The sequence below is a fragment of the Chryseobacterium sp. MMS23-Vi53 genome (assembly GCF_047651245.1).
Classification (GTDB): Bacteria; Bacteroidota; Bacteroidia; order Flavobacteriales; family Weeksellaceae; genus Chryseobacterium.
This window is the reverse complement of record NZ_CP180265.1, coordinates 691,284-921,969: the sequence shown is the minus strand read 5'-3', so window position 1 is coordinate 921,969 and position 230,686 is coordinate 691,284. Positions and strand designations below refer to the sequence as shown.

General features: G+C 34.6%; 188 protein-coding genes and 1 tRNA gene (2 of these 189 only partly in view). 114 read left to right on the top strand and 75 right to left on the bottom strand.

Going from position 1 to position 230,686, the window contains the following annotated elements:
* From ACKX2A_RS04185 to ACKX2A_RS04160, 6 genes are all read left to right on the top strand, one after another.
* A protein-coding gene (locus tag ACKX2A_RS04185; RefSeq protein WP_415327778.1) for a WG repeat-containing protein crosses the window boundary here: on the top strand, window positions 1-625 show its 3' portion. The gene continues 332 nt to the left of window position 1, outside the view; 625 of the gene's 957 nt are visible here — the last part of the coding sequence; its start codon lies beyond the left edge, outside the window; the stop codon is at window positions 623-625.
* A 29-nt stretch (window positions 626-654) separates the two neighbouring features.
* On the top strand, window positions 655-4,350 hold the full coding sequence (locus ACKX2A_RS04180; RefSeq protein ID WP_415327777.1) for a phosphoribosylformylglycinamidine synthase: 3,696 nt from the start codon (window positions 655-657) through the stop codon (window positions 4,348-4,350).
* Between the two features lie 461 nt (window positions 4,351-4,811).
* Complete coding sequence (locus ACKX2A_RS04175; RefSeq protein WP_415327776.1) at window positions 4,812-5,783, top strand: LamG-like jellyroll fold domain-containing protein; 972 nt, start codon at window positions 4,812-4,814, stop codon at window positions 5,781-5,783.
* Window positions 5,784-5,799: 16 nt separating this feature from the next.
* On the top strand, window positions 5,800-6,183 hold the full coding sequence (locus ACKX2A_RS04170; RefSeq protein ID WP_415327775.1) for a ribonuclease inhibitor: 384 nt from the start codon (window positions 5,800-5,802) through the stop codon (window positions 6,181-6,183).
* 182 nt (window positions 6,184-6,365) lie between these two features.
* The gene (locus tag ACKX2A_RS04165; RefSeq protein WP_415327774.1) at window positions 6,366-6,983 is read left to right on the top strand and encodes an SGNH/GDSL hydrolase family protein; all 618 of its coding nucleotides are present in this window, start codon (window positions 6,366-6,368) and stop codon (window positions 6,981-6,983) included.
* Complete coding sequence (locus ACKX2A_RS04160) at window positions 6,983-7,315, top strand: gamma-glutamylcyclotransferase family protein (RefSeq protein WP_415327773.1); 333 nt, start codon at window positions 6,983-6,985, stop codon at window positions 7,313-7,315. The genes ACKX2A_RS04165 and ACKX2A_RS04160 overlap by 1 nt, the downstream gene beginning before the upstream one ends.
* A 62-nt stretch (window positions 7,316-7,377) precedes the next feature.
* On the opposite strand, the gene ACKX2A_RS04155 is transcribed toward ACKX2A_RS04160, so the two are convergent.
* The 3 genes from ACKX2A_RS04155 to ACKX2A_RS04145 all read right to left on the bottom strand — a co-directional run bounded on the left by ACKX2A_RS04155 (window position 7,378) and on the right by ACKX2A_RS04145 (window position 8,773).
* A complete protein-coding gene (locus tag ACKX2A_RS04155) occupies window positions 7,378-7,890 on the bottom strand; it encodes a hypothetical protein (RefSeq protein WP_415327772.1) in 513 nt (170 codons plus the stop codon).
* 5 nt (window positions 7,891-7,895) lie between these two features.
* Complete coding sequence (locus ACKX2A_RS04150) at window positions 7,896-8,267, bottom strand: hypothetical protein (protein ID WP_415327771.1); 372 nt, start codon at window positions 8,265-8,267, stop codon at window positions 7,896-7,898.
* Between the two features lie 149 nt (window positions 8,268-8,416).
* Entirely contained in the window at window positions 8,417-8,773 is a 357-nt protein-coding gene (locus ACKX2A_RS04145) for a diacylglycerol kinase family protein (RefSeq protein WP_415327770.1), read from the bottom strand.
* A gap of 200 nt (window positions 8,774-8,973) precedes the next feature.
* On the opposite strand from ACKX2A_RS04145, the gene dnaN reads away from it, so the two are divergent.
* The 3 genes from dnaN to ACKX2A_RS04130 all read left to right on the top strand — a co-directional run bounded on the left by dnaN (window position 8,974) and on the right by ACKX2A_RS04130 (window position 13,869).
* On the top strand, window positions 8,974-10,104 hold the full coding sequence (gene dnaN / locus ACKX2A_RS04140) for a DNA polymerase III subunit beta (protein ID WP_415327769.1): 1,131 nt from the start codon (window positions 8,974-8,976) through the stop codon (window positions 10,102-10,104).
* A 735-nt stretch (window positions 10,105-10,839) separates the two neighbouring features.
* A complete protein-coding gene (pheT, locus tag ACKX2A_RS04135; RefSeq protein ID WP_415327768.1) occupies window positions 10,840-13,242 on the top strand; it encodes a phenylalanine--tRNA ligase subunit beta in 2,403 nt (800 codons plus the stop codon).
* A gap of 216 nt (window positions 13,243-13,458) precedes the next feature.
* On the top strand, window positions 13,459-13,869 hold the full coding sequence (locus ACKX2A_RS04130; RefSeq protein ID WP_415327767.1) for an META domain-containing protein: 411 nt from the start codon (window positions 13,459-13,461) through the stop codon (window positions 13,867-13,869).
* Between the two features lie 49 nt (window positions 13,870-13,918).
* On the opposite strand, the gene ACKX2A_RS04125 is transcribed toward ACKX2A_RS04130, so the two are convergent.
* The 7 genes from ACKX2A_RS04125 to ACKX2A_RS04095 all read right to left on the bottom strand — a co-directional run bounded on the left by ACKX2A_RS04125 (window position 13,919) and on the right by ACKX2A_RS04095 (window position 21,263).
* A complete protein-coding gene (locus tag ACKX2A_RS04125) occupies window positions 13,919-14,158 on the bottom strand; it encodes a hypothetical protein (protein WP_002977986.1) in 240 nt (79 codons plus the stop codon).
* A 38-nt stretch (window positions 14,159-14,196) separates the two neighbouring features.
* Window positions 14,197-15,516, bottom strand: a complete 1,320-nt coding sequence (locus ACKX2A_RS04120) for a hypothetical protein (RefSeq protein WP_415327766.1) — start codon at window positions 15,514-15,516, stop codon at window positions 14,197-14,199.
* Window positions 15,517-15,597: 81 nt separating this feature from the next.
* The gene (locus tag ACKX2A_RS04115; protein WP_415329409.1) at window positions 15,598-16,488 is read right to left on the bottom strand and encodes a 3-hydroxybutyryl-CoA dehydrogenase; all 891 of its coding nucleotides are present in this window, start codon (window positions 16,486-16,488) and stop codon (window positions 15,598-15,600) included.
* Between the two features lie 23 nt (window positions 16,489-16,511).
* Window positions 16,512-16,925 (bottom strand): hypothetical protein, encoded by a 414-nt coding sequence (locus ACKX2A_RS04110; RefSeq protein WP_415327765.1) that lies wholly within the window; start codon window positions 16,923-16,925, stop codon window positions 16,512-16,514.
* Window positions 16,926-16,956: 31 nt separating this feature from the next.
* The gene (gene bla-A, locus ACKX2A_RS04105; protein ID WP_415327764.1) at window positions 16,957-17,835 is read right to left on the bottom strand and encodes a CGA/CIA family class A beta-lactamase; all 879 of its coding nucleotides are present in this window, start codon (window positions 17,833-17,835) and stop codon (window positions 16,957-16,959) included.
* Window positions 17,836-18,078: 243 nt separating this feature from the next.
* On the bottom strand, window positions 18,079-19,800 hold the full coding sequence (locus tag ACKX2A_RS04100) for a cellulase family glycosylhydrolase (RefSeq protein ID WP_415327763.1): 1,722 nt from the start codon (window positions 19,798-19,800) through the stop codon (window positions 18,079-18,081).
* Between the two features lie 500 nt (window positions 19,801-20,300).
* Window positions 20,301-21,263, bottom strand: a complete 963-nt coding sequence (locus ACKX2A_RS04095; protein WP_415327762.1) for a Gfo/Idh/MocA family protein — start codon at window positions 21,261-21,263, stop codon at window positions 20,301-20,303.
* A 136-nt stretch (window positions 21,264-21,399) separates the two neighbouring features.
* Between ACKX2A_RS04095 and ACKX2A_RS04090 the strand changes: the two genes are divergently transcribed.
* The 6 genes from ACKX2A_RS04090 to ACKX2A_RS04065 all read left to right on the top strand — a co-directional run bounded on the left by ACKX2A_RS04090 (window position 21,400) and on the right by ACKX2A_RS04065 (window position 31,592).
* Window positions 21,400-22,050, top strand: a complete 651-nt coding sequence (locus ACKX2A_RS04090; RefSeq protein WP_415329408.1) for a protein-L-isoaspartate(D-aspartate) O-methyltransferase — start codon at window positions 21,400-21,402, stop codon at window positions 22,048-22,050.
* A 249-nt stretch (window positions 22,051-22,299) separates the two neighbouring features.
* Window positions 22,300-22,695 carry a DUF1801 domain-containing protein gene (locus ACKX2A_RS04085; RefSeq protein WP_415327761.1) on the top strand — a complete coding sequence of 132 codons (396 nt, stop codon included), beginning with the start codon at window positions 22,300-22,302 and terminating at the stop codon, window positions 22,693-22,695.
* Window positions 22,696-23,225: 530 nt separating this feature from the next.
* Window positions 23,226-24,203, top strand: a complete 978-nt coding sequence (locus ACKX2A_RS04080) for a 2-hydroxyacid dehydrogenase (protein WP_415327760.1) — start codon at window positions 23,226-23,228, stop codon at window positions 24,201-24,203.
* Between the two features lie 220 nt (window positions 24,204-24,423).
* The gene (locus ACKX2A_RS04075) at window positions 24,424-24,717 is read left to right on the top strand and encodes a hypothetical protein (RefSeq protein WP_415327759.1); all 294 of its coding nucleotides are present in this window, start codon (window positions 24,424-24,426) and stop codon (window positions 24,715-24,717) included.
* Between the two features lie 196 nt (window positions 24,718-24,913).
* Window positions 24,914-29,110, top strand: a complete 4,197-nt coding sequence (locus tag ACKX2A_RS04070) for a T9SS type B sorting domain-containing protein (RefSeq protein WP_415327758.1) — start codon at window positions 24,914-24,916, stop codon at window positions 29,108-29,110.
* A 496-nt stretch (window positions 29,111-29,606) separates the two neighbouring features.
* Window positions 29,607-31,592, top strand: coding sequence for a urocanate hydratase (locus ACKX2A_RS04065; protein WP_415327757.1), 1,986 nt, complete (start codon window positions 29,607-29,609; stop codon window positions 31,590-31,592).
* 45 nt (window positions 31,593-31,637) lie between these two features.
* On the opposite strand, the gene ACKX2A_RS04060 is transcribed toward ACKX2A_RS04065, so the two are convergent.
* Both ACKX2A_RS04060 and ACKX2A_RS04055 read right to left on the bottom strand, forming a co-directional pair.
* Window positions 31,638-32,618 carry a hypothetical protein gene (locus tag ACKX2A_RS04060; protein ID WP_415327756.1) on the bottom strand — a complete coding sequence of 327 codons (981 nt, stop codon included), beginning with the start codon at window positions 32,616-32,618 and terminating at the stop codon, window positions 31,638-31,640.
* A gap of 77 nt (window positions 32,619-32,695) precedes the next feature.
* A complete protein-coding gene (locus ACKX2A_RS04055; protein ID WP_415327755.1) occupies window positions 32,696-33,433 on the bottom strand; it encodes a hypothetical protein in 738 nt (245 codons plus the stop codon).
* A gap of 313 nt (window positions 33,434-33,746) precedes the next feature.
* Between ACKX2A_RS04055 and ACKX2A_RS04050 the strand changes: the two genes are divergently transcribed.
* The gene (locus ACKX2A_RS04050; RefSeq protein ID WP_415327754.1) at window positions 33,747-34,502 is read left to right on the top strand and encodes an NAD-binding protein; all 756 of its coding nucleotides are present in this window, start codon (window positions 33,747-33,749) and stop codon (window positions 34,500-34,502) included.
* Window positions 34,503-34,643: 141 nt separating this feature from the next.
* On the opposite strand, the gene ACKX2A_RS04045 is transcribed toward ACKX2A_RS04050, so the two are convergent.
* Complete coding sequence (locus tag ACKX2A_RS04045) at window positions 34,644-35,144, bottom strand: hypothetical protein (RefSeq protein WP_415327753.1); 501 nt, start codon at window positions 35,142-35,144, stop codon at window positions 34,644-34,646.
* A gap of 305 nt (window positions 35,145-35,449) precedes the next feature.
* Between ACKX2A_RS04045 and ACKX2A_RS04040 the strand changes: the two genes are divergently transcribed.
* Genes ACKX2A_RS04040 through ACKX2A_RS04030 form a run of 3 tightly spaced genes read left to right on the top strand, consistent with a single transcriptional unit; the run spans window position 35,450 to window position 37,266 of the window.
* A complete protein-coding gene (locus ACKX2A_RS04040; protein ID WP_415327752.1) occupies window positions 35,450-36,067 on the top strand; it encodes a hypothetical protein in 618 nt (205 codons plus the stop codon).
* 6 nt (window positions 36,068-36,073) lie between these two features.
* On the top strand, window positions 36,074-36,811 hold the full coding sequence (locus ACKX2A_RS04035; RefSeq protein WP_415327751.1) for a TonB-dependent receptor plug domain-containing protein: 738 nt from the start codon (window positions 36,074-36,076) through the stop codon (window positions 36,809-36,811).
* Window positions 36,811-37,266, top strand: a complete 456-nt coding sequence (locus tag ACKX2A_RS04030; RefSeq protein ID WP_415327750.1) for a hypothetical protein — start codon at window positions 36,811-36,813, stop codon at window positions 37,264-37,266. Before ACKX2A_RS04035 ends, ACKX2A_RS04030 begins: the two co-directional genes overlap by 1 nt.
* 189 nt (window positions 37,267-37,455) lie before the next feature.
* Here ACKX2A_RS04030 and tpx (ACKX2A_RS04025) read toward each other — a convergent pair whose 3' ends face one another.
* Window positions 37,456-38,001, bottom strand: a complete 546-nt coding sequence (gene tpx, locus ACKX2A_RS04025) for a thiol peroxidase (protein WP_415329406.1) — start codon at window positions 37,999-38,001, stop codon at window positions 37,456-37,458.
* A 474-nt stretch (window positions 38,002-38,475) separates the two neighbouring features.
* Here tpx (ACKX2A_RS04025) and ACKX2A_RS04020 point away from each other — a divergent pair, with 474 nt between their 5' ends.
* Complete coding sequence (locus ACKX2A_RS04020; RefSeq protein WP_415327749.1) at window positions 38,476-40,104, top strand: NADP-dependent glyceraldehyde-3-phosphate dehydrogenase; 1,629 nt, start codon at window positions 38,476-38,478, stop codon at window positions 40,102-40,104.
* 74 nt (window positions 40,105-40,178) lie between these two features.
* On the opposite strand, the gene ACKX2A_RS04015 is transcribed toward ACKX2A_RS04020, so the two are convergent.
* The gene (locus ACKX2A_RS04015; protein ID WP_415327748.1) at window positions 40,179-40,637 is read right to left on the bottom strand and encodes a methylglyoxal synthase; all 459 of its coding nucleotides are present in this window, start codon (window positions 40,635-40,637) and stop codon (window positions 40,179-40,181) included.
* Window positions 40,638-40,906: 269 nt separating this feature from the next.
* Here ACKX2A_RS04015 and ACKX2A_RS04010 point away from each other — a divergent pair, with 269 nt between their 5' ends.
* Together ACKX2A_RS04010 and ACKX2A_RS04005 are read left to right on the top strand one after the other, a co-directional pair.
* Window positions 40,907-41,401 carry an RNA polymerase sigma factor gene (locus ACKX2A_RS04010; RefSeq protein ID WP_415327747.1) on the top strand — a complete coding sequence of 165 codons (495 nt, stop codon included), beginning with the start codon at window positions 40,907-40,909 and terminating at the stop codon, window positions 41,399-41,401.
* Between the two features lie 79 nt (window positions 41,402-41,480).
* Window positions 41,481-42,077: a hypothetical protein gene (locus tag ACKX2A_RS04005; RefSeq protein WP_415327746.1), complete on the top strand. Its 597-nt coding sequence runs from the start codon at window positions 41,481-41,483 to the stop codon at window positions 42,075-42,077.
* Between the two features lie 46 nt (window positions 42,078-42,123).
* On the opposite strand, the gene ACKX2A_RS04000 is transcribed toward ACKX2A_RS04005, so the two are convergent.
* From ACKX2A_RS04000 to ACKX2A_RS03990, 3 genes are all read right to left on the bottom strand, one after another.
* A complete protein-coding gene (locus ACKX2A_RS04000) occupies window positions 42,124-42,687 on the bottom strand; it encodes a DUF417 family protein (RefSeq protein ID WP_415327745.1) in 564 nt (187 codons plus the stop codon).
* 62 nt (window positions 42,688-42,749) lie between these two features.
* Complete coding sequence (locus ACKX2A_RS03995; protein ID WP_415327744.1) at window positions 42,750-43,583, bottom strand: helix-turn-helix domain-containing protein; 834 nt, start codon at window positions 43,581-43,583, stop codon at window positions 42,750-42,752.
* Between the two features lie 33 nt (window positions 43,584-43,616).
* A complete protein-coding gene (locus ACKX2A_RS03990; RefSeq protein WP_415327743.1) occupies window positions 43,617-45,161 on the bottom strand; it encodes a S41 family peptidase in 1,545 nt (514 codons plus the stop codon).
* A 172-nt stretch (window positions 45,162-45,333) separates the two neighbouring features.
* On the opposite strand from ACKX2A_RS03990, the gene ACKX2A_RS03985 reads away from it, so the two are divergent.
* Entirely contained in the window at window positions 45,334-46,431 is a 1,098-nt protein-coding gene (locus ACKX2A_RS03985; RefSeq protein ID WP_415327742.1) for an MBL fold metallo-hydrolase, read from the top strand.
* Window position 46,432: 1 nt separating this feature from the next.
* Here the strand turns inward: ACKX2A_RS03985 and ACKX2A_RS03980 are convergent, their stop codons facing one another.
* On the bottom strand, window positions 46,433-46,720 hold the full coding sequence (locus ACKX2A_RS03980; protein ID WP_415327741.1) for a GNAT family N-acetyltransferase: 288 nt from the start codon (window positions 46,718-46,720) through the stop codon (window positions 46,433-46,435).
* Window positions 46,721-46,998: 278 nt separating this feature from the next.
* Here ACKX2A_RS03980 and ACKX2A_RS03975 point away from each other — a divergent pair, with 278 nt between their 5' ends.
* From ACKX2A_RS03975 to ACKX2A_RS03960, 4 genes are all read left to right on the top strand, one after another.
* On the top strand, window positions 46,999-47,418 hold the full coding sequence (locus ACKX2A_RS03975; RefSeq protein ID WP_415327740.1) for a hypothetical protein: 420 nt from the start codon (window positions 46,999-47,001) through the stop codon (window positions 47,416-47,418).
* A gap of 258 nt (window positions 47,419-47,676) precedes the next feature.
* Window positions 47,677-48,570, top strand: coding sequence for a helix-turn-helix domain-containing protein (locus ACKX2A_RS03970; RefSeq protein WP_415327739.1), 894 nt, complete (start codon window positions 47,677-47,679; stop codon window positions 48,568-48,570).
* Between the two features lie 88 nt (window positions 48,571-48,658).
* Window positions 48,659-49,660 carry an aldo/keto reductase gene (locus tag ACKX2A_RS03965; protein WP_415327738.1) on the top strand — a complete coding sequence of 334 codons (1,002 nt, stop codon included), beginning with the start codon at window positions 48,659-48,661 and terminating at the stop codon, window positions 49,658-49,660.
* Between the two features lie 73 nt (window positions 49,661-49,733).
* A complete protein-coding gene (locus ACKX2A_RS03960) occupies window positions 49,734-50,924 on the top strand; it encodes an MFS transporter (protein WP_415327737.1) in 1,191 nt (396 codons plus the stop codon).
* A 367-nt stretch (window positions 50,925-51,291) separates the two neighbouring features.
* Here the strand turns inward: ACKX2A_RS03960 and ACKX2A_RS03955 are convergent, their stop codons facing one another.
* The 7 genes from ACKX2A_RS03955 to ACKX2A_RS03925 form a co-directional block, all read right to left on the bottom strand.
* Entirely contained in the window at window positions 51,292-51,684 is a 393-nt protein-coding gene (locus ACKX2A_RS03955) for a DoxX family protein (RefSeq protein ID WP_415327736.1), read from the bottom strand.
* A 44-nt stretch (window positions 51,685-51,728) separates the two neighbouring features.
* Window positions 51,729-52,502, bottom strand: coding sequence for a DUF1223 domain-containing protein (locus ACKX2A_RS03950; RefSeq protein ID WP_415327735.1), 774 nt, complete (start codon window positions 52,500-52,502; stop codon window positions 51,729-51,731).
* 144 nt (window positions 52,503-52,646) lie between these two features.
* Window positions 52,647-53,411, bottom strand: a complete 765-nt coding sequence (locus ACKX2A_RS03945) for a LytR/AlgR family response regulator transcription factor (protein ID WP_415327734.1) — start codon at window positions 53,409-53,411, stop codon at window positions 52,647-52,649.
* Window positions 53,392-54,408: a sensor histidine kinase gene (locus ACKX2A_RS03940; protein WP_415327733.1), complete on the bottom strand. Its 1,017-nt coding sequence runs from the start codon at window positions 54,406-54,408 to the stop codon at window positions 53,392-53,394. The genes ACKX2A_RS03945 and ACKX2A_RS03940 overlap by 20 nt, the downstream gene beginning before the upstream one ends.
* Window positions 54,409-54,619: 211 nt before the next feature.
* Window positions 54,620-55,060, bottom strand: coding sequence for a hypothetical protein (locus ACKX2A_RS03935; protein WP_415327732.1), 441 nt, complete (start codon window positions 55,058-55,060; stop codon window positions 54,620-54,622).
* On the bottom strand, window positions 55,060-56,043 hold the full coding sequence (locus tag ACKX2A_RS03930; protein ID WP_415327731.1) for a heme-binding domain-containing protein: 984 nt from the start codon (window positions 56,041-56,043) through the stop codon (window positions 55,060-55,062). The genes ACKX2A_RS03935 and ACKX2A_RS03930 overlap by 1 nt, the downstream gene beginning before the upstream one ends.
* A gap of 185 nt (window positions 56,044-56,228) precedes the next feature.
* Entirely contained in the window at window positions 56,229-56,975 is a 747-nt protein-coding gene (locus ACKX2A_RS03925) for an SDR family oxidoreductase (protein WP_415327730.1), read from the bottom strand.
* A gap of 103 nt (window positions 56,976-57,078) precedes the next feature.
* Between ACKX2A_RS03925 and ACKX2A_RS03920 the strand changes: the two genes are divergently transcribed.
* On the top strand, window positions 57,079-57,417 hold the full coding sequence (locus ACKX2A_RS03920; protein ID WP_312391003.1) for a helix-turn-helix domain-containing protein: 339 nt from the start codon (window positions 57,079-57,081) through the stop codon (window positions 57,415-57,417).
* Window positions 57,418-57,706: 289 nt separating this feature from the next.
* On the opposite strand, the gene ACKX2A_RS03915 is transcribed toward ACKX2A_RS03920, so the two are convergent.
* From ACKX2A_RS03915 to ACKX2A_RS03905, 3 genes are all read right to left on the bottom strand, one after another.
* Window positions 57,707-59,926, bottom strand: coding sequence for an NADP-dependent isocitrate dehydrogenase (locus tag ACKX2A_RS03915; protein WP_415327729.1), 2,220 nt, complete (start codon window positions 59,924-59,926; stop codon window positions 57,707-57,709).
* 106 nt (window positions 59,927-60,032) lie between these two features.
* On the bottom strand, window positions 60,033-61,148 hold the full coding sequence (locus ACKX2A_RS03910) for a hypothetical protein (protein ID WP_415327728.1): 1,116 nt from the start codon (window positions 61,146-61,148) through the stop codon (window positions 60,033-60,035).
* Window positions 61,149-61,164: 16 nt separating this feature from the next.
* Window positions 61,165-61,617, bottom strand: coding sequence for a T9SS type A sorting domain-containing protein (locus ACKX2A_RS03905; RefSeq protein ID WP_415327727.1), 453 nt, complete (start codon window positions 61,615-61,617; stop codon window positions 61,165-61,167).
* 168 nt (window positions 61,618-61,785) lie between these two features.
* Between ACKX2A_RS03905 and tpx (ACKX2A_RS03900) the strand changes: the two genes are divergently transcribed.
* The 23 genes from tpx (ACKX2A_RS03900) (at window position 61,786) to ACKX2A_RS03790 (ending at window position 77,193) form a co-directional block, all read left to right on the top strand.
* Complete coding sequence (gene tpx, locus ACKX2A_RS03900) at window positions 61,786-62,283, top strand: thiol peroxidase (protein WP_415327726.1); 498 nt, start codon at window positions 61,786-61,788, stop codon at window positions 62,281-62,283.
* Window positions 62,284-62,464: 181 nt separating this feature from the next.
* A complete protein-coding gene (locus ACKX2A_RS03895) occupies window positions 62,465-63,970 on the top strand; it encodes a T9SS type A sorting domain-containing protein (RefSeq protein ID WP_415327725.1) in 1,506 nt (501 codons plus the stop codon).
* A gap of 60 nt (window positions 63,971-64,030) precedes the next feature.
* Window positions 64,031-64,420 carry a glyoxalase superfamily protein gene (locus tag ACKX2A_RS03890; RefSeq protein WP_415327724.1) on the top strand — a complete coding sequence of 130 codons (390 nt, stop codon included), beginning with the start codon at window positions 64,031-64,033 and terminating at the stop codon, window positions 64,418-64,420.
* 283 nt (window positions 64,421-64,703) lie between these two features.
* Window positions 64,704-65,915, top strand: a complete 1,212-nt coding sequence (locus ACKX2A_RS03885; RefSeq protein ID WP_415327723.1) for a DUF763 domain-containing protein — start codon at window positions 64,704-64,706, stop codon at window positions 65,913-65,915.
* Between the two features lie 296 nt (window positions 65,916-66,211).
* Window positions 66,212-66,802, top strand: a complete 591-nt coding sequence (locus tag ACKX2A_RS03880; protein WP_415327722.1) for a Crp/Fnr family transcriptional regulator — start codon at window positions 66,212-66,214, stop codon at window positions 66,800-66,802.
* Window positions 66,803-66,878: 76 nt separating this feature from the next.
* A complete protein-coding gene (locus ACKX2A_RS03875; protein WP_415327721.1) occupies window positions 66,879-67,289 on the top strand; it encodes a VOC family protein in 411 nt (136 codons plus the stop codon).
* 39 nt (window positions 67,290-67,328) lie between these two features.
* The gene (locus ACKX2A_RS03870) at window positions 67,329-67,736 is read left to right on the top strand and encodes a VOC family protein (protein WP_415327720.1); all 408 of its coding nucleotides are present in this window, start codon (window positions 67,329-67,331) and stop codon (window positions 67,734-67,736) included.
* A gap of 162 nt (window positions 67,737-67,898) precedes the next feature.
* A complete protein-coding gene (locus ACKX2A_RS03865; protein ID WP_415327719.1) occupies window positions 67,899-68,351 on the top strand; it encodes a hypothetical protein in 453 nt (150 codons plus the stop codon).
* 146 nt (window positions 68,352-68,497) lie between these two features.
* Window positions 68,498-69,022, top strand: coding sequence for a DinB family protein (locus tag ACKX2A_RS03860; protein WP_415327718.1), 525 nt, complete (start codon window positions 68,498-68,500; stop codon window positions 69,020-69,022).
* Window positions 69,023-69,024: 2 nt separating this feature from the next.
* Window positions 69,025-69,204, top strand: a complete 180-nt coding sequence (locus ACKX2A_RS03855) for an alpha/beta fold hydrolase (protein ID WP_415327717.1) — start codon at window positions 69,025-69,027, stop codon at window positions 69,202-69,204.
* Between the two features lie 9 nt (window positions 69,205-69,213).
* On the top strand, window positions 69,214-69,801 hold the full coding sequence (locus tag ACKX2A_RS03850; protein ID WP_415327716.1) for an alpha/beta fold hydrolase: 588 nt from the start codon (window positions 69,214-69,216) through the stop codon (window positions 69,799-69,801).
* 228 nt (window positions 69,802-70,029) lie between these two features.
* Window positions 70,030-70,461, top strand: a complete 432-nt coding sequence (locus ACKX2A_RS03845; protein ID WP_415327715.1) for a VOC family protein — start codon at window positions 70,030-70,032, stop codon at window positions 70,459-70,461.
* Window positions 70,462-70,542: 81 nt separating this feature from the next.
* Window positions 70,543-70,956, top strand: coding sequence for an SRPBCC family protein (locus ACKX2A_RS03840; protein ID WP_415327714.1), 414 nt, complete (start codon window positions 70,543-70,545; stop codon window positions 70,954-70,956).
* 33 nt (window positions 70,957-70,989) lie between these two features.
* Entirely contained in the window at window positions 70,990-71,229 is a 240-nt protein-coding gene (locus tag ACKX2A_RS03835) for a hypothetical protein (RefSeq protein ID WP_415327713.1), read from the top strand.
* 99 nt (window positions 71,230-71,328) lie between these two features.
* The gene (locus tag ACKX2A_RS03830) at window positions 71,329-72,195 is read left to right on the top strand and encodes a VOC family protein (RefSeq protein WP_415327712.1); all 867 of its coding nucleotides are present in this window, start codon (window positions 71,329-71,331) and stop codon (window positions 72,193-72,195) included.
* Between the two features lie 143 nt (window positions 72,196-72,338).
* Window positions 72,339-73,172: an SDR family oxidoreductase gene (locus ACKX2A_RS03825; protein ID WP_415327711.1), complete on the top strand. Its 834-nt coding sequence runs from the start codon at window positions 72,339-72,341 to the stop codon at window positions 73,170-73,172.
* A 35-nt stretch (window positions 73,173-73,207) separates the two neighbouring features.
* Complete coding sequence (locus ACKX2A_RS03820) at window positions 73,208-73,636, top strand: SRPBCC domain-containing protein (protein ID WP_415327710.1); 429 nt, start codon at window positions 73,208-73,210, stop codon at window positions 73,634-73,636.
* A gap of 121 nt (window positions 73,637-73,757) precedes the next feature.
* Window positions 73,758-74,204, top strand: coding sequence for an SRPBCC family protein (locus ACKX2A_RS03815; protein WP_415327709.1), 447 nt, complete (start codon window positions 73,758-73,760; stop codon window positions 74,202-74,204).
* Window positions 74,205-74,327: 123 nt separating this feature from the next.
* Window positions 74,328-74,786, top strand: coding sequence for a DoxX family protein (locus ACKX2A_RS03810; protein WP_415327708.1), 459 nt, complete (start codon window positions 74,328-74,330; stop codon window positions 74,784-74,786).
* A gap of 274 nt (window positions 74,787-75,060) precedes the next feature.
* Entirely contained in the window at window positions 75,061-75,615 is a 555-nt protein-coding gene (locus tag ACKX2A_RS03805) for an RNA polymerase sigma factor (protein ID WP_415327707.1), read from the top strand.
* 14 nt (window positions 75,616-75,629) lie between these two features.
* The gene (locus tag ACKX2A_RS03800) at window positions 75,630-75,977 is read left to right on the top strand and encodes a hypothetical protein (protein ID WP_415327706.1); all 348 of its coding nucleotides are present in this window, start codon (window positions 75,630-75,632) and stop codon (window positions 75,975-75,977) included.
* 85 nt (window positions 75,978-76,062) lie between these two features.
* On the top strand, window positions 76,063-76,335 hold the full coding sequence (locus tag ACKX2A_RS03795; protein ID WP_415327705.1) for a hypothetical protein: 273 nt from the start codon (window positions 76,063-76,065) through the stop codon (window positions 76,333-76,335).
* Window positions 76,336-76,542: 207 nt separating this feature from the next.
* Window positions 76,543-77,193 (top strand): J domain-containing protein, encoded by a 651-nt coding sequence (locus tag ACKX2A_RS03790; protein ID WP_415329404.1) that lies wholly within the window; start codon window positions 76,543-76,545, stop codon window positions 77,191-77,193.
* Here the strand turns inward: ACKX2A_RS03790 and ACKX2A_RS03785 are convergent.
* Window positions 77,190-77,345 (bottom strand): hypothetical protein, encoded by a 156-nt coding sequence (locus tag ACKX2A_RS03785; protein WP_415327704.1) that lies wholly within the window; start codon window positions 77,343-77,345, stop codon window positions 77,190-77,192. The two genes, ACKX2A_RS03790 and ACKX2A_RS03785, sit on opposite strands and share 4 nt — an antisense overlap.
* Before the next feature lie 105 nt (window positions 77,346-77,450).
* On the bottom strand, window positions 77,451-78,632 hold the full coding sequence (locus ACKX2A_RS03780; protein WP_415327703.1) for a DcaP family trimeric outer membrane transporter: 1,182 nt from the start codon (window positions 78,630-78,632) through the stop codon (window positions 77,451-77,453).
* Window positions 78,633-79,137: 505 nt separating this feature from the next.
* On the opposite strand from ACKX2A_RS03780, the gene gcvP reads away from it, so the two are divergent.
* Entirely contained in the window at window positions 79,138-81,996 is a 2,859-nt protein-coding gene (gene gcvP, locus ACKX2A_RS03775) for an aminomethyl-transferring glycine dehydrogenase (RefSeq protein WP_415327702.1), read from the top strand.
* Window positions 81,997-82,146: 150 nt separating this feature from the next.
* Here gcvP and ACKX2A_RS03770 read toward each other — a convergent pair whose 3' ends face one another.
* Window positions 82,147-82,749, bottom strand: coding sequence for a hypothetical protein (locus tag ACKX2A_RS03770; RefSeq protein WP_415327701.1), 603 nt, complete (start codon window positions 82,747-82,749; stop codon window positions 82,147-82,149).
* Between the two features lie 18 nt (window positions 82,750-82,767).
* The gene (locus ACKX2A_RS03765) at window positions 82,768-83,112 is read right to left on the bottom strand and encodes a hypothetical protein (protein WP_415327700.1); all 345 of its coding nucleotides are present in this window, start codon (window positions 83,110-83,112) and stop codon (window positions 82,768-82,770) included.
* A gap of 703 nt (window positions 83,113-83,815) precedes the next feature.
* Between ACKX2A_RS03765 and ACKX2A_RS03760 the strand changes: the two genes are divergently transcribed.
* Window positions 83,816-86,812 (top strand): LamG-like jellyroll fold domain-containing protein, encoded by a 2,997-nt coding sequence (locus tag ACKX2A_RS03760; RefSeq protein ID WP_415327699.1) that lies wholly within the window; start codon window positions 83,816-83,818, stop codon window positions 86,810-86,812.
* A 182-nt stretch (window positions 86,813-86,994) separates the two neighbouring features.
* Here the strand turns inward: ACKX2A_RS03760 and ACKX2A_RS03755 are convergent, their stop codons facing one another.
* The gene (locus ACKX2A_RS03755; RefSeq protein WP_415327698.1) at window positions 86,995-87,714 is read right to left on the bottom strand and encodes an AAA family ATPase; all 720 of its coding nucleotides are present in this window, start codon (window positions 87,712-87,714) and stop codon (window positions 86,995-86,997) included.
* An 872-nt stretch (window positions 87,715-88,586) separates the two neighbouring features.
* Here ACKX2A_RS03755 and ACKX2A_RS03750 point away from each other — a divergent pair.
* Window positions 88,587-88,922 (top strand): DMT family transporter, encoded by a 336-nt coding sequence (locus ACKX2A_RS03750; protein ID WP_415329402.1) that lies wholly within the window; start codon window positions 88,587-88,589, stop codon window positions 88,920-88,922.
* 6 nt (window positions 88,923-88,928) lie between these two features.
* Here the strand turns inward: ACKX2A_RS03750 and ACKX2A_RS03745 are convergent, their stop codons facing one another.
* The 3 genes from ACKX2A_RS03745 to ACKX2A_RS03735 all read right to left on the bottom strand — a co-directional run bounded on the left by ACKX2A_RS03745 (window position 88,929) and on the right by ACKX2A_RS03735 (window position 91,321).
* Window positions 88,929-89,510 (bottom strand): glycosyltransferase family 32 protein, encoded by a 582-nt coding sequence (locus ACKX2A_RS03745; protein WP_415327697.1) that lies wholly within the window; start codon window positions 89,508-89,510, stop codon window positions 88,929-88,931.
* A 456-nt stretch (window positions 89,511-89,966) separates the two neighbouring features.
* Window positions 89,967-90,701, bottom strand: coding sequence for an endonuclease (locus ACKX2A_RS03740; RefSeq protein WP_415327696.1), 735 nt, complete (start codon window positions 90,699-90,701; stop codon window positions 89,967-89,969).
* A 77-nt stretch (window positions 90,702-90,778) separates the two neighbouring features.
* Window positions 90,779-91,321: a hypothetical protein gene (locus ACKX2A_RS03735; protein WP_415327695.1), complete on the bottom strand. Its 543-nt coding sequence runs from the start codon at window positions 91,319-91,321 to the stop codon at window positions 90,779-90,781.
* Window positions 91,322-91,475: 154 nt separating this feature from the next.
* Between ACKX2A_RS03735 and ACKX2A_RS03730 the strand changes: the two genes are divergently transcribed.
* Complete coding sequence (locus ACKX2A_RS03730; protein ID WP_415329400.1) at window positions 91,476-92,831, top strand: deoxyguanosinetriphosphate triphosphohydrolase; 1,356 nt, start codon at window positions 91,476-91,478, stop codon at window positions 92,829-92,831.
* A gap of 349 nt (window positions 92,832-93,180) precedes the next feature.
* Here the strand turns inward: ACKX2A_RS03730 and ACKX2A_RS03725 are convergent, their stop codons facing one another.
* From ACKX2A_RS03725 to ACKX2A_RS03705, 5 genes are all read right to left on the bottom strand, one after another.
* Entirely contained in the window at window positions 93,181-94,665 is a 1,485-nt protein-coding gene (locus ACKX2A_RS03725) for a nitronate monooxygenase (RefSeq protein WP_415327694.1), read from the bottom strand.
* A 73-nt stretch (window positions 94,666-94,738) separates the two neighbouring features.
* The gene (locus ACKX2A_RS03720) at window positions 94,739-95,470 is read right to left on the bottom strand and encodes an SDR family NAD(P)-dependent oxidoreductase (RefSeq protein WP_415327693.1); all 732 of its coding nucleotides are present in this window, start codon (window positions 95,468-95,470) and stop codon (window positions 94,739-94,741) included.
* Window positions 95,471-95,477: 7 nt separating this feature from the next.
* Complete coding sequence (locus ACKX2A_RS03715; protein ID WP_415327692.1) at window positions 95,478-95,699, bottom strand: tautomerase family protein; 222 nt, start codon at window positions 95,697-95,699, stop codon at window positions 95,478-95,480.
* Window positions 95,700-95,908: 209 nt separating this feature from the next.
* Window positions 95,909-96,442 carry a YceI family protein gene (locus ACKX2A_RS03710; RefSeq protein ID WP_415327691.1) on the bottom strand — a complete coding sequence of 178 codons (534 nt, stop codon included), beginning with the start codon at window positions 96,440-96,442 and terminating at the stop codon, window positions 95,909-95,911.
* Between the two features lie 489 nt (window positions 96,443-96,931).
* Window positions 96,932-97,504 carry a Crp/Fnr family transcriptional regulator gene (locus tag ACKX2A_RS03705; RefSeq protein ID WP_415327690.1) on the bottom strand — a complete coding sequence of 191 codons (573 nt, stop codon included), beginning with the start codon at window positions 97,502-97,504 and terminating at the stop codon, window positions 96,932-96,934.
* A gap of 184 nt (window positions 97,505-97,688) precedes the next feature.
* Between ACKX2A_RS03705 and ACKX2A_RS03700 the strand changes: the two genes are divergently transcribed.
* Complete coding sequence (locus ACKX2A_RS03700; RefSeq protein WP_415327689.1) at window positions 97,689-98,630, top strand: SPFH domain-containing protein; 942 nt, start codon at window positions 97,689-97,691, stop codon at window positions 98,628-98,630.
* A 35-nt stretch (window positions 98,631-98,665) separates the two neighbouring features.
* Here the strand turns inward: ACKX2A_RS03700 and ACKX2A_RS03695 are convergent, their stop codons facing one another.
* Window positions 98,666-99,052, bottom strand: coding sequence for a DUF4377 domain-containing protein (locus ACKX2A_RS03695; RefSeq protein WP_415327688.1), 387 nt, complete (start codon window positions 99,050-99,052; stop codon window positions 98,666-98,668).
* Window positions 99,053-99,096: 44 nt separating this feature from the next.
* On the bottom strand, window positions 99,097-99,444 hold the full coding sequence (locus ACKX2A_RS03690) for a DUF4377 domain-containing protein (RefSeq protein WP_415327687.1): 348 nt from the start codon (window positions 99,442-99,444) through the stop codon (window positions 99,097-99,099).
* A 151-nt stretch (window positions 99,445-99,595) separates the two neighbouring features.
* Between ACKX2A_RS03690 and ACKX2A_RS03685 the strand changes: the two genes are divergently transcribed.
* Window positions 99,596-101,617, top strand: a complete 2,022-nt coding sequence (locus tag ACKX2A_RS03685) for a hypothetical protein (protein ID WP_415327686.1) — start codon at window positions 99,596-99,598, stop codon at window positions 101,615-101,617.
* A gap of 265 nt (window positions 101,618-101,882) precedes the next feature.
* Here ACKX2A_RS03685 and ACKX2A_RS03680 read toward each other — a convergent pair whose 3' ends face one another.
* Both ACKX2A_RS03680 and ACKX2A_RS03675 read right to left on the bottom strand, forming a co-directional pair.
* Window positions 101,883-102,230 carry an Mpo1-like protein gene (locus tag ACKX2A_RS03680; protein WP_415327685.1) on the bottom strand — a complete coding sequence of 116 codons (348 nt, stop codon included), beginning with the start codon at window positions 102,228-102,230 and terminating at the stop codon, window positions 101,883-101,885.
* 117 nt (window positions 102,231-102,347) lie between these two features.
* Window positions 102,348-104,018, bottom strand: coding sequence for an APC family permease (locus ACKX2A_RS03675; RefSeq protein ID WP_415327684.1), 1,671 nt, complete (start codon window positions 104,016-104,018; stop codon window positions 102,348-102,350).
* A gap of 250 nt (window positions 104,019-104,268) precedes the next feature.
* On the opposite strand from ACKX2A_RS03675, the gene ACKX2A_RS03670 reads away from it, so the two are divergent.
* The 9 genes from ACKX2A_RS03670 (at window position 104,269) to ACKX2A_RS03630 (ending at window position 118,428) form a co-directional block, all read left to right on the top strand.
* On the top strand, window positions 104,269-107,232 hold the full coding sequence (locus tag ACKX2A_RS03670) for a tetratricopeptide repeat protein (RefSeq protein ID WP_415327683.1): 2,964 nt from the start codon (window positions 104,269-104,271) through the stop codon (window positions 107,230-107,232).
* A gap of 112 nt (window positions 107,233-107,344) precedes the next feature.
* Window positions 107,345-109,108, top strand: coding sequence for a TonB-dependent receptor (locus ACKX2A_RS03665; RefSeq protein ID WP_415327682.1), 1,764 nt, complete (start codon window positions 107,345-107,347; stop codon window positions 109,106-109,108).
* A 75-nt stretch (window positions 109,109-109,183) separates the two neighbouring features.
* Window positions 109,184-109,257, top strand: a tRNA-Arg gene (locus tag ACKX2A_RS03660).
* A 212-nt stretch (window positions 109,258-109,469) separates the two neighbouring features.
* Complete coding sequence (locus tag ACKX2A_RS03655) at window positions 109,470-110,894, top strand: T9SS C-terminal target domain-containing protein (RefSeq protein ID WP_415327681.1); 1,425 nt, start codon at window positions 109,470-109,472, stop codon at window positions 110,892-110,894.
* Entirely contained in the window at window positions 110,891-111,010 is a 120-nt protein-coding gene (locus ACKX2A_RS03650; RefSeq protein WP_415327680.1) for a hypothetical protein, read from the top strand. The genes ACKX2A_RS03655 and ACKX2A_RS03650 overlap by 4 nt, the downstream gene beginning before the upstream one ends.
* Before the next feature lie 6 nt (window positions 111,011-111,016).
* A complete protein-coding gene (locus ACKX2A_RS03645) occupies window positions 111,017-111,511 on the top strand; it encodes a hypothetical protein (RefSeq protein WP_415327679.1) in 495 nt (164 codons plus the stop codon).
* A gap of 135 nt (window positions 111,512-111,646) precedes the next feature.
* Window positions 111,647-114,472, top strand: coding sequence for a hypothetical protein (locus ACKX2A_RS03640; RefSeq protein WP_415327678.1), 2,826 nt, complete (start codon window positions 111,647-111,649; stop codon window positions 114,470-114,472).
* A 6-nt stretch (window positions 114,473-114,478) separates the two neighbouring features.
* Complete coding sequence (locus ACKX2A_RS03635; RefSeq protein ID WP_415327677.1) at window positions 114,479-117,997, top strand: DUF6443 domain-containing protein; 3,519 nt, start codon at window positions 114,479-114,481, stop codon at window positions 117,995-117,997.
* Entirely contained in the window at window positions 117,994-118,428 is a 435-nt protein-coding gene (locus tag ACKX2A_RS03630) for a peptidoglycan DD-metalloendopeptidase family protein (RefSeq protein ID WP_415327676.1), read from the top strand. The genes ACKX2A_RS03635 and ACKX2A_RS03630 overlap by 4 nt, the downstream gene beginning before the upstream one ends.
* Before the next feature lie 477 nt (window positions 118,429-118,905).
* Here ACKX2A_RS03630 and ACKX2A_RS03625 read toward each other — a convergent pair whose 3' ends face one another.
* The 6 genes from ACKX2A_RS03625 to ACKX2A_RS03600 all read right to left on the bottom strand — a co-directional run bounded on the left by ACKX2A_RS03625 (window position 118,906) and on the right by ACKX2A_RS03600 (window position 126,649).
* Window positions 118,906-119,850: a polysaccharide deacetylase family protein gene (locus ACKX2A_RS03625; RefSeq protein ID WP_415327675.1), complete on the bottom strand. Its 945-nt coding sequence runs from the start codon at window positions 119,848-119,850 to the stop codon at window positions 118,906-118,908.
* Window positions 119,851-120,132: 282 nt separating this feature from the next.
* Window positions 120,133-121,506: an alginate export family protein gene (locus ACKX2A_RS03620; protein WP_415327674.1), complete on the bottom strand. Its 1,374-nt coding sequence runs from the start codon at window positions 121,504-121,506 to the stop codon at window positions 120,133-120,135.
* Between the two features lie 32 nt (window positions 121,507-121,538).
* Window positions 121,539-122,546, bottom strand: coding sequence for an MBL fold metallo-hydrolase (locus tag ACKX2A_RS03615; RefSeq protein WP_415327673.1), 1,008 nt, complete (start codon window positions 122,544-122,546; stop codon window positions 121,539-121,541).
* A 232-nt stretch (window positions 122,547-122,778) separates the two neighbouring features.
* A complete protein-coding gene (locus ACKX2A_RS03610; protein ID WP_415327672.1) occupies window positions 122,779-124,551 on the bottom strand; it encodes an amidohydrolase in 1,773 nt (590 codons plus the stop codon).
* A 269-nt stretch (window positions 124,552-124,820) separates the two neighbouring features.
* Window positions 124,821-125,831 (bottom strand): alpha/beta fold hydrolase, encoded by a 1,011-nt coding sequence (locus ACKX2A_RS03605; protein WP_415327671.1) that lies wholly within the window; start codon window positions 125,829-125,831, stop codon window positions 124,821-124,823.
* A 32-nt stretch (window positions 125,832-125,863) separates the two neighbouring features.
* Entirely contained in the window at window positions 125,864-126,649 is a 786-nt protein-coding gene (locus ACKX2A_RS03600; RefSeq protein ID WP_415327670.1) for an alpha/beta hydrolase, read from the bottom strand.
* Window positions 126,650-126,942: 293 nt separating this feature from the next.
* Here ACKX2A_RS03600 and ACKX2A_RS03595 point away from each other — a divergent pair, with 293 nt between their 5' ends.
* The 4 genes from ACKX2A_RS03595 to ACKX2A_RS03580 all read left to right on the top strand — a co-directional run bounded on the left by ACKX2A_RS03595 (window position 126,943) and on the right by ACKX2A_RS03580 (window position 132,742).
* Window positions 126,943-129,144: a histidine kinase dimerization/phosphoacceptor domain -containing protein gene (locus ACKX2A_RS03595; protein WP_415327669.1), complete on the top strand. Its 2,202-nt coding sequence runs from the start codon at window positions 126,943-126,945 to the stop codon at window positions 129,142-129,144.
* Between the two features lie 3 nt (window positions 129,145-129,147).
* Window positions 129,148-131,079: a sigma 54-interacting transcriptional regulator gene (locus tag ACKX2A_RS03590; RefSeq protein ID WP_415327668.1), complete on the top strand. Its 1,932-nt coding sequence runs from the start codon at window positions 129,148-129,150 to the stop codon at window positions 131,077-131,079.
* A 252-nt stretch (window positions 131,080-131,331) separates the two neighbouring features.
* Entirely contained in the window at window positions 131,332-132,084 is a 753-nt protein-coding gene (locus tag ACKX2A_RS03585) for an SDR family oxidoreductase (protein WP_415327667.1), read from the top strand.
* Between the two features lie 76 nt (window positions 132,085-132,160).
* A complete protein-coding gene (locus tag ACKX2A_RS03580) occupies window positions 132,161-132,742 on the top strand; it encodes a TetR/AcrR family transcriptional regulator (protein WP_415327666.1) in 582 nt (193 codons plus the stop codon).
* Window positions 132,743-132,818: 76 nt separating this feature from the next.
* Here ACKX2A_RS03580 and ACKX2A_RS03575 read toward each other — a convergent pair whose 3' ends face one another.
* The 5 genes from ACKX2A_RS03575 to ACKX2A_RS03555 all read right to left on the bottom strand — a co-directional run bounded on the left by ACKX2A_RS03575 (window position 132,819) and on the right by ACKX2A_RS03555 (window position 140,649).
* Window positions 132,819-134,072 (bottom strand): pectate lyase family protein, encoded by a 1,254-nt coding sequence (locus ACKX2A_RS03575; protein ID WP_415327665.1) that lies wholly within the window; start codon window positions 134,070-134,072, stop codon window positions 132,819-132,821.
* Between the two features lie 21 nt (window positions 134,073-134,093).
* Complete coding sequence (locus tag ACKX2A_RS03570; RefSeq protein ID WP_415327664.1) at window positions 134,094-136,283, bottom strand: hypothetical protein; 2,190 nt, start codon at window positions 136,281-136,283, stop codon at window positions 134,094-134,096.
* Window positions 136,284-136,430: 147 nt separating this feature from the next.
* The gene (locus tag ACKX2A_RS03565; RefSeq protein WP_415327663.1) at window positions 136,431-137,111 is read right to left on the bottom strand and encodes a metal-dependent hydrolase; all 681 of its coding nucleotides are present in this window, start codon (window positions 137,109-137,111) and stop codon (window positions 136,431-136,433) included.
* A gap of 29 nt (window positions 137,112-137,140) precedes the next feature.
* On the bottom strand, window positions 137,141-139,927 hold the full coding sequence (locus ACKX2A_RS03560; protein WP_415327662.1) for a phosphoesterase: 2,787 nt from the start codon (window positions 139,925-139,927) through the stop codon (window positions 137,141-137,143).
* Between the two features lie 26 nt (window positions 139,928-139,953).
* Entirely contained in the window at window positions 139,954-140,649 is a 696-nt protein-coding gene (locus ACKX2A_RS03555; RefSeq protein ID WP_415327661.1) for a hypothetical protein, read from the bottom strand.
* 278 nt (window positions 140,650-140,927) lie between these two features.
* Here ACKX2A_RS03555 and ACKX2A_RS03550 point away from each other — a divergent pair, with 278 nt between their 5' ends.
* The 6 genes from ACKX2A_RS03550 (at window position 140,928) to ACKX2A_RS03525 (ending at window position 146,598) form a co-directional block, all read left to right on the top strand.
* A complete protein-coding gene (locus ACKX2A_RS03550) occupies window positions 140,928-141,803 on the top strand; it encodes an SDR family oxidoreductase (RefSeq protein WP_415327660.1) in 876 nt (291 codons plus the stop codon).
* A gap of 273 nt (window positions 141,804-142,076) precedes the next feature.
* Window positions 142,077-142,991: a helix-turn-helix domain-containing protein gene (locus tag ACKX2A_RS03545; RefSeq protein ID WP_415327659.1), complete on the top strand. Its 915-nt coding sequence runs from the start codon at window positions 142,077-142,079 to the stop codon at window positions 142,989-142,991.
* 270 nt (window positions 142,992-143,261) lie between these two features.
* On the top strand, window positions 143,262-143,825 hold the full coding sequence (locus tag ACKX2A_RS03540) for a TetR/AcrR family transcriptional regulator (RefSeq protein WP_415327658.1): 564 nt from the start codon (window positions 143,262-143,264) through the stop codon (window positions 143,823-143,825).
* Window position 143,826: 1 nt separating this feature from the next.
* On the top strand, window positions 143,827-145,260 hold the full coding sequence (locus ACKX2A_RS03535) for an MFS transporter (RefSeq protein WP_415327657.1): 1,434 nt from the start codon (window positions 143,827-143,829) through the stop codon (window positions 145,258-145,260).
* Window positions 145,232-145,744, top strand: coding sequence for a methylated-DNA--[protein]-cysteine S-methyltransferase (locus ACKX2A_RS03530; RefSeq protein WP_415327656.1), 513 nt, complete (start codon window positions 145,232-145,234; stop codon window positions 145,742-145,744). The genes ACKX2A_RS03535 and ACKX2A_RS03530 overlap by 29 nt, the downstream gene beginning before the upstream one ends.
* Before the next feature lie 194 nt (window positions 145,745-145,938).
* Window positions 145,939-146,598, top strand: a complete 660-nt coding sequence (locus ACKX2A_RS03525; RefSeq protein WP_415327655.1) for a DNA-3-methyladenine glycosylase family protein — start codon at window positions 145,939-145,941, stop codon at window positions 146,596-146,598.
* A gap of 458 nt (window positions 146,599-147,056) precedes the next feature.
* On the opposite strand, the gene ACKX2A_RS03520 is transcribed toward ACKX2A_RS03525, so the two are convergent.
* Window positions 147,057-147,905: a hypothetical protein gene (locus tag ACKX2A_RS03520; RefSeq protein ID WP_415327654.1), complete on the bottom strand. Its 849-nt coding sequence runs from the start codon at window positions 147,903-147,905 to the stop codon at window positions 147,057-147,059.
* 18 nt (window positions 147,906-147,923) lie between these two features.
* The gene (locus tag ACKX2A_RS03515) at window positions 147,924-148,373 is read right to left on the bottom strand and encodes a MarR family winged helix-turn-helix transcriptional regulator (protein ID WP_415327653.1); all 450 of its coding nucleotides are present in this window, start codon (window positions 148,371-148,373) and stop codon (window positions 147,924-147,926) included.
* Between the two features lie 149 nt (window positions 148,374-148,522).
* Between ACKX2A_RS03515 and ACKX2A_RS03510 the strand changes: the two genes are divergently transcribed.
* The gene (locus tag ACKX2A_RS03510; protein WP_415327652.1) at window positions 148,523-149,065 is read left to right on the top strand and encodes a flavin reductase family protein; all 543 of its coding nucleotides are present in this window, start codon (window positions 148,523-148,525) and stop codon (window positions 149,063-149,065) included.
* A 161-nt stretch (window positions 149,066-149,226) separates the two neighbouring features.
* On the opposite strand, the gene ACKX2A_RS03505 is transcribed toward ACKX2A_RS03510, so the two are convergent.
* Window positions 149,227-150,027, bottom strand: coding sequence for an SDR family oxidoreductase (locus tag ACKX2A_RS03505; RefSeq protein ID WP_415327651.1), 801 nt, complete (start codon window positions 150,025-150,027; stop codon window positions 149,227-149,229).
* 83 nt (window positions 150,028-150,110) lie between these two features.
* On the opposite strand from ACKX2A_RS03505, the gene ACKX2A_RS03500 reads away from it, so the two are divergent.
* From ACKX2A_RS03500 to ACKX2A_RS03485, 4 genes are all read left to right on the top strand, one after another.
* Window positions 150,111-150,467 carry a winged helix-turn-helix transcriptional regulator gene (locus ACKX2A_RS03500; RefSeq protein WP_415327650.1) on the top strand — a complete coding sequence of 119 codons (357 nt, stop codon included), beginning with the start codon at window positions 150,111-150,113 and terminating at the stop codon, window positions 150,465-150,467.
* Between the two features lie 6 nt (window positions 150,468-150,473).
* A complete protein-coding gene (locus ACKX2A_RS03495) occupies window positions 150,474-151,067 on the top strand; it encodes an HD domain-containing protein (RefSeq protein ID WP_415327649.1) in 594 nt (197 codons plus the stop codon).
* A 117-nt stretch (window positions 151,068-151,184) separates the two neighbouring features.
* Complete coding sequence (locus ACKX2A_RS03490) at window positions 151,185-152,021, top strand: SDR family NAD(P)-dependent oxidoreductase (protein WP_415327648.1); 837 nt, start codon at window positions 151,185-151,187, stop codon at window positions 152,019-152,021.
* A 60-nt stretch (window positions 152,022-152,081) separates the two neighbouring features.
* Window positions 152,082-153,002 carry a helix-turn-helix domain-containing protein gene (locus tag ACKX2A_RS03485; protein WP_415327647.1) on the top strand — a complete coding sequence of 307 codons (921 nt, stop codon included), beginning with the start codon at window positions 152,082-152,084 and terminating at the stop codon, window positions 153,000-153,002.
* Window positions 153,003-153,081: 79 nt separating this feature from the next.
* On the opposite strand, the gene ACKX2A_RS03480 is transcribed toward ACKX2A_RS03485, so the two are convergent.
* Window positions 153,082-154,497 (bottom strand): aldehyde dehydrogenase family protein, encoded by a 1,416-nt coding sequence (locus ACKX2A_RS03480; RefSeq protein ID WP_415327646.1) that lies wholly within the window; start codon window positions 154,495-154,497, stop codon window positions 153,082-153,084.
* Window positions 154,498-154,883: 386 nt separating this feature from the next.
* Here ACKX2A_RS03480 and ACKX2A_RS03475 point away from each other — a divergent pair, with 386 nt between their 5' ends.
* Both ACKX2A_RS03475 and ACKX2A_RS03470 read left to right on the top strand, forming a co-directional pair.
* Entirely contained in the window at window positions 154,884-157,223 is a 2,340-nt protein-coding gene (locus tag ACKX2A_RS03475) for a TonB-dependent receptor (RefSeq protein WP_415327645.1), read from the top strand.
* A gap of 3 nt (window positions 157,224-157,226) precedes the next feature.
* Window positions 157,227-158,033: a DUF4249 domain-containing protein gene (locus tag ACKX2A_RS03470; protein WP_415327644.1), complete on the top strand. Its 807-nt coding sequence runs from the start codon at window positions 157,227-157,229 to the stop codon at window positions 158,031-158,033.
* A gap of 78 nt (window positions 158,034-158,111) precedes the next feature.
* On the opposite strand, the gene ACKX2A_RS03465 is transcribed toward ACKX2A_RS03470, so the two are convergent.
* The gene (locus tag ACKX2A_RS03465) at window positions 158,112-159,665 is read right to left on the bottom strand and encodes a T9SS type A sorting domain-containing protein (protein WP_415327643.1); all 1,554 of its coding nucleotides are present in this window, start codon (window positions 159,663-159,665) and stop codon (window positions 158,112-158,114) included.
* A 289-nt stretch (window positions 159,666-159,954) separates the two neighbouring features.
* On the opposite strand from ACKX2A_RS03465, the gene ACKX2A_RS03460 reads away from it, so the two are divergent.
* Together ACKX2A_RS03460 and ACKX2A_RS03455 are read left to right on the top strand one after the other, a co-directional pair.
* Window positions 159,955-162,870, top strand: coding sequence for a SusC/RagA family TonB-linked outer membrane protein (locus tag ACKX2A_RS03460; protein ID WP_415327642.1), 2,916 nt, complete (start codon window positions 159,955-159,957; stop codon window positions 162,868-162,870).
* A 10-nt stretch (window positions 162,871-162,880) separates the two neighbouring features.
* Window positions 162,881-164,398: a RagB/SusD family nutrient uptake outer membrane protein gene (locus ACKX2A_RS03455; protein ID WP_415327641.1), complete on the top strand. Its 1,518-nt coding sequence runs from the start codon at window positions 162,881-162,883 to the stop codon at window positions 164,396-164,398.
* A 59-nt stretch (window positions 164,399-164,457) separates the two neighbouring features.
* On the opposite strand, the gene ACKX2A_RS03450 is transcribed toward ACKX2A_RS03455, so the two are convergent.
* Entirely contained in the window at window positions 164,458-165,192 is a 735-nt protein-coding gene (locus ACKX2A_RS03450) for a MurR/RpiR family transcriptional regulator (RefSeq protein WP_415327640.1), read from the bottom strand.
* A 423-nt stretch (window positions 165,193-165,615) separates the two neighbouring features.
* Here ACKX2A_RS03450 and ACKX2A_RS03445 point away from each other — a divergent pair, with 423 nt between their 5' ends.
* The 6 genes from ACKX2A_RS03445 to ACKX2A_RS03420 all read left to right on the top strand — a co-directional run bounded on the left by ACKX2A_RS03445 (window position 165,616) and on the right by ACKX2A_RS03420 (window position 172,014).
* Window positions 165,616-167,127, top strand: coding sequence for an FAD-binding oxidoreductase (locus ACKX2A_RS03445; protein ID WP_415327639.1), 1,512 nt, complete (start codon window positions 165,616-165,618; stop codon window positions 167,125-167,127).
* Between the two features lie 22 nt (window positions 167,128-167,149).
* A complete protein-coding gene (locus tag ACKX2A_RS03440) occupies window positions 167,150-168,412 on the top strand; it encodes an MFS transporter (RefSeq protein ID WP_415327638.1) in 1,263 nt (420 codons plus the stop codon).
* Between the two features lie 22 nt (window positions 168,413-168,434).
* Window positions 168,435-169,211: an SDR family oxidoreductase gene (locus ACKX2A_RS03435; protein ID WP_415327637.1), complete on the top strand. Its 777-nt coding sequence runs from the start codon at window positions 168,435-168,437 to the stop codon at window positions 169,209-169,211.
* Between the two features lie 9 nt (window positions 169,212-169,220).
* On the top strand, window positions 169,221-170,654 hold the full coding sequence (locus ACKX2A_RS03430) for an FGGY-family carbohydrate kinase (protein ID WP_415327636.1): 1,434 nt from the start codon (window positions 169,221-169,223) through the stop codon (window positions 170,652-170,654).
* A 208-nt stretch (window positions 170,655-170,862) separates the two neighbouring features.
* Window positions 170,863-171,420 (top strand): hypothetical protein, encoded by a 558-nt coding sequence (locus tag ACKX2A_RS03425; protein ID WP_415327635.1) that lies wholly within the window; start codon window positions 170,863-170,865, stop codon window positions 171,418-171,420.
* A gap of 141 nt (window positions 171,421-171,561) precedes the next feature.
* Entirely contained in the window at window positions 171,562-172,014 is a 453-nt protein-coding gene (locus tag ACKX2A_RS03420) for a hypothetical protein (protein WP_415327634.1), read from the top strand.
* Between the two features lie 193 nt (window positions 172,015-172,207).
* Here the strand turns inward: ACKX2A_RS03420 and ACKX2A_RS03415 are convergent, their stop codons facing one another.
* The 3 genes from ACKX2A_RS03415 to ACKX2A_RS03405 are packed head-to-tail and all read right to left on the bottom strand — an operon-like array spanning window position 172,208 to window position 180,055.
* A complete protein-coding gene (locus ACKX2A_RS03415; RefSeq protein ID WP_415327633.1) occupies window positions 172,208-172,636 on the bottom strand; it encodes a hypothetical protein in 429 nt (142 codons plus the stop codon).
* Window positions 172,637-172,682: 46 nt separating this feature from the next.
* Window positions 172,683-175,508, bottom strand: a complete 2,826-nt coding sequence (locus tag ACKX2A_RS03410) for a T9SS type B sorting domain-containing protein (protein WP_415327632.1) — start codon at window positions 175,506-175,508, stop codon at window positions 172,683-172,685.
* 38 nt (window positions 175,509-175,546) lie between these two features.
* Window positions 175,547-180,055 (bottom strand): GEVED domain-containing protein, encoded by a 4,509-nt coding sequence (locus ACKX2A_RS03405; protein ID WP_415327631.1) that lies wholly within the window; start codon window positions 180,053-180,055, stop codon window positions 175,547-175,549.
* Between the two features lie 778 nt (window positions 180,056-180,833).
* On the opposite strand from ACKX2A_RS03405, the gene ACKX2A_RS03400 reads away from it, so the two are divergent.
* Window positions 180,834-181,580 carry a response regulator transcription factor gene (locus ACKX2A_RS03400; protein ID WP_415327630.1) on the top strand — a complete coding sequence of 249 codons (747 nt, stop codon included), beginning with the start codon at window positions 180,834-180,836 and terminating at the stop codon, window positions 181,578-181,580.
* A gap of 102 nt (window positions 181,581-181,682) precedes the next feature.
* On the opposite strand, the gene ACKX2A_RS03395 is transcribed toward ACKX2A_RS03400, so the two are convergent.
* Window positions 181,683-182,618, bottom strand: coding sequence for an MBL fold metallo-hydrolase (locus ACKX2A_RS03395; RefSeq protein WP_415327629.1), 936 nt, complete (start codon window positions 182,616-182,618; stop codon window positions 181,683-181,685).
* A 383-nt stretch (window positions 182,619-183,001) separates the two neighbouring features.
* On the opposite strand from ACKX2A_RS03395, the gene ACKX2A_RS03390 reads away from it, so the two are divergent.
* From ACKX2A_RS03390 to ACKX2A_RS03320, 15 genes are all read left to right on the top strand, one after another.
* Window positions 183,002-184,381 (top strand): glycoside hydrolase family 28 protein, encoded by a 1,380-nt coding sequence (locus tag ACKX2A_RS03390; RefSeq protein WP_415327628.1) that lies wholly within the window; start codon window positions 183,002-183,004, stop codon window positions 184,379-184,381.
* Entirely contained in the window at window positions 184,381-187,236 is a 2,856-nt protein-coding gene (locus tag ACKX2A_RS03385; protein WP_415327627.1) for a glycoside hydrolase family 2 TIM barrel-domain containing protein, read from the top strand. The genes ACKX2A_RS03390 and ACKX2A_RS03385 overlap by 1 nt, the downstream gene beginning before the upstream one ends.
* Before the next feature lie 2 nt (window positions 187,237-187,238).
* Window positions 187,239-188,561: a rhamnogalacturonan acetylesterase gene (locus tag ACKX2A_RS03380; RefSeq protein WP_415327626.1), complete on the top strand. Its 1,323-nt coding sequence runs from the start codon at window positions 187,239-187,241 to the stop codon at window positions 188,559-188,561.
* Between the two features lie 116 nt (window positions 188,562-188,677).
* Window positions 188,678-191,449, top strand: a complete 2,772-nt coding sequence (locus tag ACKX2A_RS03375) for a glycosyl hydrolase (RefSeq protein ID WP_415327625.1) — start codon at window positions 188,678-188,680, stop codon at window positions 191,447-191,449.
* A gap of 147 nt (window positions 191,450-191,596) precedes the next feature.
* The gene (locus ACKX2A_RS03370; RefSeq protein ID WP_415327624.1) at window positions 191,597-192,394 is read left to right on the top strand and encodes a hypothetical protein; all 798 of its coding nucleotides are present in this window, start codon (window positions 191,597-191,599) and stop codon (window positions 192,392-192,394) included.
* A gap of 423 nt (window positions 192,395-192,817) precedes the next feature.
* Window positions 192,818-194,692, top strand: coding sequence for a rhamnogalacturonan lyase (locus tag ACKX2A_RS03365; protein WP_415327623.1), 1,875 nt, complete (start codon window positions 192,818-192,820; stop codon window positions 194,690-194,692).
* Window positions 194,693-194,843: 151 nt separating this feature from the next.
* Window positions 194,844-195,620, top strand: coding sequence for a rhamnogalacturonan acetylesterase (locus tag ACKX2A_RS03360; protein ID WP_415327622.1), 777 nt, complete (start codon window positions 194,844-194,846; stop codon window positions 195,618-195,620).
* 163 nt (window positions 195,621-195,783) lie between these two features.
* Window positions 195,784-196,932: a glycoside hydrolase family 88 protein gene (locus tag ACKX2A_RS03355; RefSeq protein ID WP_415327621.1), complete on the top strand. Its 1,149-nt coding sequence runs from the start codon at window positions 195,784-195,786 to the stop codon at window positions 196,930-196,932.
* 514 nt (window positions 196,933-197,446) lie between these two features.
* Window positions 197,447-198,535: an L-rhamnose/proton symporter RhaT gene (gene rhaT, locus ACKX2A_RS03350; protein ID WP_415327620.1), complete on the top strand. Its 1,089-nt coding sequence runs from the start codon at window positions 197,447-197,449 to the stop codon at window positions 198,533-198,535.
* Window positions 198,536-198,903: 368 nt separating this feature from the next.
* Entirely contained in the window at window positions 198,904-201,936 is a 3,033-nt protein-coding gene (locus tag ACKX2A_RS03345) for a SusC/RagA family TonB-linked outer membrane protein (protein ID WP_415327619.1), read from the top strand.
* 9 nt (window positions 201,937-201,945) lie between these two features.
* Window positions 201,946-204,012 carry a RagB/SusD family nutrient uptake outer membrane protein gene (locus ACKX2A_RS03340; RefSeq protein WP_415327618.1) on the top strand — a complete coding sequence of 689 codons (2,067 nt, stop codon included), beginning with the start codon at window positions 201,946-201,948 and terminating at the stop codon, window positions 204,010-204,012.
* Between the two features lie 321 nt (window positions 204,013-204,333).
* A complete protein-coding gene (locus tag ACKX2A_RS03335) occupies window positions 204,334-206,436 on the top strand; it encodes a bifunctional aldolase/short-chain dehydrogenase (protein ID WP_415327617.1) in 2,103 nt (700 codons plus the stop codon).
* Window positions 206,437-206,667: 231 nt separating this feature from the next.
* Entirely contained in the window at window positions 206,668-207,948 is a 1,281-nt protein-coding gene (locus tag ACKX2A_RS03330) for a sugar isomerase (RefSeq protein WP_415327616.1), read from the top strand.
* 383 nt (window positions 207,949-208,331) lie between these two features.
* Window positions 208,332-209,717, top strand: coding sequence for an FGGY-family carbohydrate kinase (locus ACKX2A_RS03325; RefSeq protein WP_415327615.1), 1,386 nt, complete (start codon window positions 208,332-208,334; stop codon window positions 209,715-209,717).
* Between the two features lie 95 nt (window positions 209,718-209,812).
* Window positions 209,813-210,964 carry an alpha-hydroxy-acid oxidizing protein gene (locus ACKX2A_RS03320; protein ID WP_415327614.1) on the top strand — a complete coding sequence of 384 codons (1,152 nt, stop codon included), beginning with the start codon at window positions 209,813-209,815 and terminating at the stop codon, window positions 210,962-210,964.
* A gap of 98 nt (window positions 210,965-211,062) precedes the next feature.
* Here ACKX2A_RS03320 and ACKX2A_RS03315 read toward each other — a convergent pair whose 3' ends face one another.
* The 5 genes from ACKX2A_RS03315 to ACKX2A_RS03295 form a co-directional block, all read right to left on the bottom strand.
* Window positions 211,063-211,482 carry a nuclear transport factor 2 family protein gene (locus ACKX2A_RS03315; RefSeq protein WP_415327613.1) on the bottom strand — a complete coding sequence of 140 codons (420 nt, stop codon included), beginning with the start codon at window positions 211,480-211,482 and terminating at the stop codon, window positions 211,063-211,065.
* A gap of 106 nt (window positions 211,483-211,588) precedes the next feature.
* Window positions 211,589-212,632, bottom strand: coding sequence for a GntR family transcriptional regulator (locus tag ACKX2A_RS03310; protein ID WP_415327612.1), 1,044 nt, complete (start codon window positions 212,630-212,632; stop codon window positions 211,589-211,591).
* 309 nt (window positions 212,633-212,941) lie between these two features.
* Window positions 212,942-215,077: a hypothetical protein gene (locus tag ACKX2A_RS03305; protein WP_415327611.1), complete on the bottom strand. Its 2,136-nt coding sequence runs from the start codon at window positions 215,075-215,077 to the stop codon at window positions 212,942-212,944.
* Between the two features lie 92 nt (window positions 215,078-215,169).
* Window positions 215,170-218,733, bottom strand: a complete 3,564-nt coding sequence (locus tag ACKX2A_RS03300; protein WP_415327610.1) for a DUF4450 domain-containing protein — start codon at window positions 218,731-218,733, stop codon at window positions 215,170-215,172.
* Between the two features lies 1 nt (window position 218,734).
* On the bottom strand, window positions 218,735-220,138 hold the full coding sequence (locus ACKX2A_RS03295; protein ID WP_415327609.1) for a glycoside hydrolase family 28 protein: 1,404 nt from the start codon (window positions 220,136-220,138) through the stop codon (window positions 218,735-218,737).
* A gap of 235 nt (window positions 220,139-220,373) precedes the next feature.
* Between ACKX2A_RS03295 and ACKX2A_RS03290 the strand changes: the two genes are divergently transcribed.
* The 7 genes from ACKX2A_RS03290 to ACKX2A_RS03260 all read left to right on the top strand — a co-directional run bounded on the left by ACKX2A_RS03290 (window position 220,374) and on the right by ACKX2A_RS03260 (window position 228,658).
* Window positions 220,374-220,565, top strand: a complete 192-nt coding sequence (locus ACKX2A_RS03290) for a hypothetical protein (RefSeq protein WP_415327608.1) — start codon at window positions 220,374-220,376, stop codon at window positions 220,563-220,565.
* Window positions 220,566-221,360: 795 nt separating this feature from the next.
* Complete coding sequence (locus ACKX2A_RS03285) at window positions 221,361-222,836, top strand: response regulator (RefSeq protein ID WP_415327607.1); 1,476 nt, start codon at window positions 221,361-221,363, stop codon at window positions 222,834-222,836.
* Between the two features lie 5 nt (window positions 222,837-222,841).
* Window positions 222,842-226,453 carry a response regulator gene (locus ACKX2A_RS03280; protein WP_415327606.1) on the top strand — a complete coding sequence of 1,204 codons (3,612 nt, stop codon included), beginning with the start codon at window positions 222,842-222,844 and terminating at the stop codon, window positions 226,451-226,453.
* A gap of 15 nt (window positions 226,454-226,468) precedes the next feature.
* Window positions 226,469-226,834, top strand: a complete 366-nt coding sequence (locus tag ACKX2A_RS03275) for a response regulator (RefSeq protein WP_415327605.1) — start codon at window positions 226,469-226,471, stop codon at window positions 226,832-226,834.
* Window positions 226,835-227,665 (top strand): CheR family methyltransferase, encoded by an 831-nt coding sequence (locus ACKX2A_RS03270; protein WP_415327604.1) that lies wholly within the window; start codon window positions 226,835-226,837, stop codon window positions 227,663-227,665. It abuts the gene before it with no gap.
* Window positions 227,666-227,679: 14 nt separating this feature from the next.
* Window positions 227,680-228,252, top strand: a complete 573-nt coding sequence (locus ACKX2A_RS03265) for a chemotaxis protein CheB (protein WP_415327603.1) — start codon at window positions 227,680-227,682, stop codon at window positions 228,250-228,252.
* Between the two features lie 37 nt (window positions 228,253-228,289).
* The gene (locus ACKX2A_RS03260) at window positions 228,290-228,658 is read left to right on the top strand and encodes a response regulator (protein ID WP_415327602.1); all 369 of its coding nucleotides are present in this window, start codon (window positions 228,290-228,292) and stop codon (window positions 228,656-228,658) included.
* Between the two features lie 61 nt (window positions 228,659-228,719).
* Here the strand turns inward: ACKX2A_RS03260 and ACKX2A_RS03255 are convergent, their stop codons facing one another.
* From ACKX2A_RS03255 to ACKX2A_RS03245, 3 genes are all read right to left on the bottom strand, one after another.
* Entirely contained in the window at window positions 228,720-229,022 is a 303-nt protein-coding gene (locus tag ACKX2A_RS03255; protein ID WP_415327601.1) for a hypothetical protein, read from the bottom strand.
* Window positions 229,023-229,104: 82 nt separating this feature from the next.
* Complete coding sequence (locus ACKX2A_RS03250; protein WP_415327600.1) at window positions 229,105-230,040, bottom strand: hypothetical protein; 936 nt, start codon at window positions 230,038-230,040, stop codon at window positions 229,105-229,107.
* Between the two features lies 1 nt (window position 230,041).
* Window positions 230,042-230,686 carry the 3' end of an MBOAT family O-acyltransferase gene (locus ACKX2A_RS03245; RefSeq protein ID WP_415327599.1) on the bottom strand. 789 nt of this gene lie beyond the right edge of the window, so the window shows 645 of its 1,434 coding nt (coding positions 790-1,434); its start codon lies beyond the right edge, outside the window; its stop codon occupies window positions 230,042-230,044.

Genomic DNA, 230,686 nt, shown 5'->3' with positions numbered 1-230,686 from the left:
ATTTGTAAAAAACGGGAAAGTTGGTTTTGTCGACAGAAACGGAACGGTTATCATTAATCCTGAACATGATTTTGCATCACCTTTCAATTACGGCTATGCTGCTTTTTGTGATGGCTGCGACTGGGAAAAAACCGAAGATGAGCATAAAGCGATGGTTGGCGGAACTTGGGGCGTAATGAATTTCAAAGGAGAAATTGTGAAACCTACTTCGCAATCCGAAAATACAATTGAAATTGACGGGAAATATTATCCGAATCCGTTCGAATACAATGAAAAAGAGAAGGGTATTCTTCAGTTTTTCGTAAAACAAAATAAAAAACTTTCAGAGTTGTATTATGTAAATCATTATACAAAATTATCTGAAAATGAAAAGAAATTATTCTTTGAAATCGTAGAAAAGCCGAAAGAAAATTTTCCTTTTTACCAGGTCAATACATACGATTATAGAAAAGTGGATACTGGATTTGATTTCAATTTTTTAATCTCAGAAAACGGCAAAAATATTTTTGCATTGGATTATGATGATGAAAAAATTTCTTTTGAAAAATGGCTTGAAAACCAGAAGAAAAAAGCCGAACAATTTCAAAAGGAGCATCCGGATCATCCGAATAAATTAAGTAAATAAGTCTAATAATATTTAATATCTGACATCTAATGTCTAATAACAAAAGAATTTTCGTAGAAAAAAGAGGAATTTTCGATGTTGAAAGTCCAAAAATTTTTGATGAAGTAAAAGCGGTTGTTCCGTCTATTCAAAGCGTAAAAGTATATAACGTTTACGATCTTTTTGGATTAAACGATGGTGAATTCGAAAAAGTGGTCAACAGTACTTTCGTAGATCCTGTTACGGATATTTTAATCGAAGAAAATCCTGCAAAAGGAACTCATTTCGCATTAGAATTTTTACCGGGACAGTACGATCAGCGTGCAGATTCTGCGCAGCAGTGTATCGCTTTACTGACTGGAAATGAGAAGTCTAAAGTAAGAAGCGGGAAATTAATCGAGTTTGAAGGTGTTTCCGAATCTGATTTAGTTAAAATCAAAGATCTTTTAATCAATAAAGTAGAATCTCAGGAAAAAGATTTATCAATTTTAGATATTCCTGCGGAAGAAACACCGTCGAAAGTGATTGTTCATGAAGGTTTTATCAATTTTGATGATGCTCAGCTTGAAGAATTTTTCAACAATCATGGTTTTGCTTTAGGTTTGGATGATTTGAAATTCATTCAGGAATATTTTAAATCTGAAGAGAGAAATCCTACGGAAACGGAACTTAAAGTTTTAGATACATATTGGAGTGACCACTGTCGTCACACGACTTTTGAAACAGAATTGTCAAATATTGAATTTGAAGGACAGTTTAAACATACATTGGAAACTATTTTCAATGATTATATCGAAAAAAGAAAATTCTTAGGCCGCGAATTAAAACCAATTTCTTTAATGGATTTGGCTACGGTTTGCGGAAGATATTTCCATAAAACTGGTAATTTGGAGAACTTGGTTGTTTCTGATGAAATCAACGCTTGTACCATCCAAATCGAAGCGGAATACGATGGTAAAAAAGAACCTTGGTATTTGTTGTTCAAAAATGAAACGCACAATCACCCAACTGAAATCGAACCTTTTGGTGGGGCTTCAACGTGTTTAGGTGGTGCAATCAGAGATCCTTTGTCTGGACGTTCTTTCGTTTTCCAGGCGATGAGATTAACGGGTGCTGCTGATGTTTTGGAGTCAGTTGACCAAACTTTACCGGGGAAATTACCTCAAAAAACGATCACAAAACAGGCTGCAAACGGGTATTCTTCTTATGGTAACCAAATCGGTCTGGCGACTACAATGGTTTCCGAAATTTACGATGAAGGCTACAAAGCAAAAAGAATGGAAGTTGGTTTCGTTGCCGGTGCAGTTCCTGTGGATTGGGTAAGACGTGAAAAGCCTGAAGCGGGCGATTCTATCATTATTTTAGGTGGTGCAACAGGTCGTGACGGAGTTGGTGGCGCAAGCGGCAGTTCAAAAGAACAGGACGAGACTTCTATTCATACAATGAGTTCTGAAGTTCAGAAAGGAAATGCGGTTGAAGAACGTAAAATCCAGAGATTATTCAGAAATCCTGAAGTGACGAGATTGATTAAAAAGTCAAATGACTTCGGAGCGGGAGGTGTTTCCGTAGCGATCGGTGAAATCGCTGATTCTTTGGAAGTTAATTTGGATGTTTTACCTTTAAAATATGAAGGTTTAAATGGAACTGAGCTTGCTATTTCTGAATCTCAGGAAAGAATGGCGGTTGTGGTTGAACCAAAAGATAAAGAAAAATTTATCAAGTTCTGTGAAGATGAAAACATTGTGGCTGTTGAGGTGGCAAAAGTAACAGATTCCGGAAGAATGCAGATGTTCTGGAAAGGCGATAAAATTGTTGACCTTTCAAGAGCGTTTTTAGATACGAATGGCTGTTCTAAAAATCAGGAAGTTAAAATTACTCATCTGAATGAAGTAAAAGAAGAAACTCCTGCATTCAACGAAGATAATTTCCTGAAAATATTAAGCGATAAAAACGTTGCTTCTCAAAAAGGTTTGTTGGAAATGTTCGATTCATCGATTGGTGCGACTACGGTTGCGATGCCTTTAGGTGGTAAATATCAGCAGACTTTGATGGAAGGAAGCGTTCAGACGTTGCCAATCATCGGAGCAAAAAATATCGAAACGGTTTCTTTGGCGAGTTGGGGATTCGATGCAGAAATTTCTAAGCAGAATTCTTTGTTAGGATCTTCTTACGCGGTGGTAGAAAGTGTTGCGAAAATCGTTGCAATGGGTGGCGATTATAAAAATATCAGATTCAGTTTCCAGGAATATTTTGAAAAATTAGGTCAGAACCCAGAAAAATGGGGTAAACCTTTGGCTTCTTTGTTGGGAGCTTACGATGCTCAGATCAATTTCGGTTTGGCTGCAATCGGAGGTAAAGATTCAATGAGTGGAACGTATCAGGATCTGAATGTTCCGCCAACGTTGATTTCTTTCGCTTGTGCCAACGGAGAAAAGAAAAATATTATCTCTCCTGAATTTAAAGGGGAAGGAAATAAAGTGTATTTCTTCAATCATATCGCTCAGGAAAACGGACTTCCGAATTACGATGCTTTAAAAAATATTTATGAATTCATTTTCGAAAATATTAAAGCCGGAAAAATCGTTTCAGTAAAAACAGTGAAAGAAGGTGGAGTTGCAGTGGCTTTGGCAAAAATGAGCTTCGGGAACAGATTAGGTGCTGAAATTACCGTTGATGATACTGCTTTATTAACTAAAAATATCGGTAGCTTAATCATCGAATCTAAAGAAGAATTAAGCTCTGTAAATCTTCAATTAATCGGAAAAGTTGTTGCAGACGAAGTTTTAACGATCAACAATCAACCAATTGCGATCAACAAACTTCTAGCTGCAAATACAAATACATTTGAAAATCTTTTTCCAACGGTTGAAAAAGAAAAAATTACGGTTGCTATTGATGAGAAATTAAATTCAATCAACCCAAGAAATATCATCATTAAAAAACACGGAATCGCTCAGCCGAAGGTATTCGCACCGGTTTTCCCGGGGACAAACTGTGAGTATGATACGTTGAACGCTTTCGCAAAAGAAGGTGCGGTCATTAGTAGCTTACCACTAATCAATATCAATCACCAATTATTGGACGAAAGTATTGATGCGTGGGTGGAAGAAATCAAAACTTCTCAGATTTTGGCTTTTTCAGGTGGTTTCTCCGCGGGGGATGAACCAGATGGTTCTGCAAAATTCATTGTTAACGTTTTGAAAAACGAAAAAATGAGAAATGCAGTTCACGAATTGTTAGACAGAGACGGGATGATTATCGGTATCTGTAACGGTTTCCAGGCATTGGTAAAATCAGGACTGCTGCCTTACGGAAGAATCAAAGATTTGGATGAAAATTCTCCGACTTTGGCTCATAATGCGATCAGAAGACATATTTCTCAGATGGTCAATGTAAGAGTGGTGAATGATGAATCGCCTTGGTTAAAAGGTATGAAAGATCAGGTGTTCACGATTCCAATTTCTCACGGGGAAGGTCGTTTTATGGCTTCGGAAGCGGAAATTCAGAAGTTGTATGAAAATGGACAGATTGCTACCCAATATTTAGACTTAGAAGGGAACATCGCTCACGGAATGCCGTTCAATCCAAATAATTCATTGTTCGGAATTGAAGGTGTAACAAGCCCGGACGGAAAAATCTTCGGTAGAATGGGACATCCTGAACGTTTTGCAGAAGGTTTAATGAAAAATATTCCAACTGCCAATTACCACAATATCTTCAAAAATGGAGTGGAGTATTTCAAATAAGATTTATTAAAATTTCAATATATAAGATTCGGATATTATTATTCGAATCTTTTTTTTATTAATTTTTAATTTATTAAAAAATTTGTTTAAACTTTTTATTTTCAACGTTTGTCATCCTGAAAGGATTTAAACATAGTATTAGAAAACAGTATGAAAAGATTCAGATAATCCTTTCAGGATGACAAACGTTGTGGATATTTTCGAATCTTTAAATAAGCGACTTTCTCTCTAGCCCCGATTGTCGCGGCATCCTTTTGGGTTGCGGCTGGAACAAAGTGGAAGCCGTAACCCAAAAGATATAGCAGAAAGCGGGAGTAAGCTCCAAAAAATAAATAAATTCAATATTGTTTTAATTATAATTTAAAAAATGTTTTCAATATTTACTTTTTATTAAATTATTTAACTGGAATATTATTATTGCTTGTTTTTTTACTAATTTTGATTCATAAAAACGATTGACTATGTTAAAAAACTACTACCTGTTATTGTGCTCATTTTTCACAATGATTTTTGCACAGGCACAATCTGGAAATTCTCTGGATTTTGATGGATCTAATGATTATGTTACTTCGAATGTGCCTACGATGTTTAACAACGTTGCTACCCAGGATTTCACCATTGAAGCCAGAATAAAACCGTCTGCTTTTGCTGTAAGTCGAGTATTTTTTGTACAGACAACAAATTCTAATTATGTAAGTATTTTGATAAGCAGCTCAGGAAATTTGTATGCTTATATAAGTGGAACCAATAATTTTACGACTGCAACTGCTCTTAATTTGAATGTGTGGAATCATATTGCGATTACAAGATCTGTGAGTAGTAATACAACAATGATTTACATTAATGGTATTTCCCAAACTCTTTCAGACGGAGGTACTACTTCTACAGGAACTCAAAATTTAATGACTCTTGGATCAAGAACAGACGGGGCACAGCCTTTTAAAGGAACGATGGATGAATTCAGAATCTGGAATACGGTAAGAACAGGTTCGCAAATATCGGCTAACATGAATAGTACATTGACTTTACCACAAACAGGATTGGTTGCTTATTATAAATTTAATCAGGGAATTGCGAACGGAAATAATCCGACAGTGACCACGCTCAACGATGAATTGAATACTACAAATGGTACTTTATTGAATTTTGCTTTAACGGGTACAACGTCTAATTGGGTGGGAACAGGTACTTTAGCAGTGAAAGACATTATTAACGCTTCAACTTTTTCGGTAGCACCAAATCCTGCTGATAATGAAATTAAAATTTCAGGATTAAAACAAAAAACGGCATACAAAATTTTCAATGCGGCGGGACAGCTTGTTAAAGCAGGGAATGTAGAGAAAGAAAATAATAGTATTAGTGTATCAGAACTAAATACAGGAGTTTATTTTATTAATTTAGATGATGAAAAAATAAAGTTCATTAAAAAATAAGTTTCTGAGAATAAATATGAATAACGAAAATTCAAATAAAAAAATGACTGTCATCAATGGCAGTCATTTTTCAAATATGGAAGGTTTCTACGAAGAAATTTCTCAACTTTTCATGAAAGATGAGAATTGGAAGGTTGGAACTTTAGATGGTTTTGATGATATTTTGTATGGAATTGATTCAGATATAACCTGGAAAAATTCTCAAAAATCAAAGGAAGATTTAGGTTTTGATTTAACTAAAGAATTCTATGAAAACAAAATTCGAATCGGGAAACCTTTTAACGTAAAATTAATTCAACAAAAACTCAATGAATTGATTGATGGAAACGGGCAAACCTTATTTGAAATTTTAATTGAAATTATAGAATCGCATAAAAATATTACGCTAATTTTGGATTGATTTTATTCAAAACCATTAAGATTTTATTTATGGAGTTTAGGCTAATTAAGTTTTATAAGACAAGTCAAATTTTAAAAAATTGGTATGAGCGATTGTCATGTTGAGCCTGTCGAAGCATCTCAACAATATTATTGAATAGTTCAAAATAAATTAATAAATATTCAAAAAAGTAAATGAAAAAAATGATGTACGGATTATTCTTCGGCGACAGCATCACTTACGGAGAATACGATGGTGTTTTTGGCGGCTGGGTTGATATTCTGAAAAGATATGCACTGCAAAAATATAATGAAGGAAGCAATGAATTAATTCTTTTCAATCTGGGAATAGGAGGCGAAACAACTGAAGGTTTGATTAAAAGAATTCCTCACGAAATGGCAGCAAGAAATGCAGCAGAAGGAAATATCGTTTTCATCGGTTATGGAGCGAATGATTTGGCTATAAAACATGATGTTCCTATGGTAAATCCTGAAAACTTTAAAGCTAATATTTTAACAGCCATTAAGGAAGCGAAGAAATATTCTGATGATATTTATTTGGTAAGCATTCTTCCGATTTCTAAAAATATAGATGGAGTAGTGGCTGCTTCAGGAAAATTGAGATCAAATAAAGAAGTTTTAATTTATAATCAAATTTTAAAAGATATTGTCGCAGAAAATTCCTTGAATTATATCGATTTTCACTCCGCTTTCATGGAAGATAAAGAAGTTCTACTCTCCAAAGACGGTGTTCATCCCAACGAAAAAGGCTATGGAATAATAGCTGAAATTGCAATCCCAATTATTGAAAAATATTTATAATGCCTAATTTATTTTCTTACGGAACTTTGCAGAAAAAGCAGGTCCAGATCGAAACTTTTAGTCGAATTTTAGAAGGAGAAAAAGATGTTTTAATAGGTTATAAACTTGAAATGCTGGAAATCACAGATCCTGAAGTTTTACGAAAAAGTAATCAGAAATATCATCCGATTTTGGTGTTTTCAGGAAATGTCGGAGATGAGGTTGAAGGTGTTTTGTTTGAAGTTACAGACGAAGAAATTCTACAAGCTGATGAATATGAGGTTGATGATTATAAAAGGATAGAAACAATTTTTAAATCTGGGAAAGCCGGATTTATATATGTCGGAAAATAATATATCATTTAAAATAAAGCCTGTCAATCATTATTAACAGGCTTTTCATTTATCTAGAAGATTTATTGTACATTAATCCAAGTATCACCTCCAAATGTGATTGCATCGGCATGGAAATTATAATTTATACCATTTAAGCTACCAGTACCTCCAATGCTGGACGGAATTCCTGTACAGCTCATATATCCTACAGAACCTCCCAGTGTAGGAGTTATTTGCCCCGGATTGGTAGGGTCACTTAAGCTAAATTTTATATAATCCCATCGTTGGGCATTGGCTATAAATGGAGGGTATGCAAGAAGATCCGGTGACCAATGATCTATTGGATAAGGATGTCCCGCTGCAGAGGTAGAACTTGCAAAAGTTGAGTAATGCGCCCATTCATTAGGTGGAAGATATACCAAATCCATAGCTTGTGCGCCGCCACTACAGGTAGATGGAACAACGGTAAACATTGTGAAATGTAAATCAAGCTTATGATTGGCAACGTCATTAAAAATATGGATATTTCCGGTCTGAGCAAAAGCAGAAGCACCTAAACCTAAGCCAAGAATAAGGGTGAATATTTTTTTCATGATAATTACTTTTTAGAATTTTGATTAATTTTTTCAAGTTTTTCATTATAGATTTTTACAGCCCATGTCAAAATCTTATCTCTGTCACCCTGCGTATTTTGGGTTATTTCCTTGTCTTTTACCCCTGTAGATTTTATCAATTCTAATGCTGAAGGAATCAAAATATCCTTTCTTCTGTCGCTTAGTTCAATAGATTTTTTGTTTCTAAGTTCTTCAGGAGTTTCACGATTTTCGGGTTTAGATAAACTTTTGATGGATTTCTCAAAATTCAGAACTTCTTCACTTTTTGTCGTGTCCATCGGATTGATGGTAGATGTTTCGGTACTGCACGAAATAATTCCTGCCAAGAGAATGGCATAGAGTAACTTGATTTTCATATTATTAATTGTTGATTGTGAAACAAATATATAGAAAATAATTTATCATTACATAGTGATAAATTATTTTTTTTGAAAATATTTTAATTTATAAAAGATAATTGATTTAAAAATTTCATCAAATGCAATTTATAAATTGAAATTTTGAATTAATTAAAAAGATATTTTTTATAAACTAAAATCCCAACAATCACAGACAAGACCGCCATCAAAATAACCGCTCCCGCAGCAATATCCTTAATAAAACCAATCCTTTTATCAAATTCAGGCTCAATAATATCGCAGATTTTCTCAATTGCGGTGTTGAAAATTTCGGCAGAAAGAACTCCGAACGATACAATTAAAATTAAAATGGTATCTATCGAAGAAAGTTTTAAATAGAAAATCAAAAACAGATTAATAAAGAAAGCCAAAAGCTCCAGTTGAAAATTTCGTTCACTTTTCATCATCATAAAAACACCTCGGAAAGCGTTGAAAAAACTTTTATGAATCGGTGGTTTTCGCATGACAAAAAATTATTGACAAATATACTCAATTGCTAAAAAATAATTATTAAATTTATCCTCCTAAGGAGAAAACTTCTTTAGCAAAAAAGTGGGATCGAAATACTTAGAAAATTCTTTTGGTTGATGTTGATAACTCTCCGGATTATTCTTTTCAATCTATTTTCTATTTATTATATTTGTAAAAATTTATTTTTAAATCTATGAAATTTATTATTTCAAGTGGTGAACTGCAGAAGGCTTTGCAAACTGTAAGTGGCGTAATATCAAGCTCTCAATCGAGGCCGATTTTAGAAAACTATCTTTTTGAATTAAACGAAACTCAAGTTACCATTACAGCATCAGATGGCGAGACAACTCTTGTAACTTCTCTGGAAGCGAAGTCTGATGATACCGGTAAATTTGCTGTTCCTGCTAAAATTTTTCAAGATTTTATCAAAACTTATGGCGAACAGCCTTTAACATTAGCTGTAAAAGATAATGCAGAGGGAACAGGAAGTCAGCTTGAGATTTTGGATGAAAAAGATAATTTCGCTGTGGCATTAGACAATGCAGATGATTATCCTGAATTGCCGGAATTCGACGCTTCTCAAAGCGTTACAATGCCTGCAGGAGTTCTGTCTGAAGCACTGACAAACACGCTTTTTGCAACTAGCAACGACTCTCTTCGTCCAGTAATGACGGGAGTTCTATTCCAGTTTGGAGAAAATGAAACAAACTTCGTTTCTACCGATTCTCACAGATTGGTCGTATATAAAAGAATGGATTTGATGAATGCCGAACCAATGGAATTCATCATGCCCAAAAAACCTTTAAATATCTTCAAAAATATTTTAGCAAGCTCCAACGAAGACGTTACCATCGACTTCAACGAGAATATGGCTAAATTTACTTTTGGTAAGCATATCTGGATCTGTAGATTGATCGACGGCAAATATCCCAACTATACAGCGGTAATTCCAAAAGAAAATCCGAATGTATTGACAATCAACAGAAATCTTTTGTTGGGAGCAATCAAAAGAGCTTCTATTATGTCGAATAAATCTACGAATCAGGTAAGATTTAAATTGTCTGCAAACATCCTTCACCTTCACGCAGAAGACACGGAATATGCAAACAAGGCAGATATGCAGATTCCTTGTGATTACAACGGAGAAGATATCAACATCGGATTTAGCTCAAAATTCTTAACAGAAATGTTAACGATTCTTGGTTCAGACGATATCACTATGAAAATGTCTCAGCCAAACAGACCAGGGATCATCGAGCCTCTTGATGGTCTTGAAGACAATGAAAATATCTTAATGTTATCAATGCCGGTTATCGGATTGTAATATTATTTTAGTTAAAATATAAAAAGAGGTTTTGATTTTTCAGAACCTCTTTTGTTTTTGGAATATTTTTTTCTTTTTTTAGAAGCTATTTCCCGCTTTCCGCTATATCTTTTTGGTTACGGCTTCCTGAACATTCGTTCGTAAACTTTCAGTTTATGTTCCAGCCGCAACCAAAAAGGATGCCGCTGCAATCGGGGCTAGGAATTTGCGACCGCTAAAAAATCAACCTTGAAGGTTTAAATAAAACTGCAATTTAGAAATCCGGGAAAAAAAATAAACATATTCATCTGTGTAAATCCGTGAAATCTGTGGTAAAAAGACAGTATGTTTTGGAATAAAATATTCATAATCTCCAAAAAGTCTGTCATTCTGTAGGAATTTCGGCTAAGTTTTAGAATTAAGATAGAAAGATTCGCGTATAGATGCTTTCAGCATGACAAACTGTACCCAATAATTTGCTAAAATTAAAGCATATTTATCTGTGCAAATTTGTGAAAATCTGTGGTTAATTCTATTCATTAATATTTTAAAAAATAAAATCTGCGCAATCAGCAAAATCAGCGAGAAAAAGAAAACGATCAAGATAAAATAAACTCTTAAAGTTTCTCTCACATTTCTCTGTTTCTTAAAAAAACACGATATTTGTAGCGCGAAAAATTCAAGTAAAATTTTCAAAATAGAGTAAATGAAACCGAAAGGTTTCATCTGTCCTAAAAAATAAATAGAAATTATCAGATGAAAATATCAAACAATTGGCTTAAAGACTACATCAAAACGGAATTAAAAACTGAAAGAATCGGTGAATTCCTTACAGATATAGGACTTGAAGTTGAAGGGATAGAAAAATTTGAAAGCATAAAAGGCAGCCTGGAAGGAATTGTGGTAGGTAAGGTTCTTACTTGCGAAAAACATCCGAATGCAGACAAATTGAAGAAAACAACAGTAGATGTAGGAAACGGAAAGATCTTGAACATCGTTTGTGGAGCTCCAAATGTAGAGGCTGGACAAACTGTTCCAGTAGCAGTTGTTGGTACAAAAATCTATGATAAATCCGGAAACTTTTTTGAAATAAAGGAAGCTAAAATCAGAAGTGAAATTTCTCAGGGAATGATCTGTGCAGAAGACGAATTGGGTCTTAGCGATGATCACGGAGGAATTATGGTTTTGGACGAAGAAAAATATGAAGTTGGAAAAAATTTCGCAGATTATTTTGAATTATCAAATGACGAAGTTTTTGAAATTGGTTTAACGCCAAACAGAACCGATGCAATGTCTCATTATGGTGTTGCAAGAGATTTATATGCATTTTTATCAACAAATCAGCAAAAATCTACTTTCGAAAAAGTATCTTCTGTTGCTTTAAATAACGAAGGTTCTCACGAATTCACTTTAGAAGTTGAAGACGCAGAACTTTGCCCAAGATATATCGGTGCTGTGATTGAAGATGTGAAAGTTGCAGAATCTCCATCTTGGTTGAAAGACAGATTGAAAGCAATTGGTTTGAGCCCAATTAACAACGTTGTAGATATTACAAACTATATTCTTCACGGGCTTGGACAACCACTTCATGCTTTTGATGCAGATAAAATTGCAGATAAAAAAGTAAAAATTGGAACAGTAAAAGAAGGAACAAAATTCACGACTTTAGATGGTGTTGAAAGAACTTTGAACGGTTCTGAAATCATGATCAAAGATGGAAAAGATAATCCGATGTGTATTGCCGGAGTTTTTGGTGGTGCAAATTCTGGAGTTTCTACGGAAACAAAAACTATTTTCCTGGAAAGTGCTTATTTCAACCCGGTTGCGGTGAGAAAAGGAGCAAAATTCCACGGATTGAATACGGATGCTTCTTTCAGATTTGAGAGAGGTGTAGATCCGAATATCACAAGAACAGCGATTACTCATGCCATTAAATTGATTCAGGAATTAGCTGAAGGTAAGTTAGTTGGAGAATTATTGGAAGAGTATCCAAAGAAAATTGAGGATAATTATGTAATCATCAGATTCTCAAAAATCGAGCAAATTTTAGGAACAAAAATTCACAGAGAGAAAGTAAAAGAAATTTTAAAAGCTCTTGATATTCAGGTTTTAAATGAAATTCAGAACGGTTTGGAAATCTCCGTTCCTGCTTACAGAGCAGATGTTACAAGAGAAATTGATGTGATTGAAGAGATTTTAAGAATCTACGGATACAATAAAATCGATGCTCCTCAAAAAATTTCGTTTACGCCTGTAAAATTGAGTGCTCAAGATCAGGACGAATTAGAAAACAGTTGGGCAAGAACTTTACAGAGCTTAGGTTTCAACGAGGTGATGAACAATTCATTGACTTCTGTAAAAGATGAAACAGATGCTGTAAAATTATTAAATCCATTAAGCAACGATTTGGCATTCATGAGAAAGTCTTTATTGGAAGGGCTTTTGCAAAATGCGATCTACAATATCAATAGAAAAAATCAGGATATCAAGTTTTTCGAATTCGGAAAAATTTATCACAAAAAAGATAAATATGAAGAAAGAAAACAATTGGCTATTTTGGTTACTGGAAGAGACGTTGCAGAAAACTGGCTACAGCCGAAATCTGCTACTAGTTTCTACAATTTAAAGGCTTACGTTAAAGTTTTATTGGAGAAATTAGCGATTGACTACAAAGAAGTTGCTTTGTCTGATGATAGATTCTCTGATACTTTAGCTTACGAAGTCGATGGAAAAGCTTTAGTAAGAATAGGAAAAGTTTCTGCTCAACAATTGAAAGATTTTGATATTGACCAAGAGTGTTTCTACGCAGAGATTGAACTTGAATTTGCTCAGGAATTACGTTCTAAAAACGAACTGAAGTTCAAGGATATTCCTAAATTCAACAAGATCAGAAGAGATTTAGCATTATTGATCGATAAGAATGTAAATTACGAAGATCTTTACCAAACGGCTAAAAAGAATAAATCTCCTTACATTAAAAATATCAACTTATTTGATGTTTATGAAGGAAAAAATCTTCCTGAAGGTAAGAAATCTTATGCTATGAGTTTCGAGCTTTTAAACGAAGAAAAAACATTGGAAGAAAAAGAAATCACAACAGTAATGGATTCTTTAATTAAATCTTTCCAAAAAGAATTCAACGCTGAATTGAGAGGATAATCTTATAATATTAAGATTGATATATAAAACGGACTTTTTATAGTCCGTTTTTTTTTATTAAAATTGTGTTTTAAGAATAATTAAATCGGTTGATATTAGGAGAAAATATTCGTGATTTTTATGTTTAAAATTAATTGTTAAAAAACAATAAAATCCTTCGAAAACCGTTTAAATAATAATATTTCCGTAAATTTGGTTTAAATCAACAATAGAAAAATGAAAAATCTTTTTTTAAGTATATGTACTGCTGCGGTTTTGGTTTCCTGTGGAACGATGTCGAGTCCTTCTGCTTCGAAAGTTGGTAAAGCTCAACCTGCTCTTGCGGGCACAAAATGGGCATTGGCTGATAATGTAAAAGGAAAAATTCCGACATTGAACATCGAGGGCGAAAAAATCACCGGAAATGCAGGATGTAACAATTACTTTGGAACTGCAAAAGTGGATCCGGCTTCAGGAAATTTCTCTGCGGGAGCATTAGGTTCTACACGAATGGCTTGCGATAACATGAGTGTTGAGAAAAACTTTATGGATATGGTAGGAAAGGCCAACAAATATGTCGTGACAGGGAATGTTTTGGAACTGTACCAGGACAATCTTTTATTATTAAAATTCAACAAAGCTGAATAAAAAAGAAAAGGAACTCGATTGAGTTCCTTTTTTATGTTTAAATTGTTAATTAGTCTTCCTCTTCTTCGTCGTACTTAGCCAACTCTTCATCACACCATTTAAACGCAGCTTCTACCACTTTTGTAGCCTCATCTGCCATAGTTTCCTCATCGTCTCCTTCTAGATCATCCAACCACTCAACTTCCTCTTCTTCAACGTTTAAGATGAATCTTGGATATTCTGTATGAACTACGAATAAATCTTCTGGAAATTCCGAATTATCTGCTAATAAAAACTTTGGTAATTTCATTTTTCTAATGTTTTAACTTTAAACCAAAGATAATAAAATTATTGGTATTTGTTCTTGTCGATCTTAATTTTTTGTAAAACTTTATACCTCGTTAATGTGGCTTTTTGTAACGTATCTTTCGGCTTGGAAGTAAGCGTAATATTCGGATTTATGGTACTTATCAATTCTGCTACCTGAATTTTATCAAGGTCTTCTGTCGTTTCCAGATAAAATTGTAAAGGAACCCTGTCCATATTTTCGGATTGTAGAAACTGTGCCATTTCTTTTCTGTTTTCAAGATAATTTCCTTTGGAAAGCCAAGTGAAAAGCATTCCGGATAGTAGACTTAAAAAGCCGATTGCATAAGTTTTAATATTAAAAACGATAAATAATTTTCTGAAATAAATTAACCAAATAGAAAAGCTAAAAGGAGCCATTAATCGGTAATCAATTGGGTTTACAGAATAAAAATATTGTACAAAATAAGAGCAGATAATACTTACAATGCTTATAAAAACATAGAAAAATTCAGATTCTGTAAGTTTATATTTAACAAAAAGATAAATAATTAAAAGTATATTAAAAAAACCGATTCCGTAAATTCCATAGTTAATGATTCCACCATTCGGATCAGAAATATGAATAAAAGGATTGAAAGTCGTGCAAAGTCCCTGAAATAGCTCAACAAGAAGCTGTGAGGTTGGATGTAAACCAATTAATAAAGCATCTTTTACATAATTTTCGTTAAAATAATCAATAAAGAGAAATTTATACAAAACAACAAAAAGTCCTCCAATAATTCCTGAAATAATAAACGTTTTTGAATATTTTTTCTTCCAGAAAACAAGTCCGAAAAATCCGACTCCTCCCATAATAAAAAGCGAACTGTATCGAATATTATAAATCGCAATCAAGCTTAATGAAAGATAAAAAACAGCTTTTCCTTTTTCTAAATTTCCGTTAATAATTTGCATGGAAACATATAAAAATAACATTACAAAAGGCAGAATTAGAGGCTCACTCATTGTGTAGGAAAAGATCGAAACAAAGCTGAATAATGCTCCTACAACAACTGATTCTTTAAAGAAAAATTTCTTTTTCCAGGCAAAAAATAAGATGAAAAAATAAGATAAAATTGCCACAACTTTACTGCTCCAAAATTCATCTAAACCGAAGATTGTAAATAACTTAATAGAAATTGGATACCCCAGTGGAGTAGTGGTATTATCAATAATCGGAAGATTGTGCGCAAATCTCATGTATCGGATCGAATCTGGATTTACACGCCCTTTTTCATTGAGTAAAAAACGTAAAATGGTCATCACTAAAGTAATGATGACCATTGATATCTGAATATATTTTTCTTTAAATTTTATCAATGTTGCAGTTATTAAGTGATAGATTGCAGCTTTTAACAAGCCAAATTTATAACTTATAACTCACAACTCATAACTTAAAGACTATTTTGAAAACATTTTCGCAACTTTTTCCGCTTTTTTGCTTTCTGAGTAATCGTAGAAACCTTCACCAGATTTTACGCCTAATTTTCCAGCCATTACCATGTTTACCAACAGCGGATTTGGTGCATATTTAGGATTTTTGAATCCGTCATACATTACGTTTAAGATGGCTAAGCATACATCAAGACCGATAAAATCTGCCAATTGAAGCGGTCCCATTGGATGCGCCATTCCCAATTTCATCACCGTATCTATTTCCTCAACTCCCGCAACGCCATTATAAAGGGTTTCAATAGATTCGTTGATCATTGGCATCAAAATTCTATTAGCCACAAATCCAGGGTAATCATTAACTTCTACAGGAACTTTTCCTAATGTTTTGCTCATTTCATAAATTGAGTCAAAAGTTTCTTTAGAAGTAGAATATCCCTTAATAATTTCAACCAATTTCATGATTGGAACGGGATTCATAAAGTGCATTCCGATTACCTTATCTGCTCTTTTTGTCGCCGCTGCAATTTTTGTGATAGAAATGGATGAAGTGTTGGTCGCCAAAATACAATTTTCGGGTGCAAACTCGTCCATTTGACCGAAAATTTTTAACTTCAATTCCTGATTTTCAGTAGCAGCTTCCACAATAAGATCCGCAGATCTTACAGCATCCTGAAGAGCCGTGAAAGTCGTTATATTTCCTAAAGTTTCAGCTTTTTGTTCTTCTGTAAGGTTTCCCTTTGCAATTATTCTGTCAAGATTGGTAGTAATGGTTTTCAAACCTTTGTCTAAAGCGTCTTGAGATACATCTACCAAGTTTACTTTAAACCCGCTTTGTGCGAAAGTATGTGCAATACCATTCCCCATGGTTCCTGCTCCGATAACTACAATGTTTTGAATCATTTTTCCTTATTTAATTAAAATTATTTATTACTGATTAAAGTTAAATTTCTTGCGTTGGAAAGATCAGCTTTTTTTACCATTTCGGTTTCCTCAAAACTTACATTTCCGTCTCTGTTTGGTTTTTTCATTCTGTTTTGAGCATCAATTGCAGCCTTCAAACCCTCTACAAACTTAGCTTTCTGAGTTTTTGAGAATTTATCTGTCCCGATATAAATATTGAATTCACCTTCTCTTCCCAATCCACTTTGTTTGTAAACCTCGAAATTTTTTATTTTGTTTTTTTGCTGAAATTGGTTAATAAAATTCATCACAGGTTTATCAGACGGAGTACCACAACAGATGCTGTGATAACCTACCTGTAAAAAGTTCTCATTCTTTTGCGAAAAGAAGAATACAGAAGTGAATAATCCGATTGTTAATAATACTTTTTTCATTTTTAATGGTTTTAAATTTAAGCTTTAAATTTTACTTATTAAAATAATCCCAGACAGTCTTTGAAATGTCCGAAATCATCTTGCAGTTAACAGCACCCGTTTCCATTGAATTACTGACAAATACAGCTAATGCATAATGCTTGCCATTTGGTAAAGTAATGATTCCGATTTCATTTTCAGCACCCGTTAAGCCTGCATTATTCTTTCCTGAAGCTCCCGTTTTTCTCGCTACAGGTGTATTTTTTGGAAGCTGTTCGACCATTTTATTCAATCCTGTGGAAGTTGACAACATTACTTTCATCAAATAATCCGTCGATTTTTTTGATAATAATTTACCATCGTAGAACTTTTTCAAGGCATCAACTGCGGAGTTCATCGTACTGTAATTTTCGTACTGCGCATTCCAATCTTTGTGCATGTCTTCTTCATTATATTTAATCTGGAAACCTTTCACACCTTTAGAATCCATAAATTTCTGAACGGTTTGTGTTCCGCCCAATAATTTCAGTAAGATATCGCAGCCGTTGTTATCGCTTTTCGCAACGGTAAATTCAAGAATTTCACTTAAAGGAACTTCAACACCTCCGTTTGGATATTTATCGCGAAGCGGCGACCATGTATCTTCAAATAAATTCGATTTATCAAGTAAAATTTTCTGATCCAGTGAAAGCTTTCCCTGATCTACAAAATCCAACACAGCTGCTGCAATATGAAACTTGAAAACACTCTGCATCGGAAGCTTTTTCTCTGCGTTTTTATTGTATTTAAATCCATTTTCAAAGCCTAGAACGGATATTCCGACTGTTGCTTTTTTACCTTTAATAATAGAAGTGATTTTTTGATCCAAAACTGATTGCTGAGCGAACATGAACGCAGAAATCAAAAGAAATAATAGTCCTAATTTTTTCATAATATTTTGTTTGATAATCTATATTTTAACCGCAAAAGAAACAAAAGAAATATCATAATGCTTAAATATTTTTAGCTTGTCAAAAGTTTTCAAAAAGATGAAAATCAGATGCTTTCTTCTTCTCAGCTCAATGATAAACTTTAAATATTTTATCTAAATCTTTTGTTACTTTTGCGGTTAAAACAAATTAAAAAATAAATCCCTCTTAGAAACTAAAAGGGATTTGCAATTTAAGATTTTTTCTTATTTCAATTCAAAATAATTCAGGTTGACACCATCGTTTTCGAAATAAATTCGGATTTTATTTTCTCCTTTTTTAAGATTAATTCCTTTTGCTGACACTGTTTTCCAAACTTCATTTCCGCCTGTAGAATTTAATGAAAAGGTTGCCAACTTCTTTCCTGAAGCATCCTCAATTCTGATTTTTGCATCGCTGCCACTTGCATAATTGATATCAAAAGTATAAGATTTATCAGCTTTTGCATTGATGGTGTATTGAAGCCATTCTCCGCTTTCCGTTTTTCCGACGTAATATTGATTGTCCTTTGTTTTGTAAATATCAACACCGTCATTTCTTAATTGATTTCCGGAATTCCATTCAGATCTTTTTGCCGGATCGCTCACCCAAAGGTTGATGAAGTCGTTGTCTTTGTAAGCAGAGCCCATTCTTCCTAAATCATAGTCTGTTGCAAAGATTTTTCCAGGAGCCTGAAGATTTTTGAAAGGTTTTGTTGAACCATCTTTTGTCTGTCTGAACATCGCATCAATAATGTCATTTTTAACTTCAACATTATTAAATTTATAGTTGTTCGCTATTTGCATTAAAGCTTTTTTTGCAAATTCTTTTGACGGTTTTTCACCGCCGTTTTTCCAGTAATCCAATAATTTCTGGTATTCCGGAGTGATTTTCACATTGGTAATTCCGGCGATGTTATCGATTTTTTTCATTGGCCAAAAAGCATACCCGATGTTGTGTTTGTCTAAAAGCTGGATCAGTTCTGTAAACCATACATTCGAATTTTCACCCGTTTCTCCCAACCAAATCGGGATATTATGTTTTTCCCTTAAATCCAAAGCAAATTTCAAAGTTCCTTCATCATTATAATTCCAGTATTTATGGAAGCTGAAAGCCATATTGTTGTCCCAAAGTGGCGTTAAACCGTTGTAGTTATTTCCCCAACCATTGCCTTCAATAATGATGATGTGTTTTTTATCAACCGTACGAATCGCTTCTGTGATGTCTTTTTGTAGCTTCCAAAGTGGAGCATTCGACATTTCATCCGTCCCGTTCGGGTTTTTTCCTGTGAAATTGATATTCGGTTCGTTAATCAAATCATAACCTCCGATCCAAGGCTCTTCTTTATATCTTTCTGCTAATTTTTTCCAAAGAGCGATCGTTTTTTTCTGATTTTCTTCACTTTCCCAAAGCGATGGTTTCGACTTGTCATTATCGGAAATATTCACGTCATTTCCCTGTCCGCCTGGAGCTGCATGAAGATCCAGAATCAAATACATTTTGTTATCTGCACACCATTTTAGAAGATCGTCTGTCATTTTAAAACCTTCTTCAAGCCAAGTATTTTGTCCTTTTTTCGGTTCTTTTTCAATCGGTAAAGTATACAAATTATAATGCATCGGAAGTCTGATCGAATTAAATCCTGCTTTCTTTAAAAAGTCGATATCCTGCTTTGTGATGCCGTTTTTTAAATAAGCTTTGTAGAATTCATTCATTCCATCTTCACCGATCAATTCAGCAATTTTTTCTTTGATCTTATATTGTGGACCAGCAAAATCTGCAGTTTTCAGCATATAACCTTCCTGCAACATCCATCCTCCCAAGCCGAGGCCTCTCAATTGAACATTTTCACCTTTGTCATTAACAATTTTTTGACCATTTGTTTTTAAAAGTTGCGATGTCCCAAATTGAGACAATAAAAAAGCGGATAGTAGGATGGCTCTTTTCATAGTTGTTTTAATTTAAAATATTAGGAGATTGTTTGTTTAAGAATTATAGTTTATACAATCACAAATATATTTAAAATTTGTTGAATAAAAATTAAATATTCATGAAACCAAAAAGATTTCGCGTAAAATTTAAATCAAGTTTATTTTATCCATTGAATATTTTTAAAATTTATAGGAGCTTAATCCCGCTTTCTGCTATATCTTTTTTGCCAACTCTAAAAATCCTTGCAAAAAAAGGATGCCGCGGCAATCGGGGCTATTGTTGCAGTCCTTCGAATATACATCGCACAACATCCACAAAGTTTGCCATCCTTTCAAGAATCTAAGTGTAATATTAGAAAAATTATATGGTGAAATTCAATCTTAATTTTTGTACAAATAAATTTCGGCTAAAGCCAATTTGAATTTTTATTCATAAAAAAAACGGGCTAAAGCCCGTTCCTATGATAAAATAATTAGCGTAATTTTTGAAAAATTTGTGATATTCGTGTTTAATAAAGTCAAGAAATCAATTTCATGATCTCCAAAGCTACTTTCAACGCTTCCGTTCCGTCCTCAATCGAAACTTCTACATGCTTATCTTCCGTGATAGAATCTGCAAAAGAATTTAATTCATCCAAAATCGCATTATTCGGCTGGATATTAGGATATTCAAACAAAATTTGATTCTTTTCACCTTCTGCATTTTCAATAATCATATCAAATGGAGTAGGGTTTTCAGGAGCATCTTTCATACGGATTACTTCTGCTTTTTTCTCAAGGAAATCAACAGAAATATAAGCATCTTTCTGGAAAAAACGGCTTTTTCTCATTGCTTTCATCGAAATTCTGGAAGTCGTTAAATTGGCAACACATCCGTTTTCAAATTCAATTCTTGCATTGGCAATATCCGGAGTTTTGCTGACTACACAAACACCGCTGGCATGAATATTTTTAACTTTAGATTTAGCAATGCTTAATAAAATATCCAAATCGTGAATCATTAAATCCAAAACCACAGAAACATCCGTTCCACGAGGATTAAATTCCGCCAGTCTGTGGATCTCAATAAACATCGGATTATTGATATATTCTTTCGTTGCAATAAATGCCGGATTATATCTTTCAACGTGACCTACCTGTGCCTTAATGCCTTTCTCCTGACATTTCTGAAGAATTTCTTCCGCTTGTTCAAGTGTTTGGGTAACCGGTTTTTCGATGAAAAAATGAAGACCTTTTTCAATCGCCTTTAATGCATAATCGTAATGATAAACTGTTGGAGTCACAATATCCAACATATCGATCTGATCTAGCAATTCATCGAAGTTTTCAAAATATTTGTATCCGAATTCGGCTTCTAATTTCTTTCCGTTTTCTATATCTTTATCATGGAAACCTACAAATTCATATTTATCTGACTGATTTAAAAGTCGTAAGTGTATTTTTCCTAAATGTCCGGCACCTACCAAACCTGCTTTCAACATAGCTGTATTAAATTTTTGTAAATATAAACATTTTAGGTGTTAGGAAACAGATGATAGGTTTTAGGTTGATAAATAATAATTCTTTTGCTACTTTTGTGCAAACTAGCACCTGCTGCCTAATAACTACCATCTAATGATGCATGATTCGTTTGTACATAAAGGAAAAAGAAAAATTTTAGTAGACTATCTTCGTAACAGAATAGGAATTTCGGATGAAAATGTGCTTTCAGCAATGAATGAAGTTCCGAGACATCTTTTTATCGAAAGTATTTTTGAAGATTTTGCTTATGAAGACCGTGCTTTTCCTATTTTGGCGCATCAGACAATTTCGCATCCTTCGACCGTAGCCGAACAATCCGAACTTTTACAGGTAAAACAGGGTGAAAAAATCCTCGAAATCGGGACGGGTTGTGGTTATCAGACTGCGGTTTTATTGGCTATGAAAGCCCACGTTTATACCGTTGAAAGACAAAAAGATTTATTTGATTTTTCCAAAAAAAAGCTTCGCGAAATGCATCTATATCCCAAATTTCAAAGTTTCGGGGATGGGTTTGCAGGTCTTCCGACTTTTGCGCCTTTCGATAAAATTATTGTGACTTGTGGTGCATCAGTTTTACCAACCGAATTATTAAAGCAATTGAAAGTAGGCGGAAAAATGGTGATTCCATTAGGTCCGACAGATGAGCAGGTTTTATACAGATTTACGAAAGTTTCTCCCACAGAATTTGAAAAAGAAGAGTTTGGAGCTTATAAATTTGTTCCAATGTTAGGAAATACAAACCAATAATTTTATTAAAGACTAAAAGCTATATTGTCATTCAGAACAAAGCGAAGCAGAGTGAAGAATCTATTATCATTAAAGCATTGGTAGACGCACTGGTCTCAAACACCAGTTCTGTTATAAATTCAATAGGAATGGGCTTTAGCCCATTTAATGAAAAGAGATTCATTCAAATTGGCTTTAGCCAAAACCTATTCAATTCAGGAAATTCAAATCAAGATAATTTCTTAATTTTAAAGAATAAAAGATTAAGAAATGACTTCCGACATCCAAAAATACAACAGTTCACAAACAGAATCCGATCACGAAATCTGCTCAAAACTATTTGAAATTATCGATGAAAATCTGCCGGATTCACAATCTAAAATCTGGCACGCTCACCCTGTCTGGTTTTTGGAAGACAACCCGATTGTAGGTTACAGCAAACAGAAAAAAGGAATTCGTTTGATGTTTTGGAGTGGAAAATCTTTTAATGAGGAATTTTTAAATGTTCATGGTGAAAAATTTCAGGATGCTTCTGTCTTTTATAATGATGTTTTGGAGATCAATGAAGAAGATATAAAACGAGCTTTGAAGAAATCGGAAAATATTCAATGGGATTATAAAAATCTAGTGAAGAGGAAAGGGGAATTAATTCAAATTAAAAAATAATTTTCTGTCATTTCGGAATGAAAATTGATTTTATTTAAATCCTTAATCATCAAAATATTAATGGTATGGCAACCCAATAATTTGGTAAAATTCCGATGTTTTGGAGCATTAAGAATAATGATGAAAAAAAGTAATTTTTAATATTAAAGTTAGAAGAACCTCATTCTTTTCAGGGAATGAGGTTTTTTTGTGAATTTTATTTCAAAGCTGTTTAAACTAATTTTAGATTTAACCACAAAAGTCACAAAAGCGATATATATAGTTTTAATTAGATACTCAAAAGCGCTCAAAAGAATAAAAATCAAAGATTTTTAAAACTTATGTTTTCTTTTTTTAGTTTAATAATAAGCTTTAAATAGTTTATCTAAAATCTTTTGTGACTTTTGTGGTTAAATAAAAAGTTTAAACAAGTTTTTCATTAAAAACCATTAACAAGCAACAACAAGCAACAAACACCCATCAACTAGAGAATAAACGGTTTGCTTTTTGTAACTTGAAAACTATTGTTTAAAAAATCTAAAAATTAATATATGAAAGTATTCGTAAATAAAAGAATTCCGGAAATTGGTATTCATATGCTTGAAGATGCAGGATTGGAAGTTTTTATTCCCGAACATGAAAATCTTTCGCAAGACGAATGGTTAAGTTATTGTAAGAGCCATGATTTGATTTTAAGTGTTGGCGGAGGTTTTAAATTTAATAAAGATTTTTTTGATGAATGTCCGAATGTAAAGGCAATTGCGCTGTATTCCGTAGGGTTTGATCATGTAGATATTAAAGAAGCCAATCAAAGAAATATCCCGATCGGAAATACGCCGGATGTTTTAAGCAAAGCGACTTCTGATGTTGCGTTTTTATTAATGCAATCGGTTGCAAAAAGAGCGAGTTATAACTTTGAGAAAGTAAAATCAGGAAATTGGGGTGATTTTGATCCTTTACATGCGCTTGGACAGGAATTGTATGGAAAAACACTGGGGATTTTCGGGTTGGGAAGAATTGGTTTTGAGATGGCAAAAAAGTCTCAAAATGCCTTTGATATGAATATTATTTACCATAATCGCCATCATAACGAAGAAGCCGAAAAAGAGCTGAATGCAAAATATGTTTCTTTCGATGAATTAATCGGACAATCCGATGTTCTGAGTATTCATGCGAATTTTAAACCAGAACAAAAAGAGCTTTTTAATGCTTCGGTTTTTGAAAAAATGAAAGAGAATTCAATTTTTATCAATACGGCGAGAGGAGGTTTTCACAATCAAAAAGATTTGTATAATGCTTTAGCGGAACATAAAATTTGGGGTGCAGGTCTTGATGTGACAAATCCTGAGCCGATTTTCAAAGAAGATCCTATTTTGGAGCTTTCCAATGTTTGTGTTTTACCGCACATCGGATCTGCAACGATTGAAGCGCGAAACGGAATGGCAAAACTTGCTGCAGAAAATCTGATTGCTTTTTCAAAAGGCGAAAAAATGCCGGCTTGTGTAAATCCTGAAGTTTATGAGAATTAATTAAATTTCTTAGTCTTCTACCACACATTACACAGATTTGCACAGATGTTTATGTAATATTTTTATTTATAAGCTTTAAAAACTATGCGCAATCATCTGTGCAAATCTGTGTAATCTATAGGAAATAAAAAAATCAACAAAAATTAGAAAATCAATTTAAATTTTTCACAGTCTTGGAATTATTTTTGTTCTAAGACAATCAACACTAAATATACATATTATGACACCCGAAGATAATTCTAAAGAACAGGACAGAAAACTGGAACAAATGGACTACAGTCCAAGTGAGGATATTTTTAATCAGGAAGAACATATCCCTTTGGATGGAGATGGAAATCCTATAGAAGATGAAGATTTTGATGAAGATAAATTAGACAAAGGACTAGACATTCCCGGAACTGAAGATGATGATGGACAGGAAGAAATTGGAAGCGAAGATGAAGAAAACAATTATTGGAGCTTAAGTGACAACGACGACGATCATGAGGAGGAAAACGACGATGTCTTAACATAAAATTTAATCGATATGCATACTGAACCTTACTTGATAAAGTAAGGTTTTTTGTTAATATTTAAAATTTAAATGATTGTTATATAATGAAATAGATTTTTTTGCATGTTAATTTAACATAAATAAATATTTATCATTTAAAATTTTACAATTAAAAATAGTAAATTTATCATAGTATAGTGATTAATTATTTAAACCTATGATAAGATTTCTACAAATATTATTCATCATTATTGGTGTTTTTGTGTATTCTCAAGTCCCTGTAGATATTAAAGTCAAGGATGCTGCGGGAAACGAAAACTATAATGTTACATGTACCAATAATCTCGATGCAAACGGATGTTTAGCCCTTCATGTGGAATATCCTGTGCTGAACGAAACCACAAGCTATCAGGTAAATCCTGAAGCATATAGTCCGCCCATTGCAATGAATCAGGGAACGGCGCTGAATGCCAATTACGACGATCTTTTTGCAGCAAAGCTGGATCTTCCGTTTAAATTTTGTTTTTTTAATCAATATTTCGATGCGCTTGTTGTCGGTTCCAATGGAATGGTCACTTTTGATTTAAGCCAATTGGGAAATATCAATTATCCAAATGTTCAATGGCAAAATCCGAGCACAAGTCTTCCGAAGAATTCGATTTTCGGGGTTTATCATGATATGGTTTTCTCTGCAAATGATTCTTCGGAAATTTATTATTCGACGATTGGAACTGCGCCTTACAGAAAATTTGTTATTAATTTTTTTGAGGGAAGAATTTCAGGTTGTACAGACCGTTCTTCATCACAAATTGTTTTGCATGAAACGACAAATGTGATCGAAGTTTTTGTCGATAAAAAACCAATTCCTTGTCCAACCAGAAAGTTTGAAAATGCCTTAATAGGTGTCATTAACAATAATGGAACAATCGGCTATTCTCCTGCCAACAGAAATACAGGATCTTGGTCGGCTATGCAGGAAGGATGGAGATTCAATCCGCTTGGAAATGTTATCCAGCCACAGGTAACTTGGACGAATTCTGCTGGTCAAACTGTCGGAACAGGTGTTCAGACAACAGTTTGTCCTACTCAAAATGAAATTTACACCGCAAATGTTGTATTCAATATCTGTGGAAATAGTCAGTTAACTTTAACGGATGATTTTAATTTAACTTTTGATCCGACTTATCCGGCTGCCAAAAATTATTCTCAAAGTTTTTGCGGAAATACGTCTGTTAATTTGAATTTAAATAATTTTCAAGCCAATTTAACATCACAAAATCCGGCGAATTTTACTTTTAGTTTCCATTCAAGTTTATTGGATGCGCAGAATAATGCTAATCCTTTACCGACGAATTTTACGTTGACGGGAAACAAAGTGATCTATGTAAGAATCCAGAATCCTACAGTCCCGACGTGTTATCGTGTGGCAACTTTAACCTTGAATTTATTGGCTAAAAGCTTGTTGAAAGACACAGTGGAATTGTGTGATACGAACAATGATGGGGTAGAAGCGAACTATAATCTGAGCTTACTTAATCCTCAACTTTTTGCGCCTGGAGCGACAGGTATTTCTTATCATTTAACACAAAATGATGCTCAAAACAATGCCAATCCTATTACAACAACCAATATAACGGCGACTACAATGCTTTGGGTGCGACTTCAGGAGGGAAATTGTACATATGTTTTGGGACCAGTTCATTTCCAGTTTAAACCTGGGGTGAATATGAATTCGCCGATCAATTTTCCTTATACGATTTGTGATATCAATGCAGATAATCAGGAACCTTTTGATTTTCCGTTAAATATTGGCCCTTTAATTACAACTCAAACCGGAGCAATTTTCACAGTTTACAATACATATGATGAAGCCTACAACGGAAGTGGAACTGTTGTCCAAACGATTAAAGAGGGAGTTTACACGATTTTTGTAAGAGTTGATATTCCAAACGGATGTTTTGCAGTTGCGACCGTAAATATGAATGTGACTTTCACTAAAATTATTGCAAATCCGAAGGAAGAATTTATTTGTTTTAACGGAACGGATGATATCAGCATTAATTTAAATACGCTTTCCAACGGAATGTTAATCAATCCAACGACCGTTCCTGTAACAGAATTTTATGCAGATTCTCCAAGTGCGAATTTGGGAGTGGGAGCGATTAGTCCGAATCAGGTGATTACGGCGAATGGAAATTTTGTAAGCCAAACTTATTTTGTTCGTTTCGAAATTGCAGATAATTGTTATACCGTAAAACCAATCACTGTGAATTTAGTTCATCCCGTAATTAATCAATCCAGTTTTTCCGTTTGTGATTTTAATAATGATAATTCTGAAAATGTACAATTATCTCAATTTTCATCTGCAATTATCGGAAGCCAAAATGCATCAACAATTTTCTATTTTACTCAAATTGATGCTCAAAACGGGACAAATCCGATTACCAATCTTACATTAACAGGAACGCAGCAGATTTTTGTTAAAATCAATTCATACAATTGTTCGCAGATTTATCCGATAAATTTAAGTTTAACATCAACTCCGGTGGTGAATTCTCCGGTTACAATTAATTTAAATAATATCTGTGACAACAATAATGATGGAAGCGAAAACTATGATTTAACACAAGCTCAATCTCAAATTTATACAGGTTCAGGTGTTACTTTTAGTTATTATTTGAATTATGATGCAACGATGCATATTTTTTCAAATGAAATTACAAATCCGGCACAATTTTCTGTTTCAGGAGGAAATGCTATTGTATATGTTAAAGTAAAATCCAATAACAGCGAATGTTTTTCAGCAGCAGTTTTAAATATTCATATGACGTTTTTACCACCTGTTGTTTTGAATAATGCAACGTTGGAAACCTGCGATGAAGATTTTAATTTAAGTGAAACTTTTCAACTAAATACTGCTATTCCGCAGTTATTTATTCCGTCGCAAAATACACAGCCATTGTCTGATATGACGATTTCATATTACAACACCGCAGCCGATGCCAATACTGGAAATCCTGCCAACCAGATAGGAACTTCGGTGACGACCAATGTTTCTTCGTTTCAGGTTTGGGCAAGATTCCAGTCGCAGACAACAGGTTGTTATTCGGTAGCTTCAATCCAATTAAATACATATTTTCCGCCAAAAGCCATTAACTCCACAATTTCGGTTTGTGATGAAAATTTAGACGGATCTTATGAAGTCAATTTGTTGAATTTCACGAATTCAATGGTTGATATTCCTAATCCTGCGAATACATTTAGTTTTTATTTAACTCAAGCAGATGCACAAAATGGAACAAATCCAATCCCAAATCCGAGCAATTATTCTGCAAACCCTTTCCCGACGCAGATTTGGGTTAAGGTTCAGAATATTCCGGGTTGTGATGATATTGCGATGATCAGTTTTAATTTCGGTTCAAAAGTAATTTTACAAAACGGAGGACCTTTCGAAATTGCAGTTTGTGACAGCGGAAATGATGGAGTAGAAGTAGTAAACTTAACACAATTTCAAAATCAAATTTATACGGGAACAAATGTAACTTTCACGTATTATCCGACTTTAGCGAATCTAAATGCGGGAACAAATGCAATTACAACTCCCTCAAATTTTACCTATAATTCTTCAGGTTCAAATATTATTTATGTAAAAGTAAGCGTTCCTGGATTCTGTTCTGAGGTAGTTGAAATTCATTTATCATTAAAACCAACACCTATTTTTGAGATTCCGACACAATATTTCTGTCCGGAAGGTTCATTGAATTATACAGTTCATATTGAAGGTTATACGATCGTAAGCTATGTCTGGACAAATCCGACAGGACAGGTGATTTCTACGACAGACACGATTACAGGTGTTACCGCTGTAGGAACTTACACATTGACTGTAACGGCAAATAACGGCTGTTCGTACACCGAAACTTTTGAAATTAAACATTTTGAAGTTCCTGTTATCGAGCAAATCGAAATTAATGGAAATAACGCGACAGTTCACGCAACAGGCACAAGAACAATGGTTTATTCTCTTGACGGAATTACATGGCAATCGAGTAATATGTTCTACAATCTTCCGACCGGAGTTTATACTTTCTATGTAAAATACGCCGACAGTGATTGTATTGTGAAACAGCAAAGCGTAATTTTAGATATTAAAAATGCCATTACGCCAAACGGAGACGGATTGAATGATCATTGGATTGTAAAAGATCTTTATGTATTTGGCGGAAAAATGTCGACTGTAAAAATATTTGACCGTTATCAGGCTCTTATTTTCGAGCAAAGCTCCAATACGCAGTTTTTCTGGGACGGAACAATAAAAGGAAGAGCGATTCCTACATCGAGCTACTGGTATGTGATTACGCTTCCGGACGGTAGAACTTTTACGGGATGGATCTTGGTGAAGAATAATAATTAGCATATTTAAATTAATTTATTGAAAGATTCCGGCACGGCGAAGTTGTGTCGGATTTTTTTTTATTTATAATCTTATATATATCCAGTGACATTTTTTAGTCCTTCCACGACGTTATGAACTCCATCGTTGAGGTCATACAACCCCAAATTTGATGTCTCGAACATCAAAATTTACATCCTAAACCCCAACAACGAGGTTGTATAAAGTCATTTTTGCAGTTAATAAAGCTATTACTGAGGTTCAGAAAATCGACGGAGGTATTTTGAACTCCAACAATGGGTTTAAGACCTCAATATTTGATTTTATATCTAAATTTTTTCTTTTTATAAATTAAAATTAACCACCCGAATTTTCTATAGCGAAATTCCCCTACAAAGGAGGGGAATTTTACTACTAAACGCCTCATGAAATTTTATTTGTCTCATATTTTAGAAATTGAATATCTTTAAAACCATAAAAAATCTATCAACTATCAACAAATAACGATCAACGATACATGACTTTCCAAGAACAGATACAACAGGGCATTCCAAGCCAGTTACCACAACCGAAACCATACGAAACCAATATCAATCATGCTCCGAAACGTAAGGAAATTTTAGGAGACGAAGAGAAAAAATTAGCCTTAAAGAATGCTTTACGTTATTTCGAACCTCAGTTTCATGCAGAATTGTTGCCTGAATTTAGAGAAGAATTAGAAAAATACGGAAGAATTTACATGTATCGTTTTCGTCCGGATTATGAAATGAAGGCAAGACCAATTTCTGATTATCCCGGAAAATCTGAACAGGCAAAAGCGATCATGCTCATGATCCAGAACAATTTGGATTATGCAGTCGCTCAACATCCTCATGAATTGATTACTTACGGTGGAAACGGAGCCGTTTTTTCCAACTGGGCTCAATATCTTCTCACGATGAAGTATCTGTCTGAAATGACGGACGAACAAACATTGGTAATGTATTCCGGTCATCCGATGGGATTATTCCCTTCTCACAAAGATGCGCCGAGAGTGGTTGTAACCAATGGAATGATGATCCCGAATTATTCTAAGCCGGATGATTGGGAGAAATTCAATGCATTGGGTGTAACGCAGTACGGACAAATGACGGCGGGTAGCTACATGTATATCGGTCCGCAGGGAATTGTTCACGGAACGACCATTACAGTTTTAAATGCTTTCCGGAAAATAAATAAAGAACCCAAAGGAGGACTTTTTGTGACTTCAGGTCTGGGCGGAATGTCCGGAGCACAGCCAAAAGCAGGTAACATTGCGGGTTGCGTTACAGTTTGTGCGGAAGTAAATCCAAAAATTACAAAAATTCGTCACGACCAGAAATGGGTGAATGAAATTCATGAAAACCTTGATGAATTAGTAGAAAGAGTCAAAAAAGCTCAGGAAAATAAGGAAACTGTTTCTTTGGCTTATTTGGGAAATATTGTTGAGATCTGGGAAAAATTTGATAAGGAAAACTTGAGAATCGATATTGGTTCGGATCAGACTTCGCTTCACAATCCTTGGGCGGGAGGTTATTATCCGGTCGGACAAAGTTTTGAGGAATCAAACAAAATGATGGCAGAAGATCCTGAATTATTCAAAGAAAAAGTTCAGGAAACATTGAGAAGACATGCTGCTGCGATTAATAAACATACAGAAAAAGGAACCTATTTCTTCGATTACGGGAACGCGTTTTTGTTGGAAGCATCAAGAGCAGGAGCCGATGTAATGGCAGAAAATCCGACATTGGGAAGAGAATTTAAATTCCCTTCTTATGTTCAGGATATTATGGGACCGATGTGTTTCGATTATGGTTTCGGACCATTCCGTTGGGTTTGTACAAGCGGAAAACCGGAGGATCTACAGAAAACAGACGAAATTGCTTGTCAGATTTTAGAAGAAATTCAGCAGAATTCGCCTGAGGAAATCCAACAGCAGATGAAGGATAATATTCAGTGGATTAAAGGTGCGCAGGAAAATAAATTAGTCGTTGGTTCACAAGCGAGAATTTTATACGCCGATGCAGAAGGAAGAATGAAAATCGCAGAAGCCTTCAACAAAGCCATTAAAAACGGAGAAATCGGAGCGGTAGTTTTGGGTAGAGATCACCATGATGTTTCAGGGACGGATTCACCTTATAGAGAGACTTCGAATATCTATGACGGTTCGAGATTTACGGCAGATATGGCGATTCACAATGTGATTGGTGACAGTTTCCGTGGGGCGACTTGGGTTTCTATTCACAACGGCGGTGGCGTTGGTTGGGGAGAAGTGATCAACGGCGGTTTCGGAATGTTGTTGGATGGTAGCGACGATGCCGACAGAAGATTGAAATCCATGCTTTTCTGGGACGTAAACAACGGAATTTCAAGACGAAGCTGGGCAAGAAATGAAGGCGCAGTTTTCGCCATTAAAAGAGCCATGGAAGTTGAACCTAATTTGAAAGTAACACTTCCGAATTTTGTGGATGAGAGTTTGTTTTAGAACTTTTTAGATATGGAAAAACCTGCTGTGAGGCAGGTTTTTTTATTAAGGTTTGCAATAAATTGTTACTTCAGTATTTAATTCTTGGCAACTAGATATTAAAGAAGATATTAACCACAACATTTGAATTGCTTCGCTTCTTTCTGTAAATCTTTCACCATTAGCTAAATTGTTTAAAAATCCCGTTAATCTATTTTTAGAAATAAAATTAATGACTAAAATAACTTCTTTTTTTAAATATGGATTAGTTGAGGCATCTTTAATTGCTTGTATAAATTCATCAACATTATTACCTTTTCTTAATCTATTTATATTCGTAGAAGCATAATTATTTATCCATAAATTTTTCTTTGTATCTAATTGGAAATCTTGTGGCGTTATATTACCTAAGTTTTTTTGAGCTTGTCCAACGATATCTTGAAATGCACTTGCCGAAGCATTAGTTGTATTAAATTTTGAGTGTATAAATACTATTTTATCCTCTGAAACTCCTATGTGATCTGCCCATTCTCTTCCATAGTCATCACAAACGAAATAGTTATAATTTTCAAAAAATGTTTCTTCAACAAATCTAAAGATAGAACCATCTTCAAAGGATGTCGCCATTGTATTGGGGTTTCCTTTTTCAGAAGTAACGTTTTCCAACTCTTGATTTGTTTTAAAAATTTTCAAAAAATTTTCAATATTCCCTAATAGCTTACTATCTCTAAATAATTTTCTATTTGAATATGCTAAATCGATATTATCAAAATTAATAATGAAAGCATTTTTATTATTAATATGATCTATGATTGAAACATTATTTCCATTAGCATAAATTATTCTAATATTTCTAAATTTTTGAGAACGAATTGTTATGGATTTTTCATTTAATTTTAATTCTAAATCTGATGATGTAGTATTTAAAATTTTGTAAATATTACTGTTATCTGATTCATCAACCTTACAAAGTCTTTCGAAAATATTTAAAAAAGAAATTAGTTCAATTTCTTTTTCAATTTCATCACCAGTTTTAAATTTTTTCACGAAAATGAATTTAGAAATTAATCCTTGTTCAAAATCAGTATAAATACTACTAAAATTAAATAGAATGGAAATAGGAGTTAACGATTCTCTTTGTTCTTCATAATCTTGGGCTCTGCAAAAATTGATAAGAATGTTGAGGTTATTTCATGATTTTTTATTTTACTAACTTGTTCTTTTGACCATTTGCAGAATGTTTCAATATTATTTTTTTTCCCAAATTTATTAATTCTAGAAGAGTTAAGCATTAATGTGGTTTTTTCATTATTAGTACTTAATCTTAGTGAATTTAATAAATAATTATTTGCACCTAGAGATGAAAAATTTTCTTTTAAATCAATTGCTTCAACAGTTTTTTCTCTTAATGCTTTATCTGAAACATTGAGATTTTTTAAAGAAAATTTTTCAAAGTTTGTATTATCTTCTATAAATAAAGTTGAAAGAACTTCATAGTCTAATGGGTGTAGTAACTTAATAAAGTCTTGTATTTTGCTGATGTTCTTTCTACTTATAACTATAAAATCTTCAATTTCAACTATTAAAAGATATGCAAGTTTTTCTTCAAACCAATTTTTGATAGGCTCCTCGATAAAAGTTGGCTTAACAATATATTTAAATGCACAAATAGAATAATAAATTTCTTCCGATCTTATTTTCTTTTTTCTTTCGTTTAAAAGATAATAGCCTGTTTTTATTGAAGAAACTAAACTAAATAGATTTTTTATTCGATTGTCAGAGATGGAGATATTATCTATATTTTGATAAAAGTAGGCATTCTCACTAATAATTATATTATTAATTTTTTCAAGATTTGTCATTGTTTTTTAGTTAGGTATATTCAAATATAAAGAAAATAGAAAATATTTTATTACGGTTTCCCATAATCAAAATTTTCGAATTTTGGAACAGTTTGTTTTCAATCACCAAACCCTACCGCATATTTTTAAAACAAATCATTGCAGTTCTTCTTTTATTAAAAAAAGTTATCAATAACCATGGGAGAACTCAGAAAGCGTATTGAAAGTTGAAGGAAAATTTTAAACTTCCAATGAATTATCCATGATAAAAATCTATGTTGATAACCTTAAAATCAATATTTTTGAAACCTATAAATAACATTCAATATCAATCATGAAAAACCTAGGAATCATCGGCTGTGGCTGGTTGGGAAAACATATTGCGGAAAGGCTTTCAAAAAGATATGAAATCTTTGCAACCACGACATCCGAATCCAAAATAGAAGAATTTAAATCAAAAGGATATCACACAACATTGGTTGATTTTCCTGATGATCAATCTGAAATCACAGAATGGGAAATAGCGCCACAGTTGGATGCGATCATTATCACCGTTCCGTTTTCGGGAATCAGAGGGATGCAGATTTCGATGAAAGACAGACAGGAAAATGTATTGAAATTTCTTGGAGATTATAAAGGACAATTATTTTTAATGAGCTCAACTGGCGTTTATCCACAAACTGAAAAAGAATTTACAGAAGCAGATCTGCCTGCCGAAAATGTGGAAAGCGAAAATTTTATCATCAATAAATTCCCGAATGCAAATGTTTTAAGATTAGCAGGATTAATGGGCGATCAGCGACTGTTGAAGAATTATAATATTTCTAATTTGGATCTGTTGGTGAATCACATTCATTATGCAGATATTTGTTCGACCGTTGAAAAAATGCTGGACAATCAATCTCAAGGGAAAGTGTACAATGTGGTTGCACCAATTCATCCTAATAAAGAAGAAGTGATTAATGCTCAGAAAGATCTGCCATATTCAGGAGAACGAACGACAACAGGCAGAACGATTTCTCCCGCAAAATTAATTTCAGAATTAAATTTCGAGTTTCAATATCCGGATCCTAGATATTTTCATCTTTAAAATTTATTAAAGTAATTACAGCGTTTGTCATTCTGAAAAAGTGAAGCGTATTGAAGAATATCTAATCTCAAAGTTTAGATTCTTCCTTCGCCAGAATGACAAATGCAATGAATAATTAGCTTTTAAAATTAGTATTATAATTTACTTATTCATCAAAATATTCTCAATAGAATCCAGGATTTCCTGTTCTATATTTTCTTCATTCAATGCGTCGACGGTGTATGAATACTCCTTCATCACTGCGTTTCCTGTTCCGTTCTGAAAGATAGTATCCTGATGAATTCCAATTTTCCTCGTATTTTTATCGGCAACAAACATGATGTGCGGAAACTTATCATTCGCATAAAAATTAGAATCCACATTTCTTGAAATCTGAAGCTTAATGTTGGTATATCCATTAATGCCCAACTTTTTTTCATTTTCTTCACTAAAGGTGATCTTGCATCCAAATCCGTTTTCTCTCAGCATTCTCCTGAATTCCTGCATCTTGGGATCGATGAGGTTTTTGCATACCGTTTTAAAATTTTCAATAAATAAATCCTCTTCGCTTTTCTTTTTCTCCAGACTCTCTTTCAGTTTCTGCTCCTCCGATTTTAAATTTGAAAACAAAGCATTCAGTTTATTTACATTTTCGTCCTTCATGTTGTCAATTTTTTTTCAAATATAAATAAAATCAATTTCTTTAGTTCCCACAATCCACTTATAATGAGCTTTGACAAGGTTGCGATAATGCTTATGGTACACATGGAACATTTTTTTCTCTAAATTTTTTAATAAAACTTGATATCTCATCTTGAGTCAAAGTATTAGAGAAACAATATAGAAGAACTCAAACCTAGATTCTTACGGAAAGACGGATATTGAGTAGATTTTTTTGATTTTAAATAAAATTCCAACCTTTTCCAACCTTTTTCATGCAACCTGCATCTTTATATAAAAAAGGAAATATGAAAATCACGATACCAACTCCATGTCACGAAAACTGGGACGCAATGACGGCCGAAGAAAAAGGAAGATTCTGCGCTGTTTGTTCAAAAACAGTGAGAGATTTTACATCTTCTTCGGACAACGAAATTTTAGATGTTTTTTCGAACACAACCGATCATGATATTTGTGGAAATTTTAATGAATCTCAACTTAATAAAGATTTAAGATATTCTTATATCAATTCACTATTTACAAAATTTGCAGTGGGTTTTGTGATAACGGCGGGAGGTTTTGTGTCTGTAAACGCCCAACAACAATGTGATACAAAAGAACAAAAAGAAGGTGTGGAACATCGCATGAGAGGAAAAGTTGCTCCTGTTCCTGTAAAAAAAGATACCCTAGAAGAACGTGTAATGATGCTTGGAATGGTATCGGCAAAACCAATGAGAGTTAAAATTCAGCAACCTCTTTATGTATTGGACGGAATAATAATTAATGAAAAGAAATTCAAAGCTATTGATCAGAATTCAATTGAAAGCATGAATGTTTTAAAAGGAGAGTCTGCAACTGCTGCCTTTGGAAGAAAAGGAAAATACGGCGTGATTGTTATTACCTCTAAAAAGGAATCTTCAAAATAAATAAATATGAAAATTACAATCCCAAAACCCTGTCATGAAAACTGGAATTTGATGACTCCCGATGAAAAAGGAAGATTTTGTACAGTCTGTTCGAAAACGGTAAGAGATTTTACCGTTGCTTCGGATGAGGAAATTATAGATACTTTTACAAATTCCACCGAAGAAATCTGTGGAAATTTCCACGAATCTCAGTTAAATAGAAATCTGCAATATTCTTACATCAACTCAATGTTTGCAAAATTTGCGGTGGGTTTTATAATGACAACAGGAGGTTTTGTCTCTGTACAAGGGCAACAGAATTATAGCAATGATAGTCTAAAAGCAGCAACATTAGAGGAAGTTGTAATAACAGGTTGGAAAACAAAACAAAAAACTCAAAGCATGGTAACAGGAGCTTCAACTGTAGTTTCGCAGGAACAATTAAAACTTGAGGATAAAGCGGTGAAAAGTCTTGAAGGAAAAATTGGAGGCGTTAAAGTAAGTCCAACTCCTAAAAGTGAAACGAATACTAAAACAATTATAATTGGAGGTGCACATACAAATTTGAGAGATGATAAAAAACCGTTGGTTGTATTGGATGAAAAAATAATCAGTTTAAAAGAATTCGGAGAAATAGATCCTCAATCGGTAGAAACGATTAATATTTTAAAAGATGCTTCCGCGACAACATTATATGGTTCTCAAGCAAAAAATGGAGTAATTTTGGTAACAACGAAAAAGAAGTTGAAGCCTAAAAAGAATTAATGAAAAAATATATTGCTCAACATCACAAAAAACAATTTGTACTGCTCTCAGACGATAATCAGGAAATTGGGAGAATTGTAAATAACAGCAATTTTTTTAATTTCAGACATTATATTATTTTCAAATCAAGAAGCTATGATATCAAGAATGTTGGATTTTTAAAAAATGATGTCGAACTATTTAATGGAAACGGTATAATTTATTTTACAGATTTAGCAAAAGAAAGAATTGTAAAATCTGGAGAAGGAGTAAGAATTTATCAATTTAATTTAAATAAAACCAATCAATTATTCGAAAAGGGAAAGTTATTGATAGAAATTAAAGAAGAAAAAAAGAAATTTAAAGATTCTATTTTTCATGTAGAGGTCGAAGATTCTGTGGATGATTTACTGACGTTGCTGTTCCTGCACTATTCTACGAAGGAATTTAATTCGATTGGTGGAGATGGAGATTAATTGATAAAAGATTTTCACAGATAAATATGCATCTTAGTGGAATGTTTATTAAAGATGCTTCGGCGAACTTAGCATGACATTGCGAATACTAATTGTTTTAAACGATAACTAATCGAATAGTATTAGCGATGTCATGCTAAGTTCGTCGAAGCATCTATTTCATCATTAAATTGATATTAAAAATCAAATTTAATTTTTCACAGCTTTAATTGCAGCCTCATAATTCGGCTCATTGCCCATATCGGCAACCTGCTCTTCATAAACTATTTTCCCTGAAGGATCGATAACTACAACAGCTCGGCTTAAAAGACCTTTCATGGCAGAATCTGTAATTTCCACTCCATAAGTTTTTCCGAAGTCTGAACGGAAATCTGAAAGCATTACCACATTTTTAATTCCTTCCGCACCACAAAATCTTTTCTGTGCAAACGGCAAATCTTTAGAAATACAAAGAACAACCGTATTCGGAATATTCGCAGCATCTTCGTTGAAATGACGAACGGAAGCCGAACAAACGCCTGTGTCTACACTAGGAAAGATGTTTAGAATCATATATTTCCCTTTATAAGATTCCAGAGTCTGATCTTTCATAGCGACATCGGTAAGGGTGAATTGTGGAGCAGGTTTATTTACTGCCGGTAGTTTAGCATACGTATGAACGGGCTTTCCTCCCGCTAAAACCGTGTTTGCTGTCTTTGATTTTTGAGCGAAAACAAATGTTGACAAGAACAACATTGCGCCGAAAACGAATTTTGAATACATGAATTTATTTTTTTATTGTTTAGATTAATTGATTCTTAGATAAATTGAATTTTTAAAGTTAAATTTTCAGGGGAAATAAAAGTTACAAAGATTGAAATACTGTTTAAAACTCAGTTATTCCCTGAAAATCATACTTTTTATTAATCCAATTAACCGCTTTGTCACTTCGAATAGATTTTGACAAAATCGTATCGAGAAGTTTTTAAAACAATTTTCTCGACACAAAATTATTTTTCACGTAGTTACAAATAATTTCTACTCGAAATGACGAACTGCTTTTATAAGCAAATTAAGGTTAAACAAAATTATTCTTTTTTCAATCCTTTAATATTAATTTTCTTTCAAATAGAGCAAATCTATTAAACAGCTATTTTTAAAATCAATTTTTACATATAACTTTATTCTATCAAAGTTTTACACTAACACTATTAAAAAAATAAAAGATTTATGGATTCAGCAAACACAGCATCGTTTCATGAAATATTTAAAAGCGAAAACGAAATTCCCGAAGAATATAGAGTTCCCGAAATTCACCAGAAAGTATATCTATTAAACGGTGAACTGGTGGAATGGAACGGTGATGTTCAAAATATTTATTCCCCGGTTTGCATTCCTACAGAAAACGGACTAGAAAGAAAACTGTTGGGAAGCGTTCCCAATATTGGTCCCGCAGATGCAATGGAAGTTTTGGAAGCCTCTGTAAAAGCTTACAACAACGGACTTGGCGAATGGCCAACAATGTCTGTGGAAGGCAGAATCAAATGTATGCAAAAGTTTGTGTATTTAATGATTCAGCAGAGAGATTTAGTTATTAAATTGTTGATGTGGGAAATCGGAAAAACATTGGCAGATTCTACGAAAGAATTCGACAGAACGGTAGATTATATCAATCAAACCATCGATGCATTGAAAGATTTGGACAGAGAATCTTCACGTTTCCAGCAGGCAGAAGGAACGATCGCACAAATAAGAAGAGCTCCGCTTGGTGTCGTTTTGAGTATGGGACCTTTCAATTATCCTTTAAATGAAATTTTTACAACATTGATTCCTGCTTTAATTATGGGAAATACAATCTTGTTTAAGCTTCCAAAACACGGTGTTTTAGCACATTATCCATTATTAAATGCATTCAAAGAAGCCTTCCCGAAAGGAACTGTAAATACATTGTACGGAAAAGGAGCGGAAATCATCACCCCAATCATGGAAAGTGGAAAAGTGAATGTTTTAGCATTCATCGGATCGAGTAAAGTAGCCAACGGATTGAAAAAATTGCACCCGAAAGTTAATCGTTTAAGAGCTATTTTAAGTTTAGACGCAAAAAATGCTGCGATCGTTACAAAAAATGCGAATCTGGATGTTGCAGTAAGCGAATGTATTTTAGGCTCGCTTTCATTCAACGGACAAAGGTGTACCGCGCTAAAGTTGATATTCGTACAAAAAGATGTTGCGGAAGAATTTACACAAAAATTAACTGCGGCAGTTTCTGCTTTAAAAGCCGGACTTCCGTGGGAAAAAGACGTGAAAATAACACCGCTTCCAGAAGTTAATAAGCCCCCTTATTTGAAAGAATGTATTGAAGATGCATTGGCAAAAGGAGCTAAAGTTCTCAATGAAAATGGTGGTTATAATGAAGCATCTTTCGTTTTCCCAGCGGTTGTTTATCCTGTAAATAGTGAAATGAAATTATATCATGAAGAGCAATTTGGCCCGGTAATTCCGGTTGTTCCTTTTGAAGATATTGAAGAGCCTATTGATTACCAGGTAAATGCGGATCACGGAATGCAGGTGAGCATTTTCAGTGAAGATCCGATGGAGGTTTCGAAACTAATCGATCCTTTTGTGAATTTAGTAAGCCGTGTCAATATCAATTGTCAGGCTCAGAGAGGACCGGATGTTTTCCCGTTCACAGGAAGAAAAGACAGTGCAGAAGGTACGCTTTCTGTGTTTGATGCGCTTCGTTCGTTTTCAATTCGTTCCTTGGTAGCTGCAAAAATTACAGATTCCAACAAAGAATTATTGAATACGATTGTAAGAGATCATGACTCTAATTTCCTGAGTACAGATTATATTTTCTAGTAGAAATTCCTGATTTTAATATAAATCCTCAATAAACTTAAATGTATTGAGGATTTTTTTATGCATTCATCTGATTATTTATCTATAATTCTGTCTAAATAATTTTTGTAGCAACCATGTTCCGCAATATATTTTTCGGTCATAAAAGGAGAGGTAATAAGGAAATCTGCCGTGGCTGTATCACAAGCCATTGGAATATTCCAGACGACTCCAAGTCTTAAAAGGGCTTTTACATCACTGTCATGAGGTTGGGTTGCCATTGGATCCCAAAAGAAAATAATAATATCTATTTTTCCTTGAGATATCATTGCTCCTAGTTGTTGATCTCCGCCCAAAGGTCCACTCATTACTTTTTTTGTTTTAATGTGGATCTGTTCTTCAATTAATTTTCCGGTAGTTTCTGTTGCGATTAGGCGATGGTGCATCAGTTTTTCTTTGTGAAGGTACGTCCATTTTATCAGTTCTGTTTTCTTCCGGTCATGAGCGACTAATGCAATGGATTTTGTAATTCCGATGGTTTTTTGTGTTTTCATTTTGTCAAGTTTTTATCAAAATTACTTAATATAAATTGAATTAAGTCACTTTTTAAAGAATATTAATTTAATTTAATCATTTGATTATTAATGTTATTATTGTTAATTTTTAAAAATTACACTTTGTTTAAAGTGATTAAGTTGAGATTTAAAAAAAATGATAAAATTTGAGTTAATTTGTAAAAAGTAATTCTGAAAGACGTTTTATTTTCAATAAAAACTGTAACATTTTTTGAAACGGGTAACTAACTTTAAAGAGATTAGCAATCATGACCTCATTAGAACAAGAATTTTTAGAAAAAATTGAAAAACATAAAGGAATCATTTTCAAGATTTCTAAAATGTACATGGATGATAAGGACGATCGTGATGATCTTTTTCAGGAGATTACGTATCAGGTTTGGAAGGCTTATCCTAATTTTAAAGGACAAAGTGAATTTTCAACATGGCTTTACAGAATAGCACTTAATACGGCTATTATTTTCCTTAAATCTGAAAAAAAACGTGGTTTTATCGGAAACGAAGATTTTTCAAATTACAAAATTGTACAGGATGAATATGATGTGGAAAAAGAAGAAAAATTATCTGAAATGTATACAGCGATTCATCAATTAAATCCAATTGATAAAGCTTTTATTTTCTATTATCTCGAAGATTTTTCGGGCAAGGAAATTGCCGAACAAATGGGAATCTCCGAAGGAAATGTAAGGGTGAAAATGAACCGCGCCAAAAATAAACTGAAAGATATCTTAAACTCAAAATAGACAAGATATGGGTTCGTGATTCGAGTTTGTCGCGAGACTCCCATAAAAAATCAATCAACAAATTTTTAAATCAATTATCATGAATATAGATGACCTAAAAAATACATGGAACACAGACGATTCTTTTGAAGAGACGCCTGAAATCTCCACCGAACAAAGAAAAAGAATGCACCTTCCACTTGAAAAAATTCGTAAAAATATGCGCATGGAATTTTGGTCGACCGTCGGAATTTTTGTTTTCGCTTTTGGCTTGATTGCTGTTGCTCCGGGTCCTTTTAAATTTAAATTTTACATTACTATTCTTATTGCATCGATGGTTTTCGTTACATTTTTCTTTTTCAGTCAGTTTTTTAAATTGTATAAAAATATGAGTGATACGATGATGAAAACTTCGGAAAGTCTGCAGGATTTATTGCACCAGTTTAATTTAAATAAGCAATATTACCTGTCTTTTTATTTGTCTTTTGTACCTTTTTTAGTCTGTGAAATCATTATTGTTTTAGAATTTATTCCGCGACCAGTTCCGTTGTCGAATTTGAAAATTGCAAGTATATTGATCGGTTCATTAGTGATTGTAATGCCACTTTTATTTTTGATAGGAAAATATTGGTTTAAAGCCTTTTACGGAAAATATATTAAACAAATTGAAGATCTTTTACTTGAATTGAAAGGATAAGGTTTCGGCGGGCTGAAAGCCCGCCGAAACCTTTTAATATGGAAAATTAAGCCTTCAGATTCACAATGGTTTTTGCAGAATCGGAAGCGATCAACAATCCTCCTGCCATCATAATAATGTCTTTTAAAACCAACCTTCCGGCTCCGGAAAGCAGAGGAAATCCATATTCAGAACTTCCCAAATCGGGAACCCAGACTTCGGGTGTTGTGATGAGAAATGAAAGGGTAACGAATGACATTCCTGCGGTCAAAATTCCACCAATTAATCCAATTTTTGGATAAAAAATTCCTAGTAAAACAGTAAATCCAATAATAACGATCGTAGTTCCCAATCCATAGGAAAAAATGTAGGTTCCGTTAGCTTCATGCCATTCGATATTTTTTTGTACGACTTCGCCTTCTTTGTTTTTGTGAAGCTTATAATTATCTTTATCAGAAACATTTTTGTTGAGCATAAAGCTCATAAAAGGAGAGTTCGCTACAAACGGAATAATTCCTTCCGCTTCGTAATGATAGGCTTTCAAACCGCCAATCCATGCCATAACGATAAAAATGCTTATTCTTAAAAAATGAATAAAATTTTTCTGTGAGTTTGCTAAGAGTTGTAACATAATTTATTTTTTTGACAAAGTTATGTTGAACTCAAACCTAATGAAATGGATGAAGATGGACGTTATTTGTACAAATCTGCCACGATAGAAATTCCTCCCTCTTTTCGGAACCGAGTGGGAGAGATTCCGGTGTATTTTTTGAAATATTTGCTGAAATGAAATTCATCATTAAAATTCAGCTCAACGGCAACTTCTTTGAATGATTTTCGCGTTAAATGGATCTGTTTTTTCGCCTCTAGAATAACTCTTTCCTGAATAATTTGTGACGGTGTTTTATTAAATTTAGACTTAATTTTTTTGCTTAAAGTATTGGATGTTACATTCAGTTTATCTGCATAAAAAGAAAGGTTTTTCTCCGTCAGAAAATATTCTTCCACCAAATTTTGGAAAGACTTTAATGAGTTGAAATCATCTTTTAATAATTCTTTATCGGGTAAAATTTTATTTTTTTCTTTGCTGCAAATCGCCAAAATAAGTTGAAGATATGATTGTAAAATAGAACCTGAAAATTCCTCTTTACGATCAACTTCCTCAATTTTTTTGAAATAATTTAAAATATCATTAAATACATCTTCACTCAAAGTAAAATGCGGAAATAAGTAAATGTTATTGAATAACAGTCCATTACAGGCAACTTCATTTTTGTGAAATTCAATACAGTAAAAATCGCTATGAAAATCCAATATATTAATTTCAATTTTTTCGTCACTCAAAATCTGAATATTCTGAAACGGTGTTGAAAAGAAAATCATTCTGCCATCAAAATCATATTCAGTAAAATCAACAACAATTTTCCCTTTTCCAATAAATAGAAAAATATGATACATCGAATCACTAAAAACAGATTTAAAATATTCTGAATCCTTTTTATCAATAGAAAAAAATGAACCTTCCATGAGATAAAACTACATAATTTTCTGAAATTAAAGTTATTTTTTACGGGTTTTCTCTTTCTCAATTTCATGAATCACCCAATCCATCTGCGGATCTTTTTTCTCAATAATATCCTCGATATCTGTCTCAATTTTCACATCAGGAATTACCCCTCTTTTATTGTTTAAAAAAGTAATATTCGGCTGTACCAAAAGTAATCCGATAGGCAAATCGATATCAGAATTGGGCAATGTCTGATAAGAATAAAATCCGGCAACTGTTCCGTCGTTCGCTCCGCCGGTTTCTTCGCCGACAAGAGTTGCTCTTTTATCATTTTTGAGTTTCGAAGTGATTATTGATGAAGCAGAAAAGCTTCCCCCATTAATTAAAACGAAAACTTTTCCGTTAAAAACATTTTTATTAGGCTGAGTTAATTTATCTGCCTTCACTTTATAGAAAACTTTTCCGTCTTTTTTATAAGTACTGAAAGTTTGGGCAAAGAAGAAAGAAGGATAAGTCAGACTTTTATAGGCATATTGCAAAGCATTACTTTTTCTGAAATAATTGGTTTTCAAAGGGGTAGACTTGGAAGTGACTTGCGAAGGTTTAATTAAAATAAAAGGATTGGGCGAAAGATAAGAATACAAATTATTGATTTCATCCAAAGAACCTCCGTAATTATCTCGAACGTCAAGAATTAAATAAGAAGACTTACCATTTTTAATCTTTTCAAAGGTTTCTCTATAAAATTTTTCAGAATAATCTTTGGAAAAACTTTTCACTTTAATGTAAGCAACTGTGCTGTCTTTTCCTAAAAATTTGAAATTTCGATTATAAGAATTATTAAACGCGACATAATCGTTTACTTTTTTCTCCGAAGTTCGCTTCTCTTGCTCCTTTTCTTTTTTAATGTCGCTTTCAGATTTTGATTCTCTAGTCAAGTTGTAAGTTTTCTTTTCGCCTTGATAAAAAGTCTCAATTTTTGCAGAGTTGGCAAATCCATATTCAGCAATATAAAAATAGAAAAACCAATCTTTCAGGAAGTACGATTGAAAAGTTGTATTGTAACCATCACTGCTTACCAATTGTCGATATTTTTTCAAATATTCTGAAACAGGAATATCATTAATCGCCAAAACTTCAGTTCCGGGTTTAATATTCTCTAGAGAATCCGGATTTCGAATAATAAACAACCGATCATCTTTTACAAAATATTCAAATCGGCTGAACATCGCTTTTTTATTTTCTAATTCTTTAATTTCCTTCTTAGATAGTTTTTTTCTTGGAATTCTTAAAGATAAATGCCCTTCGCGGATGTCGGCGATAATGGGTTGTAATTTAAAATAAAACTGAAGCGGAGTAAGAGGTTGATTTATAGTTTGTTTTATGCTGTCAAATTTACGTTCCAGCTCGTTTTTCGAAATATACCAGTATAAATTTGGATGCATTTCTTTCAGTTTAGCATATGCAAAATCCACATCTTCCTTCAGCTTTTCCGGCTGAATTTGAGATGCCCTCTGCTCGTTATGCTTCCTGATTTTTACGGCAGAACATGAAGCCAGTAAGATAATTAGTAGTGATATTAAATAATTTTTAGACACGATTGAGTTTTTCGGACGTAAAATTAAAAAGTTTAAAATAATAAATTGATTATATGTGCAATAAAATATTCAAAAATCGGTATAAATTTAGTTAAAAAAAATAAAGGAAATCTGCTTTCCAATCGTCAAATAATATTAAAGTTATACATTTGAAACCTATTTTTTCAAGAAAATGATCTACACAATTATTACAATCGCGGTCGTGGCCGTTTTATTATATTTTATCATCACAAGTCAGCAGGTTTTTGGAGCGGAAGCGAAAGGAGCAAGACTTGAAAGAATGCAAAAATCTAAACATTATAAAGACGGACAGTTCCAAAATTTAAGCTATACCCCCTCATTGGCGGAAGGTTATTCGATGCCTAAAGTAATGTATGATTTCTTTTTCAAAAAGAAAAATCCGCTTATAAAACCGTTAAAAGATATCCCGTCAATTCATACGGATCTTAAAAATTTACCAAAAGATCAGGATGTTTTTGTCTGGTTGGGACATTCGTCTTATTATATTCAAACAGATGGAGTTTCATTTTTAATTGATCCTGTACTAAGTTTGTATGGTTCTCCATTTAAATTTTTCAATAAAGCATTCTCTGGAGCGGATATTTTTAAGCCAGAAGATATTCCGAATTTAGATTATTTAGTTATTACCCACGATCATTACGATCATTTGGATTATCCGACTGTAAAAGTATTGAAAGACAGAGTTGAGAAAGTTATTTTGCCATTGGGCGTTGGTGCACATTTGGAAAGATGGGGCTATAATCAAGAGCAATTGATTGAAGAAGAATGGGATACGGAAGTGGTTTTAAAAAATAATATTAAAATTATCTACACTCCTGCAAGACATTTTTCGGGTAGAAAAGTGAAAAGAAATGTCACACTTTGGACTTCTTACGTTTTGGAAACACCAACTAAAAAAATATTTTTAGGAGGTGACAGCGGTTACGACACGCATTTTAAAATGATTGGTGAAAAGTACGGACCTTTCGATTATGCAATTATAGAAAATGGCCAATATAACGAGGCTTGGAAATATATTCATGCACTCCCAGAGGACGTGATTCAGGCTTGTATTGATTTGAACGCAAAAAATATTATTCCTGTTCACTCTTCAAAATTTGCCCTTGCTTTACACGCTTGGAACGAGCCTTTAGAAAAGGTAACAAGTTTGGGAAAAGATAAAAATCTACATATTTTGACACCTTTAATTGGTGAAACTGTCGACTTAAATAAAGCTGACAACCAGTTCAAAATTTGGTGGGAAGATTAATTTACGCGTGCCAAATATCTTTATATCTTTTAGGATGATTTTCAAATTGTTGTCTCACAAAATCGCATTCAGGATCTACCATTAAGTCTTTTTCTTCAACATAACGCACCAACTCGTCCAGAAGCATTTTAGCATATCCCTGTCCTTCATGCTCTTCATTGAGCTTAGTGTAGTATACGATCAGCAACTTACCGTCAATTTCTATGGACATATAACCTGCTTTTTTTCCGTCAATTAATATCTGCAGCTCATCCTGATATGGAGATATTTCAAATTTTATATTTTCCATAATTATTGAGATTTAGTCGGTTTTACAATGTTTTTACGAATCTTATCACAATTCTCTTCTTAAAATTACAAAATTTTGAGATTAAATAATAAAGATTTTTTAAGATTTATAAATTAATAACAATTTTTAACTCTATTAAATTTTAATTGAAATTTAAATCAAAATAAATAAAAGATTGTCAATTAATTACATCATCTTTAACAAAGATTGTGAAAGACATTTATCATTTTGGCATTTTAATTGAAAATTCTCATGTAGTTAATTTAAAATGAAACGAAATGAAAAAGTTGTTATTAACTGTAATGCTTATGGGAGCATTTGGTTTAAGTTATGCACAATCAGATTATTATAATGATTATAGAAGAAGTGTTACTGACATCAACTGGCAAACTGTGATAGCAGATTTATTATTGTCACAAACTCAGGCCAACGAAATTTATTCGTTAAATGACAGATATCACGATTATAATTCCTGGAACAAAGTCTACGTTCATAATCCTGACAGATGGAGAAATGACAGATATGTTGAGTTGGAAAGAATCATGGGACGTGAGAAATATTTGAAGTTCAAAAATAAATATTATAAAGGTCAAAATCCGGTTGCTGTTTATAACCGAAATAAAAATAATGATAAAAAATATAAACACATTGAGAAAAAAATGTACAAGTCAAAAGATAAACACGGACATCATCATTAAACCAATTTTCAACTATACATTCAATTTTGAAGTGGTTAATCGAAAGGTTAGCCATTTTTTTATGAAAAATAATTCCATACGCGAATCCCGAAGGGACGACTTAAAACACGGTAGGATAAAATCATATTAAAAATATTATAAATAAATGAATTAAAAATTCATAAAATCACCCCCTTTGAATTTTCGTCACCAAATTCATTTTATCAATACAAATAATTTTTCAATAAAAAATATGTTTGAATTTTATAATTTTGCATCATGGAATCTAATGAAACAGTAAAAGGATTTTACAAGCGAGTTGGTTTGCAATGTATAAAAACGCCAGGAGTAGGACATTTTAATGTCTTTTCACGTGAAAATTGTTCTTTAATTACACCTTACAGTAGGAGGGATTATTATAAAATTTCATTAATTATAGGAAAAGGTAAACTTCATTATGCAGATAAGTGGATTTACGTTGATCAGCCTGCTTTACTGTTTTCGAATCCTGTAATTCCTTATTCATGGGAAGCGGAAAATGATGATCAGAAAGGATTTTTCTGTCTTTTCACAGACCATTTTTTGTACGATGGAAACCGTTTGGGAATGCTTCAGGAATCACCGCTTTTCAGAATTGGAGGAACTCCGGTTTTCTTTATTGATGAGGAACAGCAGAAAACGGTGTCAGATATTTTTATTAAAATGATGACCGAAATTCAGTCAGATTATTTGCATAAATATGATATGCTTCGTGCTTATCTTCATCTTCTGATCCATGAAACATTGAAAATGCAGCCTGCTGAAAATTTCGAGCCTTATCAAAATGCTTCACAAAGAGTGGCTTCGTTATTTATGGAATTGCTGGAAAGACAATTTCCTATTGACAGTCCTGAGAGGTTTTTAAGATTGAAAACTCCGACAGATTATGCAGAAAATCTTTCGATTCATGTAAATTCATTAAATCGTTCAGTGAAAGAAATTACAGGAAAAACAACGACTCAGCAGATTACTTCGAGAATCATTCAGGAAGCCAATGCTTTATTGAAGCATACAGATTGGAATGTCTCTGAAATTGCTTACGGATTGGGGTTTGAAGAGCCTTCTTATTTTACCAATTATTTTAAAAAGCAAACAGGAATGACACCAAACACAGTTCGAACTTCTGTTGTTTGAATTTTATAATTCTTCGTTTGAATTGTGTATGATGATAGATGAATTTCAACTGTAAATTTGCTGTATAAATTTAAAATCACAAGCTATCATGAAATTTAGAAAATTAGGAAACACAGGAGTACAGTTATCTGCCATCGGTTTGGGATGCATGGGAATGAGTTTTGCGTACGGACCGACAGATGAACAGGAGAGTATCAGTACTTTACACAGAGCTTTAGATTTAGGAATCAACTTTTTGGATACTGCAGATATGTATGCGAATGGTGAAAACGAAAAATTGATTTCCAAAGTTTTGGTTTCGAATCGTGATAAAATTTTTATTGCAACAAAATTCGGATTCAGGTTTAAAGATGGAAAAGCAAGTCACAGCGGCGCTCCGGGAACTTATTTTGACGGTTCGCCAGAGTGGATTAAAAAAGCAGTTGATCTAAGTCTTCAGAGATTAAAAATTGATGAGATCGATTTATACTATGCTCACAGAGTCGATCCTAACATTCCTGTAGAAGAGACAGTAGGGGCAATGGCAGACTTGGTGAAAGCCGGAAAAGTGAAGTATTTAGGATTGTCAGAAGCTTCCGCAGAATCTATCAGAAAAGCGAATAAAATTCATCCGATTACAGCGCTGCAGTCAGAATATTCTATTTTAACAAAGGATGTGGAGAAAGAAATTCTGCCAACGATTAGAGAGTTGGGAATTACTTTAGTGCCGTATTCACCGTTGGCTCGAGGACTTTTTTCGAATATTAATGACGTTCAGCAATTTGGTGACGAAGATTTCAGAAAATCACTTCCCCGTTATCAAGCGGAATATTTGGAAAATAATAGAAATTTAGCCAAAGAAATTAATGATTTTGCCCAATCTAAAGGAGTTAAAGGAACACAGTTGGCTCTGGCCTGGGTTCTCAATCAGGGTGAAGATATTATTCCGATTCCGGGAACAAAACGTATTAAATATTTAGAAGAGAATATCGATGCCATCAACCTCGAACTTTCTTCATCAGATTTAGAAACTATCGACGCTATCTTGAAAAAATATCCCAATATTGGCGAAAGATACAGCGAAGGTTCTATGAAATTAGTCAACAACTAAAAATTATACAATTTGGATTCCTGAATTTATTTTCAGGAATTTGAATTTTTTATGAAAAGATTTAATGAAAGAGATGGTAACACTCAAAGAAAAAAATAAATTTATTGCTACAATTTTAGCATTTGCCGTTATTCCGATGTCGGGTTTGGCAACGGATATTTATCTGCCTTCGATGCCGAGCATGGCAACAGAACTGCATCAGACGGAAAGCAATATCCAACTTACTTTATCTATATTTTTAATCAGCTACGGATTGACACAGTTTTTTGCGGGAAGCATTGTCGATTCATTTGGAAGGTATAAGGTTTCAATGGCTTCCTTGGCTTTATTTGTAGTGTCTTTTTTAATTACAGCAACGACTCAAAATATTTTTGTAATCTATGCAATGCGTGTGTTACAGGGAGTTTTATCCGGTTTTGCCGTGGTTTCCAAAAGAGCGTTTTTTGTGGATGTTTATGAAGGGGATGAGCGAAAACACTATTTAAGTATCATGACCATCGTTTGGTCTGTAGGGCCGATCATAGCTCCGTTTATTGGTGGTTATTTACAAAAAAGCTTCGGATGGCAGTCAAATTTTTATGTTTTGGCTGGATACAGTTTATTACTTTTGATATTAGAGTTTATATTTTCCGGTGAAACATTGAAAAAGAGAAATCCTTTTCGTTTTGAATTTCTTATTCAGGAATATAATTCAATGTTTAAAGCAAAAGATTTCTTCTACGGAATGGTAATGTGCGGGCTGAGCTATTCCATGATTATGTTCTTCAATTTATGTGGATCATTCATTATTGAGCATAAAATGGGCTACTCGGAAGTCGTTGCAGGTTATGTTTCTCTGATTTTGGGTTTTGCGTGGATGACAGGAGGGTTTTTAGGAAAAGCATTAATCAATAAAGCATTTTTGCCTAAAATTCGTTACGCAAACTTTGCCCAATTATTTTTAATCATTTTGATGTTTATTGCTTCATATTTTTCAAATAACATTTATAGTCTGGTGGCCTTTGCATTTTTAATTCATGTGACGGCTGGATTTATCTTTAATAATTACTTTTCTTACTGTATCGGAAGATTCCCGAATTCAGCAGGGATTGCAGGTGGATTGACAGGCGGAGTTGCTTTTATCATCACATCAGCAATCAGTTACGGAATTGTAGCCGTCATCAGGCCACAGATTCAGTTACAGGTTGCAGAAGGCTACTTTGTATTGGGAATTTTAGGATTGTTTATTTTAAGTATGATTAAACTAAGAAAAGCCCATGCTTAAATTTTAACCACAAAAGATTTAAAAGTTATTATTTGGGAATGTTTAATTTTAGTAAAAAAGAAATTAAAAGTTCTCAAAAGAATAAAAATATAGATTTTTAAAAACTTATGTATTCTTTTTTACAGTTTAATAATAAACTTAAAATATAAAGTGTTAATCTTTTGTGACTTTTGCGGTTAAAACGAAAATTTTAAATAATATTTATTTTTTCTACTCATAATTTTCTACAATAAATCCTCCCAAAATCTGGGAGGATCTATTTTTTACATAAGTAAAACCTGAATAGTTGTGCATTGTAAAAGACGAATATATTTTGCTTTTACTTTAATTTATTTTAATTTTTTTTCAATAAGTTTAAATTTAATGACTAAGCTTCTCCAAAAATCAGTTCTGGATGATAAATTTTTCTAAACATGATGTAGGTTACTGAAAGGACTGTAAACGCTACAATCGCATCAATTGTTGCCGGAAAACCAAGCACTGCAATTTTTGAAAAAAATGCGAAAGTAATATCAAAAAACATTCCTGCGAATACCCATTCTTTCAGTCTTAAAAGCTTGTTTGGAAGTAATAAGACCATGATTCCAGCCAGCTTAAATACACCCAAAATGTAGATGAAATGTGGCGGATAGCCTAATTGTCGAGTGATATCCCAAACTACTGGATTTTTTGTCAGTTCAAAGAAACCGCTCGCCCCGAACCAAAGTGACATAAAGATTGCGCCTGACCAAAAGATGATTTTTGCTGTTTTTGTTTTCATAATTTTTTTGTTTTAAGTTGTTAATATTTTATTGTTTACGTTTTTTAATTAACAATTGCCTTTGTAGAAGCTACAATTTCGCCGCTTCTTGTATTTTGAACCAAACCGATCACTTCCCAATCGTTTACATTAAAATTATTAGGAATTGGAAACGTTGCGGTTCCTTCTTTACTGCTTAAATTCACAGGATATTGCTTATGAACAATTTGGTAATGATGTAGATTTCGACCTTCGTTTTCGCCTCCGCCAACTTGTGTCGAAGCGTGTTTTTCTACGAAAGTGATGAGTAATTTGTCTTTAGAATTGACTTGTGAAATATTATAATTAAAAATGATTTCTTTCGGAAGAATTTTAGCTTTTAAATCAATTTTATTATCATTTAAACCATTCAATTCGCTTGAAATAGTATTTTCTACTGTTGTTCTGTCCGAGCCTACAAACTCTGTTTTTCCATTAACTACCAATTGAGGAGTGTAAACCTGTGAACCCAATTTGTTGCTGTACTCCTGTTGACGCTGTGAATTTTGTGCGCTACTGAAACGGTCTTTCCAACCCATTCTGTTCCAGTAATCTACGTGATAAGAGAGAATGTAAACCGGCTGATCTTTGTATTTTTTTTCGATCTCGCCCATCAATTGATCGGCAGGTGGACAACTTGAACAACCTTCAGAAGTAAATAATTCCAACACAGCAAATCCGTCATTTTTTGTTGAAATATTTTGTGTTGCTGTTTCTTTTTTTTCCTCATGAACAAAGGCAGATACAGTGAACATCAATGCTACGAAAGCTCCCGTTCCTATTAGATTTTTTAGTATCATCTCTTTTTAATTTGATTCAAAAGTAGATACCTTTTCGAGGCGAAAGAATACAAAAAAGGTTCAACCGGACAAAAAGTAAGGTGAACCTGTATTTTATAAACTTGAAATTTTTTGTGAGTAAGGTGAAAAGTGAAGTTTCAGTTTTTAACGGTCTTCTAGCCAAGTAAAGAAACTGTGGGATTTTTCTTTATTAATTAACAATTGTTCCGGAGTGTCAACGGTTAATTTTACCAATATTTTTCGCTGAAAATAATGCTCCATTTCTTTAATTGCACTGAAATTTATGATGTATTGTCGATTAACTCTGAAAAATTGTTTTTGAGAAACCTGTTCGGCAATTTGTCCTAATGTTTGGGTAAGCTGAAATTGCTGTTTATCGAAAGTCATCAAATGCGTAATTTCATTATGAATAAAAAAATACGCAATATTTTCCGTTAGAATTGTGGTGTACTTTTGATTTTTAAAAACTAAAAAACTAGATTTTGCCGTAGTTTGTGGTTGAGTGATTTTTTGTAAAAGAGCTTCGAGTTCCGGAAGTTCTGTTTTCTGAAAAAATTTCTTTAATTCTTCCACTTTTCGGAATGCTTCGGCAATATCGTCTCGTGAAAATGGTTTTAAAACATAATCGACCCCTTTACTTTTAAAGGCATCGAGCATATATTGATCGAAAGCGGTACAAAAAACAACTGGACAAGTAATTTCAACCTGCTTGAAAATTTCAAAGGAAAGTCCGTCTGATAAATGAATATCCATGAAAATAAGATCGGGTTTACTTTCTTTAAGAGCTTCAATACTTGTTTCAATACTGTCATAAACACCGATGATTTTGGCTTCAGGTTTTAATTCTGCAATTAAATTATGTAGAGATTTGGCTGCTCTGAATTCGTCTTCAATAATGATTATATTCATGGATAAATGGTAGTTTTATTTGAAAGATTTTTTCGTTTGAATTAATTTCAATTTCCTGTTCCAGCAGGTGTTTGTATCGTAGTTTTACATTATCAAGTCCAATTCCTAATGAATCTTCAACGGTCATTTTTTTCTGAATTGGATTTTCAATGACCAATCTGTTTTCAGAATTATAAATCTTGATATGTAAAGGTTTGCTTTGTGAAACAATATTATGTTTAATGCAATTTTCAACTAATAATTGTAAAGTAAAAGGAGGAATTAATGTTTTTAAAACATCATCACTTAATTCTTTCGTAAGCGTAATTCCTTCACCAAAACGGGCTTTTTGTAGGAAAATATACGAATCAATAATTTTCATTTCTTCCTGCACGGTAATTAAATCCAGTTTTCTACTTTCCAATGTAAATCGGTAAAAATCAGAAAGTTTCATAATAAAATCAACAGTCTCAGAATCATTGGTTTCTGCCATTGATTTTAAGGTGTTTAAACTGTTAAAAAGAAAATGTGGATTGATTTGCTGTTTTAATAATTCAAACTGAGCGCCAAGATTATCACTTTTTACTTTTTCCAATTCAAGCTGAACTTGTTGTCCTGCGTAATTATTTTGCAATAAAGTCAGAAACATATAACAGACAAGGTTGATCAAAATCCCGCGAACCTCGATCATTAGCATGGTTGGACCAAAATTGATATGTGATAAAATAAGTTGCTGAATCCAAGCCAGACCGAACATGATGATCATCCCGAAAGCCAAAACGACCATCAGTCTTGAATATGAAATATTTTGTCGTCTTTTTCCGGAATTTTGGTTCAGCATATAAATGTTGAGATACCACATAATCACAGAAAAAGCAGCTGTAATAGCCGAATTGACAACGGCTTCCTCCCAATTGAAAGCGTGAGAAGCCAGCTGTGGAACCGATGATAAAACTCCTAAGAAAATAGAACTTATCCAAATGACGGCTTGTGAAATTTTTATTTTTTGTTGCTGCATGACAACTGCGAATTTAAAGGTGTTAAGGTAGGTAAAATGCGTTAAATTTAATAGTGAATTGTGAATTTTGCTTAGTAAGTCGTAAGTCAATTGTAAATTTGTTAACTGAAAAAAATCACAAGTGAAAAGAATAGAGGATTCACTTTTCACTTTACAAAAATCCAGAGCCGATTTCTCAACTCCGGATCTTCACATTTCACTTTTACCATTATTACGGTCTTACGACAGGTTTATAACTCATGATATATTTTATCCTTTCTTCTTTATTAGGTTGAATTTTTTCTTTTTCAGAAGAGTTTTTCACCGAATAAGAAATATTTCCTTTTTTATCTGCATTCATAGTTTCTACGCTTAATAATTCCCCTGTAATTGTTCCTCCGATATATTGAGGATTTTCATGGTATTTCCAGGTGACTAATTTAAATTCAGAATTGGGTTTCGGTTGATTATTTTCATTAGTTAAAGATTCCAGCGCTTCCTGGTTTCCATACAAAGCAGATGAGGTTTCCTTTGTAGTATTTAATGAAGTCGAAATGAACTTTAAATTTCCGGGATCAAAAACGACACGATGTAAATCTTTATCCGGTTCGTCGATTTTACAGGCAGTGAATATGGCACAAATGGATACGATGATTAGCAATATTTTTTTCATTATTTCTGAAGGTTTTTAATTAATCTTTCGGTATTTACTTTCATTGGTACATCAAACAGATATCCTGTTTTTTCGGCTAATTGTCGGTGACAGGCGATGCAGGATTCTCTGGCAAAATCTGCTGTTTTTCCGGTTGGATGAAGATCGTTTCCTGAAAATTTTGCAAATCCCCAGCCTTCGGTATCGGTATATTTTTTAGAATCTTTAACCATGAATTGTGCATTTACGAATTCTCCGGCTCTTACTTCTCCGTCCGCTAATTTTTCCTGTTTCCAAACAGATTTTACAACGATGCTTCCATCTGGCCACGGATGAAAATCTTCGGTTTCAATGGCTTTTACGGCAATATCATTTCCATAAATTACACGAACCGAATTATCAAAAAGAGTACTCATACTGATGACTTTCCAATTTTTGTAATCATCTGTATACTTTACGCCATTGGGAGAAACCGGAAATTTTGAAGATGTAGTATTTTCTTTAATCTTGATATTTTGATGGATATCTTTCAATTCTTTTTTTGACGGAACAGCACTGGAAAGAGAAAGTGTATATTTTTTAATCACTTCGATATCTTTTGCTGTAACTTTTGCAGATGGATGAAGCAATGTATATTCATGAAGCGGCATTTTTCCGCTTTGCATCATATTGAGAATCGCATACATATTTCCTTTATGTTCACCAGGAGAATCTGTATATTCTGAGAAATTAAGTACTTCTCTCGCTCTTTTCACGTCCTTGTCTACCGCCCATGAAATCGGAGCAATTTTATCATACCAACCTAATTTTTGTTCGTTGGAATGACAACTGAAACATGAATTTTCCAAAATAGCTAATACTTCGCGAGGCGCTTCGATTTTTCTTGCAACAGGTTTTCCTTCTAATGGCTTGTTGAAAAGCTGTAAAGTTCCAAAGATTATTAAAACCGCCAAGAATACTATGGCAATGGGTTTTACGTTTCTTTTTTTCTTTATTGAGTCCATAATAGTTGATTTTTTTTATGGATCAAAAGTAGTGGAGTGAAGGTGGTTTTGAAATCAGAAATTAGGTGAACCGGACAAATGGAAAGGTGAGAATGGAATTTTTGGGGATTAATAGGAAATGAAGTTAGATGATGGAAGCTGGAAGTTTGTGTGCATTTTATCGACCTCCAGCTTCCAACTTCCAGCTACAACAGCATTCCGCCGTCGATAACGATTTCAGTTCCTGTCATGAAACTTGAAACACGATCATCAGATAAGTAAACAACCAATTTTGCAACATCTTCTGCTGTTCCCATTTTTTTCAGAGGAATAAGGTCGATTAAATAATCATTTAAGCCGTTTAAGGTTGCTTCGTCTAATCCAGCTTTCGTCATTACCTCTGTTTTTGTCGGTCCCGGGCTTACCATATTTACACGGATTTTTCTCGGAGCTAATTCTGCCGCAGCCGTTTTTGCAATAGAATTTAAAGCTGCTTTACTTGCCTGATATGCCGAACTGTTAGGTTTGTAAGTTGATGCTACAATCGAAGACAGGAAAACGACAGAAGCACCATTATTCAATAATGGGATGAATTTACTCAAAGTAAAATAAGCTCCTCTAAAATTAATGTTCATCACACTGTCAAAATTTTCGACCGGCATATTTTCAATTGGAATTAAACCTCCAGTAATTCCTGCGTTGATAAATAAAATGTCAACTTTTCCGTATTTGTTTTCAACTTCGCTTTTTAATAAATCAATATCATCAAGATTTGCCTGATCCGCAAAAAACGGTATTGCTCCCAATTCGTCTGCCGCTTTTTCAACCGCTTCTTTTCGTCTTCCGGTGATGATTACTTTTGCTCCTTCTTCGATTAATTCTTTTGCGGTTGCATATCCAATTCCGCTGTTTCCGCCAGTTACGATGGCTAATTTGTTATTAAACTTTTTCATTTCTTTAAAATTTTTGACAAAGTTATTTCAAATTGATATACTTTTGTAACCAGTATCACAGAGTATATCAGTATCATCAATGATATCATTTAACTTTGCAGCTATGGAAAGAGATCAAACCGAAGAGCTTAGAGCATTGCAGGACACGCTTTATTTTATTGGAGGAAAGTGGAGAATTCCTGTCATCAATTCCCTTTGCAACGGAAACAGACGTTTTCGTGAGATCGAAAGAAGTATTCCGGGAATTACAACCAGAATGCTTTCAAAAGAGTTGAAAGACATGGAATTAAATAAATTAGTCAAACGAAATGTCTATCCGGAAACTCCCGTTTTAATTGAATATGAAGCAACGGATTATTGCAGAACGTTTGGAAATATTATTCAGGAAATGATTATTTGGGGAAGGGAGCATCGGAAAGTGATTGTAGAGAATAAGATTTAAATTTTAAACATAAATAGCACAAATGTTTTTCGCAAATAACGCAATTATAATGGCTTTTTACATCAATAGGAACGGGCTTTAGCCCGTTTTCACTTTAAATATATTCAAAATTGGCTTTAGCCAAAACTTAAAAATATTTTACTATTACGCTTAGATTCTTCCTTCGTCAGAATGACAAATATATCGCATATTTCATTGTTTCATTTGTGAAAAACATTTGTGAAATTAGTGTTTAAGCCAAAAAAAGCCCCTTAAAAAAGGAGCTTTTCATTTATATCAAGATCGAAAATTAAATTCCGTCGATGATTTCATTTAAAACTGTACTCGGTCTCATTGCTGCATACGTTTTGTATGTATCAGTTTTGTAATAACCGTCAATTTGTTGAGGTTTACCTTGAGCACCGATTAATTCAGCATTGATAACTTCTTCGTTTTCCTTCATTGCTTCTGCAATTGGAGCGAATTGTTTAGCCAGTTCAGCATCAGCAGTTTGGTTTGTCAACGCTTCAGCCCAATACATTGCCAAATAGAAGTGAGAACCTCTGTTATCGATTTCTCCAACTTTTCTTGCAGGAGATTTATCTGTAGCCAAGAATTTAGCATTTGCTTCATCCAATGCATCAGCTAAAACCTGAGATTTTGTATTCCCTTGAGTTTGTGCCAAATGCTCTAAAGAAGCCTGTAAAGCCAAGAATTCACCTAAAGAATCCCATCTTAAATAACCTTCTTCAATGAACTGTTCAACGTGTTTTGGAGCAGAACCTCCGGCTCCTGTTTCAAATAAACCACCTCCGTTCATTAATGGAACGATAGAAAGCATTTTTGCAGAAGTTCCAAGCTCAAGAATTGGAAATAGATCTGTTAGGTAATCTCTCAATACGTTTCCTGAAACAGAAATGGTATCTTTTCCTTCTCTTGCTCTTTGCAACGTTTCAGTCATTGCATCTTTTACGTCAAGAATTTTAATATCAAGACCGTTGGTATCGTGATCAGCTAAGTATTTTTCAACTTTTTTAATCATTTCTCTGTCGTGAGCTCTTCCTTTATCTAACCAGAAAATTGCAGGAGTATCAGAAAGTCTAGCTCTGTTTACCGCTAATTTTACCCAGTCCTGGATCGGAGCATCTTTAGTCTGACACATTCTAAAAATATCACCCGCTTCAACTTTCTGAGAAAGAAGAACGTTTCCGTTTTCGTCCTGAACTTCAATGGTTCCCTCTGCAGATGCCTGGAACGTTTTGTCGTGAGAACCGTATTCTTCAGCTTTTTGAGCCATTAAACCAACGTTCGGAACAGAACCCATTGTTGTAGGATCTAGTTTTCCGTGAGCTTTCATATCATCAATTACAGCTTGATAGAAACCTGCGTAAGAACGATCCGGAATGATTGCAACTGTATCTTCTTCATTTCCGTCTTTGTTCCACATTTTTCCTCCGCCTCTTACCAAAGCAGCCATAGAAGCATCAACGATGATATCAGAAGGAACGTGGAAGTTTGTAATTCCTTTGTCAGAATTTACCATTGCCACTCTTGGTCCGTTTGCCAAAGCAGCTTCGATATCAGCCTTGATTTCAGCTTCCTGAGCATTTCCTTTGATTTTATCGAAAAGATCTGCAAGACCGTTGTTTGGATTGATATCTAAAGATTTGAAAGTCTCAGCATATTTAGTGAAAACTTCTTTGAAGAAAGTTTCTACGATTGCTCCGAAAATAATTGGATCAGAGATTTTCATCATCGTAGCTTTCAAGTGAGCAGAAAGAAGTACGTTTCTGTTTTTAGCTTCTTCGATAGCTTCCTGAACGAATGCTTTCAAAGCATTTAAATTCATTACAGAAGAATCAATTACTTCACCAGCCTGAAGACTTGCGTAGTCTTTCAACTGAGTTTCAGTACCGTCGTTTGCTTTAAAAACGATTTTATATTTTGTCGCATTCTCAAGAGTAGTCGAAGTTTCAGTTCCGTAGAAATCACCTCCGATCATGTGAGCAACATCTGTTTTGCTGTCAGAAGCCCAGTTACCCATTCTGTGAGGGTTTGCTTTTGCATAGTTTTTAACAGCTTTTGGAGCACGTCTGTCAGAATTTCCTTCTCTCAATACAGGGTTTACAGCACTTCCTAAAACTTTAGCATATTTAGCCTTAATTGCTTTTTCTTCGTCATTTTTAGGTTCTGCAGGATAATTTGGAACTGCGAAACCTTTAGCCTGTAATTCAGCGATAGCAGCATCTAATTGAGGTGCAGAAGCTGAAATATTCGGTAATTTGATAATGTTTGCATCAGGCTGAGTAGCCAATTGACCCAATTCAGCCAAAGCATCACCGATTTTCTGATCATCATTCAAAAATTCTGGGAAGTTTGCTAAAATTCTTCCTGCCAAAGAAATATCCGGAACTGCGATCTCGATGTTTGCTGATTTTGTAAAAGCTTTTACAATCGGTAAAAACGAGTGTGTCGCCAACATTGGAGCTTCGTCCGTAAGCGTGTAATAGATTTTTGATTTGTCCGACATTATACTGTTATTTATTATTTGATTTTTTAAGACTCACAAATTTAGTGATTATGATTCTTTTTTCAACTTATTTTAAATAAAAAAAGAGGCTTGTGCCTCTTTAAATTTATAATTGAACAATTGTATATGTTCCAGTAGCGTCAAAATTAATTTTAAAAGTGAGTTTGTAATTTTTAGGAGTGGAATTTGCTCCCGGGAAAGATATTTCTTGTCCATCAATATCAAAGTTTCCGTCACTAAGATTATCTCCAATTGTTTCGGAATTTCCGCCCCCCATTCCTAGACTTATTCTAAATCTAGTATTGGTAGTCACACCGTTTATTTGAATACTAAATGTATTTGTATTTGCATCATATGTGATATTTGATTGTGTTGAAGGCGATGTTCCTGTATATGAAATATATGGTGTAAAATTATAAATATATGGGGTATAAGCTGTAGTATTTCCAATAATTCCTGTTGGTTTTACATTTATTTGATAAAACCCGTTTGATGTAATATTGTATGAATTTCCATTAGGAACAAGTACATTACTTGAATCAGATCCATATACCATTGCTGAAGTATTTTGAGCGGTGATAAATTTTATCTGAGAATTTGCTGGAAAATATTTATAACCAAATTTTTCGTTAGAGTTTACTCTCAATAATTCAGCGTTTGTAGCATTGAAAGAATTGTAAGAACCATACATATATAAATTTTGAGGTAGGTTATTATTACCAGATTGTGCTTGTGGCAAACTCAAAGCTCCGCTATCATTCACGTTCAAAGTGTAAGCCGTTCCGTTTGGAGATGTGAGTGTTATTCCCTGTCCTGCGCCTGTTACAACAGTTTTACTTACCTGAGCATAAGGAACGCTCATTAATTGATTTACTCCAACGTTTGTGTAATTAGAACCGCCTTGTGGATCCATTTCCACTTTTACGAATTTGGTGTTTGCTCCCCAGTTGATTCCTCCGAAACTTCCTGTTGTAGCTGTTCCCTGACCAATATTTAAATTAACCAAACCTTTAGAGTTTGTCGTTTTACTGTGAGTTTCCGTATATAAAACTGTTCCTGTCGCAGAGTTTTCTAAAATGCTCACTCTCAAAGAAACGTTTCCATTGGCGATCGGAGCTCCCGAAGCATTGAAAGCAATTGTTTGATAACTAAAAGCCTGCGGAACTTGTGCACTTAATAAAGAAGCAATAAATAATCCTATAGTTGCGTATAATTTTTTCATGTTTTAAATAGTTTTTTTAAGGTTTTTTGATGATTTTAATTGGTTTTAGATCAGGATTTTTGAAAGTAATCATGTAAATTCCTGGAATTAAATTTCTTAAATCCAGTTTGTCAGATTCTAATTTTGACTTTAAAACAAGTCTTCCGTTCAGGTCATAAACTTCCACTTCATCGATTTTCGATCTGGAATTTAATTGAACATAAACAAAATCTGTAGTAGGATTCGGATAGATTTTTACCGTCTCTTTCTCAAGTTCACTTACTCCTAAAACTTGTAAAACCGTTTGATAAAGCATTCCCATCGTTCCTGAATTGTTTTGATCAGGATCGGTCGGGATCACATAGATTTCTCCGACAGAATGCGTAAAATTATCCGCAGAAACGGCTCCGGAATTGATGTTACCAATCACAGACTGGGCAAATCCGAAAAACGGCACTGCGAACAAAAACAAAGTAATTTTTCTTCGCATGATTATTATTTTTTATAAAAAGTCAGCGAATATAATTATTTTTTTATTTAAAATAATGATTGTCAGAGATAAGTATTTTTATTTTCACTTTAAGAATTATTTAACCATTATTAGATGGAAAAAATTTTCTTTTTTGATTAAATTTGAAAAACATTAAAAAAACAAGTTATGTCAAATATTACATTAAAAGGAAACGCTGTCAATACAATAGGAAATTTACCATCAGTAGGAACTACCATTAAGGATTTTGCTTTGGTGGACTCAGGTTTGAATGTAAAAACTCTTGAAAGCTTTGAAGGAAAGAAAAAAGTTTTCAATATTTTCCCAAGTATCGATACGCCAACTTGTGCGGCTTCTACAAGAAAGTTCAATGAAGAGGCTTCAAGGCTGGATAATACTGTTGTAATTAACGTTTCTAAAGATTTGCCATTTGCATTAGGAAGATTTTGTGCTGCAGAAGGATTGAACAATGTTGAAACACTTTCAGACTTCAGAAGCAGCTTCGGTGATGATTATGAAGTGACAATTTCAGATTCTCCATTAAAAGGTCTTTTAAGCCGTGCCGTAATCGTAACAGACGAAAATAATAAAGTTGTTTACACAGAGCAAGTTTCAGAAATTGCAGACGAGCCTAATTATAGTGCTGCAATCGAAGCTTTAAAATAATTTTAAAACAAAAATTTTAAGTAAAAGCCTTGTGAATATTTTCACGGGGCTTTTATTTTTTTACATCGAATGGTGTTTTGTTCTAGTATTAATTATTTTTAATTTAAATTTTAAATTGTTTGTCTTTGGTTGTTGCATTTTATTTGTAAAAAAGGATAGCTTTGCAAAAAATTAATAACCAGTGAAAAAAATTGTAACATTTTTATCAACCCTAGCTTTTGCTTTCGGGTTTTCTCAAGACGGGCTTTTGGATACAACTTATGGAAATTCAGGGTTTTACACTTATGATAGTGGAGCTTATGGTACTTGTATCGAAATAGATGCCAATCAAAAAATGGTGATCGGGACATATAATATGGATCGCACCTTTAAATTCTTTAGGTTCAATTCATCAAATCAATTAGATACTACTTTTGGTTCATCAGGTTCAACGTCAATCAATTTTGGGGGAGAAGATGTTGTATTATACGATATGAAAATCGGTGCAGATGGAAAAATCGTTGCAGTAGGATATTGGGAAGATACCAATAGCATCAACAGAAAAGATTTTATTGTAGTGAGACTAAATGCAAACGGAACATTAGACACTACTTTTAATGGCACAGGAAAGGTTACTGTTGCATTCGGTTCCAATGAAGACGTTGCCCATGCTGTAGCAATACAAAATGACGGTAAAATTTTAGTTGCAGGACATTCTTTCACAGGATCTTACAGAGATATTGCCATTGCAAGAATAAATGTAGACGGAACATTAGATAGTACATTTGGTACCAATGGAAAAGTTACCACAGATCTTGCAGGGAATAATGATGAAGCAACCTGTATTGCCATCAACACGGATGGTAAATTTGCGGTAGGAAGCTTTACTTATGGAGCAGGATCATCCACTATTTCTTCTGATTTTGGTATTGCGAAATATAATGCCAATGGATCTTTGGACACTTCATTCAGTTCAGATGGTAAACATGTTGTTGTAATTGGTGTAAATAACGATAAACCGGAGTCAATAGTTTTTCAAAGTAATGGGAAAATCTTAATAGGAGGATCTGCATTTATGTCTTCTGGAAGAGATGATTTTGCAATCGTAAGAATGAATACCAACGGAACATTGGATACATCTTTTAATACAGACGGTATTTTTACAACACCTCTAGGTTCATCGGATGATACAGCTCGTTCTATGAAATTGCTTTCAGACGGTAAAATTTTATTAGCCGGAACTGTTGCTTCGGGATCTTATACGGACATTGGTTTAATAAGAGTTACCAGCGCAGGTAATTTAGATACAACCTTCGGAACCAATGGGAAAACTCAGCAAGGATATGGTAATTTATCTGTGATTAAAGATATGGATGTAATGAGTGACGGGAAGATAATGGTTTGTGGATCTGCAGGTACAACAAATATTTTTCTGGCAAGATTCGGTGGATCAACACCTTTATTCTTGGAAACAAATGATTTGAGACAGGATAAAAAAGAACTTTCGGTATATCCTAATCCTGTAAGCGATGTATTATATTCTGATGAAAAGCTGGAGAATTTTGAATTATATTCAGCAAACGGAAGTTTAATAAGATCGGGAAAAAATGAAAACAGCATCAATGTTCAGGATCTTCCAAAAGGAGTTTACATGCTTAAAATCAAAAATAAAGAAATAAGCATAACGAAGAAAATAATTAAAAATTAATAAAATAAAAGCACTCTGAAAAGGGTGCTTTTTCTTATTATTGATAATTAAACCTAAATTATGAAAGCAGAACAAATCATCCCAATTTTAAGAATTTTCGATTATCAAAAAACAAAAGAATTCTACATCGATTGGCTGGGTTTTGAAATCGTCTGGGAGCATCATTTCGAAGAAAATACTCCCGTTTATATGGAAATAAAAAAGAATAATATTGTTCTTCATTTAAGCGAACATCATGGTGACGGAACTCCCGGAAGCAGGGTTTTCATTTGGGGAGAAGGCATTGCTGATTATCATAAAGAATTAATTGATAAAAAATATAAATATAACCGCCCGGGATTAGAAAAAACATTCTACGATGCCGTATCTTTTACAGTTGATGATCCTTTCGGAAACAAAATCATTTTTAATGAAAAATTTGATAAAGAGAAACATAAAGAATTTGTTTAAACACAAATGGCACAAATGTTTTTCACAAATAAATACAAAAATAAAATAAGACACAAACATTTGCGCAATCAGCAAAATCTGCGAGAATAATTAAAATTATTTAAAAAAGAAACATTCTTGTAAATCTGTAAAATCTGTTTGAGAAAAAACATCCACAAAGATCATCTCCATTACAAAATTAGCAGAAAAACATTGTGAAATTAGTGTAAAAATTAGTGCTATTTGTGTTTAAACTTGATTCCAATCATCAAACAATCAATATCAAAAGTCCTACCTTTACAAAATGAAACGCTCCGGAACCGCAGATTTACCCCTTCACTATGGCAAAGTACCACCTTGGCTGTATGAACGCATGTCGATTCTAGGACTTTCAATCGTTGAGGTTATCCTAATGGATTACGGGAAAGACGAAGTTCTCCGGCGATTGGCAGATCCATTTTGGTTCCAAAGTTTTGGTGCAGTGATGGGAATGGATTGGCATTCTTCGGGAATCACAACTTCTGTGATGGGCGCTTTGAAACGTTCTATTAATCCCAATTCTCAATCTCTTGGTTTGTATATTTGTGGTGGAAAAGGCAAATTTTCAAGAGATACTCCCTCCGAATTAATTCAAATTGCAGATAAAACAGGTTTAAATGGAAATGATTTGGTTAAAGCCAGCAAACTTTCCGCAAAAGTTGATAACACAGCAATTCAGGATGGTTATCAATTATACTTGCACAATTTTATCTTGTCTGATAACGGAAATTGGAGCGTCGTTCAACAGGGAATGCACGAATCCGATGGTACGGCAAGACGCTATCATTGGCATTCCGAAAATATAAAATCCTTTGTTGAAGAGCCTCACACGGGAATTAACGGGATTTCGAGAGGTCAAATTTTAAACTTAACAGATTCCGAAGCATCAGAAAACCGAAAAGGAATTTTAGATATTTCTCACACCGATTCGACAGAAATTATGAGCGATTTTGCGAGATTAATTCTTCCGAATCATCACGATGTTCAGGCTTCTGATGTAGATTTAAAACGTCTTGGAGCGCTTTTATACGTAACCCGCGAACAGCAACCTCAAAATTTCGAGGATTTATTGATGCTGGAAGGTGTTGGCCCACGAACAATGCAATCTTTGGCTCTGGTAAGTGAAGTCATTCACGGTGCGCCTTCAAGATTCAAAGATCCTGCAAGATTTTCCTTTGCTCATGGCGGAAAAGACGGTCATCCGTTTCCGGTTCCTACCAAAGTTTATGATGAAAGTCTTCAAATTTTAAAATCCGGAATTGAAAAATCAAAATTGGGAAATTCAGATAAATTGAAAACGTTGAATAAGCTTCATCAAATTATTGAATCAACAGAAAAAGATTTTATTCCAAATTTCGATATTCAGGAAGTCATTGAAGAAGAAAGACAAAATTCATGGAGATTTGGCGGAAAAACGGTATTTGGAGATGCCCAAAAACCTTCGAATCCAAAACCAATTCAGCTTTCTTTGTTTTAAATTTAATAAACATAACGATTTAACTGTCTTTGTCATTCTGAAAGAAATGAAATGGAGTGAAGAATCTCTAAAGATATGGCTTAGATTCTTCCTTTTTCAGAATGACAGAAATAATATATTTTTGAGGTTAAAATTAAAACGTTTAATAATATAGAATTAATTCAAACAGCCTTTAAAGCTAATATGTAAAGGATTACACAAAAATCGATTATCACAAATCATCATTTTGTTTAATAATTCCTTCATCAAGTCCAATAAAAATTCTATTTTTAAAAATCTAAAAAAACATTGACTTGATGAGCAACAAATCCTTAGAAATCTGCTACGATTTCCCATTTTTCCTAGACGAAGAGCTTGAAGAGATATTTCAGGCTCACGAAAAAGTAATTTTCCAGAAAGGAGATTTTATTCTTGAAGAAGGAAAAACTGCGAATGCGTATTATATTTTGGAGAAAGGTCTTGCTCGTTCTTTTGTCAATGATTTTAATGGAAATGAAGTTACGACGCACTTTTTCGTGGAAAACGAGATTATTATCGAAGTTTCTTCATTATTTCAAAGAATTCCGACTCAGGAAAACATAGTTTGTATCTCCGATTGCGAATGTTGGAGATTTGATTTTGAAACTTTTCAGGAATTATTTCATAAAATTCCAAACCTTCGAGAATGGGGAAGAGCCTGGATGTCGCAGCAACTTTTTGTTTACAAACAGCGGTCTGTCGAAATGTTTACGCTTTCCGCTACAAAACGTTACCTTAATCTTTTAGAACAAAAACCTCACGTCATACAATTTGCTCCTTTAAAGCAAATCGCTTCATATCTGGGAGTTACAGATACTTCTTTAAGCAGAATTCGTAAAGAATTGGTTTCTCATCCGAAGAAAATCTAAATCTTGTCTTATGGCAAGTTGATTTTCCGGGTAACTTGGTAATTTTGGTTTAAAGTTAAACGCTAAAAATTACAAAATGGAAATCAATCAGATTTATGTTAATCTTCCGATAAAAGATGTTCAGAAAACAAGAGAGTTTTGGACGAAGTTGGGCTTTTCTGTCAACGAACAATTTTCCGATGAAAAGGCTATTTGTGTAGTAATGAAAACCGATCATATTTACACGATGTTTTTAAAGGAAGAGTTTTTTCAAACCTTTACAAACAGACCAATTGCAAATGGAGAAACGACTCAGACGCTTATTTGCATTGGTGCAAACAGCCGCGAAGAAGTTGATAAGATGGTGGAAGTTGCTGTGGAAAATGGAGGCTCAACTTATAGCGAGCCACAAGATCACGGTTGGATGTATCAAAGAGCTTTTGCCGATTTAAACGGACATCAATGGGAAGTTATGTTTGCAGATATGTCTAAGCTTCCAACTGAATAATATTTCTAAAATTAAAACAAAAACTTTAAAAATTACAAAATGAAAATCAATCAAATTTATGTAAACCTTCCTGTAAAAGATATTCAAAAAACTAAAGAATTCTGGAGTAATATTGGGTTCTCAATCAATGATCAAATTTCAGATGAAAAAGCTGTTTGTATTGTGATGAGCGATAATATTCAAGTAATGTTTTTAGAAGAAGAATTTTTCCAGACCTTTTCTGAAAGACCAACTCCAAAAGGCGATACAACGCAGGTTTTGGTAGCGATTGGGTTAGACAGTCGTGAAGAAGTAGACCAAGTTGTGAATGCAGCTGTTGCAAATGGAGCTTATCAACATGAAGAAGCGCAGGATCATGGCTGGATGTATCAAAACTCTTTCTGGGACATCAACGGACATGGCTGGAATGTCATTTTTGCCGATCCTTCTCAAATTCCGACAGAATAGTTTAAACGCTAATATTACAAATGTTTCTCACAAATTTCACAAATATTTTCTCAGATGAAAGGGAAGAATCTGCGCAATCGTCAAAATCTGCGAGAGTAAATTATAAAGTATTTCAAAATTATCTTTCAAAATCTGTGAGATACTAAACCATAATCAAAAAATATGAAAACCGATATTGAAATTATCAAAATCCAACTTTCCAGCAATTTCAAAGTTATGTCAATGAATTTTGACAGTATTACCAACGAAGAAGCAATGATTTTTCCAGATGGGGAAGTCAATTGCATGAACTGGATTTTAGGACATTTAATTTATATAAGAAATCCTTTGCTGAATATTTTAGGAGAAGATTCAGTTTGGGATAGTGAAAAGTTTTCCTGCTACAACCGTGGCGAAATTCCTTTGGAAAGGAAAGATGAATTTATTTCTTTTGAAGAATTAAAATCATATTTAAAACAATCTCAGGAAAAATTAGAAGCTAAACTTAATACGATAGAAAATTTTAATCCTGAAACTATTAAAGATATTTCCACGCTTTGTTTTCATGAAATCTATCATAGTGGACAATTAAGCTATCTTCGAAGGATTTTGGGGAAACCCGGTGCAATAAAATAAGTTTAAATACAAATTCCACGAATATTTTTCACAAATAAACATAAAAAAATAAAACATCATCATCTGCAAAATCAGCGAGAGAAAAAATAAGCAGTATAAATGAAGTGAAAATTTGTGAATTCGTGGCAAAACAAAAAAACAATCAAATGGATACACCAAAATCAAAAAAATTAGACATCATCATTCCTGCATTTCGGGGTCATAGCCAAAATTTTTTAATGGTTCTAGATGGAATTTCGGAAGAAGATGCTTTAAAAAGGATCGAAGGAAGGACAAACCACATCATTTGGATGGTCGGAAATTTCCTCGATATGCGTTACGCTTTAGGATTTATTCTCGGACTTCAGGAAGAATTTGAATTCAAAGATTTTTTCTTTCAGGGAAAAGCATTGGACGAAAACCTGACGTATCCGACTTTACAGCAGCTGAAAGACAGTTTTCATAAAATTTCGCCATTGGTTTACCAAAAATTATTGGAAGCAACAGATGAAGAATTAGACAAAGCATTTCCTATGGGTATGAACATCGATTTCTTTCCGGAAACTGTCCTGAATTTCGTTGGTATGTGCATTGGTCGTGAAGATTATCTTTCCGGACAAATCGGTTTGATGCGCAGAATTCTGAATTACGAAGGAATGAAATATGATTTTGATAAAGATTTAAAATATTAAAAATGAATCCTGTTGAAAAAGGGCATAAGCAAGTCAATGGAATCAAGATGTATTACGAAATCTATGGTTTCGGAAAACCTTTGGTATTAATTCATGGCGGTGGCGGATCGATTTTGTTCGATTATAAAGAAGTAATTTCAAGAATGGAAAACAAATTTCAATTAATCGGAATCGATTTGTAGAACCACGGAATGTCCGGACACCGCGATATTCCTGAAACTTTCGAACAGGACGCTCATGATGTTGCCGCTCTTTTGAAAGAAATTAATATTGAAAAAGCATCATTTTGGGGTTTTAGCAACGGCGGAAATACGGTGATGCAAATCGCTCATCTTTATCCGGAAATCGTTGAAAAATTGGTCGTTGCATCTGCATTTTATAAGAGAAACGGAATGATGGACGGTTTCTTCGAAAATATGATGGATGCTACATTAGACTCAATGCCTGAACCTTTGAAAATTAATTTTTTAAACTTAAATCCAGACTTTTCCGCATTGGAAAATATGTTCGATAAAGACAGCAAAAGAATGCAGACTTTTGAAGACTGGAGTGAAGACATCTTGAAGGGTATTAAAGCTCCAATTTTATTTATTTCGGGCGATAAAGATGTAATGAAACCGGAACATGTCATTGAAATGTGGCGCCTCGTAAAGCACTCCCAATTAATGATTCTTCCTGCGACTCACGGCTCTTACATGATGGCCGATTTTGGAGGAAATCTTGATGAAAAATTGATTGATTTTACAGTAAGTGAGGTTGAAAAATTTTTATATAAATAAACTTAAAATTAACTACTAAAGAAAATTTTTCAATCCGTTTTGCTTTTTTCAGAACGAAAAAATAAGCATATCAAAACAACATTCAACATTTGCTGAGTGAAACGCCTTGCGAACGAAAAATATTCTCAAACATTTCAAAAATCTTTGCGCACTTTGCGTTTAAAAAATACTATCAGATTGCCACGTCGCAAGCTCCTCGCAATGACAAAACTTTTAAAAATAAATATCATGGCTAAATTAAATCCGTACTTAAATTTTGATGGGAAAGCAGAAGAAGCTTTCAATTTTTACAAATCCGTTTTTGGAGGAGAATTCTTAGGTGAAATTCATAAAATGGGAAATGCTCCAGGAACTGAAAACTTATCCGACGAAGAAAAAAACAGAGTAATGCATATCGCGCTTCCAATTGGTGGAGATTTGTTGATGGCATCGGACATTGTTCCAAGCTTCGGACAAAATCTGAATGTTGGAAATAACAATTATGTTTCCATTTTTCCGGACTCAAAAGAAGAAGCTGACAGGCTTTTTAAAGGGCTTTCTGAAGGAGGAAATGTAGAAATGCCGATTGAAGATCAGTTTTGGGGCGATTATTTCGGAAGCTTCCAAGATAAATATGGAGTTCATTGGATGGTGAACTATAATGAAGAATACACAAAATAATCTTATCTTTAAACTAAATTATAAAAAGGGTAACTGAATATTTTTCGTTGCCCTTTTCATACCACTTAAAAAAATACAATTATGGAACCTATTAAAATTGACATTACGATTTTAGCCTCTGTTCAGAAGATTTGGGATTATTACAATACCCCAAAACACATTACAAAATGGAATTTCGCCCATGAATCCTGGCAATGTCCTCGCTCTGAAAACGATTTAAAAGTTGGAGGAAAATTCAATAACAGAATGGAAGCAAAGGATGGAAGTTTTGGATTTGACTTTGTAGGAATTTATGATGAAGTTATTCCCAATGAGAGAATAAAATACCATATGGAGGATGGGAGAAATGTTGACGTTGTTTTTAATAAAATTGATGAAAATACAACGAATGTTAAGATAACTTTCGATCCTGAAAAACAAAACTCTGTAGAAATGCAGAGAGACGGTTGGTACGCAATCCTGAATAATTTTCATAAGTATGTAGAAAATCATTAAAAACTTTTAATCATCATGATAAACTTAATAATAATGGCGAAGTGTTTGAGCTCTGTTTGCATTGTTAGTCATGTTGTGGAAGGAGATTTTCTGAGAGGAATTATTGCAACACCTGCGAGAAGAGCTTTGAATAGAGAGAAAATAGATTCTTTGGAAAAACTTTCAGATTATTCCGAAAAAGAAATTATGCAGTTGCATGGTTTCGGAAAAAATGCAATGCAAAAACTGAAGGTTTATATGAGTGAGAATCATGTTTCTTTTAAAAATAATTAATATTTGAAACGTACAATTTGTCATTCTGACGCAGGAAGAATCTATTTAAAACTAAAGATTGCTTCATTATGTTTGCAATGACGATCTAAATTTAAAATTATGAATAACGATATTTTCCCTTGCCTTTGGTATGATGGGGATGCTAAAGAATCAGCAGAATTTTACTGTGAGGTATTCGCTGGAAAAATTACAGCAGATACCCCTGTTGTGATGAATATTGATCTTTTCGGACAAAAGTTAATGTTATTAAACGGAGGTCCGCAATTCAAAAAAAATGCTTCAGTTTCATTTATGGTCATTTGTGAAACGGAAGATGAGGTTCAAAGATATTGGGATCAGTTGTCGGAAGGAGGAATGGCTTTAATGCCTTTAGATTCTTATTCCTGGAGTAAAAAATACGGTTGGATTAAAGATAAATATAATGTCAGTTGGCAAATATTTTTAGGTGAAAAACAAAGTGACCAGAAAATTATTCCGACTTTGATGTTTATTCATGAAAATAATGGAAAAGCAAAAGAAGCAATGGAATTGTATACCAACACTTTCCCAAATTCTAAGATTGGAAATATTTTAAAATATGGCGATGGAAGCGAAGGTCATCCAATTACTGAACCGCCTGAAAATATTCAACATGCACATTTTGAACTTGATGGATATGATTTTTTCTGTATGGATAATTCTTACGATCATCAATTCGATTTTAATGAAGGAATTTCAATGGTTATTATGACTGATAATCAGGAGCAAACCGATAAATATTGGAATGCTTTAACAAGCGATGGAGGGAGAGAAAGTATGTGTGGTTGGCTGAAGGATAAATTTGGTTTCAGTTGGCAAATTGTTCCAAAAAGATTGATTCAATTAATGAGCGATCCGGATCAGGAAAAAGCAGGAAAAGTGGTTCAGGCAATGATGAGAATGCAGAAAATTATTATTCAGGATTTGGAAGATGCTTATAATTCTTGATATTTAGCTGGAAGATTGAAGCTGAATGTTTGGAATCTGCTAATTTGTTTTACGGATTAAAACTTCCAGCTTCAATCATCTAACTTTCAATCTTTCCCTTTTTCGGCTTGTTGTTTGATGTTTATTCATAAAAAGATTTGCTTATGAAGACACAGAACAAGTCAAGATCAAAATCAAAAGTGCCTAAAGATGGGCTTTTTCCAGAAATTATTAGAAAAGATTATTTAGGAAGCAAAAAACTTCTTAATAAAAAAGCTGTTATTTCAGGCGGAGACAGTGGAATAGGGCAAGCGGTTGCTGTTCATTTTGCAAGAGAAGGAGCGGATGTTGCAATCATTTATAAAGAAAGTGATAAAGATGCAAAAGAAACTCAAAAACTGGTAGAAAAAGAAGGACGGAAATGTATTTTGATGAAAGGTGATGTTTCCAAAAAAACCTTTAGAACCAAATGTTTAGACAAGATTAAAAAAGATTGGAAAACACTGGATATTTTGGTAAATAATGCCGGAATCCAATTTCCTAAAAATGATATTGAAAAGATTTCTGATGATCAGATTCAGGAAACTTTTAATACCAATATTATTTCGATGATTGCATTAACAAGAGATTTTCTGACATTATTGCAAAAAGGATCAAGAATTATTTGTACAACGTCGGTTACGGCATATCGTGGCAGCGACCATTTAATTGATTATTCGGCTACGAAAGGGGCAATTACAACTTTTGTCCGCTCTTTGGCAACCAATTTAGCAGAGAAAAAAATTCTTGTGAATGGCGTTGCTCCCGGCCCGATTTGGACTCCGCTTGTGAAAGAAACTTTCGATGATTTGTCAACTTTTGGAAAAGACAATCCTTTGAAAAGAGCTGGACAGCCTTCGGAAGTTGCTCCTGCTTATGTTTTTCTGGCTTCGGAGGACTCAAGTTTTATTACGGGTGAAATCATTCATATCAATGGAGGGGATTTTGTCGGAGGTTAGCTTAACTAAAAATCACACTAGTTTACATCATAAATATGGAAATTTTAAAATTTGAAATTGAAATTAATGCAGAGCCTGCAAAAGTATGGGATGTGCTTTGGAACGACATTTCTTACAGACAGTGGACAACAGCATTTGCCGAAGGTTCTTTTTATCTCGGAACTTTGGAAGAAGGAACAACCGTGAAATTTTTTGACTCCAAAAATAACGGAATGTACAGTCACGTTGAAAAGAATATTCCTCATGAAGAAATGAAATTTTTACATCTTGGTGAAATTTATGACGGAATTGAAACGCCTCAAGACTGGGGTGAAGCTACAGAAACCTGGCTATTGGAAGAAAATGAAGATGGGACTTTATTAAAAAGTGAAATTCAGACTCCTTCGGAATTTAAAAGTTTTTTTGAAGAAAAATTTCCTATTGCTTTGGGGATTATAAAGAATCTTTCAGAAAATCAACTTTAATTATCTTAAACACAAATTGCACTAATATTTTTCACTAATTTCACTATTAAGTAACTTATATAAATATTATTTATGCAAAATATTAGTGCAATTTGCATTTAAGAGTAAAAAACAAAAAAATATGGAAACTTTATCTTACGAAAAAATAATCGATGCTCCGAAACAGAAAGTCTGGAACATTCTCTGGGGATCTGAAACGTACAAAGAATGGACAAAATTCTTCAATCCAGCTTCTGAATCTTTTATGAAAACAGATTGGAAAGTCAATGGTAAAACATATTTTACGAATGCAGATGGTGAAGGAATGGTTTCAACAATTGACAGTATCGAAGAACCCAATCAAATCATTTTTAAACATTTGGGAATGGTGGATAAAGAGGGAAATGAAGATACGGAAAGCATGGAAGTAAAGCAGTGGAGCGGCTGTTTTGAAAAATATATTTTAATTGATTTTGACGGGAAAACCAAGCTTCATGCCGAAGTTCAGGTAGAAAAAGAATGGCAGGATCATATGAATTCCGGTTTTACAAAAGGTCTGGAAATTGTAAAAGAACTTGCTGAAAAATAATACTAAACACTAATGAACACAAATATTTTCACAAATTTCACAATCTAAAAAATAAATTAAAAGTAATAATTTTTGTTATTAGCGTAAAAATTATTGCTATTTGTGTTTAAATAAAACAAAAGCATGAAATTATTAACCATCCTTTTTACAACATTTATTTTGGCTTTGTTGGGAACAAAAATCTTCCAGGGAAGCTGGAATTTTTTATTTTCAGGGAATTTAGGAATGACGGTTTTCATCATATTTACAGGATTTGCACATTTCAAATTTCAGAAGGGAATGGCGATGATGATTCCGGATTTTATCTCCGCAAAAATGTTTTGGGTATATTTTACAGGAATTATTGAAATTGCTGCAGGAATCGGATTGATGATTCCTTCGATTCGAGAAACAACAGCGGTTTTATTGATAATTTTCTTGATTTTTGTTTTTCTGGCAAATATTAATTCATCAAGAAAAAAAGTTAATCTTTTTAAGGCAGATTATTCCGGTCCGGGAATGAGTTATTTATACAAAGAAAGAATTCCTATGCAGATTATTTTGATTGCTTGGACTTGGTATTTTGGAATTTATTTAAACTGAATTTAATTTATTATTTAAAATATAACGGGAAGTAGGCTTTCCGTTTTTTTGTTTAAACACAAACGGCACTAATTTTTGCACTAATAACACAAATTATTACTTTTAATTTATTTTTGGATTGTGATATCCATGAAAAATATTTGTGTCTTTTAGTGTTTTAAAAATCCGATAAATAAAAGAAAATATGAAATTCCCAAAAAATATTTTAAATTTATTAAAGTAAAACAAAATTTTCAATCGTCATAGCAATATGGAGGTTGTCGAAAAAATAACAATGCCACAGAAGGAGAAGGAAAATATCATCTCGCAAACCGTTTCAAAGTACGGAGGAAAACTGATGTCGTACATTCGCCCGAAAGTGAAAAATACGGAGGATGCGGAAGATATTCTGCAGGAGGTGTGGTATCAGTTCAGTAGTCTTACCAATTTATCTGAGATTGTGAATGTTGGCGGCTGGTTATACAGAGTCACGGCTAATAAAATCACAGATAAATACCGCAAAAAGAAAACCGAAAATTTAGAAGATTTCGTATACGAAGATGAAGACGGAGACTTTTCCATCAAAGATATTTTGTTGATGGATGAAAGCGCAGGGCCGGAAGTGAAAATGTTTCAGGATGAAATTTGGAAAAAACTGTTTGAAGCATTGGATGAATTACCCGAAAAGCAGCGATTAGTTTACGTAGAAAACGAGCTCAACGACAAAACACTCCAGGAAATTGCCGATGAACAGGGCGAAAACATTAAAACAATTATCAGTCGGAAAAACTATGCCGTAAAGCATTTGAGAAACAGATTGAGAAAATTATACGAAGATTTAATTAGTTAGTAAAAAAGAAAGATATGAATCATAAACATAAAAAAGGGTGGATTTTTTTAATTCTGTGTCCGCCATTGATTTTCTTAGGAGTTACATGGATTGTCATGTCACTTTGGAATTGTCTCCTTCCCGAAATTTTAGGTGTGAAATCGATAACATATTGGCAGGCAATGGGAATCCTGATCTTATGTAAAATTCTTTTCGGAGGTTTCCATTTCGGAAAAGGCATGAGAGATTTTAAAGAAAAGAAGATGATGAGAGAAAGAATGATGAACCTTACTCCCGAAGAAAGAGAAAGATTTAAAGAAGTCTGGAAAGACAAATGTTCAGGAGGCTTTTTCAGCCGTCACAACAACAGAACAAACGAATAATTAAATTTTAGAAGTAGTAAAGTAAAATTATAGTTCATTCGTCTATAAAAAAAAACAAAGTAGTAAAATTTAAAATTTTGAAAAAATGAAAAATTCAGTATTAAAAGGCGCTTTGGGTGCTTTAGCAATAGTAGGTGTAGCCGCAATAGTAAAAAAGGCAGCACAAAGAAAAAGATTTGTAAAAGGTATTTTTGATGAATACGGAATCAAAGAAAGATCTCCTTTCGGATTGGCAGATAAGATTAGAGAAATGAACGAAGAGCAATATGAGGAACTAAAAGGAAAATTCAAGAAAGAATTTGCTTCAAGATGCCACCACAGAGGTTTTGGTAAAAAAGAAAATATTGCAGAAGCATAATAAAAAGTAACTCAATTGAAATTGTTTAAATCGGCGCGGAAGGCTTTGCCTTCCGCGCCGATTTTTTTTTGCCGCAAATGCACGAATTTTAACAGATAAAATCATTTAGAATTACTGATTGAAAATATTAAAATAATACTTCGTGCATTCGTGGCTTATTTTATTTTTGCTCACAACGACAAATTCCCTATTTTTGTAGCTACTTGTATGAAAGATTACTACTATTTTCTCGGGATTTCTCACGATGCTTCAGAAGAAGACATCAAAAAAGCTTATAGAAAATTATCTTTAAAATATCACCCTGATAAAAATGAAAACGATGACTTCTTTGCAGACCGTTTCCGGGAAATTCAGGAAGCTTACGAAACGCTGAGCGATAAAAGCAGGAGATATTCTTATGATCAGAATTTAGAAAGTCATCAGAAAAGTTTTAGATACAATGTTCCACCTTCGATAAAGACTTTTACAGCGAATAAAATTCATGCAAAAAAAGGAGAGGAGATCATCATCAACTGGCAGACGCAGAATGCTGATGTTGTGAAAGTTTTACCTTTCGGACTGGAAAAACCTTATGGAGAAAGGATCTTTAAAATAACAGAATTCAAAGACGGGAAATTCCAGATTCTGCTCCATGCGACGAACTCGCTGCTGCACAAAACGGCTGTTCAGGGAATCACTATTACCGAAGTTTTCGAAAACAATACGGAGAAATTCAAAGATAAAGCGGAAGAATTATTCAAGTCGCAACCGAGAACAGTTGCAAATCCGCATGCTCAGCCAAAAATTGCGAGAATTATCGCAGGCGTTTTGCTGTTGATTTTGGCGATTTATTTTTTAATAAAAAGTTTTGGCAATTAAGCCATTTTCTTTCTTCCCGGACATTTTTTGCATCTTTTTCCTTTCTTGAATTTCTTGCAGCAAGATTTCTTATCGCCACAGTACATTTCTTCAGTATTTACAGAAAAAGCGGGTGTCAGAGCCGGAACTTTGAAAGGGATAATCATATTCATGATGCAAATATATTAATTTAGAATAAATATAGATAGTAAAATTTCATAAATTATTTAAAAGCTGATTTTTAACATTTTAAGCTGTTTAATTGAATAGAAACAGCACTAAAAATTTAGTGCTGTTGATGCCTGAAGTCGCCATGCATGAGCAGTCTGATCATTAAAATTCCGGACTTTTCCATAATTTCCTTCGACACCCATTCTGAGTTTTTTAAATGGCTGAAAAATCAAATTTAATCCAATATTTTGAAAATTTTTAGCCATATCTTTCTGGATAAAATCTTTCTGTCCCACTTTAGAATAGCTTATAAAAGCAACGGTTGACCATTGAGGATTCCACCAGTGTTCATACATTCCGACCATATTGAAAAGAGGTAAAGTTTCAAGTAAATTTCTATTGGCAGGATTCGGTACAGCATCATATTTTTCTCCATTCAGATCACTGTTGTTGGTGGCATAGCCTTTCCCGTATGAAGTCTGAAATCTAAAGCTGTTTCTGTCATTCACATATCGTCTTCCCGAAATTATTGCGCCCCAACCTAGCATAGTCTTGGTTTGGTATTCTTCCTGAGGAGTATATTTCATATCATAACTGATCGGTGAGATGAGCGCCCCTATTTTTATATAATCTTTTTCATTTCCGTAGCGGTACATGGCTGTAAAAGTTGGGATTACGGCTCTTTTTTTCCAGTTTAGAGAATCGATGGGAAGAGAAATACTGGGGGTGTTGGGATCTTCCAGTGAAAAAGACAGGTTTTTGTTCGGAGAAATCTTCTTAGAATATCGAACCTGCATTCTTCGGTTGAATAACAATCCGTCCGGACCGATAAAATCGAAAATATTAGGAAAAATTTCAGGATCTGTAAAGTTACTGTAGGTTTGTCCGGCCAGCCAGTTTTTCCATTTTATATAACCTTGCCGGAATCTCGGAGCCGTATTTCCATTGGGACCATACAGATCTATTTCTACATAGGCAGAAAAATTATCATCTCCTTTGGGATTTCGCTGCTTGATTCCCAATCCTATCTGCGACTGTTTTACACTGAAATTACTGCTCGCAATGTTTCTTTGAGGAATCGTGATAGACTGTGCGGCAAATCCTTCGATAGACTTCATATCCTGAAAATCTGTCGTGAAATCTGTCTGCACAAATCCTTTTAAATAAAGTTCCCATTCGTTCTGATCTTCTGCTTTACTTTTGGTAAGAGTAATTTGAGTGAAAGCGTTGATAGGGAAGAATAGTCCGATTATCAACAAGGCAGAAAGCCTTTTGTTTTGTTTTTTCATCGTATTTGTGTGTTTAAAATTATTTTATATTATTGTTTAGCTGTGTCTGAAAAATATTTTTGGTTTTAAGTTTCTGGATAAACGTTTCATCAATTTAAATCAATGCTTTTAATAAAATTTTAATTTTAAACTTAAATTTTAGTTTAAAAATTTACATTAAATTGAATTTCAATGATTTAATGATAAGGTGAAGCTACGGATTAATTTTTAAACGGGATTTGTGTAGGATTTTCATTATAATTTAAATGAAATAGAATTTTAATTAAATCGTTATTAGTTAATCAAGAAAAATATCCTTTGATTGGTTGAGTATTTATAATAAAATGTACAAATATGTTAAGAAAAATGAAATTGAATTTTAGGCAAGAAAATATTTAAAACTCATTAATTTTAAAACTGATATATCTCATTCTTTGCGTTTTCTGCAATTTTCGGATGTTGCATAATCTTGTAAATTATTGTAATTTTACCAATCTTTTTTACAAACAAAATCTAATAAATAAAAATGAATACAGAACAGTTTGTGAGCCGTCACATTTCCTTGAATGAAGCCGATAAACAGGCGATGTTGGAAAAAGTTGGCGTTTCAAGTATCGAAGAGCTAATCTCTCAAACCATCCCTTCTTCTATCCGTCTGGAGAAAGATCTTGAAATCTCAGAACCGCTTTCAGAATACGAAATGCTAAACCATTCTAAGGAATTGGCATCGAAAAATACTGATTATACAAGTTACATCGGTTTCGGATATCACAATACTTTGTTACCATCGGCTATTCAGAGAAATATTTTTGAAAACCCGAGTTGGTATACAGCTTACACACCTTACCAAGCGGAAATCGCGCAGGGAAGATTGGAAGCTCTTTTAAATTTCCAGACTGTTGTGTGTGATCTTACTGGTTTTGCATTGGCAAACGCTTCTTTGTTGGATGAATCTACGGCTGCTGCAGAAGCAATGCACATGTTCTTCAACAACAGAACGAAAGATCAGAAAAAATCGGGAGCGAATAAATTCTTCATTTCTGACTTGGTTATGCCTCAAACAGTTTCAGTTTTAAAAACAAAAGCTGAAGGTTTGGAAATCGAAATCGTAGAAGGAGATCATAAAACGCACGAGTTTGATGCTTCTTACTATGGAGTTTTATTGCAGTATCCTGGTAAAAACGGAATTGTTCTAGACTACACAGAAGATATTGTTGAATATAAAAAATTAGATCTTCAGGTTGCTGTAGCTTGTGATCCGATGGCTTTGGTTAAACTTAAATCTCCTGCTTCAATGGGCGCTGACTGTGCGGTTGGAACAACTCAGAGATTTGGTATTCCATTGGGGTATGGTGGTCCTCACGCAGCTTTTTTCTCTTGTAAGGAAGATTATAAGAGAGATATTCCGGGAAGAATCATTGGAGTTTCTCAGGATGCATACGGAAAACGTGCTTTGAGAATGGCTTTACAGACTAGAGAACAGCACATCAAAAGAGAAAAAGCGACTTCAAATATCTGTACAGCTCAGGTTCTTTTGGCGGTAATGGCAGGAATGTATGCTGTTTATCATGGTCCTAAAGGATTAAATTACATCGCAGATCAAATCCACTTTAAAGCTAATGCTTTGAAAGGTGGTCTTCAGGCTTTAGGATATCAAACTGTTGAAGAACCAATCTTCGATACAGTAAAAATCATAATGAATGAGGATGAAAAAGGAAGGTTGATGAGATTAATGCTGGATCACAGATTAAACTTAAACTATTTCACAGAAGGTATCGTAAGTGTAGCAATCAACGAAAGTACAACATTAGATAAATTAAACTATTTAATGGCTTCTTTTGCTCAGTTTAAAGACAAGCAGACTTTCAAATTAGAAATTAAAGAAGGATACAGCATTCCGGAAGAGAATTTAAGAAAAGACGAAATTCTTACGGAAGAAGTATTCAACAAATACCATACGGAAACAGAGTTGATGCGTTACATCAAGCGTTTGGAAAGAAAAGATTTATCGTTGACTCATTCAATGATTTCTTTAGGTTCTTGTACGATGAAATTGAATGCTGCAACTCAAATGTTACCGCTTTCTTGGGAAAATTGGGGAGCAATTCATCCATTTGTTCCAATCAATCAGGCTGAAGGGTATCAGGAAATGATCCGTGAATTGGAGAAAGATTTAGCAGAAATCACAGGTTTCGCAGGAACTTCTCTTCAACCAAACTCTGGAGCTCAGGGAGAATATGCAGGATTAATGGTGATCAGAGAATATCACATTTCAAGAGGTGAAGGTCACAGAAATGTTGTATTGATTCCTCAGTCTGCACACGGAACAAACCCAGCTTCTGCAGCGATGGCGGGAATGAAGATTGTTGTTGTTAAAAACCTTGAAAACGGAGAAATTGATTTCGATGATTTAAAGGCTAAAGCTGAACAGCATTCTGAAAATTTATCTGCGGTAATGATCACATATCCGTCAACTTACGGATTCTTCGATGCCAACATTAAAGAAATTACAGCATTGATCCACCAACACGGCGGACAAGTATATATGGACGGTGCCAACATGAATGCTCAGGTAGGATATACAAGTCCTGGAAACATCGGAGCAGACGTTTGTCACCTGAATCTTCACAAAACTTTCGCGATTCCTCACGGAGGAGGAGGTCCTGGAGTTGGTCCAATTTGTGTGGCTAAACATTTAGTTCCTTTCTTACCTTCAAACGCAAACATCAGAATCGGAGCTAAAGAAGCTATCGACGGTATTTCTGCTGCACCTTACGGTTCTGGTTTGATCTTGAATATTTCTTACGCCTATATCAAAATGTTAGGAAACTCAGGGCTGAAAAAAGCAACTGAGCACGCGATCTTAAATGCTAATTATTTAAAAGAAATTTTAGCTGAGCATTTCCCAATTTTATATTCAAATGAAAACGGAAAAGTGGCTCACGAATGTATCGTAGACTTCAGACAGTTCAAGTCTTTAGGAATTGAGGTTGCTGATGTTGCGAAGAGATTGATGGATTACGGATTCCACGCTCCAACAGTTTCTTTCCCGGTTGCAGGTACATTGATGATCGAACCAACCGAGTCTGAAAGCAAAGCAGAAATTGATCGTTTTGCAGAAGCTCTAATTTCAATTAAACAAGAAATTGATGAGATTGCAAACGGTGAAGCAGATGCTACAAACAACGTATTGAAAAATGCTCCTCACACAGAACAAGTGGTAATCTCTGATTCTTGGGATAAACCATACAGCAGAGAAAAAGCAGCTTATCCATTGGAGTGGGTAAGAGATCACAAATTTTTTGCTTCTGTTTCAAGAGTTGATGAAGCTTACGGAGACAGAAACTTGGTTTGTACTTGTGAGCCGATTGAAGCTTATATGTAATTAAAAGTTTTTTATATAATAAATCCCTTTCAGTGATGAGAGGGATTTTTTTTAGGTCATTGCGAGGAGCAAAGCGACGAAGCAATCTTTTTATTGGTTTATGCAAACGAGCTTAGAAGCTAACACGAGCGGAGAATAAAATATATAATTTTAGGGATTGTAATTTTTAAATTGTTTTGCATATCCATTGTTTTCTCCAATAGTTATTTTGTCTTTATCCAGTTTTATAAAATATCTTCTACCACTATCATCTACATAAAATTGAGTATAAACTAATAGAATATCATTTGTATATTTCTTAATAGTTTCATCACTCCATTTTAAATCAAAATGTTTTGAAAGTCTTTTTAAAACCATTTTAGCTTTCTCTTCTGAATTTAAAACAGACTTATAGTTAGAAAGAATTTCTAAGACATCTCGTATAAATTTATCTCTAATCTCTTTATTTTCAAATGCTTTTTTGATTTCTTTTCTAAGTTTATTAGGTACTTCGATTGTTTTTTTCTTATTTTCAATTTTAATGGGATTATCGGAATTTATCGGAATTCTTAATTTCAATTTTTGCCTTTTGCCATCTACTGGGAAATTTGTTTCTTTATCTATATGGACATCATTTTCGGTTTTGTCAAAATCTTTAACTTCACCAGAGCCACGTTTGTGATCGTCAATTATTATAGTTTGATCATTAATTAAATTTTTCAGAGCCATATAATTTATATTATTATCAATTAATAAATTAAAGTTTTGATTCAAACTAATTAAAATTTGTGTTTAATTTTTATTCGATAAAACATTAGATGTCATCTGTAAAATATTTTCAATATTTCTTCTGTTTTTACCCATATCAAAAGCACCTCCAAACATCATACCTGTTTTGGGTGATGAGGTTACAGATACTTTAGTTAAATTCTCCGAAATCATTGTAAGTTGAATTGGAATATTTTCTCCCCAACTAAATAAGCTCACTCCTGCTTTTACCAAAATTCTACCTAATAATTTGTCTGCATTGTCAATTTTAAGTCCATCAATATTTGGAATAGCCTCGCATAAAGCATTGTATACTTTTTCTTTACTAAATGGAAATTCACTTTCTCCATTATGATCTAATAATGCCATAAATTGTAATTTAAATATTTTTACAAAAATGATAATGAAATATTTAAATTCCTTACGGGAAACCTTAATGTAATTTTTATTATAGTTTATATAATATTAGTTAATGTTGAAAAAAAATTATAATCTAATAGTCTTTTAAAACATGACAATTTGACTTTTTTTACTGTCAAGCGAAATACTAACAGAGTCTTGCAATACTCTCAAAGAATATAATTTGATATAAAAAGAGTCTCGCAACACTCTCGAAGAATATAATTTAATGCAAAAGAAATCTCTATTGATATAAAAACTGTCACGCAAGATTATAAAAGAATCTACCTATACATTCAGAAAGTCTTCCTCCACTTTATCATTCCATAGGAATCTAAGCTATAATATTTAAAAGTGATATGAAAAAATTAGCACCTAGATTCCTACGGAATGACAAATTGGAGGAGAAAAATAATTAAAAACGATAAGATTTACCCTGTTTTAATATTTAACTCAAAGATTATAAAAGGGGAAACTTCAATTTTATGTTTAAAGATTTATCAAATTTTCAATAATTTATTTTTATGGTTTTCAGTGTATTGATCTCATTTTAACTTAGTGTAAAATCAATGATTTGGAATTGTAATTATTTGATTTTTAGTACGTAATCAGGATGCAGCAGGATGCTTCAGTTTACGTTTGTGTTTAGATTAGTTCACACAAAATTAATCTTATGAAAAAACCATTACTCACTAAGCAAACTCTTACGGCTTTGCTGTTTTGCGGGTTAACATTTTCTACCCTTGATCTTAATGCTCAAACGTTAGCCTTTCCCGAAGCTACCGGTTTTGGTAGATACACGACAGGAGCGAGGGGTGCTGCTAATCCTCAAATTTATCTGGTTACGAATTTAAATGACAGTGGTCCCGGTTCATTCCGTGATGCGGTGAGCCAGCCGGGGCGATTTGTAATCTTTAAGGTTGGTGGAATTATCAACTTACAATCAGTTGTTGCTGTAGCTGCGAATACAACAATCGCGGGACAAACTGCTCCCGGAGAAGGTATCGTATTTTTAGGACCAAGAGTTTCCTTTACTGGAGCTAATAACACGATTGCGAGATTTCTTCGTCTCCGTTATGGCGGAACTTCTCAAAATCAGGATGCATCGGGAATTGCGAATGGAGCCAATATCATTTTGGATCACATGACGTTTACCTGGGGAACCGATGAGGTTTTCTCTGTAAACTGGGATGGAAACGGAACAAGTCCGGATAATATTACGATTCAGAATTCTATTATCGGACAGGGAATGCATCGTCACAACCATTCTGCAGGAGGTCTAATGCAGCCACCTGCGGGAGGGAAAATCAGCTTAATCGGAAATTTATACATTTGTAATAAAACCCGAAATAATAAGATAAAAGGAATCAACGAGTTTGTCAACAATGTGGTTTACAACTGGGGAAATTACGGAAACACTTATGGGCACACGCAATCCGGTGAAGCCTATATCATGGGTGGAGATTCCGCAGGAGCTTCTTACGCGAATATCATCAACAATTATTTTATTGGAGGTCCGAATACAAACAGTGCGGTTACTACACCTTTTAGTGTAGGAAATGCTAATTTCAATTTGTATGGCTCTGGAAATTATTTTGATAATAATAAAAACGGAACTCTCGACGGAACTTTAGTTCCACAGAATTTAACGGGATATCCTGTCGGAGATGCTGCTACAATACAATCGACAGCGTATGATTATCCGATGAAAAATACGACGGTGACAGCTCAGTCAGCTTTCGACAAAATTATTGCGAGTGGGGGAGCATCGTATCCAAGAAGAGATCAGGTGGATCAATTAATGATTTCAGATTTGCAATCAAAGGGAACGACAGCGACTTATGTGTATGTTCAGACAGATTTAACAACTCAATTTGGATTTTCAAATGGTGGTGCAGGTCATGTTTACGGTGCTCCGGCTCCTTTAGATTCGGATAATGACGGAATGCCCGATGCTTGGGAAACTGCAAATGGGTTGAATCCTAATGTTTTTGATGCTTTAGCAGTAAGTGCAACGAATGCACCATATCTGAATATTGAGGTTTACATTAATGGTTTACCAAATACAGCTCCGCCAGATTTTATAATTCCGCCAACGAATTTAAATTTCACAAATGCAACAACAGCAGGAAATCCGGCTGCAAGTTCTTTAACTGTTAATTGGAATGATAATGCAGTAAACGAAACAAATTATATTTTAGAAAAATCAATTGACGGAACTAATTTCTCAGTTTTGGCAACGCTTCCTGCGAATACGACAAGTTATAATGAGACAGGTTTAACGCCAAATACTCAATATTATTACAGAGTTAAAGCCATAAATGCAACTGAATCTTCGGTTTATACTTCAAATACATCGGTAACGACACCACCAGTTCCGTCAGCTCCGACAAAACCGGTAACTCCGACTCCGACAAATGAAAATAATGCAGTAGAATTGAGCAGTGGAAATTTATTGTTAAAATGGACAGGTAGCGCAAATACAACAAATTACACGGTTTATTTCGGGACAAATCCGCAAAATTTAACCAATCTTGGAAATGTTGCTTATAGTGCGACGCCATCTTATCAGCTTAATAATTTAAATACAGGAACAGATTATTATTGGAGAATAGATGCTTCTAATGCTCTTGGAAGTGTAACGGGAGATGTTTGGAGTTTCCGTGCGATTACTCCAAGTCTTGTCGGAAACTGGCCATTTGCAGAAGCTCCGCTATCGGGTGAACAGATTACTGATGTAACATCTTTTGCTAATCATGGAACATTAAATGTGGCCTACGATAATGCCAATGTGAGAGTTCCTGGAAAAGAAAACAACGCGCTTGACTTAGCCACTGCACCAAATACTTATATTGCAAGTATTCCTCATCAGGATCAGATATTTTTTAATAATAATTCGTTTACGGTTTCTTATTGGATGAAAGCTCCGACAAGCATGATTCCATCGTCTTCGGCGACAAGTCTGTACGTTTTGTGTAAAGGATCTTTTACTAAAAATACTACTACAGGTGCGACAGGTAAACGTTTTAATGTTGAAATTAAAGGAGGTCAATTAAGATACGCAATCGATGATGACGTGACGAAGAAAGAAATCACTTCCCCAATAGCCAATTATTTCACAGGAAATTGGGTTCACGTTGTGATTATGAGAGACATTACAGCGCATAAAATGAGAATTTATACAAACGGTGCTTTAAGTGCTGAAGGCGACGAAACTGCAGTAACAGGCATCGGTGAAACCAGTGATTTAATCATAGGAAACATAGGTGAGCTTGAATTTTTGTCAACGGCAAATGCTCCAGCTCCGTATAAAGGTGCTATTGATGAGCTTAAAATGTACAACTATGCTTTATCTTCAACGGAAGTTTCCAACTTGTACAATCAGGCGGTGCTGAGCAATGATGAATTCAGCATCAGCAAAAATGTGGGAACGGTGTATCCGAATCCTGTGAAGGATCAAATTTTCATTAAACTTCCTGAATATAAAAAATCTAATCTGACGGCAACTTTGCTTGATATGACCGGAAAAATTGTTGTTAAGGAAAAATTGAATTCAGATGGAAACGGTACTTTTAAATTAAATATGACCGACAAAAAAGCACCCGGAAATTATATTTTGAATGTATCAGGAGAAAATCTGAACAGTAATTTTAAAGTTATTGTGAAATAAATTTAGAAAAATTTCATTAATTCATATAAGATTGTTTTAAAAGATCCCTTTCAGTAATGAGAGGGATTTTTGTTGTATTTACCTGTGTACCATTGTAAATTCAATTAGGATTATATGAGTATGAAAAAAATTATACAATTAAAATAGAAGATAGTATTTTACTAATTTTAAAACATTAAAAATCATGATTGAGTCTGATGTTGCGCCTCCAGTTTTTGAATTAAATTCCCCTTAACAACAGTAAAAATATAATCCTTCGCCTCTGCAAAAGAAATCTCATATTTTCGATCGATCTTTCTTAAATCTTCCGGGAATTTCGACAATACATTATCATAAAAAGTATCTAAAAACTCTTTCGAAGGCATTTCATAATTTATTTTCAGTTGAAAACGTCTGATTAAAGCTGTATCAATGATTTCGGGGTGGTTGGTAGCACACAGTAAAAGCGCGTTTTCAGGGTAATAATCGATCAACTGGATCAACGTGTTTACCAATCGTCTCATTTCGCCTACATCTTTGTCGTCGCTACCTCTCGCTTTCCCGATCTGGTCGAGCTCATCGAGAAAAAGAACGGATCTTTCACGCGCCGCTTTATCGAAGATCATTTTGATATTCTGAGAAGTTTCTCCGATCCTTGAAGAAACGATATTACTTAAATTTAAAATGATGATATTTTTACCCAAAGCATTGGCAATGGCCTTTGCAGTCATAGTTTTTCCACAACCCGAACTTCCCTGAAGAAGCACCTTATTGTTCACAGGAAGACCATATTCCTGCAATTCTTTAGCATAAGTATTTTCTTTAATAAGCTGTACAAACTGCTCCTTATTTCGGGGTTCAAGGAAAACATCATTTAGCGTCACTTCTTCTTTATCTTGAATAATAAGGTTGTACAGATTCATTTTTTTCTAAAATTAAATACAAAGATAATGCTTAAAAAAGTAAACCATAATGTATATGACTGTTTAAATCTTTTAATGTATTTGCAATAGTAGATAGAAAGGATTCAGAAAATAAAAAAGCCGAACACATAAAATTGTCCGGCTTTTTTGGCTTAATTATAATTTGTATGAAGAAATTCTATAAATAAGATCAATCCGAAGATTGAAATTTTAAAACAATCAATGTTTTATGAGTTTTCTGATTTGGTTTAGTTCTAATTTTTTTCGAAATTAATTTCTTTCTCTTCTAGTTGTTGCGAAATAAGAAGCGAATACGACTAAACATGTTGCAATTCCGATGTAAGTAATCATTTTGTTTTATTTTTAATTATTTGACTTTTTATTGCTGATTTTATACTTGCAATATTACAACTTTCAAATTACATGCCAAATGAAATAATCATGATGTTTATCAGTGTTTTACGGGTATTTATTTTAAATTTTATTGAAATTTTGTTTACAATAATTTAATGTAAAATCGAAAAAATATATGTACTTTTATTATCTTATCTGTAAATTTTTATTAATCTGTTAATAATTCTACATTTTCTATTTAAGAGTTGATAATACAAAAAAGAAAAAATGGTATGCATAATATCCTCATAAAGAATAAATTTAAATCACTTAATTTTGAACTTTAAAGATTTAAATATTGAAAAAATGTTGCTTTGTAGAAAATTATTTTAAGCTTTGATGAACTTAAATATAATATCGTATTACGTTTTAGTCAGAAATCTTTGTGTTAATTTTAATTCACATTAAAAATGCTTCCTGCAAATTGCGAAATCAATAGAAAGTTCTTTTTAAGTACATTTGTGATTAAAGTATTGAATATGGGGCGTAGTTATATTTTTTTGATTTTGGCTATTATATTAGAGATCATAGCAACCACTTTTTTGAAAAAGTCGGAACAGTTCACAAAATTGATACCCTCAATCATCACTGTGATAGGGTATGTCGCAACATTTTATTTCTTAAGTCTTACACTTCGCCAGATTCCGGTCGGTATTGCTTATGCGATTTGGTCGGGAGTTGGAATCGTTTTTATTACCATCATTGGTATAGTTGTTTTTAAACAAACTCCCGATTTACCTGCAATTCTAGGAATAGTATTAATCTTAATCGGAGTTATTGTGATTAATTTATTTTCGAAAATGGGAAGTCATTAGTTAAAATTATTCCTGAATAATTGCCTGGCGGAATTGTTTCTGTTTCCAGTGATCAGCTCTTTTTTCATAAAGGAAAAACTTTCCCAGTTTATATTTAAATTGTAAAAATCCACGGAATTCCACGCCATTAAATAAAGTATAAGGAATATTAGGATTTTCCTGTAATGCTTCTCTGATCCCTTTGCTAAAGACAGTTGGTCCCGTAGTCGCATGGATATTATTGGGGTAACGGTGAGTCTTTATGTTATCCAGCATAAGTTCTAGTGTCTTTTTTAGAAATGGATGTCCTTTTTCAAAAATCAGCGCCCACTGAACGTACAACCCTGGATGTCTCTCTACACTTATCACTGCTGAATCTTTCTCTTTAATAAGACTTCTCAAAGGTCTTGTCATGGCGCTGTCGATGTCTAAATAAATGCCTCCTTTTTTATATAAAATTGCGTATCGGAAAAAATCCGCTTTTGCAGCGCCAATGGTTAATTTATTGTAGTTTTCAATGTATTCTGGAGGAAATTCTTCAGTGATAAATTTTTGAATATCATTATCATCATAAAAGTAGTAACGATATTCGGGGTTGTTCCTTTTCATATTCCAGATGTAAAATTTTGTAAGCAAAGGGAGTTGTTTTGTCTTAAAAGTCTGAAATATCTGTTTAGGAATTGCCATAGTTTAATGTTTTAAAAGTCTATATTTGATTGAAAATAAGCTGAGATTAACTTCATTTGACTAAAAATATTTTAGTCATTTCCCTGGAATTCAGATGGAAAGGAATCCATAAAAGTCCCACAATGCCGGTAACGCTTATTTATTAATTAATCGTTTGATTAAAATTTTATTAAAAAGTTAAATCAATCATTTGATTAATTTTTTCTTTTTAAAGGTGAATATTAAAAACAGATATGATTTTAATAAGTATAGATTTTTAATTTAATTGAATATCAGTCTTATAGGTTCAATTTAAAACTAACTAGGGATATCTAGTTTAAACTTTAGAAAATTTAAATTTGATACTTTATTAAGTTATCAGGAAGTAATTAGAATATTTTAATATAATTTTTGATCTTTTGCGCAAAAAAAGCTTGTTCTTTTTCCTTTGCCGGTTTCTTTTTCAATAATCTCTAAACCACATTTTGGACAAATTTTTTGATGATAAATCTGAAAGTTCTTTTTTAAAACGTTGGCTTTTTTCCATTTTTTGAAATCAAAACTGTAGTTTCGGGCTTCAGCAATGAGTTCTTCGAGTTTTTTCTGAGGTAAATTTTCAATCAAACTTTCAGGATGAATCCCGATTCTGAAAAGTGCTTCATTCTTAATGATATTTCCAACTCCCGAAAAAATATCCTGATCCATGAGCGCATCACAAGCCATCATTTTTGGATTGGATTTTAACTTTTTCTCCGCTTTCGCAGGATTCCATTCGTCACTCATCACATCGGCTTCCCAGTCTATGTTTGCAAGAAAATCATCGTTTACAAGTTTAACGTTGCAGGTATAAAAATACATTCCGCCATTTTTAAAGACTAATCCTAAACGCAAATTGTCTTGCTGGTCTTTTTTTTCAAACAGGCTGTAAGAACCGAACATCAGAAGATGTATTCTTATGTTGACGGTGTCGAAAATCAGAAAAGTCTGTTTGCCAAAAGTTTTAATTTCTCTTAAAATATGATCCTTAACTCCATGATTATCCTGTAATGAATTTCCTTTAACATCAATAACTTTTTCACCTGCAAATTTTTGTAGATCTTCTTTCATTAACAAGATTGGTGGACCTTCTGGCATAATTGAATTTTTACTTTTTTAATTACAATTATGTTGCCATGATTTTACAGGGAAAAATAAAATTCGGTTTAAAATTTTCATCGATGCAATTCATTAAACATCTCAACATATTTTTCCTTAAACATTTTCTCCGCGTTTTCAGGAAAACGGAAATTATCTGGTCCTACATAAATTTGTTTTGTATTAAAATCTTTATTTACAATTCTTATTTGATTGTATTTTGTTAGCCAAACATCAAAATGTTCGATTAATTTTGTTGCTTCATCCAATAATTCCGGTGGTAAAAAATGTCCGTTATTAATCAGTAAATCGCGAATATGCTTATTAGATTTATAAATAATTTCATCTTCATAGAATGAATCATATTCTTTTAATTTCGAGTATTTATTTTTAAAGCTAAGCGAGAGGCGGTTGAGATGAATATATACTTGTCCAAGTAAATCCACTGTGTTTTTTCTCCATTCAAAATAAGAGAAATCCTTTTTAGACAAATGTTCAAATTCTCTTTTGATGATGGCATTCTGCCGTTCTGTTCTTTGGTGGAAAAAATACGCGATGATCGCTGTAAACAATGCAGTGACGATCGAACTTCCGAGTATTTGCTGTAATAATGCTGACATGATTCTGGTTATTAGTTATAACAAAGTTAGAGCTCATCTGTAAGAAGAGATTCAGGTATTTTACGGAAAAACAGAGGTGATAAATACGAGTTTTTTAGAAAAAATCATCCGATTAGTTCAAAAAAAATAAAATTTAAAGTAATTTTGAAAAATGATGAACTTAAACCAGATTTTCACCAATCAACGTACAGGAAACAATCCACACACCAAGGCTTCAAGAACGGATTTTCAACGAGATTTTGACAGAATTATTTTCTCTTCTGCTTTCAGAAGATTGCAGAATAAAACTCAGGTTTTTCCGCTTCCGGGAAGTGTTTTTGTACACAATAGATTGACGCATTCGTTAGAAGTTTCCTCTGTTGGTCGTAGTTTGGGAAGTGTTATTGGTGAGTTTATTCATGATAGTTTTTCGAGTGATCTTAATGAAGAAGCAAAAAGTTTCTACCTTCATAATTTAGGAAATGTTATTGCTGCGGCTTGTCTTTGTCACGACGTCGGAAATCCCGCATTTGGACATTCTGGAGAAGATGCGATCGCAAGTTATTTTGAAAGAAATGAAAAAGATTTAAAACCAAAATTCAATGAAAAAGAATGGGCAGATCTGGTTAATTTTGAAGGAAATGCAAATGCAATAAGAGTCTTGGCTCAACAGCAACAGGGTAAAGATGCAGGTGGAATTCAGTTGACTTTCGCAACGTTGGCAAGTATCGCGAAATATCCTTGTGAAGCGATTGCTAAAAAGAAAGGAATCATTCATAGGAAGAAATTCGGCTTTTTTCAAAATGAAAAGGACATTTTTCTTGAGATTGCAAAAGGAACAAATTTAATCTTAGAGAACGAAGAACCGTATATTTTTAAACGACATCCATTTGTTTGGTTAGTAGAAGCTGCAGACGATATTTGCTATAATATTATCGACATGGAAGATGCTCACCGATTGGGAATTGTTTCAACAGCAGACTGCAAAAACCTGTTTTTTGAGTTGGTAAAATCTGAAACGGATGATGTAAACAGAGTTGAGCAAAAGCTTAATTCTATCGGTAATGAAAACGAACAAATTTCTTATTTAAGAGCAAAAGTAATTAATGCATTAATTAATAAATCAATTTATCTTTATAAAAGTAATTTCAATACGATTCTTGAAGGAAATTTAGATAAAGGACTTTTGGATATTTATAAATCCGAAAACAAAGCTTTGCAGGATATCGAATCTTTCTCTATCGAAAAAATTTACAATCACAAAGCGGTTGTAGAAATTGAAAATGCGGGTTACAACGTAATGTACGAATTGTTGGATCATTTTATACCATCAATTCTAAAATCCTCCGACGATAGAAAATCTTACGACAAAAAAGCATTAAAATTATTACCAAAACAATTCGTTTACGATGAAGGAACGGATTATCAAAAAGTGTTAGGTGTCATCGACTTTGTATCCGGAATGACCGACAATTACGCAACCGACTTATACAGAAAAATCAAAGGGATTGATATCGGAATGACGGTTTAGATTTTGGTTGGAGGATGAAGATGGATGCCGGAGGTTTTTGATGTCTGAAAATTTAAATTTTTTATTTGAAGCCTTTTCCCGCTTTCCGTTGCAATCTTTTTTTTCAAAAAAGGATTTTCACTGCAATCGGGGCTATGGTGAAAGTCAATTATTTAAGATTTTGAAATAGGTACAAAGTTTGTCATCCTGTCAAGGATCTAAGCATAGTATTAGAAAATAGGATGGAAAAATTAGGGTCTAGATCCTTTACAGGATGACAAACTTTGTGCAAAATATTTGTTTAACTACAACAAAATTACCAATCCAATTGTAAACTTCCAGCATCCATCTTCCAACTTCCAACCAAACGTCACCCCATCAATTCATTCGCTTCTTCAATCAAAGATTTCATTAAAGTTGATGCGTTTTTATGCTTTAAAATCGGAGCAATCTGACCCGACCAAAAGAAAACCAATTCGTGTTTTTTCTGTTCCAATGCCGCTTTTCTCATCGATGCCATAAAGGTTGTCTGCAAAGGAAAAGGCAAAGTTTGGTCTGTTGCTGTCAACAATTTTCTTGTAATTTCTGTGGTAATTCCGCGTCCCAATCTTCCGGTGTAAGCTCTGGAAAGAGTAGTGAATTTGGCGGCTTCTGAGAACAAAAATTCTTTATGGATCGGCAATGCTCCGGATTCTTCGGTTGCCAAAAATGCAGTTCCTATTTGTACAGCTTCAGCTCCCAACGTCATTGCTGCTGAGATTCCGCGACCGTTTGCAATTCCTCCCGCGGCAACGAGCGGAGTTTTAACTTTATCTTTAACCAATTGAATTAAAGCAAAAGTTCCTGTTGTCGAAAGTTCGGCTTTGTCAAAAAACGAAGGTCTATGACCGCCGCTTTCGAAACCTGAAGCCGCAATGACATCTACACCAATATTCTCCAAAGCAATGGCTTCATCGACTGTTGTTGCATTTCCCACCACAATCGTTCCCTGATTTTTTAATCTTTCAATAATATTTGGATCCAAAAGCCCGAACATAAAGCTGAAAACTTTAGGTTTAATATCAAAAATAACCTGCAATTGATTTTGAAATCTTGATTCAAAAGAAGGAGGAAGTGGCGGAACTTCAATGCTTAAACTGTCATAGTAAGGCTTAAAAATTTCAACCGCTTTTTTATACTGATTTTCAGTGTGTTCCTGATCGATAATGTCGTGGTCATTTACCCAAAGATTCAGATTATAAGGTTTATCTGTGATGGATTTTATCTGTTGATGTACGTCATAAATTTCCTGAGGTGACAAAGTATAAGCTCCGTAACCTCCCAATCCACCAAGTTTGCTGACAGTTGTCGTCAATTCTACGGTTGATAATCCACCACCGAAAGGTCCCTGGAAAACTGGATATTCTATGCCGAGCAAATCGGTTATTCTGTTTTTATTCCACATGATTTTGATGATTTTGGTTGAAAAAATTTGTTTAAGTTCTACATCGGTTAATGTTTTATTTACGATAAGCCATTTACCATCAATTTTATGGAAAGTTATAAAATTATAGTAATTGAAATCGTACATTTTTACATTTAATTTTGCTGTAGCAATCGTATTGATCACATCAATCGAGATAATGGTTGGCTTAAAATCTTTCCCTGATTTTTCAGGACTTACGCGACTTCCGACACCTTCAATATATTGTGCCGCAGTTTTATAATACGGTACACCCTTGATGTCTCCGAAAAGTAGAGCATCTTTATGAAAAATTTTCCTTAGAAGTTCGATATTTCCTTCATAAATTCCTTTAAAATATAATTGCTCAATCGCATTTTTTATGGCTGTTTCTTCTGTTTTATCTATTTTCATGACATTGAATTTTTGAGCATAGCTGTTTATCGGTACAATAAACAGCCATGCAATGACAATTAAAACTTTCATTTTATAAACTATGACCAGCGCCCATTCCTCCGTCTACATTAATGATAGCGCCTGAAATAAACGAATTCTTAGCAATCGAGTGGATCATTTGTGCCACTTCTTCCGGTTTTCCAATGCGATTAATTAAGTGGATTCCCGCGTTATTGTCTATATTTTCATCGTGCATCGGAGTTCTGATTAATCCTGGTGCGACAGTATTTACTCTGATGTTATCTTTTCCAAATTCTGCCGCCAATTGTAATGTTAAAGCGTGAATTGCTCCTTTGCTAGAAATCGGTGCAGTGGAAGGAGACTGTGCAATCGCATGATAAACAAGCGGTGTCCCAACATTGATGACAACCCCATCTTTTTGCTTAATCATTTGCGGAAGAATTGCCTGTGTTGTAAAGAATGTTCCTTTTAAATTGGTTGCTAAAAATTTATCCAAATATTCTTCGGTTACATCTAAAAACGGTTTGTTATCGTAGATTCCGGCGTTATTTACAAGGACATCAATTGAGCCGAATTTTTCGAGAGCAATTTTTGCTAAAGCTTCTCCCGTCGATTTTTTTGAAATGTCTCCAGCAACCATTGCCAGATTTTCTCCTGCTCCCAATTGGTTGTAAGTATCTTTTAATTTTGATTCTGTTTGTGAGTTAATCACCACATTATCACCTCTGTCTAAGAAATATCGGGCAACTTCCAGACCAATTCCTGATGATGCTCCTGTTACAATTACTGTTTGTTTTTTCATTTTTAAATTACTTTTTTGGTGCTGTTGAAAACCCTTGTTCTTTCAATACGGAAACCTGTTCTCCGGCATATCCCCAGTTATCATCTTCGATTTCGTTAATCATAATGTGTGTCAAATGAGGATCTTTATTTAAAACTGTAGTAACAACTTCACTTATTTTTCTGATGAGTTCTTTTTTTGTTTCGCGGTTAATATCTTCGCGTAAAACATCTATTTTAATGAATGGCATGATGTTAAATTTTTAAATTGTTAGTTAAAATTTTATCACAAAAGAGACAAAAGACTGTCATTTTTTAATGATTAGAAAACAAAAATTTACAAGAGAAAAAATCTTTGATTTTTTTTAAACTTATATGTTCTTATTTGTGGTTCGATAATGAACTTAAATAATTAAAGCTTTTATCTTTTGTTTCTTTTGTGGTAGAAATAAATTGTTGATTAAATCGTTTCTGCAACCAAGTGTATGTTCAAATCGAAATTGTTGTAGATCAACGTGTCACCAAGGTTGGCAAAGAAATTAGCTGATCTGAATTTGATGTTGAATTTTGTTCTATCGATCACAATTTTAGCATCTAAAATCGCAGTGTTTTCTGTTTTTACAATTTGTAAAGTTGTTTCAATTGAATTGGTGATTCCTTTGATGGTGAGATTTCCTTTTACATGATAAAGATTGTTGTCGCTTGGTTCTGCATGGGTGATTTCAAAAATCGCTTCAGGATATTGATCTGAATTGAAAAAATCATCAGAAGCCAAGTGACTTGCAAATTGTGCGTTGGTATCTGCATCTTCCACATCAAGTATTGTGATTGATTTTGTGTTGATGATAAATTTTCCTGCCAGAAGATTATCGTTTTCAAAAGTGAAACTTCCTTCTTTTACTTCAATTGTACCGTTGTGGGCTCCGGTAACTTTTCTTCCGATCCATTCAACTAAACTTTTTTCACTGTTTACTTTAAAATTTTTTGTGTCCATTTTTAATTGGTTTTAAAATTATAGGACAAAGTTCAGCCGATTTGAAGAAAAAGTTATGTGAGGTACATCACGAAATGTGGGAGATTTTTGGTTGGTGGAAGTTGGGAGTTGGAAGATGGAGGTTTTACAATTGAAATGATTATTTTTTCTTGTAATTAAATAAATCTTTTTGCCCAAAGTTTGTCATCCTGTCAAGGATCTAGGCATACTTTTAGAAAATATAATGGAGAAACTTGTGTTGAGATTCCTACGGAATGACAAACGTTCTCAATATTTTCTAATACTTAAATGATTAGACACTCACTCTAGCCCCGATTGGAGCATTTGTTTGAGCTCATTTTTTGGGATTTGGCGCGGCAGCGAAGCTGCCGCGCCAAATCCCAAAAAATAGCGAGTGCGGAAAGCGGGAAATAGCTTCAAATAAAATGTATAGAAATTATTACTTTAGTAATAAACTCCTGTCATCCCTCTTCTCACTTCCATCCCAATTTATTGATGAAGTCTACTCAACGTCTCTCGTGTCACCCCTAAATAAGCCGCAATCAAATGCTTTGGAACCAAGTTATACAATTGCGGATACAATGCCAAAAGCTCTTCATATCTGAATTTCGCATCATTGTTCATGAAAGAAAGAAGGCGTTTCTGTGCGGCAACATAACCTTTATTTGTCCGCCATCTGAAAAAATGTTCTACTTCATGAATTTCACTGCAAATCTTTTCACGGTCTTCATTGGAAATAGATAAAATACTGGCTTTTGTGATACAATCCACGTTGATTGTCGCCCTGTTTTTGCTGTATAATGCATCAAAATCCGTCACCCACCAAGTCGGCATTGCAAATTGAAGGATAAACATTTTCATGTTATCATTAAGGTAAAATGCTTTTAGACAGCCGTCTAAAACAAAATATTCATGATTTACAAAATCACCTTCTGAGATCAGGCTTTGTCCCTTTTTTAGATTAATTAGATTAAAATGTCCAAAAACATAATCAAATTGCTCATCTGAAAGAGAAGCAAATTTTAAAACATGACCTTTCAATATTTCTTTTGCATCAACCATAATGGAGAATTTTATGAATCAAAATTAAGGATATTTGGTTTGAAGCGGGAAGTTTTTATTATGATAAAAAAATTCTTTTAGCTTCAATAACCTTCAGCTTCCTGCTTCCTCACTTCAAAAAAAATTGTATATTTAATGAAACACAGCATATTAAATTACGACATACAAATAAAATCAAAACACTATGAGTCTTTTTTTAGCACCCGTTATTTTTTTCGGATTAATTATTTTGTTTGCTTCGTTTTTTGTGGTAAAGCAGGAAACAGTGGCGATTATTGAGCGTTTCGGTAAATTTCAGGCAGTGAAACATTCCGGATTGCATCTTAAGCTTCCTATTATCGATCAGATTGCCAAGAGGTTGAACCTTAGAATTCAACAATTAGATGTAATTATTGATACAAAAACGTTGGACAATGTTTTTATTAAAATGAAGGTTTCTGTTCAGTATCAGGTGATCAGAACTCAGGCTGCTGATGCTTATTACCGTTTGGAAAATCCTGAAAATCAAATTACTTCATTTGTTTTTGATGTAGTAAGAGCAGAAGTTCGAAAATTGAAACTGGATGATGTTTTTGTAAGAAAAGATGATGTGGCTATCGCTGTAAAAGGCGAGCTTCAGGAAGCGATGAACAGTTACGGCTATGATATTATCAAAGCTTTGGTGACGGATATCGATCCGGATGAACAAGTGAAACATGCCATGAACAGAATTAACGCGGCAGAAAGAGAGAAAACAGCGGCAGAATACGAATCTGAAGCACAAAGAATCAGAATTGTAGCGGTTGCAAAGGCAGAAGCAGAATCAAAAAAATTGCAAGGGCAAGGTATTGCAGATCAAAGAAGAGAGATCGCAAAAGGTCTTGAGGAATCTGTAAGAATGTTGAATAATGTAGACATCAATTCTCATGAAGCATCTGCATTAATCGTAGTTACTCAACATTATGATACGCTTCATTCTGTGGGAGCAAGTAATAGAAGTAATTTGGTTTTATTGCCCAATTCACCAACGGCAGCGAGTGGAATGTTAAACGATTTAGTCGTTGCGATGACTACCGCAAATACAGTAGGAGAGGCTACTAAAGGAAATTATCCGAAACCTCCGAAAGACCACGAACATAATAATTAAAAATAAAAACCTCCGAAATTTTCGGAGGTTTTGTTTTATTTAGACTTCTTTTTCGAAATCGTTCTTACGTAAATATATTTTTCAGTGTTTCCTTCAAGACCTTCAAGATCTCTTTCCAGTTTCACTTCGATCACATATTCAAAACCGGGTTGATATTTAAAACCTTCTATTTTTTGAGAAAAATTCTCCCATTTTTTATCGGTTTTCTTAAATTTGACTTGATAACAATCTCCAGTTTGATTAATGCTCATGCATTTTATTCTCTTTGGTCCGATAATCATCGTTTGTTTAATTTCAGGAGTATCTGAAGGTGTATGCTGCTCTTTTACAATCTGCGTCGTAGGTGGCGGAGAATTTTGAGCTGATACAAATGCCGACGATAATGCTAAAATTCCTGTTAATAAAAAAGTTTTGTTCATCATTTTTTTGTTATTTTTTGTTTTTGAAGTTTGTTTAATTAATGAAGTTATTTTTTAGTTTTAGATACTTGTTTTACCAAGGTATATTTAATGGAAGAACCATCTGCAGGAGGATTCGCAATTTTTTCTGTTTTTACTTTTAAGACATATTCATAGCCTGGTTCATAAGTAAAACCTTCGATATTGCTGTAAAAGTTAGTCCAGTTTCCGGATGCATTTTCTTTTATCTGAAGACATTTCATGGGTGCAACACCTGTACAATCAGCGGTTTGTGATCCAACGATAAATGTTTTTTCATCACCATTTGATGCATTCGAAGCTGTTGTACACTGAGTTACTGCTAAAACTGCAATTATTGGAAATGCTCCTTTTAAAATTGTTATTAATTTATTCATGATCCCGATTTTTATTTTCTTGTGACAATTACTGTGCCGAAGTCTATTTGTGCAGGTTTCGCAGATCTTCTCTTGTTTTTTATTTTTTAATTAATTAATTTGACACTCCTTAATTTTTTAAACCAATCAGTCACAAATAGTAAAATAAAATATGAATAATCAATTAGAAACGGAAAATTATAAGATTGAAAAATATTCTTCATGGGCAGGAATTATTAATGATCATGAACTAATAGAGAAAATAAAAGACTCCGATTTTGCAAAGAGTCAGATCGACGAAGACCGAGATTATTGCTATTTTTTAGATCGAAAATATTACACGAGCAACCACAAAAACAGCGAATATACTTGCATGGCTTATACGCTGAATGAGCCTTCTAATTTGGAAAGGGCTTCTGTAATGGATATTGTAGTTGAAGAAAATGAAGTTTACAACATTCATAGAATCAGTGTGTTGAGAGATGGGGTTTTAATTGATAAACTTCAGGACATCAACGTGAAAGTTTTGGATAGTGAAAACCAAAGCAGTGGAGGAATTTTAAGCAGCAATAAAAAAATTAATATTACCATTAAAGATTTAAGGCTATATGATATTCTAATTTTGGAAGATTCCAGAGAGAAAAAATTTACAGATCGTGATTTTTTAAGAAAAGAATTCTCAAAATATGTTTGGGTAAGTCCCGACAATTATTGGGCGTATGGAAGTTATAAATTTACTTTTATTAATGATCGTGAGCAAACGATTGCTTATAAGAAAACATTTTTCAGAGATGATTTGGGAAATGTTACAAAATCTGAAATCGGGCATTTGCAGAAAGGAGAAAAATTTGTATTTGAAGAAAAAAATTATATTAACCCAGTTGATGCAAACCGCGAAATTTATCCCTATATAGATTTTGCCACGGAAAGTAACTGGAAAGACCTTTCTAATTATATTGCACCTATTTATCAGGAGATTTTTAACAAAGAAAAACTTCAGAATTTTGCTCCAAATTTGATTGAAAAACTAGATGCAATTCATAATATTGATGAAAAACTTCAATTTGCAATTGAATATGTTCAGAATAATATTTATTACATTTTCAATGCGAATGAAATGAACGGTCACAAACCTCAGGAACCTGCAATTACTTATGAAAATAAGCAGGGTGATTGTAAGGCGAAATCTGTTTTATTAAAGGTAATTTTAGATTATATTGGTGTTGAATCATCAATCGTTTTGGTGAATTTCCACACAGATTTTTACATTAAATATTATTTGCCTTCATTATTAACTTTCAATCATGTTATTGTTAAAATTAATCATAAAGGTGAAGAATATTTCGTAGATGCAACGATTCGCGATGAATTTGGTTTGCTTGAAAACCGTGGATTTATTTATTTTATGCATTATCTTGAGGTTAAAGAAAATCAAACTTTGGAAGAAAGAAAACCTCATACATTTTCCTATTTCTGCATCGACGAAAAAGTTGATTTAAACGTAAAAGATACCAGCGGAAAATTGGTTTTAACGACTACCTACAAAGGAAATCGTGCCAATGCCATGAGAAGATATTTCAAAAATACAAACAAGAGAGAATTGGTTGATGGATGGAATAATTTCCTGTTTTACAGCTTAAATTACTCCAACGACAGAAACGGAACGGATGTCCGAAATATCTTTAAAGATGCATCAATAGACATTATTTCTGACGATAAAAAATTGAATGAGTTTAAAATTCAATACAAATCTACTGTTGAGAATCCGTATTATACAGATCCTCAAAAGAATCGATTTTTAATGTATTTCGACCGAAATGTTGTGAAAGCAAGCGCACGTGATTTTATGCATAAAGATCTTCCGTTTTGGCATAATTTCGACAGTGAAAAGTATGAAATTAATCTTTATACAGATCAAAAAATTGATACTGGCGAAAAATATCCCGTTCAGGAAAGTACAATCAATAATCCTTATTTCAGTTTTACCAGCCGAAAAAAAATAGCCAAAAACGGTGCTTCGATAAATATTGAATATAAACCTCTCACCAACCTTGAAATTCCTCAGGATGATTTTGAAAAATTTAGAACAGATCATCACACGATTGCAGATAGCAATTTCGGATTGGGTATTGATATTATTGAACCCGGATTGATGAATATGTTGAAATTCAGCTTTAAGAAGAAGTTTAAATAATTGTGCTGGAAGCTTGAAGTTGGAGGCTTGAAGTTTTTAACTCGTAGTACTAGAAATACTAAAATTCCCCCTTCTATGGAGGGATGGATTTTTGCGAAAAGGAAAAACACGAGGTAGTTAAATAAATAATATTTAAAAGTTTAAAATATAGATCTTAATAAGGTTTCGGCGGGTTTGCAAAGCAAACCCGCCGAAACTGTTTTATAAATAATTTATAGCTTAATCAATGTATAAGTTTAAGCAGAAATTTAACTACAATTCAGAATTATTCCTCCCAAGGTTTTGGTTTCTTTTCTTGTGGAATTCCAGAAAACTTCTGTTTACCTATTAATAACTCAAAAAACAGTCGAAAATCCGAAATTAGAGACCATAAGGGATATTTAAAAGTTGCAGGTTTGTTTCTTTCTATCAGAGCATGACTAAACCACGCAAAACCATAACCGAAGATCGGAATATACCAAAGAAATCGTTCTTTTCCGGAACTTATGACGTAACCAATCACCACAAAAACCAATAAAGTTCCTATAAAATGGAAAATGCGAGTCCCCATTTTGCTGTGCTCAGTAAGGTAAAACTGATAAAATTCATTAAATGTTTTTATTCTTTCAGACATGGCATTTCTAGTTTAAAATTTAAAAATCTAAAGCAAGAAGTTCGCCAATCTGGAAACTAAATAAAAAAGGCAAAACTGTGATTAACAATTTTGCCTTTGATTATATTTTATTTAAAGTTAAGCATTTCTAAGCTTACTGTTTTTATGCCCGTAGAAGAAATAAATTACCAGTCCGATTGCGAACCACAGTCCGAACCAGAACCAGTTTTCGTGGCTCATTCCTGTTAAAAGATATAAACAAGAACTTAATCCAATTAATGGAATTAATGAAAGATTTTTCACAAAAGTCCAAACACAAAGAACTAAATTAATCAAAATAAAAAAGAAAATAGAAGCCCTGAATTCTCCTTCTTTGGGATCGCTCCAGTCTGTTAAACCTTTGAAAAATTCTGGCTGCCAAAGGTAAAATCCAATCAATCCACCGATAAAAATAACTGGGAAAATAATCTTTCCGTTCACATAAGGTAAGTGAAATCTTCCTTTGATTTTTTCTTTCGCAGGCAGCATTAAAACTCCTGCACAAACCAATACAAACGCGAAAATTGTTCCGATACTTGTAAAGTCTAAAATGAAAGTTTTGTCTGTAAATAAAATAGGAACTCCCACAACAATACCTGTTACAATCGTAGCAAATGAAGGTGTTTTATATTTTGGATGCACAGTCTGGAATTTTTGAGGCATCAATCCGTCACGACTCATTGCGTACCAAATTCTCGGTTGTCCCATCTGGAAAACCAAAAGTACAGTCGTGATTGCTACAATTGCAATAAATGAAACCGTAAGTTCCATCCAGGCAACATTGGCATTTCCTTTTTCAAAAATAAATGATAAAGGATCTCCAACACCGTCAAACTTTTTATAATCTACCATTCCGGTTAAAACCAAGGTTAACGCAATATAAATTACCGTACACAATACCAAGGAAATAATCATCCCTTTCGGTAAGGTTTTTTGTGGGTCTTTTGTTTCTTCTGAAAGTACGCTTAACGCATCAAAACCAATATAAGCAAAGAAAACTCCCGAAACAGCACTCATAACTCCCACAAAACCATTTGGCATAAAAGAAAGTGTTCCTGTTTCCGGGCTTATTGGCGTCCAGTTTTCTGTGTTGATATAAGCGAAGCCAACCAAAATTACAAGTACAATTACAGCTAATTTTAAGATTACTAATGAATTATTAAAGTTTTTACTTTCTTTAACTCCAACATAACATAACCAAGTAATTAACCCGTTGATAACCAAAGCAGGAACGTCGACGATAAATTTTAAACTTCCCAATAAAGGAGCTGTTTTCCAAGCATTAAGTAGTTCTTTATTTTCAGAACCGCTCATAAAAGCCTTTTTAGCTTCGGTGTAGCTGCAGGTTAAATAATCGGGGATATGCATTCCCAAACGTTCTAAAAAGCTGGTAAAGTAATCCGACCAAGAGAATGCAACGTAAATATTTCCAAAAGAATATTCCATGATTAAAGCCCAGCCAATGATCCAAGCGATTAATTCACCGAAACTTGCATAAGCGTACGTATAAGCAGAGCCCGCTGTTGGAATTCTACTTGCAAATTCTGCGTAGCAAAGTGCTGTAAATCCGCATGCAAAACCGCAGATCAAATATAGTAAAATAACGCCGGGACCTCCTCTGAAAACGGCTTCCCCTAAGCTGCTGAAGCTTCCTGCACCAATAATCGCCGCAATACCAAAAAATACGATGTCCCAAACACCCAAAACCCGTAAAAGATTGGTGGATGTATCTGTTTCTGAATAGATTTTTCTTCTAAAAAGTTGACTCATTCAATTCTATATTTGATTTGAAAAAAGCAAATGTAATATTTTCTCGGAAATAATTTTTGTTTTCTTAAAGTTTCTTATGAAAAAGTTAAGGACTCTTAAAAAAATATTGAGTTATTAACAATGTGTTAAAACGCTTGTTTATACAATATCTTTTCAATATTTTCGTTGATAAATTGTGGATAAATATTTCCCGTAATTTTAAATATTTAGTCCTGATTTTCAGGCTTACACGTTTTAAAATTTAAAATTAATGAAATCAAGAAAAATACTTTTAGCGGTTGCTGTAATGTATTTCGGAATCTCCGATGCGCAGCAGTCTCAGTACTTTACACAACAAGAAAATTACAGATTCAATCTAGCCGAAAATCTTTATCAGACAAAAATATACAACGCTTCTCAATACGAATATGCAAGACAATATTTCTATAATCAGAACTTGTCGAGGTCGAGGAAGGAAGCTGCGCAGTTTTTTGATAACGTGATTGGCGTAATTCTTCAGAAAAATCATGCAGAAGAAGGATTGACGGCTTTCATGAAAGAATATCCGAAATCTGCTTATTTTGCTCAGGCGAATTTACCTTTAGCTGATTATTATTTAGCTAAAAAAGATTTCCCAAAAGCATTGGAAACTTTGAAAAAAGTCAACCAATATCAACTTTCTAAAGAAGAAAATACGCAATACATTTTGAAGTTAGGTTATGCTAAATTCATGATGGGTGATTCTAAAGGAGCAACTGATGCATTGGAGGAAGCTTACAAAACAGCAGACAATACTCAAAAAGGAGATATTGCTTATATGTTAGGGCATCTGTATTATTCGAACAGACAAAATGACAAGGCTTTTCAGTATTTCGATTCTGTGAAGGATCAGCCTAAATATTCGAAATTGGTTCGTCCTTATTATGTTCAGATGTATTATAATGATAAGGATTATGATAAGGCGATTTCTGAGGGAACAGCTTTGCTTAACGAAGATATTTCGGATTCTTACAAAGCGGAAGTTCACAAGATTATCGGTGAAAGCTACTTTATGAAAGGTGATTATACATCTGCTTACCCTCACTTAAAAGATTATCTAAATGTTCAGCAAAATCCGTCTGAAAATGACCTTTATGAAATGGGATTTGTTGCTGCACAGCTTAAAAAATATGATGAAGCAGTTTCTTATTATAACCAATTGTTAAACAGCAATTCTGCTTTAGCTCAAAACGCTTATTATCAGCTTGGAAATGCATATTTGGCGGTCAATAAGAAGCAGGAAGCTTTATCAGCCTTCCGTTCGTCTTACCAAATGAATTATGATAAAAAGGTTAAAAAACTGGCACACGAACAATATGCAAAGTTAAGCTACGATATAGGAAACCCGTTTGAAAGTGCTTCGACGGTGATTCAAAATTATATTAATGAAAACCAAAATGATCCGAATGCACCTGAAATGAGGTCGCTTTTGGTCAAATCATATTTGTATTCAGGGAATTACAAAGAAACGCTGAACGCGATCGATAAACTTCAGAACTCAACCCCTGAAATTAATAAAGTAGATCAGGAAGTTTCTTATTTATTGGGAACGGAAGAATTCAACAAAGGAAATTATGATGCTGCGGAGCAGTATTTCCTGAGAAGTCTAGGATTTAACATTAATAAAGAATTCAACAGCAGAGCTTTATACTGGTTGGGGCAGGCGTATTATCAAAAAGGAAATTATCCTTCTGCGATTGTTCGTTATGAAAAACTGCTTAACGAAAACTTTCCTGAAAAACAGCAATTGCCTTACGATTTAGGATATGCTTATTTTAAATCTAAAAAATTCGATCAGGCAGAAACTTATTTTAAGCAGTATTTAACCAATCCAAAACCTGAGTTTAAAAATGATGCGGAACTTCGTTTAGCAGACATCAATTATGCCAATAATAATCTGAACGAAGCAATTGCAATTTATGATAAAAATGAAGACGCGACGGATTATACCTTATATCAGAAAGCAATGGCTTTAGGATTTAAAGGAGATACTCAGGCGAAAATTACCAACCTTAAAAATCTTTTATCTAAATATCCGGGTTCTGATTATTATGACGATGCTCAATACGAAATCGGAACAGCTTACGCGGCTCAGGATGATTTTGCCAACTCGAATGATTTCTTTAATAAAGTGATTAAAACTTCGTCTGATAAAGACTTAGTGGCGAATGCTTCAATTTACAGAGCGCAGAATTACATCGATCAAAATCAAAATGATAAGGCTTTATCCGAATTAAGGTCTTTGGGAGATCAGTATAAAAATACAGCGTACGCAGAGAAAATCGTTCAGGCGGCAAAACCGATTTTTACGAAGAATGGAGACGTTGCAGGATACGAAACTTTTGCTAAAAGTATCGGCGTAAATGTCGATGCTTCTGAAATTGATGAGATTAATCTGTCCACTGCAAAACAGTATTTCACGAAAAAAGATTATAAGAATGCAATTTCTTATTATGAGAAATATTTAACACAAAATCCAACAGGAGAGGGGCTTTACCAAGCAAAATACGAGTTGGGTGAAAGTTATTATCAGACTAAAAATACAACAAAAGCGCTTCTTGTTTTACAAGACGTTGCCAATGTTCCAAACGATTATCAGGATGATGCGCAAACTCGTTTAGCACAGATTTATATTGCTCAGGGAGATAATGCGGAGGCTAGAAAATATTTGGAAAACATCAAAAATTCTTCTAACGTAAATGTTAAAAATTACGCCAATGTAGAGTTGATGAAGTTGTATGCAGATGAAAAGAATTTTGCTCAGGCTGAAAAATTGGCGGATGCAGTTATTGCCAACAATAAAAACTCTGCTGCAGTGATTGAAACTGCCAAAGTAATTAAGGCGAGAAGTCTGATGAATTCTGGAAAAGATAAAGATGCGCAAACAGCTTATACTTCTCTTGAAAAGTCTTCCAATACAGAAGTGGCGGCAGAAGCTTTATATGCAAAAGCATTCTATCAAAACAAAGGAAAAGCCTTTAAATCTTCGAATGAAACAATCTTTAAACTAGCCAATAATTATGCTTCTGAGGAATATTGGGGTGCAAAAGCACTGGTTCTGATGGCGAAAAATTATATTGGCTTAAAAGATAATTATCAGGCAAGTTATACTTGTGACCAGATTATAGAAAACTATAAGGATTTCCCTGAGATTGTTGCTGAAGCAAAAGAGGTTAAAAAACAGATTAAAAAGTAAAAATATTTTTAAATGTATCAATTTATCAATGTAATGATTTGCCAATTCGAGACATTGTTATATTGCTAAACTGATACATTGATAAATTGATACATTATTAATACAAAAAGTAATGAATAGAAGAATTCAATTATTATCCATCATATTTTTAGGGTTTTCGTCGGTGGCGTTTTCCCAGATCAAAGAAGAGAAGCTGATTCTTAATAAAAAGAGAGAACCGGAAGTAAAAAAGATCGAAAAAAAGAAAACTTCGGTAGAGACAATTAAAAATTATCCGCCAGAAGAAAAATCGCAAAACCCTGTACAATACAATATTACAGATGTTCCTGCAGTTTCGGATTTCAAAACTTCCACCATTCAGGGGCAGGATGTGACGCCTAAATTCCAAGGCTCAACTCAAAATAACTACATTCAGTTTGGAATGGGTAATTATGGGAAGATTTTGGGAGATTTAAACATCTCAAAAACTCTTGAAAATAAACTTGAAGTTGGGGTTGATGCTCATTTTCTTTCAACCTTAGGTTTGAAAAAGGAATACGATTGGGATTCCAAACAAAGTGCAACTACAATCGGTGCTTTTCTTAATTCTTACGGAGAAAAAGGAAAGTTCAATTTAAATGCTGAATATGGTTTGAATAACAATAATTATTACGGTATTTATGCATTACAGCCAGGAGATGTAGATTTGGACCAGAGAGTTAACCAATTTAAAGTAAATGGTTATTACGATTTTTATTCTAATGAAATTTTAAATGATGTAAGGGTAAAATCTTCATTCTTAAAAGATCATTTTGATGCTCAGGAAAATCAGGTTTCCGTGTTGGCGAATTTGTCTAAACATGCTGTTGAAATTGGAAAATCCGGAATTAATTTAAATGCAGATTTAGGTGTTGGTTTAGAAGCAGTGAAGAGTGAATTTGCAATAGGAGATAAAAATACGTCTAATTTTGTAAATACAAGTTTATCTCCTAAAGTGACTTTCAGAAAAGGAGAGTCTTACTTAATGTTAGGGTCATCTTTTTCGTTTCTGAATTCAAAAAATCAGAACGATTTGATGGCTGAACAAATGAAGAATAACAAAACATATTGGTTTCCACAAGCAGAATTCCAGTATGCTGCAGCCAATGAATTTAAATTTTACGGAGGAGTTGACGGTGGTTTGAAATTGAATACATATGCAGATTTATTGCAACAAAACCCATTCATTATTTCTGACCAATATTTAAGACCAACAGAAACAAAATATCATTTTTATGTAGGTTTGAGAGGAGATATCGATGAAATGTTTAAGTATGATGTTTCTGCGGGTTATGGAAAAATGAAGGATATTATGTTCTTCAAAGCTAATAGTATTTTCGACAATAATTATACTTTAAACCGCTCTGCATATGATTATGCGAATACATTTTCTGCCATTTATGATGACGGAAATGTGGGTGACATCAAAGGAAGTCTGCAATATTTCCCATTGGCAAATTTAATTTTGGACACAGAAGTAAAATTCACAAAATTTGATCTTAAAAATTACGACAATATCTATAATGTTCCATTGCTTACTGCAAGTCTTGGAGCAAAATATACGATGTTGGATCAAAAATTATTGTTAGGTTTCAAAGGGATTTTTGCTAGTGACAGAACAACAAATTCATTTGCTATTGAAGGAGTTGGAAGTCCAATGATGTATCAATCAACCGAAAATACCAACGACAAAGTAGGTGGTTATGCAGATTTAAATCTTTCGGCAGAGTATAAAATTCACAAAAATTTCAGTATTTTCGCACTCGGAAATAATCTTCTGAGCTCAAAATACCAAACCTACAAAGGATATAAGGTTCTTGGTGCACAGATTTTGGGAGGTGTGAAGATTACATTCTAAAATATTAATAATGAGCAATCGGTAATGAGTAATATTTTCAATTACTTATTATTCATTACCCATTACTCATGAATTGGCTTCGTAGTTCAACTGGATAGAATATCGGATTTCGGCTCCGAGGGTTGGGGGTTCGAACCCCTCCGAAGTCACAAATTGCCAATTAGTGCCTAAAATTACCAAATAAAGAAAATTTATTTGGCGATTAAAAACAAAAAACACGTCATTGATTTGCGTGTTTTTTTGTTTTTTGTGTCAGTATGATAAAATTCACAAAAAAATGATATTTAAATACTCAATTTGAGTCAATAAAAGTATTAAATTCGGGAAAAATTTTTAATAAAAAAAAGAAACGAATAACCTTATGCGAAAACTCTACACGGGTGCACTATTTATGTGCCTTTCCTTGAGTGTACCTGCTCAGGATGTGGTTTGGCAAAAAGATATAAAATCTTCTACCCAGGATTTTTTGAGCCAGATCACGACAACGATCGACGGACAATATTTGATTTCGGGAAGTTCGATCCAATCCAAGAAATTATCTGCAGAAAGTAAACAAAACAACGGTTACGATTTCCATTTGGTTAAGCTTAATCAAATGGGAGAAGAAGTCTGGGAGAAGTATTTTTCTGGTCAAAACCATGATTTTTTGTCAGAGGCTGTTGCTACTCAGGAGGGAGGTTTTCTTGCAGCCGGAACTTCTTACAGCAACAAAGGCTTCGATAAGAAAGAAGATTGCAAAGGAGGTTCCGATATTTGGCTGATCCGAATTAATGAATTCGGAGATGAACTGTGGCAGAAAACCATTGGAGGAGCTTCTGATGAGGAGGCCAGAGCGGTGATCCAAACTACAGACCTGGGATTCTATGTTGCAGGAAACATTCAGAATTCAGCAAAAGGTTATGGATCTAAAGACGTTCTTATCATCAGACTTGACAAAAACGGGAAGGAATTATCTCAACTTATTTTAGGCGGAAAAGGATTGGATGAAGTTGAGAAGATGATTCCTACAAAAGATGGTGGCGCTTTACTGGGAGTGTATTCCCGAAGTAATTCAGGTGGAACAAAGAGGACAGAAAACTTCGGCGAAGGCGATTACTGGATCATCAAGCTTACCAAAGACGGCAAGGTGGAATGGGAAAAGAATTTCGGCGGAACAGGAGATGACCATTTAAGAACCTTGGCATTGACTTCCACAGGCTACTTAATCGGCGGAGAATCGAGATCGGAAAGATCAGGAAATAAAACTGCAGGTATTGAAGAAGGAACAGATTTATGGTTGGTTTCACTCAATGAAAGAGGAGAGGAGATCTGGCAGAAATCCTACAACTTCAAGAACCGGGATGTACTTATGGGAATGAGCGTGCTGCATGCATCAGATGATAAATCGTCAAAAGGAATTTTATTAGGCGGTTACACACAGGCAGAAGGACGTATTGAAAATGATGATGAGACGTTTTGGATGCTCTACCTGGATCAGAATGGTAATGAGCAGTGGAGAAAGCATGTGAAAGGGGAATCAAGAAAAAGGGAGGAGAGGCTTTCAGATATTAAGCTCAACAGAGATGGTTCGATTGTACTGGCCGGAACAAGTGCTGAGGAACTGGGAGAAGAGAACTGGAAGATTGTAAAGCTGGGTGACAAGCAGATTGACCAGTTGATCGAGAAGCAGGATATTAAGATTTATCCGAATCCGGTGAGTGATTATGCGTATGTTGAAATCGGCTTTGATTTCAAGGAGGCGGATATTGTGCTGTATGACATGGGGGAAGGCAGCTTCAGAGTTTGAAAACGAAGAATAAGGTAACGAAGATCAATACCCAGAATTTGATTCAGGGAGCGTATTTAATTACGATAAAAACGGATACCAATAAAACGGCTAACGCAAAACTAATAAAGAAATAAACAGAGATGAAAAAAATAACGATTGCAATAGTTTTATTAGCATCTTTCAACAATCTATTCGGCCAGGGAAACCAGAGCCAGTATGATCCTGGTATTAAAAATGTACCTACTTCTCCGGAGGTAGCCTTATTGGGAAGGTTTGGGGATATTCCGGTGGGTCATTACACAGGGACGGCAGAAGTATCGGTTCCTTTATATACATTGAAGGTAGACAATATTGAGATACCACTGGCCTTAAGCTATCACACCTCGGGCATCAAGGTAGCTGATGAAGCGACCTGGGTAGGCTTGGGCTGGAACTTTATGCCCGAGGGAACGATTACCCAGGAAATCAGAGGGAGAGAGGATAATCCTTATGGAGGAGATGGATTTAATACATTATCTGGATATACTGCTTTTAAAAATAATTTTACAACGACACTATACACTGAGACTCCCTATTATAGGCTAATGATGGGAGCTCAAGAAACGAATGATGGACTTTCGGCAATTAGTCCATAACCAACAGATGATGCTTATGATGTTATTATAGCCCTAAAGGCAAAAAAGGGCCAACCGGATATTTTCAATTATAATTTTTACGGTTATTCCGGTAAGTTTTTCTATAACCCGGAAAATAATAATGAAATTCTTTTTTTGGAAAGTAATCAAGATGTAAAATTTACCAGAAATTTTGATGGTTGGCTGGCAACTACCAATAAAGGTGATAAATATTTCTTTTATGTAGTTGAAAAATCTAGAACTAATCAAACAGATTATACAGACATTGGAATAACTTTTAAAGTTTCTAAGATTCAACTTGCTAGTGGAAAGATCATCAATTTTACCTATCAGGATGAAAGTACCTATCAGGAATATCCGACTGAAGTTGCTCATTTTCCTATATTTGGACAAGGTCAAAGTGTTACGACCACTTATAATGCAACAATTAATAATAAAAAGACATTAATTGGTATTGAAACGGAAGATACTCAAATCGATTTTAATTTAAATAATAGGGATGACATTAAACCATATTCTAATTCCATTCCCATTAAAAAATTGGCTTCTATTGATATCAGATCAAAGTATCCAGATAGAAAAATTAGGAGTTTTGTATTTAATACTACTTATTTTCCAACCTTTTCTTTTAGTGGTGTAGAGCAGGGATACAGAAATAAGAGATTAAAACTGAATTCCATTCAGGAGATTAATTATAATGAAGCTGGAACTGCTGTTCAAAATATTCCCCCATATACCTTTGAGTACGATACGACATATATAATGCCTTCAAAAATATCCAGTTCTGATTTTTACGGGTATAATAATGGATCAAACAGTACTTCTCTTCTTCCGGATCTTAATTACTTTGATTACCTTAATACTTCTCCATATAAAAATTATAATATTAATGTTACCTATCCCTACAGTCCGACAAGTAGATATACATCTCCTCAATATGTTACGACGAATATTTTAAAAAAGTTAACGTATCCTACCGGAGCACGTACGGAATTTGAGTATGAATCAAATACTTTTGTAAATCAATTCATTCCCACTCAGGCGCAGGTGAACGCATTACATACAGATGAAAGTGTAACTCACAGAGGTGCATCTACAATTCCTGGAGGCTATTACTTTATAAAAAGTCAACCCTTTAAACCATCACAAACTGTGACCATAAATTTCTCAAATACAATTTTTGATGGGTATATGGGGGCAACATCTCCGCAAACTCATTATCCTTATTCGGAAATGATTAAATGTAAAATTAAATTTTACAAAAGAAAAGGTGCTAATTCACAACAAACAGAAACATTGTTAAAAGAATGGAAGATTGATGTAGCCGGCAGTGTTTTTGAACAGACACATCAACAGAAATGGGATGAAAATGTTGTTGTACCTTTTGACAGTGATCCCACTACAGAATATTATGTATATGTAGAAAACGGGATACAATATAATCCCAATGATGGTATCCATTATGCTGTAGTATCAAGCAGATTTAAATATGATGATGACGGAGCAATTGATAAATCATTTTCTTACGGCGAAGGTGTTAGAGTCAAGTCGGTAAAAAACTATGATAATAATACTTTACAATCTCATAAAATTTATAGTTATGCAGGTGGAAGATTAATATATAGATTCGAACCGATAGGTCTTATAAGAGAGGCGACCTACAAGTCACAACCGACAATGCAGAACGGCGGATGTTTTATGGAATATAGTATATCCATCTTTAACGATTTATCTATAAATTCCAATGATTTTGGGATCAGCGGCAATAAACCTTTTGGATATGATGAAGTTACTGAAAAAGATGTGGATATATTTAATGGAGCATATAAAGGATTTACAAAATACAGGTTTAGCAATACCGAATCTCAAGGTTCATACATTGCATTTAAAGGAATACCTAAACGAGAAATTCCATCCAATGGAGAAAATGTATCTATAGAAAAATATGATCAGAATCAAAATATAGTGTTCAGCCAAAACTATTCCTATTCAAATCTTCCAAATACGTATGCAATTTATCCACAATTTTATATTACAGATACTTCAACAGGCCCTTATGATCCTACGTATGATGCTTATCCCGCTGTATTGCTAGGATGTACCGGAGGAGATTGGCCTGTTGGCATCTCTTATTCGGGAAGCACGATTGGCAATCCAAGTCCCGTTTCTAAATATCATTTTGTATTCAATCCGTTGATCACGGGTAAGCGAAGACTGATGAGAACGATTGACACGAGTTATCTGAATGGTAAGGCGATGGTTGAGCGTACAGATTTGAGCTATACTTCTTCGGGAGATTTGGATATCAGTACCACTACGACGAGTGAGGGTAAGATTCTGACCACGGATTACGATTATGCAGATGATGTGAACAACACGCGTTTGGTCAATAAGGGGATGACAGGTATTCCGCTGAGTATTGAGGTTAGTTCGGGAAGCACACCTGTCAGTCATGTAGAAACTAAGTATGATAATTTGGATAACTATTTACCGTCTTCTGTTGTATCGAGTACTATAGGTGTCAGCAATATGGATACTGAAGTTACATATGATAAATATGACGCAAAGGGTAATTTACTTCAGTATACGAGAAAAGACGGTATTCCGGTATCGTTAATTTGGGGTTATCATAATACGAAGCCCATTGCTAAGATTGAAGGGGTTGCGTATGATCAGGCTATTGGTTTGGCAGGTGTATCAGATATTATCACACAGTCTGAACTTGATGTTAATGCCGTTACGGAAACTACGTTTATCAATGCATTAGATACATTCCGAAAGAGCAGCAACCGATATCTAATCACCACTTACAGTTATGATCCTTTGATCGGAGTTACGAGCATTACTCCACCTTCCGGTATCCGCGAGATTTATAAATATGATTCAGCGAACCGACTCTATCAGGTTGTGGATGTTAATGGGAAGCTTTTAAAAGAATACACATATCATTATAAAAACTAATAAAGGATGAAAAAACTCATTATTCCTGTTGGGATGTTATTTGTGTCTGGATTTTACCAAGGACAGACGACTACTCCCAGTTCAGGAGAAAACTATATTTACAGCAAGATTATTTTAGATTACGATAGCAATAATCAGGTTTCTAAAACTTCAGAGAGCGTACAATATTTAGATGGTTTGGGAAGAGCCAAGCAGGTCGTCAATGTCAAGGCAGCCCCAAGTGGTAAGGATTTGGTTAGCACGATTCCATATGATGGTTTCGGTCGTGCTGTTGATTCGTGGCTTCCTGTTCCTATGTCTACGCTTAACGGGGGTATCCAGTCTGGTGTTAACTCAGCGGGTACTTCTTATTATGGGGACAGCACTCCGTTTGGTCACAGCAATCTGGAGAGTTCGCCATTAGACCGTGTTTTGTCTCAGGTTCAGCCGGGTTTGGACTGGCAGGGTCATGCCGTTCAGTTTGGGTATGATACGAATGATGGCAATGAGGTTTATAAGTTTATAACGACAACGAGTTTTCCTAATGGAGCGACGTCCAGTATTTTAAAAACATCGGGAGATTCAGATAATTCTTTATCGGGATTTTATAAAGCCAATAAGCTTTATAAGAATACAGTCACGGATGAAGATGGTAACAAGACGATTGAGTTTAAGAATGGTGAGGGACAGGTTTTACTGGTTCGTAAGGTTATCAGTGCCACAGAAAATGCAGATACGTATTATGTTTACAATGAATATAATTTATTGTCATTTGTGATCCCTCCCAAAGCTGTAGGATTATTGAAAAACAGCGGTCTTAGTGGAGGAACAGTTATTGACAATCCTATTTTGGGAGATCTTTGTTACCAGTATCATTATGATTCCAGAAGGAGACTAGTAGAGAAGAAGCTTCCCGGTAAAGAATGGGAATACATGGTGTATGATAAGCAGGATCGTTTGGTCATGACTCAGGATGCTAATATGGGGGCTTCCAAGCAGTGGCTTTTTACGAAGTATGACCAGTATGGCAGGGTTACCTACACGGGAATTTATACAAGTGGACAAAATTATGGAAGTCCGGGCAGATCCGTGGAGCAGGGTAATGTAGATGCCAGAGGGAGCAATAATACTTCGAGGCTTCCTACGGTGGGGCTTAATAGCAGCAATATGGATGTTTATTACGATAACGGTTCTGGAAGTTATCCTAATTCAATTACCAAGCTATTAAGTGTGAATTATTACGACACGTATCCTTATTATTTATTCAATCCGGACTTTCCTTTGAGTATTTTGAATGAGTCTACGCTGGGTGATGATTCATCTTCGGAATCTAGAAGTACCAAGAGCCTTCCTGTGGTGAGTTTAATTAAGAATATAGAGGATGACAACTGGACAAAGAGCTATACGTATTATGATAAGAAGGGAAGACCTATCGGTTCTTATTCGATTAATCATTTGGGAGGACGTACGGAGGTTTATTCCAAGCTTAATTTCTCTGGCGGTTTTGAACAGAGTATCACAAAACACAAAAGACTTGCGCTTGATACTGATAAAGTGATCACTGAGAATTTTACGTATGATTCTCAAAATAGATTATTGACACATACTCATCAGGTTGATGGAGGTGGTATAGAATATTTGACTCAGAATAAATACAACGATCTCTTACAGCTTGAGAATAAGAAGGTAGGAGGTACGGTTGCCGGTGTTGGTCTTCAGCAGGTTGACTATCAGTATAATATCAGAGGCTGGATGACCAGGATCAATGATCCTGGTAATTTAGGGAGTGATTTGTTTGGTTATGAAATGAAGTATACGAATCCAGTTTATTCCGGTGTTTCTTCTGGGAAATTTAACGGGAATATCTCAGAAATAGACTGGAAGTCTTCTGTGAATGGCGTATTAAAAAGATATAACTATCAGTACGATGTTTTGAACCGTTTGAGCGGAGGGATTTATTCGGAGCCTAATACGACTGTTCCTCAGAACAACTATTACAACGAAACAATGAGCTATGATCTGAATGGTAATATCATGACGCTTCAGAGGAACAGGTTTTTAAGCAATGTGGGTTTACAGCAGATGGATGATCTTACCTATATGTATGGTACGGGCAACAGGCTCAATACAATAACAGATACGACATTAAACTTTGGAGGTTATCCTGAGGTATCAGGTAATGTGATTCATTATGATCAGAATGGGAATATGACAGATCACCTTGATAAGGGAGTCTTGGGAATCAGTTACAACCATTTGAATTTGGTGGACTACGTTAAGTTTGACAGGACATATGTTCCAAGATTCCCAGATCTTAATGGTAATGTCAATGTCAATACGAAATATTTATATAGAGCAGACGGAGTAAAGCTGAGAAAGATTTATACCTATGGTTCGGGCAGGACAAGTTCGGAGGTTAGTACGATTACGGAATATTTGGATGGTTTTCAGTATGAAACAGAAGATGTAGGAGGAAGACCCAGTTTAACTATTGAACCGAATTTTGTACCGACATCTGAGGGTTATTATAATTTTGAAAATAATAAGTATATTTACCATTATACGGATCATTTAGGAAATATAAGGCTTAGCTACGTGAATAATGGTTCAGGAGCCGCGGCAATTGAAGAGAATAACTATTATCCGTTTGGATTAAAGCACGGCACGGGAGGAACTACAGGTAATCCAGCATATAAGTATCAGTACAACGGTAAGGAATATCAAAGTGAGACAGGGTGGAATGATTATGGAGCAAGGATGTATATGCCGGATTTAGCTAGATGGGGTGTGATTGATCCGCTCGCGGAGAAGTCTAGAAGATTTACTCCATATAATTATGCTGTGAATAATCCTGTGATGTTTACTGATCCCGATGGGAGAGAAATAATAATTTGGTATAATGACGGCAAAAAAGATCAATCAATTGCTTTAAAATCCTTAGATGATATTAATAAATTGAAAGGGATCAAAAATGATTATGTACAAGATATGTATAAAACTCTAAGCTATCTTTCAAAAGAAAGTGTTATTGATGAAGCATTGACGTCAGACTATAAAGTTAATGTTTATAATCCCGATAATGGTAAATCTGATGGAGCCAATGAATTTATACCGGATGGAGGTAAAGATGATCTAAAAATTGCTTATAATCCGAGATTAGCGACTTCATTGGTAAATGATGACCAAGCTGGATTTCCGATAGTCAATCAAAAAACAAATGGAAAGTTTCAAACTCCGGCATTAGGTTTTTTACATGAAATAGGACATTTCATGGGATGGACACTTGATGAAGGTGAAACTAATTTAAATTTAGTTGGTACTCCAGATCCTCTTTATAACAATGCAGCGGAGCGTTTTGTAGTTGATTTTTATGAAACCCCTTCTGCTAATCATCTTAAAGAATCAACACGAACTAATCATTTAGGTAAAAATTTTATTACAACTAGTCCAACTTCAATTAATTTTGTTAGAAATATTAATAATCCTATATTAAATCAAGCAGAAATGATTAAAGCAGAAATAGAAAAGAATACTAAATCAAGATGAAAATAATTATTGTTGTATTTTTAATATTAGTTTCATTCTTCGGAAACGCGCAAGTTTATGATTGTCCTTTAGATAAAGGAAGAATTGTTATTTCTTTAAAGAAAGAAAATTATGGTGTCAATGAATTAGGAACAACTATTACCTCTACTAAAAATGGAAAAGTAAGATCATTTATTTCGGGTAAGATTCTTAATGTTTTAAAAGATTCATTGTCAGGTTCTTATGTGGTAGTCGTCAATAATGAGAAGGAATATATATCTTTTAATGGCTTGTCTAAAGTAAATGTTAAAAAGGATGACATTATTAAAAAAGGTGAGAAAATAGGTAAAATAAAAATTACAGATAAAAAATATACACTTATTTTAATGAAGTTTATCGATAATAAGTTGATTCCCAAGCCCTTCGAAAATGATTTGAGATGTATAAAATAACTAATGTTTTTTTGAACTTTTAATAAAATAGAGTGCTAAATTTTGCACTCTATTTTCAATATCTAGCCTTGAACTTTTATTTAAATCTTCTATAAAAGGCTCGAAAACCTACAATGAATTTCGATTTTCTTTTTATCGTTTGAGTATAATTTTAGTTTAAGACCAATTATGATAATATATCTCTTGTTAATTTTTTATTTCAGGGGATAATTTTAATGGGTAATAATGATTGGGAGAGTTTTGTAATTTTGTTTAAATCTTCTAGAAAAGTGTTCGAAAATTGTACCTCTGCGGTCACAAATACCAAAACCCGCCCAACAATAACAAATTGTTTGGCGGTTTTTTTTATTATCCTAAAGCAACTTTACAATTTTGTAGTATTCTTTCTACGAACATTAGTTTTTTTTCTAAAAATCAGCCGGAATTTTTGTTGCGATTAAATTTATAGAATTAAATATGTTTTTATTAAAATTTTAATTAATCCCTAATTACAGTTTTATCATGATAAACCATCTCCGCAATCTCATCTTTTCGTTTAAAAGAAACACCTTTGTGAGCTTTCATATATTTTAATAAATCTGACGTAACCTTCACCATCTGCGGAGTTCCGCCGATACGATCATGAAAACTTATTGAGAATTGTCTTCTCTTCCTTTCACTTTCCGCATACAATTGGTCAAATTCCGCCTTTGCCTGATTCATAAACTGATCCACAGAAAAATTCTTACCTTCAATCAAGACAATATCATTGCAACGAATGGTGTAAGGAACAACCACAAAATCCTTATTATTAACATGAATAATAAAAGGTTCATCCCTACTGAGATCATCAATATGGTATGTAAAACCAAGCTCTTGTAAGATTTTCAAGGTGTTTTCACCTCTGCGAAGCCAGTTCGCATTATATCCGACAGGTGTAAAGCCTGTTGCTTTTTTTATAGCATCTGCCCCGTCTTTTATAAATTTCCTTTCGTCTTCGTAGGATAAATTATATTCCGGACTCCAACTCATTCCGTGAGCCGCTGCTTCATGACCACGGTCTACGATTTCCTTTGCCAAAGCCGGATTTTTTAAAACAGCTGTTCCGACCATGTGAGAGGTGACTTTAATGCCAAATTTATCCCAATTATCAAGCATTCTGGGAATCCCTTCTTTATAACCATATTCATACCAGGTCGAAGCGGGCAAATCGATGAAGCCTTTTTCCATATTGTTGGGAAACGGACTTTCAGCATTGTCAGGTTGTCCGCCTGCTTCAAACTGCATCGAAACGGAAACCACCAAGCGCGATCCATCTGCCCATTTACTGTTTTCTTGTTTTATCATTGTATTCTTTTTTGTTTCCATAAATGTTGTTGTAGATATTACAAGCCCACCAAATCCTAAACTACTTTGCTTAATAAAATCTCTTCTGGTACTCATAATTGATTAATTTTTGAAAGGTTAATTATTGAAATAACGGTGGAACGAGCGAGATCAATTAAAACTTGATTACTTTTTTTGAAGCTATTTCCCGCTTTCCACTATATCTTTTGTTTCGCTGTGCTACACAAAAGGATGCCGTTGCAATCGGGGCTATGGTTTCAGTCATATCATTAAACGTTAGGAAAATATCCATAGAGTTTGTCATTGAAAATAAAAAGTTTAAAAAGATTTAAAATAACTAAAGAGTAAATCTTTTGTGCTTTTTGTGGTTAAAAAAAATTAAAACCGTATCTGCGAAGTAATTCCTGTAAAGAAAATATTTTTACCAATCCCAGATGCTTTGATATAATCTTTAGCCTGAAACCAAGTCGCTTCCACTCTAAAATAAAGAAATGGATTCGGTTCCCAGATAATTTCCGTCTCCAACTGATTACCAATTTTCTTTTTCGTTGTACTGTTTGACGGATAAATCATTGTCGTATTTGGGGCATAAATTCCATCATTGCTGCTGTATCTCCAAAACATATCGTAATCAATGACCCAGTCGATGTTTTTAGTAATTTCAAAACTTAATGAAGGATGAACATCAATAAGATTCGAAGGACCAATTACAGAAGCCAATCCGAAATAAGCACCTCTCGGAAACAGCGGATTGAATGTCTGTAATTTTGAATCACCCTGCGTTTTGTCTCCGCTTATTAATTCTGTTTTAAAGCCAATTTCGGGATGAAATTTAATCGTATTAAAACGATACCCAGCATTAATGGAAGCTGTCCAGGCGTTGATGCTTTTTTTCGCAACATTACCGAACTGATAGACTGCTTCTCCGTCGTAGCGCCAGTTTTCAGTTTTACCCCAAATTCTTGTTCCTAATGAATGTCGGATTTCCTTTCCTGTTGCATCATCAAAATTGGCTTTTGCTCTTTTATAACCTAAATAATAAACATCAATATTCTTAAAAAACGGAATTTTATTCAGTACAAAATAACTTCCCCAAAACTGGCGATCCTGATTGGATTTATCATCAAAGATACCGTCTCGCGCAACCACATAATGCGTAAAGAAGAAATCTGCGGAAATATTGTCTTTTGCGGTTATCAATTTCAATCCATCAAAAGATTGTCGGTTATTCGGGCCGTCTCTTAATGCTACTAAACGCTGTGATCCGTAAGAAAGTTCCTGCCTTCCGGCTCTTAGAATGAGTTTCTTATTTTTTTCATTAATAAAATTAAAATCTGCAAAAACCTGATGCATTTCAAGCGGATTCCCGTCTACAGGACTCGGATCTATTCTTCCGTCTGCCAGACTGCTCTGCAACTGAATAAACGCCCTAAAATATTTTCCCGCATGAAAATCTGTATGAAACAAATATCTAGATAAAACATAACCATCTTTATCCTGTTCGCCATCGCCCCAGTTTTCATTTTTAGCATAGAAATATTGAAATCTGATATCACCGCCGAAACTGAAATAAGCACTTTTTGATTCATTAATGGGCAAAAATTTCATCGTTTTATACCAATTTTTGTTGATTGTATCATTTTTCAGAAAGCTGTAATCTTCGTCTTGTCGGGTAGATTTTAAGTTTGGAAATTCCTGCGCAAAACCTGAAAACGGAATCAATAAAGACAATGTTAAAAGTTTATTTTTCATGATCGAATTTTTAAAAATTAGCTATCATTGAATTATTTAACACCATTTTCTTTAATATCTTTATACGCGTTCGGAATATTGAAATTGAAATGAAGCCAGTTGAAAAGTTCGTACCCTTTATTAAATTCTTTCATGGTGACCGTTGCTTTGGTCTGTTCTAAAGTCAAACCTTTTTTTACGGCATTTTCAACATTGGTTTTCAGAGCAGTTACGTAATCAATGGTGTATTTAATTCCTGCTTTATTAGTAATTCTTCCATGTCCGGGAACAACAATATCTATATCGGAAATCATATTGTAAATTTTGTTGAGATTATTCACCGGTTCTAAAAAATAACCATCAAACAACCACGGAATAGCCGGACTTTCCGCAATGAAAGGATTTCCTGCCCACAAAACATTTCCAGAGGAAGATTTTAAATAGACAAAAAGATCAGCGGGAGATTGCGCCGTTCCAACGTTGATGATTTCCACGATATTTCCTTTTCCCATATCGATTTTCATAGTTTGATTTATCGCAATCGTAACATCTGCAGGACGATACACGCTTTCTTCAATTCCTCTTCCGGTACCGAAAAGTCCAATCATGAATTTTTTAATATTGTCATAGTTTTTAGCAAGATTTTCTTTACAGAATTCATTCTGAATGATAATTGTCTCTTTCGGCAACAGATAATTTCCAAAGCAATGATCTCCATGATCGCTTGTATTGATCGCATAAACAATAGGTTTATTCGTCACAGATCGGATCAGTTTATATAATTGATCGTACAATCCTTTGCTTAACATTGTTTCGATCAGCAAAACACCTTTATCGCCAACGATAAATCCCGCAGAAGTCGCTTGTGGAATACCTTTTGTGGTTTCTGTTTCGGTTGTACTTGGTGAAACAGCATAAACATTTTCTGAAATTTTATGGAGTTTTAAAGTTACTTTATTAGCGTCCCAAATCGGGATATGATTGGGCATCGCAAATTGGGCATAAGCTGTATTCGCCCAAAAAAGCAAAATCAATATTTTAATTATATTTTGAGTTTTCATAAGAGGTTTGTTTTGAGTTTTAATTGAACTTCTTTAAACTAATTTTAAGTTTAACCGCAAAAGATTCAAAAGATATCTGTAATGATTATCAGATAGCAAGAGCTTTTAAAAGATTAAAAATCAAAGATTTTTAAATACTTATGTGTTCTTTCCATAACCTTAATGATAAGTTTTTAAAATATTATCTAAATCTTTTGTGTCTTTTGTGGTTAAATAAAGAGCAGTAATAGTCTTACTGTTTTTTTTGAGTGTAACCGCCAAAATATTTCACAGGCGACCATTCCGGAATGACAGGATCAATTGCTGGATCCAGCGATTTAAAATCTCTTGCTGCATAAACAATTTTACCGTTTACGACCGTTAAATCAGATTCAATTTCCCGTACTTTATCATCGGAAATGGTGAAATAATCGTCTGAAAGAATAGAGAAATCCGCATACATTCCTTTGATCAGTTTTCCTTTAGCTTTTTCTTCACCGGAAAACCATGCGCTTCCCGAAGTATATAATTGAAGAGCTGTGAATTTATCCAAAATCTGATCTTTTGGCCAGAACTGCATTCCGCCCAGCGTTTTTCCCGTAATCAGCCAATGCATTGCCATCCAGGGATTGTAAGTTGAAATTCTTGTGGCATCGGTTCCCATTCCAACAGGAATTCCCATGGCCAGCATTTTTTTGATGGGTGGAAGTTGGGTTTTCGGTTTTCCGTACAGTTTTTCATACAATTCTCCCTGAAAATACATTCTGAACTGCACCGCAATTCCGCCATTCAATTTTTTAACTCTTTCTAATTCTGACGGAGTAATGGTTTCCGCGTGATCGAAAAACCAACGCAGTCCGTTGAAAGGCGTGTCTTTATTTACTTTTTCAAAAACATTCAGCATTCTGTCGATCGATTCTCCATACGTTGCGTGAAGTCGGAACGGCCATCTGTTTTTTACAAGAAGCCTGATAATCGGTTCCAAATCGTTTTCCATTTCATCGGAAAGAACAATTCTCGGTTCTAAAAAGTTTTCGAAATCAGCTGCCGAAGCGACAATATTTTCTCCTGCACCTTCTTCTGTATAACCGTTGGCAACCAAAAGATTATCATTTTTATTGATCACCGTTTCCGCAACCCATTTTTCGTAATCCTGAAGTTCTTTCCCTTTTTGCTGAGCGAATAAATAATATGAAATTCTAAGATTTAATTTGCCCTGTTTTGCCAGTTCCATTGAAGTTGAATAATCCCCAGGAAAATTTTGTGAACCTCCTGCTGCATCAATCACTGAAGTCAAACCAAATCGATTAAGTTCTCGGTTGAATTGCAATGAACTGTTAATTCTCTCTTCCGGAGACAGTTTTGTTGTTAATCCTAATGTTGAATAAATGGCTTTCGGCGTTTCTTTAGCGAACATCAAACCTGTTAAATTTCCGTTTTTATCGGTTTCAAGAACGCTTCCTTCGTAATGAGTATCTTTTGTGTAACCCAAAACTTCAATTCCTTTTTTATTTAAAAATGCTTTGCCGTACAAATACGTAATGAAAACAGGTTTGTCGGGAACAGCCGCATTGATTTCCTCGATTGTAGGTTGTCTTTTTTCCTCAAAACCGAACTCGTTCCAGCCACCGATTACTTTGATCCAGACTCCGGGAGGTGTTCTTGCAGCCTGTTCTTTCAAAATTTCCATGGCTCTTTTTAAAGTTTTCACGCCGTCCCAACGTAATTCAGAATTATAGTTTAATCCTTCACGAATCACATGGATATGACTGTCATTTAAGCCCGGAACAACCGTTTTTCCTTTAGCATCAATGGTTTGAGTGGTTGAAGTTTTATAAGTATCTAAAATATTTTTTGAAGTTCCTGTTGCCAGAATAAGTCCGTTTTTTGTGGCGATTGCCTGAACAAATTCACCGGGTTTTTGCATGGTTGCAATTTTTCCGTTGTAAACGATAAGATCTGCTTTTTCCTGAGCCTGTACAAACAGACCAAAGGAAAATAAAAATAGTAAAAATGTTCGTTTCATTTTTTTAGATTTAATTGGTCTTTTTAAACTTTTATTGAAAAAAGAATTGGTTATTTGTTGGTAATCACAAAGGCGCAAAGTATTTTTGATTCTTCTAAATGTTTTCAAGGCGCAAGAAAATCAAAGATTTTCGTAAAGATTTTTTTAAAAAAACAGTATAAATTTTATCGAAGATAAAATCTTTGCATCTTAAAGACAGCTTTTTAAAATTCAACTTGGAGTCTTTGCGATTATCAACAATAAAAGTTTAAAAAAGTTTGATTTAATATCTATTTAGCAAGAAAAAATGCCAATAAATCTTTCTGAACCTGAGCCGTATTTTCCTGAACCAGCCAATGTCCTGAACCTGCAATTTTAGATTCTGTTACATTTTCAGCGACCAATTTAGAATGATCTTTAAGGAACGCTGCAGCGAAATATTCTCCGCCCATTGCTAACAAAGGCATTTTCAGTTTTGTTTTAGCGAAGACCAAATTATCTTTTCCGTCCTGAGGAAAATTTGCAAACCATTTAAAGCTCGATTTAGCACCGTCTTTTACAGAATATGCTCTGATAAATTCAGCAGTTTCTTCAGGTGTGAAAGGATTTTTTACGTGTCCTACAACCGGCCAGAAATCAGTTAAAAATTCTTTTTCTTTTCCTGTTACAATGTCTCCTGAAGCTGGCCAAGCAAAGAATCCGAACCACCAGGCCGAAGCCGAAACCTGTGACCAAACAGGCTCTATTCCAGGAAGCAAAGCATCCATTAAAGCTACTTTTTTCACTTCGTTTCCGTATTGTGCGGCGTAAGCATAGGCAACCATCAATCCGATGTCGTGTCCCGCAAGATTGATTTTATTATAACCTAATTTTTTTACAAGTTCGTGAATATCTGTTGCCATCGTTTTTTTATCATAACCTCCTTCGGGTTTCTCAGATTCTCCGACACCTCTCAAATCCGGTGCAATTACAGTGAAATGTTTAGAAAGCTCTGGTAAAAGGCGATTCCACATATACCAGTTTTGTCCGAAACCATGAACCAAAACCAATGGCTCACCTTGTCCTCCGATTACGTAGTGAATATTTACTCCATTTACCAAAGCGGTTTGATGCTTGAAATTTGCAGGCGGATCCGCTGGTTTTGCATCAGAACTGGCACTGGTTTCTCCTGTTTTTTGAGCTTCAGATTTTGAATTTGTATCATTTTTTGTACATGCTGTAAGCGTTAAAAAGATAAATGTTAATAGGCTTAAAAAGTAGATTTTGCTTTTTTGCCCGACAGTTTTAAAGGTAGTTGTCATAGTTTTTTAATTTAAATATGTTAATGTTTCTATTAATTTTTCTGTTTTTGAATCCACTCTAAGATGTAAACCGCGACCTCTTGCCATCCCGGTTGTCCTAATACAAAATGGTTTCTTCCCGGAAAAAGTTTGTAATCCGTAACCGAATTTTTATCGCTGTATTTTTTATAATTATCATGATTGAGTTGATACGGAATCGTATGATCGCTTCCTCCTGCAATCAATAATAAAGGTTGATGAGGTGCGCTGAAATCTACTTTTGCAGCGGAAGTTATCGTGTCACGAACAACCAGTTTGGATTCGGGAATTGCGAGTTGATAACCTTTTTCCTGCCATTCGATCGGAAGTCCGTTGGTGAACGCATATTGCCATTGCGAAAAGCTCATTAAAAAAGTTTTTTTCGTTGAAGTAAAAAATCCGAGCGGACCCCATCCGGCTTTTAAAAAGGAAAATTTAAAAGTAATAATTCCTTGTGGAGGAACGGAATGAATGGCAACCGCAACAGAAGCCAATCCTCTCTGATTTAGGATTTGAGCAATTAAGCCACCTATAGAATGACCAATAATAATCGGTTTTTCAGGAAGTGATTTTGCAATTTTTTCGTAATGCTCAATCAATTGAGTTAAACGGATTGAAGCCACTTGCGGATCCGGATGTCTTTTTCTGAGCACTTCCGGTGAAGCATCTTTAAAAGGCCATGATGGAGCAATAGTTTGATAGCCTTTCGTATTATAAAAATCTTTCCATTCGTTCCAGCATTCATTGCTTACAAATGCTCCGGTTATGAAAAGAATCGTTTTTCGATAGTCTGTTTGCATGGGAATGTATTATCTTGTTTTGCAATGAATTACACAAAAATTGAACATTTTTAATAATATACTGTAAATCAGTTTTTTATGAAATTTTAAATTTTTTAAAGCCAACGATATTTCGTCGAAAAACGAAATAGGGTAGCGGTATTTCGTTTGATGAAAAAAAGCCTGTTAATGCTTGTTTTAGAGGGGATTATGTTGTACATTAGTACGGTTTTTATCCCTCAAAAATGCCCCTTAAAAAACCGATACCGCTGCGCTTATGTATAAGCCGATTTTTTCTTACGTTTATTTTCGTAATGATTTCCTTTTGTGGGTATTCTCAAAACAATTTAAAAAACAATGAAGACGCTGCTTCTGCGGAAAAAAGGCTGAAATCTCAAGACAGTGACGAGGAGAAAGTCGATTTATTATTGGCTTTAAGCAAATATTATTATGAAAGAGATAAGTACGATATTGAACCCGTTACGAGATCTATAATTTATACAAAACAAGCATTTACACTCAGCGAAAAACTTCAATACAAAAAAGGATTGGGAACTTCTTATCTGTGGCTTTCGATGTTGGAACAGCATGATAATCATTTTAATAGAAGTTATTCTTACGCCAATTCTGCGATTAATATTTTAAATAAAATCAACGAATACGATTTGTTAGGTGAAGCTTGGGTCATGATTTGGTCGAGCAAAACTTTGATGGGTTTGAAATATGAAGATCGTATTTTTTATCTTAAAAAAGCTGTAACGTATTTCATCAAATCAAATAACAAAAAGCGTCTCGGAGATTGTTACAGGGAAATGGGAGATATTTATCTTTTGCTTGGAAGAGGAAATGAATCATTGACATATTTGAAAAAAGCGTTAACTCTTTATCAGCAAAGTAATTATAAAAGGCTGGATAATCTTTATGATCTTATCGGAGCTGCGTATATTTTTTTAGGAGATTATAAGGAAGGATTAAAATATGAGTTTTTAGCTCTTGATACTGCCGAAAAACTCAATGAAAAGGAAGAGTTTTTTTATGTGGTTTACAACAGAATCGGATTGGCTTATGAAGAAATAAATGATTACAATAATGCTTTACTAAACTATGAAAAATCGCTGAAAACGGCAGAAGATTTTAGCACGGTTGATTTTAGCAGAGCCATTGAAGATATCCGAGCGATTGTAGGAAATATTTCCCGAACTTATCTTAAAGTCGGACAGTATGATAAAGCTTTGACATTCATTAATAATATAAAAAAGAAATATCCTACTATCGAAGAAAAAAACTCCTTCAAACTGGATTGTATCTTAATAAGAATTTACATTCGCAAAAAACAATACGAAAAGGCATTTCATTATCAATCCAAAATAATTTCAAAAATTAATAAGGTTCACGATTTTGATGTTTTGGCGTTGATTTATACAACTTTAATTGATTTAAATTTAGCCATAAAAGATTATGACAAAGCAAATTACTACAACAATCTTCATTTAAATGTTTGCGAAAAACTAAATAAAGACAGCTATTTTGCCGATTATAATTTTTGGGAATATAAAATCGATTCAGCAAAAGGAAATCTAAAACCGGCGTTGGAACATTACAAAGAATACGTAACATTCAGTAAAAAACATCTTGACGAAAAAACGTCCAATGAAATCAACAAGCTGAATGTTCTGTATCAAACTGAAAAGAAAGACAAATACATTACTAATCTGAAAAATGCTTCTCTTATTCAAAAAGGGAATCTCGAAAAAGCATCTTTGATCAGAAATATCATGTTTGCTGGTTTTGTTATTCTTCTGGCTTTCATCTATTTTCTGTACCGAGCTTATCAATCGAAACAGAGAAATAATTTAATGCTTAAAGAGCAACAGGACCAAATATGGGAAAGCAATGTTTCTTTGAAAAATGCAATCAATGAAAAAGAGTGGTTGTTGCGGGAAATTCATCACAGAGTCAAGAACAATTTGCATATGGTGGTCGGTTTATTGGCTAGTCAGACCGAATATTTGCAAGGAACTGAAGCAATTGATGCCAATCTGGAAAGTCAGAGAAGGGTAGAGTCTATGTCGATGATTCACGATAAATTGTATCAGTCGGAAAACCTTTCAATGATCGATATGCCGTCTTATATTTTGGACTTAACCTATTATTTATCAGATTCATTTGATGTGAGAAGGCAAATTCGCTTTGCTTTAGATATAGAAAAAGTAGATTTCCCGTTGTCGCATTCCGTTCCGATTGGTTTGATTTTAAATGAAGCCGTGACGAACTCCATAAAATATGCTTTTCCCGACAACAGACAAGGTGTTGTGACGATCATTTTGAAACAGGAAAACGGCAAATTTCGACTGACGGTTTGGGACGACGGAATCGGAATTTCAGACATGATAGATCCCGAAAATACACAATCTTTAGGTTTAAAACTAATGAAAGGACTGAGCGAAGATATTCTGGCAGATTTTAAAATTTCGAATGAATCCGGAACGAAAATCGAACTAATTTTTACAATGTAAAAGATGGACACAAGTACAAAAATCCTTATCGTTGAAGATAATTTTATTGAAGCCAATCATTTGAGATTGATGCTGAAAAATGCCGGATATTCTGTCTTGGGAATTGCCCGAAGTGTGCCCGATGCAAAGGAAAATATCCGTAAAGAAAAACCTGGTTTAGTTTTGCTTGATATTTTTTTGATGGGAAAAGAAACGGGGATTGATTTGGCTAAATTTTTAAAAGAAGAAAACATCGGTTTTATTTATCTGTCTGCAAACTCAGGTGAAGACATTCTGAGCGAGGCAAAAGCGTCTCATCCTTACGGTTTTTTGGTGAAACCTTTTCGTGAAAAAGATCTTCTGATTATGATGCAAATTGCTGGTTATCATCAGAAATATAATATCGAATCTTCCGTCAGAAAAGAACAGTTATTTCAGAGACAGCTTAAAAATTTAGTGTCAAATTTTGAAACTTGGGACGAATATTTGCAAAAGATTTGTACTTCATTGCAGCCATTAATTCCATTTGATTTGATGGTTTCTCTGTACATGACGGATGACCAAAGTAACAATATTCTTTTCGGATTTTTACGAACCGGCTTCAATGAATATCAGAAAATTACACTAAAAGGTTTTCAGGAATTAACAGATTTAAAGCTTCATGAATTGATTGATATTTTAAAAAATACAATCACGGAAGAAAATATCCGCATATACGACGGGAAAGATTTTCAGCAAGAGAAAATGCGGCCGGCACTTCATAAAATTACTGCCAATTTTTTAGGCATGAAATCGAATCTTACGTTGCCGATTCCTTTATCCATAAGCAAAAAGGGTAAGTTTATTTTTTCATTTTACAGTAAAAATCCATTGATTTTCGATGACGCGCACGTTGAGATTTGTAAAAGGTTGCAAGATAATTTTATTTATAATGTTGAAAATATCATTGCCCAGCAAAATGAAAATTCGAGAATAACAGAAACATTAAAAACATCAGACAACGGTTTCGAAGGAATTATCGGAAAAAGTCCCGTTTTATTAAGCGTTTTTGATTTCATAAGTCAGGTTGCACCGACAGATACAACGGTTTTAATCACCGGAGAAAGCGGAACCGGAAAGGAGAAAATTGCCAATGCGATTCATTCTTTATCATCAAGACAGCATCAATCTTTTATTAAAATAAATTGTGCGTCTTTGCCTGCAAGTTTAATCGAGTCCGAGCTTTTCGGGCATGAAAAAGGTTCTTTCACTGGTGCTCTAAGTCAGCATATCGGAAAATTTGAAAAGGCAAATAACGGAACTTTATTTTTAGATGAAATTGGAGAAATTCCATTAGAAATTCAGGTGAAATTATTGCGAGTTTTGCAGGAAAAAGAAATTGAAAGAGTGGGAAGCAATAAATCGATAAAAGTGGATATCAGAATTATCGCTGCAACCAACCGTAATTTGGAAAAAGAAGTTGCAGAAGGCAGATTCCGACTGGACCTATATTACAGATTGTGCGTTTTTCCATTGCAATTACCGGCTTTGAGAGAACGCAAAGAAGATATTGGAATTTTAGCTCAATATTTTATTAAAAAATTCTGTGAAAAATTGGGTAAAAACGAATTGCGTTTGTCACCCGATTCTTTAAAAAGTCTGTTAACTTACAATTGGCCCGGAAACATCAGAGAATTAGAAAATTTAATAGAACGAAGTGTGATTTTAACGAAAGGAGATGATTTAATCATTACCCCGTTACCTGCAACAATTACTTTAAAAAACAGCGACAATGACACCGAAATCTGGCAAGATAAAACCATTGAGGAAAATGAAAGAATCCACATTCTCAACGTTTTGAATAAATGCGATGGCAGAATACGAGGCGAACAAGGCGCTGCCAAAATTCTTGGAGTTCCGCCGACAACATTAGCTTCTAAGATGCTGAAATTGGGCATTAAAAGAAATCATTATTAGAATTATTGAGACTCTTTTAATATTTAAAATGTCTATAAAGTTTGTCATTCTGAAAGAATCTAGGCGCGAATTTTCCCTTTTATTCTCTATTACTAGGTTCAAATCCTTTCAGTAAGACAAGCAGAATTGATAAGTTATTAATAATTTAAACTTTAACGAAATTTTAACATTTATTAATTTGGAACGATCGTTCCGTTATTGTAATTTTGTCCCATCAAATTTTAATAACAACAATTTTAAACATTTTTAAAAATGAAAAATTTAGAAAACAAAGTAGCGATCGTAACAGGTGGAAACAGCGGTATCGGATTGGCTACAGCAGCAGAATTATCTTCAAAAGGTGCAAAAGTAATTATCACAGGAAGAGACAAAGAATCTCTTGCACAAGCAGAAGCAGATTTGAACGTAAAAGGAATTTTGGCAGACCAAACAGATTTGAAATCGATTGATAGTTTGGTAGAGCAGGTTTCTTCTCAATTTGGAAAAGTGGATATTCTGTTTTTAAATGCAGGTATTGCAGCTTTCGCTCCGGTAGATTCGGCTTCAGAAGAACATTTTGACAGCATCATGAATGTGAATGTAAAAGGAGTTTATTTCACTATTCAAAAATTATTACCAATTCTTAATGATGGGGCTTCAATTATTTTAAATACTTCGGTGAATGCTCATTTAGGAATGCCAAATTCAAGTGTTTATGCAGCAAGTAAAGCAGCGGTGTTATCTTTAAATAAAGTTTTTGCGGTAGAGTTGGCTTTAAGAAAAATCAGAGTAAATGCAGTTTCTCCCGGTCCTGTTGAAACTCCGCTGTATGGAAAATTAGGATTATCAAACGAAGAAGTAGAGGGGTTTGGAACTGTTTTAGGGGAAAAAATTTTATTGAAAAGATTTGCACAATCCAGCGAAATTGCAAAGACTGTAAGTTTCTTAGCTTCAGATGATTCTTCATTCATCACAGGAACAGAAATAATTGTAGACGGTGGTTTAACAGTGAATCCGGTAGTCTAAAATTTTTTTCTTATATTTCGGAATGATTGTTCCTGAATTTTCGTATCTTTGTAAAACAATTTAAAGTAGAAAAATCATGGCGAGAAATAAAGAATTCAATGAAGATCAGGTTTTAGACAAAGCGATTGAGATTTTTTGGCATAAAGGGTATAACGGAACTTCGGCGCAGGATCTGGTAACTCATCTTGGTTTGAGCCGTTCCAGCTTGTATGATACTTTTGGAGATAAGCAGAAATTGTTCGTTTCATCTTTAAAAAAATATCAGAAACAATCTCAGGATCAAATTATAGCACTGTTTGAGGCTTCTGAAAATATTAAAGAAACACTGCATAATATTTTTAAACAAGCAGTTACCGAAAGTCTGGAAAACCGCATTACAAAAGGATGTTTTATGGTCAATACTTCAATCGAACTGGCGATGCACGACCCCGAAATTGCCAAAATTGTACAAAATAATACCAGAATAATGGAAGATATTTTTACAAAAGCCTTGCAAAGAGGTCAGGATTTGGGACAGATTTCTAAGAACATGGATGCGAAAACTTTAGCGAGATTTATTTTTAATAATTATTCCGGGATTCGCGTTTTGGCTCGAACGGGCGAATCTGATAAGCAAATTTATGACGATATTGTGAAAGCAATTTTGTCGGTGTTATAAAACGAATACCTCATTATAAATTTTTTGATGTTTATGATGAGGTATTTTTTTTTGAAAATGTATTTACATTTAAAAATTATTTAACAACGCTGTTTATATAATTTTCCAGATTTGTATATCCTGTATTTGTAACGATGGATGCGTCTGCAGAATCATTTATTTTTAAATTATTTTTGATTTCCCAAGTATCCGGAATTCCATCCTTGTCTGTATCTTTTAGCTTTGATATTTCCTGCTTTACTTTAGGTTGTCCTCCTGCATCTGCTTCAGTTCTAAAGATCTGACTATTCTTGCCTAAACTTTTAAAATAACCGATAATTCTTTTGTCAACGTCATCTCGTTTTATTGATGAACCTGCTTCTGCCATTACTTTTTTCAATGCATCTGCGGCAGGATCGATGGTAAGATTACTTCTTGATAAAGCTGAAGGTTCCTGTACCAATGTTGCCGTTTGTTTCGTAAAATCAGCATCGGTAACCAATCGACCGTTTACTTTTCCGTCTTTGTTGAGATCTGCATAATTATCTTTGTGATAAACATGATCTGTAGGAGTAAACATACTTAAAAAATCATCGGTAGAACTTGGTCCCGCAATGAAATAATTGCCCACAATATCCTGATAATGTTCGGTCGCAGAATGACCTCCCACAAAAGCACTTTTACCCCAATTGTAAACTACATTATTTACATATTCTATTTTTGCTTTTGCTTTGGGATTTCGGCTTTGGTTTCCTGTCCACAGACAATGATGAACCGTCATATCTACAGGATTTTCCAGCAAAGCTCCAAAACGCTGCGGATCTATACCTTCACCGATAAGACAATATTGAAACGTAACATTAGTGCTGTTTTTCACATGTAAATTATCCCATCTTCCCCATTCAATGGAAACGTGGTCGAAAATAATATCCTTTAAATTATCCGCAATGACTGTACAGCCGCCTTTGGGCATATTAATACTTCCTCTGAACCTGATATATCTGATAATGGAATTGCCTCCAAAAGAAACACTGTTTCCATAAACAGTAATTCCCGTTCCCGGTGCGGTTTGTCCTGCAATCGTAATTCCTGATGCTGCTGTAATTTTTTCTTTAATTTTAATCACTCCTGCCACATCAAAAACAATAGTTCTACCGCTTTCACTCACCGCATCTCTAAATGAACCTTTACCTGTATCGTTGAGGTTGGTTACATGATAAACTGTTCCGCCACGTCCGCCGGATGCAAAACGTCCAAAACCTTCAGCATCGGGAAAAGCGATTTGCTGAGAATAAGCTAATTTAAAGCTTGAGCTTAATAAAAATAGGGATAAATATAATTTTCGTAACATAAAGTAACGGGCTTGATTATTTTAAGGTAATTTATTTAAGTTTTCCACTTTTACATTCCAGTTTCCATTTTGAGGAAATCCCGGTGCATTGTTTTTGGGTGCATTATCCCAACCGCCTGCCATTAAAGCAACTGCTGCAAGAAAAGCGCTGTTGGCGGGTAAATAAGCAGGGCAGGTTAGGGGTTCTTTGGAGCGTTGTACATGTCCGTTCTTTAAAAATACGGCTCCAAATTGAGTATTGCATAAAATATCAACTGCCTTTTCCTGTTCGCCCAATCGAGCCGCTGTCATAGCTCCTTTTCCCAGACTCCAGCTTACAAAACTTCTTAAACCATTACGTTCATAGATAGCATTAAAAGTATTGTGCATGATTTGAGGATCAATTAATGGTGTCTGCGGTAAATGTCCCAGACTCATCAACATTGCAGATGAAAATCCACCTTTTCGATTATACATTTCCGGATCTGTTTCCATTTCAAGATATTTTCCGTCTTTTATGGTTGGATAGGATAATTTTTTCAATACTTCGTCCCATTGTAGATTTCTTGTCAGACCCATACAAACACGCCATTCTTGTGCGACTTTCAGTCCGTAATACCATTGTGTCAGTTCAAAGGTTGGATTTTGTGTTGTGTTTTCATCTGTACTCTCATTCACGCTTTTCAATGGTGGACCTAGAATATAACGATCTGTTTTTTGATCATAAAAGGCGTAAGAAGCCAGAAATTCAGCGGATTCGAATACGATGTCACTATACTTTTTTAAGGTTTCTTCATTTGGATGTGCACGATAAATTAATTCAGCCAAATAAATCGGATTAGGCTGATTCCAGATGATAAAAGGATTGATTCCGCCGGGAGTTGTTCTGCCGTCCAAACCAGCCATTTTTGACCATCTTGCACCTTTAAAGCCTTCTCGCTGAGCTTCTTTCAAGGCAAGAGGAAGTACTTGTTTATACCAATTAAAGCTTTTTTCCAGTAAATCTGTGTGATTCCATTGATAAAACTGAGCTGCATGCCACCAATAAACCTCTGAATTATGTTTTCCGTACCAACTGATGTGTGTTAAACCTGTTTCCTGCGGAGGAAAAGAGCCTGCGTAATTGACTTTCATTAAATATTGCGAAAGGATAACTCTTCTTTCCAGTTCATCGGCACGTGGATCTTTACTGCCCGAAAAATCTACGGCACCGCCTTTCGTCCAATAATCTTTCCATGCAAGAGCACTTGATTTACGAACTTCTGTAAATGATAATGAAGTTTGCTCAATAGGTGTGGATGAAAATTGACAAACAATCTGCAAGCTGTCTGAACCTTTCGCATTTAGGGAGAAATGATGGGCTCCGTTCGTTTCAAATTTTGCCTTTCCTATCCATGATATTGATACATAGTAAGTTGTGGTGTCGATTATTCTTTTTAATAAAACGTTGTTGTTTTTTGATTTAATGATAATTGTTTGATGCGAATTAGGTTGAGACCAGTCAAAAGGAGGTTTATTTTTATTGGATAAATCATAAGAATAAGGAAAGCGAAAGGCAGGTTTCAATCTACCATCCTTTAATAAAGATGATTTAATATTAAAAGCGACAATACTTTTTTCAGGGCTGCTGACAGTTTCTACCGAAGTCTGCTTTCCAATCAATTGGTAAGAACTTGTAAGAAGTCCCTGCCAAAGATCAAGTTTTTGATTAATCTGACTTAAATCTGATAATTCAATAGGCTTACCATTTTCTTTTACCAGACTAATTTGCCCAAGAGGAACAGGATGAGGATTTTTTCTAAAATATACACCTGCTTCGCTTTTTTCTTCACTTGCATACATAATCTTACGCCCATGAAAATCAATTGGTTTCATAGCATCTTCTAGCTTAAGATTTTTTGTATTCGGAAAAGAATGCCAAGCCCAGGTAGCAAGTGTTTCGAGCGGAATTCCGTTTTTATAATAATATTGTTCCAGTGACTGCAGTCCCGTAACATCGGCTGTATAGGCAAAATCACCGTTGCCGACAGATAGTGGGGCCAAAGGATCAATCTCTTTTAAGATCACATTATGTCTGTTGACCAAGCTAAATCTGTCTATAGACTGCGCGTTAATTTTTAAATAAAAAATAAAAAATAAAACAGTAAAGAGAAACGAAACTCTCTTTGCTAAGGAAACAATTGGTGAAATTTTGTCAGCAAAAGTTGGTACAAAGTATTCAGGCTGATTCACATATTTGATTTACAGCTAAATTACCATGAACCGATTAATGGAGTATCCTGCACTTTAGGCTTTTATATTTTGCTTTAAATAATTAAAATTAGCGAAAAAAATAAAGCTCCTAAATTCAGGAGCTTTCATTATAGTTTCATCTGTTTTTTATAATTCGATGGTTGATCCTATTTCAGGTAAATGAAGTTGTAAACCGTTGTTTTTAAAGTCATTTAAAGCTTTTTCTTTGTCTAAAACAATAAATCCGAATGTGTCGTAATGAACGCCCATCACATGGCTTACTCCAATAAGCTTTGCCGCAGCAATCGCTTCTTCAACACCCATTGTCAAAAGATCTCCAATTGGGAATACGGCAAAATCTGGCTGGACAAAATCCACGACCAATTTCATATCAAGAGAAAGAGCTGCATCGCCGCTGTAATAGAAGTTTCCTTCTGAACTACTGATGACAAATCCACTTGCGATACCGCCATACGTGCCATCATCAAAACTGCTGGAATGCTGGGCAAAGACACATTTTACCGTTCCAAAATCAAAAGCAAATTTTCCTCCGGGATTCATTGGGAAAGCATTTTCAACGCCATTTTTTGTGAGCCAGAGATAAATTTCAAAGTTCCCGATTACTTTTGCTCCGGTATTTTTTGCAATTCTGATGGCATCAAAAATATGATCGTAATGTGCATGAGAAATAAAGATATAATCGGTCTTGATGTTGTCTACATCAATATGACTTGCCAAACTGTTTTGCGTAATGTAGGGATCAAAAAGGATGTTTTTTCCATTAATATTTGCCGAAAAACATGAATGTCCATAATAAGTTATTTTCATATTAAATAATTTTTTGGTTAATTTTTTTTCTAAAAAGCAAGATCCAGTTTTATCTCCAACCGACCTCCGTCTGTAGAATTGAAATAAGCGATGTTTGCTGTTGTAAGTCCCGCAATATTCAAAAATAATCCGCCACCTTGCGAAGTGTGCCATTTGTTGGATATTTCGTGATCGATCCAGACTCTTCCGTAGTCGAAACCTCCATAAATACCAAATGATAAAGGTAAAATTCCATTTTTAAACCTTCCTAAAGATAATCTTAAATCCGTAGTTTGATAATAAGAAGATTTCCCACTGAAACGCTCGGTTCTGAAACCTCTCAATCCTTCATTTCCTCCTAATGTAGCGGCTTGATAAAATTCAAAATTATTATTAAAAATATAATTGGCTTTTAGTTTTGTAGCGGCAACCATCGTTCCTTTTCTATTAATTTTTGTTGTTAAACGGAATTCGGGAGTGACAAATGCAAAACCTTTATCTTTAGAAAAATTGGCGGTGTAACCCGTTAAAATACCAAAACCAATTCCTTTTTTGGGGGAAGAGGAAGCATCAAAATTAGAATAAGAATATCCAATTTTAAGGCTGTAAAAATCCTGTCCGTTAAATAGATAAGGATTTACACCTGCAATGTTTACAAATCTTCCGGGAGTTTCTTCCAGCTCTATGTTTTCATACTTGATGGCAGCTTGCAACCTACTTCCGTAATAGTTTTTGTATATTAATAAAGGTGAAATCCAACGGTTTCTCATACGAACACGATTGTATTCCATGTCATCGTTGTCGTTCAACGTATTATTTCCTAAACCGAAAAAATTGTTGGTGTAATTGGGGGTGGTATAACCTGCATTTATACCAAGATTTAAGTTTTGAATAACGTGAGCAAATTCTCCTGAATATTGAATATTTAAGCCTCCCGTTGCTGTATAATAAAATGCAGAAAGACTGTGCAAAGCAGTGAAAGGATTTCTTACCAAATCGTTTTTTGTATAATTAAATGTAGCTCCTAATGCAACCCCATCATCCGGATTATAACCGATAAAAGGCAATATAGCATGCATATCTCTTCGTCCTTTCATGAAATCATAATTGTTGACATTGTAATTGTCAGTCAGTGTTTTAACGACTTTTGTTTCAAAGGTATTTGGTTTTGATTTTTGATCATAGACATGAATTCTGTGGCAATTTTCAATGCGATAAGTATCATTATTTTTTCCTCCAATTATTTTAATCGGGATTAAATTTTTTCCGTCGCCAGTTACTTCAAAAACATCTTGATCGTCTAACCCGTAAATCCAGATTTCTTTGGTGATTTTGCGATCATATTCTGCATCCCAAAACGGAGTAGATTTTATTCCGTTTTTTATTCTGTAACCTTTTACGCTTGTAATGCCGTTCGGAAATCTTGTAATGACAAACCAATCATCTTTTTCCGTTCCAGTGATGGTAACGAATGATCTTAAATAATGATATAAATTACGCGAATGTTCTTCTATTCCTGCGATTCTTTCGATTAATGCTTTTTTTACGTTCTCTTTCTTTTTAGCATCAACTCCGTCAGGAATTTTACTGAATGCTTTTTCTACAATATCATCAGAAAGATGTTCTTTAATATATTTTGCTTCACGCACCCAATCTTCCTCCGAATCGTGGCGCAGAACCATTCTGTCTAAATCGTCACCTGCATCATTAAACCATCGGATATGTTTATAATTTCCGTCATAGCGTTGCATAAAACGCATCGGAGGAGCAAGAGTTCTAATAAGACTTAAAATCGGACCATCAAAATCCGAATAAACCTGATCTCTGTCGCGAGGAATCGGGCTGTACATCAAAGTTCCGTCTTCGGATTTATCTTCTGCCCATCTCCATTGGTCTGAATGTCGATCGAAATCTCCCAAAATATTGTCTAGCAAGCGACTGCGAATGTAAAGAGATTCGTTGATGGATATTTTATCTTTTCGCTCCAATTTTTCTACCAAATCCGGAGTTCCGATAATTTTATCATGAGACCCGAAACCATCAGAAATTTGTTCTTCAATATAATAAATTTTATCACCATAATCATCATTATAACCATTCAATGCTTTTTGCTTGGGAATGTAGAATAATTCTGGTTTTGCGTGTATAATTCCAATAGCTTCTGAAATTTCGGGAACAGTTAAAGAAGCGTAAGGATTGGCGGTTGTCCAATAATCCTGCAAAAGTTGAAGGAAATAAGTATCCTCTAAATCCGGATCAAGATACTGTGTTTTAAAAAGAAAATATTGAATAAATCGAAGTGAACTTTTTTTCACATTTCGCATTGTGTATTCCTTGCCCGAACTATCTTTTAATCTTAAAGAATTGGTTTGATGACCGCCTCCTTTTCGCAAAACCTCCAAACCTCCATATAAAGTGTCTAGTAATGCAGTTTTTACCTTTATAGGAGTGGTGTAGTCTTTGCGATAATGGGCTCCCCAAAGAGACGTGTATAATTTCGAATGCTTGAGTTCTTCCGGTTCGTATATGGATTTGTAAACATATTCGGGAGTGGCTTTCTCATTGTATTCTTTGGTTTGTGGTTGAGCATCTGCAGCTACAATTTCGGTCTCAAATAAAGGAGTGGAGAATTGATTTTTTGAAGTATAAAAAGCCAGTTCAACCGAGCCATCTGTAAAGGAAGTAATTTTAGCAAAACCTTCATCATTAGAACTGAATTTAGAATTAAAACCATTTTTCACCTTACTTCCTGAATTTGCACTGCCGCTCACGATAATCGGAATTTCCCTGTCGTTGATATACTGAAGGTTGGGTTCGTGACCAGCTACAAAAACCACATTTTTAAAGCGTTGAGCAAGAGTTATCAGTTTATCACTAAATTCTTTATAATGTTGTTATTGATTTGCTGAGGATTAATACCAAACGAAAAGAAATTATTGTATTTACCATAAGATGCGGGAGGGTGGCATAAAGCGATAAGAACTGTCTTATTCTGACTTTTTACGATCTCGCTTTCTACTTCATTGTAAAATGCAGTTTTGTTTTTAATATCGCATTCGTCATTGATGTTTGGAAATTGATCCCAATTCATAAGTGCCCATTCAGAATCGATCATGAGAAGATCGATAGTATTATCAATGGTTATTTTTTTTACGGGGCATCCGTCTTTTGGCAGGAAAACTTTGTTGTTTCCAAGATTTTTACTGATGAAATCCTGTTCCTGCTTAATTCCGTTTACTCCTTTTTTCCATTCTGTAGATTCGGGAATAAAAAAAATATTTCCATTAAAATTTTTTAAAAAAGATAATTGATGATCGAGTCTTTCAAGAGATTCATTATTGTTTTTATCAAACCCGGAAGGCTGAACATTATTGCCTAGAAAAAGCACCGTTGTATTTTTCGATGACTGTGATAACTTTCCCAACATGCTAATGACCTCGCCATTATCCTTACCATATCCAAGATTACCCGTTGCATAGATAGTATGGGAAATACTCTTTTTATCCTGTGCCTGAGCCGTAATGGCAACCAGCAAGAGCAAGAATAGACTTGTTCTCATGATAATTAGTTTTAGTATTAATCTATAAAATTAATATATTTAACTCAGTAAATCAATAGGTTAGTAGTAAATAAATCAGGTATTTTTATGTTGAGTTTTAAATAACATATTCAATTGAAAATAAAACTTTTCGCCAAAAAATTGGAGTATGTATTTAAATTCAATTTAAAAAATATTAATATCAAATAAGGAAATTCGACTACAACAACCTGACATTCGGTTACAATCTTCCTTTGAATTTTGCAGAATTTTGTATCAACAAAGTAAAAGATAATAAAATGAAAGTATTTGTAACTGGAGCATCAGGATTTATCGGCTCTGCGGTAGTAAAAGAATTAATTGGTGCAGGACATGAAGTGATCGGATTGGCACGTTCAGAAGCATCAGCAAAAATAATCAGCGATGCAGGTGGAGAAGTTTTATTAGGCGATCTTGAAAACCTCGACATTCTCAAAAAAGGCGCTTCTTTGGCAGACGGAATTATTCATACGGCATTCATTCATGATTTCTCACAATATCAAAAGGCAGGACAGGTTGATGCGACTGCGATTAATGCTATGGGAGAGGTTTTACACGGTACAGATAAACCTTTGATTGTGACTTCAGGAATGCTGGGACTTCCTCCAATCGAAGGTTTTATCAGAGAAGAAAGTTCAGCCGAAAATTCACCGCGTACTTCCGAAGCTACAGCATTGGCTTTGGCAGAAAAAGGAATTAATACATCAATTATTCGCCTTCCGCCTTCCGTTCATGACAAAGAAGATAAAGGTTTTATACCTTTTATTATAGGTTTGGCGCGAAAATCAGGAGTTTCCGCATATCCTGAGAATGGAGAAAATCGCTGGTCTGCAGTTCATCGATTGGATGCGGCTCGTGCATTCAGATTGGCATTGGAAAAAGCTTCCAAAGGCACAATTTACAATGTTGTAGGAGATAATTCCATAGAAACGAAAAAAATTGCAGAAGTTATTGGCGAAAAATTAAATCTTCCGGTTCAGTCAGTTTCAGGAGATGCGATTGCACAGCATTTTGATTGGATGGGACGTTTTATTTCATTTCAGGGAGCGGCAATAGGAACAAAAACCGAAAAACAATTAGGCTGGAAACCGATTCATATCGGTCTTCTTGAAGATATGCAGGAAAATTATTTCTAGGGTGCTTATTCAATTTATTTGGAGCTTAATCCCGCTTTCCGCACTCGCTATTTTTTTGGTGTTTTGGCGCGGCAGCGAAGCTGCCGCGCCAAAACACCAAAAAAATGAGCTCAAACAAATGCTTCAATCGGGGCTAATAACTTACGAATGTGAAAAAGTGAATAGTCAATTTACGTCGTAAGTGAATTGTAAATTTTAGCACAAAAATTGACAAGCAAAGCGGATTGACGATTCATCATTCACAATAATATTGAAAAATCATTACATTAGATTATGGAAAACAAGAAGCCCATCAGATTAAAAACCATTAGCGAATTTCATGCATCCCGCGGTTTGCCTCCACCGGAGCATCCATTAATCAGCGTGATTGATTTTGGAAAGGTTCCCCGAGCGAAAAGTAATGACAGTTGGATATTCGATTTTTATCAGATTGCACTCAAAAGAGGAATCGATTTCAAAATGAAATACGGACAAAAAGAATACGATTTTGATGATGGAGTGATGGGTTTTATAGCTCCCAATCAGGTTTTTAAAATTGATATTGAAGTGAATGCGACAAATAACCGTTCAGGCTGGATGTTGCTTGTTCATCCGGATTTTTTGTGGAATACACAATTAGCCAAAACCATCAAACAATATGAATATTTTTCCTATTCTATCAACGAAGCCTTATTTTTATCCGAAAAAGAAGAAAAAATTCTGAATAATATTATTACAAATATTCAGCAGGAATATCATGCCAATATCGATCAGTTCAGCAAGCAGATTATTATTGCTCAGATCGAAGCGTTGCTTGCTTATGGTGAAAGATTTTATAATCGCCAGTTTATCACGAGAGAAAAATCAAACCACCAGATTCTTGAAAGTTTAGAAAAGTTATTAAGCAATTACTTTCAAAGTGACGATCTTATTTCCAAAGGTCTTCCAACGGTTCATGATATTGCAGGCAACTTGAATATTTCTCCAAAATATTTAAGCTCATTGCTAAAAATTCTTACCGGGCAAAGCACACAGCATCACATTCACAACAAATTAATAGAGGTTGCGAAAGAAAAATTATCGATCACTAATCTTTCAGTCAGTGAAATCGCCTATGAACTTGGTTTTGAGCATTCTCAGTCTTTCAGCAAGTTATTCAAGGAAAAAACTGGCCAAAGTCCATTGGAATTTCGATTAGGGTTTAATTAATTTAATGAAGAATCATAAAATAAAAAACTGTTTCATTGGTGAGACAGTTTTTTTTTGAGTTTAGTATTTCGAGATATGAGATTTTATCAAAACCATTTTAAATTATTAATCCTTGTTTTTTCTGTTTATTGACCAATACTTTATAAAAGCGAGTAGCGAAATCAGGATTAAGCTTCAAAAAAATTAACTTGATCCTTAATAGATCATGAAAATTGAAATTATACAAAAATTAAATAGACAATATTGTCTATTTAGATGTAGATTTGTCTCATGAAACAACGAGGACAAGTCGTGATCGACAAAATATTGGATACGGCTGACAGATTATTCTATTCGCAAGGCTACAGCAATACGGGAATCAATCAAATTATTGATGAAGCGGATATCGCCAAAGCATCTTTATACAAACACTTTGAGACGAAAACAGATCTTTTGGTCGCCTATATAGAGCGTACACACCAGCTTTGGTTTTCAAGACTGGAAGCTGCTGTCAATAACGTTTCAGATCCTAAAGAGAAAATTTTAGCGCTTTTCGATCATCACACGCAACGACAGGAAATCAGGCAATTTGGGGGATGTCCTTTTATTAAAGCCAATGATGAAGCCGGAACAGACGATCCTCGTTTTATCGCTGAAATTCAGGCAACAAAAATTCACAGCAAAGAATTCATCAAAATGTTGGTTGAAAACTCTGGACATAAGCAAGTACTGTCGGATGAAGAACTGGCGGAAACGATTTATGTAATGCTCGAAGGTTCAATCGTAACGGCTTCTGTTTTTAAAAAAGCCGATGAAATTCAATCAGCAAAAAATATTATTAAAAAGTTGATTTAAAATGAATGAAATTAAAAATAAATGGCTCGAGCTCATCATCGTATTATCTGCGCCATTACTTTCTGTAATTGATGTTTTTATCATTAATGTTGCTATTCCTACGATCAAAAAAGGAGTTCACGCAACTGATGGTGAAATGCAGCTTGTCATTGCAGGATACTTGCTTGGTTATGCCGCTTTTCTGATAACTGGAGGTAGAGCAGGCGATCATTTCGGAAGAAAAAAGGTTTTCTTTTGGGGAATGTTTGCGTTTACAGTAGCTTCATGTTTATGCGGATTGTCACAATCTGCTTTTCAACTGAATGTGACGAGATTTTTTCAAGGTTTAAGTGCTTCATTTATGGTTCCGCAGACGATTGCATTTATTCAAGTGTTATTTACTGACACAAAAGAACGTGCAAAAGCATTTGGTTTATACGGGATTACTTTAGGAACTGCTGCTGTAATCGGACAGGTTTTAGGAGGTTATCTTTCTGATATGCATTGGTTTATCGAAGGGTGGAGATTGGTTTTTTTCATTAATTTACCCATCGGAATTGTAACACTTTGGGCAACATATAAATACGTCACTGAAACCAAAAAACATCAAAGCACAAAATTCGATTATACAGGGATTTTAATCTTGACTCTGGCTTTATTTTCTCTTATTTATCCTTTAATACAGGGGCGTGAAGCGGGTTGGCCATTGTGGAGTTTTGGTTTGCTTATTTTGTCGGTTTTACTTTTTATTTTCTTTATTTATAATCAGAAAATTAAACTTTCTAAAGGTGAAAATCCCTTAATTGATGTAAGGTTATTTAAAATAAAAGACTTTAATATCGGTTTGGTTGCAGTATTATTTCACTTCATGTTACATACAGCTTATCTATTGTTGAGCGCGGTTTATCTGCAAAACGGATTGGGTATTTCGGCATTAGATTCAGGATTATACTTTATCGTTCCGGGAATTTTATTCATCGTTTCTTCCGTAATGGCTTCGAGATTAATTGTAAAATTCGGAAAAAGAGTATTACAGGTTGGGGTGGTTATTTTATTGATAGCATTTTCTCTTCAAATGATGCTCTGGAAGCCGGGAATCAGCAATTGGTTAATCATCGGATTGATGGGAATGTGGGGATTTGGAAACGGATTGGTACTTCCTTCATTATTAAATGTTGCCCTGAAAAACGTACCTTCACAATATGCAGGAGCGGCGGCAGGAATTTATTCAACTTTTCAGCAAACAGCTTCTGCATTGGGAGTCAGCATTATTGGAGGTGTATTTTTCTACTTTTCTAAAGATGGTTGGCAAACAGCTTATCATTTCGGAATTACTTGTTTATTAATTTGCGTTGTCATGGTAGGATTAATGCTTCAATTGCTTCCCAATATAAAAAAAGAAACATCGAAAATAGCATCAGAACAACATGGAAGAGCAGAAACAGTTGATGTATAAAGATATTCCGTCACCAGTCGGATTGATAAGAGTTATTGCTTCAGATCAAGGACTGGTAGCCATTATTTGGGAAGGTGAGAATTATAATAGAACCAAACTTCCCGAACCTGTAAAAGATGAAAATCATCCAATTTTGTTAGAAACCGAAAAGCAATTAAATGAATATTTTGAAAATAAAAGAACCGTTTTCGATATTCCTCTTGATTTTAAAGGCACAGAATTTCAGGTGAGAGTTTGGAAAGCGTTGTTGAAAATTCCTTATGGTGTTACAAAAACGTATGGCGAGTTGGCAAAAATTTTAGGATATATTAAAGCTGTTCGAGCTGTCGGTGGAGCTTTAAATAAAAATCCGATTTCTATTATTGTACCATGTCACAGAGTGATTGGAGCTTCGGGAAAATTAGTCGGTTTTGCAGGTGGTTTGAAGAATAAATCTATTTTGCTCGATCTGGAACAGGGATTTACAATGCCGAGTTTATTTTGAAAATATAATTTAAACAGCAAGTGTTTAAGCAGCAGTCACATTAGTTTTGAATTAAATATTAAAAAAGATCATATAAGCTAAATTAAAGATTTTTAAAGACTAAGTTTTTTTCTACACAGATTGATAATTAATCTTAAAAATTTTAATATGTTAAATTTTTGTTGCTAAATAAAAAATAAAGCAAAATTTAAATAATGAAGAAAAATATAAACATTCTGCAAGCCAAAACCTTCAATCTTCAAAACTTTCAGGAACTATGCGATCATCTGGCAAATAATGATTCAGATTTAAAATTAATTATAGAAAATCATGGTTATCCACCAATGTGGACGCGCGAAAATACTTTTGAAACGCTGGTTCATATTATTTTGGAACAACAGGTTTCTTTGGCTTCTGCTTTGGCAACTTTAAATAAATTAAAAGAAAAACTTACAACAATTACTCCTGAAAATATTCTCAAACTCAATGATGAGGAAATGCGGGAATGTTATGTAAGCCGACAGAAAAATATCTACATTAAAGGTTTGGCAAATGCGATTGTAAACGGTGAAATTGATCTTGAAAATCTTCCGAAATTATCTAATGATGAGGTTCGAAAAACATTGGTTAATTTAAAAGGAATCGGAAACTGGACGGTTGATGTTTATTTAATGTTTACCCTTCAAAGAACGGATATTTTCCCAATCGGAGATCTTGCTGCAGTAAATGCATTGAAACGTCTGAAAAATTTACATTTAAAAACAACAAAAGACGAAATTCTTATTGTTAGCGAAAAGTGGAAGCCTTTCAGATCGGTTGCCTCAATGCTGTTATGGCATTATTATTTGTCCAGTCCTATGAAAAAAAATAAATAATTATTGACACATCTGTTTGCATTATTTCCTGTTTTGAGTTTGTATCACAGCCGAATGAAACAGTATATTCGACAGATATTTCCATTCTAGATTTTTCAACAGATAATCTTACAAAACATGATAAAAATTCGCAGGAATCTTTTGTCTTTGTTAATTGTCATGAATCGAGTGGCTCATATAATGTAAGTCACACTCGTTACAATAAAATTCGCGCAGATTTTTTGGCTTCATTAGAATTGTTGGCGTTTTTCAGAGAAGTTTTTGGCATCTGATCTTGGATTTCGAAGTCGATTGATATTTCAAACAATCTCTTCAAATACGCAAGAGTCCATTATATGGAGGTTTTTGCTGACACAGCGAGATGTCTTTAGCTCCGTCAGAAATTATTAAAAAATAATTCATAACTAATTTTTTCTTAGAGGAAGTCTATGGAAAGGTAGAATTTCTTTTAATTTTAATTATTTCAATATCAGAACAGGTTGATTTACATTCTGATAAATTCCTTCCGAAATACTTCTGCTTGTCAAAAAATACAAAAAGCTATGTTTTCCGGGCAATGCAATAATGAGGTCGGTGTTGTTGGACGCAGCAAAATTCAAAATGCCATTAATGATATTTTTGTCATAAGAATAGTGAATGGTATTCGGTATTTCGGTCAAATTCTGCTGGATATATTCTTCGAGCTGTTTCTTTTTTTCATCACTGCTATCCGTATTTTCTTTGGTATGAATATTCAAAAGCATTAGCTGAACATCCTGCCGCTGAATGATAGATTTATGGTGAAATAACCGGTCTAGCTTTGCAATACTATTGATGTCGCAGGGAATAAGAATATCTTTAATTTTACTGTAATTGTAACCATTTGGAACGATTAAGGTTTTCACAGGACTTGTTCTTGTTATGCTGATAATGTTTTCGGAAACAAAACTATCACCTGAAACAGCCTGATCGTCGCTGCCCAAAACAATTAGTTCAACAGATGTATTATTTTTAATGATTTCATTAATACTTCTTGTGAGTGTCCAATTGCTGAATTCCTTTGTAACTGTTATTTCAGGAAATTTTTCAGTAATGATTTGGCTTAAATTATTTAATAGAGATTCTGTTTTTTTTAGTAAATTATTAATGCTTTCCTCATTTACAAACGAATGCCCTTCTGCCATATGAAGATAATCAAATTCAGATTCTTCGGAAGTTTTTAAAAGAATAATGTGTTGATATTCATATTGTTTTGCCCACTCTGCGGCTGTTCTTACCGCATTTTCTGTTGTGGATGTAAAATCTACAGGTATTAGTATTGTTCTCATATTCAATAATTTACTCAATTAATCCAGATTTGAAGTCATTTTTCTTACCAAAAGAAGAGCATTTTTAATCTCAGTTTCAGAAATATCATCGGCTGCTTTTCCGTAAAGTTCCAACGCCCATGGATAAACAGTTTCTACGATTTTTTTTCCTTTATCAGTAAGAAAAATTTGTTTATTTCTACGGTCGTTTTCATTCTCTATGCGCTTCACCAATTCACGTTTCACAAGACAATTGATAAGATAAGTTATGCTCGATTTGTCTTTGCTTACCTTATTTCCGATTTCCTGTTGATTGATGCCGTCTGTGCGAGAAAGAAGTCCCAGAATTTCTATCAGTTCAAAAGAAAGATCTGGCTCATATTCATTTATTTTTGCCTGAATCTTCTGACGCAAACGATTCTTCATTTCACCCATTGCCAAGCCTAATTCTAAAGCTAATTCTGAAATTGTATTTTGTTTTGATGGCATTTTGAGTGGATTTAAGCTTCTATCAAATATACTGAAATTAGTTTTAATTTAAACTAATTTTTAATGAAAAATATTCATTTAAAATTTTCCATTTCATTTGGAATAAATTTTTCATTGTATTGATTTTCACTTAAATTAATGCATTAATTATGAAAAAGTACAATAAAAAAACATTTCCAGTTGAAGAGGTAAGACGTTTTCTGGAACCTTCACCAACAGTTTTGTTAACATCAAAATACAAAGAAGAACAGAATGTAATGACAATGGGTTGGTACACGATTATGGAGTTTGTGCCCTCATTAATAGGTTGCATGATCTCTGGCGGAAATCATAGTTTTGAATTGATTAAAAAAAGTAAAGAATGTGTCATTAATATTCCAACAATTGAGCTTTCGAAAACAGTGGTTGAAATTGGAAATTGCAATGGTTCAGAAATAGATAAATTTGAAAAATTCGATCTCGAATATGAAAGTGGTAATATTGTAAAGGCTCCGTTGCTCACAAATTGTTATGCGAATTTTGAATGCAAATTATATGATGATAAATTAATAAAAAATTACAATTTTTTTATTTTTGAGATTGTAAAAGCGCGCGTTGCAACGTCTCCAAAATATCCTAAAACCATTCAATACAGAGGAGATAGTCATTTTGTTGAGTCTGGCAAGAATTTTATTATTCCATCTTTAAAATAGTGAAATACTCAACTAAAGAATCTTAATGATAATTGATACCATTTGAAATTAGAATTTAAAACTATCGTCAAACACACTTTACTGACTGGTCAATGGCAAAAATATGACACTATTTCTCATTCCAGACCAAGCAGTAGAGTGAGTGATGTTAAAATAAGGGATTATGCCCCAAACAACATTTCTTTTATTCCCGTCCTGAATTTTTCGTCTCCACCTTCAAGTCTTTGCGCATATAGTGATTTTGCATCTTCTCCACAAATATATCTTAGCTTATTGTTACCGTCTGTTACAGCTTCAAATACTACTTCTGCAATTTGCTCAGGGGAAGAAGCTTGAGCAGGATTATTGACAACGTTTAAAAATTTGCCTAATAATTCGTCATAATCGGGGTGAGATGTCAATACAGTTCTTTCGGCTCCGTTGGTTGCTACCAATCCCGGTTCAATATTTTTCATCATAATACCAAATTTTTCCAGCTCGAAGGATAAACTTTCGCTCCAGCCTTCCAATGCCCATTTACTCGCATCATACATAGAACTGAAAGGGAAAGCCATAATTCCTGCCGAAGAAGTCATGGTAATAAAAGTGCCAGCTCGCTTTTGTTTAAAATAAGGAATGAAAGCCTGTGTAACACGCACTGTACCAAAGAAATTAGTTTCCATTAATTGTACAAGCTGCTCATCGGTCGTAGTTTCCAAAGGACCCAGTAAGGCGTAACCGGCGTTGTTGAAAACCACATCGATATTTCCAAGACTTATAGCTTTTTGAACAGTTTCTTTTATCTGGTTAATATTAGTTACATCTAAAGGCAGTAATGTAATGTTCTCAAGTACAGTTAATTCTGTCTCGTTTTCGGGTTTGCGCATGGTGGCAATTACTTTCCATCCTTTTTCTGCAAAAAATTTAGCTGTTGCTTTACCGATTCCTGATGAAGCTCCGGTAATGAATATTGTTTTTGTCATTGTATGATATTTTTTTATCGGATCAAAAGTATCGGATATTAACTATATATTTGCTATGGATTACCTTTAGGAAAGTAACTATTATGCAAACATCAAATTGTAAAAAAACAGTACTCGATACTGAAAGAATATTGGCTCTAAGAGATGCCATCACCTTGCTGAGTGGAAAATGGAAATTCTGTATTTTGCTTAATTTATATAATTCCGGAACGATGCGCTTTAAAGATTTGCAGGAGTCTTCTAATGGAATTACTCCAAAAGTTTTATCTAAAGAATTGCAAGAATTGGAAGATAATTTACTGATTACAAGAACAGTTAATAATACAAAACCTGTTACGGTTTCATACGCCCTTACAGAACACGCCGTTGAAACACAGGCTATTATCGAATCATTAATTGAATTTGGCTTAAAGCACAGAAAAAAAATCAAAGAAAAATAAATAAATATGAAGACAGAAAATTTACTGAAGCAGATCACTTTTATTAAAGAGATTGATAAATTAAAATACATTCAAAGAAGAACCAAACTTTTCAATAGCGACAGACACGAAAATGATGCAGAACACAGTTGGCATTTGGCAATGATGACTTTGATTTTGGCTGAACATTCCGATAAGCTGATTGATGTTTTGAAAGTGGTAAAAATGGTTCTGATTCACGATTTGGTGGAAATCGATGCAGGCGATACTTTTATTTATGACACCACAAAAAATCATACCAATACAGAGGAAGAATTGTTGGCTGCAAAACGTATTTTCGGATTGTTGCCCGAATCTCAGGCTCAGGAATTTATCGCCGTTTGGGAAGAGTTTGAAGATGGAATTACGGATGAAGCCAAATTTGCCCGTACAATGGACAGATTCGAACCACTGCTTCAAAACACAAGCAATAATGGCGGAACGTGGGCAGAATTTGATGTCGATTATCAAACCGTTTACAACAAGAAAAAAGCTATCGCAAATGGTTCCTCTTCCATCTGGAAATACGCAGAAAACCTTTTAAATGAAAGTGTGGAGAAAGGTATTTTAAAGAAAAAATAAGCTTAATCTAATAAGTTTTTAAACTTCCTCAATTCGCCTACAAACATCTGCGGTTAGCCTACAAAACTATGTCTGAAGCATCCTACCTTTGCTATATAAAACAAAACATTTATTAAAATGACACAGCAAAATAGAGTATGGTTTATTACCGGAGCATCAAGAGGTTTCGGAAGAGTTTGGACAGAAGCTGCACTAGAACGCGGCGATAAGGTTGTTGCAACCGCAAGAAAATTAGAAAGCATTTCTGTGCTTAATGAAAAGTACGGAGACAATGTTCTTACTTTAGAATTAGACGTTACCAATCCTAATCAGGTGAAAGAAGTCGTGAAAAAAGCCCACCAACATTTCGGAAAGCTAGATATTGTACTAAATAACGCAGGATATTCTTTGGTTGGAACGATTGAAGAAGCCAATCCCGAAGAAATTCGCGCTTTGTATGAAACAAATATTTTAGGACCTGTAAGTGTGGTTCAGGCTGCGTTGCCGATTCTTCGTGAGCAGGGTTACGGACACATTTTGGGAACTTCCAGCAATTTGGGACACGTTACATTACCTGTTATCGGATATTACAGTTCGTCTAAATGGGCGTTTGAAGCGATTTATGAAAGTTTAGCCTTAGAAGTAAAACAATTTGGAATTAAAGTTACGATCATCGAACCTGGAGCTTATGCCACTGAATTTGGAAGTCAGGAATCTCTTAAATTTTCCGAAGGAATGGACGTTTATAATGATTTTAAAGCTGAATTTTTTCAGGGGCTTCAAAAATTGGAAAGAGGCAATCCGGAAGCTACTCCACAAGCACTTTTCAAAATGGTTGATTCTGAAAATCCACCGTTGAGATTTAACTTAGGAAGCAATAATCTTGAATGGACTAAATCTGTTTATGCCGAAAGAATCGCTCTTTGGGAAGAATGGGATGAAGTTTCAAAATCTGCACAAGGCGAATCTAAATAATTACAAACGAAAACCGGTTATCATTTTATAATCGGTTTTTCTTATCTTTATTAAGTCATTATGAAAAAAGAAGATAACACTCCACAAAGATTTGAATCACTTACTGATGCGCATCGGTTTTTTAATATGCCGCAGCCGAAGCATCCACTCATCAGTTTGTTGAACGGAGCCAATAATGCAACTGTTTTGGAAACGCTTCCCCACCGTCATGTTCTGAGTTTTTATAAAATTTCCTACAAACCCAAATTGGGAGGAAAAATAGAATACGGACAAGATTATTATGATTTTGATGAAGGTGGTTTGCTGTTTGCAGCTCCCGGTCAGATCATTGGAGGAAAGGGTGGAAGTGATACGGCATGTTCGCAGTATTCGCTGTTAATTCATCCGGATTTCTTTTTGGGATATCCGTTGGCAAAGAAAATTAAGCAGTATGGTTTTTTCTCATATTCGATTAAAGAAACTTTGCATTTGTCTGAGGAAGAGAAAGATACTATTCTGTCTATTTTTAATTTTATTGAATCTGAATTAAACGGAAGAATAGACGATTTCAGCCATGATGTAATGATTTCTCAGATAGAATTATTGTTGAATTACGCCAATCGTTTTTACAAGCGGCAGTTCATCACCCGAAAAGCATCCAACAACGATCTTCTGCAAAAATTTGAAACGATATTGAATGCTTATTTTGATGATGAAGTTTCGTTAAATAAAGGCATTCCAACCGTAAGTTATCTTGCCGAAAACCTGAATCTCTCCCCAAGTTATCTAAGCGATATGCTTCGTTCGTTAACAGGACAAAGTACACAACAACACATTCATGAAAGGCTGATAAATAAAGCTAAAGAAATGCTTTCCACAACCAATTTATCGGTGGGTGAAGTGGCTTATGCTTTGGGATTCGAACATTCACAGTCGTTTAGCCAATTATTCAAAACAAAGACCAATCTTTCTCCATTAGAATTTAGAAAATCTTTTAATTGATTAAATTTCTATATAAAATACAAACCGCACCTGAAAAAGATGCGGTTTTTTTATCTAAAATAATTTGAATTTTAATGGTTTAACGAATCATAGTCTTTATTTCAAGATATTCTTCCAAACCAATCGCTCCGTTTTCTCTTCCAATTCCCGAATTTTTATACCCTCCAAAAGGAGCCAAAGGATCGTGTTTTAAAGTATTAATTAAAACTCTTCCAGCTTTCAATTCTTTTGCAATTTCATTCGCATGATCAGGATTTTCTGAACTTACATAAGCCATCAAACCATATTCAGAATCGTTTGCCATTTCAGTTGCTTCTGCCTCATTACGATAAGAAATTACCGATAAAACAGGTCCAAAAATTTCCTCTCTTGCAATTCTCATATCATTTGTAACATTCATAAAAACAGTTGGTTTTACATAATATCCTTCATTTAAATTTTCCGGAAGTCCAAATCCGCCAACAATAAGTTCCGCGCCTTCATCCAAACCAATTTGAATGTATTGTTGAATACGATCGTACTGCTTTTTATTCGCCAAAGGACCTAATTTAAAATCACCTTCTCTCGGATCTCCAACCGTGAAATCTTCCGCAAATTTGATAAGTAATTTTTTCGCTTCCTCAATTTTTGATTCAGGAATAAAAAGTCTTGTTCCTGCAACACAAGCTTGTCCGCTATTCATAAATGCAGCCTGAAGTGCCATTGGAATAGCAGTCTGTAGATTTGCATCATCTAAAATAATATTGGCAGATTTTCCACCCAATTCAAGTGTTACTCTTTTCATCGTGTCAACCGCTTGTTTAGCCATAATTTTTCCGACTAAAGTTGAACCCGTAAAAGAAATTTTAGTCACTTCTTTACTTTTCATAATAGCCTCTGAAATTACATCACCACGACCATTCACCATATTGACAACCCCTTTTGGAAGACCTGCAGCATCGATACATTCCATGATAATTTCGGCTTGCCACGGACAAAATTCGCTCGGTTTTAAAACAATGGTACAACCTGCAGCCAGCGCAGCGGCAACTTTCAATGCGATTGCTCCTGCAGTCGCATTCCACGGAGTGAATAATGCGGAAACTCCGATTGGTTCCATTACTACTGTTGATTCATTGACTTTGAAAGTGAAATTGTAATCTTTAAGAACTTTAATTTCATCCAAAAATGTTGTGGCGGCAATCAAATTTGCCCATTTTGCGCGTTCTCTGGATGCACCATATTCCAAAATAGTTGCTTCCATTAAATCATCAATTCTTTTAAGAATTTCATCATGAATGGATTGAAGATAAACGCAACGTTGTTCCACTGTCGTTTTGCTGTAATCGATAAGAGCCTCGGAAGCTGCTTTTATGGCAAGTTCAGCATCTGTTTGATCTGCATAGATGATTTTTGCGATTGGTTTTTCATTTAACGGGCTGATAATTTCCTGTAATTCTGTTCCGTGAGGTTGGGTAAATTTCCCGTTGATATAAACACTTTGTATTGTTCTCATTTTTTTAACTTTTTGATACCACAAAGTAACAGCGAAAATGAGCCGATGTATTTTGTTTAAAAGTTCATTTTTACTTTGTAAAAAAGCTCATTTTATTGTGTGAAGTTTTAATATTTTTTCATGATTTTTAACATGAGAATATTTATGAATACCACGAAATAATAAGAAAAGAATTACGTTCGTTAGAGTAAATAATAAATTAAAATAAAGTAAATCAGTAGCTTTTATGGATGTTTTAATATGTTTTTTTTATTAAAATAAAATTCAATTATAATAATGGTTTTCATGATAATTGAATATTAAATCTTCATTTGATGAATTAATTATTGTCTTTAAAAGCCTTCTGATGCTTAAAAATTAATAACTTTACCCTGTAAATTATTCAAATGCAGATACAATCTTTAAAGCGTGCCGGTTCTATGGCCGCGATTTGTTTTAGTTCATTTCTTTTTGCACAACAAAAGTACGCAGTAAGCGGAACGGTAAAAGACCAAAAAAATGGAGAATTGCTGATTGGTGTGACGGTGAAAGTGGCCGAAGATCCCACCGTTTCAGTGGTTGCCAACGAATATGGTTTTTATTCTCTTTCGCTTCCGAAAGGTTCTTATACTTTGATTGTTTCCAATCCGGGATTTAAAGATTTTCAGCAAATCATCAATGTTGAAAATAATCTCAGGCAAGATCTACAGCTAAGTCAGCAAGACGATGAAAAGACGGCGAAAATTGAAGAAGTCGTTATTTCCGGAATCAAGAAAGATAAAAACCTGACTTCCGCTCAGATGGGAACGGAGACTTTAAGCATTAAAAACATAGAAAAACTTCCGGTTTTATTTGGTGAAAAAGATGTAATGAAAACAATCCAGCTTTTACCCGGAATTAAGAGTAACGGTGAAGGAAGTAGCGGATTCAGCGTGAGGGGAGGAGCAACCGACCAAAATCTGATTTTACTTGATGAGGCAGCGGTTTATAATGCATCGCATCTGCTTGGTTTTTTCAGTACTTTTAATAGCGATGCGCTGAAAGATGCAAGTATTATTAAAGGAAATAGTCCGGCTCAATACGGTGGAAGACTTTCTTCGGTTTTGGATGTGAAAATGAAAGACGGAAATAATAAAGACTACAACGTAAACGGAGGAATCGGTTTGATTAGCAGTAGATTGAGTGTTGAAGGTCCGATTCAAAAGGAAAAATCGTCGTTTATTGTGTCGGGAAGAAGGACGTATGCAGATTTATTTTTGAAAGCTACGGATGATTTTAAAGACAGTAAATTATATTTTTATGATTTAAATTTAAAAGCCAATTATCAGATTAATGACAATAACAGATTGTATTTATCCGGATATTTTGGAAGAGATGTTTTAGGATTGGGAGATACTTTTTCTACAGATTGGGGAAATACAACGGCTACTTTACGCTGGAATAGTATTATCAGTAGTAAATTATTCTCCAATACTTCATTAATTTACAGCAACTACAATTATAATGTAAGTTTAAGCAGCAACAATAATACCTTCGGACTCGATTCTCAGATTGAAGACTGGAATCTGAAACAGGATTTTTCTTGGTTTGCAGGAAATAAGCATTCTGTGAAGTTTGGTTTGCAGTCTGTTTATCATACGATTACGCCAAGTAGTGCTTCAGGAACAAGTGTGAGCAGTTTTCCGAGAAACCCGAGATATTCTTGGGAAAATGCTTTATATATGAATGATGATTTTAAAGCAACTGAAAAATTAACTATTAATTATGGTTTAAGACTTTCTCTCTTCAGCGTTTTGGGTGGAGATACTTTCAATATATATGAAAATGGTGTTCTTACCGATTCGGAATTTTTAGAAAAAGGAAAATTTGGAAAAACGTATGTGAATCTTGAACCGAGAATTACAGCCAATTATCGTTTAAATGAAGTTAGCAGCATCAAAGGAGGATATTCCAGAAACACACAGAATTTACATTTATTGAGCAACAGCGGAAGCGGGAATCCTACCGATCAGTGGATTGGAAGCAGCTATACCGTAAAGCCCGAAATTGCAGATCAGATAAGTTTGGGATACAGCCACAATTTTAGCAATAATAATTATGAATTGAATGCAGAGATTTATTACAAATCCATGCAAAATCAGATTGATTATAAAAACGGAGCGCAAATTTCTTTTGATACAGCCGCAGATGTGGAAAGCGAACTGTTATTTGGAAAAGGAAGAGCTTACGGTTTGGAATTAATCGCGAAAAAGAAAAGCGGAAAACTAACGGGTTGGATTTCTTATACTTTGTCTAAAACAGAGAGAAAAATCAACGGAATTAATGATAATGAATGGTATAATGCAAGACAGGATAAAACGCACGATCTTTCGATTGTTGCTACATATCAGTTGAATCCAAAATGGTCTTTTTCTGGATTATTCCTTTACAGTACAGGAAATGCAGTAACTTTCCCAACCGGAAAATATGAGCTGAACGGACAAACCATTTTCCAATACAGCAGCCGAAACGCTGACAGAATGCCTGCTTATCACAGAATGGATTTGAGTGCAACGTATGAACCGAGTATCAATTCAAATAAGCGTTTCAAGGGTTCTTGGTCATTCGGAATTTACAATGTTTATGGTCGTGAGAATGCCTACACAATTAATTTCGAAGACAATCCGGATAAGCCGGGAACAACACGAGCTGTGCAGACATCATTGTTTCGTTGGGTACCAAACATCACTTATAATTTCAAATTTTAATTCATGAAAAATTTATTTTTAATCATATTATCACTGTTTTTAGTCACTTCATGCGAAAAAGAAATAGATCTGGATTTGGCGGATGAAAGCGGGAAAATCGTCATCGAAGGAAATGTAACCGATCAAGCGGGACCTTACTATGTGAAAATCACAAAATCTGTTGCTTTTACGGAAGCCAATCAGTATCCCGCGATTGAAAATGCACAGGTTGTTTTAAGTGATAATACCGGACAGACTGAAACTTTGCAATATGTAGGAAACGGAACGTATAAAACCTCAACTTTTGTTGGACAGTCGGGGAGAACGTACACTTTGAAAATCAATGCAGATGGACAACAATATTCTGCACAGAGTACAATGCCAGAAGCTGTTTCTTTTGACGGACTGGATCAGGATTCCTTCATGGTTGGAGGCGAAACAAGTTACACACTCTTACCTGTTTTTAATGATCCTTCACCTCTGGGAAATCGCTATCTTTTTGTGTATACAGTGAACAATAATCCGAAGAAATTTTTCTCAGAATTTTCCGATAATGTAAACAATGGCTTACCAAACCAAAGACCTCTGTTGCTTCCAAATGACGATGGTGATGCGGACGATGTAAAAGTAGTTGTAGGAGATACCATTCATGTAGAAATGCAGTGTATCGACAACAATGTGTACACTTTTTATTCGGCTCTTTTACAGCTTTCGGATGGTGGTCCCGGAGGAGGAGTTACTCCGACGAATCCACCGAGTAACATCAGCAATGGAGCGTTGGGTTATTTCTCTGCGCACACGGTGAGAACGAAAAGTGTCGTTATTCAATAATATCGATTTTATATTAAAATACCCCTAAGAAGTTGATGCTTTTAGGGGTATTTTGTTTTTAAATTTAATTAAAATCAATTATTTTTTAATGATTTTTTCCTGATAATTTTTACCTTCTGAATTTATATTTAAAAAGTAAACTCCTGCCGGAAGTCCGGAGATATCAATCGATCCCGATTCACTCATTTTTGGATGAGAAATACTTTTACCACTTACATCCGATAATTCTATTTTTTCAATTTTTTGTTTTGAATTCAATTTTAGATGTACAAAATCTGAACTTGGATTTGGATATATTTTGATGAAATTATTCGCAACTTTTTGTTCGCCAGTAGATAATGTTTGAGCATTAAAAAATAACAGCATTCCGGCAACGCCCATGTTGGAATAAGGAACATTGATTGTTCCGTTCTCCGAAACCGTACTTCCTGTGAGAATAAAATTATTATTACCCATTTTTAGCAACGAATCATTGTATCCTGCATAGTCATTGCTGTTGCCGCCAATCATTCTTCCCCACCTTTTTTCTCCTGTTCCATCCAGACCGATGATCCAGATATCTACCCATCCTTCATTGGGACTAGGGTCTGTAAAATTAGTAGTTTGTGATTGCCCTGCAACAATATAATTGCCATCATCTGTCTGAATGATAGAAGTAGGCTCATCATCGTTACTTCCAATGTAAGTTTTGTCCCAAAGCAAATTTCCGTTTCCATCTGTTTTTACAACACGATAATTTGCTCCGGTAGAATTGCTTACGGCAAGAATTTCGTTGCTTCCGGCAAGAGCAAAACCTCCGTCTGAAGTTTTCGTCATACTTTTGGCAAAATTATATCTTGAGTTTGGAATATTGTAAGCCTTTTTCCAAATAGGATCTCCTGTATCATTTTGAAGTTTAAAAAGGAAAAACTGCTCAACTCCATTTCCGTTGGGAAGTAAATTCAGAAAATCACCATCATAGGAAGCAGTACTTCCAAAAGCCGCAATGTTTCCGTCGTCTGTTACTTTAATAGCCTGAATATAATCCGGTTTGTTGGTGTATCCTCCAAAAACCTTAGACCAGACAAGTATTCCCGAAGCATCAGTTTTAAAAATCCATGCATTTGCTCCGCCAAAAGTATGGGCGGGAACATCATCGTTGTTCGAGTTTGTTTGTCCTGCAGCAACGATGCTTCCATCTTGCAGTTCAACAATATCAAACATTTTTTCAGCACTTGTTCCGCCATAGTTTTTTCGCCAGATAAGATTTCCGCTTTGATCTACTTTAATAAGAATGGCTTCATTGCCTTTTGAAAATTCTTCAGTAACTGTTCCATAGCCCAGAATTACAAAATTATTATCCTGTGTCTGAATGATGGAAACCGGAGTATAACTTTGTCCATAATCTACCAGTTTTTTCCAAAGTAAATTGCCGGTAAGATCCCACTTTGTTAAAAGAGCACGATTGTTTCCCATATTGCTAGGTCTGTGCCAACTTAATGAGAGAAGGGAATTGTCATTTGTTTTAATAGTTTTATAAGCATAATTCACATAATTTTCTCCAAAATATTTGATTTGGGTCCAGGAGAAATTTTGAGATTTATAAAATATTCCTACTAATAATAAAAGTAAAAAAGTAGATTTCTTCTTCATGGTAATTTTTTTTGTCAAAAATATAAAAACATTTATAATTTTTTGTTTAAACGTTTATTAAGTAAAATATTTCTTTTGTTATTTAAAGGATGCTCAAAAAATAATAAGTTGCAATTATCTCTCTAAAATGAGAATAATAACAGGTTACTACAGGATAGCTGAATTTTTCTATAAGTATACTTTTATAAAACAAACACTTTTTAAAATTAATTTTTTAATAAAGTTTTGATTCGAAAAATGAAAGTATATAACGTAATGGTAATTTTTTTTAACAATTAATAACCGCTAAATGAAAAATAAAATATTAACGCTTGGTCTTCTAGCCGCCACCACAGGTTTTATTTTCGCACAGGAAAAACAGTCTGCCAAGGCAAAGGACAGTATAAAAAGTTCTAAGGATAAAACGAAAGATATTGAGGAAGTAGTGATTATCGCCTATGGAACTCAGAAAAAAGGGGAGGTTACAGGTGCTGTAGGAAGAGTAAGTGCAGAAAGTTTCAAAAGCCGTCCGATTGCAAGAGTAGATCAGGCTTTGACGGGACAGATTGCCGGTGTGAAAACTCGTTCTACAACAGGGAAACCAGGTGAGCCATTGGAAATTCGAGTTCGTGGAACGGCTTCTATTTCGGCAAGCAATTCTCCCGTTTATGTAGTCGACGGAATGGTTGTAGACGATATGGCAAATATTTCATCAGATGATGTGCAATCGATTGAAGTTCTGAAAGATGCAGCATCTACAGCGATGTATGGATCGAGAGGCTCTAATGGAGTTGTAATTGTAACGACAAAAAAAGGCGTTTCTGGAAAGCCGTCATTCAGTTTTTCACAATATTACGGAGTTCAGACGATTGAAAAAAAACTGGACATTATGAATAGTGCAGAATGGATTGACTATGCGACTGAAGCCATCAATAAGAAATGGGTAGCTTTAGCACCGGGAAATTCTGCCTCAGATAGTTATGCGGTGAGAGCAAATTATTTTGGTTTAGCAAATGCAACCGATTATAATTTAGCCAATATCAATTACATGATCGATCCGAGATGGGGAACAAATCAGGTGGCAAATATCGATTGGCAAGATCAGTTTTATCGTCCTGCTGCAATCCAAAGTTATCAGTTGGCGGTACGTGGCGGAAGTCAGAATGTAAAATATATGATTTCAGGTGCGTATTTTGATCAGGATGGCTTGGCGATTAATACAGGCTTTAACAGATTTAATTTGAGTGCGGTTATCGACGTTAATCTTTCCGATAAATGGAAAGCGGGAATTTCATTAAGACCAAGTTATTCTCAAAGTTATGGGGCGACTGTTGATGGAAAGGATAATTTAGCCCACAAAATGCTTTCGATGGTTCCCGTTGCGGAGGTGGGAGCTGGACTTTATACCAATTTCTGGAAAAATACACGATACAGATGGGCAGGTTCTACACAAAGTCCAATTGGTGTGATGGAAAATACAACAAACGACACCAATGAATTCAGACTATTGTCGAGTTTATACGTTTCTTACGACATTTTACCGAATTTAAATTTAAAACTTTCCGGAGGAGCAACGAATAATTTTAATATTAATAATGGGTATACGCCAACTTTTGATTTAATTACCAATATACCGGGACAAGTGAGTATCGCGAGCCGCAGAACGGTAAATTACAACAGATACTTGGGTGAAGGTTTATTGAGCTATAAAAAAACTTTCGGGGAATCTCACAGTGTAAATGCCATTGCAGGTTACAGTGCAGAGAATTACAGAACGACAACTCAATACAACCGAAATAAAGGCTTCCCAAATGATGATTTAAAAACATTCAATTTTACGCAGTCTGCATCGGTTCTGAATTCGGAATATACCGCTTCGGAATGGATGCTGGTTTCGATGTTTGGTCGTGTAAACTACGATTATCAAAAGAAATATATGTTGTCGGCGAGTATTCGTAGAGATGGTTCTTCAAGATTTGGATGGAACAATCTTTGGGGAACTTTTGCTGCATTTGGAGCAGGTTGGAAAGTCGATCAGGAAAATTTTTTGAAGGATGTAAAATGGCTGAACAATCTTAAATTGAGATATAGTTGGGGTGAAAATGGGAACAACTCAATCGGAGAATATAGAGCATTCGGAACACTTTCGGGCGGAAATTATTCTTTTGGAGGAAATTTATCGAATGGTTTAATACCCAACACAATTCCCAATCCGGATTTAACCTGGGAAAAAACTCGATCATCCGATTTTGGTTTGGAATTAGGCTTATTCAACAGAATAGATTTTACGGCAGATTATTACGTTAAAAAAACAAACGACCTGCTTTTAGAACAACCCATTGCTGCAGTAAGTGGCTATACAACAATGTGGAAAAATGTAGGGTCGGTTCAGAATAAAGGTTTGGAATTGGATTTAAGTACAAAAAATTTAGTCGGACAATTTAGATGGAATACTTCCGCGAATATTGCTTTTAATAAAAATAAAGTACTTCAATTAGGAGCGGATAATGCACCAATCTACACAGGTTTCAGCAGCAGCACGAATATTATTCAAGTCGGTCAGGAACTGAATTCATTCTATCTTTACGAAGCAATAGGCGTGTTGTCTTCGGCTGATATTGCTAACTCAAACGTAGCTAAAACCGTTGGTGCAATTGCAGGAGATGTAAAATACAGAGACGTAAATGGTGATGGTAAAATCGATGAAAATGACCGCCACATCATCGGAGGTCCGACTCCTGATTATTATTGGGGTTTCACCAATACTTTTTCTTATAAAAACTGGGATCTTTCGATCTTTTTTCAAGGGCAAAAAGGAGGTTACAGTTATGCTTTGCTAGGTCGCGCAATCGATCGCACAGGAATGGGAACAACAACAAACGTAATGGGAAATTGGGCAAACCGTTGGCGTTCGGATGAAGATCCGGGAGATGGAAAAACACCAAGACTGGACGGAACAACAGGAAGTTTATTGGATACTCGATGGTTATATGATGCAACGTATATTCAACTTAAAAATATAACATTGGGTTATAATTTTTCACAGGATATGGCAAGTAAACTTAAAATTTCTAATCTTAGAATTTACGTAAGCTTAGAAAATGTCTGGAGAAAAGACCATTACTATGGCGGTTACAATCCAGAATCTGTACAATCGGACGGAACAGATTACGGAGCTTATCCCAATGCAAAAGTATATATGATGGGCTTAAACTTTAATTTCTAAAAATTTAAAAATGAAAACAACCTACAATAAAAATATTAAAACCTTCGGAAAAACATTGGCTGTAGCAGCATTCTTATTTGTAATGGCGAGTTGTGAAAAAGATCTGATGCTTGAACCTGAAAATAATATTACCCAAACTTCTTTCTATACGACAGAATTGCAGATTCAACAGGCATTATCTGGTGTTTATTCGGGAATGATAAATTCATCTTCAAGAGGTGGTTTTGATGTCAATTTTTACCTATTGGCTTCCGAAGTCCGTTCCAATAATTTTAATGCTATTTCACAAAACGGAAACAGAGATTATTACGCGATCAACCGTTTTCAGGACACATCTTCCACCGAGGAAGTGGAGGTTCTTTGGGAAGACGCTTATCAGATGATTTCTTATGCGAATAATATTTTGGCAAGAATAGATGCAGTACCTTTCAATGATTCTGCGGTGAAAGAACAATACCGTTCAGAAACTCGTTTTTTAAGAGCTTACGCTTATTTCGAATTGATGCGAAACTTCGGGAAAGTTCCTCTGGTAGACCATCCTGTGAGTCCTGAAGAAGCTGCTTCGATTCAAAGAACGGATTTGGCAACACTTTATAATTTTATTACTTCTGAAATTGAAGCTTCTGTTGCAGGGTTAAAAGATACATACAATGCAGCCAATAAAGGCAGAATCACAAAATCAGCTGCTCATGCGATGTTGGGAAGAATTTATTTAACTGGTTTTGGATATCCACTTAATAACAGTTCGTATTTACAAAAGGCAAAAGATCATTTGTACGCTGTCATTCAGGTTGAGGGGCAGTATGTTACATTTGCTCCTAATTATGCAGATTTATTTAAAAGTGTAAATGATAATAAATACAATCTTTTTGAAATTCAACATATTAGCGGAGGTTTGTCGCAAGGTTCTTATTTGCCGAGCTATGTTTCGCCGACTTTTGGAACAGCCGATCCTTTGTACAATGCACAGGGAAGTTTGTTCAGTTCTAGTGAGCTGGGAGTTTCTCAATCTTTAATTAATTCTTATGAAACAGGAGATTTAAGAAAAGCAGTTACGCTTAAAACTCAATTTATTGCACAGAACGGACAACCGGATTTTGCTAATTATTTCATTAAATTCCGTGAAGCGGGAGTGGTTTTGACAAACCGTTACGATTGGCCGATCAACTTTCCAATCATTCGTTATGAAGATGTTTTGTTGATGTATGCTGAGGTTTTAAATTATCAGGGAAATACAAGTGGAGCGGTTCCGTATTTGAACAGAACTCGCCAAAGAGCAGGGTTAACTCCAATTTCTACATCAATTTCCAGCACAGATTTCACAACTGCACTTCGTAAAGAAAGAAGATCTGAGTTTGCAGGGGAAGGCGTTTACTGGCACGATCTGGTACGTTGGAATATTGCGGTATCTGTTATCAATCAGGCTGCTGCGGATCTTAATTATAATTATACGATCACTACAAATGATTACCTGTATCAAATTCCTTTGTCGCAGATTCAGGTGGCTGGATATGAGCAGAATCCTTAAGAATATTTTAAATTATTTTTATAAAATAGCTGTAAAATTTTACAGCTATTTTTTTATAATTATTTTTTCTTTCTCAATTTAAGTTTACTATTGGAAAAAGAAGAATTTTCCATTTTTCTTATAACTTCTTCTATAAATGTAAAAAATGTAGTTCTTGTTTTTTCATGAGGAAGCAATGCAGAATTTTGAATATACTTACTAAGGAAAATAGTAAAGTTGTATTTTTCCATAAATTCGGAACAACCTTCTTCCAATACAAAAGCCACTTTTCCGTCCTTCGAAATGATATTTTCATACAAATTATTGAATGATCTGAACTGCCCCGTCACAGAAAAAATTATGACTAAGTTGTTGTTGCTCAATAAGTCATTAATTGCCGTTTCGTGCGCAACTGCCCAAACCGGCACATCGGAAATGCTTCTTAGTTTGTACTCAAAATACTGCCCTACAATAAATGATGGACCATATCCAAATAAAATAATCTTCTCAAATTTTTGAAGATATTGGATAAAATGATCGATGATTTCTGGATTAAAATCTTCTAAAAACTTATTTAAACGCTCTTTTTCATCTGAAATTACAGTGAAGGCTTTCCCACTTATAAAAGCAGAATATTCTTTATAATTTTTGAATCCTAGCTTATGTACAAATTTCGAGATTTTAGAAGGAGAACAATTGCACAGCTCTGCAGCTTCGGTGATAGATAATGCATCGTTTTGCCTTATTTCCTGAAATAAAGTTGAATAAATATTTTTCTCCAGTGGATTGAGCAAATCTTTATTGATGATGTACATGTCTCTAAATAATTTTCCGTAAAAATATCACATTTCATTTAAATTAAAGTCTTTCATTTTTATCTATTTTTTCTTTTACTGAATTTTTCTGTTTTGTTGCTGTATTTTTTTAGAAAATTATCTTTTTATCCGTGCTTAAAGGTGTTTTTTGTTAATTGATTTTTGTTTTAAACTTATATTTTTTTGATTTTAACAGATTTTAAGTGTTTAAAATTTTAATCAATTATGCTTAAAAATATTTTTTTTATTCAGTATTTGGATTGTTATTATAAATTATTTTCCAAATTTAGTCTAATTTTTAAATTAAATGGAAAATTATTTTTATTAAAAGAAAATTTTATATAAGTTTGTTACATCACGGAAGTGAAAGATATTACTCTTGTATATTATAATAATCTGATATAGTATAAATTAATATAGTTAATGATGAAGAACGTACAACAGAAAAGCGGAATCAACGCTAAGGAAAATTTTGAAATTTTAAACGATTTACATAGGCTTCTACAAGAAGATCAGATCAATATCAATCCGGATGATCTTTATGAAGCTTCAGCGGATCGTTATAAAAAATATGCTAAAGCAAAAAAAGTGCTTGATGTTCCTCAGCCAATCGCGATTGTTTATCCGAAATTAGCAGATGAAGTTTCTGAAATTTTAAGATATAGTAATGCTTGTGGAATCAATATCATTCCTCGAAGTGGAAGAACAGCTACAGAAGGGGGACTTGAAAACTGGAAAGAGCAGACTTTGGTTGTTGATGGAAAAAACTTTAACAAAATCATTAAAGTTGATCCTTACAATTTACAGGTAACTGCACAATCGGGAGTTACTTTGCAGGAGCTTGAAGATGAGGTAAGAAAACATGGTTTTACTACAGGTCATTCTCCTCAGTCTAAGCCGGTTGCGCAAATGGGAGGTTTGGTTTCTACAAGAAGTATTGGGCAATTTTCTACGTTGTACGGAGCGATTGAAGATATGGTTGTAGGATTGGAATGTGTATTTCCAGACGGTCATGTTTCGAGGATTAAAAATGTACCGAGAAGAGCGGGAGGTCCAGATATCAGACATATTGCGATCGGAAATGAAGGAACTTTATGCTACATCACGGAAGTTACAGTGAAATTATTCAAGTTTTTCCCTGAAAACAATCGTTTCTTCGGATATTTAATAGAAGATGTAGATACCGGAATTAAGATTCTAAGAGAAGTGATGGCAAACGGATACAGACCTTCGGTCGCTCGTGTTTATTCTGAAGAAGATGCTGCACAACATTTTAGTCATTTTTACAAAAATAAATGTGTACTAATCTACATGGCAGAAGGAAATGAGCATATGGTAAAAGCAACCTGCGCAGGAATAGAAGAAGCCGTATCTAAATTTGAAACAGGAATTGTAGAAAAAGTAGATGATGCGTTAATCGAAAACTGGTTCAATCATCTTAACTGGACTCAGCAAAGAATTGATGATGAAATACAAGATATGGTGACTAAAAATTCTCACGACGGATTTACAACAGAAATTTCTGCAGATTGGGAAAATGTTACTGATATTTATTATAATGTAATCAACAGAATCAGAAAAGAATTCCCAAGAAGTCAGGATCTTACGATGCTTGGAGGGCACTCTTCTCACAGCTACATCAACGGTACCAATATGTATTTTGTTTACAATTACAACATCAACTGCGAGCCTGAAGATGAAATGAGACTTTACCATCACCCGATTCAGACGATTATCGTTGAAGAAACTTTAAAACTAGGAGGTTCTATGTGCCACCATCATGGTATAGGAAAGTACAGAAACGAATGGACTAAAGAAGAACACGGAAGCGCATACTATATGCTGGAAAAGCTGAAAACAGCATTCGATCCAAACGGAATTATGAATTTCGGAACCATTTTTCCTCAAGCTGAAGGAGAGAAATATCAAAAATAATAGTAATCTTTAAATCGGACGCATGAAACGATACATTCAGTTCTTCCTTATAGTTCTGGCTGCGGGAGCTATTTACCCAATGATTTATCTGAGAACCAATTATCAGGAAACAATTTTATCTGTTTTTAATATAGGTTTGGATGACCTAAATATTATTTACACCGTATTAGGATTTGTATACATTTTGGGGTATTTCCCAAGTGGAATATTAAGCGATAAATTTTCCGCTAAATATTTGCTTGTACTTTCCCTTCTGGGAACGTCGGCGGGTGGATTTTGGTTTGCACAGATCCCGAATTACGCGTCTGTTGTAACGATATTTTGTCTTTGGGGAATCTTTGCCGTTTTTACATTTTGGGGCGCTCACATGAAGATGGTAAAACTCCTCTCGACACCGGAAGAAGAAGGTCGTTTCTTTGGATTTTTGGATGGTGGACGTGGCGTAATGGAGGCTACTCTTGCCAGCATTGCTTTGGTAATTTTTTCTACAATTTTAGAAAAAGGTACATCTATTGAAGATAAAAAAGAAGCCATTCAATATGTAATTTACATGTATTCGGGGGTGCTTTTGGTTGTCGGAATTTTGATTGCTTTATTTGTTGAAAATGATTCGAAATCAAAGAAAACAGAACAAAAAATAATTAATCATAAACAAGAAAATAAAGAAAAAGGTTTCGATTTTAAAGATGTAGGTCTTGTTGTAAAAAACAAGTTTGTGTATCTTATGGGAGCGATTATCTTTTGCTCTTATGCCGTGACTTGGGTTGTTTATTATTTTGGTGGATTTATGGAAAAAAATCTTAAAATAAGTCCGGTTACAGTAAACAGCATTATGGTTGTGGTATTATGGATGCGACCTGTCGGCGGAATTTTAGGAGGTTTTTTGGCTGATAAACTCGGCAAAATTCAAACATTAATTGGAGCTTTGTGTGGTGCTGTTATTTGTTTGCTGGGAATTTCTTTCCTTCCCGGAAGTCAGGAAAATGATACATTATTTTATACCTTAATTATTGCTGGAGGAACATTCGTGTATGCCATCAGAGGAACGTACTGGTCATTGTTGGGAGACAGCAGGATCGATAACAAAATTATGGGAACAGCAGTTGGATTTATTTCGCTGTTGGGATATCTTCCGGATATTTTAATTCCTTATTTCAGTACGGAAATCTTTAAACAATCAGGTCCGGAACAAGGGTACAATTCTTATTTTATCATTACAGCAACATTGGGTGTTACCGCAATTATCCTTGTTGCGATATTTAAAAGACAGACTCAGAAAAATTAATTTAAAAAAACAAAAATACAATATGAATATTACAGATTTTAATATGGAATATTTTTCTCTAAAAGGGAAAAATGCAATTATAACAGGAGGAAATACAGGTTTAGGTCAGGCTTTTTCTTTAGCATTGGCAAAAGCTGGGGCAAATGTTTTCATGCCAAGCATTATGGCAGACGATGCAGAATTTAATGCATTGGTGGAAAAAGAAGGCGTAAAAGCTGTTTACATGGAAGCCGATATTACAAAAGATGGAATGCCCAAGAAAATTGTTGAAACATGTGTTGAGCAATTAGGCTCTGTTGATATTTTGGTAAACTGTGCAGGAATTTGTTTAATTGCGGATGTACTAAATTTTGGAAGAAAAGAGTGGGATCCGATGGTAAGCATCAATCTTACCGCTGCTTTTGAAATGACAGCCGAGGTAACTAAATTTATGATTCCTCAAAAAAGCGGGAAAATAATCAATATTTGTTCATTATTCTCATTCATGGGTGGACAATGGTCTCCTGCTTATGCCGCAACAAAGCACGGAATTGCAGGTTTAACGAAGGCTTATTGCGACGAATTAGCTCAATATAATATTCAGGTAAACGGAATTGCTCCGGGTTATTTTAAAACGAAAGTTGCTCAGGCTTCTATTGAAAATCCAGAAAGAAATAAATGGATTGTAGACCACACGCCGGAAGGACGTTGGGGAGATGTTCATGATTTGATGGGTTCAACAGTATTCTTAGCAAGTAATGCATCGCAGTTTGTGAATGGTCATATTCTGACAGTTGACGGAGGTTTCCTAACAAGATAATCGATGAGCATGAGCGAACAATATTTTATATCCATTGATAACGGCTCACAAAGCACAAAGGTATACATTATCAATCAGAAAGGGCAGATTATACATTCTGCTACAGAGACGTTACAGCCAATGATGTTCCGCCAGAAAGGATATGTGGAGCATCCTGATGACGATCTTTGGGAAAGTATTAAAATTGCTTTAAATCGTTTAATGCAGACTTTTAAAGGTGATTTAAATTTAATAAAAGGAATCGGACTTTGCACGATCCGTTGTTGCAGGGTTTTCATGAAAAAAGATGGAAATCTGGCTGCTCCGGTGATGAGTTGGATGGACGTAAGAGCCTATGAGCCTTTCGAAGACAATGAAGACATCGCGTATACTTGTCCTACAACAGGCTACATTACGCATCGTCTTACAGGTGAGTTGAAAGATACTGCTGCAAATGCTTTCCAATGGCAGTTTCCGGTAGATATGGATACATGGAACTGGTCTGAAAATAAAGAGCATTTTGATGGATTTAAAATTCCGAAAGAAAAACTTCTGGAATTACAAATGCCGGGAACCATTTTAGGAAAAGTAAGTAAAAAAGCTTCGGAAGAAACAGGTTTGCCAGAAGGACTTCCTGTTGTTGCGACTGCCAATGATAAGGCGGTTGAAGCTTTAGGAGCGGGGCTAATAGATTCTTCCAGAGGATTGTTTTCATTGGGAACGTACATCACTTCGATGGTTACAGGAAGCGAAAACAGACCTCCACATGATGATTATTTTACCAATTTATCATGCATCCCGAATCGTTATTTATTTGAAAGTGGCGGTGTAAGAAGAGGAATGTGGCTGATTTCTTGGTTCAGAGATCTTGTCGGAAATGAACTGAATGAAAAAGCCAAAGAAAAAGGCGTTTCCGCAGAGCAGATTTTAGAAGAAGAAGCTAGAAATGTTTCGGTCGGTTCGGATGGATTAATGATTATTCCGGATTGGTTGGCTCCGGCTTATCAGGCGTACAGAAAAGGCGTGATGATCGGTTTCGACGGTCGACAGGGAAGGGGGCATATTTATCGTGCAATCATGGAAGGTATTGCTCTTACGCTTAACAATCATTATCAGGCGATGATTAAAACTTTAGGAAATGCTCCTGAAAAGATCATCATTTCCGGAGGTGGTTCAAACAGCGATTTGTTTATGCAGATATTTGCAGACATTACCGGAACTACTGTTGTCCGTAACGAAATGAATGGTTCTGCAGCTCTCGGGGCAGCAATTTGTGCCGCAATTGCAACAGATTGTTATCCTGATTTTGAAACTGCCGTGAAGAATATGGTTACGGAAAAAGATGAATTTATACCTAATGCTGAAGCGCATGAAAAATATAAAAACATCAATAATAAAGTTTACCATAAGCTTCCTGAATTGTTGGAAGATACATTGAAGCAGATACACAGTCTGCAAGATTAATTTATTTTTTTTAAAAAAACACATTCAAATACATTTTACAGAATAGATAAGCGCCATTTCGGTTGCTTGTCTTCTGTAAGATGGATGGAAAAAAAACACGGTTTACTTTAGGCTTTACCTTCTTTACTGAATTCCACACACACTTTCGAATTTTCATTTTGTTGATCATTTTCTAGGTCAATACGGTTTATTTATAATTTTTACACATATGATATCTCGTTTAAACAAAACATTCTATTTACTATTTATTCCATTAAGTGGCTTTTTCTCTGCTCAAAATATTCCGTCGGATTCTGTAGTAGTTGAAGATACGGAAAAACCGAAAATAAGTTTTGGCGGAGCGCTCAGAATTCATTACAAAAATGAATTTTATAATGAAAAAAATAAAAGAGAGGGAGGTGAATTTGCATACGATCTTTTTGGAATCACAATGAATGGTTCTTACAAAAAATTCAAGATGTATGCGGATATGAGATTCATGGCGGCATCTTATGGCGGAGCAATGCTGAGAGAAGGTTGGGTAGGATATGATTTTGATAACGGCGACGATCTTCAGGTTGGTTTGGTGGAAGATCCTTTCGGAAATTTGCAGTATAATTCGTACAGCTGGTTTTTGGGAATCGGGTATGGCTTAGGATTCGAAGGAAAATATAGCTTAGGTGTAAAATACCACCACAAAGGTTCAAAATGGGATTGGCAGCTTGCTTTTATGAAAAACGCGATGGAAACATTTAGCAATGATCCCGACTTACGAGACAATCAATAGTCGGCGAGTGTTTTAGGAAATAATAAGGAAATCAATCAGTTATCGGGACAGATTTTATATAAAATTAAAACAGAATCTGCACAACACAAAATTGGAGCTTCTGCAAAAGTAGGGCAGCTATATAATTTTGCTGAAAATAGAATGGGTGACCGAAATGCATTTGCCATACATTATAATTTAGAATATAAAGGTTTCGGATTAAAGGCTGAAGCTTATAAATATCAGTTCAATTCCAAAACGGAAAATCCTGATTTTGTAGATGTTGGTGCTTTCAACTATACATATCAGGTTGCTTCTAAAGGTAAAGTGTTATCTGTTGCGGCGAAATACAGTATTCCTTTTAAACATAAAATTCTTAATGAAATCATGTTTTACAGCGAATATGGACATTTGCAAAAGAAAAACGATCTTAAACCTTCAAAAATGTTGACAAATGGCATTTTGTTCAGGTCTTTCAACAGTCTTTATATTTATATGGAGTATGTTGCGGGATACAATCATCCTTATTTGGGTGGTGCGCAAAACAGTTTATACAATACTTACGATGGGCAATGGCATGGGCGTTTACAATGTAACTTTGGATACTATTTTTAGTTTAAATGTATTGATCTGAAATTCAATCAAAAAACTCTCATTGGCAATTTTATATCGGGTTGAAATGGAATAATAACACCAGAATTTCTATTGATTTAAGATCAGCAAATTCCAAGGAGTGCCTTTACATTAAGAACAAAAAGGGCAAATCCGAAGATCTGCCCTTAATGATTAATATTAAATTGAGAAGGTTTTAATTGCCCGTTGTAGAGATGTGTAATGATTTTTGACTATTGTGTTCCACAATCTTTCCATCGGCAATTATTTCGCTGTAAATATTGATTTTGGGATCATCAAACTTGTATCCGTCAATAAAAACAATGGTATTTTTAGGCAACCCGTATTGTTCGTTCAGCATTTCAAGAGGCATCATATCGGGACTTGCTGCATTTTTCTTTAATTTGATTTCTGTTAAACCGTTATCTGCCAGAAAATCGAATTTCTTTAGATTGGAAGGTAAGTTTGATTTAGACTTGAAAATATTGGACTTTTCAATTTGATGTTGATCAAATATTCTCATCATTCCAACGGCATCATTGCAAATAATCAGTTTTGAATAAGCTGTTTGCGCAGATAACATTCCAGAAATAAAAATTAAAAATATATATAACGCTTTTTTCATAATAGATTTAAATATTTTATTGTTTTTGAATCTTAATTGAATTTTATTAATCTCTGTTTTTGACTAAGATCCAACCGGAATATTTTATCGGTGTTTTTTTGCTGTTGGGTTCATTCCAGCTGATGTCGAACCAATAGCTGCCCGTAGAAACTTTTTTGCCACCAATTGTTCCGTCCCATTTGTAACCGTTTATTTTGTTTCCTTCATGCATTTTCGTTCCGTATCTATCGTAAATGTTGAATACAAAATTCGGTTTATGAGCCAGTGCAGAATAATCGAGAATATCGTTCACTCCATCTTCATTTGGAGTAATAACATTAATTAAATTCGGAACGGTGATTTCAACATCATTTGGATTACAATCGTAAGAATCTTTCACATAAATGGTGCTGTTTCCTCTCGGAACATTTTCGAAAACATTCGAATCCTGCCAGTTAATATTATCGATTGAATATTGATAAGGCGATTTTCCGCCAACAACACTCACTGTTATTTTATTGTTTGAAATATCAATATTTGAAATGACTGGCTGCTCCGAAGCGTAAACTTTTACATTTTGTCTGGTAATACAGTCTCCTGTTTTTAAATCTACCCAATACGAACCCACCGAAACATTATTGATGGATTGAGTTGTTTCTCCGGTACTCCATTTGTAAGATGTAAAATCTGCACCTGCATCCAAAGTTGTTGTATCTTCCATACAAATAATTTTGTCTTCTAAAACATCGGAGTAAGTAGGAGGAAAAACCGTCAATGTAACTTCCGCAATTCTGTAACAACCATTTGCGTTGCTTACTTTGATATAAACAAATCCGTTGGGTGCAATATAATTTGAGAAGTTGGTAATTTCATTAGTTCCGTTTTCTGCATCGGTTGGTGACGGATAATATTGTTTGATAACTCCTCCTGTTCCTGTTACCGGAGCCAATGTTAAATCAAATAATCCTGTCGATGGGTTTGATGGAATGAAACATGTTCTTAATGATGCATTGGTTACCGTCGGACTTTCAGAAACGGTCAATGTTAGAGTTACCTCTTCACAATCGATAAATTCAGGATCATTTCCGCAAAATTTATAAACAATCGTGTCAGTTCCTGTAAATCCAAAGTTTGGAGTATATCCTATAACACCGTTGGGATCGATAATTACAGATCCATTTGCTGGAGGTGTAACAATGGTAACTGTACTTGGAACGTAAGTCTGACTAGAATTGGTAAATTCAGGAATAATAGCTTTGTAACCTTCGCAAACGGTAAGAGCCTTTGTAGATTTTTGAAGGCAGGTAAAAACTTTATAAATCGGAGTAACTGCCGGAACGCAAGATCCGACCGTAATTCTCACCGTATAATTTCCTGAAGCAATAGGGGTATAAGAATTTGCAGTAGCTCCTGCAATTGGATTTCCATTTAAATACCATTGATAGGTGTCGTAGCTATCATCAACTTCCAAGACAATTCCCGGAATACATTCTCCTGTTTGTTTGGCAATTAAAGGAATAGAAGAGAATCCAGCAAAATAACCTCCGTATCCTGACGTGCTGTAACCTCCGTTAATTCCTGCAGTTACCGCTTTATCAGAAACAATTGAAACATTTCCGGTGATGGAAGGGACGGAGTAGGTAACCCAATTGGTATTTCCCGTTAAAGGAAATGGACCCTGAGTGGCTGGTAATGGGGCACCATTAACCAGAACGTTGGCTCCGGCTTCTGTTAAAATATTTAATTTTACAATAGTGTTGGTCGGAACTACACTTGCTCCTCCTGTTCCTGTCGGCATTTCGTTGATTTTTCCGATTTCATTGATTTTTCTTGGTAAGAAACAGTTTAATGGAGGAATATAATTAAATCCACACGTAGCACTGCTGTCATTCACAGAAACCAATTGATACAGATAAACATTTTTTGAGGTTGAAATAAACATATTGTAATGCCCCGAAGTTCCCTGCTGAACGTAGTTACTTCCCATAATTCTGTAATATTCTCCTCTGTCAATTGTCGCAATTGGAGTTGTAGAACCGTTGATGAAGATTTGCGTATTATCCTCTGTGGCAACGACGATACCTCCTTCCAGATCGGTTGTTGTCGATCTGCTTCTCACCATGGCAAAGGTATTTCCGAGTCTTTCCGTCGGTACAGATTGATCCATAATCGCATCAGATCCGGCTGCGGTACTGGCTCCGAAATTCCCGTTTACATTTCCATTGGTTAAGGTAATCGGTTTATCAGAAACAATTTTAGCTCCGATAAAAGAAGAAAGATTCAGTCCTCCGGTTCCCGGAAGACCTGCAAAAATAAATGACTGTCCTTTATTTAAAGTAAATGTATGTGTATTAATTCCTGTCGGACCATTAATAAAAGTCACATTACCATTCCATGTTGCGGTAACGGTTGTGTTGTCTTCCGTTGCCAAAACTCCGGCGGTAAAATTATACCCTGAAAGTGTTGAAGTAGAAGGCGTTCCTGCAACATAAAATTCTTTACCAATTCCGGCTTTTCCTTTACTGGTAATAATTTCTGCGTGAGTGGTACTACTTACCATTCTCAAGCTGCAGTAAAAAGGTTTTTCTCCTTTAATGTATAATCCTTTATTGATAACATTAAAAGCATCCGCCGTTACATTTGCCGCAATATTATTAACCGGAATGGTGAAAATTTGGGGTGCACCATTACTGATCGTAACTGTACCAATAGCAACATTGTTGCTATTGATGGTCACGGTAAAAGGTGTTGTAGAATCTGTTGATAAATATAATGCTTGTGTATAAGCTGTGGATGCATAATACGGTGCAACCCAATGCTCTGTATCTCTTTGTGCAAAGAGAAAATTGATAGTAAGGCAAAATAATAAGATCCTGAATAATATTTTTTTCATGAATAATTAAATTAAAGTTAAATTCATACTGAATATCTTTATTCTTTGATGAATTTTTTTGTTACAGTTCCTTTTACATCCTCAATTTCAATCATATAAACTCCATTGATGAGGTTGCTTACGTTGATTGAATTATTAAGGATAATTCCTGATGTTACCAATCTTCCTTCTGCGCTGTAGATTTTGTAATTTCCTTTAGCACTGATGTTTTTTACAAACAAAGTTGTTTTTACAGGATTAGGATAAATCAAAATATCTGTTTGATTGATAGAGTTTGGAACTTTCTGTTTAGAAATTCTTACGGTATAATCTTCAACCTCGCCATCTGTGAAGTTGGTGCAATTTGTCGGAATTCCGTCTTTTTGCATTGCAACTCTCATCACGACATATTGGAAATCTGTTAAACTTACATACGCGCTCGCCGGAACACTAAATGTCGCATGGGCTTCTGTATTGGTGTTTGGCCCGTCTGCCAAAATTCTTTCATCTATATCAAACTCACCATTTCTATTGAAATCAATCCAGATGGCAACACCTGTTTTTGTAGATGAACCTGCTTTTTTCTCAATCGTAATCTGATTTCCTGTTGATCCTTGAATCAATTCAATAAATTTTGTTGAATCTCCTGTATAATCAGAATAATTTGTAGCTGGTGAAACATTAATCATTTCCGGCTTTTCAGTAGGTTTTGCATGAACTTTCGAAATAAATTCTGTCGCAGAATTAGCCGATGACATCTGACAATACACAATCGTAGGTGTCGTGAAATAATAAAGATTTGTAAAATTGCCCGGCGTTCCGTTACAAACATTCGCTACCTGCATTTCGTATTGATTTAATTCCAATAGACCTGTTATTGTATAAGTGTTTGTATTCACAGCAACCGTTGTCCAGCTCGGAATTCCCACTTTTCTGTATCTTAAAATATAAGTTGCACCCGCAAAAGCATCCCAGACAACTTCTGCCGTTGTCGGAGTTAAGTGGGTAATCGTTAATCCCGGAGGAGCAATTTCACACACCCGGATTGTAGTAAATACTTGTGGATTCGACCACGTATTCGGAGTTGTTTCTCCCACGCAAATATTTGCTACCTGAACTTCATATGTTTTAAATGAATCTAAATTCTGAATTGTATAAGAATTCGCCGGTGGTTGAGGAACAGTTGGCTGATTCCACGGAATTGTTCCCACTTCTCTCCATCTTAATACATAATTCGCACTAGGAACAATCGGGTTCCAAGTCACCAATGCCGAGTTTGAAGTAATATTACTGATCGTAACAGCCGGCGGAGTAGGATCGCATCTCGTTGTAAATGTTTGAATTGGCGTGAAAATACCGATTCCCGAACTTCCACAAACGGCTGCCACCCTTACTTCATAGGTTGTTGCAGGTGTTAAACCATTCAATACTACAGGCGGATTTCCTGCAATTGCTGAATAATTTAAAGAAACCCAAGCAGAAGCAGGAGTCGTTACAGGTCTGTATTCTAAAACAAATGCATTATTATTTGCCACAGTTGTCCAGTTTATTGAAACCGAATTATGTGTAATTAATGAAAACGTAGGATTTCCTGGTGTTGCATTATTACAAGGTCTTAATCTTACTGCATAATCTTCAACTTCTCCGTTTGCAGGATTTACGCACAATACAGGTGCACTTGTACGTTTCAAAACTACTCTCATGGTTGTCGTTAAATTACCTGTATAAATTCCTGTCGTTGGAACGTTAAAAGTAGCCGTAACAGGACTTGTTGTACTCGCTGCAGAAGTCATAATTCTTTCTGCATCTGAGAAAACACCGTCTCTGTTCCAGTCGATCCAGGCATAAACTGCTTCAGAATAAGTTGATCCAGCCCAACCTTTAGAAACAGACAATTGATTCCCTACTGATCCTATTTCTAAATTAATTAATGTTGCCGGTGTCGTATAATTGGTATAGTTATTCTGAACCGATGTATTATCCATCACAGGAAAATTTACTGGGGTAACTTTTACATTGGAAATATAATCATCTGTTCCTGTTCCGATCATTGTACAATACGTCAAAGGAGTTGTTGTAAAGTTTACATTTGCCGAAAATGCGCCCTGCGTTCCGCCACAAATTGTCGCTACCTGAACCTGATAAGCTGTTTGCTCAGTCAATCCGGTAATCGTATGATAACTTTGTCCGGCAGGAAGGGTAAGACCAGCCGCAGTTGGCAGCCAAGCTCCTGTTGTTCCCTGTCTCCATCTGATAACGTAGGTTGCACCTGAAGCAGGTAACCAAGAAACATAAGCCGAATTGTGATTGATGTTATTCACGGCAATTGGCGTTGGAGCAGCCGTAGTACAAGGTTGTAGATCAATAAATTTAATATAATAATCTTCAACTTCGCCATTTCCCGTTAATGCTGTACAAGCACTCGCGGGAGTTGTTGAAGAAACAATCACACGCATTTTAACCTTACTATTTCCAAGATATGCGTTGGCAGGAACATCAAAATTAGCCGTAACAGGAGTTGTGCTTGTAAAACCTAAATTCATGATTCTCTCTCCACCAGCTATTGTAGAAGGATTATTATCAAAAATTCCATCTCCGTTAAAATCAATCCAGGCGTTTGTTGTATACGTTCCTGTTGCGATAGATCTTCCTACAGATAGGGTATTATTCGTTGTATTTCTTAATAATGTAATCGTTTTTGTTGCATCTAAAGAATAATCTGTATACGTAGTCGGTCCGGAATCATTACTCGTTAAAGGTACATTCGTTCCAATCATCGTTACATTGCTGATGTAGCCATTTGTAACCGTAGGTGGAGCAACATTACAATACGTTAAAGCCGGAGTAGTAAAATTTAATGTACTTGAAAAAACTCCCTGCGTTCCGCAAATTGTAGCAACCTGAACCTCATATTGAGTGCTTTCCGTAAGTCCTGTTAAAGTTATATTATTTATTAAAGGTGTACTCGTTGTAACAGTCTGCCAAGTTCCACCGGGTAAAGATCTGTATCTGATGACATATGTTGCATTGGCTGTGGCTGTCCATGAAACATTGGCTGTTGTCGGAGTAATATTATTAACAACAATATTCGATGGTGGAACATTTGTACAAGCGACTAAAACCGTTCCTGTAAGCTGAATTCTCGGCAATACAGAATATCTGCTTATTCCGGTTGGCGGATTCGCAGGATCGGGATTGGTTGTTGTGTTGTAATACAGCATTCCTCGGTTGGTTCCCGCTGTATAACTTCCCCAGTTGGCTGTACATGATGTTCCTGTTGAATTTTCATCCACTCCAATCACAAGATTGCTCGTTCCATCCCATAAATAAGGTGTTGTTAAAGGAATTTCAACCCAAGTTCCGGCTGTCATTGCAGGCAATGTTCCCGAATAAACCTGCGTTAAAGATGTAGAAGGAACCCAGCTTGTTGTCGTCGCAAAATCAAGCTGAGACGTATTTCCCATGTACACAACCCATTGATTGTAATTGGCTTGTGTCGCAGTTGTTGTCGATACAAAGAATTTAAGAGAAGTAATTAAGTTATTATTTCCAACCGCTCCTGAAACTTCTGCTGCTGTATAAATTTGCTGAGAATAATTAAATCCTGAACAAGAATAAATCGGTAAAAATGCATGAGTTGCCGTTCCTCCACCGATTTGTCCCGGTGTAAAAGGCGCTCCCGCAACCCATAAAGATTTGTCACCTGCCGAACAGACCGATCTTACCCACCAATAATAGGTTGTTCCCGGAGCTAATGGGCTTAAATTGGCGGTCATACCTGGAATAATTGTTCCGTTTGTTGTTGCTACAGGCGGAATATTGGTGGTATTGTAATAATATTCGTAACCTCCTGCCGGAGCGGGTGCAGGAGCAAGTGGTGTTCCCCAGTTTATCGTCCCGGAATTTGGTAAAACATTGGTAACAGGTAAAGCAACAGGCTCAAAACAAGTGGGAGCTTCGATCACCTGAACTTCATCTAATAATACATCATCATAGAAATATCCATTCGATGCAACATCTTTGTCCACGGTGAATTTCAATTGAATTGTAGTTCCCACATAGCTTGCTGCCAAAGGAATGCCTACTGTTCTCCATTCCGGATCGTTGGTGTTGTTTGCCCAGATTTGAACCCAACCGCTTCCATTGTTGACTTCCAGTTTTAATTGGTTGTGTTCGTAAGGTGGAACCGTTCCGTTTAATGCAGTTAAATGATCTTTAAGCCATTCAAATTTCACATAAGGATGGGCTAATCCTGTTAAGTTAATTTGTGGACTGAGAAGTTCAACATTATGCTCTCCTGTGTAAGGCGAAGACGCATCTACCCAAGCAAAAGTTCCGGATGTTTTTCCTCCGTTTCCGGTTACTCCATATCCGGCTGCTCCGGTGAATTTCCACTTTACATTCGCGTTGGTTGAGGTTGTAGTGGGATTTTGACTTGTCCAGCAATTGGGCAAAACTCCCGTACTGAAGGATTGTAAAAAAGGTACAGGTACAGGTGTACAGGTCTGCCCGGAAACAGACGTGACAAATGTCCATAATAAAGTGATAATTAGTAGAAATTTTCTCATATATTATATATTTAGAAATAGATTTGAAAATATATAAGTATTTGTATATTAAATACTTATTAATATGCTTTAAAAAAATCATTTTTAAAGCTTTGATATTATATCTATAGTAAAATAAGCCAATTAGGAATCTAATAGCTGAGAGTAAAGTGGGGAAGTGGTGATTCAATTACAGGGACATAGGCATTTGTCCTGTAATTATAGATAATATATCAATAAAGTAGCAACAGGTGGTATAGTTAAAATACTATAATCTGATGTGGTGTATTGGTTTGTTTTGGAATTTTTTCATTTGGAATAGGATTTTTTAAATAATTAATATAAATTTTAATAGGTTCGTAAAAATAATTTAATACAATTTGGATATGACTATACTTTGGTATAGTTTTGTAGTTAATATATCTGTTGTGTAAAATAAATTCACTATAATTATCTTTTAATTTTAAATATAACAGTAAACATTTTTCACCGTCTTGTGTAATTTGTTAAAAATTCCTTTTTTAAAAGAATACTTTCACTTTTGTCTTGCAAATATTTCTGCCGGCATCGCGCAACGCAAACCGTAAAGTTTTAAAGGGAATAGAAGTGGTCATCTTTCTCAATTGAATGAAATCAATTTTAAGGATGAGGTTATGCTAAATATGTTTAAAAATCGTGTGGTATGTCGATTAATGATTAAACACAAGTATTAATATGAGTGTAAATATAATTTAATAATATTTTAATATTACTATACTTTTGTATAGTTTTGAAAGAATACAACTATCAAATCAAAAATATGAGTTATTTTTCAAATTCAATACGAAGCTCAGTCGAAGGGCGGCACGAAAAAAAATCAGATGAGAAATATTACAATGCGCTCAAAGCCTTAAGCAGAACAAGTTTCGGATGCATTTATATTTTGGATCTTAAAACCGAAAAGATGGAGTTTATTTCACAAAATCCATTTCTGTTTGCAGGGTTATCGTCCAAAGAGGTGGAGAAAATTGGGTATAAATTCTTCCGCAAATACGCAAAAGAAGAAGATATTAAAATTTTAAAAGAGGTAAATAGCGCAGGATTCAGGTTTTTTGAATGCCTTACTCACGAGGAGAAAAAATCCCATACGATCAGCTATGATTTTCACATTAAAAACGAAAATAATACGGATATTTTAATCAATCATAAAATTACACCAATCGAAATATGCGACGAAGGAAAAATCTCTAAAATTGTGTGCAAAGTTTCGTACTCACTTAATAAAACAGCAGGAAATATTTCTGTATCATCAACCAGTTCAGATATTTTTTGGAAATACAATTTGTCCACTGGCAAATGGTCTGAAGAATCCAAAATCACCTTAAAATCAAGGGAAGTCGAAATTATCAGGCTGTACCTTCAAGGATTAAAAATCGAAGAAATTGCCCAACATCTTTTCGTTTCACCTACCACCATAAAATTCCACAGAAGCAAACTTTTTGAAAAAATTGGCGTGAATAATATCACAGAAGCAATATCGTATGTGGTTTCAAATAATTTGATTTAAAATAAATATATCGAAGAAAATTTTATTCCCTTTTAATTTTTTTTGTCATTTTAAATACCATTCAACCAAGAATGTGAGAAAAATTTTGCCGGTAAATCAGAATTAAGGCAAACTGATCTTCTTTCCCTGCTCAGGAAAAATATAGTTAATTTTCAATGGATTATAACTTAATAATTCTTCTCTAATTATTTCAGGATTGTTACCCGTCGGTTTTCTGTGCGTAACAACAATATTTAATTTTTCAAGATTTTTCAGTCCTGTTTTTTCTTTTAATTTTTGCATTTCTTCAATCAATAAATTGGGTTTTAAGTGCCCAAATAATGACTTTTCCGGCTGACTGTTCGGGAAAGAAACTTCAATCATAATGGTATTCAATTGTCCTTTTTTAATCAATGGAGCAATGTCGTTCCAAATAGAATTCAGCTTATCCGATTTTTCAATTCTGTCCGCTCCTGTATCCCCGAAATAAAGCAAATAATGATTGTCTTTCCTCACCAGAACTGCACTGCTTTTATAAGGATTTACATGACTCAGCTCGAAAGGTTTCAAATAAAACTGTGTATTCTGTGCAGGTATTTCCACACCTTCTTTAAGTTCATTGTAATGGTACTTTCCCAAAGTCGGTTTTTGCCCCTGATCCGCAAAATTGATCCAAGTATCATTGATAAAATAATGGTTCTGCAAAATCTGAATCACCGGATTGATTGCATAAATATCCTTCTTAGCATCCGCCGGAGAATTGATAATCAACCCCGACAAATGATCCAAATGACCATGAGAAATAAAATATCCTTTAATCTGTTCTTTCAAAACCGTTTCTGAAGTTCCGTTAAGGCTTTTCAGTTCGATTGCCTTTCGGATTCCTGCGTTCACAGTTCCGGCATCAAGACAAAGAAAAGCTTTGTCATTGGGCGCTCTAACCAAGTAAGCAGATAAATTATCTTCCTCTTCACCACCATAAATTCCCAACGGAATTACATCAAAATTTTGCGCCTGAGAAGCAATCGACAACAAAATAGCAAATAGAGAAAATTTCATCTTTTTCATTATAATTAAAATTTAAAAACCGAATTTTCATGGTAATTCAGGACAAATTTACGGTATTTTTTTGTGGATACAGTCTACCGTCATTGCGAGAAGTGAAACGACGAAGCAATCTCAAAATATAGAATGACAAGGTTTATAAAGGCAATTCACAACAAAATTTTCTCACAGACAAAATCCTTGTGTCAAAAAAAAATAAAAAAACTTCGCGCCTTTGCGATCAGCCAGAAACCACAAACCAACAACAAAAAAACAATCAACCAGCAACCAAAAATTCCCACATGAAAGAACAGGATGCCATGAGAACCTAAAATGTATATTTTTATTTTTGTTAATTCGTTTAATTAAAATAAATTCAGCATTTACTGAAAAAGATTATGAAATTTCACAATATATCCAAGCTTTTCTTTACATCATGCATATTTTTTTTCTCTTCGGCGGAATTTAAAAGTCAGGATAAATTCCCGGACGGAACAGCGATTCCGAGATGGTTTAAAGAAAACAAACCTACGGATATCAATAAATTAGGGAAAAAATACATTCTTACAGAAAATGGATTAAAGAATGATAGCACGGTTCTTCAGACCAAACAAATTCAGGCAGTTATAGATAATGCTGCGAAAAATGGAGGTGGAGTAATTGTAGTACCAAAGGGAACATTTTTAATCAGTTCACTTTTCTTTAAACAGGGAACACATTTATATTTAGAAAACGGAGCAAAATTAAAAGGAAGCGATGACATCAATGATTTTCCGGTGGTTATAACACGAATGGAAGGTCAAACTGTGAAATATTTTCCGGCTTTAATTAATGCAGACGGATTGGATGGTTTCACCATTTCAGGAAAAGGAACGCTCGACGGAAACGGACTAAGATATTGGAAATCTTTCTGGAAAAGACGCGAATGGAATCCTAAATGCACCAATATGGATGAAATGCGACCTAGAATTATCTATGTTTCCAATTCAAAAAACATTCAGATTGAAGGAATTACCGTGAAAAATTCACCCTTCTGGAGCACACATTATTATAAAAGTGAATTCGTAAAATTATTAAACCTAACAATTTTAGCACCCAAAGAACCAGTAAAAGCGCCAAGCACAGACGCAATAGACATCGATGCCTGTTCAAATTTCTTGGTTAAAAATTGTTATTTGTCAGTAAACGATGATGCTATCGCTTTAAAAGGAGGAAAAGGTCCAAAAGCCGACAAAGCCACTGAAAATGGAGAAAACAGGAACATCATCATCGAAGACAACAATTTCGGATTTTGCCATTCTGCACTCACTTGCGGAAGTGAATCGATCCATAATTACAACATCATTTTCAGAAACTCAACAGTGAATGATGCTTCTAGATTATTGCACCTGAAAATGCGTCCCGACACGCCTCAACATTACGAATACATTACGCTCGACAACATCACAGGAAATGTAAAAACGTTTTTATATATAAAAGGCTGGAATCAGTTTTTTGATCTGAAAGGTGAAGAAAAACCTAAAACAAGATTAGCGAATAATATTATATTAAAAAATATCGACATCAGTTGTCAAACAGCTTTTGATATTGAGAAATCAGATTTATACGAGTTGAAGGATTTCACTTTTGAAAACTTAAAAATTAAAGCTGTAAAGCCTGAAGAACAGAATTTAAATGCTATTCAAAATTTAAAACAAACTAAAGTTGATGTTATAAAAGTAGCATCTCTAAGCCAGAATTACGATAAAAAAGACGATTCCGACATTGCTGCAAAATAATGAATTTTTCTTCTAAAATATTTGCTCTACTGTGTGTCTTCTCACAACTTTTATTTTCTCAGTCTAAAGAAATTCAATTCTTAACTGGGAAAGATTCCGAATACACCAAAGAATGGGATTTTTGGATAAACTCCGGTAGAAAATCAGGAAGCTGGAGCAAAATAAACGTGCCTTCTCATTGGGAACAACAAGGTTTTGGTTCTTACAACTACGGCCGGGATTATGTGACTTATGGTAAAAACTTCAAGTTTCACGACGAAACAGGTTTGTACAAACACAAATTCACCGTTCCCAATTCATGGAAAGGAAAAACCATCAACATAGTTTTTGAAGGTTCAATGACGGACACGGAAGTGAAAATCAACGGAAAATCAGCCGGAGTAATTCATCAGGGTGCTTTTTATGAATTTAAATATAATATTTCGGATAAAATTCAGTTCGGAAAAGAAAATATTTTAGAAGTAAAAGTTTCCAAAATGTCGGCTGATAAATCGGTCAATAACGCAGAACGTCTCGCAGATTATTGGATTTTGGGCGGAATTTTCCGACCAGTTTATTTGGAAGCCAATCCGAAAGAATATATTTCATCAACAGCCATTGAGGCTAAAGCAGATGGAACTTTTCGTTCGAATATTGAGTTAAATGAAATTAATTCTGCCAACAATATAAAAGTAGAGTTATTTGATGTTAAAAATAATTTGGTTGGCGAATCTCAGGTTCAAATTCAAAAAGGAGATACTTTAAAGCATATTCAATTTTCCATTAAAAACCCAAAACTTTGGACGGCAGAAACTCCGAATTTATACAAAGCAAAATTTACTTTAAATAAAAACAAAAAAACAATCAGTCAAACCGAAGAAAAATTCGGTTTTAGAACAATCGAAATCAGAAAAGGTGACGGAATTTTCATCAACGGAACAAAAGTGAAAATGAAAGGCATCAACCGTCACGTTTGGTGGCCGGAAACAGGAAGAGCGGTTACGGAAAACATAGATTTAATGGACGTTCAGCTCATCAAAGAAATGAATATGAATGCCGTTCGCTGTTCTCATTATCCACCAAACAAATCGTTTCTAAAAATTTGCGATTCGCTTGGTTTATACGTTTTGGATGAATTGGCGGGTTGGCAAAAAAAATACAGCACAGAAGTCGGGAAAAAGCTTGTGAAAGAAATGGTTATGAGAGATGCAAATCATCCATCGATTATTTTCTGGAGCAACGGAAATGAAGGCGGACATAATTTTGATTTGGACAATGAATTTGCAAAATATGACTTGTCAAACCGTCCCGTGATTCACGCCCATCACAAGCCAGGGAATGCCTTCAATGGCATCGACTGCAATCATTACGAAGATTATTACAGTACAAAAAACATTCTCGAAGGCGAAAATATTTATATGCCGACCGAGTTTTTACACGCACAAGATGACGGTGGTGGCGGAACTTCTCTAGCCGATTATTGGGAACTGCACTGGAATTCCAAAAAAGGAGCGGGCGGTTTTCTTTGGGCTTTTGTAGATGAAGGTTTGGCACGGACAGATTTCAACAATCAGATTGATGTGAATGCAATCAACGCTCCCGACGGAGTTTTAGGGCCACATCGAGAAAAGGAAGGGAGTTTTTATGCTATCCGTGAAATTTACAGCCCGGTAAAAATTGATTTGAAAACGCTTCCAAATGATTTTAACGGAAGGATTCCTGTGGAAAACCGCTATCATTTTACGAATTTAAAGGACTGTCAGTTTGAATGGAAATTAATTAAGTTTAAAACACCATTTTCTTCTGAATCTGGTTTTGATATTATTAAAACAGGAAAAGTAGAATCACCCAATATTCAACCTACCGAAAAAGGAAATATTAATTTAAATCTTCCTTCAAACTGGCAAGAAAATGAAGCTTTATTATTAACCGCAACCGATGCTTTTGGAAAAGAAATTTACACCTGGACTTGGAAAGTTAAGTCTAATAATGAGATTTCGAAGCAATTTTCTAAATCTTTAATTAAAGAATTTCCGGTTTCTGTGGCAGAAAATGATGCTGAATTTATTTTAAAATCAGACGAAAAAGAATTTATCATTGGGAAAAACGACGGTTTATTAAAATCAGTTATTGTCGATAAAAAAGGCAAAAAAATGACCTTCAAAAACGGCCCAGTTTTCGTTAACGGGACAATGGAATTATCATCCATAAGATCTTTTGCAGAAGGAAAAAATCAACTGATTGAAGTTAATTACAAAAACGGAAATAAAATCATCTGGAAACTGAATCCAAACGGAGTTTTAGAATTAAATTATGAATATTCTTTGTCGGGAGATTACCAGTTTTCAGGTGTAAGTTTCGACTATCCTGAAAATTACGTCATCAATGCAAAATGGCTCGGAAAAGGGCCTTATCACGTTTGGAAAAACCGTTTGCAGGGACAGACTTATAATGTTTGGCAGAATTTAAAAAATTCAACAAGAACCGGACAATCACCTTGGATTTACCCTGAATTTAAAGGCTATTTTGATGATGTTTCGTGGTTGCAATTGAATACTGCGGAAGGGAAAATAACGGTCGGAACCAAAGAAGAAAAAATGTTCGTCAGACTTTTCGATTTTTATGGAATTTATGGAGCGGAAGGATATCCAAAATTGCCAAGCGGAAATATTTCATTTTTAGATGCCATTCCACCTTTAGGAACTGTTTTGGCTTTTAACATTAACGATAAAACCGAATCTTTAGGACCGGAAAGCGAACCGAATCATCTGAACGGAATGTTTAAAAGAACCTTATATTTCTATTTCGGATTGCCGGATTTAGGTGATGAAAACAAACAGTTTACAATGCCGAAAGAAAATATTTTAACAGATTAATTATGAGTAAAATAGTTCCGTTTTTAGTGCTATGCATCTGTTCATTTTATTTTGGACAGCAAACCAGTTTCAAATTTGATTTTGGTGGAAATAGAGTGGAAAAGGGTTTTATTCCCATTACTTCGACTTCAAAATTTGATAGAAAGGTAGGTTACGGATTTATGGATGTTTCCGGCTTAAAATCTGTTGACAACGGCGGGAATGCTTTAACGGGAGATTTCATCACGAGCGACAAACCTTTCTATTTTTCGGTCACGATTCCTGAAGGAAATTATGATATTAAACTGAATTTAGGTGATACAAAAGGAAGTTCGGAAACAACAGTTCGTGTAGAAAACCGCCGATTGATGTTGAATGATATCAAAACAAAACAGGGCGAAATTGTTGAAAAACAAATTTCTGTTCACGTAAAAGACAGCATCATCCGAAATCAAAACGGCGAAAAAATCGGAATTGTAAAATTAAAACCAAGAGAAACAAAATATTTACATTGGGATAATTTGCTGACGATTGAATTCAATGATAAAACTCCGAAAGTAGGCTCAATAATTATTCAACCCAACACAACGGCGAAAACCATTTATTTAACAGGAGATTCAACGGTTGTTGATGCGCAATACGAGCCGTGGGCTTCTTGGGGACAGATGTTACCGTATTTTTTCGTTCCGAATGAAGTGGTGATTGCTAATTATGCCGAGAGCGGTGAAACCTTAAAAGCATTCGAAGACCGCCACCGAATCGATAAAATCTGGACTCAAATAAAACCTGGAGATTATTTATTCATCCAATTCGGTCACAACGACCAAAAATCAGGAAACAGTACAAAATCAGGTTATCGAAAAAGATTAAAAGAATGGATTCAAAAAGCAAAACAATTGGGCGCAATTCCTGTTTTGGTCACTTCTATGAATCGCAGAGTTTTTGACGAAAACAATAAAATTGTCAACACTTTAGACGATTTTCCTGATGCTATGCGGGAAACTGCAAAAGAAGAAAAAGTGGATTTGATTGATTTAAATGCATCAAGCAAAACATTGTTCGAAGCGATGGGACCGGAAGCGGCGAAGAAAGCATTTGTGTATTATCCCGCAAACGTTTATCCCAATCAACCGAATGCTTTGGCAGACGATACGCATTTCAATCCTTACGGAGCTTATGAATTGGCAAAATGTGTCGTAAAATCCATCGTTGACCAAAATTTACCGTTGAAGAAATACATTTCAAAGAATTATAGAAATTTTAACCCCAACAAACCCGATGATGTAGAAAAATTCCACTGGCCGGAATCTGTTTTTATGGAATCTTTAAAACCTGATGGAAATTAAATTGCTCTAAGTAATAATTTGTTGTTTGTCACTCTGAATGAAACGAAGTGAAATGAAGAATCTTGCAGTAGTAGATTTCTCATTCCTCGAAATGACAAAACTTAAAAAAATTAATAATGAATATTAGAAACATCATAAAACTAAGTGTCATCTGTTTTGCCTTCGGAAATCTTTCCGCACAGAATCCATGGTCAAAAGCGACCAATACCGCTCAACCTTGGACGCGTTGGTGGTGGATGGGAAATGCCGTTGACGAAAAAGGTTTAGACAAGCAATTGACAACCCTTTCCAAGGCAGGTTTCGGTGGAGTAGAAATTGTCCCGATTTACGGTGCAAAAGGGTTTGAGAATAAATACATCAATTATCTTTCTCCGGAATGGATGAAAATGCTTCAATTCACGACAGCTAAAGCCAAAAGTCTGAATATGGGCGTTGATATGGCAGTAGGAACAGGTTGGCCAATTGGCGGACCTCAAGTTGATGAACAGGATGCTGCGACAAAAATGATTGTTCAAACTTATGACATTCAACCCAATGAAAAATTCTCTGAAAAGATTGTTTTAAAAGACGAAAAGCAGAAGAATTTAAAAAACACAAAATTGGATATCGTTACCGCTTACAACGAGAAAAATGAAGCGGTTGTTTTAACAGATAAAGTGACTCAGGACGGAACTTTAAACTGGAAACCAACCTCTGGAAAATGGACAATCTACGCAGTTTTTGTTGGTAAAACTTTACAGAAAGTAAAACGTGCCGCTCCGGGTGGCGATGGCTATACGTTAGACCATTTTTCTCCCGATGCGACGAAAGATTATCTGGAAACTTTTGATAAAGCTTTTGGAAATTCAAACTATGGAATCCGTTCGTTTTTCAATGACAGTTATGAAGTTTACGGTGCAGATTGGACTGCCGATTTTAAAGAAGAATTTAAGAAAAGAAGAGGTTACGATTTAAGTCAGTATATCAAATATTTGGTGAGCGATGAGGAAAGCGAATTGGCAGGAAGAATAAAATCCGATTACCGTGAAACGATGAGCGAGTTGATTCTTCATAATTTCACAGAAAACTTTACGAATTGGGCACATTCAAAAAACTCAAAAAATACCAATCAGGCACACGGTTCTCCGGGAAATTTGCTCGATTTATACGCTGCAGTAGATATTCCCGAATCTGAAACTTTCGGAAGTACAAAATTTGATATTCAGGGTCTGAGAAGAAATCTGGAAGATATTAATACGAAGGAAGTTCCCGACATTAATATGTTGAAATTCGCTTCTTCGGCAGCAAATATTACCGGAAAACCTTTGATTTCAAACGAATCTTTCACTTGGTTGACGGAGCATTTCAAAACGTCTTGGTCACAGGTAAAACCTGAAGCAGAACAGATTTTTTTATCTGGAATCAACCATATTTTTTATCACGGAACAACTTACACGCCCGCTGATGTGCAGTTTCCAGGCTTGTTGTTTTATGCTTCGACGAATTTCGTTCCTGAAAATTCCTTATGGCCAAATATTAAAGGTTTAAATTCTTATATTGAAAGAACGCAATCTGTTTTACAAAGCGGAAAATCCGATAACGAAATCCTGATGTATTGGCCGGTTTATGACCAATGGGCAAATCCGAAAGGAAAGGATATGGCATTCAAAATTCATAATATTGAAAAGTGGCTGCATCCGACTGTCTTTTATGAAAATCTTGAGAAATTAGGAAAATCAGGCTATTCTCTGGATATGATTTCGGACAAAATGATTGGTGAGGCGAAGTCGGTAAATCAAAATATTCAGGTTTCGGAGAACGGAGGTTCTTATAAAGTTTTAATTATTCCTCAACTGAATTATTTCTCAGAATCAACCTTGAAAAATATTTTAAATCTGGCTCAAAACGGAACTTCTGTAATTTTTCAAAGCGAGCCAAAAGACGTTCCGGGATTTTTTGAATTTGAAAAAAGAAGAAACGAATTACAATCTTTATGGGCTAAAATTTCTTTTCAGCAAGATGGAAATGTAAAATCAGCAACATTCGGAAAAGGAAAAATTGTGTTGAGTTCTGATGTTGAAAAAGGGTTGGAATATTTAAAAATCGAAAGAGAAAAATTGACGGATACAGGATTGAAATTCGTCAGAAGAAAATTCGACGGTGGAAAATATTATTACATAGTCAATCACACGTCAAAAGAAATCAATCAAAATATTCCATTGAATTTTATTGGAAAACAGGTTACTCTGATGAATCCTGAAAACGGAGAATTCGGAATTGCTGAAACGAAGAATAATTCGGTAAAAGTTCAATTAAAATCAGGAGAATCATTAATAATAAAAACTTCTGAAAATATTGATTCATCAATTTCAAAATGGAAATATATTGAAAAAACAGAAGCTCCAATTGTTTTAAATCAACCTTGGCAGCTTACTTTCAAAGAAGGCGGTCCCGAACTTCCGAAATCCAAAACTTTAGATAAACTTCGACCTTGGACGAATTTTACAGAAGACACTTCGACACAGAGTTTTTCAGGAACCGGAGTTTACACCACTTCATTTAAATTAAATAAAAAAGCCGACGATTTTGTACTGAAATTCGATAAATTATATGAAAGTGCAAAAGTAATTGTCAACGGTCAGAATGCAGGAATTGTCTGGAGCATTCCGTTTGAAATCAACATCGGAAAATATCTTAAAAGAGGAAAAAATACCATTCAGATTGAGGTTTGTAATTTGATGGCGAACAGAATTCGATATATGGATCAAAATAAAATTCAGTGGCGAAATTATCATGAAATCAATTTTGTAAACATCGATTATAAACCATTCGACGCTTCAAATTGGAAAGTTCAACCTTCAGGTTTAGATGGCGAAATTCAATTAATTCCAATTCATTATTCAAAATAAAATTATTTAAAAAGAAAAATAGTTTAAAATTATACAAGTTTAAAAACTCTGCGATCTTAGTTAAGTGAAACGCCTTTGCGAACTTAAAAACGAATAGTAGTAAAAGAAAATCTTTGCGTACTTTGCGTTAAATAAAATATTCAAGAAATGAAACAAAACATATTAAAAATTTTCACATTAGGAAGTCTAATAACATTTGGACTTTCCAATGCCCAAAACAAGCCAAAAGTAGTTTTAGACAACTTTTTCAATAACGAAAAAAAGGAAAATAAAGAAACTAAAGTCTTGGAATCTTGGCACTACACATGGAACGATACAACCAACGGCGGTTTTTCTTTATTGGGCGAAATTTTTAAAAAGCAAGGCGCAGAAATCGCTACACTTACGACTGCTCCAACTAAAAGTGATTTAAAAAAAGCCAATATCTACATCATTGTGGACGCGGATATCGATAAAGAAGCTTACGGTGGAAAAGCTAATTTAATAGATCCAACAACCATTAAAAACTTGGAAGAATGGGTGAAAAAGGGCGGAGTTCTGGTCTTGATGAGCAACGACAACGGAAATTCAGAATTTGTACATTTCAACCAATTGGCAGAAAAATTCGGAATTCATTTCAATGATGACAGTATCAATCGAGTGAAAGGAAGGGAATTCGAACAGGGAAAAGTGATTGTGGAGGAAGGAAATCCAGTGTTTTCTGCTCAAAAATTATACATGAAAGAAGTGAGCACGATAGAAGTAAAAGTACCTGCGAAAGCCTTTCTATCGGCAGAAGGTAAGAATATTGCAGCGATTGCAAAAGTTGGAAAAGGAACTGTTTTCGCATTGGGCGACCCGTGGTGCTACAACGAATATATAGACGGAAAAAAGTTACCTGCCGATTTTACCAACTATCAAGGAACTGAAGAATGGGTAAAATGGTTATTGAAACAAGTTAAATAGATTTAGTTTGCGCAATCGATTGAATATTAATTTTGGGGCAGCTTAATCCGCCTTCCGCTCCCAATCTTTTTGTTCCGCTTTGCTACACAAAAAGGATTTCCGCTCAAGTCGGGCTGCGAGCAATTCAACGCAAAAAATCGAAGAAACAAATGGTATTTCGAAAAGCAGACATTTTTGGGTAAAAAAGTAAAGTGATTATTCTTGTGAATAAAAAATTGAAATACAATTTACAGGTCGCTCTTCTAGAGCTTTAATTAATTAAATGATTATATCCCTATTAACAGTCCGTTCCTAACGGAACTTTTAAAATCCCAGCGGGATTTACTGTTAATAGATAAAATGAAGATCATACAAACAAGCTCCGAAGGAGCAACCTGTTGCTTCATCTTTTTTACAGAAAAAAATGAAAAATAATGTACAATTATGAAAATCAAATACATATTCATTACATCCGCCCTATTTCTTTCGCAAACATTCTTTGCCCAAAGACAAATGGAATACCTGAAAAGAGGAATTGTCGCGATTTCTGCCGAATCAGGAGTCTTCGTAAGTTGGCGATTGTTGGGAACTGAAGCGCAAAACACTCATTTTGATGTCTACCGAACGGAAAATAATTCAACCATAAAATTAAATTCCAAGCCTTTGGTAAACGAAACCAATTTCTTGGATAAAACTGCAAATAAAGGGAAAAACTACACCTATTTTGTTAAATCAAATACACAAGATAAGGAAGTTGATGCAGACTTTGCAAAATATACCGCAAATCAAAAACCATATTTTTCAATTCCGTTAAAAACACCTACAGGATACACTCCAAACGATATTTCTGTTGCAGATTTGGATGGAGATGGAGAATTCGAAATCATCCTTCATCAAACAGGAAGGTCGCACGACAACAGTCAGAAAGGTGAGACGGATCCACCGATTATTCAGGCTTATAAAATGAACGGAACATTTTTGTGGGAAATTAATTTAGGCAAAAATATCAGAGAAGGAGCGCATTACACGCAATTTTTGGTGTACGATTTAGATCAGGACGGAAAAGCAGAAATTGTAATGAAAACCGCAGATGGAAGCAAAGATGGAAAAGGAAAATTTATCGGAGATCCGACAAAAAATTACGTCAACGAAAATGGAATGATTCTTTCCGGACCCGAATTTCTGACGGTGTTCGACGGACAAACCGGAGCAGAAATTAATACCGTAAACTACCAAGTTCCAAGATCTGCAGGAAGTTTAAATCCAACTAATGAAGAAATGACTGAAACTTGGGGCGATGCAAAAGGAAATCGCATCGACCGATTTTTGGGAGCGGTAGCTTATTTAGACGGAAAAACACCAAGTATTGTGATGTCGAGAGGTTATTATACAAGAACAGCGATCGCAGCTTGGGATTATAAAGATAAAAAATTGAGTCTTCGTTGGTTATTTGATACCGAAAGTTCAGAAGAAAACAAAAAATATCGCGGACAAGGAAATCATAACTTAAGCATTGCAGATGTCGATAATGACGGAAAAGACGAAATTATTTACGGAGCAATGACGGTTGATGACGATGGAAAAGTCTTGAACAGTACGGGCTACGGTCATGGTGATGCGTTACATGTAGGTGATCTAGATCCATCAAATCCGGGACTGGAAATTTTTGATATTCAGGAAAGATTTGATGATGCAGGAGCGCATTTTAGGGATGGAAAAACCGGAAAAGTTTTATGGAAATTACCTTCTTTGGAGTACAGTGCAAAAAGCAAATTTCAAGGACCTGGAAGAGGATTGTCATTAAATATTGATCCTCGTTATGCAGGTTCAGAATGCTGGGCTGCAGGAGCGGGAGTGAAAGGGCTTTATGATGCGAAAGGAAATAAAATTGCCGAAAAAAATCCTGCCGTTAACATGGGAATTTATTGGGATGGGGATTTTTTAAGCGAAATTTTAGACGGAACTGTTGTTTCAAAATGGGACTGGAAAAATTCAAAATCAAATGTCATTTTTGATGCTAAAAATTTTCAATGTGAATCGAATAACGGAACAAAGAAAAACCCGTCTTTGGTCGCCGATTTATTCGGAGACTGGCGCGAGGAATTGATTTACAGAACCGCTGATAATCAGGAATTACGAATTTTCAGTTCAACAATTCCGACGAAGCATCGTTTGTATACTTTAATGCACAATCCGCAGTATCGACTGAGTATCGTCTGGCAAAATGTGGGTTATAATCAACCGCCGCATACAGATTATTATTTGGATGAGTCGGTGAAAGAAATTCCAAAGCCGAATATTTACACCAAAAAAGATTAAGGATAAATATTTATTTGCCAGGAATGCACGAATATTTATGATTTAATTAAACTTATAAGCGTTAGCGGCTTTGTGAAACTAAAAGAAATAAATAATTGAATAAAACTTAGTGAGCTTAGTGTTCGAGATTCACCATTAAAATAAAAAACTCATGAAAATTAAAATCATTCTTCCATTGGTTCTGTTGGTCGCATTTTTAGGCGCTTCATTTCAAAAGCTTCAGGAAAAACCGGTGCTTTATATTATCGGAGATTCAACAGTACAAAACGGTTCTGGAAAAGGAGCAGATTCACTTTGGGGTTGGGGAAGTTTTATGGATTTATATTTAAATTCTAATAAAATCGAAATTCAAAATCATGCAAAGGGCGGAAGAAGCAGCCGAACCTTTATAACGGAAGGACGTTGGGATTCGATTATGAAAACGATTAAAAAAGGAGATTATGTTTTAATGCAGTTCGGTCATAATGATGGCGGAGAATTGGCGGATACATTAAGAGCAAGAGGTTCAATAAAAGGAATTGGAGAGGAATCAAAAGATATTTACAACCCGATCCGAAAAGTGAATGAGACCGTTTATACATATGGTCATTACATGAGAAAATATGCCAATGAAGCAAAGGCTAAAGGTGCCATTCCGATTATTCTTTCACCTGTTCCGAGAAATAATTTTGATAAAAACGGTAAAATTGAAAAAGATAAATATGGAGTTTGGGCACATGAAGTCGCAAAACAAACGGGAGCTTATTTTATTGATCTAAATGAAATGGTTATTGAAAAATATCAAGAAATGGGTGAAGAAAAAGTGAAAGCATTTTTTCCAAAAGACCATACTCACACAAATAAAGAAGGAGCAATTCTAAACGCAGAATTGGTAACCAAAGGAATCAAGCAATTGAAAGGTTGTGAAATAAAAAAATATATAAAATAAGAATCTAATTATAATGAATTGAGTTAAGATTTTTTGCGGTCTTTGTTAAGTGAAACGCCTTTTCGAATTTAAAAACAAATAGTAGTTAAAAAAAATCTTTGCGCCTTTTGCGTTAAACCAACAACTAACAATTTAATTAAAATAAAAAAATAAATATTTACATATGAAAAAATTACTAACAGCAAGTTTTTTTGCACTGATGATCGGAGGGGTTACCTCCTTGTCGGCTCAAAAACAAAAAACAACTCTTCCCAATAAAAAGGAAGTTTTGGAAGTCGCGGAAAGGGCAAACAAATATTTTATGGATAAATGGCAGGATCCCGGAAAAGAAATTGTCGGGAAAAAAGTCTGGCCAAGTAATCTTTGGACTCGCGCTGTTTATTACGAAGGGCTTATTGCTCTTTACAAAGTAGATCCGAAAAAAGAATATTACAATTATGCGATCGACTGGTCACAAAAACACAATTGGGATCTTATGCGTGGAACATACACCCGAAATGCCGATCATCAAGCTTGCGGACAGACTTATCTTGATCTTTACGAGATTGATGGTAAAAAAAATCCTGAAAGAATAAAAGCCGTGAAAGCTTCTATGGACAGCATGATTGCAACCAAACAAGTCGACGATTGGTGGTGGATTGATGCTTTACAAATGTCGATGCCGATTTTTACGAAATTGGGAAGAATTACGGGTGACAAAAAGTATTTTGACAGAAATTACGAAATGTACGCTTACACAAAATACAAACATGGCGGAAACGGTTTGTACAACGCAAAAGATAAGCTTTGGTGGAGAGATAAAAGCTTCGTTCCGCCTTATAAAGAACCGAATGGCGAAGATTGCTACTGGAGCCGTGGAAACGGTTGGGTAGTGACTGCATTGGCGCGTACCCTGGAAGATACTCCAAAATCTGATCCGCATTATAAAGAATATTTGCAGGATTATAAAGATCTATTATCGGCATTGCTTCCAATCCAAAGGGAGGATGGTTTTTGGAATGTAAGCCTTCATGATCCAACAAATTTTGGCGGAAAAGAAACAACAGGAACAGCTCTTTTCGTATACGGAATGGCTTACGGAATCAACAAAGGTTTGATTGATAAAAAAACATATTTACCCGTTGTTATCAAAGCTTGGAACGCGATTGTAAAAGATTCTGTTCAGCCAAACGGATTTTTAGGTTGGGTTCAGGGAACAGGAAAAGAGCCAAAAGATGGACAACCACTTTCTGTAAGCAAAGAACCAGATTTTGAAGATTACGGATTGGGTTGTGTATTGCTTGCCGCGAGTGAGGTTTATAAATTGAAATAACTTTTTTGCCACGAATGCACGAATTTTCAGGAATTACTTTTTAGTTTTTTATTGTTAAAAGTCAAATAATCATACATAAAAATTCGTGTATTTGTGGCAAAAAGTAATCAATAGAGTCGGGTTTTAGTCCGATTGATAAAATTAGGTTTTCAATAAGGCTTTAACTAAAATTTAGTTAAAGCCTTATTTTTTGCAAGCGATTTATATCTCTGAAATTCAATTTTAATAATCTAAGTTTAAAAAATGGTGAAATTTTTTCTAAAGTGGTCATTTAAAAAACGAATTTATTCCTTCTCTTTTTTACTAAAATAGAATTATATTGAATTGAAAATCTTTACGTTAAAGGGATTAATGTTTCGCAAATATTTCGAAAATCAATCAATATTACCAAAATTCAGAAAAAATCTTAGATTTATTACCGAAAAGGAAGCAATAAAATCATGTGCATGACACTACAAGATGCGCAATCGATTCCATAGTATTAATTTTCAAATTCAATCCATAAGATAAAAGTATGAACGCATTATTAGGAGTTTTTTTTCATTTTTTGGGAGGCTTTTCTTCCGGAAGTTTTTATTTACCCTATAAAAAAGTAAAAGGATGGTCGTGGGAAACCTATTGGTTAATCGGGGGAATTGTCTCATGGATTATTGTTCCGCCATTGGCTGCTTTTATGACGATCCCGAATTTCTGGGAAATCATCCAAAATGAAAGTTCATCAATATTAGGATTAACGTTTTTATTTGGTGCTTTATGGGGAATTGGCGGATTTACCTATGGTTTGGGCGTTCGATATTTGGGCGTGGCTTTGGGAAGCAGCATTATTTTGGGACTTTGCATGATTTTCGGATCGCTTGTTCCTTCCATTTATTATGAATTTTCACCTGAAACGGGAAAAGATAATATTGGTTTAATGTTTTCAAGTTCTTGGGGACAGTTTGTTTTGCTGGGACTTCTGGTCTGCGTTGTCGGAATCATCATCAGCGGAAAAGCAGGAATGATGAAGGAAAAAGAATTGAAGACAGACTCTTTAGATCCACATGGAACGGAAGTGAAAACAGAATATAAATTCGGTTTAGGTTTGTTGGTTTCCATTATTTCAGGTGTTTTGAGTGCTTGTTTTAATTTCGGTTTAGAAGCAGGAAAACCAATGGCAGTCGTAGCCAACGAAGCATGGAAGTTGGCAAATCCGGGACAGGGAGAATTTCTTTTTCAAAATAACGTCACTTATGTTGTTGTGCTTTGGGGAGGAATGGCGACTAATTTAATCGGCTGTCTTTATCTTTCATTTAAAAATAAATCTTATACCGATTATAAAAAGAAAAATGTACCTGTTGTAGCCAACATTATTTTCTGCGCTCTTGCCGGAACGATGTGGTTTTTGCAGTTTTTCTTCTACGGAATGGGAGAAAGTAAAATGGGAAATGGCCCAAGCTCTTGGATTTTACACATGGCTTTCATTATCTTGATTGCCAATTTGTGGGGAGTCATTATTAAAGAATGGAAAGGAGTTTCCAAGAAAACGATTTCCACGATTGTTGTAGGCATGATCGTAATGTTTATTTCTATTTTGATTGTTGGATACGGAAATTCTTTACGATAATATAAAGATTGGATTAAACAAAATTTAGCATTTTCAAGTTTTTTGCTTTATATCATATACAGTTTCATGTTTAATCCCATCTAGTAAGAAGACACTGATTTTTCGGTGTCTTTTTTTGTTCTATATTTTAAGTAAAATTGAGCTGATTGATAAGCGGTTATGTTTTTTCTGTAAAATGAATTTTAAAGAATGTAAATCTTATTTTGAATTTTTCAATTAAATTACTGTGTTTTTTTAAATTTAAATTAAATATTTGCACTTAATTAAGATAAATTATGAAAAAAACAATGCAGGATATGGCAGGATGCCAGAATTTTTGTAACAATGTACATTGGCTAAATAAAATGAATGTTACTAAAACTTAATATATGTCTTTAAAAAATACTAACAAGAATTTAAAGCCATTAATTGCACCTTTATTTCTGCTTGCGTCTGGTTTTGTCTTTGGGCAAACAACAATTAAGGATTCTGCAAAAACGAAAGAAATTGAGGAGGTTGTGGTTATTGGCTATGGAAAAGTAAAAAAATCTGATCTTACAGGATCTGTAGCATCGGTTTCTGCTAAAGAATTGGCTGCGACACCGGCAATGAATGCTCTTCAAGCACTACAAGGAAGAGCAGCAGGTCTTAATATTGTGACAGCAGGTGGTGCTCCCGGAGCTGGTGCAAACGTTACTCTTCGTGGTGGAGCATCTATTACTCAAGGTACAGAACCACTTTACATTGTAGATGGCTTCCAATTGGACAATGCACTAAATGTTATCAACCCAAACGATATCGAAAGTGTTGATGTATTAAAGGGCGCTTCTGCAATTGCGATCTATGGAGCGCGTGGTTCCAACGGTATTATTGTTATTAAAACAAAAACAGGTAAGAAGGGAAGAACGACTGTTAATTATAACTCTTTCATGTCATTCGATATGCTTTCGAAGAAGCTGGATATGATTTCCAATTCGGAAGACTATGTGAAATATCAATACGAACTGGCACAACTTTCAGGAAAGACAACTCAATGGAGTAATGTTTTCGATAATAGTTTGGGAACCGATACTCCGGGATTTTATACAGGAGTTTATGGTAGAATCAGCAACAGATATGCAACGGCTCCCGCGCTGGATTGGCAGGATAAAATGCTTGGTGGTACAGGGACAACCCAAAATCAAAATGTTAACGTTTCTGTAGGAAATGACAAAACTCAGGCATACATTAGTTACAATTATAATAAGCAGGATGGTTTGTTAGCCAATTACAGTGAGACTAGAAATTCATTGCGTGCCAATGTAAATTCAGAATTGTATAAAGGAATAAGAGTAGACTTCAGTTCTATGTTCAATTCCAATTCTACGAACGGAGGAGGAGCTTATTCAGGAATGAAAAAAATCCTTCTTCAGCCAATTACGGGTGGAACAAAATTTACACAGGATGAATTATTCAACACTCAAACATATGGTGATTATTCAGGATTAGATTCCAGTTTTGATACAGAAAATCCATATATAGAAACTCAAGCATCACAATCCAACAGACGTTTCAGATCATTTGTTGCCAATGCGGGGATCGAATTCGATTTCTTAAAGAATTTCACATTCAGAACTGCGGGATCTTACAATTGGAATAACAGTAAATCTACTTCATTTTCAGATGAAAATTCCAGAGCATATTTAACGGATCCTGTCAACACCGGGATTAATGGAAGCATTGGAAATGCAGAATCATTTCGTTATCAGATTACCAATACTTTAACGTTTAATAAAACATTTGCAGAAAAGCACAAAGTTAATGTTTTGGTAGGGCAGGAAGCTGTTTATCAACAAGCCGAGAGTAATAGCATGACATTAATCAAATTTCCGTTTTTTAATTATGGATTATATGATATTGACAATGCAACAGTATCTAATAAAAATGTAGATAATTCAAGATACGCAATAAGTTCTTACTTTGGACGTGTAAACTATAGCTATGATGATCGATACTTATTAACAGCTACTTTTCGTAGAGATGGATCTTCAAAATTTGGTTCGAATAAAAAGTGGGGAAACTTCCCTTCAGTAGCAGCGGCTTGGCGTGTTTCTCAGGAAAATTTCTGGCAAGACAGCAAGGTTAATAAGATTGTTAATGATTTTAAATTAAGATTTGAGTACGGTATTACCGGGAACAATGATATTGGAAATAGTTTATACACCACAAACCTGGTTCTTACTACTTATCCTTCCGATAATAATGCTACAAATCCGGCATTTACGACAAGTTCTACTGTTGGTAATCCAAATTTACAATGGGAGGAGATGAAAGCAACGAATATTGGAGTAGACTTGGCCTTTTTAAATAATAGAATAAAATTAACTTCAGAATTTTACAATAATGATGTAAATAAAATGTTGTTGCCGGTTGGACTTCCAGTATCTACAGGATATTCAACAAGATATGAAAATATTGCAGTGATGAGAAACCGCGGTATGGAATTTACGCTTAACACTATTAACGTAAAATCAGGAGCTTTCAGATGGTCGACGGATGCTAATATTGGTTTTAATAAGTCTAAAGTTCTTGCTTTGGATGGAAGAGACAACAGACCATTTAGCGTAGGTGGAAGCAGATCGGGAATGGTAACGTATTATGCTAAAGTAGGGGAGCAACTAGGAGATATGTACGGATATGTTTATCAAGGTGTTTATACGACTGATGATTTTATTCAGGCTGCAAACGGTACATTGACGCTGAAACCAGGTGTTGTAAAGCCAGCTACCGGAACTCCGAAACCTGGAGATATGAAATTTGCTGCAGATAATGATGCAGGAGATCAATTTACAAGAAAATTAGTGAAAATCGGAAACGGGACACCTGACTTTATTGGAGGGATTAGCAACAATTTTTCTTACAAAGGATTTGATCTGGCTGTATTCATGAAGTTCAGTGTGGGTGGAGACATTTATAATGCAACCAAACAGAGTTTAAGCCCTTATGCCATGTTCCAGAACGTACCTACGGAATTTGGAAACAATTATTATCGTTTAATCGATCCAAATACAGGACAGGCAACAACAAATTTAGCGAGATTAAAGGAACTTAATCCAGATGAAAACTCAAGACTTTGGAGTTTAAGCAATACCAATACGGCAAATATTGCTTATCCATCATCATATTACGTGGAAGATGGATCTTATTTGAGAATTGCTCAATTAACAGTTGGTTATAGCTTAAACAGAGAATTCTTAAATAAAATTTCAGTAACGAATGCACGTATTTATGTTACAGTGAATAACCTAGCGACTATTACAGGTTACTCTGGTTATGACCCTGAAGTTTCAGCAGCGAGCGGAGTGGCAATTACACCTGGATATGACACTTCATCTTACCCACGTTCAAGAAGTTATGTTCTTGGTATTAATTTAACTTTTTAATATTTAATCATGAAAAATATAATTAATAATAAATCAATTTTTGTGAAAAAATTAGTGGTAATTCCTTCTCTTGTAATTGCCGGACTTTTTTTCAATTCTTGTAGCGCAGATTTTTTGGATCAGCCTGCTTATAATATTACCGATACCAATACGGTTTTTGAAAGCTTAGATACTGCAGATCTTTTTGTTCAGGGTTGTTACAGAGGACTAGTTCCTACAGAAATGTATTATCAGCTTGGAGCGGGAGATACAGTAACACACTCGTCTGAGGACGGATCTACTAATAATTCTAAGTATAACATTTGTAATTATAAATACGATGCATATACTCCTAACACAGTAACAGGGATTTATGCTGCAATGTATTCCAGTATAGAAAAAACCAATATTGCAATCACAAGATTAGCCAAAATGGAGCCAAGTGCAAAGCGTAATTCTTTGCTGGCAGAAGTAAAAGCTATTCGTGCATTTTGCTATTACAATCTGATCCGTGTTTATGGAGACGTTCCTGCAGTTTGGATCCCTTTGGAAGATGCAGACCCCAACGATCCGAATACTTTATATCCAAAACGTACTTCCCGCGATGTAATCTATGATCGTGTAATTGCAGATATGCAGGAATCGGTAAATGATTTACCTGCTGCGGGAACATCAACAGAACGTTTAACGAAAGCAGCCGGTAATGGTCTTTTAGCAAGAATTGCTTTGTATGCGGCAGGGTATTCTTTACGATGGGATCTTAATACAGGCGCTGCCGGTACAATGTCGAGAAGAAGTGATAATGCAAGAGTTCAGCAGCTTTATCAAATTGCGGATAATGCAGCTGCAGCGGTTATTAATGGAGGTACAGCTAGCTTAGTACAGGCTCAGGGTGGTAAAAGCGGTTTTGAAGCGTTGTGGTATAATTTTGATCAGAGAAAATTTTCTGTATCAAATCCGGAAATGCTTTGGCATATCGCTGAATACGGAGCCAATACCAACTCAGCTTTTGGAGTTTATGCAATGGAAGGTTCTCGCGGAGGAACTTACGGATCAAGAAAAGCATTACAGTTTATTCTTCCGAGTTATTATTTGTCATTTAATCCGGGAGATACACGTAGAGATGTTTCTTGTACTTCTTACAGTATTTATTTCTTAAATGCAGGTGCGGCAACAGATACTTGGGTAAATGTTGGAACGACTTTCTCTTGCATCATGTCCGGTAAATTCAGAATGGGATGGTGCGTTGCTCCACAGGCTGCTGATGCACGTAATTTAAATATTCCTATTTTAAGATACGCAGATGTTTTACTAATGTATGCCGAAACTCAAAATTACTTAAATGGTGGACCAACTGCTGCTGGAACTGCTGCTCTTATGCAGGTAAGAAACCGTGCAGGAATCGGAAATATACCGGCTCCAACTGGTCAGCAGGCTTTTGAATCTGCTATTGTTCAGGAGCGTAAATGGGAATTTGCAGGAGAGTTTAATCTTCGTACAGATTTAATAAGAATGAATCGTTTGGCAAGTGAAATTGAGGCTACAAAACAGGCGATGAAAAACCTTTCAAACAAAACCGGAGCATATGCGAATACACCTGCTTTACGTCTTTATAAATTTGAAAAAAATGCACAGGTTTATGGAGATACTTTCTTAGCACTTAAGTATATAGAAATAACGAATCCTGCTGAAATTGCAATCGTTCAGAATGTTCCTACAGCTTCGACAGGGTATGCTGCTTATCAGACTGCTTTGGCTAGTATTGTAACTGCACATGGACAAACTGTTGTAGCTGGAGACAAATGGTATCCTACAAGAATGTTTGAAGCCTATACAAGTACTTTCAACGGAAACGCAAGAAAAGCAGTAGGATTTACCAGCGGATTTAATGCTCTTCAAATCGGAAATATTATTTATACAAAACCAACAGGTTCTGCTGAAAACGGGGGAACCTATCCAAACTGGATCGAAGGTGGAGGGGACGGACTCTTCTACGGATTTGTACCAAACAAAACAGAATTGCTTCCTTTTGCAGCAGCTACTGCCGGGCATCCGTTAGTTGATAATCCGAACTTGACGCAGCTTCCGGGGTATTAATTTGATAACCATTTAAATCTAATTTAAACTGTTGAGAAATAAGATTCTAAATGAGGAAAATTTATAATTAAATGAGGGCTTTGCTCTTTTTTCAATGAGTTTTATCATATCATGTTTTTCAATGGTTTAAATTAAACAACACTTCATCACAGAATATTAATTATAAACGACCTGAAACTAGATTGTTGTAAAGTTAAATTAATCGAAGTAAAGTGAAAATTAATTTATCCTTAAATTCAGCATTTAGCAGTATAGTACGGGATGCTGTAACAAATTTTACCATCTATTTTTGGGTTACAATTTAGAAATATAAGACAAACAATGGAAAAAGTAAAAACATTCAAATATGTAGACTATCTATGGGACGAAAATAAGGCAGCGGCTTTAGGAGACGATCAGGTTGCTTTATTTTTGTATCGTTCGAACATTTTGGGGGCAGATCTTAGAATCACAAACTATGGAGGAGGAAATACAAGTTGCAAAACCATCGAAAAAGACCCGTTAACCAACGAAGAAGTTGAGGTAATGTGGGTAAAAGGTTCAGGTGGAGACATCGGAACTTTAACGAGAAAAGGAATCGCAGGTTTGTATACAGAAAGACTTCGTAACCTTAAAAATGTTTATCAAGGTCTTGCGGATGAAGATAGAATGGTAGGTTTGTTCAATCACTGTATTTTCGATTTAGACAGCAAAGCACCTTCTATTGATACACCTCTTCACGGACTTCTTCCATTCAAACATATCGATCATCTTCATCCGGATGCTCTTATTGCGGTTGCTGCTGCAAAAGACAGTGAAACGATCACAAAAGAGATTTGGGGAGATACAATGGGTTGGATTCCATGGCAGCGTCCTGGCTTCGACTTAGGATTACAATTAGAAAAGTGTTTAAACGATAATCCAGGCATCAGAGGGATTGTTCTAGGTAGTCACGGACTATTCACCTGGGGCGATACTTCTTATGAATGTTATATCAACAGTCTTGAGGTTATCGAGATGGCTTCTGAATATATTGCTAAAAAAATCGAGGAAAAAGGACAGGTTTTCGGAGGACAAAAAGTAGAATCTCTTCCTGCTGAAGAAAGAAAAAATAAAGCGGCTCAGATTATGCCTTTGTTAAGAGGTTTAGCGTCTTCTGAAAGCAGAATGGTTGGTCATTTCACAGACAGCGATGTCGTGTTGGAATACATCAACAGTAACGATTTGGAAAGATTAGCTCCTCTTGGAACTTCTTGTCCGGATCACTTTTTAAGAACTAAAATTCAACCTTTGGTGTTGACTTTAGATAAAAATGAAGATTTATCTAATGCTAAAGTTATCCTTGAAAAATTAACGCCACTTTTCGAGCAATACAGACAAGAATACAAAGAATACTACGAAACTTGTAAGCATCCGAACAGCCCTGCAATGCGTGATCCGAACCCGGTAATCATCATTTATCCGGGAGTGGGAATGTTCAGTTTCTCAAAAGATAAGCAGACAACACGTGTTGCAAGCGAATTTTATGTAAACGCGATCAACGTAATGCGTGGTGCAGAAGCTATTTCCGAGTACACTTCGTTACCAAGACAGGAAGCATTCGATATCGAATATTGGTTATTGGAAGAAGCAAAACTTCAAAGAATGCCAAAAGAAAAACCTCTTTCAAGAAAAATTGCTGTCGTAACCGGAGCCGGAGGCGGAATCGGACAGGCAATTGCTGATAAAATGGTTGCTGAAGGTGCCGTTGTAGTTTTCACAGACCTTAATCAGGAAGCTCTGGATGCCGTAACTTCAAAATATAATAAAGATCAGGCTGTTGGCGTTCCATGTGATGTAACGAGTGAAGAAGCGATTGCAAATGCTTTCAAAGAAACTGTTTTAGCTTTCGGTGGAGTAGATATTATTGTTCATTCTGCAGGTTTGGCGATTTCTAAATCTTTGGAAGATACAACAACAAAAGACTGGGATTTACTGGAGAATGTTTTGGTGAAAGGTCAGTTTTTAATGTCTAAAAATGGTGTTGAAATCATCAAAAAACAAGGTTTAGGCGGAGATATCGTAAACATCGCAAGTAAAAACGGATTGGTTGCAGGACCAAACAACGTTGCTTACGGAACTGCAAAAGCAGCTCAACAGCACATGACAAGATTATTGGCTGCTGAATTGGCATCAGATAAAATCAGAGTGAATGTTGTAAATCCGGACGGAGTTATCGTCGGAAGCAAAATCTGGGAAGGTTCTTGGGCGGAAGGCCGTGCAAAAGCCAACGGAATTTCTGTTGAAGAATTACCGGCATTCTACGCAAAAAGAAATTTATTAAACGAAATTATCCTTCCTGAAGACATCGCCAACGGAGTTTTCGCTTGTGTTGCTATTCTGGATAAAAGTACAGGAAATATCATCAATGTAGATGGCGGAATGGCCAATGCGTTCCCAAGATAAAATTTCAACGCTGAAAAAGAATTATGATTAAATTGAAGGCTTACAATGATGCTAAGCCTTCAATTAATTAAAACTAAAATAAAAATAGAGCCACGAAGTGGCGACATAAAACAGCACAGGGTGAAGTCCTGTTGCAACATAACAATAGTACAGGATGCAATCCTGTGAAGACATAAAATAACACGGTGTGAAATCTGTGAATAATTATAGATAAAGATCAAAAATCAAATCATGATTATAGAAAAAGATATACTTGAACAGTACAATAAAAATGAAGTTGAAAATTTTAATATAGATTTTGATTTTCTACAAAATAAACTAACAAAATCAGGCGCAAATGTTGCTGAAATAGTCAACAAAATTGCCGATTTTCAGGTAGCCATTCCAAGTTGGGCTTTAGGAGCGGGAGGAACTCGTTTCGGAAGATTTTCTTACGGTGGCGAACCTTCTTCTTTAGAACAAAAATTAGATGATGTTGGATTGATTCACGCTTTAACGCACTCTGCGGGAGCTGTTTCTTTACATATTCCATGGGATATTCCGAGTGATGTGAAGGCGATTAAAGAAAAAGCAGCCTCTCACGGATTGGTTTTTGATGCTATGAATTCAAATACTTTCCAAGATCAGCCGAATGCAAAACATTCCTATAAATTTGGTTCTTTAAATTCAATTAATGAAGATTCAAGAGCGTACGCAGTTGAACACAACAAAGAAGTAATCAGAATCGGAAAAGAATTAGATTCAAAAAGCTTAACCGTTTGGTTAGCGGACGGAGCAAGTTTTCCGGGACAGTTGAATTTCCAGAATGCTTTGTCAAAAACAGAACAAAGTTTAAAGGAAATATACGCAGGAATGCCGGAAGACTGGAAATTATTCATCGAATATAAACCTTACGAACCGAATTTCTATTCAACAACAATTCAGGATTGGGGAACTTCATTTATGTTAGCAAATGCTTGCGGAGATAGAGCGTATACTTTGGTAGATTTAGGTCACCATTTACCGAATTCAAACATCGAACAAATCGTTGCAACCTTGATGTACAAAGGAAAATTGGGAGGTTTCCACTTCAACGACAGTAAATATGGAGACGACGATTTAACGGTAGGATCAATCAAACCTTACGCTTTGTTCTTGATTTTCAATGAATTGGTGTACGGAATTGAAAACAATCCTCAAAACCCTTATCCGGCTTGGATGATCGATGCGAGTCACAACATCAAAGATCCGTTGGAAGATTTAATCCAATCTTTGGAAGCGATCTTAATTGCTTATGCTCAGGCACTTTTGGTAGATCAGAAAGCATTGAAAGATGCACAACAAAATAACGATGTCGTTCATGCACAGGAAATTTTACAGAATGCCTACAGAACCGATGTTCGTCCATTATTGATAGCTGCAAGATTACAGACAGGTGCAGCATTGGATCCGATTGCGGCTTACAGAAATCTTAAAGTAAGAGAAAACTTAATCTCAGAAAGAGGTCTGAATGTAAAAGCAACAGGATTATAAACCTGTTTTAAATTGGTAATTTGAACTTTCAGGTGCAATCGAAAGTTCGTAATTATATGTATCCTTATTTTTTTAATCATTAAGGTTGAAAGTGTTTAGATCGTTAGAATTTTAGGCTTTACCGCCTCAGAAATTAGTGGATTTTTTTCTATATAAATTTTAATATCTGAACACTCCTTAATGGTGTTAGAAAAATAACTAAATTTAAATTGAATATTCAATAAACATAATTATCATTTGCTGAGTGAAACGCCCTTGCGAACTTAAAAAACGCATGATAGTCAAAAAAAAATCTTTGCGAACTTTGCGTTTAAATAAATCATCAGCAAAAATTAGTGTCATTAGTGAAAACTATTAGTGCTATTAAAAAATTCATCCCAAGAATGTCTAAAAAAAAGGTAACCATCGTATTTGATATTGGAAAGACCAATAAAAAATTCTTTTTATTTAATAAAAATTATAAAGAAATCGTCCGTGAGTATACAGAATTGCCGCTCACAACGGATGAAGACGGTTATCCGACAGAAGACCTTGCCGCATTGCAAAACTGGATTAAAGATAATTTTAATTCCATTTTGGATGATGAAAATTTTGATGTAAAAGCTATTAATTTCTCCACTTACGGAGCGAGTTTTGTACATTTAGATCAGAAAGGAAATGTCCTCACTCCTTTGTACAATTACACCAAACCGATGGATGATGAAATCCTTGATTTATTCTACGAAAAACACGGAAGCAAACTGAAAATCGCCCGTGAAACCGCTTCACCACAAGCAGGAATGCTGAACTCAGGATTACAATTATTTTGGTTAAAATATAAACATCCGGAAGTATTCAAAAAGATTCGTTACAGTCTTCATTTGCCTCAGTATTTATCGTATTTGTTTACCGGAATTTGTGTGTCGGAATTTACTTCAATAGGCTGCCACACCAATTTGTGGGATTATGACAAAGCCGATTATCACGACTGGGTTTATGAAGAAGAAATCGACGCTTTATTGCCTCCGATTGTACCGACTTCTGCGAGTATCAACACTTCTTACAGAAACAAAAAAATCAAAATCGGCGTTGGAATTCACGACAGTTCTTCTGCGCTTTTACCTTATATTTTAAGTAAAAAAGAACCGTTTTTGTTGCTTTCAACAGGAACGTGGAGTATTTCTCTGAATCCTTTTAATGATGAAAGTTTAACGGATGAAGACATCGAAAACAACTGCCTGAATTATATGCGAATCGATGGCAAACGTGTGAAAGCATCCCGTTTTTTTATGGGTAATGAATACAAAATTCAGGTTGAAAAATTGTGTAATCATTATGGTAAAGAATATGGTTATCATAGAGAAGTTCATTTTGATCAGGATTTATACCTTCGTTTGATGAAACACAAAGCGGTATATTTTCGTTTTGAAGGTATTATTTTAAAAAGAAAAATGATCAGTGCGACAGATTTAAATTCTTTTGCTACATTTGAAGAAGCCTATCATCAATTAATGATCGAACTGATGGATTTACAGATTCATACCATTAAAAATGCAATCGGAAATTCAGAAATTAAAACCATTTATATCGATGGCGGATTCACCGATAATGATGTATTTATGAAGCTGATGTCTCACCATTTTCAAGATTATCACGTAATGTCGACGCATTCTCCATTAGGTTCTGCGTTGGGAGCTTCGATGGTGATTTCGAACAAGGAAATCGATGAAACGTTTTTACAGCAGCATTATCAGATGAAAGTGCTTCAACCATTAATTTTAAATTTATAATATAATAATATATTTGATTGTTGGCTAATTGTTATCAGTTAACAGACAGCAAAATATTAAACCAACAACTATCAACCAATATCCAACAACAAATTATGTCATTTCCATTTGATACCCGTTACGCTTCCCTTGAACTTTTGATTGAAAGAGCCAAAAAAAGAATGCCTCGTTTTGCCTTCGAATATTTGGATGGAGGTTGCAACGAAAATATCAACAGAGACCGAAATACAAATGAACTTCGAGAAGTTTTGCTTCGTCCGCGTTATTTGAATAATACGTATGCAGAAGCGAATATGGAAACCGAATTATTTGGCGTAAAATATTCTGCACCTTTCGGAATTTCACCTGTTGGTTTACAGGGTTTGATGTGGCCAAATGCTCCGGAAATTTTAGCAAAAGCAGCTTTTAAACATAATATCCCTTTCATTTTAAGTACCGTTACGACAAGCAGTATCGAAAGAATTGCGGAACTAACGGAAGGAAAAGCTTGGTATCAATTATATCATCCAAGAGAAGAGTGGTTACGAGACGATATTCTCGACCGTTGTGAGGCTTCCGGTTATGATGTTTTGTGCGTTTTGTCTGACGTTCCGACTTTCGGTTACAGAGCAAAAGAAATCCGAAATGGTTTAGCAATGCCTCCACAACTGAATTTCAGAAATGTTTCTCAGGCTTTGGCAAAACCGGAATGGTGTCTGGAAATCCTGAAACATGGTGTTCCAAGTTTTAAAACAATGGAAAAATACATGGATAAAAACATGAACGTGAAACAGTTGGGACAGTTCATGAATTCTACATTTTCTGGGAGATTAAATTCAGACAGAATCAAAGCGATTCGAGATAAATGGAAAGGAAAATTGGTCATTAAAGGCGTTGCTTCAGACGAAGACGCAGAAGAAGCGGTACGTTTAGGATTTGACGGAATGATTATTTCCAATCACGGCGGAAGACAATTGGACGCGGGAGAATCTACGATTGCAGTGGTAAAAGAAATCAGCGAAAAATATAAAGGTCAGATCAAAATCATGATGGACAGTGGCGTAAGAACCGGCCCGGATGTTGCCCGCGCATTGAGTTGCGGTGCGGAATTTACCTTTATGGGAAGGACTTTCATGTATGCAGTCGGAGCTTTAGGCGATAAAGGTGGAGATCACATTATTGAAATGCTGAAAATGCAGTTCAGACAGGTAATGGAACAGGTTTGCTGCGAAAAACCGGAGGACTTGCAGAACTTTAGAGTGAAGTAGTTTCCTTAGGTAAGGAAGCTTGAAGAGGGAAGCTGGAAGTTAGTGAATTACGCGTTCAACAACCTCCAGCTTCCCTCTTCCAACTTCCAGCCAATTTATTATTTCTTTTTCTCAGATTTTACCGCCTGTCTTGCCAACAATTTCCAGTCATTTTTCACTTTAGCCCAAACCAATAAAATATCCAGCGTCACATCTCCCGGAGCTTTTCCTGCATCGGCTGTCGTTGCATAAAAATGTTGACGAACAATCGCCGTATTTCCTACAATATTTACGGTTTGATTCGTAATATCAATCTTTACAAAATCCGATTTTTTGCTAACCAGTTTCTCAACAAATTCTGTTGCATCATCGATATGACCACCAGAATGACCGTAAGTCAGTTCAGGTAAAATCAAAGATTCTAACGCCAATTTTTCTCCGCTTTCCATTGCTAATCTCAATTTCTCCGCAGAAGCTGTTACAGCATCTTTATCAGATATTTTCTGTGCGGAAACAGTAATTGCCGCTATGAAACTCATGGTAAAAATTATTTTTTTAATCATAATTAATTTTTATAATATTTTTCTTAATTGTATAAACTGATGCAATCGATTGCGCTTTTAAAATATTTATATCAACAAAAATTTACAAAGAATCCCTTTGAATAAATTTAAACACATTATTCACAGATTCCTTTTTATTCTTCAAAATCATGTACGCTGCAGATTCTCCCATTGCTTTAAAATCCGTTGTAATTACTGTAATTCCAAGCAATTCTTTCAAAGGTGTTTCGTTGTAGGAAATAATTCCGATGTCTTCGCCTAGTTTTAGATTGTTTTGTCTCACTTGTTTTACCAAATTCACCAAATCGCGTTCGCGAATCGTGATGAAAATATCCTTTTGCAATTCCATGTCGGGATAAATTTCATCCAAAATTTCGTAATCTAGTTTAAAATCTTTACAAAATTTTTCGAAACCCCTTACAATACGGAAAGGGTAGGGATGAATTGACTTATCCGGATACACCAAAATTATTTTTTCGTACTTCTTAATTTTGTCTAAACCTTCCTCTAATGCATCATAAATATCATGTTCAAAATCCTGAAAAATAGAGCCATATTCCCCTGAAATATTGGGTTTTGTATTATCAAGCATCAGCAATTTGTTCTTCGGGATTTTTTCGATCATTTCAAGAACTTCTTTTGTTGAACTTGTGTGTTTGGATTGTTCGTCCCGGAAGTGGGGCATAATCACGTAATAATCAAACCCGCCTAGATTCTTTTTTAAGGCATTAATAAAAAGTGTTTCATCACAATGATAAATGTACATTTCAACATTGCCTTTGGTACCGATTGCATTCACAAAATAATTGTAAATCATCATTTTGTAAGTGCTTGGTTTATTGATTAAAAAGAAAATGTTGATGCTGTCATTTTTATTAATGCGCGAAATATAATAGCCTTTGCCTTTCACAGATTCGATAATTTGCCTTTTTCGAAGCTCTTTGTAAGCTTTCTCCACAGTATCTCTCGAAAGAAAGCATGATTCACTAAGTTCATTAATAGAAGGAATTTTTTCTCCGATTTTAATCTCTCCACCATCAATTCCGTTTAGGATAGAATCTACGATCTGTTTGTATTTGGGAACTCTGGAGTTTTCATTGATGTTTATTTCAAACGTTTCTGCCATGGCTTTCGGTACAAAAAATTATGATTAGCTTATTAAAAAACTAATTTATAAAAGGGGTTAACGGTTCAGAAAAGATACAAAAAAATAGAATAACTGATATCCGTCATGTTTAATTCTAAAAAATAATTTAAATATTTGATTTTTAGTGAGTTGTGTTTTTGGTCAAATTAAAGTTTAAATTAATAAAATCACCAAAAATTACAGCTTAAGTTAAAATAATAGTAAATTTTGATCTACAATCATAAAATTTTAAACAAAAAAGCCTGCCCCTTTCGGAACAGACTTCGAACTATATGAATGTGAAAAAAATTAAGGCATTTTCTTGAAACCTTCAGCTTTTATTTTCCAGGTTCCGTCTTTTGGAAAGCCCGGAAATTCTCCTGTTGAGTTGTCCCAACCTTCCAACATCATGGCAACGGTTGTTAAAACACCACCATTTCCCGGAAGATAAATTCGCAATCTTCCATCCTGAAAATTATGACCGTTTTTCAAATAAGTATTGGTCTGAATATTCATGAAAAGCGCATCCAAAGCTTTGTTTGGAAGGCCTAATCTTGCAGCCGTCATTGCCGTCATCGGAAAATCCCAACCCCAGGTGTGTTCCCAGTTCCATCTTTCCCAAACGATATCTAAGGTATTTTTCATGATTTTTTTATCCAGTTTCGGAGATTCAGGAACCATTCCCAAAGCGCCCAAAACTGCAGGATGATCCGTCATCCATTTTGGAAATGTGAAAGAATCTTTCGCCGATTCTGTCGATAAATAAACTCCATCCTGAACCGGAAGCGGAGCCAATTTAGAAATAACATCATCCCATTTTTTGTCTCTTTTTTCACCCAGTCTTTCCTTCCATTGCTGAGCCACTTTCAGCGCCCAATCCCAGTATGCAACCTCATAAGTCGGGTTATAAGTGTCTTTTGCAGGGAAAACTTCTTGTGCAGGAATCAATCCTTTTCCTAAATTATAACGGTTCTTCTCTTTGTCATAAGTCGCAAAATCAGCCATAAATTCCGCCGTTGCAAAAACCAGATCTTTATATTTTTCCAAAACTTTTTTATCCTTGTTATTTCGATATAAAAGTTCGGTCATGTAAATCAAATGTGGTTGTTCCCAAATCAAAAATGCAGCGACGGAAGATGGACTTTCATTGCCTTCATTGTCCGACATTTTAATCCAACGAACGCCTTTGTAACCCTGTCTTTCCGCTAATTTTTTTGCTTTATCGAATGATCGAAAATAATAATCCAATTGTTTTTCCAAAATTTCCGGTCTTCCCCACAAAGCGTAGTGAACGCCGTGCCACCAATGCATTTCTGTGTGCGGTTTTCCGTACCAGCTGTTGAATGTCAAACCTGTTTCCTGCGGCGGATTGCTTCCTCCACACTGAACTTTCGTTAAGTATTCCGACAAAACAACTCTGCGTTCCAGTTCGTTTGCTCTTTTGTCTGTACTTCCTTCGAAATCAACGGCTGCACCGCTTTCCCAGAAGTTTTTCCAGCCTGTTGTACTTTCTTTTTCTGCGTCAACAAACAGACTTTTAGAAGTTTTCTGATTTTTAGCTGAAAATTCAACACTTAATTCAACAGTTTTGTTTTTTGTAGATGGTTCGTAAATGAAATAATGTTTTCCCGCCTCACTTAATTTTCCATCAGTAAAATACAATTGTGTGAAATAATCAGCCGTTTGTAATTTATGCTCAATCAATCCCTGAGTTGAACTTGATGAAATAATTTTTGTAGAATGATCGTTTTCATTTCCGTAAAAAGCTGCGTCATCCAAAAACTGTCCGGTCGGAGAAGGATAGTGCGCGAATACTTTTAATCTTTTTTGAGAAATTAAATCCGATTCAATTTTAACTCCAATTTTATCTGAATTTTGAAAAGAAGCCGTCCAAACCTTTACAGGAATTCCTTCCACAGTAAATTCACTCGTAATAATTCCCGTCCACAAATCAATTTTCTGATTGATGTTTTGTAAATCTGAAATTTTGGCTTTCTGACCGTCCTTTTTATACATTTCAATTCCAACATTTCCGAGTTGCAAACGATGTTGATTCACACGGAAATATTCAACTGCTTTTTTGTTACGTTCCGGCTCTTTTAACTGAACGCTGTACAATGCCTTTCTTCCGTCATTATTGAAATCATAAGCTTTTAAAGTTTCATCGAATGTGAAATTTTCAGTATTCGGAAAACTGTTCCAGCCCCATTCAGACTGCGCTCCCAAAGAAACTCCGTTTTTATAATATTCAGGAAACGACTGCATTCCGGTAATGTCGACAGTGTAGGCAAATTTTCCGTTTCCCACCGTTAAAGACGATAAAGTATCTGCTTTTACATTGATAATATTATGTCGCTGAACGACTTTTTTACGGTCGATTTTCTGAGCATTAAGAGGAGAAAATCCAATGCAAAAAAGGCTTAGATATATGACTAATTTCTTCATTTTAGATCATTTATTTTTTAATTTTTTCAGCCACGAATACACGAATTGATGATTATCTAAAAAAAAACATTCGTGCATTCATGGCATTAAATTTATTTCAAAACAGTAACACTCATCATCCCAATGACAACATCATTGCTTACTGCCGTTAATTGTATATTTTTTAATTCTTTGTTCGGATCAATCGGTAAATCCAGAATCGTTGCAGCACCGCCTTCAACAGCACGGTCTGTAAATCCTTTGATCCCTGAATACTTACTTAAATTTCCACCTTTGTATAATTCTCCAGTTTTCAATTTTACGCGATACGGAATTTTATCATCCGGAATTTCAAAAGCAAAATTATCATCCAACAAATCTTGTTCGATTGGCCACCAATTGATAGGATTTTTCAGTTCCAATTCGGTTTTCGAATCATCAACATATTGAACTGTAATTTTTCCATTCATAATCTGTGACTGCATCGGGTTTGTAGAACCAGCCATAAGAAAATAGATTTTCTTTCCTTTGCCTGAAACAGGAATTTCAACCGATTTCGGATAATTATCCCACTGACTTATAAAGACAATATTTTTCTCCGAATTATCGATCAGGAAAGGAATTTCAAGGAAATCAACTTTGCCGTTTTTCCTTTTATTCATTAATCCTGAATCATCAATTTGAGAGGTGATTAACGGATAACACCAATTCCCGATTCCCTGCCATGGAAGCTGTAATGTCGGAACATTTAACCTTGGCGAAAGATATTTTTGATTGAATATTTCTGTTACTTTTTCATTGTATTTTGAACTTAATGAAACGTTATTAAATTCACCCTGATTTTCAATTTCCCAATCTGTGATTTCAAGATTTTGTTTAATTCCATTGTATTCAAACTCAATGAAATTGGTTCCTTTAGTTAAATAATTTGCAGGGATTTCAATCAATGCTTTTTGATTCTTCTGAACTGAAAAAGTTTTATTTAAACTATTAATAATGAGCTTTCCATTAATCAAATTTGCAGATTTTGACTGAATTTGTAATTTTTTATTCACCCATTTTGCCTCCAAAGGAAAACGAATATCTACATTCACAGGTTGCCACCAAGTAGTCCCGTTTTGCTCAACCTGAACGAAAAATGTTCCTTTTCTTTCTTCTTGAATTAATTCAAATTGATTGTCTTTTCGGGATTTAATTAATTCCTGAGGATCAAAAATCTGTTTAATTTTCTTTTTTGAATCAAAATTTAACTGAAGATTTTCGGAAATATAATTTACAAAATCCGTTTGTTCGTTTTTTAATTCTTCGTCAGAATAAGCAATTTCAATATTAAATTCTTTTCCAACAGGAGTTTCCAACTGTACAAAAGGCTGTGAAATAGAGTTGGGTTTAATTTTCCAATCTACTTTTTTACCATTTACTATTACAGATTTTATTTGAGAATGATTCACCGGAATTTGCATTTCCAGAGCAACCGATTTCGAATAATTTGATTTGAAAAAATATTCCGTTTTTTTTGGATTTCTGTTAAATTTAAATTCCCAATCCGAAAGCTTTAATTCTGCAAAATTCCAGTCTTTTGGAAAACCGGGTTTTATTTCAATTTTATTATCTAATAATTTTGGATAAACTCCAAAAAGTCCTTCCGTTAAAGTTCGTGCTGCAACACCGATGGGATCGGCAAAATCACGATATAATTCACCACGAAAAGCATCATAATGAGACAACTGTTCAAAATTCCCCGGACTAATTCCGTAATACATGCTTTCCGCAAGATTTCCCTTCCAAAGTTTGTAGGCATCTTCGGTTCTTCCGGCTTGCCAATAGGCTAAAGAAGTTTGTAAATTTTCCGCCAAAGCTACATTGTTGATCGACCAATCGTATGGCTGCCAATTGGTTGTAGAAAGTGTGAAATAGTCTTTATTTACAGTACCTTTCACCGTCACCGGAATTTTCGGAGTGTAATTATTAATGTATTGTAAGTTCTGATAATCCTCAAATTCATTCAAAATATAAGCATCCGAAACGTGATAAATCGACCAGATTCCCGGCTTATCATGAACGATTTGATTGCCCAAAGAATCTTTATATTCAGCAAAATAACCTTTATTTTTGATCCAAAGCTGGGTTTTCATTGCATTTAAAATAGATTCAGCTTCTTTTTCGTAAGGTTGAGGATTTTCACCAATAATATTCGCTAGTTTTGCCATTTCACGGTTGGCTCTGTAATTATAAGCCGAAGTATGTGTAACTTTTCCACCTGAATATTGAAGGGCATCACTCGCCCAAATCGCAGCATAAGCATCGTATAAATCACCACGTTTGAAATTTCGTTTTTCCCAATCCATGTGACGAACCATTGTTGACCACATTTTCTTTAAAAATTCAAGATCTCCGGTGTAATTGAAATGTGTAAACATTTGGTCAAAAAACACCAGATTCATATCATAATGATGCGGTTTTGTATTGTCATTCGGGTTTCTCGAAATATATCCGCTTGAAAATACGGAATTGCCCATTTTTTCAGTGTGTCTCGCCAAATGAAGATTTGTATCCATTTCAACAGGTGCAAAATCGGGCTGCAAAACCTGTGAATTGGCATAACTTTCAAAATGTTCTTTCGCGCGATCGTGCCAACTGAGAACATCTGCGACATACGCTCCGCGCCAAGCATTTAATCTCATTCTCCAAGCAACAGCGCCGTGTAAATAAGTCGGACTTTCCCAAATTCCGTCGGCAGCAACAGCTAAATTTGCTCCGAAATTATTTAAATCTGAATCGGGAGTTTTAAGCTGAACCCGGTTTGTTAAATTTAAACGAAATTGTTCAGATTCATTAAAAATATTCTTTAACTCTTCATCCGAAAATTTTTTATCTGATTTTCCTTTGGCAATTTGAATATAAACCGGATTTTTTTGAGCAGAATAAGTTGCGTAAATAATCGGCGATTTATCTATTTTATTTTGAGTAAAAGCAGAAAGGTTTTCCAATGTTTTTGCATCGGTCATCTGCAAAAAAGGAACATTTGAAAAGCTTCCATTAACGATTTGAGTTTCTTTTTTCTTGTTTAAATAATTCAACTGAAACTGGTTCTTTAATGCCTGAAATTGATTGTTCAAAGAATATTCAGGCAACAGATAAAATCCGGATTCCGGATCGGCGCCAATGTCGCCATTTCTGCTGAAAGTTGTTCCGCTCGCGCCACCATAAACTGCATAAATCTTTGTTGAAGAATCAACATTTTCCGTTTCCATTTTCAGAACCAAACCTTCTTCTTTGGTTTGTGCTAAAACGGTCAGTTTTAAACTTCCAGATCCAAGAATAGGATCTTTAATATTGTACAGCATAGAGCCGGGACGATAGCGCGTTTCAATCTTGTCTGCATTAATCAGTTTTTTAATAGAAGTTCCTTTTTGAATTACGAACTGAAGATTTCCGCCCATTCCCGGAAGATACAATGCAAATTCCGGTAAATCTCCGGCTTCGACTCTTGAAGCTAAATTATTTCCATACAACGCACGGTTGAAACGGTATTTTCCATTCACCAACAAAAAATCACCTTTATCTTCTTTATAATGTAATTCGCGTTCATTATTCTGCCAATGTTTTGATTGGGAAAACGAATGAGAGACGGCAGATAAAACAATCAGTCCTGCAAAAATGGTTTTTCTTCGCATTTTATGGCTTTAATTCGGTTAATGGTTTCCCGTTAACAGTTACGTTTTTCAACGTTACATTTTTCAGATAATCAACTTTATAAGGAGTTTCAATGCCATTCATTTTAGCATTAATCATTGTGAAATCTGTCACAGGTGAAGACTCGTAAGCATCGGAAAAAACAGCATATTTTCCGCCCTTTTCTACGGTTAAATTTTCAACCCAAATATTTCTGATTGTCGGAATAAAATTCCCGGGTTTTTCATAATGCATATTGAAACGTACCGCAGCTTCTTGATAAGCGCCCACTTTTGTATTATAGAAAAATACATTTTCGATGATTCCGCCACGGCTTGAGCTTGTTTTTATTCTTAAAGCTCTGTCAAGATTTTTACTGTCCATTACATTTCCGATAGCGTAGATATTTTTTGCACCACCCGCAATTTCACTTCCGATCACGACACCACCGTGTCCATCCTTCATTTCGCAATTTTCGATGATATGGTTTTCAGCAGGTTTTCCAATGTCTCTTCCATCTTCGTCTCTTCCTGATTTTATAGCGATACAGTCGTCTCCTGTGTCGAAATAACAATCTTTAATCCAAACATTTTTACATGCTTCAGGATCGCAGCCGTCGTTATTTGGACCATGACTGATGACTTTTACTCTTTCAATTAAAACATTTTCGCAAAGCACAGGATTCAGATTCCACATCGGTGAATTTTTAACCAAAACATCTGCCATGTAGAAATTTTTACATCTATAAGGTTGAACGAAATTCGGTCTTAAATAATATCCATCTCCAAAAATTCTTTCTCTTGCAGGTTTTCTCTGCGCCATATATTCATGAAGTTTCGCACGTGCCGGATTTTGTCTTCCCGGACGAGATTCGTTGTAACCATATTTTGTTGCACCACACCAAAACCACCAATTGTCATTGTTTGCATTTCCGTCCAGAGTTCCTTCACCGGTTACAGCGATATTTTTTTCTTCGTAAGCGTAAATCAATGATGAATAATTCATGCATTCCATTCCTTCCCAACGTGTGAAAACGATAGGATAGTCGTTGCTGTCCTGACTAAATAAAATTGTACCCTCTTTATTTATATGAAGGTTTACATTACTTTTTAAATAAATTGCTCCAGTCAAAAAAATACCTTTTGGAACAACAACTCTTCCTCCGCCTTCTTTATTACAAGTTTCAATCGCTTTTTTGAATGCTTCCGTATTTTTTGTTTTTCCATCGCCAATTGCCCCAAAATCTGTAACGAGATAGTCCTTTTTTCTGAAATTGGGTTTTACAATTTGTTTTTTTAAAGCTTTAATTTCTTTTAAAGGCTGTTGTGATGAAGTCCATGGTTTATATTGAGCCGAAAATGGTATTGATATTAATAGAATTAAAAAGAATAGAGCAAGTTTTTTCATAATGTCTAATTTAAAGAAGATAATATTCTCTTTATATATCGCAATCTAAAATAATTATGGATACAAATTATCCTGCACTGTCGGGATTCCAAAATTTATTTGCCAAATTTTGCAATCGATTGCATTATTTCAAAGATAAACCAAAATTGTTTATCAGACTCTTTTACAGAATAAATTAGAAAGAAATTATAAACTGAAAAAAATCACGTGGCAGATTCATTCTGTTATTTATAAAGTGTTCAATTCGAATAGAGTAGGAGGTTACAGCAACGGAATTGCTCCACAAATCAGCATAAATGAATATAGTTTGTCACTTCAACCTTTAGGAAATGAGAATGAAATTCTACTTTCAGCAGTTTTAAGTAAAATTTATTCTAAACAAATAAGCGACGGAATTCAACCCCAAAAAGCCAAAGTTTTATTTTAAAGTGATGATCCTTATTTAGGCGTTTCAAAATTAAAATTTAAATAAAAAACACAAGAAAATGTAGGGAATAGAGTCAAAATTTCACACTAATCTTGTTGAAAGAATGAAGTACTATCGCAATCTTTTGAATGAAACAGAAGATTCTTTTCTTCATTCAATCGATGCATTAACCCGAATTTCTCAACTCACAGAGTTTTTGAAGATTATTTGAATAATAAGAAAAAATTGGAAAGCAGTATCAAAAAATACAAAGATTATCATCAAAGCCTGCAAAAAATTTTTACTCCAAAAATTCGAGAAGGAGGATGAAGCAATATTGATATTAGTTTAAATTTTGAATAAAATTATCGGTTTTGTAAAAAAAGAAATCCCCGACTTTCGACGGGGATAAAAACTAATAACCATGAAAACTCAAATTAAACATGAGAAATTCGTTGCAAATATATAAACTAAAAACGAAACCCCTGCTATAAGCAGGGGTAAAAATTTAAAAATATGTGAAAGTGAATAAGTGTTGCTACCTCTGTATTCAAACACTGTGCCGTGAATAATTGCAGTAAATTAAAATTTTAACTGAAAACATTGTATTTGATTAAAAATTTAATGCTAATGTGTTGAATTGTAGAAATAAATGTTTTTCGTGTCTCTATTGAATATTTTTCTGGAAAAATAATTAATCTCTTTATAAATGTGGTATGTAGGCGGATATTGGTTAAAAAATAACTGTTTTTTGAAATATTGTGAGTATTTTTGGAACTACAGTAAATATAACTAATTATTGATTCCACTTTTTCTATGATCTTAATTGTTGATGATAACCATAGTAATCTTTATTCGTTAAAAAAATTATTAGAATCTAAAGATTTTCAGGTAGATACGGCCGATTCCGGGGAGCAGGCATTGGGAAAAGCATTAAAGAATGATTATGCCCTCATTATTTTGGATGTTCAGATGCCGGATATGGATGGCTTCGAAGTTGCAGAAACACTTGCTGGTTACAGCAAAACCAAGGAAGTTCCTATCATATTTCTTTCTGCTGTAAACACCGAAAAAAAATTCATAACGAAAGGCTATGCGTCGGGAGGAAAAGATTATGTCACAAAACCTGTAGACCCGGAAATCCTTTTGTTAAAAGTAAAGACTTTCTATAATCTCCAAGAGCAGAATATTGCGATGAAAAAAACGCAGCAGAGCCTTGAGCTGGAGGTGAAAGGAAGAAGAGAATCACAGGGAATTATGAAATCCCAGATCGATCATTTTCATCTGATGCTGGAGTCTTTGCCGCAAATTGCCTTTACTTTAAATGCAGAAGGCATTGTAGATTTTGTTAACGGAAAATGGTATCAATATTCAGATTCCGAGCAGGAATTTCCAGAAACTCATCCGGATGATCACCACATTAAAGAGGAGTTTGAACGCTGCAAAAAGAAAGGAAAAGCTTTGGAAATGGAAGTAAGAATCAAAAATATTGGAACAGGAGACTTCCGATACCATTTGCTTCGTATAACGCCCGTTTATGAAGAAAATATCGTGAAAAACTGGGTTGGAACCTTCACAGACATCGATGATCAGAAGAAGGTTGAAAAAGAAAAAGACGAATTTCTTAGTATTGCAAGTCATGAGCTTAAAACTCCTTTAACAAGCATTAAAGCGTATGTGCAGCTATTAGAAAGAAAATTAAAACTCGATAAAGACACTGCTGAGGCCGGTTTCGTAACCAAAGTTCAGGATCAGATCGAAAAGCTAAACACGTTGATTACCGATTTGCTTGATGTTTCTAAAATCGAAAACGGGAAGCTTAAAATTAATAAAAAACCTACAAATCTTGAAAGTGTCATTAGCAACGCAATCGATACAATTTTACAGACTCATGATGAGAATAAGGTAAAAATAAAGCGCGACGGAACAAAACCGGATATTTTAATTCCTCTGGATGAAATCCGTATCGAACAGGTTCTAATTAATTTCTTGACCAACGCGATTAAATATTCTCCTCAGAATAATCAAATTATTGTAACAACTTTCGTAGACAAAGAAGAACAGGAAGTAAAGGTAAACGTTACAGATTTCGGGATCGGAATTCCGGATTTTAAGCAGGAAGCAGTTTTTAATAAATTCTATCGTGTTGAAGAGTCTTCTCTGCAGTTTCAGGGAATGGGAATAGGACTTTTCATTTGCTCTGAGATCATCAAACAACACCACGGAACCATCGGAGTTTCCAGTATCGTGAACGAAGGTTCAACATTTTATTTCACCTTACCATTAAATTAATTTCCATGCCGAAAAAAATTATACGAAATCTTCAGTTTGGAGTAGGACTTTCACTTTTAATTTTAATTGTGAGCTCAGTCGCTTCATATTTAAGTATTCAAAACCAAATGAACCATCGCGAAAGTGTTGGAAAAAGCAGACGTGCAGTTACGGCAGTAAAAGATGTTCTGGTTGCTCTTTTGGATGCTGAAACCGGTAACAGAGGATACCAGCTGACAGGAAGGGAAAGTTTTTTGGAGCCTTACAACCGAAGCCTTGCAGAATATTCCAAAACGTTTGAATATGTAAAAACATTGGATATTAAAGATCCTCGTCAGCAGAAGCTTCTGAACCAGCTTGAGAAAAATGTTGAGACTAATCTGTCCAACATGAAGTTTTTCGTTGAGAACCGACGAAAAGGTCATCTGATGACACAACAGCAGATTACTGAGAGTAAAGTCTATATGGATAAATGCAGGCAGATTGTAAAAGATTTTTCGCAATATGAAGAAAATCAGCTTGCTACAAAGACAAAAGCACTCAATGAATCGTCGAATATGACGGTTTTATTCATTCTTTTTTCTGCGATTGCAGCGATTGTTGTGACGACTTTTTTCTATATTAAATTAAGATCAGATTTAATCCGAAGAGACAAACTGGAGAAAATGCTTAAAGCAAAAGATCTGGAAACATCAAGACGCGTAAGCGCTATTCAGAAGATTGCGAACAGAGTTGCCAATGGTGATTATAGCCAGAAAGTTGACGAAAATTACGAGGATGATCTCGGAGATCTTGTAGAGTCGCTAAATCATATGACAGAATCTCTTAAAATGTCTTTTGATACCATTAATAAAAGTGATTGGAGACAAAAAGGTCTTGCCATTCTGAATGAATCGCTTGTAGGAAACAAGTCGGTGAAAGAAGTTTCAGAAGAGTCTTTAAATCAGTTGGTTGAATATGGAAGATGCATCAACGGATCATTATATCTTTATGATGAGGGCTTATTAAAATTAACCACAGCTTTCGGTCTGGAAGGCAATATGAAAAAGACTTTCGAGCCTGGAGAAGGAATGGTAGGACAGGTTTTTTTAAATGGGAAACCGCAAGTTTACAATAATCTCCATACAGACGATTTTGTAGTAACTTTTGCAAGCAGCAAGATTCAGATTTACGGAATCGCACTCATTCCTGTTTTCTCTGATGGACACTGTATCGGAGTAATGGAATTGGGGTCAACTTTAAATTTTGAAGAAGAAAGAATCGATTACTTCATCGAGTGCAGCCGAAACATCGGAATAGCCTTAAGTGCCGCAAAAGGTCGTGAAAAGGAGCAGCAATTGTTGGAAGAAACTCAGGCGCAGTCGGAGGAATTGCAGGTTCAGCATTCTGAATTGGAGAATTTGAATACAGAATTGGAAGCTCAGACTCAGAAATTACAGGCTTCCGAAGAAGAGCTGAAGGTTCAGCAGGAAGAACTGATGCAGGCCAATGCCGAACTGGAGGAACGTTCAAGATTATTGGAAGAAAAAAACCACCTGATTGCGGAACGAAATAATGAGATTCAGAAAAAGGTTGAAGAATTGGCTCTAAGCACAAAATACAAATCGGAATTCCTGGCCAATATGTCTCATGAATTGCGTACTCCATTGAATTCTATCCTTCTTCTTTCGAGGCTGATGGCGGAAAATCCTGAGGAAAATTTAAATGAAGATCAGGTAGAATCTGCAAAAGTGATCCAAAGCTCGGGAAGCAGTTTGCTGACTTTAATTGATGAAATTTTAGATCTGGCAAAAATCGAATCCGGAAAAATGACGCTGGAATATCAGGATGTAGTGATTGAGGATATTGTGAAGGATCTGAAAAGTCTTTTCACTCCGGTTATTCAAGAGAAAAAGCTTCAGTTTAATATTGAAATTGAGGAAGATGTAAAAAAATCAATCGAAACAGACAGACTTCGTGTGGATCAGGTATTGAGAAATTTATTGTCGAACTCAATTAAATTTACAGAAGTAGGAAGCGTTGATTTGCACATCAAAAAAGATCCGAAAAGATCAGATTTTATTATATTTTCAGTAAAAGATACAGGAATAGGAATTGCTGAGGACAAGCAGAAAATTATTTTCGAAGCGTTCCAGCAGGCGGATGGTTCAACACGAAGAAAATTTGGAGGTACAGGTCTTGGACTATCAATCAGTAGAGAAATTGCAAGATTATTAGGAGGAGAATTGACTTTGAAGAGTAAATTAAATGAAGGAAGTGAATTTAGTTTAAATATTCCTATAAAAGCTGTTTCTGAGATCGAAAAACTTGAAACAGATCAAAATCTGGTTGAAATTATTCGTGAAGATGTTGAGGAAATTCAGCATATTCTGGGAGATGGAGAAATCGATATAAAAGAGTCGATCATTACTTTGGAAATCCCTGAAAATGTTGCCGATGACAGAAATGATATTCAAAAAAACGATAAGGTTATCCTTATCATCGAGGATGATACCAATTTTGCCAAAGCATTGATAAAGTATGCTCATTTACAGAACTATAAAGCTGTTGTGGAAGTGAGAGGGGATCGCGGCTTGCCGGCTGCGCTGCAATATCATCCGCATGCAATTTTGCTGGACGTTCAGCTGCCTGTAAAAGATGGTTGGCAAGTGATGGATGAGCTGAAATCCAATCCTGAAACGAAACACATTCCGGTTCATATGATGTCTGTTTTGCATGTGAAAAAGGAAAGTCTGATGAAAGGAGCGATCGATTTCATCAACAAACCGGTGGCATTGGATCAGATGACAGACGTTTTCAGAAAAATTGAAGAAGCATTGAGAAAAGGTCCGCAAAAAGTTTTAATTGTCGAAGAAAATGCAAAGCATGCAAGTGCATTGTCTTATTTCCTGAGCAATTTTAATATTTCTTTAGCGGTTGAAAATAATGTTGAAGACAGCGTAAAAGCATTAACGACAGATCATGTAGACTGCGTTATTTTAGACATCGGAACTTCAAAAGGAAATGAATACCAGATTATTGAATCGATAAAAAGTTACGACGGCCTGGAAAACCTTCCGATCATTATCTTTACAGAAAGAAACTTATCCAAATCAGAGGAGCTTAAAATAAAGCAGTATGCGGATTCTATTGTCGTAAAAACAGCTCATTCTTACCAGAGAATACTGGACGAAGTGGGTCTGTTCCTGCATTTGGTGGAGGAAAAAAATAATCCGATTGAGACTGTAAGAAGCAGAACTTTGGGATCTTTAACGGAAGTTTTAAGCGGTAAAAAAATCTTGATTACCGATGATGACGTTCGCAATATTTTCTCTTTAACGAAAGCTTTAGAAAAATATAAAATAGAGGTTGTGGTTGCAATGGACGGCAAGCATGCGCTTCAGCAGTTGAAAGAAAATCCTGATACAGATGTTATTTTAATGGATATGATGATGCCGGAAATGGATGGCTACGAATCTATTAAAGAAATTAGAAAAATGCCAAAATATAAGAGGCTTCCGATTATTGCCATCACCGCAAAATCGATGATTGGTGAACGTGAGAAATGTATCACGGCGGGCGCTTCAGATTATATTTCGAAGCCGGTGGATATCGATCAGTTATTGTCCCTGCTTAGAGTTTGGTTATATGAAAGTTAAACAGCTAAATTTCTGATGAAAAAGAAAATTTTAATTGTGGACGACGATCCACGAAATATATTTGCCCTGAAACTCACTTTGAAAGCACGCGGCTATCAGATCGAAAGCAGCACGATGGCTCAGGAAGCAATCGAGATTTTGAAAAGAGATGCCGATTTTCATGTGGTTTTGATGGATATGATGATGCCGGAAATGGATGGCTATGAAGCGATCAGGATTATAAGAAATACACCGTCTGTCAGCCATATTCCGGTGATTGCGGTGACGGCTCAGGCGATGCCTGAAGATCGGCAGAAATGTCTGGATGCGGGAGCGCAGGACTATGTCTCGAAACCTATAGATGTGGATCTATTGATAACCGCTATTGAAAAACTGTTGTAAATGCTGGAACCAAGTATCGTAAAAGATGAAGAGGTAGAATTCCTGATTAAAGATGTTTATGACATGTATGGCTACGATTTTTCGGAATATAGCCGTGCATCGTTTAAACGTAGGGTAAATCGTATCTGCTTGATAGACAGATTTACAAGTTTTGCCGAATTAAGATATACCATACTTAATGATCAGGAATATTTAAAACGTTTTATAGAAGAAATTACGGTGAATGTAACAGAAATGTTTCGCGATCCCCAATTTTTTAAGACTATAAGAGAAAAAATTTTACCGCAATTAGGAACTTATCCTCTAATCCGGATCTGGGTTGCGGGTTGCTCCACGGGTGAAGAAGCGTATTCGATGGCTATTTTGCTGAAAGAAGCGAATCTTTATCATAAATGTTTGATTTACGGAACAGATTTAAATCCATCAGTGTTGGAAACCGCAAGAGCCGGAGTTTTTCCTTTGCAACAGATGAAGCTGTATTCTGAAAATTATATGTTGTCCGGCGGTAAAAAAGATTTTTCGGATTATTATACCGCCAATTATGACAGTGTAAGATTTGATAAAAGTTTGCAGGAAAAGTTAATTTTATCAACCCATAATCTCGTTTCAGACAGCTCTTTCAATAGTTTTCAATTGATAATCTGTAGAAATGTTTTAATTTATTTCGATCGTGGTTTGCAGGAAAGAGTTTTCCGTCTTTTTGATAATAGTTTAGAAAATTTAGGTTTTTTAGCTTTAGGTGCGAAAGAAACACTAAGATTTTCTAAATTAGATAAAAATTATAATCAGATAGACGATCAGAAAATCTGGAAGAAAGTAGATCATCATTAAATCTGTATTAAACCATGGACACGACACGCACAAATATAGAGTTAATTGTAATCGGCGGCTCGGCGGGAAGTCTGCAGGTTATTTTGGAAATGATCAAAAAATTAAATGAAAATCTGAATTTTGCAATACTTTTGGTAGTGCACAGAAAAGCAAATTCAACCAATATCCTGCAGACGCTTCTTCAGCAGTTTTCACCGATGGAAGTAGTTGAAATTGAAGATAAAGCAGAAATTGTAAAGAATAAATTGTATATCACTCCTGCAGATTATCATGTATTGTTTGAAGATAAAAAAACGTTGTCTCTCGACAGTTCGGAAAAAATGAATTATTCTCGCCCGTCGATTGATGTTACCTTTAAATCCGCTGCGGAAATTTATGGTGAAAATATGATTGGTGTCCTTTTATCCGGCGCAAATGCCGATGGAGTGGAAGGTTTATGCTACATCAAAAGAAATAAAGGAAAGGTATGGATTCAGGATCCGGAAACAGCAGAAGTGAATTATATGCCAAAGCATGCGATGGATGAAATAGATTATGATTTAATCATTAAACCCAATAATTTGGCGAATTTTATTAATCAATTATAGTAAAAAAGAACCCCTAACTAAAGTTAAATATAACGAGATGAGTAAAAAGAAAATTTTGATTTTTGATGATGATAAAACCATTTTGGAAGTGATCACCATCATTTTTGAAGAGAATGGTTATCAGGTCGAAATTTCGGAAACTTCGCACGACATTTTGGAAAAGGTAGAGCAATATCAGCCTGATGTTATTCTAATGGATAACTGGATTCCGAAAATCGGTGGAGTGGAGGCGACAAAGCTTCTGAAAAATCATGAGGAATTTAAGAATATTCCGGTGATTTATGTGACGGCAAATAATGACATAGTGGCTTTGGCAGAACAGGCCCAGGCGGATGATTACGTGGCAAAACCATTTAATCTTGAGGATCTTGAGGACAAAGTTGCCAAGTATTTGCAGGAAGCTTAAAGGTTAAAATTATTCTTTTAATAAGCTAGAAATCCTTACAAATTAACTGTAAGGATTTTTTTTATATAATTTTTTTCGTTCCCCTGGATTCAGATTCCTGAATATATTGTAATCTGTCTTTTATGAAATAAGGATTGCATTTTTCGTTATTAAGCTCAGTAATTAATGAACATAAAAACATTTTTAAATCGGGCTCTGCTAATATTTTTTCAGAAAAAGTAGTAGCAATAATAGGTTTTTTCGACACCAGATTTTCTGCGAAGACATATTCACCTTCCAAATCTACCTTTATATTGAATTGTTGTTGGATACTTAATGTTAAATAGCTGTTGATCAAGTTTATATTTTCTGAAATATTTTCCATCTTTTGGGTGTTTCTATGTATACAATAATAATTGTGCCAAGTTGGAATTCCGATAAGAAAAATAAGGAACTATTTTACAAAGTTATTTGATAATATCGTTTGCTACTACTTTTGAAAAGATATCCATGGATGAGGGTTCTAAATGTACCTCATCTGTCCATTGATAGTTTGCTGAGATATTGTTATAATTTATATAAATAAGATTTTCTTTAGCACAAATATCTTCCATTCTTTGATCAAAATCTGGGAAAACTCTATTTTCAATTGAATATGGAACGTGATTGATAGGCATTCTCAGAACAATTACTTTTCCATGTTTTTTAAGAAATTCTATTGTTTTTACAAGATAAGAAATTCTGTTTTCGGATATTTTGAGACCTTCCATTTTTTTTGCAAGCTCCACCATTTTGATTTTATTGATTTCGGCTTGTTTTTCCGGAGAATTGGGCTTTATAATTTTACCGTCTACTTTACCATTATCTAAAACATGAACCTCAACGATCACATTTTTTTCAGGTTTGATTTTTCTATTAAGTTCGTTAGTTATTGAAAAATCATAACTTTCAATTAAATATTCAATATTTGGATTGATAGAAACCATTGATGTTTTTGCAACTGATTTATTATTTTCAACATAATATTCAGGGCTGTCGGGCAGATTTTTATCAACCATTAAAGCGGTCGGTTCTACAGTAACTATGAAAACTCCATCTTTTGTATCTGGTTTCAATTTTTTTCGGATAGATTCCAAATATTTTGGACCATATGGTGAATGTGCCCAAGTGAAGGAATAATTATACATTTCTGCATTGGCAAACTTCTTATTGATAATTTCATCAATAAGCTGAGGATTCATAGAAGCAGCTCTGGAACTACCCAATATCAAAGAGTTTTGGGTAGGAGAGGTAAATCTTTTGTAAAAATTGTCCGTACTTTTTCCAGTGATATAAATTGCGTAACAAATTACCAAAAATGGAAGTATTGAAAATGCAATTAATCTTAAAATTGACTTTTTCATCTTAAAATTGTGCATAAATAAACCCTTTTGGGGCAATGTAAAATAAGAATACTAAAAACACCAGGACATAATAAAATCCCCATCTCAAAACAACGTTTTTTCCTACCAGTACTTCTTTTATTGCATATTCTTTACCTCTATTTGCCCATTCAATAAGGAGCATGAATAGGATAAGCAAGATGATCTCTTTCTGGATTGGGAAATTTGGAAGTTGGAAAAAAGAGAATGAAAAAATTCCTTTATAATAATTTACAGCCATTTCCATATCTTTTACGAAGAAAAGAATCATTAATAAAGAAAAAAGTGTAAAAGTTATAGGGATATTGATTAACTCTTCTTTTGATGGAATAATCTTATTTTCAGATTTTATTTTTTTATTCATTTTTCCTTTTAATATTAAAGGAATAAACATAATTCCACTTACCAAACCATGGAAAATGTAATGCCATTCTGCACCATGCCAAAAGCCAACTACTAAAAAGTTGATCATAATAGCCATGATTAGACCATATTTATCATAATCTCTAAAGTTGATAGATAGAGGAGTAAAGACATATTCTGTAAGCCATGAAGTAAGAGAAATATGCCATCTTCTCCAATAATCGGCTACATTTTGCGCAAAAAGAGGATAATTAAAATTGGGCTG

What these genes read in the sequence shown, in the direction of transcription:
- ACKX2A_RS04180 (WP_415327777.1), top strand. Translation starts at nt 655, where the DNA reads ATGTCTAATAACAAAAGAATTTTCGTAGAAAAAAGAGGAATTTTCGAT.
- ACKX2A_RS04175 (WP_415327776.1), top strand. Translation starts at nt 4,812, where the DNA reads ATGTTAAAAAACTACTACCTGTTATTGTGCTCATTTTTCACAATGATT.
- ACKX2A_RS04170 (WP_415327775.1), top strand. Translation starts at nt 5,800, where the DNA reads ATGAATAACGAAAATTCAAATAAAAAAATGACTGTCATCAATGGCAGT.
- ACKX2A_RS04165 (WP_415327774.1), top strand. Translation starts at nt 6,366, where the DNA reads ATGATGTACGGATTATTCTTCGGCGACAGCATCACTTACGGAGAATAC.
- ACKX2A_RS04160 (WP_415327773.1), top strand. Translation starts at nt 6,983, where the DNA reads ATGCCTAATTTATTTTCTTACGGAACTTTGCAGAAAAAGCAGGTCCAG.
- ACKX2A_RS04155 (WP_415327772.1), bottom strand. Translation starts at nt 7,890, where the DNA reads ATGAAAAAAATATTCACCCTTATTCTTGGCTTAGGTTTAGGTGCTTCT.
- ACKX2A_RS04150 (WP_415327771.1), bottom strand. Translation starts at nt 8,267, where the DNA reads ATGAAAATCAAGTTACTCTATGCCATTCTCTTGGCAGGAATTATTTCG.
- ACKX2A_RS04145 (WP_415327770.1), bottom strand. Translation starts at nt 8,773, where the DNA reads ATGCGAAAACCACCGATTCATAAAAGTTTTTTCAACGCTTTCCGAGGT.
- dnaN (WP_415327769.1), top strand. Translation starts at nt 8,974, where the DNA reads ATGAAATTTATTATTTCAAGTGGTGAACTGCAGAAGGCTTTGCAAACT.
- pheT (WP_415327768.1), top strand. Translation starts at nt 10,840, where the DNA reads ATGAAAATATCAAACAATTGGCTTAAAGACTACATCAAAACGGAATTA.
- ACKX2A_RS04130 (WP_415327767.1), top strand. Translation starts at nt 13,459, where the DNA reads ATGAAAAATCTTTTTTTAAGTATATGTACTGCTGCGGTTTTGGTTTCC.
- ACKX2A_RS04125 (WP_002977986.1), bottom strand. Translation starts at nt 14,158, where the DNA reads ATGAAATTACCAAAGTTTTTATTAGCAGATAATTCGGAATTTCCAGAA.
- ACKX2A_RS04110 (WP_415327765.1), bottom strand. Translation starts at nt 16,925, where the DNA reads ATGAAAAAAGTATTATTAACAATCGGATTATTCACTTCTGTATTCTTC.
- bla-A (WP_415327764.1), bottom strand. Translation starts at nt 17,835, where the DNA reads ATGAAAAAATTAGGACTATTATTTCTTTTGATTTCTGCGTTCATGTTC.
- ACKX2A_RS04100 (WP_415327763.1), bottom strand. Translation starts at nt 19,800, where the DNA reads ATGAAAAGAGCCATCCTACTATCCGCTTTTTTATTGTCTCAATTTGGG.
- ACKX2A_RS04095 (WP_415327762.1), bottom strand. Translation starts at nt 21,263, where the DNA reads ATGTTGAAAGCAGGTTTGGTAGGTGCCGGACATTTAGGAAAAATACAC.
- ACKX2A_RS04090 (WP_415329408.1), top strand. Translation starts at nt 21,400, where the DNA reads ATGCATGATTCGTTTGTACATAAAGGAAAAAGAAAAATTTTAGTAGAC.
- ACKX2A_RS04085 (WP_415327761.1), top strand. Translation starts at nt 22,300, where the DNA reads ATGACTTCCGACATCCAAAAATACAACAGTTCACAAACAGAATCCGAT.
- ACKX2A_RS04080 (WP_415327760.1), top strand. Translation starts at nt 23,226, where the DNA reads ATGAAAGTATTCGTAAATAAAAGAATTCCGGAAATTGGTATTCATATG.
- ACKX2A_RS04075 (WP_415327759.1), top strand. Translation starts at nt 24,424, where the DNA reads ATGACACCCGAAGATAATTCTAAAGAACAGGACAGAAAACTGGAACAA.
- ACKX2A_RS04070 (WP_415327758.1), top strand. Translation starts at nt 24,914, where the DNA reads ATGATAAGATTTCTACAAATATTATTCATCATTATTGGTGTTTTTGTG.
- ACKX2A_RS04065 (WP_415327757.1), top strand. Translation starts at nt 29,607, where the DNA reads ATGACTTTCCAAGAACAGATACAACAGGGCATTCCAAGCCAGTTACCA.
- ACKX2A_RS04055 (WP_415327755.1), bottom strand. Translation starts at nt 33,433, where the DNA reads ATGACAAATCTTGAAAAAATTAATAATATAATTATTAGTGAGAATGCC.
- ACKX2A_RS04050 (WP_415327754.1), top strand. Translation starts at nt 33,747, where the DNA reads ATGAAAAACCTAGGAATCATCGGCTGTGGCTGGTTGGGAAAACATATT.
- ACKX2A_RS04045 (WP_415327753.1), bottom strand. Translation starts at nt 35,144, where the DNA reads ATGAAGGACGAAAATGTAAATAAACTGAATGCTTTGTTTTCAAATTTA.
- ACKX2A_RS04040 (WP_415327752.1), top strand. Translation starts at nt 35,450, where the DNA reads ATGAAAATCACGATACCAACTCCATGTCACGAAAACTGGGACGCAATG.
- ACKX2A_RS04035 (WP_415327751.1), top strand. Translation starts at nt 36,074, where the DNA reads ATGAAAATTACAATCCCAAAACCCTGTCATGAAAACTGGAATTTGATG.
- ACKX2A_RS04030 (WP_415327750.1), top strand. Translation starts at nt 36,811, where the DNA reads ATGAAAAAATATATTGCTCAACATCACAAAAAACAATTTGTACTGCTC.
- tpx (WP_415329406.1), bottom strand. Translation starts at nt 38,001, where the DNA reads ATGTTGTTCTTGTCAACATTTGTTTTCGCTCAAAAATCAAAGACAGCA.
- ACKX2A_RS04020 (WP_415327749.1), top strand. Translation starts at nt 38,476, where the DNA reads ATGGATTCAGCAAACACAGCATCGTTTCATGAAATATTTAAAAGCGAA.
- ACKX2A_RS04015 (WP_415327748.1), bottom strand. Translation starts at nt 40,637, where the DNA reads ATGAAAACACAAAAAACCATCGGAATTACAAAATCCATTGCATTAGTC.
- ACKX2A_RS04010 (WP_415327747.1), top strand. Translation starts at nt 40,907, where the DNA reads ATGACCTCATTAGAACAAGAATTTTTAGAAAAAATTGAAAAACATAAA.
- ACKX2A_RS04005 (WP_415327746.1), top strand. Translation starts at nt 41,481, where the DNA reads ATGAATATAGATGACCTAAAAAATACATGGAACACAGACGATTCTTTT.
- ACKX2A_RS04000 (WP_415327745.1), bottom strand. Translation starts at nt 42,687, where the DNA reads ATGTTACAACTCTTAGCAAACTCACAGAAAAATTTTATTCATTTTTTA.
- ACKX2A_RS03995 (WP_415327744.1), bottom strand. Translation starts at nt 43,583, where the DNA reads ATGGAAGGTTCATTTTTTTCTATTGATAAAAAGGATTCAGAATATTTT.
- ACKX2A_RS03985 (WP_415327742.1), top strand. Translation starts at nt 45,334, where the DNA reads ATGATCTACACAATTATTACAATCGCGGTCGTGGCCGTTTTATTATAT.
- ACKX2A_RS03980 (WP_415327741.1), bottom strand. Translation starts at nt 46,720, where the DNA reads ATGGAAAATATAAAATTTGAAATATCTCCATATCAGGATGAGCTGCAG.
- ACKX2A_RS03975 (WP_415327740.1), top strand. Translation starts at nt 46,999, where the DNA reads ATGAAAAAGTTGTTATTAACTGTAATGCTTATGGGAGCATTTGGTTTA.
- ACKX2A_RS03970 (WP_415327739.1), top strand. Translation starts at nt 47,677, where the DNA reads ATGGAATCTAATGAAACAGTAAAAGGATTTTACAAGCGAGTTGGTTTG.
- ACKX2A_RS03965 (WP_415327738.1), top strand. Translation starts at nt 48,659, where the DNA reads ATGAAATTTAGAAAATTAGGAAACACAGGAGTACAGTTATCTGCCATC.
- ACKX2A_RS03960 (WP_415327737.1), top strand. Translation starts at nt 49,734, where the DNA reads ATGGTAACACTCAAAGAAAAAAATAAATTTATTGCTACAATTTTAGCA.
- ACKX2A_RS03955 (WP_415327736.1), bottom strand. Translation starts at nt 51,684, where the DNA reads ATGAAAACAAAAACAGCAAAAATCATCTTTTGGTCAGGCGCAATCTTT.
- ACKX2A_RS03950 (WP_415327735.1), bottom strand. Translation starts at nt 52,502, where the DNA reads ATGATACTAAAAAATCTAATAGGAACGGGAGCTTTCGTAGCATTGATG.
- ACKX2A_RS03945 (WP_415327734.1), bottom strand. Translation starts at nt 53,411, where the DNA reads ATGAATATAATCATTATTGAAGACGAATTCAGAGCAGCCAAATCTCTA.
- ACKX2A_RS03940 (WP_415327733.1), bottom strand. Translation starts at nt 54,408, where the DNA reads ATGCAGCAACAAAAAATAAAAATTTCACAAGCCGTCATTTGGATAAGT.
- ACKX2A_RS03935 (WP_415327732.1), bottom strand. Translation starts at nt 55,060, where the DNA reads ATGAAAAAAATATTGCTAATCATCGTATCCATTTGTGCCATATTCACT.
- ACKX2A_RS03930 (WP_415327731.1), bottom strand. Translation starts at nt 56,043, where the DNA reads ATGGACTCAATAAAGAAAAAAAGAAACGTAAAACCCATTGCCATAGTA.
- ACKX2A_RS03925 (WP_415327730.1), bottom strand. Translation starts at nt 56,975, where the DNA reads ATGAAAAAGTTTAATAACAAATTAGCCATCGTAACTGGCGGAAACAGC.
- ACKX2A_RS03920 (WP_312391003.1), top strand. Translation starts at nt 57,079, where the DNA reads ATGGAAAGAGATCAAACCGAAGAGCTTAGAGCATTGCAGGACACGCTT.
- ACKX2A_RS03915 (WP_415327729.1), bottom strand. Translation starts at nt 59,926, where the DNA reads ATGTCGGACAAATCAAAAATCTATTACACGCTTACGGACGAAGCTCCA.
- ACKX2A_RS03910 (WP_415327728.1), bottom strand. Translation starts at nt 61,148, where the DNA reads ATGAAAAAATTATACGCAACTATAGGATTATTTATTGCTTCTTTATTA.
- ACKX2A_RS03905 (WP_415327727.1), bottom strand. Translation starts at nt 61,617, where the DNA reads ATGCGAAGAAAAATTACTTTGTTTTTGTTCGCAGTGCCGTTTTTCGGA.
- tpx (WP_415327726.1), top strand. Translation starts at nt 61,786, where the DNA reads ATGTCAAATATTACATTAAAAGGAAACGCTGTCAATACAATAGGAAAT.
- ACKX2A_RS03890 (WP_415327724.1), top strand. Translation starts at nt 64,031, where the DNA reads ATGAAAGCAGAACAAATCATCCCAATTTTAAGAATTTTCGATTATCAA.
- ACKX2A_RS03885 (WP_415327723.1), top strand. Translation starts at nt 64,704, where the DNA reads ATGAAACGCTCCGGAACCGCAGATTTACCCCTTCACTATGGCAAAGTA.
- ACKX2A_RS03880 (WP_415327722.1), top strand. Translation starts at nt 66,212, where the DNA reads ATGAGCAACAAATCCTTAGAAATCTGCTACGATTTCCCATTTTTCCTA.
- ACKX2A_RS03875 (WP_415327721.1), top strand. Translation starts at nt 66,879, where the DNA reads ATGGAAATCAATCAGATTTATGTTAATCTTCCGATAAAAGATGTTCAG.
- ACKX2A_RS03870 (WP_415327720.1), top strand. Translation starts at nt 67,329, where the DNA reads ATGAAAATCAATCAAATTTATGTAAACCTTCCTGTAAAAGATATTCAA.
- ACKX2A_RS03865 (WP_415327719.1), top strand. Translation starts at nt 67,899, where the DNA reads ATGAAAACCGATATTGAAATTATCAAAATCCAACTTTCCAGCAATTTC.
- ACKX2A_RS03860 (WP_415327718.1), top strand. Translation starts at nt 68,498, where the DNA reads ATGGATACACCAAAATCAAAAAAATTAGACATCATCATTCCTGCATTT.
- ACKX2A_RS03855 (WP_415327717.1), top strand. Translation starts at nt 69,025, where the DNA reads ATGAATCCTGTTGAAAAAGGGCATAAGCAAGTCAATGGAATCAAGATG.
- ACKX2A_RS03850 (WP_415327716.1), top strand. Translation starts at nt 69,214, where the DNA reads ATGTCCGGACACCGCGATATTCCTGAAACTTTCGAACAGGACGCTCAT.
- ACKX2A_RS03845 (WP_415327715.1), top strand. Translation starts at nt 70,030, where the DNA reads ATGGCTAAATTAAATCCGTACTTAAATTTTGATGGGAAAGCAGAAGAA.
- ACKX2A_RS03840 (WP_415327714.1), top strand. Translation starts at nt 70,543, where the DNA reads ATGGAACCTATTAAAATTGACATTACGATTTTAGCCTCTGTTCAGAAG.
- ACKX2A_RS03835 (WP_415327713.1), top strand. Translation starts at nt 70,990, where the DNA reads ATGGCGAAGTGTTTGAGCTCTGTTTGCATTGTTAGTCATGTTGTGGAA.
- ACKX2A_RS03830 (WP_415327712.1), top strand. Translation starts at nt 71,329, where the DNA reads ATGAATAACGATATTTTCCCTTGCCTTTGGTATGATGGGGATGCTAAA.
- ACKX2A_RS03825 (WP_415327711.1), top strand. Translation starts at nt 72,339, where the DNA reads ATGAAGACACAGAACAAGTCAAGATCAAAATCAAAAGTGCCTAAAGAT.
- ACKX2A_RS03820 (WP_415327710.1), top strand. Translation starts at nt 73,208, where the DNA reads ATGGAAATTTTAAAATTTGAAATTGAAATTAATGCAGAGCCTGCAAAA.
- ACKX2A_RS03815 (WP_415327709.1), top strand. Translation starts at nt 73,758, where the DNA reads ATGGAAACTTTATCTTACGAAAAAATAATCGATGCTCCGAAACAGAAA.
- ACKX2A_RS03810 (WP_415327708.1), top strand. Translation starts at nt 74,328, where the DNA reads ATGAAATTATTAACCATCCTTTTTACAACATTTATTTTGGCTTTGTTG.
- ACKX2A_RS03805 (WP_415327707.1), top strand. Translation starts at nt 75,061, where the DNA reads ATGCCACAGAAGGAGAAGGAAAATATCATCTCGCAAACCGTTTCAAAG.
- ACKX2A_RS03800 (WP_415327706.1), top strand. Translation starts at nt 75,630, where the DNA reads ATGAATCATAAACATAAAAAAGGGTGGATTTTTTTAATTCTGTGTCCG.
- ACKX2A_RS03795 (WP_415327705.1), top strand. Translation starts at nt 76,063, where the DNA reads ATGAAAAATTCAGTATTAAAAGGCGCTTTGGGTGCTTTAGCAATAGTA.
- ACKX2A_RS03790 (WP_415329404.1), top strand. Translation starts at nt 76,543, where the DNA reads ATGAAAGATTACTACTATTTTCTCGGGATTTCTCACGATGCTTCAGAA.
- ACKX2A_RS03785 (WP_415327704.1), bottom strand. Translation starts at nt 77,345, where the DNA reads ATGAATATGATTATCCCTTTCAAAGTTCCGGCTCTGACACCCGCTTTT.
- ACKX2A_RS03780 (WP_415327703.1), bottom strand. Translation starts at nt 78,632, where the DNA reads ATGAAAAAACAAAACAAAAGGCTTTCTGCCTTGTTGATAATCGGACTA.
- gcvP (WP_415327702.1), top strand. Translation starts at nt 79,138, where the DNA reads ATGAATACAGAACAGTTTGTGAGCCGTCACATTTCCTTGAATGAAGCC.
- ACKX2A_RS03765 (WP_415327700.1), bottom strand. Translation starts at nt 83,112, where the DNA reads ATGGCATTATTAGATCATAATGGAGAAAGTGAATTTCCATTTAGTAAA.
- ACKX2A_RS03760 (WP_415327699.1), top strand. Translation starts at nt 83,816, where the DNA reads ATGAAAAAACCATTACTCACTAAGCAAACTCTTACGGCTTTGCTGTTT.
- ACKX2A_RS03755 (WP_415327698.1), bottom strand. Translation starts at nt 87,714, where the DNA reads ATGAATCTGTACAACCTTATTATTCAAGATAAAGAAGAAGTGACGCTA.
- ACKX2A_RS03750 (WP_415329402.1), top strand. Translation starts at nt 88,587, where the DNA reads ATGGGGCGTAGTTATATTTTTTTGATTTTGGCTATTATATTAGAGATC.
- ACKX2A_RS03745 (WP_415327697.1), bottom strand. Translation starts at nt 89,510, where the DNA reads ATGAAAAGGAACAACCCCGAATATCGTTACTACTTTTATGATGATAAT.
- ACKX2A_RS03740 (WP_415327696.1), bottom strand. Translation starts at nt 90,701, where the DNA reads ATGCCAGAAGGTCCACCAATCTTGTTAATGAAAGAAGATCTACAAAAA.
- ACKX2A_RS03735 (WP_415327695.1), bottom strand. Translation starts at nt 91,321, where the DNA reads ATGTCAGCATTATTACAGCAAATACTCGGAAGTTCGATCGTCACTGCA.
- ACKX2A_RS03730 (WP_415329400.1), top strand. Translation starts at nt 91,476, where the DNA reads ATGAACTTAAACCAGATTTTCACCAATCAACGTACAGGAAACAATCCA.
- ACKX2A_RS03725 (WP_415327694.1), bottom strand. Translation starts at nt 94,665, where the DNA reads ATGAAAATAGATAAAACAGAAGAAACAGCCATAAAAAATGCGATTGAG.
- ACKX2A_RS03720 (WP_415327693.1), bottom strand. Translation starts at nt 95,470, where the DNA reads ATGAAAAAACAAACAGTAATTGTAACAGGAGCATCATCAGGAATTGGT.
- ACKX2A_RS03715 (WP_415327692.1), bottom strand. Translation starts at nt 95,699, where the DNA reads ATGCCATTCATTAAAATAGATGTTTTACGCGAAGATATTAACCGCGAA.
- ACKX2A_RS03710 (WP_415327691.1), bottom strand. Translation starts at nt 96,442, where the DNA reads ATGGACACAAAAAATTTTAAAGTAAACAGTGAAAAAAGTTTAGTTGAA.
- ACKX2A_RS03705 (WP_415327690.1), bottom strand. Translation starts at nt 97,504, where the DNA reads ATGGTTGATGCAAAAGAAATATTGAAAGGTCATGTTTTAAAATTTGCT.
- ACKX2A_RS03700 (WP_415327689.1), top strand. Translation starts at nt 97,689, where the DNA reads ATGAGTCTTTTTTTAGCACCCGTTATTTTTTTCGGATTAATTATTTTG.
- ACKX2A_RS03695 (WP_415327688.1), bottom strand. Translation starts at nt 99,052, where the DNA reads ATGATGAACAAAACTTTTTTATTAACAGGAATTTTAGCATTATCGTCG.
- ACKX2A_RS03690 (WP_415327687.1), bottom strand. Translation starts at nt 99,444, where the DNA reads ATGAATAAATTAATAACAATTTTAAAAGGAGCATTTCCAATAATTGCA.
- ACKX2A_RS03685 (WP_415327686.1), top strand. Translation starts at nt 99,596, where the DNA reads ATGAATAATCAATTAGAAACGGAAAATTATAAGATTGAAAAATATTCT.
- ACKX2A_RS03680 (WP_415327685.1), bottom strand. Translation starts at nt 102,230, where the DNA reads ATGTCTGAAAGAATAAAAACATTTAATGAATTTTATCAGTTTTACCTT.
- ACKX2A_RS03675 (WP_415327684.1), bottom strand. Translation starts at nt 104,018, where the DNA reads ATGAGTCAACTTTTTAGAAGAAAAATCTATTCAGAAACAGATACATCC.
- ACKX2A_RS03670 (WP_415327683.1), top strand. Translation starts at nt 104,269, where the DNA reads ATGAAATCAAGAAAAATACTTTTAGCGGTTGCTGTAATGTATTTCGGA.
- ACKX2A_RS03665 (WP_415327682.1), top strand. Translation starts at nt 107,345, where the DNA reads ATGAATAGAAGAATTCAATTATTATCCATCATATTTTTAGGGTTTTCG.
- ACKX2A_RS03655 (WP_415327681.1), top strand. Translation starts at nt 109,470, where the DNA reads ATGCGAAAACTCTACACGGGTGCACTATTTATGTGCCTTTCCTTGAGT.
- ACKX2A_RS03645 (WP_415327679.1), top strand. Translation starts at nt 111,017, where the DNA reads ATGAAAAAAATAACGATTGCAATAGTTTTATTAGCATCTTTCAACAAT.
- ACKX2A_RS03635 (WP_415327677.1), top strand. Translation starts at nt 114,479, where the DNA reads ATGAAAAAACTCATTATTCCTGTTGGGATGTTATTTGTGTCTGGATTT.
- ACKX2A_RS03630 (WP_415327676.1), top strand. Translation starts at nt 117,994, where the DNA reads ATGAAAATAATTATTGTTGTATTTTTAATATTAGTTTCATTCTTCGGA.
- ACKX2A_RS03625 (WP_415327675.1), bottom strand. Translation starts at nt 119,850, where the DNA reads ATGAGTACCAGAAGAGATTTTATTAAGCAAAGTAGTTTAGGATTTGGT.
- ACKX2A_RS03620 (WP_415327674.1), bottom strand. Translation starts at nt 121,506, where the DNA reads ATGAAAAATAAACTTTTAACATTGTCTTTATTGATTCCGTTTTCAGGT.
- ACKX2A_RS03615 (WP_415327673.1), bottom strand. Translation starts at nt 122,546, where the DNA reads ATGAAAACTCAAAATATAATTAAAATATTGATTTTGCTTTTTTGGGCG.
- ACKX2A_RS03610 (WP_415327672.1), bottom strand. Translation starts at nt 124,551, where the DNA reads ATGAAACGAACATTTTTACTATTTTTATTTTCCTTTGGTCTGTTTGTA.
- ACKX2A_RS03605 (WP_415327671.1), bottom strand. Translation starts at nt 125,831, where the DNA reads ATGACAACTACCTTTAAAACTGTCGGGCAAAAAAGCAAAATCTACTTT.
- ACKX2A_RS03600 (WP_415327670.1), bottom strand. Translation starts at nt 126,649, where the DNA reads ATGCAAACAGACTATCGAAAAACGATTCTTTTCATAACCGGAGCATTT.
- ACKX2A_RS03595 (WP_415327669.1), top strand. Translation starts at nt 126,943, where the DNA reads ATGATTTCCTTTTGTGGGTATTCTCAAAACAATTTAAAAAACAATGAA.
- ACKX2A_RS03590 (WP_415327668.1), top strand. Translation starts at nt 129,148, where the DNA reads ATGGACACAAGTACAAAAATCCTTATCGTTGAAGATAATTTTATTGAA.
- ACKX2A_RS03585 (WP_415327667.1), top strand. Translation starts at nt 131,332, where the DNA reads ATGAAAAATTTAGAAAACAAAGTAGCGATCGTAACAGGTGGAAACAGC.
- ACKX2A_RS03580 (WP_415327666.1), top strand. Translation starts at nt 132,161, where the DNA reads ATGGCGAGAAATAAAGAATTCAATGAAGATCAGGTTTTAGACAAAGCG.
- ACKX2A_RS03575 (WP_415327665.1), bottom strand. Translation starts at nt 134,072, where the DNA reads ATGTTACGAAAATTATATTTATCCCTATTTTTATTAAGCTCAAGCTTT.
- ACKX2A_RS03565 (WP_415327663.1), bottom strand. Translation starts at nt 137,111, where the DNA reads ATGAAAATAACTTATTATGGACATTCATGTTTTTCGGCAAATATTAAT.
- ACKX2A_RS03555 (WP_415327661.1), bottom strand. Translation starts at nt 140,649, where the DNA reads ATGAGAACAAGTCTATTCTTGCTCTTGCTGGTTGCCATTACGGCTCAG.
- ACKX2A_RS03550 (WP_415327660.1), top strand. Translation starts at nt 140,928, where the DNA reads ATGAAAGTATTTGTAACTGGAGCATCAGGATTTATCGGCTCTGCGGTA.
- ACKX2A_RS03545 (WP_415327659.1), top strand. Translation starts at nt 142,077, where the DNA reads ATGGAAAACAAGAAGCCCATCAGATTAAAAACCATTAGCGAATTTCAT.
- ACKX2A_RS03540 (WP_415327658.1), top strand. Translation starts at nt 143,262, where the DNA reads ATGAAACAACGAGGACAAGTCGTGATCGACAAAATATTGGATACGGCT.
- ACKX2A_RS03535 (WP_415327657.1), top strand. Translation starts at nt 143,827, where the DNA reads ATGAATGAAATTAAAAATAAATGGCTCGAGCTCATCATCGTATTATCT.
- ACKX2A_RS03530 (WP_415327656.1), top strand. Translation starts at nt 145,232, where the DNA reads ATGGAAGAGCAGAAACAGTTGATGTATAAAGATATTCCGTCACCAGTC.
- ACKX2A_RS03525 (WP_415327655.1), top strand. Translation starts at nt 145,939, where the DNA reads ATGAAGAAAAATATAAACATTCTGCAAGCCAAAACCTTCAATCTTCAA.
- ACKX2A_RS03520 (WP_415327654.1), bottom strand. Translation starts at nt 147,905, where the DNA reads ATGAGAACAATACTAATACCTGTAGATTTTACATCCACAACAGAAAAT.
- ACKX2A_RS03515 (WP_415327653.1), bottom strand. Translation starts at nt 148,373, where the DNA reads ATGCCATCAAAACAAAATACAATTTCAGAATTAGCTTTAGAATTAGGC.
- ACKX2A_RS03510 (WP_415327652.1), top strand. Translation starts at nt 148,523, where the DNA reads ATGAAAAAGTACAATAAAAAAACATTTCCAGTTGAAGAGGTAAGACGT.
- ACKX2A_RS03505 (WP_415327651.1), bottom strand. Translation starts at nt 150,027, where the DNA reads ATGACAAAAACAATATTCATTACCGGAGCTTCATCAGGAATCGGTAAA.
- ACKX2A_RS03500 (WP_415327650.1), top strand. Translation starts at nt 150,111, where the DNA reads ATGCAAACATCAAATTGTAAAAAAACAGTACTCGATACTGAAAGAATA.
- ACKX2A_RS03495 (WP_415327649.1), top strand. Translation starts at nt 150,474, where the DNA reads ATGAAGACAGAAAATTTACTGAAGCAGATCACTTTTATTAAAGAGATT.
- ACKX2A_RS03490 (WP_415327648.1), top strand. Translation starts at nt 151,185, where the DNA reads ATGACACAGCAAAATAGAGTATGGTTTATTACCGGAGCATCAAGAGGT.
- ACKX2A_RS03485 (WP_415327647.1), top strand. Translation starts at nt 152,082, where the DNA reads ATGAAAAAAGAAGATAACACTCCACAAAGATTTGAATCACTTACTGAT.
- ACKX2A_RS03480 (WP_415327646.1), bottom strand. Translation starts at nt 154,497, where the DNA reads ATGAGAACAATACAAAGTGTTTATATCAACGGGAAATTTACCCAACCT.
- ACKX2A_RS03475 (WP_415327645.1), top strand. Translation starts at nt 154,884, where the DNA reads ATGCAGATACAATCTTTAAAGCGTGCCGGTTCTATGGCCGCGATTTGT.
- ACKX2A_RS03470 (WP_415327644.1), top strand. Translation starts at nt 157,227, where the DNA reads ATGAAAAATTTATTTTTAATCATATTATCACTGTTTTTAGTCACTTCA.
- ACKX2A_RS03465 (WP_415327643.1), bottom strand. Translation starts at nt 159,665, where the DNA reads ATGAAGAAGAAATCTACTTTTTTACTTTTATTATTAGTAGGAATATTT.
- ACKX2A_RS03460 (WP_415327642.1), top strand. Translation starts at nt 159,955, where the DNA reads ATGAAAAATAAAATATTAACGCTTGGTCTTCTAGCCGCCACCACAGGT.
- ACKX2A_RS03455 (WP_415327641.1), top strand. Translation starts at nt 162,881, where the DNA reads ATGAAAACAACCTACAATAAAAATATTAAAACCTTCGGAAAAACATTG.
- ACKX2A_RS03450 (WP_415327640.1), bottom strand. Translation starts at nt 165,192, where the DNA reads ATGTACATCATCAATAAAGATTTGCTCAATCCACTGGAGAAAAATATT.
- ACKX2A_RS03445 (WP_415327639.1), top strand. Translation starts at nt 165,616, where the DNA reads ATGATGAAGAACGTACAACAGAAAAGCGGAATCAACGCTAAGGAAAAT.
- ACKX2A_RS03440 (WP_415327638.1), top strand. Translation starts at nt 167,150, where the DNA reads ATGAAACGATACATTCAGTTCTTCCTTATAGTTCTGGCTGCGGGAGCT.
- ACKX2A_RS03435 (WP_415327637.1), top strand. Translation starts at nt 168,435, where the DNA reads ATGAATATTACAGATTTTAATATGGAATATTTTTCTCTAAAAGGGAAA.
- ACKX2A_RS03430 (WP_415327636.1), top strand. Translation starts at nt 169,221, where the DNA reads ATGAGCGAACAATATTTTATATCCATTGATAACGGCTCACAAAGCACA.
- ACKX2A_RS03425 (WP_415327635.1), top strand. Translation starts at nt 170,863, where the DNA reads ATGATATCTCGTTTAAACAAAACATTCTATTTACTATTTATTCCATTA.
- ACKX2A_RS03420 (WP_415327634.1), top strand. Translation starts at nt 171,562, where the DNA reads ATGGGTGACCGAAATGCATTTGCCATACATTATAATTTAGAATATAAA.
- ACKX2A_RS03415 (WP_415327633.1), bottom strand. Translation starts at nt 172,636, where the DNA reads ATGAAAAAAGCGTTATATATATTTTTAATTTTTATTTCTGGAATGTTA.
- ACKX2A_RS03410 (WP_415327632.1), bottom strand. Translation starts at nt 175,508, where the DNA reads ATGAAAAAAATATTATTCAGGATCTTATTATTTTGCCTTACTATCAAT.
- ACKX2A_RS03405 (WP_415327631.1), bottom strand. Translation starts at nt 180,055, where the DNA reads ATGAGAAAATTTCTACTAATTATCACTTTATTATGGACATTTGTCACG.
- ACKX2A_RS03400 (WP_415327630.1), top strand. Translation starts at nt 180,834, where the DNA reads ATGAGTTATTTTTCAAATTCAATACGAAGCTCAGTCGAAGGGCGGCAC.
- ACKX2A_RS03395 (WP_415327629.1), bottom strand. Translation starts at nt 182,618, where the DNA reads ATGAAATTTTCTCTATTTGCTATTTTGTTGTCGATTGCTTCTCAGGCG.
- ACKX2A_RS03390 (WP_415327628.1), top strand. Translation starts at nt 183,002, where the DNA reads ATGAAATTTCACAATATATCCAAGCTTTTCTTTACATCATGCATATTT.
- ACKX2A_RS03385 (WP_415327627.1), top strand. Translation starts at nt 184,381, where the DNA reads ATGAATTTTTCTTCTAAAATATTTGCTCTACTGTGTGTCTTCTCACAA.
- ACKX2A_RS03380 (WP_415327626.1), top strand. Translation starts at nt 187,239, where the DNA reads ATGAGTAAAATAGTTCCGTTTTTAGTGCTATGCATCTGTTCATTTTAT.
- ACKX2A_RS03375 (WP_415327625.1), top strand. Translation starts at nt 188,678, where the DNA reads ATGAATATTAGAAACATCATAAAACTAAGTGTCATCTGTTTTGCCTTC.
- ACKX2A_RS03370 (WP_415327624.1), top strand. Translation starts at nt 191,597, where the DNA reads ATGAAACAAAACATATTAAAAATTTTCACATTAGGAAGTCTAATAACA.
- ACKX2A_RS03365 (WP_415327623.1), top strand. Translation starts at nt 192,818, where the DNA reads ATGAAAATCAAATACATATTCATTACATCCGCCCTATTTCTTTCGCAA.
- ACKX2A_RS03360 (WP_415327622.1), top strand. Translation starts at nt 194,844, where the DNA reads ATGAAAATTAAAATCATTCTTCCATTGGTTCTGTTGGTCGCATTTTTA.
- ACKX2A_RS03355 (WP_415327621.1), top strand. Translation starts at nt 195,784, where the DNA reads ATGAAAAAATTACTAACAGCAAGTTTTTTTGCACTGATGATCGGAGGG.
- rhaT (WP_415327620.1), top strand. Translation starts at nt 197,447, where the DNA reads ATGAACGCATTATTAGGAGTTTTTTTTCATTTTTTGGGAGGCTTTTCT.
- ACKX2A_RS03345 (WP_415327619.1), top strand. Translation starts at nt 198,904, where the DNA reads ATGTCTTTAAAAAATACTAACAAGAATTTAAAGCCATTAATTGCACCT.
- ACKX2A_RS03340 (WP_415327618.1), top strand. Translation starts at nt 201,946, where the DNA reads ATGAAAAATATAATTAATAATAAATCAATTTTTGTGAAAAAATTAGTG.
- ACKX2A_RS03335 (WP_415327617.1), top strand. Translation starts at nt 204,334, where the DNA reads ATGGAAAAAGTAAAAACATTCAAATATGTAGACTATCTATGGGACGAA.
- ACKX2A_RS03330 (WP_415327616.1), top strand. Translation starts at nt 206,668, where the DNA reads ATGATTATAGAAAAAGATATACTTGAACAGTACAATAAAAATGAAGTT.
- ACKX2A_RS03325 (WP_415327615.1), top strand. Translation starts at nt 208,332, where the DNA reads ATGTCTAAAAAAAAGGTAACCATCGTATTTGATATTGGAAAGACCAAT.
- ACKX2A_RS03320 (WP_415327614.1), top strand. Translation starts at nt 209,813, where the DNA reads ATGTCATTTCCATTTGATACCCGTTACGCTTCCCTTGAACTTTTGATT.
- ACKX2A_RS03315 (WP_415327613.1), bottom strand. Translation starts at nt 211,482, where the DNA reads ATGAGTTTCATAGCGGCAATTACTGTTTCCGCACAGAAAATATCTGAT.
- ACKX2A_RS03310 (WP_415327612.1), bottom strand. Translation starts at nt 212,632, where the DNA reads ATGGCAGAAACGTTTGAAATAAACATCAATGAAAACTCCAGAGTTCCC.
- ACKX2A_RS03305 (WP_415327611.1), bottom strand. Translation starts at nt 215,077, where the DNA reads ATGAAGAAATTAGTCATATATCTAAGCCTTTTTTGCATTGGATTTTCT.
- ACKX2A_RS03300 (WP_415327610.1), bottom strand. Translation starts at nt 218,733, where the DNA reads ATGCGAAGAAAAACCATTTTTGCAGGACTGATTGTTTTATCTGCCGTC.
- ACKX2A_RS03295 (WP_415327609.1), bottom strand. Translation starts at nt 220,138, where the DNA reads ATGAAAAAACTTGCTCTATTCTTTTTAATTCTATTAATATCAATACCA.
- ACKX2A_RS03285 (WP_415327607.1), top strand. Translation starts at nt 221,361, where the DNA reads ATGATCTTAATTGTTGATGATAACCATAGTAATCTTTATTCGTTAAAA.
- ACKX2A_RS03280 (WP_415327606.1), top strand. Translation starts at nt 222,842, where the DNA reads ATGCCGAAAAAAATTATACGAAATCTTCAGTTTGGAGTAGGACTTTCA.
- ACKX2A_RS03275 (WP_415327605.1), top strand. Translation starts at nt 226,469, where the DNA reads ATGAAAAAGAAAATTTTAATTGTGGACGACGATCCACGAAATATATTT.
- ACKX2A_RS03270 (WP_415327604.1), top strand. Translation starts at nt 226,835, where the DNA reads ATGCTGGAACCAAGTATCGTAAAAGATGAAGAGGTAGAATTCCTGATT.
- ACKX2A_RS03265 (WP_415327603.1), top strand. Translation starts at nt 227,680, where the DNA reads ATGGACACGACACGCACAAATATAGAGTTAATTGTAATCGGCGGCTCG.
- ACKX2A_RS03260 (WP_415327602.1), top strand. Translation starts at nt 228,290, where the DNA reads ATGAGTAAAAAGAAAATTTTGATTTTTGATGATGATAAAACCATTTTG.
- ACKX2A_RS03255 (WP_415327601.1), bottom strand. Translation starts at nt 229,022, where the DNA reads ATGGAAAATATTTCAGAAAATATAAACTTGATCAACAGCTATTTAACA.
- ACKX2A_RS03250 (WP_415327600.1), bottom strand. Translation starts at nt 230,040, where the DNA reads ATGAAAAAGTCAATTTTAAGATTAATTGCATTTTCAATACTTCCATTT.